The sequence below is a fragment of the Pseudomonas sp. B21-023 genome (assembly GCF_024749165.1).
Taxonomy (GTDB): domain Bacteria; phylum Pseudomonadota; class Gammaproteobacteria; order Pseudomonadales; family Pseudomonadaceae; genus Aquipseudomonas.
Window position 1 is genome coordinate 55780 of record NZ_CP087190.1, and the last position, 223912, is coordinate 279691.

The 223912-nt window shown below is 64.5% G+C and carries 210 protein-coding genes, 1 tRNA gene and 1 other RNA gene (2 of these 212 running past the window's edge); 119 read left to right on the forward strand and 93 right to left on the reverse strand.

The features are described from left to right. Nucleotides 1–682, forward strand: the end of a protein-coding gene (locus LOY42_RS00270) for a SulP family inorganic anion transporter (protein ID WP_372241256.1). Its footprint begins 854 nt before the window's first position; 682 of the gene's 1536 nt are visible here — the last part of the coding sequence; the start codon falls outside the window, past its left edge; its stop codon occupies nucleotides 680–682. 131 nt (nucleotides 683–813) lie between these two features. On the opposite strand, the gene LOY42_RS00275 is transcribed toward LOY42_RS00270, so the two are convergent. After that, nucleotides 814–1455 carry a hypothetical protein gene (locus tag LOY42_RS00275; RefSeq protein ID WP_139674630.1) on the reverse strand — a complete coding sequence of 214 codons (642 nt, stop codon included), beginning with the start codon at nucleotides 1453–1455 and terminating at the stop codon, nucleotides 814–816. 381 nt (nucleotides 1456–1836) lie between these two features. Between LOY42_RS00275 and coxB the strand changes: the two genes are divergently transcribed. From coxB to LOY42_RS00295, 4 genes are read left to right on the forward strand one after another with little or no spacing between them, the layout of a single operon-like run. Then, nucleotides 1837–2964 carry a cytochrome c oxidase subunit II gene (gene coxB, locus LOY42_RS00280; RefSeq protein WP_258599660.1) on the forward strand — a complete coding sequence of 376 codons (1128 nt, stop codon included), beginning with the start codon at nucleotides 1837–1839 and terminating at the stop codon, nucleotides 2962–2964. A gap of 43 nt (nucleotides 2965–3007) precedes the next feature. After that, nucleotides 3008–4597, forward strand: coding sequence for a cytochrome c oxidase subunit I (gene ctaD / locus LOY42_RS00285; RefSeq protein WP_023628965.1), 1590 nt, complete (start codon nucleotides 3008–3010; stop codon nucleotides 4595–4597). A gap of 10 nt (nucleotides 4598–4607) precedes the next feature. After that, nucleotides 4608–5165, forward strand: coding sequence for a cytochrome c oxidase assembly protein (locus tag LOY42_RS00290; protein ID WP_038707108.1), 558 nt, complete (start codon nucleotides 4608–4610; stop codon nucleotides 5163–5165). Between the two features lie 16 nt (nucleotides 5166–5181). Next, entirely contained in the window at nucleotides 5182–6069 is an 888-nt protein-coding gene (locus LOY42_RS00295; protein WP_258599661.1) for a cytochrome c oxidase subunit 3, read from the forward strand. Nucleotides 6070–6123: 54 nt separating this feature from the next. On the opposite strand, the gene LOY42_RS00300 is transcribed toward LOY42_RS00295, so the two are convergent. Beyond that, a complete protein-coding gene (locus LOY42_RS00300; protein WP_196145152.1) occupies nucleotides 6124–6327 on the reverse strand; it encodes a twin transmembrane helix small protein in 204 nt (67 codons plus the stop codon). A 62-nt stretch (nucleotides 6328–6389) separates the two neighbouring features. On the opposite strand from LOY42_RS00300, the gene LOY42_RS00305 reads away from it, so the two are divergent. The 6 genes from LOY42_RS00305 (at nucleotide 6390) to LOY42_RS00330 (ending at nucleotide 11335) form a co-directional block, all read left to right on the forward strand. After that, nucleotides 6390–7133: an SURF1 family protein gene (locus LOY42_RS00305; protein ID WP_102683002.1), complete on the forward strand. Its 744-nt coding sequence runs from the start codon at nucleotides 6390–6392 to the stop codon at nucleotides 7131–7133. After that, nucleotides 7099–7677 (forward strand): hypothetical protein, encoded by a 579-nt coding sequence (locus tag LOY42_RS00310; RefSeq protein ID WP_102683003.1) that lies wholly within the window; start codon nucleotides 7099–7101, stop codon nucleotides 7675–7677. Before LOY42_RS00305 ends, LOY42_RS00310 begins: the two co-directional genes overlap by 35 nt. Nucleotides 7678–7686: 9 nt before the next feature. Beyond that, on the forward strand, nucleotides 7687–8760 hold the full coding sequence (locus LOY42_RS00315; protein WP_198754066.1) for a heme A synthase: 1074 nt from the start codon (nucleotides 7687–7689) through the stop codon (nucleotides 8758–8760). Next, nucleotides 8745–9644, forward strand: a complete 900-nt coding sequence (cyoE, locus tag LOY42_RS00320; protein WP_139674622.1) for a heme o synthase — start codon at nucleotides 8745–8747, stop codon at nucleotides 9642–9644. The genes LOY42_RS00315 and cyoE overlap by 16 nt, the downstream gene beginning before the upstream one ends. Further along, entirely contained in the window at nucleotides 9641–10273 is a 633-nt protein-coding gene (locus LOY42_RS00325) for an SCO family protein (protein ID WP_028688687.1), read from the forward strand. Before cyoE ends, LOY42_RS00325 begins: the two co-directional genes overlap by 4 nt. 297 nt (nucleotides 10274–10570) lie before the next feature. Continuing rightward, nucleotides 10571–11335: an RHS repeat-associated core domain-containing protein gene (locus LOY42_RS00330; protein WP_232967908.1), complete on the forward strand. Its 765-nt coding sequence runs from the start codon at nucleotides 10571–10573 to the stop codon at nucleotides 11333–11335. 147 nt (nucleotides 11336–11482) lie between these two features. Here LOY42_RS00330 and LOY42_RS00335 read toward each other — a convergent pair whose 3' ends face one another. The 3 genes from LOY42_RS00335 to LOY42_RS00345 all read right to left on the reverse strand — a co-directional run bounded on the left by LOY42_RS00335 (nucleotide 11483) and on the right by LOY42_RS00345 (nucleotide 13996). Beyond that, entirely contained in the window at nucleotides 11483–12253 is a 771-nt protein-coding gene (locus LOY42_RS00335) for a MetQ/NlpA family ABC transporter substrate-binding protein (protein ID WP_046853610.1), read from the reverse strand. A 64-nt stretch (nucleotides 12254–12317) separates the two neighbouring features. Beyond that, a complete protein-coding gene (locus LOY42_RS00340; protein WP_023632566.1) occupies nucleotides 12318–12989 on the reverse strand; it encodes a methionine ABC transporter permease in 672 nt (223 codons plus the stop codon). Further along, complete coding sequence (locus tag LOY42_RS00345; protein ID WP_110696963.1) at nucleotides 12989–13996, reverse strand: methionine ABC transporter ATP-binding protein; 1008 nt, start codon at nucleotides 13994–13996, stop codon at nucleotides 12989–12991. Before LOY42_RS00345 ends, LOY42_RS00340 begins: the two co-directional genes overlap by 1 nt. 222 nt (nucleotides 13997–14218) lie before the next feature. Here LOY42_RS00345 and katE point away from each other — a divergent pair, with 222 nt between their 5' ends. Then, nucleotides 14219–16363, forward strand: coding sequence for a catalase HPII (gene katE, locus LOY42_RS00350; RefSeq protein ID WP_258599662.1), 2145 nt, complete (start codon nucleotides 14219–14221; stop codon nucleotides 16361–16363). 115 nt (nucleotides 16364–16478) lie between these two features. Here katE and LOY42_RS00355 read toward each other — a convergent pair whose 3' ends face one another. The 4 genes from LOY42_RS00355 to zur all read right to left on the reverse strand — a co-directional run bounded on the left by LOY42_RS00355 (nucleotide 16479) and on the right by zur (nucleotide 19346). Next, the gene (locus LOY42_RS00355) at nucleotides 16479–17186 is read right to left on the reverse strand and encodes a PA5502 family lipoprotein (protein WP_258599663.1); all 708 of its coding nucleotides are present in this window, start codon (nucleotides 17184–17186) and stop codon (nucleotides 16479–16481) included. Between the two features lie 129 nt (nucleotides 17187–17315). Next, on the reverse strand, nucleotides 17316–18098 hold the full coding sequence (znuB, locus tag LOY42_RS00360; RefSeq protein ID WP_102683011.1) for a zinc ABC transporter permease subunit ZnuB: 783 nt from the start codon (nucleotides 18096–18098) through the stop codon (nucleotides 17316–17318). Next, entirely contained in the window at nucleotides 18091–18864 is a 774-nt protein-coding gene (gene znuC / locus LOY42_RS00365; protein WP_102683012.1) for a zinc ABC transporter ATP-binding protein ZnuC, read from the reverse strand. Before znuC ends, znuB begins: the two co-directional genes overlap by 8 nt. Next, entirely contained in the window at nucleotides 18861–19346 is a 486-nt protein-coding gene (gene zur, locus LOY42_RS00370) for a zinc uptake transcriptional repressor Zur (RefSeq protein WP_046853615.1), read from the reverse strand. Before zur ends, znuC begins: the two co-directional genes overlap by 4 nt. A gap of 18 nt (nucleotides 19347–19364) precedes the next feature. On the opposite strand from zur, the gene LOY42_RS00375 reads away from it, so the two are divergent. Next, nucleotides 19365–20321 (forward strand): zinc ABC transporter substrate-binding protein, encoded by a 957-nt coding sequence (locus LOY42_RS00375; RefSeq protein WP_139674607.1) that lies wholly within the window; start codon nucleotides 19365–19367, stop codon nucleotides 20319–20321. 104 nt (nucleotides 20322–20425) lie between these two features. Here the strand turns inward: LOY42_RS00375 and LOY42_RS00380 are convergent, their stop codons facing one another. Further along, complete coding sequence (locus LOY42_RS00380; protein ID WP_102683014.1) at nucleotides 20426–21376, reverse strand: homoserine kinase; 951 nt, start codon at nucleotides 21374–21376, stop codon at nucleotides 20426–20428. Nucleotides 21377–21448: 72 nt separating this feature from the next. Continuing rightward, on the reverse strand, nucleotides 21449–21736 hold the full coding sequence (locus LOY42_RS00385) for a DUF2782 domain-containing protein (protein ID WP_046853618.1): 288 nt from the start codon (nucleotides 21734–21736) through the stop codon (nucleotides 21449–21451). Nucleotides 21737–21810: 74 nt separating this feature from the next. Between LOY42_RS00385 and polA the strand changes: the two genes are divergently transcribed. Beyond that, nucleotides 21811–24558 (forward strand): DNA polymerase I, encoded by a 2748-nt coding sequence (gene polA, locus LOY42_RS00390; RefSeq protein ID WP_139674604.1) that lies wholly within the window; start codon nucleotides 21811–21813, stop codon nucleotides 24556–24558. Between the two features lie 382 nt (nucleotides 24559–24940). Here the strand turns inward: polA and yihA are convergent, their stop codons facing one another. Continuing rightward, complete coding sequence (gene yihA, locus LOY42_RS00395; RefSeq protein WP_023629403.1) at nucleotides 24941–25573, reverse strand: ribosome biogenesis GTP-binding protein YihA/YsxC; 633 nt, start codon at nucleotides 25571–25573, stop codon at nucleotides 24941–24943. Between the two features lie 208 nt (nucleotides 25574–25781). On the opposite strand from yihA, the gene LOY42_RS00400 reads away from it, so the two are divergent. The 8 genes from LOY42_RS00400 to LOY42_RS00435 all read left to right on the forward strand — a co-directional run bounded on the left by LOY42_RS00400 (nucleotide 25782) and on the right by LOY42_RS00435 (nucleotide 33569). Continuing rightward, entirely contained in the window at nucleotides 25782–26084 is a 303-nt protein-coding gene (locus tag LOY42_RS00400; RefSeq protein ID WP_031314666.1) for a cytochrome c5 family protein, read from the forward strand. Nucleotides 26085–26115: 31 nt separating this feature from the next. After that, nucleotides 26116–26733 carry a cytochrome c gene (locus LOY42_RS00405; RefSeq protein ID WP_102683016.1) on the forward strand — a complete coding sequence of 206 codons (618 nt, stop codon included), beginning with the start codon at nucleotides 26116–26118 and terminating at the stop codon, nucleotides 26731–26733. 165 nt (nucleotides 26734–26898) lie between these two features. Then, complete coding sequence (gene dsbA, locus LOY42_RS00410; protein ID WP_102683017.1) at nucleotides 26899–27531, forward strand: thiol:disulfide interchange protein DsbA; 633 nt, start codon at nucleotides 26899–26901, stop codon at nucleotides 27529–27531. Between the two features lie 12 nt (nucleotides 27532–27543). After that, nucleotides 27544–28398, forward strand: a complete 855-nt coding sequence (locus LOY42_RS00415) for an endonuclease/exonuclease/phosphatase family protein (protein ID WP_102683018.1) — start codon at nucleotides 27544–27546, stop codon at nucleotides 28396–28398. A 96-nt stretch (nucleotides 28399–28494) separates the two neighbouring features. Further along, nucleotides 28495–30495, forward strand: coding sequence for a GGDEF domain-containing protein (locus LOY42_RS00420; RefSeq protein WP_139674601.1), 2001 nt, complete (start codon nucleotides 28495–28497; stop codon nucleotides 30493–30495). A 30-nt stretch (nucleotides 30496–30525) separates the two neighbouring features. Then, nucleotides 30526–30996: a hypothetical protein gene (locus tag LOY42_RS00425; protein WP_258599664.1), complete on the forward strand. Its 471-nt coding sequence runs from the start codon at nucleotides 30526–30528 to the stop codon at nucleotides 30994–30996. A 66-nt stretch (nucleotides 30997–31062) separates the two neighbouring features. Continuing rightward, a complete protein-coding gene (locus LOY42_RS00430; protein ID WP_198755725.1) occupies nucleotides 31063–31839 on the forward strand; it encodes an N-acetylmuramoyl-L-alanine amidase in 777 nt (258 codons plus the stop codon). A 101-nt stretch (nucleotides 31840–31940) separates the two neighbouring features. After that, the gene (locus tag LOY42_RS00435) at nucleotides 31941–33569 is read left to right on the forward strand and encodes an EAL domain-containing protein (RefSeq protein WP_371918075.1); all 1629 of its coding nucleotides are present in this window, start codon (nucleotides 31941–31943) and stop codon (nucleotides 33567–33569) included. A gap of 27 nt (nucleotides 33570–33596) precedes the next feature. Here the strand turns inward: LOY42_RS00435 and LOY42_RS00440 are convergent, their stop codons facing one another. Beyond that, nucleotides 33597–35375, reverse strand: a complete 1779-nt coding sequence (locus tag LOY42_RS00440) for a KinB sensor domain-containing domain (protein ID WP_139674596.1) — start codon at nucleotides 35373–35375, stop codon at nucleotides 33597–33599. Next, complete coding sequence (gene algB / locus LOY42_RS00445; RefSeq protein WP_139674593.1) at nucleotides 35372–36718, reverse strand: sigma-54-dependent response regulator transcription factor AlgB; 1347 nt, start codon at nucleotides 36716–36718, stop codon at nucleotides 35372–35374. Before algB ends, LOY42_RS00440 begins: the two co-directional genes overlap by 4 nt. Before the next feature lie 210 nt (nucleotides 36719–36928). Between algB and LOY42_RS00450 the strand changes: the two genes are divergently transcribed. The 6 genes from LOY42_RS00450 (at nucleotide 36929) to LOY42_RS00475 (ending at nucleotide 42412) form a co-directional block, all read left to right on the forward strand. Then, entirely contained in the window at nucleotides 36929–37750 is an 822-nt protein-coding gene (locus tag LOY42_RS00450) for a BON domain-containing protein (protein ID WP_139674591.1), read from the forward strand. A 175-nt stretch (nucleotides 37751–37925) separates the two neighbouring features. Next, nucleotides 37926–38213, forward strand: a complete 288-nt coding sequence (locus tag LOY42_RS00455; RefSeq protein ID WP_102683024.1) for a hypothetical protein — start codon at nucleotides 37926–37928, stop codon at nucleotides 38211–38213. 39 nt (nucleotides 38214–38252) lie between these two features. Further along, on the forward strand, nucleotides 38253–38414 hold the full coding sequence (locus tag LOY42_RS00460; protein ID WP_008092060.1) for a DUF1328 domain-containing protein: 162 nt from the start codon (nucleotides 38253–38255) through the stop codon (nucleotides 38412–38414). 5 nt (nucleotides 38415–38419) lie between these two features. Beyond that, a complete protein-coding gene (locus LOY42_RS00465) occupies nucleotides 38420–38890 on the forward strand; it encodes an inhibitor of vertebrate lysozyme family protein (protein WP_102683025.1) in 471 nt (156 codons plus the stop codon). Between the two features lie 729 nt (nucleotides 38891–39619). After that, entirely contained in the window at nucleotides 39620–40954 is a 1335-nt protein-coding gene (gene gltP, locus LOY42_RS00470; protein ID WP_023629390.1) for a glutamate/aspartate:proton symporter GltP, read from the forward strand. A gap of 228 nt (nucleotides 40955–41182) precedes the next feature. Further along, nucleotides 41183–42412, forward strand: a complete 1230-nt coding sequence (locus tag LOY42_RS00475; RefSeq protein ID WP_258599665.1) for a nucleoside recognition domain-containing protein — start codon at nucleotides 41183–41185, stop codon at nucleotides 42410–42412. Here the strand turns inward: LOY42_RS00475 and LOY42_RS00480 are convergent. From LOY42_RS00480 to LOY42_RS00525, 10 genes are all read right to left on the reverse strand, one after another. After that, entirely contained in the window at nucleotides 42394–43008 is a 615-nt protein-coding gene (locus LOY42_RS00480) for an ABC-type transport auxiliary lipoprotein family protein (protein ID WP_139674588.1), read from the reverse strand. The genes LOY42_RS00475 and LOY42_RS00480 overlap by 19 nt on opposite strands. Continuing rightward, nucleotides 43005–43943, reverse strand: coding sequence for an MlaD family protein (locus tag LOY42_RS00485; protein ID WP_258599666.1), 939 nt, complete (start codon nucleotides 43941–43943; stop codon nucleotides 43005–43007). The genes LOY42_RS00480 and LOY42_RS00485 overlap by 4 nt, the downstream gene beginning before the upstream one ends. 3 nt (nucleotides 43944–43946) lie before the next feature. Next, nucleotides 43947–44732 carry an ABC transporter ATP-binding protein gene (locus LOY42_RS00490; protein ID WP_258599667.1) on the reverse strand — a complete coding sequence of 262 codons (786 nt, stop codon included), beginning with the start codon at nucleotides 44730–44732 and terminating at the stop codon, nucleotides 43947–43949. Then, on the reverse strand, nucleotides 44729–45862 hold the full coding sequence (locus LOY42_RS00495; RefSeq protein WP_258599668.1) for an ABC transporter permease: 1134 nt from the start codon (nucleotides 45860–45862) through the stop codon (nucleotides 44729–44731). Before LOY42_RS00495 ends, LOY42_RS00490 begins: the two co-directional genes overlap by 4 nt. A 117-nt stretch (nucleotides 45863–45979) precedes the next feature. Further along, nucleotides 45980–46990, reverse strand: a complete 1011-nt coding sequence (locus LOY42_RS00500) for a DUF5924 family protein (RefSeq protein ID WP_111531942.1) — start codon at nucleotides 46988–46990, stop codon at nucleotides 45980–45982. 136 nt (nucleotides 46991–47126) lie between these two features. Beyond that, nucleotides 47127–48530 carry a pitrilysin family protein gene (locus LOY42_RS00505; protein WP_258599669.1) on the reverse strand — a complete coding sequence of 468 codons (1404 nt, stop codon included), beginning with the start codon at nucleotides 48528–48530 and terminating at the stop codon, nucleotides 47127–47129. A 31-nt stretch (nucleotides 48531–48561) separates the two neighbouring features. Further along, nucleotides 48562–50220 (reverse strand): Na/Pi cotransporter family protein, encoded by a 1659-nt coding sequence (locus tag LOY42_RS00510; protein ID WP_102683030.1) that lies wholly within the window; start codon nucleotides 50218–50220, stop codon nucleotides 48562–48564. 225 nt (nucleotides 50221–50445) lie between these two features. After that, nucleotides 50446–51665 (reverse strand): IS3 family transposase gene (locus LOY42_RS00515; protein WP_258599081.1). Its coding sequence is split into 2 segments (ribosomal slippage): nucleotides 50446–51317 and nucleotides 51317–51665, totalling 1221 coding nucleotides; the frame shifts between segments, so codons are not numbered across the junction. 107 nt (nucleotides 51666–51772) lie between these two features. Beyond that, entirely contained in the window at nucleotides 51773–52543 is a 771-nt protein-coding gene (locus tag LOY42_RS00520; RefSeq protein ID WP_102683031.1) for a TerC family protein, read from the reverse strand. Nucleotides 52544–52615: 72 nt separating this feature from the next. Further along, on the reverse strand, nucleotides 52616–53923 hold the full coding sequence (locus LOY42_RS00525; protein WP_046853643.1) for a CitMHS family transporter: 1308 nt from the start codon (nucleotides 53921–53923) through the stop codon (nucleotides 52616–52618). A gap of 268 nt (nucleotides 53924–54191) precedes the next feature. Between LOY42_RS00525 and LOY42_RS00530 the strand changes: the two genes are divergently transcribed. Next, nucleotides 54192–54593, forward strand: a complete 402-nt coding sequence (locus LOY42_RS00530) for a GFA family protein (protein ID WP_102683033.1) — start codon at nucleotides 54192–54194, stop codon at nucleotides 54591–54593. A gap of 109 nt (nucleotides 54594–54702) precedes the next feature. Here LOY42_RS00530 and LOY42_RS00535 read toward each other — a convergent pair whose 3' ends face one another. The 6 genes from LOY42_RS00535 to LOY42_RS00560 all read right to left on the reverse strand — a co-directional run bounded on the left by LOY42_RS00535 (nucleotide 54703) and on the right by LOY42_RS00560 (nucleotide 59964). Then, nucleotides 54703–56661: a DUF4105 domain-containing protein gene (locus LOY42_RS00535; protein ID WP_139674576.1), complete on the reverse strand. Its 1959-nt coding sequence runs from the start codon at nucleotides 56659–56661 to the stop codon at nucleotides 54703–54705. Further along, a complete protein-coding gene (locus LOY42_RS00540; protein ID WP_011531558.1) occupies nucleotides 56658–56978 on the reverse strand; it encodes a DUF2388 domain-containing protein in 321 nt (106 codons plus the stop codon). The genes LOY42_RS00535 and LOY42_RS00540 overlap by 4 nt, the downstream gene beginning before the upstream one ends. 35 nt (nucleotides 56979–57013) lie before the next feature. After that, a complete protein-coding gene (locus tag LOY42_RS00545; RefSeq protein WP_139674573.1) occupies nucleotides 57014–57307 on the reverse strand; it encodes a DUF2388 domain-containing protein in 294 nt (97 codons plus the stop codon). An 86-nt stretch (nucleotides 57308–57393) separates the two neighbouring features. Next, nucleotides 57394–57711 carry a DUF2388 domain-containing protein gene (locus LOY42_RS00550; protein ID WP_102683036.1) on the reverse strand — a complete coding sequence of 106 codons (318 nt, stop codon included), beginning with the start codon at nucleotides 57709–57711 and terminating at the stop codon, nucleotides 57394–57396. A gap of 297 nt (nucleotides 57712–58008) precedes the next feature. Then, nucleotides 58009–58221, reverse strand: a complete 213-nt coding sequence (locus LOY42_RS00555; RefSeq protein WP_258599670.1) for a DUF1127 domain-containing protein — start codon at nucleotides 58219–58221, stop codon at nucleotides 58009–58011. Nucleotides 58222–58575: 354 nt separating this feature from the next. After that, a complete protein-coding gene (locus LOY42_RS00560; RefSeq protein ID WP_038707124.1) occupies nucleotides 58576–59964 on the reverse strand; it encodes a NorM family multidrug efflux MATE transporter in 1389 nt (462 codons plus the stop codon). A 155-nt stretch (nucleotides 59965–60119) separates the two neighbouring features. Between LOY42_RS00560 and LOY42_RS00565 the strand changes: the two genes are divergently transcribed. Both LOY42_RS00565 and LOY42_RS00570 read left to right on the forward strand, forming a co-directional pair. After that, on the forward strand, nucleotides 60120–61049 hold the full coding sequence (locus LOY42_RS00565; protein ID WP_102683038.1) for a LysR substrate-binding domain-containing protein: 930 nt from the start codon (nucleotides 60120–60122) through the stop codon (nucleotides 61047–61049). A 182-nt stretch (nucleotides 61050–61231) separates the two neighbouring features. Next, nucleotides 61232–63211 (forward strand): methyl-accepting chemotaxis protein, encoded by a 1980-nt coding sequence (locus LOY42_RS00570; protein ID WP_258599671.1) that lies wholly within the window; start codon nucleotides 61232–61234, stop codon nucleotides 63209–63211. Nucleotides 63212–63250: 39 nt separating this feature from the next. Here the strand turns inward: LOY42_RS00570 and LOY42_RS00575 are convergent, their stop codons facing one another. Beyond that, entirely contained in the window at nucleotides 63251–64636 is a 1386-nt protein-coding gene (locus LOY42_RS00575) for a VOC family protein (RefSeq protein WP_258599672.1), read from the reverse strand. A gap of 240 nt (nucleotides 64637–64876) precedes the next feature. After that, nucleotides 64877–65767, reverse strand: coding sequence for a LysR family transcriptional regulator (locus LOY42_RS00580; protein WP_258599673.1), 891 nt, complete (start codon nucleotides 65765–65767; stop codon nucleotides 64877–64879). A gap of 136 nt (nucleotides 65768–65903) precedes the next feature. On the opposite strand from LOY42_RS00580, the gene LOY42_RS00585 reads away from it, so the two are divergent. Together LOY42_RS00585 and LOY42_RS00590 are read left to right on the forward strand one after the other, a co-directional pair. Next, on the forward strand, nucleotides 65904–67394 hold the full coding sequence (locus LOY42_RS00585) for an aldehyde dehydrogenase family protein (RefSeq protein WP_102683042.1): 1491 nt from the start codon (nucleotides 65904–65906) through the stop codon (nucleotides 67392–67394). Between the two features lie 128 nt (nucleotides 67395–67522). After that, nucleotides 67523–68809, forward strand: a complete 1287-nt coding sequence (locus LOY42_RS00590) for an FAD-binding oxidoreductase (protein ID WP_139674559.1) — start codon at nucleotides 67523–67525, stop codon at nucleotides 68807–68809. Nucleotides 68810–68932: 123 nt separating this feature from the next. Here LOY42_RS00590 and LOY42_RS00595 read toward each other — a convergent pair whose 3' ends face one another. Continuing rightward, nucleotides 68933–70360 carry a mechanosensitive ion channel domain-containing protein gene (locus LOY42_RS00595; protein ID WP_139674557.1) on the reverse strand — a complete coding sequence of 476 codons (1428 nt, stop codon included), beginning with the start codon at nucleotides 70358–70360 and terminating at the stop codon, nucleotides 68933–68935. A 273-nt stretch (nucleotides 70361–70633) separates the two neighbouring features. Between LOY42_RS00595 and ycaC the strand changes: the two genes are divergently transcribed. The 3 genes from ycaC (at nucleotide 70634) to LOY42_RS00610 (ending at nucleotide 73985) form a co-directional block, all read left to right on the forward strand. Then, nucleotides 70634–71263 carry an isochorismate family cysteine hydrolase YcaC gene (ycaC, locus tag LOY42_RS00600; RefSeq protein WP_046853656.1) on the forward strand — a complete coding sequence of 210 codons (630 nt, stop codon included), beginning with the start codon at nucleotides 70634–70636 and terminating at the stop codon, nucleotides 71261–71263. Between the two features lie 118 nt (nucleotides 71264–71381). After that, nucleotides 71382–71948, forward strand: coding sequence for an antibiotic biosynthesis monooxygenase (locus LOY42_RS00605; protein WP_102683046.1), 567 nt, complete (start codon nucleotides 71382–71384; stop codon nucleotides 71946–71948). Nucleotides 71949–72014: 66 nt separating this feature from the next. Beyond that, nucleotides 72015–73985 (forward strand): amidohydrolase, encoded by a 1971-nt coding sequence (locus tag LOY42_RS00610; protein ID WP_258599674.1) that lies wholly within the window; start codon nucleotides 72015–72017, stop codon nucleotides 73983–73985. A gap of 69 nt (nucleotides 73986–74054) precedes the next feature. Here LOY42_RS00610 and LOY42_RS00615 read toward each other — a convergent pair whose 3' ends face one another. The 10 genes from LOY42_RS00615 to LOY42_RS00660 form a co-directional block, all read right to left on the reverse strand. Then, nucleotides 74055–74966 (reverse strand): LysR substrate-binding domain-containing protein, encoded by a 912-nt coding sequence (locus LOY42_RS00615; protein ID WP_102683047.1) that lies wholly within the window; start codon nucleotides 74964–74966, stop codon nucleotides 74055–74057. A gap of 89 nt (nucleotides 74967–75055) precedes the next feature. Next, nucleotides 75056–75340: a DUF6124 family protein gene (locus LOY42_RS00620; protein ID WP_258599675.1), complete on the reverse strand. Its 285-nt coding sequence runs from the start codon at nucleotides 75338–75340 to the stop codon at nucleotides 75056–75058. A 687-nt stretch (nucleotides 75341–76027) separates the two neighbouring features. Further along, nucleotides 76028–77815 (reverse strand): monovalent cation:proton antiporter-2 (CPA2) family protein, encoded by a 1788-nt coding sequence (locus LOY42_RS00625; RefSeq protein WP_258599676.1) that lies wholly within the window; start codon nucleotides 77813–77815, stop codon nucleotides 76028–76030. 246 nt (nucleotides 77816–78061) lie between these two features. Next, on the reverse strand, nucleotides 78062–79075 hold the full coding sequence (locus LOY42_RS00630; protein WP_139674538.1) for an alpha/beta hydrolase: 1014 nt from the start codon (nucleotides 79073–79075) through the stop codon (nucleotides 78062–78064). Between the two features lie 31 nt (nucleotides 79076–79106). Next, the gene (locus LOY42_RS00635) at nucleotides 79107–79358 is read right to left on the reverse strand and encodes a DUF2790 domain-containing protein (protein WP_139674535.1); all 252 of its coding nucleotides are present in this window, start codon (nucleotides 79356–79358) and stop codon (nucleotides 79107–79109) included. A 160-nt stretch (nucleotides 79359–79518) separates the two neighbouring features. Beyond that, the gene (locus LOY42_RS00640) at nucleotides 79519–81006 is read right to left on the reverse strand and encodes a YifB family Mg chelatase-like AAA ATPase (protein WP_258599677.1); all 1488 of its coding nucleotides are present in this window, start codon (nucleotides 81004–81006) and stop codon (nucleotides 79519–79521) included. Nucleotides 81007–81056: 50 nt separating this feature from the next. Then, the gene (locus LOY42_RS00645; protein WP_258599678.1) at nucleotides 81057–81491 is read right to left on the reverse strand and encodes a DUF2493 domain-containing protein; all 435 of its coding nucleotides are present in this window, start codon (nucleotides 81489–81491) and stop codon (nucleotides 81057–81059) included. A gap of 10 nt (nucleotides 81492–81501) precedes the next feature. After that, nucleotides 81502–84213, reverse strand: coding sequence for a magnesium-translocating P-type ATPase (gene mgtA / locus LOY42_RS00650; RefSeq protein WP_258599679.1), 2712 nt, complete (start codon nucleotides 84211–84213; stop codon nucleotides 81502–81504). Between the two features lie 803 nt (nucleotides 84214–85016). Next, complete coding sequence (locus LOY42_RS00655; RefSeq protein ID WP_110697037.1) at nucleotides 85017–85445, reverse strand: molybdopterin-binding protein; 429 nt, start codon at nucleotides 85443–85445, stop codon at nucleotides 85017–85019. Between the two features lie 24 nt (nucleotides 85446–85469). Beyond that, nucleotides 85470–85733: an accessory factor UbiK family protein gene (locus LOY42_RS00660; RefSeq protein ID WP_102683536.1), complete on the reverse strand. Its 264-nt coding sequence runs from the start codon at nucleotides 85731–85733 to the stop codon at nucleotides 85470–85472. 406 nt (nucleotides 85734–86139) lie between these two features. On the opposite strand from LOY42_RS00660, the gene glnK reads away from it, so the two are divergent. From glnK to sutA, 3 genes are all read left to right on the forward strand, one after another. Continuing rightward, nucleotides 86140–86478, forward strand: a complete 339-nt coding sequence (gene glnK / locus LOY42_RS00665) for a P-II family nitrogen regulator (protein WP_002555808.1) — start codon at nucleotides 86140–86142, stop codon at nucleotides 86476–86478. 47 nt (nucleotides 86479–86525) lie between these two features. Next, nucleotides 86526–87860, forward strand: coding sequence for an ammonium transporter (locus tag LOY42_RS00670; RefSeq protein WP_102683535.1), 1335 nt, complete (start codon nucleotides 86526–86528; stop codon nucleotides 87858–87860). Between the two features lie 432 nt (nucleotides 87861–88292). Next, nucleotides 88293–88622 carry a transcriptional regulator SutA gene (gene sutA, locus LOY42_RS00675; RefSeq protein ID WP_023632536.1) on the forward strand — a complete coding sequence of 110 codons (330 nt, stop codon included), beginning with the start codon at nucleotides 88293–88295 and terminating at the stop codon, nucleotides 88620–88622. A 61-nt stretch (nucleotides 88623–88683) separates the two neighbouring features. Here the strand turns inward: sutA and LOY42_RS00680 are convergent, their stop codons facing one another. From LOY42_RS00680 to lptM, 6 genes are read right to left on the reverse strand one after another with little or no spacing between them, the layout of a single operon-like run. Then, nucleotides 88684–89379, reverse strand: a complete 696-nt coding sequence (locus tag LOY42_RS00680; RefSeq protein WP_102683534.1) for an HAD family hydrolase — start codon at nucleotides 89377–89379, stop codon at nucleotides 88684–88686. Then, nucleotides 89376–90275 carry a tyrosine recombinase XerC gene (gene xerC, locus LOY42_RS00685; RefSeq protein ID WP_198754947.1) on the reverse strand — a complete coding sequence of 300 codons (900 nt, stop codon included), beginning with the start codon at nucleotides 90273–90275 and terminating at the stop codon, nucleotides 89376–89378. Before xerC ends, LOY42_RS00680 begins: the two co-directional genes overlap by 4 nt. Continuing rightward, nucleotides 90275–90985: a DUF484 family protein gene (locus LOY42_RS00690; RefSeq protein WP_046853676.1), complete on the reverse strand. Its 711-nt coding sequence runs from the start codon at nucleotides 90983–90985 to the stop codon at nucleotides 90275–90277. Before LOY42_RS00690 ends, xerC begins: the two co-directional genes overlap by 1 nt. A gap of 13 nt (nucleotides 90986–90998) precedes the next feature. Further along, nucleotides 90999–91829, reverse strand: a complete 831-nt coding sequence (gene dapF, locus LOY42_RS00695) for a diaminopimelate epimerase (protein WP_198754948.1) — start codon at nucleotides 91827–91829, stop codon at nucleotides 90999–91001. 4 nt (nucleotides 91830–91833) lie between these two features. Beyond that, on the reverse strand, nucleotides 91834–93081 hold the full coding sequence (gene lysA / locus LOY42_RS00700; RefSeq protein WP_258599680.1) for a diaminopimelate decarboxylase: 1248 nt from the start codon (nucleotides 93079–93081) through the stop codon (nucleotides 91834–91836). Nucleotides 93082–93090: 9 nt separating this feature from the next. Further along, a complete protein-coding gene (gene lptM / locus LOY42_RS00705; RefSeq protein ID WP_102683530.1) occupies nucleotides 93091–93297 on the reverse strand; it encodes an LPS translocon maturation chaperone LptM in 207 nt (68 codons plus the stop codon). Nucleotides 93298–93503: 206 nt separating this feature from the next. On the opposite strand from lptM, the gene cyaY reads away from it, so the two are divergent. The 3 genes from cyaY to rnk all read left to right on the forward strand — a co-directional run bounded on the left by cyaY (nucleotide 93504) and on the right by rnk (nucleotide 94622). Then, nucleotides 93504–93836: an iron donor protein CyaY gene (gene cyaY, locus LOY42_RS00710; protein ID WP_102683529.1), complete on the forward strand. Its 333-nt coding sequence runs from the start codon at nucleotides 93504–93506 to the stop codon at nucleotides 93834–93836. 1 nt (nucleotide 93837) lies between these two features. Then, nucleotides 93838–94056, forward strand: coding sequence for a DUF1289 domain-containing protein (locus tag LOY42_RS00715; RefSeq protein WP_110697045.1), 219 nt, complete (start codon nucleotides 93838–93840; stop codon nucleotides 94054–94056). A gap of 155 nt (nucleotides 94057–94211) precedes the next feature. Beyond that, entirely contained in the window at nucleotides 94212–94622 is a 411-nt protein-coding gene (gene rnk / locus LOY42_RS00720) for a nucleoside diphosphate kinase regulator (RefSeq protein WP_102683527.1), read from the forward strand. Nucleotides 94623–94627: 5 nt separating this feature from the next. Here the strand turns inward: rnk and LOY42_RS00725 are convergent, their stop codons facing one another. The 3 genes from LOY42_RS00725 to LOY42_RS00735 form a co-directional block, all read right to left on the reverse strand. Then, nucleotides 94628–97492: a class I adenylate cyclase gene (locus LOY42_RS00725; protein WP_139674508.1), complete on the reverse strand. Its 2865-nt coding sequence runs from the start codon at nucleotides 97490–97492 to the stop codon at nucleotides 94628–94630. A gap of 165 nt (nucleotides 97493–97657) precedes the next feature. Beyond that, on the reverse strand, nucleotides 97658–97903 hold the full coding sequence (locus LOY42_RS00730; RefSeq protein WP_102683525.1) for a TIGR02647 family protein: 246 nt from the start codon (nucleotides 97901–97903) through the stop codon (nucleotides 97658–97660). A gap of 51 nt (nucleotides 97904–97954) precedes the next feature. Next, complete coding sequence (locus LOY42_RS00735; RefSeq protein ID WP_102683524.1) at nucleotides 97955–98257, reverse strand: hypothetical protein; 303 nt, start codon at nucleotides 98255–98257, stop codon at nucleotides 97955–97957. A 146-nt stretch (nucleotides 98258–98403) separates the two neighbouring features. On the opposite strand from LOY42_RS00735, the gene LOY42_RS00740 reads away from it, so the two are divergent. Further along, nucleotides 98404–99063, forward strand: a complete 660-nt coding sequence (locus LOY42_RS00740) for a glutathione S-transferase (protein ID WP_198754951.1) — start codon at nucleotides 98404–98406, stop codon at nucleotides 99061–99063. A 114-nt stretch (nucleotides 99064–99177) separates the two neighbouring features. Here the strand turns inward: LOY42_RS00740 and argH are convergent, their stop codons facing one another. Next, nucleotides 99178–100572 carry an argininosuccinate lyase gene (gene argH / locus LOY42_RS00745; RefSeq protein ID WP_258599681.1) on the reverse strand — a complete coding sequence of 465 codons (1395 nt, stop codon included), beginning with the start codon at nucleotides 100570–100572 and terminating at the stop codon, nucleotides 99178–99180. A gap of 297 nt (nucleotides 100573–100869) precedes the next feature. Here argH and LOY42_RS00750 point away from each other — a divergent pair, with 297 nt between their 5' ends. The 7 genes from LOY42_RS00750 (at nucleotide 100870) to rsd (ending at nucleotide 107330) form a co-directional block, all read left to right on the forward strand. After that, on the forward strand, nucleotides 100870–101619 hold the full coding sequence (locus LOY42_RS00750; protein ID WP_139674502.1) for a LytTR family DNA-binding domain-containing protein: 750 nt from the start codon (nucleotides 100870–100872) through the stop codon (nucleotides 101617–101619). Nucleotides 101620–101788: 169 nt separating this feature from the next. After that, nucleotides 101789–102730 carry a hydroxymethylbilane synthase gene (hemC, locus tag LOY42_RS00755; protein WP_102683520.1) on the forward strand — a complete coding sequence of 314 codons (942 nt, stop codon included), beginning with the start codon at nucleotides 101789–101791 and terminating at the stop codon, nucleotides 102728–102730. Next, nucleotides 102727–103497 carry a uroporphyrinogen-III synthase gene (locus LOY42_RS00760; protein WP_139674499.1) on the forward strand — a complete coding sequence of 257 codons (771 nt, stop codon included), beginning with the start codon at nucleotides 102727–102729 and terminating at the stop codon, nucleotides 103495–103497. The genes hemC and LOY42_RS00760 overlap by 4 nt, the downstream gene beginning before the upstream one ends. Nucleotides 103498–103543: 46 nt before the next feature. Beyond that, nucleotides 103544–104644, forward strand: a complete 1101-nt coding sequence (locus tag LOY42_RS00765) for a uroporphyrinogen-III C-methyltransferase (RefSeq protein WP_102683518.1) — start codon at nucleotides 103544–103546, stop codon at nucleotides 104642–104644. Next, nucleotides 104641–105879: a heme biosynthesis protein HemY gene (locus LOY42_RS00770; RefSeq protein WP_102683517.1), complete on the forward strand. Its 1239-nt coding sequence runs from the start codon at nucleotides 104641–104643 to the stop codon at nucleotides 105877–105879. The genes LOY42_RS00765 and LOY42_RS00770 overlap by 4 nt, the downstream gene beginning before the upstream one ends. 252 nt (nucleotides 105880–106131) lie before the next feature. Beyond that, a complete protein-coding gene (locus tag LOY42_RS00775; protein WP_258599682.1) occupies nucleotides 106132–106629 on the forward strand; it encodes a disulfide bond formation protein B in 498 nt (165 codons plus the stop codon). 230 nt (nucleotides 106630–106859) lie between these two features. Next, nucleotides 106860–107330 carry a sigma D regulator gene (gene rsd / locus LOY42_RS00780; protein WP_198754952.1) on the forward strand — a complete coding sequence of 157 codons (471 nt, stop codon included), beginning with the start codon at nucleotides 106860–106862 and terminating at the stop codon, nucleotides 107328–107330. Nucleotide 107331: 1 nt separating this feature from the next. Here the strand turns inward: rsd and LOY42_RS00785 are convergent, their stop codons facing one another. Beyond that, the gene (locus tag LOY42_RS00785) at nucleotides 107332–107997 is read right to left on the reverse strand and encodes an FKBP-type peptidyl-prolyl cis-trans isomerase (protein WP_258599683.1); all 666 of its coding nucleotides are present in this window, start codon (nucleotides 107995–107997) and stop codon (nucleotides 107332–107334) included. A gap of 224 nt (nucleotides 107998–108221) precedes the next feature. On the opposite strand from LOY42_RS00785, the gene LOY42_RS00790 reads away from it, so the two are divergent. Then, the gene (locus LOY42_RS00790) at nucleotides 108222–109280 is read left to right on the forward strand and encodes an AlgP family protein (RefSeq protein WP_139674491.1); all 1059 of its coding nucleotides are present in this window, start codon (nucleotides 108222–108224) and stop codon (nucleotides 109278–109280) included. On the opposite strand, the gene LOY42_RS00795 is transcribed toward LOY42_RS00790, so the two are convergent. Next, nucleotides 109256–109735, reverse strand: coding sequence for a TIGR02444 family protein (locus LOY42_RS00795; RefSeq protein WP_139674488.1), 480 nt, complete (start codon nucleotides 109733–109735; stop codon nucleotides 109256–109258). The genes LOY42_RS00790 and LOY42_RS00795 overlap by 25 nt on opposite strands. Nucleotides 109736–109785: 50 nt before the next feature. Between LOY42_RS00795 and LOY42_RS00800 the strand changes: the two genes are divergently transcribed. From LOY42_RS00800 to LOY42_RS00810, 3 genes are all read left to right on the forward strand, one after another. After that, complete coding sequence (locus LOY42_RS00800; RefSeq protein ID WP_102683511.1) at nucleotides 109786–111696, forward strand: ATP-binding cassette domain-containing protein; 1911 nt, start codon at nucleotides 109786–109788, stop codon at nucleotides 111694–111696. Further along, nucleotides 111696–112283, forward strand: coding sequence for a mechanosensitive ion channel family protein (locus LOY42_RS00805; RefSeq protein ID WP_110697093.1), 588 nt, complete (start codon nucleotides 111696–111698; stop codon nucleotides 112281–112283). Before LOY42_RS00800 ends, LOY42_RS00805 begins: the two co-directional genes overlap by 1 nt. 79 nt (nucleotides 112284–112362) lie before the next feature. After that, nucleotides 112363–112995 carry a LysE family transporter gene (locus LOY42_RS00810; RefSeq protein ID WP_110697095.1) on the forward strand — a complete coding sequence of 211 codons (633 nt, stop codon included), beginning with the start codon at nucleotides 112363–112365 and terminating at the stop codon, nucleotides 112993–112995. 28 nt (nucleotides 112996–113023) lie between these two features. Here the strand turns inward: LOY42_RS00810 and LOY42_RS00815 are convergent, their stop codons facing one another. Then, nucleotides 113024–113776 carry a slipin family protein gene (locus LOY42_RS00815; protein ID WP_110697097.1) on the reverse strand — a complete coding sequence of 251 codons (753 nt, stop codon included), beginning with the start codon at nucleotides 113774–113776 and terminating at the stop codon, nucleotides 113024–113026. Between the two features lie 3 nt (nucleotides 113777–113779). Next, on the reverse strand, nucleotides 113780–115102 hold the full coding sequence (locus tag LOY42_RS00820; protein WP_372241263.1) for a nodulation protein NfeD: 1323 nt from the start codon (nucleotides 115100–115102) through the stop codon (nucleotides 113780–113782). Nucleotides 115103–115219: 117 nt separating this feature from the next. Here LOY42_RS00820 and LOY42_RS00825 point away from each other — a divergent pair, with 117 nt between their 5' ends. The 3 genes from LOY42_RS00825 (at nucleotide 115220) to LOY42_RS00835 (ending at nucleotide 116689) form a co-directional block, all read left to right on the forward strand. After that, the gene (locus tag LOY42_RS00825; RefSeq protein WP_023629227.1) at nucleotides 115220–115678 is read left to right on the forward strand and encodes an aminoacyl-tRNA deacylase; all 459 of its coding nucleotides are present in this window, start codon (nucleotides 115220–115222) and stop codon (nucleotides 115676–115678) included. Between the two features lie 59 nt (nucleotides 115679–115737). Then, on the forward strand, nucleotides 115738–115980 hold the full coding sequence (locus LOY42_RS00830) for a DUF2789 domain-containing protein (RefSeq protein WP_023629226.1): 243 nt from the start codon (nucleotides 115738–115740) through the stop codon (nucleotides 115978–115980). Between the two features lie 70 nt (nucleotides 115981–116050). Then, nucleotides 116051–116689: an NADH:ubiquinone oxidoreductase subunit N gene (locus LOY42_RS00835; protein WP_102683508.1), complete on the forward strand. Its 639-nt coding sequence runs from the start codon at nucleotides 116051–116053 to the stop codon at nucleotides 116687–116689. 6 nt (nucleotides 116690–116695) lie between these two features. Here the strand turns inward: LOY42_RS00835 and LOY42_RS00840 are convergent, their stop codons facing one another. Next, nucleotides 116696–117133, reverse strand: a complete 438-nt coding sequence (locus tag LOY42_RS00840; protein WP_110697101.1) for a CBS domain-containing protein — start codon at nucleotides 117131–117133, stop codon at nucleotides 116696–116698. Nucleotides 117134–117456: 323 nt separating this feature from the next. Further along, entirely contained in the window at nucleotides 117457–119187 is a 1731-nt protein-coding gene (locus LOY42_RS00845) for a dipeptidase (protein WP_198754957.1), read from the reverse strand. 219 nt (nucleotides 119188–119406) lie between these two features. Here LOY42_RS00845 and LOY42_RS00850 point away from each other — a divergent pair, with 219 nt between their 5' ends. Then, on the forward strand, nucleotides 119407–121257 hold the full coding sequence (locus LOY42_RS00850) for a DUF3857 and transglutaminase domain-containing protein (RefSeq protein ID WP_258599684.1): 1851 nt from the start codon (nucleotides 119407–119409) through the stop codon (nucleotides 121255–121257). Between the two features lie 93 nt (nucleotides 121258–121350). On the opposite strand, the gene LOY42_RS00855 is transcribed toward LOY42_RS00850, so the two are convergent. Continuing rightward, nucleotides 121351–121427 (reverse strand) — tRNA-Arg (locus LOY42_RS00855). A 212-nt stretch (nucleotides 121428–121639) separates the two neighbouring features. Between LOY42_RS00855 and LOY42_RS00860 the strand changes: the two genes are divergently transcribed. The 8 genes from LOY42_RS00860 to LOY42_RS00895 all read left to right on the forward strand — a co-directional run bounded on the left by LOY42_RS00860 (nucleotide 121640) and on the right by LOY42_RS00895 (nucleotide 128916). Further along, complete coding sequence (locus tag LOY42_RS00860; RefSeq protein ID WP_102683504.1) at nucleotides 121640–122389, forward strand: GntR family transcriptional regulator; 750 nt, start codon at nucleotides 121640–121642, stop codon at nucleotides 122387–122389. Further along, nucleotides 122386–124110, forward strand: a complete 1725-nt coding sequence (locus LOY42_RS00865; protein WP_102683503.1) for a fumarate reductase/succinate dehydrogenase flavoprotein subunit — start codon at nucleotides 122386–122388, stop codon at nucleotides 124108–124110. Before LOY42_RS00860 ends, LOY42_RS00865 begins: the two co-directional genes overlap by 4 nt. 149 nt (nucleotides 124111–124259) lie before the next feature. After that, nucleotides 124260–124505, forward strand: coding sequence for a ferredoxin family protein (locus LOY42_RS00870; RefSeq protein WP_008096634.1), 246 nt, complete (start codon nucleotides 124260–124262; stop codon nucleotides 124503–124505). 124 nt (nucleotides 124506–124629) lie between these two features. Next, nucleotides 124630–126036, forward strand: a complete 1407-nt coding sequence (locus LOY42_RS00875) for an ABC transporter substrate-binding protein (RefSeq protein ID WP_139674471.1) — start codon at nucleotides 124630–124632, stop codon at nucleotides 126034–126036. A 15-nt stretch (nucleotides 126037–126051) separates the two neighbouring features. Continuing rightward, complete coding sequence (locus LOY42_RS00880; RefSeq protein WP_102683501.1) at nucleotides 126052–126828, forward strand: ABC transporter permease; 777 nt, start codon at nucleotides 126052–126054, stop codon at nucleotides 126826–126828. Next, nucleotides 126828–127679 (forward strand): ABC transporter ATP-binding protein, encoded by an 852-nt coding sequence (locus LOY42_RS00885; protein WP_110697111.1) that lies wholly within the window; start codon nucleotides 126828–126830, stop codon nucleotides 127677–127679. Before LOY42_RS00880 ends, LOY42_RS00885 begins: the two co-directional genes overlap by 1 nt. Then, nucleotides 127676–128641, forward strand: a complete 966-nt coding sequence (locus LOY42_RS00890; protein WP_102683499.1) for a HEAT repeat domain-containing protein — start codon at nucleotides 127676–127678, stop codon at nucleotides 128639–128641. The genes LOY42_RS00885 and LOY42_RS00890 overlap by 4 nt, the downstream gene beginning before the upstream one ends. Next, nucleotides 128641–128916, forward strand: coding sequence for a gamma-butyrobetaine hydroxylase-like domain-containing protein (locus LOY42_RS00895; protein WP_139674465.1), 276 nt, complete (start codon nucleotides 128641–128643; stop codon nucleotides 128914–128916). The genes LOY42_RS00890 and LOY42_RS00895 overlap by 1 nt, the downstream gene beginning before the upstream one ends. Before the next feature lie 102 nt (nucleotides 128917–129018). Here LOY42_RS00895 and LOY42_RS00900 read toward each other — a convergent pair whose 3' ends face one another. Both LOY42_RS00900 and LOY42_RS00905 read right to left on the reverse strand, forming a co-directional pair. After that, a complete protein-coding gene (locus LOY42_RS00900) occupies nucleotides 129019–129882 on the reverse strand; it encodes an ABC transporter ATP-binding protein (RefSeq protein ID WP_111531958.1) in 864 nt (287 codons plus the stop codon). Next, a complete protein-coding gene (locus tag LOY42_RS00905; protein ID WP_198754961.1) occupies nucleotides 129879–131462 on the reverse strand; it encodes an ABC transporter permease in 1584 nt (527 codons plus the stop codon). The genes LOY42_RS00900 and LOY42_RS00905 overlap by 4 nt, the downstream gene beginning before the upstream one ends. 299 nt (nucleotides 131463–131761) lie before the next feature. Between LOY42_RS00905 and LOY42_RS00910 the strand changes: the two genes are divergently transcribed. Then, the gene (locus LOY42_RS00910; protein WP_258599685.1) at nucleotides 131762–132811 is read left to right on the forward strand and encodes an ABC transporter substrate-binding protein; all 1050 of its coding nucleotides are present in this window, start codon (nucleotides 131762–131764) and stop codon (nucleotides 132809–132811) included. Nucleotides 132812–132839: 28 nt separating this feature from the next. After that, nucleotides 132840–133745, forward strand: coding sequence for a TauD/TfdA family dioxygenase (locus LOY42_RS00915; RefSeq protein WP_258599686.1), 906 nt, complete (start codon nucleotides 132840–132842; stop codon nucleotides 133743–133745). A gap of 32 nt (nucleotides 133746–133777) precedes the next feature. Here LOY42_RS00915 and LOY42_RS00920 read toward each other — a convergent pair whose 3' ends face one another. Then, entirely contained in the window at nucleotides 133778–134683 is a 906-nt protein-coding gene (locus LOY42_RS00920) for a LysR family transcriptional regulator (RefSeq protein WP_258599687.1), read from the reverse strand. Between the two features lie 192 nt (nucleotides 134684–134875). Between LOY42_RS00920 and LOY42_RS00925 the strand changes: the two genes are divergently transcribed. From LOY42_RS00925 to LOY42_RS00945, 5 genes are all read left to right on the forward strand, one after another. Beyond that, a complete protein-coding gene (locus LOY42_RS00925; protein WP_258599688.1) occupies nucleotides 134876–137209 on the forward strand; it encodes a TonB-dependent receptor in 2334 nt (777 codons plus the stop codon). A 17-nt stretch (nucleotides 137210–137226) separates the two neighbouring features. Further along, a complete protein-coding gene (locus LOY42_RS00930; RefSeq protein WP_139674447.1) occupies nucleotides 137227–138900 on the forward strand; it encodes an aryl-sulfate sulfotransferase in 1674 nt (557 codons plus the stop codon). Between the two features lie 279 nt (nucleotides 138901–139179). Further along, on the forward strand, nucleotides 139180–140622 hold the full coding sequence (gene gabD / locus LOY42_RS00935) for an NADP-dependent succinate-semialdehyde dehydrogenase (RefSeq protein WP_046853707.1): 1443 nt from the start codon (nucleotides 139180–139182) through the stop codon (nucleotides 140620–140622). Nucleotides 140623–140805: 183 nt separating this feature from the next. Continuing rightward, nucleotides 140806–142083, forward strand: a complete 1278-nt coding sequence (gene gabT / locus LOY42_RS00940; protein ID WP_110697131.1) for a 4-aminobutyrate--2-oxoglutarate transaminase — start codon at nucleotides 140806–140808, stop codon at nucleotides 142081–142083. Nucleotides 142084–142218: 135 nt separating this feature from the next. Next, on the forward strand, nucleotides 142219–143544 hold the full coding sequence (locus tag LOY42_RS00945; RefSeq protein ID WP_258599689.1) for a response regulator: 1326 nt from the start codon (nucleotides 142219–142221) through the stop codon (nucleotides 143542–143544). 42 nt (nucleotides 143545–143586) lie between these two features. Here the strand turns inward: LOY42_RS00945 and LOY42_RS00950 are convergent, their stop codons facing one another. Next, the gene (locus tag LOY42_RS00950; RefSeq protein WP_110697135.1) at nucleotides 143587–144576 is read right to left on the reverse strand and encodes a sensor domain-containing diguanylate cyclase; all 990 of its coding nucleotides are present in this window, start codon (nucleotides 144574–144576) and stop codon (nucleotides 143587–143589) included. Nucleotides 144577–144716: 140 nt separating this feature from the next. Then, nucleotides 144717–145901 (reverse strand): delta-9 fatty acid desaturase DesA, encoded by a 1185-nt coding sequence (gene desA, locus LOY42_RS00955; protein WP_139674441.1) that lies wholly within the window; start codon nucleotides 145899–145901, stop codon nucleotides 144717–144719. A gap of 150 nt (nucleotides 145902–146051) precedes the next feature. Here desA and dibA point away from each other — a divergent pair, with 150 nt between their 5' ends. After that, nucleotides 146052–147947 carry a phosphodiesterase DibA gene (gene dibA / locus LOY42_RS00960; RefSeq protein WP_102683488.1) on the forward strand — a complete coding sequence of 632 codons (1896 nt, stop codon included), beginning with the start codon at nucleotides 146052–146054 and terminating at the stop codon, nucleotides 147945–147947. 60 nt (nucleotides 147948–148007) lie between these two features. Here dibA and LOY42_RS00965 read toward each other — a convergent pair whose 3' ends face one another. The 7 genes from LOY42_RS00965 to LOY42_RS00995 form a co-directional block, all read right to left on the reverse strand. After that, nucleotides 148008–148652, reverse strand: coding sequence for a methionine ABC transporter permease (locus LOY42_RS00965; RefSeq protein WP_110697137.1), 645 nt, complete (start codon nucleotides 148650–148652; stop codon nucleotides 148008–148010). Further along, nucleotides 148642–149751 carry a methionine ABC transporter ATP-binding protein gene (locus tag LOY42_RS00970; protein WP_258599690.1) on the reverse strand — a complete coding sequence of 370 codons (1110 nt, stop codon included), beginning with the start codon at nucleotides 149749–149751 and terminating at the stop codon, nucleotides 148642–148644. The genes LOY42_RS00965 and LOY42_RS00970 overlap by 11 nt, the downstream gene beginning before the upstream one ends. Nucleotide 149752: 1 nt before the next feature. Beyond that, the gene (locus LOY42_RS00975) at nucleotides 149753–150553 is read right to left on the reverse strand and encodes a MetQ/NlpA family ABC transporter substrate-binding protein (protein ID WP_258599691.1); all 801 of its coding nucleotides are present in this window, start codon (nucleotides 150551–150553) and stop codon (nucleotides 149753–149755) included. Beyond that, entirely contained in the window at nucleotides 150546–151937 is a 1392-nt protein-coding gene (locus LOY42_RS00980) for an LLM class flavin-dependent oxidoreductase (protein WP_198755816.1), read from the reverse strand. The genes LOY42_RS00975 and LOY42_RS00980 overlap by 8 nt, the downstream gene beginning before the upstream one ends. Further along, nucleotides 151937–153118: an SfnB family sulfur acquisition oxidoreductase gene (locus LOY42_RS00985; RefSeq protein ID WP_139674429.1), complete on the reverse strand. Its 1182-nt coding sequence runs from the start codon at nucleotides 153116–153118 to the stop codon at nucleotides 151937–151939. The genes LOY42_RS00980 and LOY42_RS00985 overlap by 1 nt, the downstream gene beginning before the upstream one ends. A 136-nt stretch (nucleotides 153119–153254) precedes the next feature. After that, nucleotides 153255–154496, reverse strand: a complete 1242-nt coding sequence (locus tag LOY42_RS00990) for an SfnB family sulfur acquisition oxidoreductase (RefSeq protein WP_139674426.1) — start codon at nucleotides 154494–154496, stop codon at nucleotides 153255–153257. Nucleotides 154497–154746: 250 nt separating this feature from the next. Further along, nucleotides 154747–155727 (reverse strand): NADPH:quinone oxidoreductase family protein, encoded by a 981-nt coding sequence (locus LOY42_RS00995; protein ID WP_139674421.1) that lies wholly within the window; start codon nucleotides 155725–155727, stop codon nucleotides 154747–154749. A 157-nt stretch (nucleotides 155728–155884) separates the two neighbouring features. On the opposite strand from LOY42_RS00995, the gene LOY42_RS01000 reads away from it, so the two are divergent. Continuing rightward, complete coding sequence (locus LOY42_RS01000; protein ID WP_046853718.1) at nucleotides 155885–156286, forward strand: flagellar basal body-associated protein FliL; 402 nt, start codon at nucleotides 155885–155887, stop codon at nucleotides 156284–156286. Here LOY42_RS01000 and LOY42_RS01005 read toward each other — a convergent pair whose 3' ends face one another. The 4 genes from LOY42_RS01005 to LOY42_RS01020 form a co-directional block, all read right to left on the reverse strand. Further along, nucleotides 156287–157396 (reverse strand): ABC transporter permease, encoded by a 1110-nt coding sequence (locus LOY42_RS01005; protein ID WP_139674418.1) that lies wholly within the window; start codon nucleotides 157394–157396, stop codon nucleotides 156287–156289. It lies immediately after the preceding gene. Between the two features lies 1 nt (nucleotide 157397). Then, the gene (gene rbbA, locus LOY42_RS01010; protein WP_139674416.1) at nucleotides 157398–160121 is read right to left on the reverse strand and encodes a ribosome-associated ATPase/putative transporter RbbA; all 2724 of its coding nucleotides are present in this window, start codon (nucleotides 160119–160121) and stop codon (nucleotides 157398–157400) included. Further along, nucleotides 160118–161077: an HlyD family secretion protein gene (locus LOY42_RS01015; RefSeq protein ID WP_046853721.1), complete on the reverse strand. Its 960-nt coding sequence runs from the start codon at nucleotides 161075–161077 to the stop codon at nucleotides 160118–160120. Before LOY42_RS01015 ends, rbbA begins: the two co-directional genes overlap by 4 nt. Before the next feature lie 93 nt (nucleotides 161078–161170). Then, nucleotides 161171–161620 carry an EVE domain-containing protein gene (locus tag LOY42_RS01020; RefSeq protein WP_046853722.1) on the reverse strand — a complete coding sequence of 150 codons (450 nt, stop codon included), beginning with the start codon at nucleotides 161618–161620 and terminating at the stop codon, nucleotides 161171–161173. Between the two features lie 176 nt (nucleotides 161621–161796). On the opposite strand from LOY42_RS01020, the gene LOY42_RS01025 reads away from it, so the two are divergent. Next, on the forward strand, nucleotides 161797–161952 hold the full coding sequence (locus LOY42_RS01025; protein ID WP_011536298.1) for a hypothetical protein: 156 nt from the start codon (nucleotides 161797–161799) through the stop codon (nucleotides 161950–161952). An 8-nt stretch (nucleotides 161953–161960) separates the two neighbouring features. Here LOY42_RS01025 and LOY42_RS01030 read toward each other — a convergent pair whose 3' ends face one another. The 4 genes from LOY42_RS01030 to LOY42_RS01045 all read right to left on the reverse strand — a co-directional run bounded on the left by LOY42_RS01030 (nucleotide 161961) and on the right by LOY42_RS01045 (nucleotide 163351). Continuing rightward, nucleotides 161961–162569 carry a 5-formyltetrahydrofolate cyclo-ligase gene (locus LOY42_RS01030; RefSeq protein WP_139674413.1) on the reverse strand — a complete coding sequence of 203 codons (609 nt, stop codon included), beginning with the start codon at nucleotides 162567–162569 and terminating at the stop codon, nucleotides 161961–161963. Nucleotides 162570–162630: 61 nt separating this feature from the next. Continuing rightward, nucleotides 162631–162810: non-coding RNA, 6S RNA (gene ssrS, locus LOY42_RS01035), on the reverse strand. Nucleotides 162811–162827: 17 nt separating this feature from the next. Next, nucleotides 162828–163145, reverse strand: a complete 318-nt coding sequence (locus LOY42_RS01040) for a cell division protein ZapA (RefSeq protein ID WP_023631617.1) — start codon at nucleotides 163143–163145, stop codon at nucleotides 162828–162830. Beyond that, complete coding sequence (locus LOY42_RS01045; protein WP_023631616.1) at nucleotides 163142–163351, reverse strand: TIGR02449 family protein; 210 nt, start codon at nucleotides 163349–163351, stop codon at nucleotides 163142–163144. Before LOY42_RS01045 ends, LOY42_RS01040 begins: the two co-directional genes overlap by 4 nt. Before the next feature lie 146 nt (nucleotides 163352–163497). Between LOY42_RS01045 and LOY42_RS01050 the strand changes: the two genes are divergently transcribed. The 10 genes from LOY42_RS01050 to gcvP all read left to right on the forward strand — a co-directional run bounded on the left by LOY42_RS01050 (nucleotide 163498) and on the right by gcvP (nucleotide 175867). Continuing rightward, nucleotides 163498–164052: a YecA family protein gene (locus LOY42_RS01050; RefSeq protein WP_038707024.1), complete on the forward strand. Its 555-nt coding sequence runs from the start codon at nucleotides 163498–163500 to the stop codon at nucleotides 164050–164052. A gap of 21 nt (nucleotides 164053–164073) precedes the next feature. After that, a complete protein-coding gene (gene pepP / locus LOY42_RS01055; RefSeq protein WP_258599692.1) occupies nucleotides 164074–165408 on the forward strand; it encodes a Xaa-Pro aminopeptidase in 1335 nt (444 codons plus the stop codon). Continuing rightward, nucleotides 165405–166604 (forward strand): 2-octaprenyl-6-methoxyphenyl hydroxylase, encoded by a 1200-nt coding sequence (gene ubiH / locus LOY42_RS01060; RefSeq protein WP_198754998.1) that lies wholly within the window; start codon nucleotides 165405–165407, stop codon nucleotides 166602–166604. The genes pepP and ubiH overlap by 4 nt, the downstream gene beginning before the upstream one ends. Continuing rightward, nucleotides 166601–167083, forward strand: coding sequence for a DUF4442 domain-containing protein (locus LOY42_RS01065; RefSeq protein ID WP_110697164.1), 483 nt, complete (start codon nucleotides 166601–166603; stop codon nucleotides 167081–167083). Before ubiH ends, LOY42_RS01065 begins: the two co-directional genes overlap by 4 nt. A gap of 9 nt (nucleotides 167084–167092) precedes the next feature. Next, nucleotides 167093–168310 carry a 2-octaprenyl-3-methyl-6-methoxy-1,4-benzoquinol hydroxylase gene (locus LOY42_RS01070; protein WP_177486074.1) on the forward strand — a complete coding sequence of 406 codons (1218 nt, stop codon included), beginning with the start codon at nucleotides 167093–167095 and terminating at the stop codon, nucleotides 168308–168310. A gap of 133 nt (nucleotides 168311–168443) precedes the next feature. Continuing rightward, nucleotides 168444–169445, forward strand: a complete 1002-nt coding sequence (locus LOY42_RS01075; protein ID WP_046853729.1) for an extracellular solute-binding protein — start codon at nucleotides 168444–168446, stop codon at nucleotides 169443–169445. Between the two features lie 109 nt (nucleotides 169446–169554). Beyond that, entirely contained in the window at nucleotides 169555–171177 is a 1623-nt protein-coding gene (locus tag LOY42_RS01080) for an iron ABC transporter permease (RefSeq protein ID WP_139674400.1), read from the forward strand. Between the two features lie 124 nt (nucleotides 171178–171301). Continuing rightward, nucleotides 171302–172384 (forward strand): glycine cleavage system aminomethyltransferase GcvT, encoded by a 1083-nt coding sequence (gene gcvT / locus LOY42_RS01085; protein ID WP_139674398.1) that lies wholly within the window; start codon nucleotides 171302–171304, stop codon nucleotides 172382–172384. A gap of 48 nt (nucleotides 172385–172432) precedes the next feature. Further along, nucleotides 172433–172816: a glycine cleavage system protein GcvH gene (gene gcvH / locus LOY42_RS01090; protein ID WP_139674395.1), complete on the forward strand. Its 384-nt coding sequence runs from the start codon at nucleotides 172433–172435 to the stop codon at nucleotides 172814–172816. A gap of 177 nt (nucleotides 172817–172993) precedes the next feature. After that, nucleotides 172994–175867, forward strand: a complete 2874-nt coding sequence (gcvP, locus tag LOY42_RS01095; RefSeq protein ID WP_139674392.1) for an aminomethyl-transferring glycine dehydrogenase — start codon at nucleotides 172994–172996, stop codon at nucleotides 175865–175867. Between the two features lie 99 nt (nucleotides 175868–175966). On the opposite strand, the gene LOY42_RS01100 is transcribed toward gcvP, so the two are convergent. From LOY42_RS01100 to LOY42_RS01120, 5 genes are all read right to left on the reverse strand, one after another. After that, complete coding sequence (locus LOY42_RS01100) at nucleotides 175967–176368, reverse strand: hypothetical protein (RefSeq protein ID WP_258599693.1); 402 nt, start codon at nucleotides 176366–176368, stop codon at nucleotides 175967–175969. A 7-nt stretch (nucleotides 176369–176375) separates the two neighbouring features. After that, nucleotides 176376–177782, reverse strand: coding sequence for a PAAR domain-containing protein (locus tag LOY42_RS01105; protein WP_258599694.1), 1407 nt, complete (start codon nucleotides 177780–177782; stop codon nucleotides 176376–176378). Nucleotides 177783–178113: 331 nt separating this feature from the next. Beyond that, nucleotides 178114–178428, reverse strand: a complete 315-nt coding sequence (locus tag LOY42_RS01110) for a DUF2388 domain-containing protein (RefSeq protein WP_102685073.1) — start codon at nucleotides 178426–178428, stop codon at nucleotides 178114–178116. A gap of 92 nt (nucleotides 178429–178520) precedes the next feature. Next, a complete protein-coding gene (locus LOY42_RS01115; protein ID WP_258599695.1) occupies nucleotides 178521–180179 on the reverse strand; it encodes a GspE/PulE family protein in 1659 nt (552 codons plus the stop codon). 97 nt (nucleotides 180180–180276) lie between these two features. Next, entirely contained in the window at nucleotides 180277–180603 is a 327-nt protein-coding gene (locus LOY42_RS01120) for a hypothetical protein (protein WP_094010951.1), read from the reverse strand. Between the two features lie 125 nt (nucleotides 180604–180728). Here LOY42_RS01120 and LOY42_RS01125 point away from each other — a divergent pair, with 125 nt between their 5' ends. Continuing rightward, complete coding sequence (locus LOY42_RS01125; protein ID WP_023631494.1) at nucleotides 180729–181199, forward strand: Lrp/AsnC family transcriptional regulator; 471 nt, start codon at nucleotides 180729–180731, stop codon at nucleotides 181197–181199. A gap of 56 nt (nucleotides 181200–181255) precedes the next feature. On the opposite strand, the gene LOY42_RS01130 is transcribed toward LOY42_RS01125, so the two are convergent. Then, complete coding sequence (locus LOY42_RS01130) at nucleotides 181256–182635, reverse strand: inorganic triphosphatase (protein WP_258599696.1); 1380 nt, start codon at nucleotides 182633–182635, stop codon at nucleotides 181256–181258. 143 nt (nucleotides 182636–182778) lie between these two features. Between LOY42_RS01130 and argE the strand changes: the two genes are divergently transcribed. Next, complete coding sequence (gene argE / locus LOY42_RS01135) at nucleotides 182779–183924, forward strand: acetylornithine deacetylase (protein ID WP_139674381.1); 1146 nt, start codon at nucleotides 182779–182781, stop codon at nucleotides 183922–183924. A 108-nt stretch (nucleotides 183925–184032) separates the two neighbouring features. Further along, the gene (argA, locus tag LOY42_RS01140; protein ID WP_102685077.1) at nucleotides 184033–185331 is read left to right on the forward strand and encodes an amino-acid N-acetyltransferase; all 1299 of its coding nucleotides are present in this window, start codon (nucleotides 184033–184035) and stop codon (nucleotides 185329–185331) included. Between the two features lie 117 nt (nucleotides 185332–185448). Here the strand turns inward: argA and LOY42_RS01145 are convergent, their stop codons facing one another. Then, on the reverse strand, nucleotides 185449–186825 hold the full coding sequence (locus tag LOY42_RS01145) for a glutamine synthetase family protein (protein ID WP_038707015.1): 1377 nt from the start codon (nucleotides 186823–186825) through the stop codon (nucleotides 185449–185451). Nucleotides 186826–187492: 667 nt separating this feature from the next. On the opposite strand from LOY42_RS01145, the gene LOY42_RS01150 reads away from it, so the two are divergent. From LOY42_RS01150 to LOY42_RS01180, 7 genes are all read left to right on the forward strand, one after another. After that, nucleotides 187493–188851 carry a glutamine synthetase family protein gene (locus tag LOY42_RS01150; protein WP_038707014.1) on the forward strand — a complete coding sequence of 453 codons (1359 nt, stop codon included), beginning with the start codon at nucleotides 187493–187495 and terminating at the stop codon, nucleotides 188849–188851. 48 nt (nucleotides 188852–188899) lie between these two features. Beyond that, nucleotides 188900–190261 carry an aspartate aminotransferase family protein gene (locus tag LOY42_RS01155; protein ID WP_139674378.1) on the forward strand — a complete coding sequence of 454 codons (1362 nt, stop codon included), beginning with the start codon at nucleotides 188900–188902 and terminating at the stop codon, nucleotides 190259–190261. A gap of 169 nt (nucleotides 190262–190430) precedes the next feature. Continuing rightward, on the forward strand, nucleotides 190431–191528 hold the full coding sequence (locus tag LOY42_RS01160) for a polyamine ABC transporter substrate-binding protein (protein WP_139674374.1): 1098 nt from the start codon (nucleotides 190431–190433) through the stop codon (nucleotides 191526–191528). Nucleotides 191529–191689: 161 nt separating this feature from the next. Then, entirely contained in the window at nucleotides 191690–192784 is a 1095-nt protein-coding gene (locus LOY42_RS01165; protein WP_258599697.1) for a polyamine ABC transporter substrate-binding protein, read from the forward strand. A gap of 57 nt (nucleotides 192785–192841) precedes the next feature. Further along, nucleotides 192842–193984, forward strand: a complete 1143-nt coding sequence (gene potA, locus LOY42_RS01170; RefSeq protein ID WP_046853740.1) for a polyamine ABC transporter ATP-binding protein — start codon at nucleotides 192842–192844, stop codon at nucleotides 193982–193984. Continuing rightward, a complete protein-coding gene (locus tag LOY42_RS01175) occupies nucleotides 193981–194901 on the forward strand; it encodes an ABC transporter permease subunit (RefSeq protein ID WP_023630467.1) in 921 nt (306 codons plus the stop codon). Before potA ends, LOY42_RS01175 begins: the two co-directional genes overlap by 4 nt. Next, the gene (locus LOY42_RS01180) at nucleotides 194898–195791 is read left to right on the forward strand and encodes an ABC transporter permease subunit (protein WP_038707013.1); all 894 of its coding nucleotides are present in this window, start codon (nucleotides 194898–194900) and stop codon (nucleotides 195789–195791) included. Before LOY42_RS01175 ends, LOY42_RS01180 begins: the two co-directional genes overlap by 4 nt. 63 nt (nucleotides 195792–195854) lie before the next feature. Here the strand turns inward: LOY42_RS01180 and LOY42_RS01185 are convergent, their stop codons facing one another. After that, nucleotides 195855–197021: an AAA family ATPase gene (locus LOY42_RS01185; RefSeq protein WP_110697190.1), complete on the reverse strand. Its 1167-nt coding sequence runs from the start codon at nucleotides 197019–197021 to the stop codon at nucleotides 195855–195857. A gap of 139 nt (nucleotides 197022–197160) precedes the next feature. Between LOY42_RS01185 and LOY42_RS01190 the strand changes: the two genes are divergently transcribed. The 18 genes from LOY42_RS01190 to LOY42_RS01275 all read left to right on the forward strand — a co-directional run bounded on the left by LOY42_RS01190 (nucleotide 197161) and on the right by LOY42_RS01275 (nucleotide 215259). Beyond that, nucleotides 197161–198249 carry an efflux RND transporter periplasmic adaptor subunit gene (locus tag LOY42_RS01190; RefSeq protein WP_139674372.1) on the forward strand — a complete coding sequence of 363 codons (1089 nt, stop codon included), beginning with the start codon at nucleotides 197161–197163 and terminating at the stop codon, nucleotides 198247–198249. Further along, nucleotides 198246–199313, forward strand: coding sequence for an efflux RND transporter periplasmic adaptor subunit (locus LOY42_RS01195; RefSeq protein WP_258599698.1), 1068 nt, complete (start codon nucleotides 198246–198248; stop codon nucleotides 199311–199313). The genes LOY42_RS01190 and LOY42_RS01195 overlap by 4 nt, the downstream gene beginning before the upstream one ends. Next, nucleotides 199310–202363, forward strand: coding sequence for an efflux RND transporter permease subunit (locus tag LOY42_RS01200; RefSeq protein ID WP_139674369.1), 3054 nt, complete (start codon nucleotides 199310–199312; stop codon nucleotides 202361–202363). The genes LOY42_RS01195 and LOY42_RS01200 overlap by 4 nt, the downstream gene beginning before the upstream one ends. A gap of 233 nt (nucleotides 202364–202596) precedes the next feature. Next, complete coding sequence (gene oscA, locus LOY42_RS01205; RefSeq protein WP_003258557.1) at nucleotides 202597–202779, forward strand: sulfur starvation response protein OscA; 183 nt, start codon at nucleotides 202597–202599, stop codon at nucleotides 202777–202779. A gap of 47 nt (nucleotides 202780–202826) precedes the next feature. Continuing rightward, nucleotides 202827–203834, forward strand: a complete 1008-nt coding sequence (locus tag LOY42_RS01210; protein WP_102684754.1) for a sulfate ABC transporter substrate-binding protein — start codon at nucleotides 202827–202829, stop codon at nucleotides 203832–203834. 199 nt (nucleotides 203835–204033) lie between these two features. Next, nucleotides 204034–204852, forward strand: a complete 819-nt coding sequence (gene cysT, locus LOY42_RS01215; RefSeq protein ID WP_023629656.1) for a sulfate ABC transporter permease subunit CysT — start codon at nucleotides 204034–204036, stop codon at nucleotides 204850–204852. Nucleotides 204853–204865: 13 nt separating this feature from the next. After that, nucleotides 204866–205738, forward strand: a complete 873-nt coding sequence (gene cysW, locus LOY42_RS01220) for a sulfate ABC transporter permease subunit CysW (protein ID WP_258599699.1) — start codon at nucleotides 204866–204868, stop codon at nucleotides 205736–205738. Between the two features lie 3 nt (nucleotides 205739–205741). Further along, entirely contained in the window at nucleotides 205742–206731 is a 990-nt protein-coding gene (locus LOY42_RS01225) for a sulfate/molybdate ABC transporter ATP-binding protein (RefSeq protein ID WP_008093195.1), read from the forward strand. 391 nt (nucleotides 206732–207122) lie between these two features. Next, nucleotides 207123–207917, forward strand: coding sequence for an energy transducer TonB (locus LOY42_RS01230; RefSeq protein WP_258599700.1), 795 nt, complete (start codon nucleotides 207123–207125; stop codon nucleotides 207915–207917). 30 nt (nucleotides 207918–207947) lie between these two features. Next, nucleotides 207948–208670 carry a MotA/TolQ/ExbB proton channel family protein gene (locus tag LOY42_RS01235; RefSeq protein WP_038707008.1) on the forward strand — a complete coding sequence of 241 codons (723 nt, stop codon included), beginning with the start codon at nucleotides 207948–207950 and terminating at the stop codon, nucleotides 208668–208670. Nucleotide 208671: 1 nt separating this feature from the next. Beyond that, nucleotides 208672–209073, forward strand: a complete 402-nt coding sequence (locus LOY42_RS01240; RefSeq protein ID WP_028688526.1) for a biopolymer transporter ExbD — start codon at nucleotides 208672–208674, stop codon at nucleotides 209071–209073. 192 nt (nucleotides 209074–209265) lie between these two features. After that, nucleotides 209266–209847, forward strand: coding sequence for an alpha/beta hydrolase (locus LOY42_RS01245; protein WP_258599701.1), 582 nt, complete (start codon nucleotides 209266–209268; stop codon nucleotides 209845–209847). A gap of 63 nt (nucleotides 209848–209910) precedes the next feature. Then, on the forward strand, nucleotides 209911–210858 hold the full coding sequence (locus LOY42_RS01250) for a sigma 54-interacting transcriptional regulator (protein WP_139674362.1): 948 nt from the start codon (nucleotides 209911–209913) through the stop codon (nucleotides 210856–210858). A 181-nt stretch (nucleotides 210859–211039) separates the two neighbouring features. After that, nucleotides 211040–211825: a MetQ/NlpA family ABC transporter substrate-binding protein gene (locus LOY42_RS01255; protein ID WP_094010961.1), complete on the forward strand. Its 786-nt coding sequence runs from the start codon at nucleotides 211040–211042 to the stop codon at nucleotides 211823–211825. 477 nt (nucleotides 211826–212302) lie between these two features. Then, on the forward strand, nucleotides 212303–212968 hold the full coding sequence (locus LOY42_RS01260; protein WP_102684747.1) for an amino acid ABC transporter permease: 666 nt from the start codon (nucleotides 212303–212305) through the stop codon (nucleotides 212966–212968). After that, the gene (locus LOY42_RS01265; protein WP_258599702.1) at nucleotides 212949–213608 is read left to right on the forward strand and encodes an amino acid ABC transporter permease; all 660 of its coding nucleotides are present in this window, start codon (nucleotides 212949–212951) and stop codon (nucleotides 213606–213608) included. Before LOY42_RS01260 ends, LOY42_RS01265 begins: the two co-directional genes overlap by 20 nt. Further along, nucleotides 213605–214390, forward strand: a complete 786-nt coding sequence (locus LOY42_RS01270) for an amino acid ABC transporter ATP-binding protein (protein ID WP_023631066.1) — start codon at nucleotides 213605–213607, stop codon at nucleotides 214388–214390. Before LOY42_RS01265 ends, LOY42_RS01270 begins: the two co-directional genes overlap by 4 nt. After that, nucleotides 214387–215259, forward strand: a complete 873-nt coding sequence (locus LOY42_RS01275) for a transporter substrate-binding domain-containing protein (RefSeq protein WP_110697209.1) — start codon at nucleotides 214387–214389, stop codon at nucleotides 215257–215259. The genes LOY42_RS01270 and LOY42_RS01275 overlap by 4 nt, the downstream gene beginning before the upstream one ends. 37 nt (nucleotides 215260–215296) lie before the next feature. Here LOY42_RS01275 and LOY42_RS01280 read toward each other — a convergent pair whose 3' ends face one another. Together LOY42_RS01280 and LOY42_RS01285 are read right to left on the reverse strand one after the other, a co-directional pair. Beyond that, the gene (locus tag LOY42_RS01280; protein WP_258599703.1) at nucleotides 215297–216115 is read right to left on the reverse strand and encodes an alpha/beta fold hydrolase; all 819 of its coding nucleotides are present in this window, start codon (nucleotides 216113–216115) and stop codon (nucleotides 215297–215299) included. A gap of 47 nt (nucleotides 216116–216162) precedes the next feature. Continuing rightward, complete coding sequence (locus LOY42_RS01285; RefSeq protein WP_258599704.1) at nucleotides 216163–218526, reverse strand: penicillin acylase family protein; 2364 nt, start codon at nucleotides 218524–218526, stop codon at nucleotides 216163–216165. A gap of 88 nt (nucleotides 218527–218614) precedes the next feature. Between LOY42_RS01285 and LOY42_RS01290 the strand changes: the two genes are divergently transcribed. Further along, entirely contained in the window at nucleotides 218615–219181 is a 567-nt protein-coding gene (locus LOY42_RS01290) for a sugar O-acetyltransferase (RefSeq protein ID WP_139674348.1), read from the forward strand. On the opposite strand, the gene LOY42_RS01295 is transcribed toward LOY42_RS01290, so the two are convergent. Continuing rightward, the gene (locus LOY42_RS01295) at nucleotides 219160–219717 is read right to left on the reverse strand and encodes a DUF6436 domain-containing protein (RefSeq protein WP_139674345.1); all 558 of its coding nucleotides are present in this window, start codon (nucleotides 219715–219717) and stop codon (nucleotides 219160–219162) included. The two genes, LOY42_RS01290 and LOY42_RS01295, sit on opposite strands and share 22 nt — an antisense overlap. 125 nt (nucleotides 219718–219842) lie before the next feature. Between LOY42_RS01295 and LOY42_RS01300 the strand changes: the two genes are divergently transcribed. Continuing rightward, on the forward strand, nucleotides 219843–220769 hold the full coding sequence (locus LOY42_RS01300; protein WP_139674342.1) for an alpha/beta hydrolase: 927 nt from the start codon (nucleotides 219843–219845) through the stop codon (nucleotides 220767–220769). Between the two features lies 1 nt (nucleotide 220770). Here the strand turns inward: LOY42_RS01300 and LOY42_RS01305 are convergent, their stop codons facing one another. Then, nucleotides 220771–221523 (reverse strand): DUF2059 domain-containing protein, encoded by a 753-nt coding sequence (locus LOY42_RS01305; protein ID WP_139674339.1) that lies wholly within the window; start codon nucleotides 221521–221523, stop codon nucleotides 220771–220773. A gap of 121 nt (nucleotides 221524–221644) precedes the next feature. On the opposite strand from LOY42_RS01305, the gene LOY42_RS01310 reads away from it, so the two are divergent. Beyond that, the gene (locus LOY42_RS01310) at nucleotides 221645–222268 is read left to right on the forward strand and encodes a 2OG-Fe(II) oxygenase (protein WP_110697221.1); all 624 of its coding nucleotides are present in this window, start codon (nucleotides 221645–221647) and stop codon (nucleotides 222266–222268) included. Further along, on the forward strand, nucleotides 222255–222752 hold the full coding sequence (locus LOY42_RS01315; RefSeq protein ID WP_139674336.1) for a DUF523 domain-containing protein: 498 nt from the start codon (nucleotides 222255–222257) through the stop codon (nucleotides 222750–222752). The genes LOY42_RS01310 and LOY42_RS01315 overlap by 14 nt, the downstream gene beginning before the upstream one ends. Before the next feature lie 81 nt (nucleotides 222753–222833). Here the strand turns inward: LOY42_RS01315 and LOY42_RS01320 are convergent, their stop codons facing one another. Beyond that, on the reverse strand, nucleotides 222834–223316 hold the full coding sequence (locus LOY42_RS01320; RefSeq protein WP_139674334.1) for a transporter substrate-binding domain-containing protein: 483 nt from the start codon (nucleotides 223314–223316) through the stop codon (nucleotides 222834–222836). 226 nt (nucleotides 223317–223542) lie between these two features. Here LOY42_RS01320 and LOY42_RS01325 point away from each other — a divergent pair, with 226 nt between their 5' ends. Next, on the forward strand, nucleotides 223543–223912 hold the 5' portion of the coding sequence (locus tag LOY42_RS01325) for a DUF4399 domain-containing protein (protein ID WP_139674331.1). It continues 107 nt past the right edge of the window; 370 of the gene's 477 nt are visible here — the first part of the coding sequence; the start codon lies at nucleotides 223543–223545; its stop codon lies beyond the right edge, outside the window.

Here is a 223912-nt window from a genome sequence, read left to right on the forward strand (position 1 = left end):
GGCGCAGGGTATCGGCAACATGCTCTGCGGCGTGTTTGGCGCGTTGCCGATGACCGGGGTGATCGTGCGCAGCTCGGCCAACGTCCAGGCTGGTGCGCAGACCCGCGCCTCGGCGATCCTGCATGGCCTTTGGCTGCTCGCGTTCGTCGTGGTACTGAGCAGTGTGCTGCAACAGATTCCGGTGGCCAGCCTGGCCGGCGTGCTGGTCTATACCGGGGTGAAACTGGTGGATTTCAAGGCGTTTCGAAACCTGGGCCGCTATGGGCGGATGCCGATGTTCACCTATGCGGCCACTGCCTTGGCAATCATCTTCACTGACCTGTTGACCGGCGTGCTGCTGGGCTTTGCCCTGACCCTGCTGAAACTGGCGCTGAAGGCGGCCCGGCTGAAGATCAACCTGGTGGCGCTGGCCAAGCCGGGGCACATGGAACTGCGCCTGAGCGGCGCGGCGACCTTCCTCAAGGTGCCGGCGCTGACCCAGGTGCTTGATACCGTGCCACAGGGCACCACGCTGCATGTGCCGTTGGGCAACCTGAGCTATATCGACCATTCCTGCCTGGAACTGCTGGAGGACTGGGGACGCAGCGGCGCGGCCAAGGGCTCGCGGCTGGTGTTGGAGCAGCGGCGTCTGAAGCGGCGGGTCGAGGGAAGGTTGCGGACCACGGCAGGGGTTGGCGTCTAAGAGGGCCGCCTAGCGGCCCATCGCCGGCAAGCCGGCTCCCACAATGACGGCGCCGGTATCAAACCCTGCGTTGTACTTGTGGGAGCCGGCTTGCCGGCGATGAGGCCAGTCGAAACACTCTAGATTCAAGCTCAGGCCGACTGGCTCAACTCCACGCCCAGCTGGCGCGACAGGCACGGCCAGCGTTTCCAGGCCTCTCCGGTTTCCGGGTTCGACAGCTTGTCGCGATAGCGCTCCACTGACTCCACGGCAAAGCTTTCGTCATCGAGCATCTCGTCCACCGAGTGATGCACCACCTCATCCAGCTGGTTGGCGAAGGACTCGCCGATCAGTTGGTGGGCGATCAGGTTGGCGACCGTGGTATCCACCGGGATCAGCGGCTGCTGGAAGTGGCGGATATACAGGTCGTTGACCTCCTCGACCAGGCGGTGCGCCAGATAGGCCTCGTCCAGCAGGCAATCGAGCCCGACCTGCCCCGCCATCACTGTCGGCGGCTGCAGGAAATAGGCCTCGGCAATCTTCAGCACCGGCTTGATCTGCGACTCGATGCCGGCCTCGAGGGCCACGGTGTGTGCGGCTTCGAGCAGTTCTGGAACCTCGTTGATGTAGGCGCCGACGAAGCGGGCCAAAGTACCCTGGGCGTCCTGCTGGGGTAGGTGTATCGAAGGGTGCAGGTGCGGCAGTTGCTTCTCGAGACGTTTTTTCAGTTGGCCTGTGCGGCTCTCATGTTGATGGGCGTTTTCGATCTGCTCGCGTACAGCAGCGATGTTCATGACAACTCCAGGGACAAGGCGTTACAAACGGAAGACACTAAGTTAGCTTGCTTGCGAGAATCGCTAAGACGCATTTGTTATATCGCTTAGGCGCGTGTAGGAAATTGGCTATATCAATGTGCCATTATTGTGTCCCAGCCCAGTATCCATGCACCTTTCAGCGCAAACGTTTGGTTGCGTGAAGATCATTTCAGTCCCCGCGTTGCGCCCCATTGGTCGGTGGCTATACTCCGCTTGAAACGTGATTCGTTGATGAGGCCCGACTGCCTTAAGCAGGGGGCTCGGTCGTCGAAGCCAGGCAGTCTTGGCCACCGTTCCCCCCTTTGTCGTAGCAGGTCGTCCACGCCTCCGGGACTACAAGAACGATAAGGGGAACCCGCAATGATGCGACATCCACATGTCTGGATGGGCCTGTTGCTGTGGTCATTGTTTGGTCAGGTACAGGCAGCATGGACGGTGAACATGGCGCCCGGGGCGACGGAAGTCGCCCACGCGGTGTTTGACCTGCACATGACCATCTTCTGGATCTGCGTGATCATCGGCATCGTGGTGTTCGGCGCGATGTTCTGGTCGATGGTCATTCACCGCCGCTCAACCGGGCAGAAGGCCGCGCACTTCCACGAGCACACCTGGGTCGAGATCCTCTGGACCGTCGTGCCCTTCCTGATCCTCGTGGTCATGGCCATCCCGGCCACCAAGACCCTGATCGACATCTACGACGCCAGCGACTCGGACATCGACATCCAGGTCACCGGTTACCAGTGGAAATGGCACTACAAGTACCTGGGCCAGGACGTCGAGTTCTTCAGCAACCTGGCTACCCCCGCCGAGCAGATCCACAACCAGTCGCCGAAGGACGAGCACTACCTGCTCGAAGTCGATCAGCCGCTGGTACTGCCGGTGGGCGCCAAGGTGCGCTTCCTGGTGACCGCCGCCGACGTCATCCATTCCTGGTGGGTGCCGGCCTTCGCGGTCAAGCGTGACGCCATCCCCGGCTTCGTCAACGAGGCCTGGACCCGGGTCGAGAAGCCCGGGATCTACCGCGGCCAGTGCACCGAGCTGTGCGGCAAGGACCACGGCTTCATGCCGGTGGTGGTCGAGGTGAAATCCAAGGCCGACTACGACACCTGGCTCGGCGAGCGCAAGGCCGAGGCGGCCAAGCTCAAGGAGCTGACCAGCAAGGAATGGACCCTCGAAGAGCTGGTGGCACGTGGCGACAAGGTCTACCACACCACCTGCGTGGCCTGTCACCAGGCCGAGGGCCAGGGCCTGCCGCCGATGTTCCCTGCCCTCAAGGGCTCGAAGATCGCCACCGGGCCCAAGGAAGCGCACCTGGGCATCGTCTTCCACGGCAAGCCGGGCACCGCCATGGCGGCATTCGGCAAGCAGCTTTCGGAAGTCGATATTGCCGCGGTGGTCACCTACGAGCGCAACGCCTGGGGCAACAACAAGGGCGACATGGTCACGCCGAAGGACGTGCTGGCGCTCAAGCAGGCCGAAGCGCAATGAGCCGGGCTACCCGCGGCAGTCAGTGGATTGCAGGAGACAGGACATGAGTGCAGTGATCGACGACCACGCCCACGGTCATGAACACGCCCACGGCCCGGCCAAGGGCCTGATGCGCTGGGTGCTGACCACCAACCACAAGGACATCGGCACGATGTACCTGTGGTTCGCCTTCACCATGTTCCTGCTCGGCGGCTCGTTCGCCATGGTGATCCGCGCCGAGCTTTTCCAGCCCGGCTTGCAGATCGTGGAGCCGGCGTTCTTCAACCAGATGACCACCATGCACGGGCTGATCATGGTGTTCGGCGCGGTGATGCCGGCCTTCGTCGGCCTGGCCAACTGGATGATCCCGCTGATGATCGGCGCGCCAGACATGGCCCTGCCGCGGATGAACAACTTCAGCTTCTGGCTGCTGCCGGCGGCGTTCCTGCTGCTGGTCTCGACCCTGTTCAGCCCCGGTGGCGGGCCGAACTTCGGCTGGACCTTCTATGCCCCGCTGTCGACCACCTACGCCCCGGCCAGCGTGACCTTCTTCATCTTCGCCATCCACCTGATGGGCATCAGCTCGATCATGGGCGCGATCAACGTGATTGCCACCATCCTCAACCTGCGCGCCCCCGGCATGACCCTGATGAAAATGCCGCTGTTCGTCTGGACCTGGCTGATCACCGCGTTCCTGCTGATCGCGGTGATGCCGGTGCTGGCCGGCGTGGTGACCATGATGCTGATGGATATCCATTTCGGCACCAGCTTCTTCAGCGCGGCCGGCGGCGGTGACCCGGTGTTGTTCCAGCATGTGTTCTGGTTCTTCGGGCACCCCGAGGTGTACATCATGATCCTGCCGGCCTTCGGCGCGGTCAGCTCGATCATCCCGGCGTTCTCGCGCAAGCCGCTGTTCGGCTATACCTCGATGGTCTACGCCACCGGGGCGATCGCCTTCCTGTCGTTCATCGTCTGGGCCCACCACATGTTCGTGGTCGGCATCCCGGTGGTGGGTGAACTGTTCTTCATGTACGCCACCATGCTGATCGCCGTGCCCACCGGGGTGAAGGTGTTCAACTGGGTCAGCACCATGTGGGAAGGCTCGCTGACCTTCGAGACGCCGATGCTGTTCGCCATCGCCTTCGTCATCCTGTTCACCATCGGCGGCTTCTCCGGGCTGATGCTGGCCATCGCGCCTGCGGACTTCCAGTACCACGACACCTACTTCGTGGTTGCCCACTTCCACTACGTGCTGGTGCCCGGGGCGATCTTCGGCATCTTTGCCTCGGCCTATTACTGGCTGCCGAAATGGACCGGGCACATGTATGACGAAACCTTGGGCAAGCTGCACTTCTGGCTGTCGTTCGTCGGCATGAACCTGGCCTTCTTCCCCATGCACTTCGTCGGCTTGGCCGGCATGCCCCGGCGCATCCCCGACTACAACCTGCAGTTCGCCGACTTCAACATGGTCTCGTCGATCGGCGCCTTCATGTTCGGCGCCACGCAGATCTTCTTCCTGTTCATCGTCATCAAGTGCATTCGCGGTGGCGCGCCGGCACCGGCCAAACCCTGGGACGGCGCCGAGGGGCTGGAGTGGTCGATCCCTTCACCTGCGCCTTACCACACCTTCCAGACGCCGCCGGAAGTGAAGTAGGAGCTTGCCCATGGACGGCTTGTCGCTCAAACGCCTGGTCAGCCGCCTGCTGATGCTGACCGTGGTGATGTTCGCCTTCGGCTTTGCCCTGGTGCCGATCTACGACGTGATGTGCAAGGCCTTCGGCATCAACGGCAAGACCGGCGGGCAGTACGCGGGCACCCAGGTGAGCGACCCGACCCGTTCGGTGCGGGTGCAGTTCATGTCGACCAATGCCGGTGACATGAGCTGGGAGTTCCACTCCACCGCCGACCAGATCGAGGTCAACCCGGGGGCGGTGAACCAGATGATCTTCGTGGCCCGCAACCCGACCAACCAGCCCATGAGCGCCCAGGCCATCCCCAGCATCACCCCCGCCGAGGCTGCGGCGTACTTCCACAAGACCGAGTGCTTCTGTTTCACCCAGCAGGTCCTGCAGCCGGGCGAGCGCATCGAGATGCCGGTGCGCTTCATCGTCGACCGCGACCTGCCGGAATCGGTGAAACACCTGACCCTGGCCTACACCCTGTTCGACATCACCGCTCGCCACCCCCCGGTCGCCCACGCCGCGACCGAGGGCGCCCGTTGAGGGAAGGAGATACGTCATGGCAAGCCACGAGCATTACTACGTACCGGCGCAGAGCAAGTGGCCGATCATTGCCACGATCGGCATGTTCATCACCGTGTTCGGGCTCGGCACCTGGTTCAACGACCTCAAGGCCGGCCACCCGGAGTCCCACGGGCCGCTGATTTTCTTCGTTGGCGCGCTGTTCCTGGCCTACATGCTGTTCGGCTGGTTCGGCGCGGTGGTCAAGGAAAGCCACGCCGGGCTCTACAGTGCGCAGATGGACCGCTCGTTCCGCTGGGGCATGAGCTGGTTCATCTTTTCCGAGGTGATGTTCTTCCTGGCCTTCTTCGGCGCGCTGTTCTATGTGCGGGTGCTGGCCGGGCCGTGGCTGGGGGGCGATGGGGCCAAGGGCGTGACGCACATGCTCTGGCCCAACTTCGAGTTCGTCTGGCCGCTACTGCATACGCCGGACCCGAAACTGTTCCCGCCACCGAAGGAAGTCATCGATCCGTGGCACCTGCCGCTGATCAATACCATCCTGCTGGTGAGCTCCAGTGTGACCGTGACCATCGCCCACCACGCCCTGCGCAAGGGGCACCGCGGCACGCTGACGCTGTGGCTGGGGCTGACGATCCTGCTGGGGCTGGCGTTTCTCGCCCTGCAGGCCTACGAGTACCACGAGGCCTACAACAAACTCGGGCTGACCCTGGGCTCGGGCATCTACGGCGCGACGTTCTTCATGCTTACCGGGTTCCACGGCGCGCACGTGACCTTGGGCACGCTGATCCTGTTCGTGATGTTCTGCCGGGTGCTGCGCGGGCACTTCGAACCGGACAAGCACTTCGGTTTCGAGGCGGCGAGCTGGTACTGGCACTTCGTCGATGTGGTGTGGGTGGGGCTGTTCATATTTGTGTATGTCCTGTAGTGCGGCTTCGCGGGTGATCGCGGCTGAAGCCGCTCCTACAGGGATGGTGTGAATTCAGAAAGGTGCGTGCGACACCAGTTGCCCACTGATCAGGCCCCAGGCCACCAGGGCGATGGTCAGGGTGGCGAGGGCGACGCGTACGGTAAGGGCCTTGAGCAGGCGGGTCGAATGGTCATCGTCCTTGACCAGGAACACCAGGCCACTGAACAGGCTGGCGATGGTGGCCAGCAGCATCAGGACAATCGCGGCCTTGAGCATGGCGAAACTCCGGGGGATGAGGTGATGGATACAAGTATAGCGCTCGACCTCAAGAGGCCCTGGTGAAGCCGTTTCGCCCAGGCCTGGTACCGACCCTGGTGGTGCTTGCGCTGCTGCCGGGGTTGATCGCGCTCGGCTGCTGGCAACTGCGGCGCGCCGACGAAAAGCGTGACCTGCTGGCCATCTACACCGAGCGCCAGATCGAGGCGCCAGTCACTGCTGACCGGTTGCGCCAGCTGCCGGACCCGGCGTTCTACCCCGTGCACCTGTATGGCCGGTTCGATGCCGGTCACAGCCTGCTGCTGGACAACCAGATGCGTGACGGCAAGGCCGGTGTCGAGCTGTTGCAGCCCTTCCACGATCAGGCCAGTGGCCTGTGGTTGCTGGTCAATCGCGGCTGGCTGCCGTGGCCCGACCGTCGTGTGCCGGTGCGCTTCGACACGCCCAGCCAGGCGCTGGCGCTGGACGCCACGGTCTACGTGCCGCCGGGCAAGACGTTCCAGCTGCACCCGGACAACCCCGACGGCCAGTGGCCGCAACTGCTGACGGCGATCGATCCGTCCGGGCTCTGGCAGCAACTGGGCCGGGAAGGCTTTGCTCAGGAGCTACGCCTGCGGCCCGGCCCGGCCGCCTACCGCCTGGACTGGCCGGTGGTCGCCATGGGCCCGGAAAAGCACCAGGGTTATGCCGTGCAGTGGTTCGCCCTGGCGAGCGCGTTGGTACTGCTTTACCTGTATTTCGGCTGGCATCACAACGACAAGGAGAACCGCCATGGCCGCCGCCACGAGTCCACTGGACGTGCCTGACCGCCGCAAGCCCCGCGGGCGCCTGCAACTGCTGTTGATCCTGTTCGTCGTGCTCGGGCCGATGATCCTTGCCACCAGCATGTACAAGCTCAAGTTCTGGGTACCGGAGGGGCGCAGCTATCACGGTGTGATGATTGGTAATGGCGAGGGCCGGGCGGATATCGGCATCGATGCCCAGGACGAGCGCTGGCAGTTGCTGGTCAGCTCCCCGGGCGCCTGTGTCGAGGACTGCCGGCAACTGGTGTACCTGGCCCGACAGATCCAGGTCGGCCTGGGCCGCGATGCCAGCCGCGCCAGCCATGCCCTGGCGGCGGCCCAGCCGCTGGCCGCTGACTACCAGGCGTTGCTGGGCCGTGAATACCCGCAGTTGCAACGCTATCCGCTGGACGCCCAGCGCTATATCCAGAAGGTCGGCGACACTGCCCCGCAACTGTGGATCGTCGATCCTCACGGCAACCTGGTGCTGCGCTACGACGCCAAGGTCAAGGGCAAGCATGTGCTGGACGACCTGCGTCACCTGCTCAAGCTGTCCAACATCGGCTAGGAGGCTGCCATGGCCAGACCCGGATTCCGCCTTGCTGTGTTCGCCACGCTGCTGGCGCTGCTGGTCGTGTTGCTCGGCGCCTACACTCGCCTGACTCATGCCGGTCTTGGCTGCCCCGACTGGCCGGGGTGCTACGGCTTCATCAGCGTGCCCAAGACCGATGCCCAACTGGCCCATGCCGAACTGCACTTCCCTGAGCACCCGGTGGAGGAAGCCAAGGGCTGGGCAGAGATGGTTCATCGCTATTTCGCCGGCAGCCTGGCACTGGTGATCGCACTGCTTGCCTTCCAGGCTGTACGCCGGCATGCCCATGACGGCCAGCCCTACCGCCTGCCGGTGTTGCTGCTGGGGGTGGTGCTGGCCCAGGCGGCGTTCGGCATGTGGACCGTGACACTGAAACTGTGGCCCCAGGTGGTGACCGCGCACCTGCTTGGCGGGTTCACCACGGTGAGCCTGCTTTTCCTGCTATCCCTGCGTCTATCCCGGGCTTTTGCGCCTTTGCCGAAACTGCCGCTGAGCTTGCGGCGGATCGCGGCGCTGGCGCTGCTGGTGGTGATCGGCCAGATCGCCCTGGGGGGTTGGGTCAGCGCCAACTACGCGGCGGTGGCCTGTATCGACCTGCCTACCTGCCATGGTCAGTGGTGGCCGGCGGCGGACTTCAGCAACGGCTTCCACCTGACCCAGCACGTCGGCCCCAATTACCTGGGCGGGCAACTGGACAGCGATGCGCGCACGGCGATCCATGTCAGCCACCGGCTCGGCGCGATGATGGTGCTGGCGGTACTGCTGATGCTCAGCTGGAAGTTGCAGCGCAATGGCCTGGGCGGCCTAGCGCGCCTGGTATTGCTGGCGCTGACGCTGCAGCTGGGCCTGGGCATCAGCAACGTATTGTTCCACCTGCCGCTGGGCGTGGCCGTTGCCCACAACGCTGGCGGTGCGCTGCTGCTGCTGACCATGGTGCTGGTGAACTACCGCATCCGCGTGGTCGACAAGGTCCGAGTAGGGCATGGCTGGCGCCTGACGCCGGTGGCCGGGGCGCAACTCACTCATCACATGAGGAACGATTCGTGGCGACGGTTCTGAGCACGGAACGCCAGCGCGCCGGATGGCGCGACTATCTGGAACTGACCAAGCCGAAGGTGGTGGTGCTCATGCTGATCACCTCGCTGGTGGGGATGTTTCTCGCCACCCGCGCGGGGGTGGCCTGGAGCGTCCTGCTGTTCGGCAACCTCGGGATCGCCTTGTGCGCGGGGGCGGCGGCGGCGGTCAATCACGTGGTCGACCGACGAGTCGATGCGTTGATGGCCCGTACCCACAAGCGTCCGTTGGCCCAAGGCCGGGTGGCGCCTCTGGCGGCACTGTTGTTCGCCTTGTTGTTGGCCGTGGCAGGTATGGCCTTGCTGCTGGCTTTCACCAACCCCCTCACCGCCTGGCTCACACTGGCCTCGCTGCTGGGTTACGCGGTGCTCTACACCGGCTTTCTCAAGCGGGCCACGCCGCAGAACATCGTGATCGGCGGCCTGGCTGGGGCCGCGCCGCCATTGTTGGGCTGGGTAGCGGTCAGCGGGCACCTGGGCGCCGAGCCCCTGCTGCTGGTGCTGATCATCTTCGCCTGGACACCGCCGCACTTCTGGGCCCTTGCGATTCATCGCAAGGAGGAGTACGCAAAAGCTGATATTCCCATGCTACCCGTTACCCATGGCGAGCATTACACGGCCCTGCATATCCTGCTCTACACCTTGATATTGCTGGCCGTGAGCCTGTTGCCCTATGCCATACACATGAGCGGCCCGCTGTACCTGGCCTGTGCCTTGCTGCTGGGCCTGCGCTTCCTGCACTGGGCCTGGGTGTTGTACCGTGGCACCCGGCCGCACGCGGCGATCAAGACGTTCAAGTACTCTATCGGCTACCTGTTCGCCCTGTTCATCGCGTTGCTCGTAGACCACTACCTGTTGCTGAACCTATGACCCGAACCCAGAAAACCGTCTTCATCCTCGTTGCCCTGGTCGCGCTGATCATGGGCCTGACCGTCAACAAGGTGCTCAACGACCGTGGTCAGTTGAACCCCACCGAGCTGATCGATGCCGGCATCATCCTGCTGCCGCAGAGCCGTACCGTGCCGGACGTGACCATGACCGACCAGAACGGCCAGCCGCTGGTGCTGGACCAGCTCAAGGGCAAGTGGTCATTGCTGTTCTTCGGCTACACCTACTGCCCGGACATCTGCCCGACCACCCTGGCCCAGTTGCGCCAGGTGAAGAGCGAACTGCCCAAGGAGGCGCTGGAGCGTCTGCAGGTGGTGCTGGTGAGCGTCGACCCGAACCGCGACACGCCGAACCAGCTCAAGCAGTACCTGGGCTATTTCGACAAGGATTTCGTCGGGGTGGCGGGCTCGATCGAGGATACCCAGAAATTGGCCAACGCCTTGAGCATCCCGTTCATCCCGGCCGATACCAGCAAGCCCGGGTATACCGTGGATCACAGCGGCAACCTGGCGGTGGTCGGGCCGGACGGGCGTCAGCGCGGGTTCATCCGAGCGCCGTTCAACAACCAGAAGCTGGTGGCACAGTTGCCGGGGCTTGTGAAGCGCGACTGACGGTTGAAATTAATCGAGGGGCATAACCTGCGTGGGAGCGGGCTTGCCCCGCGATTGGCATTCAATCCTTGGGCCTGCTGCGAAAGAGCCGCAGAGCGTTCCCAGCAGTTCCGAAGTAGCACGCAGGCGATAATCAGACCTGGTAATTCTACCAGTTGAACGGATGCCTCATACCTTACAGGCTAGCGCCCGAACCATTCGTTCGGAGTGCCCGAAATGCCATCTACGGACAAAAGCCGAGTTTGCAACACCAGCTCTTTGGCGCAGGGCAGTACACATCGCCCCCAGGCGCTGACAATGCTGCTGAGCACCAATCAGCAAGCTTCGCCGCTTTGCGAAATTGATACGAATGGTAGGCGTGTCGGCACCTACACGCCCTACGGGCGGGAAACTGTATTGCAATCATGCCTGGGCTTTACGGGCCAGTTGAGGGCCACCGAGCTGCAAGGCTACTTGCTCGGAAATGGGTACCGCTTGTACAGCACGACATTCATGCGCTTCCATTCACCAGACTCGCTGAGCCCTTTCTTGGAGGGTGGCATCAATTGTTATGTGTACTGCAATGGCGATCCTGTGAATTTCAGCGACCCGACTGGCCATATGCTCAGATCCTCTTCGCCCGGCCGTCACTCAGGAGCAAGTAACACCGCAAGACGGTTTTCTGAAAGCGAGATGTCACCTCCCCAGGTACTGGAGGGAATGATGGCCCACTTTGATCGGTTACCACTCTCTGACACCAATACCGCTCTACAGCCACAAAACGCATTACATGGGGCAAGCTCTCCAAACACCGTAAGCGGACCAAGTAGTTCGGCATCAGGTCCCAATCGTGAATCAATCAAAGCGTCTATGAAGGCGGCAGTGGAGCAGAGGCGCACGGCGGCAACGGCGATACCCACTGAAGTGAATCCAGACCTTGCGCAGACAGTTATGGTTGAGCTCAGGAGAACTTCAGAGGCTTTGGGCGGTGTCACTGGTTCTTTCGCAGATCCGGCCCAGGGTTTGACGTACAACAATTACCTGAACGCTTTGGTGGCGTTGAGTCGTGGAACAGACAACTAGGCTGAGTTATCAGGTGACAAAACGCTGTAGATGCATCGTGGGGCAAGCCCACTCCCACAGTTGCAGCGCCAGGGTTGAGCTGGTACCGAATCTGTGGGAGCGGCGGTGTATCGCGATGGGCCGCACAGCGGCCCTGGGAATTTCAGCTTAGAACGCAGGAACCACAGCGCCCTTGTACTTCTCGGTGATGAACTGCTTCACCTCAGGCGAGTGCAGGGCCTGTACCAGCTTCTTCACCGCGTCCGCGTCCTTGTTGTCCTCGCGGGTCACCAGGATGTTCACGTACGGAGAGTCCTTGCCTTCGATGGCCAGGGCGTCTTTTTCCGGGTTGAGCTTGGCTTCCAGCGCGTAGTTGGTGTTGATCAGGGCGGCATCGACCTGGGTCAGCACACGCGGGATGGTCGCGGCTTCCAGTTCCCGGAACTTCAGGTTTTTCGGGTTCTCGGCGATGTCCTTGATGGTCGACAGGATGTTGGTGTTGTCCTTGAGTTTGATCACCCCGGCCTTGTCCAGCAACAGCAGGGCGCGGCCGCCGTTGGTGGCGTCGTTGGGAATGACCACGGCGGCGCCGGAAGGTAGTTCGTCGAGCTTCTTGACCTTGGCCGAGTACACGCCCAGCGGCTCGATGTGCACGCCGGCGACGCTTACCAGGTGAGTACCCTTGGCCTTGTTGAACTCATCCAGGTACGGCTGGTGCTGGAAGAAGTTGGCGTCCAGGCGCTTTTCCGACACCTGCACGTTCGGCTGGATGTAGTCGGTGAACTCCTTGACCTTCAGTTCCACGCCTTCCTTCGCCAGCTGTGGCTTGACGAAGTTGAGGATCTCGGCGTGCGGCACCGGGGTGGCGGCGACCGTCAGGGTCTCGGCGTGGGCCGAGAAGGCCGCGACCGCGGCGACAACAGCAAGCAGCTTCTTCATTGATCACTCCTTGTGAGGGCCGCGACGGCCCCCGAACGGGTCGGCCGGGCCGACCCCATTGGGGTTACTTACGGGAAAAATGCACGACCAGCTTGTCGCCGATCATTTGCAGTACCTGGACCAGGATGACCAGCAGCACCACGGTGACGATCATCACGTCGGTCTGGAAGCGTTGGTAGCCGAAGCGGATCGACAGGTCACCCAGGCCACCGGCCCCGACCACGCCGGCCATGGCGGTGTAGGACACCAAGGTGATGGCGGTCACGGTGATGGCGGCGATGATGCCCGGCATCGCTTCAGGCAGCACGGCCTTGAAGATGATCTGGCGGGTGGTGGCGCCCATCGACTGGGTAGCCTCGATGATGCCGCGGTCCACCTCGCGCAGGGCGGTTTCCACCAGTCGCGCGAAGAACGGTGTGGTTCCCACCACCAGCGGCGGGATGGCACCGGCAACGCCCAGCGATGTGCCGGTGATCAGCACCGTGATCGGGATCATCACGATCAGCAGGATGATGAACGGCACCGAGCGCACGATGTTGACGATGGTCGCCAGCACGGCGTAGACCTTCTTGTGCTCGAACATCTGCCGTGGGCTGAACAGGAACAGCACGACGCCCAGTGGCAGGCCCAGCAGGATGATGAAGGCCAGTGAGATGAACAGCATGACCATGGTGTCGTTGGTCGCCTGCCAGATCTCGACCCAGTCGACGTTGGCGAAATAGCTGAGGATGTCCATCAACGCAGTACCTCCATATGTACGTCAGCTGCAGTGAAGCGGGCGAATGCCGCCTCCATGTCTCCACCGATCAGGGCAAGGGTCAGCTGGCCATAGGGGATGTCCTTGATGCGGTCGATACGCCCGGCAAGGATGCTGTAGTCCACGCCGGTTTCGCGGGCCACGGTGCCCAGCAGCGGCGCGTAGGTGGCGCAGCCCTGGAAGGTCAGGCGCACGATGCGCCCCGGCACATGGGCGAAATCGTCGCGTTGCTCGTTCTCGTCGACCTGCTCGTCTTCCTGGACGAAACGCTTGGTGGTGGCGTGCTGCGGGTGCAGGAACACGTCGGCCACCGGGCCCTGCTCGACGATCTGCCCGGCGTCCATCACCGCCACGCGGTCGCAGACCCGGCGGATCACGTCCATCTCATGGGTGATCAGCACGATGGTCAGCTTCAGCTCGCGGTTGATCTCGGCCAGCAGTTGCAGCACCGAGGCGGTGGTCTGCGGGTCGAGGGCGCTGGTGGCTTCGTCGCACAGCAGGATCTTGGGGTTGGTGGACAGGGCGCGGGCGATGCCGACGCGCTGCTTCTGCCCACCCGACAGTTGCGCCGGGTACTTCTTCGCGTGCTCGGATAGGCCGACACGGGCCAGCAGCTCGGTGACGCGCTTGTCGATCTCGCCACGCGACAGCTCGCCCGCCAGCACCAGCGGCAGGGCGACATTGTCGGCGACGGTCTTGGAGGCCAGCAGGTTGAAGTGCTGGAAGATCATGCCGACCTGCTGGCGGAAGCGCCGCAGCTGGTTCGAGTCGAAGGCGGTGACGTCTTCACCGTCGACCACGATCTTGCCGCCGGACGGCTCCTCGAGACGGTTGATCAGGCGCAGCATGGTGCTCTTGCCGGCACCGGAGTGGCCGATCAGGCCGAACACCTGGCCATCTTCGATGGTCAGGCTGGTCGGGTTCAGGGCCGGGATATCCCTACCGGCGACGCGGTAGGTCTTGTGGACATTTTGAAACTCGATCACTGAGCGAACCTTGTGGGGCGCATGGAATTTGGGTCAGCGGTTAGCCGGGGCGCGCATTTTAGCCTTTTCCCCTGCGTGTTCTTAGCATTTATTTCGTCACGCTCCAATCCAATCGGCATAACGCGACGGTCGGCAATCCGATTGAACGCATCCGACGGCGGCCCAGTCACTAATTGAACAAGCCCGAACGGGCAGCCTGAAGACTGATGAGGAGAGCCGAAGATGCCCAGCAAGACCCCGCAGGCGCCACAGCCCAGCCCTGTCGCCGGCACCGACACCCCGGACAAGGCCAACACCAACGCCAAACTGCAGAGCCTGGAGGCGTTTCGCAGCGACGCCAGCGGCCAGGCGCTGCGCACCAACCAGGGTGTGAAGGTCGCCGACAACCAGAACAGCCTCAAGGCCGGCGCCCGTGGGCCTTCGCTGCTCGAAGACTTCATCATGCGCGAGAAGATCACCCACTTCGACCATGAGCGCATCCCCGAGCGTATCGTCCATGCCCGCGGGACCGGCGCCCATGGCTACTTCCAGAGCTACGGCTGCCATGCCGAGCTGACCAAGGCCGGCTTCCTGCAAGACCCCGAGAAAATCACCCCGGTGTTCGTGCGCTTTTCCACCGTGCAGGGTCCACGTGGCTCGGGCGACACGGTGCGCGACGTGCGCGGCTTTGCGGTGAAGTTCTACACCGATGAAGGCAACTTCGATCTGGTCGGCAACAACATGCCGGTGTTCTTCATCCAGGACGCGATCAAGTTTCCCGACTTCGTCCACGCGGTCAAACCCGAACCGCACAACGAGATGCCCACCGGCGGCTCTGCCCACGACACCTTCTGGGACTTCGTGTCGCTGGTGCCCGAATCCGCGCACATGGTCATGTGGGCGATGTCCGACCGGGCCATTCCGCGCAGCCTGCGCATGATGGAAGGCTTTGGCGTGCACACCTTCCGGTTGATCAATGCCCAAGGCGTGGCCAGCTTCGTCAAGTTCCACTGGAAGCCGCGCCAGGGCGTGCACTCGGTGCTGTGGGACGAAGCCCAGAAGCTTGCCGGCAAGGACACCGACTATCACCGCCGCGACCTGTGGGAAGCGATCGAGACCGGGCATTATCCGGAATGGGAGCTGGGCGTGCAGATCGTGCCGGAGGCCGACGAGCACAAGTTCGACTTCGACTTGCTCGACCCGACCAAGATCATCCCCGAGGAGCTGGTGCCGGTGACGCCGCTGGGCAAGATGGTGCTCGACCGCAACCCGGACAACTTCTTCGCCGAAGTGGAGCAGATCGCCTTCTGCCCCGGGCACATCGTGCCGGGCATCGACTTCAGCAATGACCCGTTGCTGCAGGGCAGGCTGTTTTCCTACACCGACACCCAGATAAGCCGCCTGGGCGGGCCGAACTTCCACGAGATTCCGATAAACCGCCCTGTCGCGCCCAATCACAGCAGCCAGCGCGATGCCATGCACCGCATGACCATCGACAAGGGCCGGGCGTCCTACGAGCCCAACTCGATCGATGGCGGGTGGCCGAAGGAAACGCCGCCCGCCCCGCAGGATGGCGGTTTCGAGAGTTACCAGGAACGTATCGACGCGAACAAGATCCGCCAGCGCAGCGAGTCGTTCGGCGATCATTTCTCCCAGGCGCGCCTGTTCTTCCAAAGCATGAGCCCCACCGAGCAGCAGCACATCATCAAGGCCTACAGCTTCGAGCTGGGCAAGGTCGAGCGTGAGGCGATCCGCGCGCGAGAAGTGAACGAGATCCTGGCTAATATCGATCTCAAGTTGGCGGCAGCGGTGGCGGCCAACCTCGGCCTGCCGGCGCCGAAGGCCGGCACGGTCAAGGTCAAGGGCAGCAAGCCGGCACAGTCAAAGGCCTTGAGCCAGATGAACCACCCCGGGGACATCGGCATCAGTGGACGCAAGATCGCCATCCTGGTGGCTGATGGCGTGGATGACGCGAGTGTCGACAAGGTGGTCAAGGCGCTGGAGGCGCAAAGTGCGCGTCCCATGCTGCTGGGGCCGACTTCGGCACCCGTGAAGACTGCCGCTGGCAAGCAGCTGACGGTGGATGCATCGATGGAGGGCATGCCCTCGGTGATGTTCGACGGGGTGTGGGTGCCGGCGGGCAAGGCTTCGCTGGAGGCGCTGGAAAACAGCGGCGTGGCCAAGCACTTCCTGCTCGAGGCCTACAAGCATCTCAAGCCCATGGGGGTAGCCAGTGAGGGCAAGCTGCTGCTGAACAAGCTGGGACTCGAGGAAGATGCGGGGCTGTTGCTGGGCGATGACCAGAAGGCGCTCGAGGCCTTCTTCAAGGCCGTCGAGGGGCACCGGGTATGGGCGCGGGAGGCGGCTGCCGAAGCTGTTCCTGCATAATCGGGGGCTGCTTTGCAGCCCATCGCCGCGGTTCGTCGCCACGACAAGCCGGCTCCCACAGATTGTAGGCGGTCCCTGTGGGAGCCGGCTTGCCGGCGATGAGGCCCTGACAGGTTTATTGCTGATGAGGGATCAACACCACCTGCGCCGGCAATGAACGCTGGATCTCATGCTTCTGCTTCAGCTCGAAGCCACTGTCGAGCTTGCGCACTCGCTTCTCCAGCAGGGTCTTGAGCCAAGGCGCATCCTCGGTACGCGGCACCTGGAACACCACCTCGCACTGATAACTCACCACGTCCGCCGCGATATCGTCCAACTGGCGACGCATCGCCCGGCTATCGGTGGTTTTCAGCGCCACGACGGTGGTCGGTGCGGTCGGGTCGATCACCCGGGCCTTGGGCTTGGACGCGGCAGCCTTGAGCGCCGCTTCGGCCTTTTCCAGTTCGGCCTTGCGTGCCTGGGCCACGGCATCGCCACCGGTCAGGGCCGGTGCTTGCGGCATCAGCGCCCGAGCGCGGGCCAATGCCGTGGCAGCGGCATTCACATCGCCCTTCTGCAGGACAATCTGGCTACGGCGCAGGTAGGCCTCGGCCAGCTGGCGCTGATGCGGTTCGAGGCGGTCGTCATCCGGCGCCTGGGCCTGCAAGGCGGCCAGTTGATCCTCGGCGGTGGCCAGCTCGTTGCTGGCGATGCTTTGCTCGAGCTGGTGCCAGGCATCGGGCTGGGCAGGCGCCACCGGCTGCTCGGCCGGCTTGCTTGAGCAGGCAGCCAGGAACAGGGAAAACGCGGCAACAAGCAGATAACGTGAGGCGAACGGCTTCATTCCTGCGACTCTCTATTTGCGCAAAAAGCGAGCAAGTCTACACCCAGGTGCGCACGCTCGAAAACAAGTCTTCTCAGACTCGAAACCTGCGAAAAGGTTGCAGGATGCGCCTGCGCGCACCCTGAAAATTCAGCGTTTCGGCAACGCCAGGCTCAGCAAGAATAGCACTGCCGCACAGACCACGATCGAAGGCCCGGCCGGGGTGTCCTTGAACCAGGACAGCGCCAGGCCCCCGCAGACCGCAGAAACGCCAAGCAGGCTGGCGCCCACGGCCATCTGCTCCGGTGAGCGGGCGTGACGCTGTGCCGCAGCGGCCGGGATGATCAGCAGCGAGGTGATCAGCAGCACGCCGACGATCTTCATCGCCACCGCGATCACCACGGCTATCAGCAGCATCAGCGCCAGGCGCAGGCCGGCCACTGGCAGGCCTTCGACCGTCGCCAGTTCCTCGTGCACGGTCACCGCCAGCAGTGGTCGCCAGAACATCGCCAGCAGCACCAGTACCAAGGCGCTGCCGCCGAGGATCCAGGCAAGGTCGGTAGGGCTGATTGCCAGCAGGTCACCGAACAGGTAGGCCATCAGGTCGATGCGCACATCGTGCATGAAGCTCAGCACCACCAGCCCCAGCGACAGCGTGCTGGGGGCGAGGATACCGAGCAGGGTGTCCGAGGCCAGCGGCTGGCGCTGCTGCAGGGTCACCAGCAGGATCGCCAGCAGCAGGCAGCCGACGGTCACCGCCAGTGCCGGGCTGACGTCCAAGGCGAAGCCCAGGGCCACGCCGAGCAGCGCGGCATGGGACAGGGTGTCGCCGAAATAGGCCATGCGCCGCCACACCACGAACGAGCCCAGGGGCCCGGCGACCAACGCCAGGGATATACCGGCAAGCAGGGCGTAGAGAAGAAAATCAGCCATGCTTGCAGTGCTCTCCGTGAACATGGGCGCCGGGGGCGATCACCGAACCGTGCAGGTCGTGGCTGTGATCGTGATGGTGGTGATAGATGGCCAGGCTCGGGGCGTTCTGGCCGAACAGCTCGACGAAGGCCGGGTCGTTGCTGACCTGCTCCGGGTGGCCCGAGCAGCACACGTGGCGGTTGAGGCAGACCACCTGGTCGGTGGCGCTCATGACCAGGTGCAGGTCATGGGAAACCATCAGTACGCCGCAGCCGTGGCGGTCGCGCAGGCGAGTGATCAGGTTGTACAGCTCGGTCTGGCCAACTACGTCGACACCCTGCACCGGTTCGTCGAGTACCAGCAGCTCGGGCTCGCGCAGCAGCGCGCGGGCCAACAGCACACGCTGCATCTCGCCACCGGAGATGGTCTGGATCGGGTTGTCGATCACCTGCTCGGCGCCGACTTCCTGCAACGCCGCCAAGGCTGCCGCACGGTCTACACCGGGCACCAGGCGCAGGAAGCGCAGCACCGACAAGGGCAATGTGGCGTCCACCTGGATCTTTTGCGGCATGTAGCCGATGCGCAGCCTGGGCTTGCGCCACACTTTGCCGCGATGCGGCTTGAGCAGCCCCAGCACGGCGCGCACCAGGGTGGTCTTGCCGGCGCCGTTGGGACCGATCAGGGTAACGATCTGGCCCGGTGCCACCGCCAGGTCGATGCTGTCGAGCACCGCTTCGCCAGCGAAGCTGACACCGACTTGCTCGAGGCGGATCAGGGCATCGCTCATGCCTTGCCCCGGCAGTTGCCGCACAGGCCGACCACTTCGACGGTTTGCGTCTCGACCGCAAAGCCCACGGCATTGGCGCTGCTGACGATGGCGTCGCTGATGCTGTTCTGCTCCAGCTCGATGGCGACATGACATTCGCGGCAGATCAGGAACTGCCCCTGGTGCGCGTGCTCGGGGTGGCTGCAGCCAATAAAGGCATTGAGCGAGGCGATGCGGTGCACCAGGCCATTTTCCAGAAGGAAGTCCAGGGCACGATAGACGGTCGGTGGCGCGGCGCGGCGGCCGTCCTGCTCGCTGAGCACGGCGAGGATATCGTAGGCGCCCAGCGGCTTGTGGCTCTGCCACACCAGCTCCAGCACGCGGCGGCGCAGGGCGGTCAGGCGCAGGCCCTGACGGTTGCACAGCGCGTCGGCCTCGGCCAGCGCACTGTGGACGCAATGGGAGTGATCGTGGGGACGGTGGGCCAGCGGCGTGATGGACATGGGCAGCGACGGTTCAGGATGGAGACGTTATTATGTTACCTGTTTCTGACGACCCGAGTATCCACCGTGTCCCGAATCCTTGCCCTCTTTGTCGCTTTCATCGCTTTTTCGGCGCACGCCGACGTGCGCGTGCTGACCAGCATCAAGCCCCTGCAACAGATCGCCGCCGCCGTTCAGGACGGTGTCGGCAGCCCCGATGTGCTGCTGCCGCCGGGCGCCTCCCCGCACAACTACGCACTGCGCCCCTCCGACGTGCGCAAGGTCGCCGATGCCGACCTGCTGTATTGGATCGGCCCGGACATGGAAGGTTTCCTGCCCCGCGTGCTGAAGAGCCGCGCCAAGCCGACCGTGGCCGTGCAGTCGCTGTCGGGCATGCAGTTGCGTCATTTCGGCGAGGACAGCCACTCCCATGACGAGGAAGACCACGACGATCATGACCACGACCACCGTCCGGGCAGCCTCGATGCACACCTGTGGCTGTCGTCGCTGAATGCCCGGGTGATCGCGACGAAGATGGCTGGGGACCTGGCAGCGGCCGACCCGGCCAATGCCCCGCGCTACCAGGCCAACCTCAAGCAGTTCGTCGAGCGCCTGGATGCCCTGGATGCGCGCATCAAGCTGCGTGTGGCGGGGATCGCCGGCAAGCCTTACTTCGTGTTTCACGAGGCGTTCGACTACTTCGAGGCCGCCTATGGCCTGAAGCACACTGGCGTGTTCAGCGTGGCGTCTGAGGTGCAGCCGGGCGCGCAGCACGTCGCCGCCATGCGCAAGCGCTTGCAGGCGGTGGGCAAGACCTGCGTGTTCAGCGAGCCGCCGCTGAGGCCGCGCCTGGCCGAGACGCTGACGGCCGGATTGCCGGTGCGGTTGGCCGAACTGGATGCGCTGGGTGGCACCGACAAGGTGGATGGCAAGGGCTATGAGCGCTTGCTGGAGAAGCTCGGCGGCGACCTGGTCGGCTGCCTGGAACAGCTCTGAGGCTGTAGGCGGACCAGGTGGGAGTGGGCTTGCCCCGCGATAGCGTTGGCAGGCCCAGCGCTATCGCGGGGCAGGCCCGCTCCCACAAATGCCGCTATTGCCTATCAGAGCGCGAACGGCAGCTTCAGCGCAACCTGCTGGCGTTGCGCCAGGCGCACCTCGAACTCGCTAGGGTCATGGATCATCACGTCCATCCCGGCGAACGCCTGCGCCGCGATCAGGCGCGACAGCCAGAAGCGCACGCACGCCACCCGCAGCATCACCGGCCACAGCTCCGCTTCAGCGGCGGTGAACGGCCGCAGTGCCGCGTAGGCGCCCAGCAATGCCTGGGCGCGTGGCAGGTCGATACCACTCTGCTCGTCCAGGCACCAGTCGTTCACGGTGATGGCGATGTCGTACAGCATCGGCCCGGAGCAAGCATTGTAGAAGTCGATCAGCCCGGTCAGGTGAGTGCCTTCGAACATCACGTTGTCACGGAACAGGTCGGCGTGCAGGTTGGCCTTGGGCAGAGCGAGGATCTGCGCCTTGTGCGCGGTGATTTCCGCCAGCGCCGGTTGCAACAGCCCGGCTTGCTCCCGGTTCAGGCTCGGCAGCAGCTCGGCGCCCGATTCCAGCATCCAGTCCAGGCCACGGTCGGTGCGGCGCTCGATGATGCGCTCGCGGGTGGCCAGGTGAATGTGCGCCAGCAGCTCGCCGACCTGGGCGCAATGCTGGTTGTTCGGCAGCTTGACGTGCTTGCCCGACAGTCGCGGCTGCAGCAGCGCAGGCTTGCCGCACAGTTCGCGCAGGCCATGCCCTTCGCGGTCGCGCAGGGCGTAGGGCACGGGCATGTCGGCATCGTGCAGCACGTCGAGCAGTTCGATGAAGAACGGCATGTCTTCAGCCGGCCCACGCTCGATCAGTGTGAGGACGAACTCCCCTTTTTCCAGGCTGACGAAGAAATTGCTGTTCTCGGTACCGGCGGCGATGCCCTGGAAGTCGAGCAGGCGGCCCAGCTCGTATGGCGCCAGAAAGGTTTCCAGCTCAGGCCGGGACACAGGGGTGAAGACTGACATGTTGAAGAATTGCCCATGCGGGCACTTCCGCCCGGAAGTGCCTGGTTGATAAGAACGATACGCGTTACTAGCTTACCACTCGAAGATCTTCCAGGACGGAATCAGCATGTCCGGCTGGTCGGAACGAATGAAATTGCCTTCGGAGCCATCGGCGCGTACCAGGAAATAAGGCTTGCCGTTCTTCGGCGTGACCTTGATCGCATACAGGAAACCGTTTTGCCGATACTCCTGGATGGTTTTATCGCCTTCCGTGCGAATGGTTACATCGGGATCGGCCGATGGGGCTTCGTCCGCCGCCTGGGTGACGACTGGCATGGTGGCCAGCAGACCGAGCAGTAACAGGCGATTGAGTGTGCGCATGATAACCTAGTCCTTTTGTCGTCATTGATCCGGCTATTCTAGCGCCGGACCCGTCGAAAAGGTTGATTCTCCTCATGAGCCAAGCGCCCCTCGTCCTGGTGGACGGTTCGTCCTACCTCTACCGCGCCTTCCACGCGCTGCCGCCGCTGACCACCTCCAAAGGCATGCCCACCGGCGCGGTCAAGGGCGTGCTGAACATGCTCAAGAGCCTGCGCAAGCAGTACCCGGACAGCCTGTTCGCAGTGGTCTTCGATGCCAAGGGCGGGACCTTCCGCGACGCCATGTTCGCCGAGTACAAGGCCAACCGCCCGAGCATGCCCGATGACCTGCGGGTGCAGGTCGAACCGCTGCACGCCAGCGTTCGTGCACTGGGCTACCCGCTGTTGTGCGTCGAAGGCGTGGAGGCCGACGACGTGATCGGCACCCTGGCGCGCAGCAGCGCCGCCGCCGGCCGCCCGGTGATCATCTCGACCGGTGACAAGGACATGGCCCAGTTGGTGGACGGCCACGTCACCCTCGTCAATACCATGACCGGTAGCGTGCTCGATGTCGCTGGCGTGCACGAGAAGTTCGGCGTAGGGCCCGAACACATCATCGATTTTCTCGCCCTGATGGGCGACAAGGTCGACAACATTCCCGGCGTGCCGGGCGTTGGCGAAAAGACCGCGGTGGGCCTGCTGACCGGTATCGGTGGCGGCCTGAGCGATGTGTACCAGAACCTGGACAAGGTGCCGGGCCTGGCCATTCGAGGCGCCAAGACCCTCGCCGCCAAGCTCGAGGAGCACCGCGACGCGGCCTTCCTCTCCTACGAGTTGGCCACCATCAAGTGCGATGTCGAGCTGGATGTCGAGGTGGACGCCCTGGTCTGTGGCGAACCCGACCGTGAAGCACTGATGGCGCTCTATACCGAGATGGAGTTCAAGAGCTGGGTTGCCGAAGTCCAGCGCAGCGCGCCCCAAGCCGGTAATGGCGCGGCTGTCGTCGAGGCTGTTGCCGAGAAGATTGAGCCGAAGTACGAAACCATCCTCGACCAGGCTCGCTTCGACGTCTGGCTGGAAAAGCTGCGCCAGGCGCCGCTGTTCGCCTTCGATACGGAAACCACCGGCCTGGACGCCCAGCAGGCGCAGATTGTCGGCCTGTCGTTCGCCGTCGAGCCCCATGAAGCCGCCTATGTGCCCCTGACCCACGACTACGAAGGCGCTCCAGCCCAGCTGGACCGCGAGCGCGTGCTGCTGGCGCTCAAGCCACTGCTGGAGGACCCGGCCAAGGGCAAGATCGGCCAGAACGCCAAGTACGACATCAACATCCTGGCCAACGGCACCCCGGCCATCCACATGCGCGGCGTGGCCTACGACACCATGCTCGAGTCCTACGTGCTCGACTCCACCGCCACCCGTCACGACATGGACAGCTTGGCGCAGAAGTACCTGGACCACACCACCATCGCCTTCGAGGATATCGCCGGCAAGGGCGCCAAGCAGCTGACCTTCAACCAGATCCCGCTGGACAAGGCCGGCCCCTACGCCGCCGAGGACGCCGATATCACCCTGCGCCTGCACCATGCGCTGCAGGCACGGCTGGCCCAGACGCCCAGCGTGCTGCCGGTGCTGATGGATATCGAGATGCCGCTGGTGCCGGTGCTGGCGAAGATCGAGCGCCAGGGCGCGCTGGTCGATGCCGGGCTGCTCGGCGTGCAGAGCGGTGAGCTGGGAGCGAAGCTGGTCGAGCTGGAGCGTGAGGCGTATGCGCTGGCCGGCGAGGAATTCAACCTGGGCTCGCCCAAGCAGCTCGGTGCGATTCTCTACGACAAGCTGGGCATGCCGGTGCTGAGCAAGACCGCCAAGGGCCAGCCGTCCACCGCCGAGGCGGTTCTGGATGACCTGGCCGAGCAGGGCTACCCGCTGCCCAAGGTGCTGATGCAGTACCGCAGCCTGAGCAAGCTCAAGAGCACCTACACCGACAAGTTGCCGGGGCAGATCAACCCGCGTACCGGACGCATCCATACCTCGTATCAGCAGGCTGTGGCTGCCACCGGTCGCTTGTCGTCCAGCGACCCGAACCTGCAGAACATCCCGATCCGCACCGCCGAGGGCCGGCGCATTCGCCAGGCTTTCGTCGCCAGCCCCGGCTACAAACTGCTGGCGGCGGACTATTCGCAGATCGAGCTGCGTATCATGGCCCATCTGGCCAAGGACGAAGGGCTGCTGCACGCCTTCCGCAACGACCTTGACGTGCACCGCGCCACCGCCGCGGAAGTGTTCGGTGTCGCCCTCGAGAACGTCACCACCGACCAGCGCCGTAGCGCCAAGGCGATTAACTTTGGCCTGATCTATGGCATGAGCGCATTCGGCCTGGCCAAGCAGATCGGCGTCGATCGCAAGCAGTCCCAGGACTACATCGACCGCTATTTCGCCCGTTACCCAGGCGTGCTGGCCTATATGGAGCGCACCCGCGCCCAGGCCGCTGAAAAGGGCTTCGTCGAAACCCTGTTCGGGCGTCGCCTGTACCTGCCGGACATCAACGCCAAGAACCCGTCCTTGCGCAAAGGTGCCGAGCGCACCGCGATCAACGCGCCGATGCAGGGCACCGCGGCAGACATCATCAAGCGCGCGATGGTGGCGGTGGACAACTGGCTGACCGAGAGCGGGCTGGATGCGCGGGTGATCCTGCAGGTGCACGACGAACTGGTGCTTGAGGTGCGCGAAGACCAGGTCGACCAGGTGAAAGCCGAGATTAGGGTCCACATGAGCGGCGCGGCGCAGTTGGACGTGCCGTTGCTGGTGGAAGCGGGTGTTGGCTCGAATTGGGACGAAGCTCACTAAACGCAGCGTGAAAGCTGTGTAGGATCTGCGGCGTAGTGTCGCGGATCCGGCGCAGGCCTGGGGCCTTAGATCGAGAGTTTCATGAAACTATCGCAAATAGTTTCCAGGGGCTCGGAACTAAACCGGTGAACCGCCACTCAGAGGTACTGAATGGCTGGTGAAGCCTTTCGATGCTCCTATGTTGTGTTAAGTGTTGGCAGATATCTGGACCCCGCCCTAGCGGTCCGGACTTGGACCCCGAACTTCCCCCTCCCCATACGAAGTCCGGGGTTTTTTTTGCCCGGAATTCGGCGTCATGTCTGCCTGGGCTCGTGGGAGCGGGCTTGCCCCGCGACAGGGCCATCGCGGGGCAAGCCCGCTCCCACGAAAGCCTCACTCGAGCTCAGACAGCCGGCTTGTCTTCCAGCTCCATCCAGTCCGCCAGCACGCGATAGGCCTCTTCCAGGCCCAGGCGCTTGGGCGCCGAAAACAGCTGGATGGTCGCGGTGTCGCCCCAGCCCTTGCGAATCTCCGACTGCACCTTGAGCAAGGTGTTCTTGCCCGCGCCGTGGGTCAGCTTGTCGGCCTTGGTCAGCAGGATGTGCATCGGCATGCCGCTGGCCTTGGCCCAGTCGAGCATCATCTTGTCGAAGTCGGTCATCGGATGGCGGGTATCCATCATCAGGATGATCCCGCGCAGGCACTCGCGGCTGCCCAGGTAGGCTTCCAGGTGTTTCTGCCAGTGCTGCTTGAGCGGAATCGGCACTTTTGCATAACCGTAGCCCGGCAGGTCGACCAAACGCCGTTCATCGTCCAGACTGAAGAAATTCAGCAGCTGGGTGCGGCCGGGGGTCTTCGAGGTACGCGCCAGGCTGGCGTGGGTCAGGGTGTTGAGGGCGCTGGATTTACCGGCGTTGGAACGGCCGGCGAAAGCCACCTCGTAACCCTGGTCTTCGGGGCATTGTTCGACCTTGGCGGCGCTGAGGGCGAATTTGGCTTTCTGGCAGAGGCCGAGGATGGGGTTCTTGACTTGCATGGGATTTCCGATGTGGGTGTTGCCCAGCGCTGGAGGCGTAGGACCAGGCCTGGCAAGCGGTGTCGTTTCCGTTTGGCTGGCGGAAGTATATAATGCCCCAGTTTTTGTGTGCTCATTCGCCCAGCGAAGGCAATTGAGCATGGGGTGTCGAACAATAGCTCGCGCAACAGAACGCAGCGCGGCCCCCAACCCTGTCAGGTCGTTTCGCATGGCGAAATGGCTGCTTGCTGTCGGTATGTTCCTGCCGTTTTTCAGCGCACAGGCTACACAGGATCCCGAGGCGTTGTACAACCGCACGTGCGCGGCCTGTCACGCCGGACAACTGCCCCAGGCACCCAGAAGCGGTGACCGGGCGGCCTGGGAGCCAAGGCTGGCGCAAGGCATGGCGCAACTGGTGGTGCATGTTACACAGGGTTTCAAGGCTATGCCGCCGCGTGGATTGTGCATGGACTGCAGTGCCGAGGACTACCGTTTGGTCATCCTTTGGATGAGCGGCAGTCCCGATACATAACATTTCACCCTTAGCCGTGTTGGATTAGCTGATGAACAAACTAGTCGTGAGTCTGCTGTTGACCATGGGGGTCGCAGGTGCGGCAACTGCTGCGGGACCCATCAAAGGCGATGCCGCCGCCGGCCAGGCCAAGACAGCTGTCTGTGGGGCCTGTCACAACCCGGACGGCAACAGCCTGGCACCGAATTTCCCGAAGCTCGCCGGCCAAGGTGAGCCCTACCTGAACAAGCAGTTGCACGACATCAAGGACGGCAAGCGTACCGTGCTTGAGATGACCGGCATGCTGGCCAATTTCAACGAACAGGACCTGGCCGACATCGCCGCTTATTTCGCTAGCCAGAAAGGCAGCGTGGGTGCCGCCGATCCGAAGCTCGTCGAGCGTGGTCGTGCCTTGTTCAACGGCGGCAACCTGGAGAAAGGCATGCCGGCCTGCACTGGTTGCCATTCCCCCAACGGCGCAGGCATCGCCCTGGCGAAGTTCCCGCATCTCAGTGGCCAGCACGCGCAGTACGTCAGCAAGCAGCTGACCGACTTCCGCGAAGGCAACCGCACCAATGACGGCGACGCCATGACCATGCGCACCATCGCCGGCAAGCTCAGCAACAAGGACATCGAAGCGCTGTCCAGCTACATTCAGGGCCTGCACTGAAATACGCGTTAACACTCGGTTAATGCTTCAGCGCTAAAGATGAAAAGGGCAGCCCGCGCTGCCCTTTTTTCTGTCCGTAGCCGTTACACTACAGAACTCGAGCCCTTCCCGACCTGTCCTACCCAGGTCGCGTCGAGGCGACCAAAGACTGCTCAGGAGTAAAGCATGCGTAAACTGATTCTCAGCGCTGCGCTGGTCGCCGCCAGCGTATTCGGTATGGCCGCCGTCCAGGCTGCGGAGCCTGTGGCCGGCAAGGAATATATCGAGCTGAGCAACCCCGTGCCGGTGTCGGTGCCAGGCAAGATCGAGGTCGTCGAGCTGTTCTGGTATGGCTGTCCGCACTGCTACCACTTCGAACCGACCATCAACCCTTGGGTCGACAAGCTGCCAAAGGACGTCAATTTCAAGCGTGTGCCGGCCATGTTCGGTGGCCCCTGGGATGCCCACGGCCAGATGTTCCTCACCCTCGAAGCCATGGGTGTTGAGCACAATGTCCACAACGCGGTGTTCGACGCCATCCAGAACAAGCGCATGCGCCTGACCAAACCTGAGGAGATGGCCGACTTCCTGGCCACCCAGGGCGTGGACAAGGACAAGTTCCTCGCCACCTTCAACTCCTTCGCCATCAAGGGCCAGGTCAATCAGGCCAAAGAGCTGGCCAAGAAGTATGAAATCACCGGCGTACCGAGCCTGGTGGTCAACGGCAAGTACCGCTTCGACCTGGGTACCGCCGGTGGTCCGGAAGGCGTGCTGAACGTCGCCGACCAGCTGATCGCCAAGGAGCGCGCCGCTAAGTAAGCGGCGAATGCCATGGGCCGCTTTCGCTCAACCCGAAGCGTCGGCCTGCACCAGCCGCAGGTCAACGAACATCACCTGCAGGCCAGCGGCCTGCCGGCCGATGGTCGCCTGCGGCTGCTCAGTTTCAATATCCAGGTCGGTATCAGTACCGAGCGCTATCGCCACTACGTGACCCGCAGTTGGCAGCACTTGCTGCCGCACAACGGGCGAGCCGGCAACCTGCAGAAGATCGGCGACCTGCTCAACGACTTCGACCTGGTGGCCTTGCAGGAAGCCGATGGTGGCAGCCTACGCACCGGCTTCGTCAACCAGGTGGAGCACCTGGCCCAGCTGGGGGCCTTCCCCTACTGGTACCAGCAGCTCAATCGCAACCTGGGGCGTTTTGCCCAGCACAGCAACGGTGTGCTCAGCCGCCTCAAACCCCAGCACCTGGAAGACCATCCCCTGCCCGGCCCCTCTGGGCGAGGGGCGATCCTCGTGCGTTTCGGCGAAGGTGCCGACGCCCTGATCGTGGTGATGATGCACCTGGCGCTCGGCTCCAAGACGCGCGCCCGCCAGCTGGCCTATATCCGCGAGCTGATCGGTGGCTATCGCCACCAGATCCTCATGGGTGACATGAACACCCACGCCAACGACCTGCTTGACCATTCGCCCTTGCGGGATCTCGGGCTTGTCGCTCCTCAGGTCGAGGCCACTTTTCCCAGCTGGCGTCCCCAGCGCTGCCTTGACCACATCCTGCTCAGCCCGAGCCTGACACTGGAGCGTGTCGAGGTATTGGCACAGCCAATTTCCGATCACCTTCCCGTCGCCGTCGAGATCCGATTGCCTGATGCCCTGACTGTGGATACGCTGCCGGTCCTGAGTTAGTCCTGCCTGGGCGAATCCTGCACTCAAGTGTTGGGCTTTTCCGCCGAAATCCAGTGATTGCAGGACTAGATGCCACTACCCGTTGCGGATCCAGGCATGACCGAAGAAGCCGAGCGCTGGAAAGAAAAATACCTCAAGAGCATCGAACAGCAGGAAAAGCTCGAGCGGCGCTGGGAAGCCCGCCTCGACCTGCTGCGTCGTGGCCTGGTGCGCAGCACCCTGGCGGCGGAAGGTAGCGACAAGATCGTGGACCAGTGCATGAAGGAAATGCGCGAGGTCATCCGCAGCGACAATATGGACGCCGGCCTCGCCGGGCTGATTCCGCGCCTGGAAAAAGCCGTGCTCGACTCCGAGCAGCGCCGCGAAACTCGCATGAACCAGGTTAGCGAGGCGCTGACCGCGCTGGTTACCCAGTTGCAGACCTTGCCCCTGCCGGGCGATGTGGCACGTCCGTTGAAAAAGCTGGCGAAGAAGCTCGACGGTGGCGTCAGCCAGTCCCGCGAGCTACCGCCCTTGCTGGGCGAGCTCAGTGGTTTGCAGGGGCGCGCCCTGGATGCTGTGCAAAAGCCCGATGATGAAGCTCGCCCCGGGTTCCTTCAGCGCCTGTTTGGTGGCCGTGACGAGCCCCAAGGGGAATTGGCGACCGCACCTGTTGCCATCGAGGCGACGTCGCCCGCACTCCAGCCAGCCGCTGCAGCCCCGGTCATCGTACCTGAGCCACAGCCCAGGGATGCCGACGAGCTGCACGCCCTGGCCCCTGTGCCTCAGGCCTTGCCCGAAGCGGCACAGGCAGTGGATGAAACGGTGCCCGTCGAGCTGCCTGAAGCGGAAATCGAATTACCCGGCCCGGCGCTGGTTGAAACCACGCCGTTGGTCGTTGCCGATCCGCATCCCGAAGCCGAGCCATCGGTGGCCGCGGTTGCCGAACCTGTACCCGAGCCTTTGACTGTCATCGAGTCGGAGCAAGCCGCAACGGATGAACCGGACACAGTGGCGGAGCTGGTCACCGTCGATGATGGCCCCTATGCCCTGCCCGATGCGGTCGAGCCGCCCTACAGCCAGGTTGCCGCCCATATCGAGCAGACGCTGATCGGCCTGCTCGACGACCTGAGCCTGCCCGAGCGCCACAAGGCCCAGGCCCTGGAGATGCGCGAACGGGTTTCGCGGGGGCTGAACTGGTACGAGCTGATCCCGGTACTGGATGACCTGGCCGTGCTCATGCTGGCGATCACCGACAGCGGCCAGCATGAGTTCGAGGCTTACCTGCAGCAGCTCAACGAGCGCCTGGAAACCTTCCAGAGCCACCTGCACGAAGCCAGCGCCGGCCATGCCGACAACAGCTCCGCCGCCCGAGAGCTCGACAGCCAGCTGCGCGAGCAGGTCGATGGCTTGCAGAGTAGTGTGCAGGGGGCTGCTGATGTCGACAGCCTCAAGCATATCCTGGAGAACCGCCTCGAAGGCCTGTTGGTGACCATGGATGCTCACCAGCACGAGCGTGACCGTCGTGAGCATGAGCTGGCTGGTCGCCTGCACGGATTGGCCGAACGTGTGGCGAGCATGGAGCAGGAGGCACTGGGTTACCGCGAGCACCTTGAAGAGCAGCGGCAGAAAGCGATGATCGATCCGCTGACCGGCCTGCCCAATCGTGCGGCCTGGTCGGAGCGAGTCGAACAGGAAGTACTCGACTGGCAAGAAAACGGCGGCCATCTGGCGATGGCCATCCTTGACCTCGATCATTTCAAGCGCATCAACGACGGCTACGGCCACCTGGCGGGCGACAAAGTGCTCAAGATCGTCGCCGACCAGCTGCGCAAACGCCTGCGTGGCGGTGACTTCATCGCCCGCTTCGGTGGTGAGGAATTCGTCCTGCTGTTGCCGCAAACCTCGCCGCCCGCCGCAGCGCAGGTGGTCGAGGCACTGCGTGCGGCGATCGAAGCCTGCCCATTCCACTTCAAGGGCGAACGAGTGGTGATCACTACGTCCATCGGCCTGAGTGCCTTCCGCGCCGGCGAGCGCGGCGACCAAGTGCTCAAGCGCGCGGACGAAGCCTTGTACCGGGCGAAGGACAAGGGGCGTAATCGCGTCGAGCAGGCATAAGTAACTACCGCTTGTGGGGCGTTGCCCTGAATGAAACTGCGTGACGGAAGGCTGGAACTTCAGCCAGAAACCTCCTATTCATTTCCGTCTTGCGAAGTACTGATCATGAAAATCTCTCGTTTGTTGATGGCGTCCTTGATGACGCTGGCGTTTCACAACCTGGCGTTTGCCGAGCAGGTACTGTTTACCGCACACATCAGTCACAAAGGCACGATTTTGAATCAGTCGCCCACATGGATCACTGAGGTCAAACGGGTCGTGCAGAAGGACTACATGACTGAATACACCCTGCTTCTTGACTCAAAAATCACCCAAAGCGATCCGGCGTTCTGCAGCATGTCGCCCATAGATGTCGGGACTTATGAGCGGCTTATACACGGGCAGGGCAAAGTGATCGGCAAGCCTTCAGTGGAGATGGTGAGGGTCGCTACGCAGTTGGTGGACCTCAAGGGACCTTCCGGCGATAACTCGATGGCGTTTCAGTTGATGTGCGTTCGCTGAGGCGCAAGGCTTGGAGCACGTTATACTGTAGCGCTGTTGTCGGCTCATCATGGCGTGCTCCCTGCAATGAAAACACTCATCACTGCCTTGCTCCTGCTGGTCCTGGCAGGCTGTTCCAGTGGCCTGCGTATCGACCGCAGCCACCCCTCGGCCAATCAGGACAGCCGCATCCAGTTCGTCGTCGTGCACTACACCAACGCGTCGCTGGAGCGCTCCCTCGCCCTGCTGACCCACGGCGAGGTCAGCAGCCATTACCTTATCGGCGACGGCCCGGCCACTGTCTACCAACTGGTAGACGAGAACCGCCGCGCCTGGCACGCAGGGGATAGCCAGTGGCAGGGGCGCACCTGGCTCAATTCCAGCTCCATCGGCATCGAGATCGTCAACGAGGGCTACACGGACACGCCGACCGGGCGTGTCTGGCACCCTTACAGCGAAGCCCAGGTGCAAGCGCTGATCGCCCTGCTCAAGGATATCGTCAAGCGCAACAATATCGACCCGCGCCATATCATCGGCCATAGCGACATCGCCCCGCTGCGCAAGCTCGATCCGGGTCCGCTGTTCCCCTGGAAGCGTCTGGCCGAGGCCGGCCTGGGTGTCTGGCCGGATAGCGCTGCGGTGGCGCGGCAACAGGCCTTTTTCGAGGTCAACCCGCCAAGCATCAGCTGGTACCAGCAGCAACTGTCGCGCTTTGGCTATGCCATCGACCAGACCGGTGAACTGGACGTGGCCACCCGGCATGTGATCGCGGCCTTCCAAATGCGTTTCCGCCCGCGGCTGTTCGATGGCACGCCGGATGCACAGACCGCCGCGATGTTGCAGGTGCTTAACCGCAAGCGCTGACCCGAACTTTTCGGACGCTTGGCGCGCAAGCGGGCCAATTCACATGCCCAGCGGCTGCGCCAAGCTTTGATTCCGTTGCTATACCTTTGGTATTCAACTGGATGCCACGCATGCTTGCCCTCTTCGCTACGGTGCGTCAATTTTTCCACCGCCCCTGGCTTTTAGCCGCGCTCGCGGCGTTGGCCAGTGCCGGGCTGTTGCTGGCGATCAGCGTCAACGTTGCCTTGCAACAGATGAAACAAAGTGAAAGCGCGCAGATGAATGCCCAGGGCGAGCGTTTCCTCGAGCGCCTGGAGCAGGTGTTCGGCCAATTGCGCGAGGCTGTGGACCAGCTTCAGGCGCAGCCCCTGCGCGGCTGTGATGCGCTGATGCTGACGCAACTGCAACAGGTGGCGCTGAAGTCGCGGTTCATCTATGAAGCGTCCTATGTGGAGGGTACGCGGGCCTGCTCCAACCGCGGCGACGAGCGGATCATCGAGCCCTTGCGCAGCCCGGATATCCAAGGGCCGACCTACAGCTACTGGCTCAATACCACCACTGAACCCAACGAGAATCTCGCGGCCCTGATGCTGGGCCGTGGCCGCTTCGTCGTCTCCACCTCCCGTGGCCACCTCACCGACGTCGTCGACCTGCCGCCCGGTGGCAGCCTGCTGGTAGTGCTGGATCGGGGTACCCGGGCCATCCCCGTGCTGGGCCCGACGCAACCCTGGCCGCCGACCACCGAATGGCCACCTGCGCAGGGCAAGTCCTTGATCGAGCTGCCCGACCGCCTGGTCTATCGCATGTCCACCAAATCACCGGACTACCAGTTGGTGCTGATCGCACCGCGGGCGAGCCTGCCACTGAAGCTCAATGGCCTGCTCTGGTTGCTGTTCCCCGGCAGCCTGGTGTTGGCCGGCTGTATCGGCTGGCTGGTGCTGCAACTGATCCTGCAACGCCGCTCGATGAGCTCGGAGCTGCAGCATGCGCTGCGCCGCGGCGAGCTGCAGGTGCTGTACCAGCCGATCTTCGAACTGGACAGCCGCCGCTGTGTCGGTGCCGAGGCCCTGGTGCGCTGGCGCCGCCCGGACGGCAGCCTGACCAGCCCCGAGCTGTTCATCCCCCTGGCAGAGAACACCGGCCAGATTCGACAGATCACCGACTTCGTCCTGCAACGGGTGCTCGAACAGCTGGGGCAGCTGCTGCGGGCCAACCGCCAGCTCTATATCTCGGTCAACCTGGCGGCCTGCGACGTCATGGCGCCGCGTATAGGCCGGGTGGCGGCGCGGTTGCTGGCGCACCATCGTGTAGCCCCCAGCCAGATCGCCTTCGAGGTGACCGAGCGTGGCCTGATCGATGTGGTGGTGGCGCGGGACAACCTGCAGGCCCTGCGCGCTGTCGGGCACCAGGTGCTGATCGATGACTTCGGTACTGGCTATTGCAGCCTCGCCTACCTGCAGACTCTGCCGGTGGACTGCCTGAAGATCGACAAGTCGTTCATTGATGCCTTGGGCCATGACGCCGCCAGCAGCGGCGTGGCGCCGCATATCATCCGCATGGCCCACGACCTGCACCTGCGGGTGATCGCCGAAGGCATCGAGTGCGAGGACCAGGCGGTGCTGCTCAACAGCGAGGGGGTCAACTACGGGCAAGGGTGGCTGTTCGCCCATCCCCTGAATGCCCGCCAGTTTGCCGAGTTGATTACCCGCGGACGGCGCGTGGCTGGGCGGAGGATCGATGATGAGCCTTGAGGTTGGCGCACCCTGAAGGGGGCCACGTCAAACCGGCAGTGCCATGTAGAACTGCGTCCCCTGCCCCGGCCGTGAGAACACGCCCATCCGCCCGCCATGCAGCTGGACGATCTCCTTGCACAGCGCCAGGCCCAACCCTGCCCCGCCCTTCTTGCGCCCGACCTGCACGAACGGCTCGAAGATCCGCCCCTGCTGACCATAGGCGATACCCTCGCCGTTATCCTCGACGCTGATGATCACCCGCTCGGCATGCCGCCGTGCATGCAGGCGGATACGCCCGCCGCTGCCGGTGTGGCGAATGGCGTTGTGCAGCAGGTTGTCGAGCACCCGGTCGAGCTGCGCGACATCGGCCTGAATGCGTGGCAGCGGTGGCTCCAGCTCGCGGATAATCTCGATCTGCTTGCCCGAGGCTTGTTCGACGAAACGCGCCTGGGCGCGCTCGAACAGTTCCTCCAATGAGCAGGGGGCCAGTTCGAGCTTTTGCAAGCCGCTCTGATAGCGGGAAAAGTTGAGCAGGTCGTTGATCAATTGGGTGAGGCGCTGCATTTCCTCGGCAATGGTTTCGAGTAGATCGTTCTCCCGCGCTTCGGGCGGGAAGCTGACACGTTCGCGCAACAGCCCGAACGCCATGTGCATGCCCGTGACGGGAGTGCGCAGCTCGTGGGAAGCACGCAGTACGAACTCGCTGCGTACCCGTTCGAAGGCGCGTTGTTCGGTGACATCGTGCAACACCATCACCGCGCCGAGAATAGGTCCTTCGGGGTGGCTGACCGGCGTCAGGCTATAGGTCAGCAGCCTGGTCTCTTCATCCACCTCCAGGCTCAGGTCTTCCGGCAGTCGGTCCAGGCTGCCACCGCGCAGCACCTGGCGCAGCTGTTGTTCCAGTTCGGGGCGTTGCAGGGCTTCGGCCAGGCTTACGCCCAGGCGGCTCGGGTCCCAGCCCAGCTGGCGCTGGGCCACCGGGTTGAGGTGCTCCAGGCGCCCTTGGCGATCGATGATCAGCAGGCCGTCGTCGATGCTGTCCAGTACCGCTTGCAGGCGCTGCTGGCCAGTCTGCAGCTCATCGACATTGGTGGCCTGGTGCTTGCGCAGGGCGTCGGCCATCAGGCCGAAGCGGCGGGTCAGCAGGTTGAGCTCGGTGGCCTGCGTCACGGGCAGGGTGACGTCGAAGTTGCCCTGGCCGACCTGGTCGGCGGCCTTGGCCAGCGCCTCGATCGGTTGGCCGAAGCGGCGGGCGATGTTGTGCGCGGTGATGAAGCCGAGCACCAGCACGGTGAGGCCCATCAACCCGAGCAGGCCACTGATGAGCAAGGCGTGATCGCGCGATGACTTCTCGGTTCGGGTGATGTGTTCAAGGGCTTGGCGATGTGAGTCCAGCAGATCGGCGCGCACCTGGTTGAAGGTGACGCCAAGGGGCTGGTCCACCCCCATGCTGCGGGCGGGCGCGGGGCTCTGTCGATAGGCCTGGACGAACGCCTGGTAGTTGCTGGCGGCCTTGCTGAAGCCGGTGCGTTCGCCGCCCTGCTCCAGCCCCTGCTTGAGCAGGGCCTGGAACTGCTCCTGCAAGGTGACGAGGGTGCTTGGGGCGGTGTCCTCGTCGAGGATGAGATTCAGTTGTTCGCCAAGGTTCTGCCGCAGCTTCAGGCCCAGCTCGAGGGTCTCGGTGGTGTCCTGCACCACGCGCTGCTGCAGCGCTGCCATCTGCAGCACACTGAACAACCCCAGCAGCAAGCCCAGCAGGGCCACGGTGACCAGCGCCGAGATGCTCAGGAACAGCCGCGTGCGCAGCTTCATCGGCCATTTCATAAGTTGTACTGCTTGCGCTTGCGGTACAGGGTGGAGGCGTCGATGCCCAGGGTCTTGGCGGCCTGGTCGAGGGTGTCGCTGGTGGCCAGTACCGCGCCGATATGGGCGCGTTCCAGCTCGTCCAGGCTCAGCGCCGCACCGACCCGCGGCGCATTGCCGACGGGTTGCTCAGCCATGCCCAGGTGGCTGATCTCCACACGTTCCTGTGGGCAGATGATGCTGGCGCGCTCGACCACGTTGCGCAGTTCGCGGATGTTGCCCGGCCAGCGGTAGTTGAGCAGGGCGGCGCGCGCTTCGTCGCTGAAGCCACGGGCCGGGCGCGAGTACTCCTTGACGAAGCGCGCCAGGAAACGGTCGGCCAGGGTCAGGATGTCTTCACTGCGCTCGCGAAGGGGGGGCAGGTGCAAGGTGATCACGTTCAACCGGTACAACAAGTCTTCGCGGAAACGGTTCTCGCGCACCATCTCGTCGAGGTTGAGGTTGGTGGCCGCGAGGATCCGTACATCTGCCCGTCGCGTGACCGGGTCACCGACCCGCTCGTACTCCTTGTCCTGGATGAAACGCAGCAATTTTGGTTGCAAGGTGAGGGGAAAATCACCGATCTCGTCAAGGAACAGGGTGCCGCCATCTGCCTGGCTGACCCGCCCCAGGGTACTTTCGCTGGCACCGGTGAAGGCGCCACGGGTGTGTCCGAACAGCTCGCTTTCCATCAGCTCGGCGTTCAACGACGGGCAGTTGATGGTCACGCAGGCCTTGCGTGCGCGCTTGCTCCAGCCATGTATGGCGCGGGCCAGTTCGCCCTTGCCGGTACCGGACTCACCGAGGATGAGAATGTTGGCATCGGTGGTCGCCACCTGGCGGGCGGTTTCCAGCACCGCCATCATCGCGGGGCTGTGGGAGTCCAGGCCGTCCTTGGGCTTGCGTACTTCACCCTCGAGGGCCTCCAGGCGCGCTGACAGTTGGCGCACTTCCAGCTGCTTGGCCGTGGCCAGGCGCAATTGGTCGGGGCTGCAAGGCTTGACCAGGTAATCGGCGGCCCCGGCCTGGATCGCGTCCACCGCGGTATCGATGGCCGAGTGGGCGGTGACGATGACCACCCGCATCCACGGCGCCTGGATGCGCATTTGCGCCAATACGTCCAGGCCGTTGTCCTCGCCCAGGCGCAGGTCGAGGAAACACAGGTCGAACACCTGGCGCTGCAGCAGGGTCTCAGCCTGGGCGGCGCTGTTGGCGGTCGCCACGCTATAGCCCTCGTCCTCGAGGCAATAACGGAAGGTACGCAGGATGGCGGACTCGTCGTCCACCAGCAGAATGCGGCCTTGGTTGTCCTGGGCTGATTCCATTTCCTGCGCTCCTTTGGGATTGATCTCAATTAGTGTCGGAAAAATCGGGCAAGTTGCATGGTCGATTCTGATTGATTCTGTTCCATGCATGCTAGCCGCATGCCTTCATGATGGCTAAGTGGCTGATAAATCTAAAGTTGATTGTGGGTAAACAGCTGGCATGTCGGTTGCGAGAGTCCAGGGTTGAGTGATGTGAAAGGAGGTTTTGTGATGTCTATCTACCCTCGAATGGCCGTGCTGGCGGCTTGTGCGTTGTCGATCGTCGCCCAGGCCCAGGCTGATCCGGTGCAGGACGCGCGCCTCGAAGGCGCCCTGCAGACGGCGATGTCCCTTAACGCCATGCTCAACGCCTTCCCTATAAAGGTAGAAGTCGATGGCCGGCGGGCCCGGCTTTCGGGCGAAGTGGAAAACCCGGTGGAACGGATGCTGGCCGAACAGGTGGCCCTGGCCACGCGCGGGATCGAGCAGGTGGACAACCAGTTGCGGATCGACCCGGGGCTGGTGGACAAGCCCTTGGAACTGCGTGCCTACGCCCAGCGCCTGGAGGACGCCACCCTCGGTGCGGTGGTGCGCGCACGGCTGCTGTGGAGCCGGATTACCGAAAAGGCCCCTATCGAGGTGGAAAGCCGTGAAGGCGTGGTGACCCTGCGCGGCAAGGTGGACAGCCCCGAGGCCAAGGACCTTGCCGGGGTTCTGGCGCGTACCACCGATGGGGTGCACCTGGTCAACAATCTGGTCAGCCTGGACAGCACGGCCCTGGCCAAGGCCAGGGAAAAACCTGTCGATGCTCCAACCGGTCCGCAGCCCAGCGACAGCTGGATCGTCGACAAGATCCAGGCCAGCTACCGCTTCAGCCGTAACCTGGACGGGCTGAACATCAAGGTAGCCAGTGAAGAGGGGTTGGTCAGGTTATCGGGCGAGGTGGTCAGCAGCGAGCAGAAGGCCATTGCCGTGGACGTCGCGAGGCAGATCGTCGGGGTGCGCGGGGTAGACGCCGATCTATTGAAGATCGCCACCAAGGTAGAGGGCTGATCGTGCAAATCGCACGAGCCCTTGCAGGGGCATCGTGCAGGATACGTCCTTCCCAGTTATGTGCATATTCAATAACTATTTGATTTAAAAGGATTTTTTTAGAGTTTTACGGCTGGCATGCAGGCTGCACTGATCTTCCCAAGAACGGATAACAAGTACTGCAGGAGGAGCCGGCATGAATCGCCCCAACGTCAACCGCACGCAGAGCGCTGTAGTACCCCTGCAGCAGCTGCTGTTCCTCGGCATGGCCCTGCTGCTGACCTTGGCGGTCGGCCTGTTCCATCACAGCTGGCAGACCGCCCGGCTGGCCGAGCAAGTGGCGGCGCAAACTGCGCTGTTGACGCAGCTGCGGGCGACGCCCCACGCCAGCACCTTGGTCAAGGCCACCCAGCCACTGCCCAGCGCCGATACTGCCCCTGCCGTTCTCGACCGCGTCGAGCCTCAGGAACGTTGGGTGTTCTGATACTTCTGACCGATTTCGTACAAGAAAAGGAGAAACATCATGCTGAGTTGGGCTATCACCTTCCTGATCATCGCCATTATTGCCGCAGTCCTGGGCTTTGGTGGTATCGCCGGTGCTGCGACTGGTATCGCGAAGATACTGTTCATCGTCTTCCTGGTGCTGTTCGTAGCCTCCTTCTTCTTCGGCCGCGGTAGAGGTTGACGACCATGAGCAGGATGCTCCCGAAAGCCTTGGCCGTCGCACTGCTGCTAGGCAGTGGTGCGTCGGCGCTGGCCGCTAATGACGGCCAGGTCCGGGTCAACCAGTTGCTTGGCTCGGATCCCGAATACCAGAAGACCTGGCAGAACACGATAAAGAAAGAAGAGCGCTTGCCCGAATGGGTGATCAACCTCAGCGGCAGCTCGGCGCAGCAGATGTCGGCGGTGACCGAGGACGGCGACCAGTATCTGGTTGGTCCGCTCTGCGAATCCGAGGGCAATTGCACCTACAAGCGCCTGGTCGTTGCCTTCAGCTGGGACAAGGACGAAGCCTACGGCATGCTTGTGGAAGTGCCAGAGGGCTTGCCAGCGGACAAGTCGCCGACCCGCCATGCGGACTACCGCTGGTTGGGCAAGCCGGACGAAGGCATGAAAGCTTTGCTGCAGGAGCAGCTCAAGCGTGACCCGAACTGGTACTGACCAGCGGTCGCGCACTGTAACGCTATAGAAGCTGAACCTTTTTATCTTTCAGGCTTCTATGATGCGCCGCCCCGAGGAGGGACGGCGCATGACCAGGGGGCCGGGCCGTTCTGACTGTTGCAGGGTCGGAGTGGCCTAGGGGTACAGGGAGTGCCTCCATCATGGGCCGGGTCAGGAGAGGGTGGCATCGGAAGTTGCAGGTCGATCGGGTCGGCATAGCAGGACGTGACCGATCTGGCTTCCGAAGCGCCTGTAGGAATTTATCTATCCATACGAGCGACTTTTTAGTTCAGACACATTTTGTCGCTACCGTATATCGAAATTTTTTTAGTTGTCCGACAGGTCAGCCTGTGTGGCATTTCAGCCATTCGGATTGTCGAACACGCCATCAAACCCCCATCTTCCATACCTGCAAATCTGCCGAAAAATGGCGCATTGGCCTTGTTCGGAAATCCGAACGTTGAAAATCAAGGCTTTGGCGATGCTCGATTTCGGCTTCTGGTCTCATGCCGATTCGGTATGGGGTAGTCGTTTCCGGCATTAGACTGCCCCTGCCCACGTCGCAATAGTTGCCGCCTTTTTCCTTGGCCCGAGCGCCAGAAATACTCGCTCGCGGTGTCCTTACAGAGGGGCCCGGAACGGAACATGCAGCCGCCCAGAAGCTTTCGAGCGCTCTGGAACGCGACTTTCCGTCAGGTGCCCGTGACCACTACAACAAAGGGTAATGACATGAAGAAGGCAAAACTGAGCCTCGCCTGGCAGATCGTCATCGGTCTGTTGCTGGGCGTTGCAGTCGGCGCGCTACTGAATCATTTCAGTGCAGAAAAGGCATGGTGGATCAGCAACGTCCTCCAGCCGGCCGGCGATATCTTCATTCGCCTGATCAAGATGATCGTCGTCCCGATCGTGATTTCGTCGCTGATCGTGGGCATCGCCGGGGTAGGCGACGCGAAGAAACTGGGCAGTATCGGCCTGAAGACCATCATCTACTTCGAGGTGGTGACCACCATCGCCATCGTCGTCGGCCTGGTCCTGGCCAACGTGTTCCACCCAGGCGCCGGCATCGACATGAGCACCCTGGGCACCGTCGACATCTCCAAGTACCAGGCCACCGCGGCCGAGGTGCAGCATGAGCACGCGTTTATCGAGACCCTGCTCAACCTGATCCCGTCGAATATCTTCGCGGCGTTGATGCGTGGCGAGATGCTGCCGATCATCTTCTTCTCGGTGATGTTCGGCATGGGCTTGTCGAGCCTGAACGCCGACCTGCGCGAGCCGCTGGTGCGTACCTTCCAGGGCGTGTCGGAGACCATGTTCAAGGTCACCCACATGATCATGAACTACGCGCCGATCGGTGTGTTCGCCCTGATCGCCGTGACTGTCGCCAACTTCGGCTTCAGCTCGCTGCTGCCGCTGGCCAAGCTGGTGCTGCTGGTGTACTTCGCCATCGCCTTCTTCGCCTTCATGGTGCTGGGCCTGGTAGCTCGCCTGTTCGGCTTCTCGGTGATCAAGATCATGCGCATCATGAAAGATGAGCTGATCCTCGCCTACTCCACCTCCAGCTCCGAGACCGTGCTGCCGCGCGTGATCGAGAAGATGGAGAAGTACGGTGCGCCGAAGTCGATCTGCTCGTTCGTGGTCCCGACCGGCTACTCGTTCAACCTCGACGGTTCGACCCTGTACCAGAGCATTGCGGCGATCTTCATCGCCCAGCTGTACGGCATCGACCTGTCCTGGAGCCAGCAGCTGCTGCTGGTGCTGACCCTGATGGTCACCTCCAAGGGTATCGCCGGCGTGCCAGGCGTATCGTTCGTGGTGCTGCTGGCCACCCTGGGCAGCGTGGGCATCCCGCTGGAAGGCCTGGCCTTCATCGCCGGTGTCGACCGCATCATGGACATGGCCCGTACCGCGCTGAACGTGGTCGGCAACGCCCTGGCCGCAGTGGTCATCGCCAAGTGGCAGGGTATGTACGACGCCGAGAAAGGCGAGGCGTACTACAAGTCGCTGGTGCTGGAAAAAGGCAAGAAAGAGGCCGTGGTGGCGGGCAAGACCGTCAACCAGTAAGCCGCTGAGCTGAACGAAGAGCCCCGACTTGTCGGGGCTTTTTGCTGTCTGAAAGTTGACCGCGGCCGTGTTACCCACACTGGCCCCATCGCCGGCAAGCCGGCTCTCATACGGGTATCGCAAATCCCTGTGGGAGCCGGCTTGCCGGCGATGGGGTGCGAAGCGCCCCCAACAGCGCGTACGTTGATTGCGCTATCATTCGGGCATTTTTCACGGGGGAACACACGGATGCTCAACGGCCTCTGGCTCGGCTTTTTCCTGATTGCGGCCATCAGTGCCCTGGGCCAATGGCTGGTGGGCGGCAATGCCGGCATCTTCGCCGCGATGGTCGAGAGCATCTTCGCCATGGCCAAGCTCTCGGTAGAGGTGATGGTCCTGCTGTTCGGCACCCTGACCCTGTGGCTGGGTTTTCTCAAGATCGCCGAGAAGGCCGGTATCGTCGAATGGCTGGCCAAGGTCCTCGGGCCGTTGTTCGCCCGGCTGATGCCGGAGGTGCCGCCGGGTCACCCCGCCTTGGGCCTGATCACCATGAACTTCGCCGCCAACGGCCTGGGCTTGGACAACGCCGCCACGCCCATCGGCCTGAAGGCCATGCGTTCGCTGCAGGAGCTCAACCCCAGCAGCACCACGGCGAGCAACGCGCAGATCCTGTTCCTGGTACTCAATGCCTCGTCACTGACCCTGCTGCCGGTGACCATCTTCATGTACCGCGCCCAGCAAGGCGCGCCTGACCCGACCATGGTGTTCCTGCCGATCCTGCTGGCCACCAGTTGCTCGACCCTGGTCGGCCTGCTGTCGGTGGCGGTGATGCAGCGCCTGCGCCTGTGGGACCCGGTGGTGCTTGCCTACCTGATCCCCGGCGCGCTATTGCTGGGTGGCTTCATGGCCTTCCTTGGCACGTTGTCAGCGGCCGCGCTGGCCAGCCTGTCCTCGATCCTGGGCAACCTGACGCTGTTCGGCGTGATCATCCTGTTCCTGGTGATCGGCGCGTTGCGCCGGGTGCAGGTGTACGAGGCTTTTGTCGAGGGTGCCAAGGAGGGTTTCGACGTGGCCAAGGGGCTGTTGCCCTACCTGGTGGCGATGCTGGTGGCCGTGGGCGTGCTGCGCGCTTCGGGCGCCCTGGAGCTGGCCCTGGACGGCATTCGCCACGCGGTGACCTGGATGGGCCTGGATACGCGCTTCGTCGAGGGCCTGCCCACGGCGCTGGTCAAGCCGTTCTCCGGCAGTGCGGCGCGGGCGATGCTGATCGAGACCATGCAGACTCAGGGCGTGGACAGCTTCGCGGCGCTGGTGGCGGCGACCGTTCAGGGCAGCACCGAAACCACCTTCTACGTGCTGGCGGTGTACTTTGGCGCGGTGGGTATCCAGCGCGTGCGCCACGCGGTGGGTTGCGCGCTGCTGGCCGAGTTGTCCGGGGTGATCGCGGCGATCTTCGTCTGCTACTGGTTCTTCGCCTGAGCCTGGCTGACAGTCCAGTCGATCACCTGGCGCGCCAGCTGGTCGCTGGCCGTACCGAAGCCGGCGACCACTGCCGGCACTTGCTGGCTACCTAGCGGCTGGCGTACCTCGAAGCGTTTACTTGCGAGAATGCGCTGGCTGCGGCCCTGCACCAGCCGTGCATCGTAGCGGATCACCACCTCCACTGCCCCGCCCGGGCGGTACTCGCTCTGGAACGCTTGCAGTTCGCCACCCAGCTCGTAGTCCGCCTGCAGGTTACTATCGTCGGCGCTCAGTCGCTGCACTCGGCCATCGCGCTGGAAGCCGTCGAGCAGGCGATTGCGCACCAGCATCGGCGTCGGATCGCTCCAGCGGGCGCCCTTGTAGCTGCTGATCACATCCCCCTGGGGAATGACCGCGATACGCGGTCCGGCCAGGGCTTCGCTGGCCAGTGGCTTGTTCAGGCGCAGCGACCAGTCCAGCGGCGCGGCACTGCGGGCGGTCTGGCTCACCGGCAGGCGATAGATATCCACAGGCTCTGACTGCGGCAGGATCGAGCAGGCCGTAGCCAGGCTCAGGGTGGAAACGAGTGCGGCCCGGCGCAGCGACAGCTTCATGGCTGGAACTCCTTGTTGTTGTCGCGGCCCAGCAGGTAGCCGCTGGGGTCGGCTTCCAGGCGACGGGAGATGCCCTTGAGCGAGTTGAGGGTCTCGCGCAGTTCGCGGATTGCCGGGGCGATCTGGTTCAGGCCCTGGGCGCTGTCGTCCAGGGACTGGCGGTTGTCCTGCAGCAGGCTGTTGATGGTCGCCGTGCTTTCGGCCAGCGACTGCATGGCCTGCTCGGCGCTGCCGATGGCCTGCTTGCCCTGGGTGCCGAGCAGGCCATTGGCGTTGCGCATCAGGGCCTGGGTCTCGGCCAGGGTGGCATTGGCCTGCTTGCCGACCTGAGCCAGCTGTTCGATGGCCTCGGAAATCCCGCCCTTCTGGTTGGCGAAGGCGCCGGTGGTCTGCTCGAGGTTGGCCAAGGTATTGCTGAGGCGCTCGATATTGCTCGAAGAGAACATCTGGTTGGCGTTGTGCAGCAGCAGGTTGATGTTGGTCACCAGGTCGCTGCTGTCGTTGAGCAGGCGCGAGATTGGCGATGGCGAGGCGACGATTACCGGCAGCTTGCCGTCCTTGCCCTTGAGTTCCGGGCTTTGCGGCGTGCCGCCGCTGAGCTGGATGAACGAGTTGCCGGTCACCCCCGCCAGGGTCAGCTTGGCCTGGGTGTCCTCCTTGACCGGCGTGTCGCCGCTGAGGCGCACGCGAGCCAGGACCCGGCGCGGGTCCTTCGGGTCCAGGCGCAGGCTGCTGACATCACCGACCTTGATGCCGTTGTACTGCACCGGGCTGCCGCGGGACAGGCCCGAGACCGCCTCGTTGAACACCACTTCGTAGTCCTTGAAAGCGTCGTCGACACTGGACTTGGTCAGCCACAGGCCGAACAGCATGGCGCCCGCCACCACCAGCACGGTGACCAGGCCGATCAGGACATGATGAGCTCGGGTTTCCATCGTTCAGCGCTCCTGGCGGGCGCGCAGGGCGGCGTTTTCGGCCGCCCGGCCACGCGGGCCGTGAAAATATTCGTGAATCCAGGGATCAACGGTCTGCTCGACCTCGGCCAGGGGCCCGGCTACCAGCACCTTCTTCTGCGACAGCACCGCCACCCGGTCGGTAATGGTGTAGAGCGTGTCCAGGTCGTGGGTGATGAGGAACACCGACAAGCCCAGGGCGTCGCGCAGGGTGAGGATCAACTGGTCGAAGGCGGCGGCGCCGATCGGGTCGAGGCCGGCGGTGGGCTCGTCGAGGAACAGGATGTCCGGGTCCAGGGCCAGGGCGCGGGCCAGGGCGGCGCGCTTGATCATGCCGCCGGACAGCGAGGCCGGGTACTTGTCGGCGGCGCTGATCGGTAGCCCGGCCAACGCCAGCTTGACCCCGGCCAGGTGCTCGGCGTCGGCCCGCGACAGCCCGGCATGCTCGATCAGCGGCAGGGCGACGTTCTCGATAACGGTCAGGGAGGAGAACAGCGCGCCCTTCTGGAACAGCACGCCGAAGCGGCGTTCGACCAGCGAACGCTGGTTTTCGTCGAGCGTGGCCAGGTTCTGGCCGAACACCTTGACCGTGCCTTCATTGGGCCGGCGCAGGCCGACGATGCTGCGCAGCAGCACCGACTTGCCGCTGCCCGAACCGCCGACCACGGCGAGGATCTCACCGCGGTACAGGTCCAGGTCGAGGTTCTCGTGCACGCTCTGGCTGCCGAAGCGGTTGCACAGGCCCCGGGCTTCGATCACCGCTTCAGTCACCAGCCCATCTCCATGAAGAACAGCGCGGCCACCGCGTCCAGCACGATGACCACGAAGATCGATTGCACCACGGCGGAGGTGGTGTGGGCGCCCACCGACTCGGCGCTGCCGCTGACCTTGAAGCCCTCCAGGCAGCCGATGGCGGCGATCAGGAAGGCAAAGAATGGCGCCTTTGCCATGCCCACGAGGAAATGCTGCACGCCGATGTCGCTCTGCAGCAGCGAGAGGAACATGGCAGGCGAGATGTCCAGGGTCAGGGCGCAGACCACCGCGCCACCGATCATGCCGCAGAGCATCGCGACGAAGGTCAGCAATGGCAATGCGATCAACAGTGCAAGCACCCGGGGCACAACCAGCAGCTCGATGGGGTTCAGGCCCAGGGTGCGGATGGCGTCGATCTCCTCGTTGGCCTTCATCGAGCCGATCTGCGCGGTGAACGCGCTGGCGGTGCGCCCGGCCATGAGGATGGCGGTCAGCAGCACGGCGAACTCGCGCAGGAAGGAGAACGCCACCAGGTCGACGGTGAAGATCGTCGCGCCGAAGTCGGCCAGCACCGTGGCGCCCAGGAAGGCCACAACGGCGCCGACCAGAAAGGTCAGCAAGGCGACGATGGGCGCGGCGTCCAGGCCGGTCTGCTCGAGGTGCGCGACCACCGGGGTGACTCGCCAGCGATGCGGCTGGAACAGGCGCAGGAACAAGGTCTGCAGGATCAGGCCGATGAAACCCAGCACCTGGGTGGTGTCCTGCCACAGCTGGTGGACGGCGCGGCCGATGCGCGCCAGCAGGAGCAGCAGCACTGGCTGCTCCGGTTCCTTGACCGGGATGCAGTAGTCTTGCACCGAGCAATAGACGTTCTTCAGCAAGGCCCGGCTGGCGTCGGGGAGTTCGTCGCTGCAGCGCGACAGGCGTTCGGAGCCCAGCAGTTCGGCCAGCAGCGAGGCACCGGCGGTGTCCAGGCGGCCCAGCTGGCTGAGGTCGACCTGGGTGTCATCGCCGTACTGGCTGCCCAGGCGCTCGCATTCGTGCTTGAGCTCGGCGTAGTGGGCCAGGGTCCAGTCGCCGACGATGCGCAGGCGGGTGGGCTGCTGCTCGGTGTCCAGGGTAGCGCTCGGGGCGGTCATAGGCTCCATGCATCTGACTGGTGAATCGGCGACTCAGATCATAGCCCATCACGGGGCAGGCCCGCTCCCACCAGAATCATGGCGTGGGAGCGGCGGCGCGCCGATGCGACTTGCCCGGCGATCTTGTCAGGATTCGACCACCCTGAACCGCAACACCCCGATCACCTGCCCGTCCTCGGTCAGCACCCTCACCTGCCACTTGCCCACGGGATTCGGTGGGAAGTTCTGCTTGTGGGTCCAGGCGCGGTAGCCCTCCTTGCGCCCGCCGTGGATGTCCAGGGCGATGCGGTCGACCTCTTTGCCGTCAAGCTGCCACACATGGTAGATGCGCTCGTTCAGGCCGCGCGGCGCGTTGATGGCGGTGTAGGCATACAGCCCGCCACTGCGGATGCGGCTAGCTGCTACTTCCTCCAGCGACGCGCCTGGCTGGCGGTTGAGCACCTCGGTGCTGATCGCCACGTCGGTCATCCACAGCGTGGCCGGCGGCACCCAGGAGCGCAGCAGCCAGCCGCCGCCGCCCACCGCCAGGGTCACCAGCACCAGCGCTACGCCACGGCGCCAGTTGTTGATCGGGAAGCTGCTGGCCAGGCTTGGGAACGACAGCGCCATGGCGGCGATCAGCGCAAGCTTGAAGCTCTGCGCGGTGGTCAGGTGAAGGATGATCGGCAGCGCCGTGAGCATGGCCGCGAACAGCGTCAGGGTATGCAGCGCCAGGAACAGCCAGCGCCGCGGCGCCAGCCACTTGTGGTACAGCGGGTCGATGATCGAGATCAGCCCCGCGGCACCGAGCAGGCCGGTGAACACCAGCTGGCCGCTGTTCCAGGTGGTGGTGATGAAGAAGAACGGCAGGACGAAGAACAGGCTTTCCTGGTGAATCATCTGCGTCGCGAAGCGCAGCAGCGGTTGTGGGATCTCGCGCTTGAAGGTGCGGGCGAACAGTTCGGTGAGGGTGTTCTCCAGCATCAGCCAGACCCAGCTGACCAGCATCGCGATGGCGATCCATCTGGCCAGGCCGGCCTGGCGGTCGACCAGGATGAAGCTGCCGATCCCCGAGACGAAGCCGTAGAGCGCAATGATGCCGGGGTAGCGCTTGAGCAGCTCGATGATGCGCAGGATAAAGCTGGGGAGTGGGGGCATGGGGCAAGCAACAGGGAGCGGTGGATGGCTGTGCCAGCTTCATCGCGGGGCAAGCCTGCTCCCACGCATGAGTCGGCGTGGGAGCGGGCTTGCCCCGCGATGAGCGCTAGCGAACGGCTTACAGGATACCGCCGAATCAAGGCGCCCGTGTAGCACCGCTGGGCTTGGTGTGTGGCCGACGGCGACGGATCAACCCGACCGCCAGTATCAGCCCCAACAACAACGCCACCAGCCCATACAACTCGTCATAGCCCAGCAACGGCTTCTCGATACGCAGGTAACCAGGCTCCTTGAGCAGCTCGCGCAGCGCCGCATCGGCCTGTTTCAGGCTGACCTGGCGAAGTTCTCGCACCGGGTCGGTGAAGCGCCCGTCCTCGTAGGCGTTGAGCGCCCCCCAGTAGTAGTCGGCGAGCGCCGCGTTGCCCTGGGTGGTCCAGCTCTCCCGGGCAATCGCTGCCTCCTTGATGCGGGCGAAGGTGTCCGGGTCCAGGCCATGCTTGCGCAGGTGGTCGAACAACTGCTCGAGTACCTTGAGTGCCTTGTCGAGGTCCTGGCGCTCGAGGTCGGCATTCAGGCTGAGCAGCCCGCTGTCGCCAAAGCTCTCGCGTTGCACCGATGGCCCGTATGAAAGCCCGTGGCGCAGGCGCAACTGGTCGTACAGCGCCCAGTCCAGGTAGCGCGACAGCAGCTCGAGGGTCTGGTCGTGCCCCTCCTCCAGGGTCGGCTCGATGAACAGCCAGTGCAGCTTGACGTTGTCGCCCAGCCAGCCGCGGGTCAGGTCGCGACGCGGCTCGGCCTGCTGGCTGATACTTTCGAGGTTGCGGCGTTCTTCGGGCTCGGTCGCCGGCAGCTCGCCGAAGGTGCGTTCCAGATAGGCCGGCAGCAGGCGGTCGAGGCCGCCGACGACGATCAGCGACATGTTGTTGGCCACATACCAGTGCTCGCGCAACTGCTGGACCTGCTCCAGTGTCATGTCGTCGAGGTTGGAGCGTTCCGGGCATTTCAGGCCCAGCTCGGTGGCCAGCTGGTCACTGGCCGGATGGCCGATGTCCTGGCGATCGAGCCAGCGTTGCAGGCGGCCATAATGGCCACCGTCCTCGCGCTCGATGATCTTTTTCGCGGTGGCCAGCGCCTTGGCGTCGATGTGGGTATCGCGGACCACCGCCAGCAGCAGGTCGAGCACCTTGCGCTGGTTGCGCGCCGGGGCCTCGATGACGAAGGTGGTATTGGCGCTGCTGGTAAAGGCGTTCCACTCCCCGCCCAGGGCCTGGATGCGCTCCTCCAGGCCGCCCTCGCCCGTCTCGTCGATACCGCTGAACAGCAGGTGTTCGAGCAGGTGCGGCAGCTCGCGCTGGTCACAGTCGAAGTCGTCCAGGCCCACGCCCACCACCAGGCGGATCGACACATGATCGCGCTCGTAGCCGGACTTGAGGATCACCTGCAGGCCGTTGGGCAGCAGGTAGCCCTCGACCCGCGAGCGGTCGAGGGCGAGCGTGGGCAGGCTGCAGATCAGCAGGCAAACGAACAACAGGCAACGCATAGGCGAGCTTCGGTCTCCGGGGTGTCGTGGCTCAAGGCTGGCGGGCTTCGTCCGGCACGCTGTCGAGCATCAGCCCGCCGGTATCGGTGCCGCCCAGTACCACATAGGCACTGCTGCAGAACAAAGAGTTCAAACGCTTCATGTCGGCAATGAGCTCCAAGTGTAGCGAACTGGTCTCGATACTCTGCACCACTTTACGTTGCAGGCGGCTGACATGGGCGTGGGCCAGGCGCCGCTCCTGGGCGCGGAAGCGACGTTTCTCGCGCAGCAACTGGTGCGCGCTCTGCGGGTCGGCGCTGAGGAACACCGACAGGCCCAGGCGCAGGTTCGCCAGCAATTGCTCCTGCAGGCCGGTCAACTCCTCCAGGCCGACCTGGGAAAACTCCCGGCGCTGCGAGGTCTTCTGCTGCTGCACCTTGCGCAGCATGCGCTCGATCAGGTCGCTGGCCAGCTTGAGGTTGATCGCCACCTCGATGATCTCTGCCCAGCGCCGGTTTTCCTGTTCGGCGAGGTCTTCACGGGGCATCTGCGCCAGGTACAGCTTGATGGCGTTGTACAGTGCCTCGGCATCCTCCCCGAGGGCCCGAACCTGTTGCGGCAAGGCCGTCTGGGTACCGCGCAGGGCGCCGAGCATGGCCTCGAGCAGGCTGTCGACGATATCGCCCAGGCGCAGGGTCTCGCGCACGGCGTTGACCAGCGCCAGGCTGGGGGTGTTCAACGCGGTCGGGTCCAGGTGGCGTGGCTGGTGGTGGCCATTGCCGTTGTCGCGTTCGGGCAGCAGGTAGCCGCACAGGCGGCCCATGGGTTTGACCGTCGGCAGCATCAGCAGGCAGCGCAAGGTGTTGTAGAGCAGGTGGAAGCCGATCACCAGCTCCTGCGGGCTGAAACTCAGGCTGTCCATCCAGGCCACCAGCGGGTGCAGCACCGGGATGATCAGCAGCAGGCCGATCACCTTGTACAACAGGCTGCCCAGCGCCACCCGGCGCCCGGCGCTGTTCTGCAGGCTGGTGGTAAGGAAGGCGAGCAGGCCGCTGCCGATGTTGGCGCCGATCACCAGGCCGATGGCCACCGGCAGGCTGATTACCTCGGCGCCCGCCAGGGTGGCGGTGAGCAGCACGGCGGCCAGGCTGGAGTAGGAGATCATGGCGAACAGCGCGCCGATCAGGGCATCGAGGAGGATATCGCCGGTGAGCGAGGCGAACAGCACCTTCACCCCTTGGGCGTGGGTGATCGGCGCGGCGGCGTGGACGATCAGCTGCAACGCCAGGATGATCAGGCCCAGGCCGATGCCGACGCGGCCCAGCTGGCCGGCGCGGGTCTGCTTGCGCGAGAGGAAGAAGATCACCCCGAGGAAGATCAGCAGCGGCGACAGCCAGGACAGGTCGAAGGTCAGCACCCGCGCCATCAGTGCGGTCCCGACGTCGGCGCCGAGCATGATCGCCAGGGCCGGGGTCATGGCCATCAGGCCCTGGCCGACGAACGAGGTGACCAGCATGGCGGTGGCGTTGCTGCTCTGCACCATGGCGGTGACCAGGATCCCGGCGATGAAGGCCAGCGGACGCTTGTTCATGTTCTGGCCGAGCACGCGGCGCAGGTTCGAGCCATAGACCCGCAGGATGCCGGTACGCACGATATGGGTGCCCCACACCAGCAACGCCACGGCGGAGAGCAGGTTGAGCAGGGTCAGCATGGTCGGGCCCCCTTTTCTTCTATGCCCCTGGGCGGGGCCAATGGGTGCAGCGGTGAGCCTGGCACGGGGGTGGGCTGTTTTTTCCAGTGCTCACTGAAGCTTTAGTTGTTTTGCCTGGCTGGCGCCAGCTTGGCATGGGTGAAACGTATTTGAAACATGCTCTGGCCTCATCGTCGTGTCTAGTCCTGAAATAGGTTTACACCTGTTCAGGTAGGCCGACAGACCTCAAAACGCCCGATGCACCGCATCGGGCGTTTTGTTTTTCAGGGCCATATGAGGCCGTTCTGTGTTGTAGATCTGCACTGCCTCATCAACCATCTTCCTCGCCTGCTCAAGATCTTCAGGGATCCTCAACAACAGCTCCGTCTTGAGGATTCCGTTGATGCGCTCCGCCAGCGCGTTCTGATAACAGTCATACCCATCAGTCATGGAGCACTGAACGTCGTGCCGTTGGTGCAGTGACTGGTACAGCGTCGAGCAGTATTGGATGCCTCGATCCGAATGATGGACTAATGGCTGGCGACGACGTCGCTTTCGTAAGGCCTGCTTGAAGGCTTGCGCCACTGACTCGGCATGCAGGCTTTCATGGACGTGGTGGCCAACAATTTTCCTGGAGTACGCATCCGTTACCAGGCTCAGATACAGCGGGCCGTTACGTGCGGGCAGATAAGTAATGTCGGCAACCCAGACGTGCTCTGGCCTTGTCGGTACGACTTGGCTTGGGCCGGGCTTAAGTAAGTTGGGATGACGGTAGAAGCGATGAAAGCTCTGCGTTGTCTTGTGATACGCCCGCTTAGGCAGCACTAGCAAGCGGCGCTCACCCAAGACCTGGAAAAGCCTGTCTCGGCCGAGCTGGACTCGTCTGTCAGGTTGGCAATGCAGCAGATAGTGCAGCTTGCGTGTACCCAGACGAGGCTGGCGCATCCGGATTTGCTGTACGAACTCAACCACTCGATCCGTCTGGCGCTCTTTGTCATCAGCGGCTTGGTTGCGCTTGTAGTATGCCTGTCGACTGATGCCTAGAAACTGACAAGCCCTGGCAATGCTCAGTCCTGCGACTTGACCTTGCGTGAGGACTTGCCGGATCGCTTTTTTACGACCGATACACCGTAGTCATTTTTCAGAACATCAACGACCGTCTCAAAGAACTGAGCCTTCTGACTCATCAGCTCAAGCTGCTGCTCAAGCTCTTTGATTCGCTGCTCTGGAGTGAGCGTTTTGGGGTCAGACATCGCGCAGCTCCTCTCGTCGCGGATCGAGGCCCCCTGGCTCCAATCCTGCCGACCGTGCTTACGCAACCATACCAGAACCGTAGATTTTCCTTGGATGCCGTACCGCTCCCGGGCCTGGGTGCAGGTCAGCTCGCCTTTTTCGATCTGATCGACCACTGCCAATTTAAAAGACAGCGAGTAATCACGCTGTGTGCGCTTTACACCTTGATCCATCTGACTCTCCGGAAATTCGGGATGGGAGGTGTAAACCTTATTCAGGACGGGACATCGGCAACAAAAAAAGGCCCCGAAGGGCCCTTTTGCTACCGCGCTTCCTGGGTTTATTGACCCGGGATGTCCTTGCGCAGTTTCACTGGATCGTGTTCCTTGCCCTTCTTGCGTGCCATCGCCGTGCGCATGCGGATGTTGATCGCCTCCACCGCCAGCGAGAAAGCCATGGCGAAGTAGACATAGCCCTTGGGCACATGCACATCGAAGGACTCGGCGATCAACACCGTACCGACGACGATCAGGAACGAAAGTGCGAGCATCTTCAGCGATGGATGCTTGTCGATGAAATCGCTGATGGTGCCGGCGCAGAGCATCATCACCAGCACGGCGACGATGATCGCGGCGATCATCACCGGCACGTGGGAGACCATGCCCACCGCGGTGATCACCGAGTCCAGCGAGAACACGATGTCGATGATGGCGATCTGGATGATGGTGTAGAAGAACTTGCCGCCCGAGCCTTTCGGCTCGTCCGCGCTCTCGTCCTCGCCTTCCAGGCCGTGGTAGATCTCCTGGGAGCTTTTCCACAAGAGGAACAGGCCGCCGAAGAACAGGATCAGGTCGCGCCCGGAGATACCCTCGCCCAGCACATGGAAGAGGTCGTCGGTCAGGCGCATGACCCAGGTGATCGACAGCAGCAGCATGATCCGCGTGACCATGGCCAGGGCCAGGCCGAAGATCCGCGTGCGCGGTTGCATGTGCTTGGGCATGCGGCTGACCAGGATCGAGATCATGATGATGTTGTCGATCCCGAGCACGATCTCAAGCGCGGTGAGGGTGAAAAAGGCAACCCAGATTTCCGGGCTGGTCAGCCATTCCATGTGTATTCCTTCGAGCGGTAAAGGCAAAGCGCCCTGATGGCGGGCGCTTTGCGGTTGGATGAGGCGCTTGTCTTACAGACTGCTGAACAGCGGGAAAGTCCCCAGTGCCAGTGCGCCGAACATTATGCACAGGCACACCAGCACTGCCCACTTGAGGGTGAAGCGTTGGTGGTCGCCGAACTCGATGCCGGCCAGGGCCACCAGCAGGTAGGTGGAGGGTACCAGTGGGCTGAGCAGGTGTACCGGCTGCCCGACGATCGACGCGCGGGCCATTTCAACCGGGGTGACGCCGTAGTGGCTGGCGAACTCCGACAGCACCGGCAGCACGCCGTAGTAGAAGGCGTCGTTGGACATGAAGAAGGTGAACGGCATGCTGACCAGTGCGGTGATCACCGCCATGTAGGGGCCGAACGCTTCCGGGATCACCGCCAGCAGGCTCTTGGACATGGCATCGACCATGCCGGTCCCCGACAGGATGCCGGTGAAGATGCCAGCGGCGAAGATCAACCCGCTCACGGCCAGCACGCTGGAGGCGTGGGCGGCGATGCGGTCCTTCTGCTGCTGCAGGCACGGGTAGTTGACGATCATGGCGATGCTGAAGGCGATCATGAACAGCACCGGCAGGGGCAGCACGCCGGCGATCAGCGCGACCATCAGCGCGGCGGTCAGGGCGCCGTTGAACCACAGCAGCTTGGGCCGGCGGGCTTCCGGGAACTGCGACACGCTGATTTCGCTGTGGTCGATGTCGTCGGTCGGCAGGTGCAGTTCACCGAGGCGGGCACGTTCGCGCAGGCCGTACCAGTAGGCGATGGCGAGGATCGCCAGTACACCGAAGGCCATGGCCGGGATCATCGGCACGAAGATGTCAGAAGGGTCCACGTGCAGGGCGCTGGCGGCGCGCGCGGTAGGGCCGCCCCATGGGGTCATGTTCATCACCCCGCCAGCGAGGATGATCAGGCCGGCCATGATCCGCGGGCTCATCCCCAGGCGGCTGTACATCGGCAGCATGGCGGCGCAGCAGATCATGTAGGTGGTGGCGCCGTCACCGTCCAGGGACACCACCAGGGCCAGCACCGCGGTGCCGACCGAAACTTTCAGCGGGTCGCCCTTGACCAGCTTGAGGATCTTGCGCACGGCTGGGTCGAACAGGCCGGAGTCGATCATCAAGGCGAAGTAGAGAATGGCGAACATCAGCATCACGCCAGTGGGCGCGAGCTTGCTGATGCCCTGCAGCATCATCGGGCCGATGTCGCTGTAGAAGCCGCCGAACAGGGCGAACAGGATCGGTACCAGGATCAGCGCGATCAAGGCCGACAGGCGCTTGGTCATGATCAGGTACATGAAGGTGATGACCATGGCGAAGCCGAGGAAGGTCAGCATGGCGGTACTCCAGGCGTGGCGCGGCGAAAGGAAGGACGATTCGGGCGGATCAGCGCGTCAGGCGCTGCGCGAGGAGCAGGCGGAGGGGGACTGCGAAAAGGCGGGCACAGGAAAACATCAGAATCACCATTGTTGTTGTTGATTGGGCCGGGCGCGGAAGTTTCCGGGTGCCCTGGCTGACCGGTCTGCTGCCGGTGGTGGCGCTATCCTATGTGGGCAAGCTTTCAGTCAGCTTTCGCCCGGTGCAAGGCGACGGGAGGTCATTTCGATGGTGGATGTCGTGGAAGGCGGGTGCCATTGCGGTGCCCTGCGTTATCGCTTGTCGGGCGCCCTGGGCGATGTCGCCCATTGCCATTGCTCGATCTGCCGGCGGGTCAGCGGGGGCACTCTGGTGACCTGGGTCACCCTGCCCTTCGAGGCTTTCCAGTGGTTGGCGGGCTCACCGCAGCGCTACATGGCGCCGGAAACCTGTAGCCGTTATTTCTGTGGCAGTTGTGGGGCGCACGTGGCGCTGGTGACGGCCCATAGCCCAGATTCGATCGATGTGACCGTGGCGACGCTGGATCACCCGGAGCGGGTTCCGGCCAATCGGCATATCTGGGTGGGGAGCCGGTTGCCATGGTTGCAGGTGGATCAGGGGTTGCCGGAGGAAGACGAGGAAAACCTGTAGGGCATTGTGCTGCCTCTTCTGGCCCTATCGCCGGCAAGCCGGCTCCCACAGGGTTATGCGATCCCTGTGGGAGCCGGCTTGCCGGCGATAGAGGCTGACCTGCCATGTACTAGGGCAGCTGCAACCCCCCGGCCGCCTTGTGCAACGCCCTCAGGTGCTCGCCCACCTGCTTGATATTGGCCTCCACCGCCTTGATTTCCCTGCCCCGTTCGGGCCCCAGCAGCGCCCTCACCTGCTGGTCGAGGTCGGTGCTCAGGCGCAGCAGCTGTGCCTGGCGCTCGCTGCTCACCTGTTCCAGTTGCTTGCGCTCTTCCGGCTGCGGCAGGCCGTAGCCCCCTGCCCCGAGCAGCTCCGCCGGGCGGCTGAGGAAGCCGCTGTTGGCCAGCATCGCCTGCAAGGTCTCGTTGGCCTTGTCGAAACTGCCGTCCTTGAGTGCCCGCCCGTTCAGGTAGCGTTGCTTGACCTCATCCTGGGCCAGCAGCAGCTGGCGCCGCAGCCCGGCCTGTTCGAGCAGCAGCAAGGCCGCGCTGGTGCGCAGGTCGGCGCGGTCGAACCACTGGCGGCGCTGCTCGGCGTCCAGCGCCAACCAGTCTTCCACCGTCGTCTGTTTGATTGGCAGCTGCTTGCGCAACACCTCGAACATCGCCTGGTAGCGGTCGCGGTAAGAGTCGAAGCGATAGCCCAGGCGCAGGGCTTCGCGTGGATCGTCGAGCACGCTGGTATTGGCCAGCCCCCTGCCCTTCATGACCTCGAGCAGGCCGTTGGGCATGATGCTGTCCAGGTCATTCAGGCGTGGATTGCCGGTGCCGCTGCGCAGCAGCTTGAGCGACTCCACCGCGCAGTTGTTGGACAGGAAGTAGTAGTTGCCGTCGTAGCTCCAGTGCATCTCGGCGGCCTGGCGCACAAGGTTCTCGATCTCGGCGCGACTGAGCTTGAGCGGCACCGAGGCCAGGCTGCGCAGCTCGGTCTTGGTGTACTCGTCGATCACCTGCCCCAACGGCAGCACGAACAGCCGCGACGGGTAGGCGCCGACCAGGCCGTCCCAGCTGGACAGCTGCACATCATTGACGAAGGCGCGGTACGACAGCACCAGGCTCTGGTCGAGGTCCAGGCGACAGGCCGGCCCGCGTGGGCGGCCCGGGGCGCAGATCACCAGGCGCAGCATGCTGTGGCCCCAGCGGCTGACCCAGTTCTGGTTGGCTTCTGCCAGCAGGTAGTCGACCTCGTAGACCCGCTCCGGGTCGATCTCGCCCAAGGGTTGGCGGGCAAAGTCGTTGCCGGCGTTGAGGAACGGCAGGCCCTTGGCGCAGACATCTTGTTGCGGCGCCCAGGCAAAGTGGTCGCGCAGGTACTGGTTCAGTGCCGGCCGGCGGCAGCCGTAGCTGGGATCGAGGAGGAAGTACTCCATGTTGACCGCGACGAATTCCTTCGGGCTGCTCAGCTCGTAGGGGTCCGGGCTGCGCACCAGCTGGCCGTTGTGCTGCTCGCGCTCGCCGCGCCGGCCGACGTACTGCGGCCAGCCGGCCAGGTCCAGCAGGCGCGGGTCGTCGCTCAAGGTGAAGCGGCGTTCGGCCTGGCCGCGACAGTCCTGCGGCAGGCCGACTTTGCCAAGCGCGCCCTGCTGGCGCTTGCAGCGGCTGATCAGCTGGCGCTCAGCCTCCGGCCACAGGCGGGCGCGGTCATAGATGTGGGTAAGCTCATGGAGCACGGTGGCCAGCAGTTCTTCGCGGACGGTGCCATGGGGGCGGTTGGTCTTCTCGCGGGCGGCGCTGCCATCCACGAGGCCCGGTAGCAGGCGTCGGTTTAGATCCAGGCTGGCGACCGGCGAGGCCTGGCCATAGGCATCCTCGGGCATGCGTGTGGTCCAGCTGACCAGGATCTGCCGGTCGAGTTGCTGCTTGAAGCGCGGTGGCAGCTTGGCCATGGCTTCGTCGAGCAGCACCTGGCTGGCCTGCCGTTGCGAAGGGTCGAGGCCGTCGGTCTGCAGCACCAGCTGCAGATCGGCCAGGGCGGGCGTGCCAAGCAGCGTCAGGGCGCAGCCCAGCAGCCAGGCACGCATGCGCTTCACAGGGCGAGGATGGCTTCGGCCAGCACCTGGTCGCTGGCGTCGCGGGCTTCGGGCACACGGGCGCGCAAGGTGTCGAAGGCGGCTTCGAGCTGCGCGCCGCGGATGTCGCCATTGCTGGCGACGAAGCTGGCGGCGTCGTCGTGGGCTTCACGCACCACTTTCGAGTCGCGAATCGAGGTGGTGGTGTCGGAGGTGAAGTCGATCGACCGGCCAAAGGCGCGGACGATGATGTTGCTGGTGGCCACCAGGGTGTGTGCCTGGGCCAGGTCGGCGAGCAGCAGCATGCCGAGGGTGGCGGCGATCAGCGGTTTACGCATGGAGCATCTCCGGAAATACAAGGGAGCGGGTGTAGTTATTGGACGAGAATCGCCTCGGCCAGTTCACGGTCGCCGACAGAGTGCCGGGCGCTGCCGTGGCGCAGGGCGTCGAACGCCGCCTCCAGGCGGGCGCCACGGATCAGGCCGTCGCTGGCGACGAACGCGGCTGCATCGTCACGGGCCGCGACGATCCGTTTGCGGTCGAAGGGGGCGGCAGTCACTTGGCTGGTGACGTAACCCGTGATGACCAGGCTCTGGGTGGTGGCATCCATCGCCTGGGCGCTGTTCATGCAGGCCAGGGCGACAAAGGAAAGCAGTAGGTAACGCATGGGCTTTGAAGTGGCGATTGTCTCGGGCTGCGAAGGCTACCCCGGATGCACGGCTCGGGGCCAGTGAATCCGGGGCAAGGGCAAGATCAGATGGCGAGGATGGCGCGCGCCAGCTGCGCATCGCTGGCTTGCAGGGCCGGCAACTGCTGGCGGATGTGCACGAATGCGCTTTCCAGCTTGGCGCCGCGGATGGCGCCATCGCTGCCGACGAAGCTGGCGGCATCGTCACGGGCGGCCTTGACGATCTTGTCGTCGCGGAACGAGGAGGAGATATCGGACGTGGCATCGGTCGAGGCGGCTACGGCGCCGACGACGGCATCGGTGGTGACGACGAAACTGGTGGCGTGGGCGGCACCGGTGAGGGACAGCAGCAAGGCGGCGCCAATCAGGTGATAACGGGACATGTTGGTGGACTCCTGCACAGGGTCAAGGGTGGTTCTGGTTATCGGACGCTCGCTTGGCTCGTCACGGTACTTTATATGCCAGGCGCGTAAGACAAGCGTAACACGCGGCGGTTCTGACGCCTGGACGCGGAAAACGGATCAAATCGTAACTGTATCTGTAGATTTTCAGTTTTATTAAACTGTTATGCTTGCGTGCGCGAGTGCTCTATTGCACGGCTTAAAACAAAAAACCCGCCGCAGTTGCCTGCGACGGGTTCTTGAGAATTCACGGTGCCGGCCTGGGCCGGCGGCCGGCGCTTAGCGCCAGAAAGGCTTGCTCAGCTCTTCGTAGCGCTGCGACTCGCTGATACCGGCGTCGGCCAGCAGGCGGGAGTCCAGGCGCGCCAGCTGGCGGCGGCTGGCCATGCGGCGCTGCCACAGTACCAGGGTGGACAGGAGGCGCAGCGGCAGGGCGGCGTTGGAAGCTTGGGCGTTTTCGAAAACCAGGTCGGAACTGAGGGTACGTTCCATGATGTGTCATCCTTCCGCTTGTGGCGGCATTAGGGAGTGATTTAACTGGTGCCCATCTTCCTCCTCTCTCGTCCAGAACAGTAGGTACAGTTCAGGTGTATTGTGATGGGCCAGTTAACTGTTGAAAGCGACTGTTGCACCGGTTATTGAGGGAACTGTACTGGTGCGCACTTTTTTGGTGCGGTTTTGTGGTGTTGGCAGGGAAATGGTCGGCAGGAAGTGAGGTATATAGCAGTACAGTAGTACAGTTTTTAGATGGATGCTGACTTCAAAGTGTTCAGCGATACAGTTGCGGCGCTTGTGAAATCGAGCGCCGCCCGCGCGGCGATGGCGCGCGCAGCGGCTCCGGGGGGCTCAGACCGACAATGCTGCCCGCCGTGCACGCTCAGCCTTGCCCAGCAGCCGCTTCATCCGCCATTCGAAGCCGAACGTCAGCGCCACCGCTGCGCAGGCCAGACCCAGGGCCAGCCCCCACCAGATACCCTGTGCACCGCCACCGAAGGTGAAGGCGAACAGCCAGGCACTTGGCGCACCCACAAGCCAGTAGCACACCAGGCCGATCAGGAAGGTGGTCTTGGCGTCCTTCAGGCCGCGGATCGAGCCCATGGCAATGGTCTGCACGCCATCGAACAGTTCGAACCACGCCGCCACCATCACCAATTGCACGGCCAGCATGAAGATCGCGGCGAAGGCCGGGTCGTTGCGGTCGATGAACAGCCCGACCAGGGCATCCGGCAGCAACCAGAACAGTGCCGCGAAGGCGAACATCAGCGATGCGCCAAAACCAATGCCCACGCGCCCGGCGCTACGGGCCGCCAGCAAGTTGCCGGCGCCGTAATAAAGGCCGACGCGCATGGTCACCGCATACGAAAGGCCCGTCGGCACCATGAACGCGGTGGAGACGATCTGCAGGGCGATCTGGTGCGCCGCCAGCTCCGTGCTGCCGAGCACGCCCATGCACAGGGCGGCAAAGGCGAACAGACCAACTTCGACCATATAGGTGCCGCCGATCGGCAGGCCCAGCCGCCACAGCTCGCGCAGTGCCGGCAGGGAAGGGCGCAGCAGGCCCTTGCGCAGCGGGTAGGCGGCATAGGCCTTGTGCCAGCGGATATACAGTGCGAGCGCGATGGCCATGCCCAGGGTCACCACCGCCGTGACCAGGCCAATACCCATCAGCCCCAGCTTGGGCAGGCCGAACATGCCTTCGATCAGGGCGTGGTTGAACAGGTAGTTGAACACCGTGCCCACCAGGCTGATGACCATCACCGGCGTGGAGTGGCCCAGGGCACTGGTAAAACCGCGCAGGGCCATGAAAGTCATGTAGCCGGGGAGGGCGAGCGGCAGCAGGGTCAGCAACTGCATCGCCGAGTCGACGTTCTCCGGCTTCTGGCCGAACAACAGCAGCACCGGCTTGAGGTTCCACATCACCAGTGCCGAGACCAGCGCCAGGCCCCAGGCCAGCCACAGGCCGCTCTGCGCCAGGCGGGTGACGCCCTCGATGTCGTTGGCGCCCTTGCGGATGGCCACCAGCGTGCCGACCGCGGCGATCACGCCCAGGCAGAAGATCGACACGAACGAGTAGCTCGCCGCGCCCAGGCCACCGCCGGCCAGGGCCTGCGGGCTGATGCGGGCCATCATCAGGGTGTCGGTGAGCACCATCAGCATGTGCGCCAACTGCGAGGCGATCAGCGGCCCGGCCAGGCGCAGCAAAGCCTTGAGTTCGGTGGTGGGCGCGACGTGCATGGGGGCGGTCCTTCTTGATGATTCTGGAAGCGAGCCGTCGATTCTGAGGCTTCGGTCAGCTTTGCACAAAAGGATAAATGCGATCGGTGTCATGAGTCTGACTCATGCCTGTATGATCATTTGCTCCTATCCAGCTCCCGTATGACAGGTGCGCCATGATTCGCCAACTGCCTCCGCTTTATGCGTTGCGCGCATTTGAAGCCGCTGCTCGGCTGAGCTCGTTCACCCGCGCCGGGGAAGAGCTGGCGATTACCCAGAGCGCGGTCAGCCGGCATATCCGCACCCTGGAGGAGCATTTCGCCTGTCGCCTGTTCGTGCGCAATGGCCGCAGCTTGCAGCTGACCGAAGCCGCGCGCATGCTGCTGCCTGGTGTGCGTGATGGTTTTGCTTCCCTGGAGCGGGCTTGCGAAACCTTGCGCGGCGAAGATGACATCCTGCGCATGAAGGCCCCTTCAACCCTGACCATGCGCTGGCTGCTGGCGCGCCTGAGTCGCTTCCGCCATCTGCAGCCCGGCAACGAGGTGCAACTCACCAGTGCCTGGATGGATGTCGACCATGTCGACTTCAACCAGGAGCCGTTCGACTGTGCAGTGCTGCTCAGCGATGGCAGCTTCCCGGCGGACTGGGAAGTGCGCCGGTTGTTCTCCGAGTTGCTGATTCCGGTAGGTGCGCCGGACCTGCTCGATGATGCGCCTTGGGACGAGCGCCGCCTGGCCGGTATCGAGCTGCTGCATCCCACGCCGGACAAGCGCGACTGGCGGGCTTGGCTGGCGCGCATGGGCCTGACCGACAAGATCTCGCTCAAGGGCGGGCAGGTGTTCGACACCTTGGAGCTGGGCATGATCGCCGCCGCGCGGGGCTACGGAATCTCCATGGGCGACCTGCTGATGGTGGCCGAGGATGTGGCGCAGCGGCGGTTGAGCCTGCCCTGGCCGACTGCGGTAGCCAGCGGCATGGACTACTACCTGGTGTGGCCACGGACCCGGCCGGGCGGGGAGCGGTTGCGCCGGCTCAGTGTGTTTTTGCAGGAGGAGGCGGCGGCGATGGATTTGCCGGCTGTGCAAATCCTGTCGGCACAGGGCTGACAACCCCTCTGAGGCCACGGCAAGAAAACGTTTGCGAATATCCCGGTCCTGCACTCAAGTATTTCCTACAGACGCCGATCAACTTGCACCAGCGTCCCGGAAGAGGACGCGATTCCCCGTCGATATGCAGCGGGCGGTCAGCGTGATCAGGACGATCCCGGCCTCTTGCCAGGAGCCTTGCCATGTCTCAACCGCGTGCCCGAATCGCCTCGCAGCTCGGGATTGCCCTCGCCATCGTGCTGGCGCTGGTGATCACCGGTAGCACCCTGTTCGCCCTGCGTTCGCTGGACGACGCCAACCTCACCACGCGCCAGGCGCACCTGGCCAGCGAGGCGCGGCTGCTGGCCGATCAGCTCGATACCTTCCACGGTTCGCTAAAGGACAATACCCAGCGCCTGAGCGGTCTGTTCGAGCGGCGGTTCGCCAGCGGACTGGCGCTGCACGCGGGGGAAACGGTCAACGTCGCAGGTGTCGCGACGCCTGCGCTGTACCTGGGTGACCACCTGTTGAACAACGATTTCCACCAGGTCGACGAGTTCCAGCAGATGACGGCCGGTGTTGCGACCCTGTTCGTGCGCAGCGGTGACGACTTCGTGCGCATTAGCACCAGCCTGACCAAGCAGGACGGCAGCCGCGCCATCGGCACCCAGCTCGACCGCCAGCACCCGGCTTATCCGAAACTGATAGCCGGGCAGACCTACGTCGGCCGTGCCGTGCTGTTCGAGCGCAACTACATGACCCGCTATGTGCCGGTGCGCGATAGCGGTGGCCGGGTGATCGCAGTGCTGTTCGTCGGCTTCGACTACACCGACGCGCAGAACGCCCAGTTCGCCAACCTCAAGCGCTTCCGCATCGGCCAGACCGGTTCGCTGGCGTTGCTGGACGAGCAGGGCAAGTGGCTGGTGCCGCCGGCCGAGGTGCGCGACGGCGAGGCGGCGGCCCAGGCGGTCAAGGCGATCAAACCGGGGGCAGGGCAGTTCTGGGCCGGTGCCGGCGAGCCTTTGCTCAGCGTCACCGAGCCGTTCGCCGAGGGGCCGTGGACCGTGGTGGCAAGCATGCCCGAGGGCGAGATCCGCGAAGTGACCTGGAGCGTCGGCCTGCGCCTGGCCATCGGCAGCGTACTGGCGATGCTGCTGGCCGTGGCCGCGACCCTCTGGCTGCTGCGCCGCAAACTGCGCCCGCTGGGCGACCTGGTGCGCCAGGCCGAAGCCCTCGGCGCTGGCGACCTGAATGCCCGCCTGAGCGTCACCAGCCATGACGAGATCGGCCAGCTCGCCCGCAGCTTCAACAAGATGGGCGATGCCCTGGCGACCATGGTCGAGCATATCCGTGCCGCCTCCGACCAGGTCAGTGGCCGTGCCCGCTCGTTGTCGGGCCTGTCGTCCGGCGCCTGCGAGGGCATGGACCAGCAGTCCGGCGAGATCACCAGCATGGCCGGTGCGGTGGAGGAGTTCAGTGCCACCTCGATGAACATTGCCGACAACATGGCCGGGACCGAGCGCATGGCCCGCGATAACGCGCAGCAGACCCGTATCGGTCGCAGCGCCATGGACGAAGCCTCGGTTTCCCTGCGGCAGATCGCCGAGGCACTGGGCGGTACTGCCAGTGTGATGGACACCTTGGGCGCTCGCTCGCAGGAGATCGGCGGCATTGTCGGCGTGATCACCTCGATTGCCGAGCAGACCAACCTGCTGGCGCTCAATGCCGCCATCGAAGCGGCCCGGGCTGGCGAGCAGGGCCGTGGTTTCGCCGTGGTCGCCGACGAGGTCCGCGGCCTGGCCGCGCGCACCCGCCAGGCCACCGACGAGATCTCGGGCATGATCGCCAGCATCCAGCAGCAGACCGGCCATGCCATCAGCACGCTGGAGCAGGGCAACCAGCTGATGCAGGAAGGCCTGGCGCGCAACGACAAGGTGGCCGAAGCCCTGGCGCGCATCGATGAGCAGAGCCGGGTGGCGGGCGAGCAGTTCGCCGTGATCAGCACCGCGACCCAGGAGCAGAGCAGCACCGCGACGGTGCTCAGCCGCAACCTGCAGAGCATCGCCCAGGCCAACAGCGAACAGCGCGATGTGGCCAATGAACTGGCCATGACGGCCCGCGAGCTGGAAGGACTGGCGGGGCAGTTGCGCCAGGAAGTGGATCGGTTCCGGACTCATCGGTAGTGCATTGGGGCCGCAAAGCGGCCCCGGCTTTGCGAAGCCCTACATCGCGCTCAGACCCAACGCCTGCGCACACGCCTGCAACGAGCGCCGCTCGCTCTGCGCATACAGCGCCAGCTCATCCTGCACCTTCAGCCCCAGCGCCTGCTCGAAGGCTTCGCGGTTGGCGTTGCTGCCATAGTCGGCCTGCCCCTCGTCTCCCAGATTGGACTGGAAAATCCCCGCCGCACTCACCGGCAGGAAGTCCTCGTACACCAGCGCCTCGTAATGCACATGCCCGGCGTCGATCAGCCCTTCCAGGGTGGTAGGTCGGCCAGGCTGCCCACGCGCCGCCAGTCCCTTGTCGGTGGCGAAATAGCGGAAGTAGGCCAGCCCTTGTTCGCGCATCTGCCCCAGGTCGTCCGGAAATTCGGCGAAATGCTCGGCGAGCAGGCTCATGTAGTGTTCTGCGTTGGCCTCGGCGGGCACGCCTCCCAGGGCCGCGCGGGTCGCGTCCAGCAGGCGGTCGTACAGCTGGCGCCCTTTGGGCGTCAGCGCTGCGCCGCGTTGTTCGATCTCGCCGAAGCGCGCCGTGTGACTGCCCTGGGCATCGCTGAAAGCGACCTTTTCCTGCAGGGCCTTGAAGCTGGTCTGGCGTAGCAGGATCGGCTGGCGGCGGGTGGGTGGCCCTTCGACCACGGCCTTGGGTGGAATGCCCTTGGCCGGCATGCCGAGCTGGATGGCGTCGATGTCCAGGGTGCGCGGTGTCAGGTGGTTGATGTGGGGGCCTTTGAACGCCACCACGTCAGCGATCAGGCGGTGCTGGTCGTGCAGTTGCTGGTACTGGTCGGCGGTAACGGTGGCGTCCTGGTGCCAGCGGAAGGTGTGCAGCGCTTCCTGGACGAAGGCCTCGGCATCGCTCGCGTTCAGGCCACCATCGCGTTCGCATTGGGCGATCAGTTCCAGTACACGGGCAGTGAAGATCTGCCGCTTGTCGAGAATGCCCTGGGCCAGTGTGCGCAGTTGCGGGCTGTCGATCAGTTCCAGGCGCAGCAGCGAAGTGAACACGCGGAACGGGCTGACATGCAGCGACTGCTCGTGCACGGCACGAAACGCAGTGGAATGCACCGGTACGCCGGCCGAGCTCAGGTCGTAATAGCCGACCGGCGCCATGCCCATGACCGCGAACAGGCGGGCGATGGTGGCGAGCTCCTCGGCGGTGCCCACGCGGATGGCGCCATGGCGCTCCTGGTCGAGACGTTCGATCTCGCCGGTCCAGCGCAGGGCCTCGGCCACCTTGGGCTGCGCGGCCATGACCTGCCGATTGGTTTCGCTCACCAGTTCAAGCAGCGTGCCATACAGGGGGACTTCCTGCTTGTACATGAGCGACATGGCGGCAGAGAACTGCGCACGGATGCTGTCGGGGCTGACGAAATCGTGGGCGGGCATCGCAAGCTTCCTGGGTGAGTGGAGGACACTTACATGAAAGCTGGGAATGGAGATGCCATACAAGCGAAAAAAAGTGCGGGTTTCATTCCATTTTTGATCGATCTTGACGGCCCTATCGCGGGGAAACCCGGTCCTGGGGGAGCAACTGTGTTGTGTTGTTTGTGAGGGTCTCATCGCTGGCAAGCCAGCTCCCACAGGGACGGCGCTTGGCTGGAGGGCCGCAACGCGGCCCCGGCGATCTCAAGCCTGCAGTTGTTCGCGCACCCACTCCACCAACGCCCGCACCTTCGGCACCTCCGCCGCATGTTCGGCATACGCCAGGTAATGCGCGCCATTGCTTTTCATCGCATGCTCCCAGGCCAGCACCAGGCTGCCCTCAGCCAGCTCTTTGGCCACCAGGTAACTGGGCACCAACGCCACCCCGCATCCGGCCTGCGCCGCGCTCAAGGCCATGTAGAAGGTGTCGAAGCGCGGCCCATGGTAGCTGTTGTCGGTATGCAGCCCCTGCTCCAGGAACCATTCGTGCCACGCCTGCGGTCGCGAGGTGCTCTGCAGCAGCACCAGCTCCGCCACCGCGCCGGCGTCAGGCAGCGTGCGCCCTTGCAACAACTCCGGCGCGCACACCGGCACCACCTCTTCGCCGAACAGCTCGATACAGGTCGCCCCGGGCCAGGTGCCCTGGCCATAGAAGAACACCACGTCGGCCGAGCCCTGCAGCAAGGCGAACGGTTCCATCTCGTTGCGGATGTCCAGGTGCAGGTTCGGGTGGCGCTTGCCGAAGCCCTTGAGGTGCGGGATCAGCCAGCGCACGCCGAAACTCGGTTGAGTGGCTACCTTCAATACTTCGGTCTGCGAGCCGTAGCTCAGGACATAGCGGCTGGACATGTCCACCTGGGTAAGGATCTTGTTCACCTCGGCCAGGTACAGGCTGCCGGCCGGCGTCAGTTGCAGGCGTCGGCGGATGCGCAGGAACAGGTGATGGCGCAGCATTTCCTCGAGCTGCGCCACTTGCTTGCTTACCGCGCTCTGCGTCAGGTGCAGTTCCTCGGCGGCGCGGGTGAAGCTCAGGTGACGGGCTGCGGCCTCGAAGCACTGCAGGGCGGTCATGGACGGTACCAGGCGTTTGGACATAAGCGGTCTCGGCGGCTGAAATCATTACCTGGTGGAATGATATGCGGAATAAAGGTCGTTTGTTGCACCCGAGTAATCGGATTAATACTGACCCACGACATTTTCAACCCCTTCACCCGATGTAAGGAGAAGCATGATGGTTGCTGGATTGCTCGAGCGCCTGGGCGTTGCCGCCGCGGCCCACACCCAGGGCGATTACCCTGTCCATACCCCGATCGACGGCAGCCAGATCGCCTCGGTGAAGTTGCTCGGCAAGGCCGACACTGTTGCCCGCATCGACCAGGCGCAACAGGCCTTCGAAGCCTGGCGCAGCGTGCCGGCCCCCCGTCGTGGCGAGCTGGTGCGCCTGTTCGGCGAGGTGCTGCGCGAGCACAAGGCTGACCTCGGCGAGCTGGTCTCGATCGAAGCTGGCAAGATCACCCAGGAAGGCCTGGGCGAAGTGCAGGAAATGATCGATATCTGCGACTTCGCCGTCGGCCTGTCGCGCCAGCTGTACGGCCTGACCATCGCCTCCGAGCGCCCGGGCCACCATATGCGTGAAACCTGGCACCCGCTGGGTGTGGTCGGGGTGATCAGCGCCTTCAACTTCCCGGTCGCGGTGTGGGCGTGGAACACCGCGCTGGCGCTGGTGGCGGGTAACGCCGTGGTGTGGAAGCCGTCCGAGAAGACCCCACTCACTGCGTTGGCGTGCCAGGCGCTGTTCGACAAAGCCCTGAAAGCCTTCGGCGACGCCCCGGCAGGTGTGGCGCAACTGGTGATTGGTGGTCGCGACGCCGGCGAAGCCCTGGTCGACGATTCACGCGTGGCGTTGGTCAGTGCCACCGGCAGCACCCGCATGGGCCGCGAAGTGGGCCCGCGTGTAGCGGCGCGTTTCGGCCGCAGCATCCTCGAGCTGGGTGGCAACAACGCCATGATCCTGGCCCCGAGCGCCGACCTCGACCTGGCCGTGCGCGGCATCCTGTTCTCTGCCGTCGGCACCGCCGGCCAGCGCTGCACCACCCTGCGCCGGCTGATCGTGCACCGCTCGATCAAGGACGACGTGGTCGCCCGTGTCAAAGCCGCCTACGGCAAGGTGCGCATCGGTGACCCTCGCAAGGACAACCTGGTCGGCCCGCTGATCGACAAGCAGTCGTTCGATGCCATGCAGGGTGCACTGGCCAAGGCCCGCGACGAAGGCGGGCAGGTATTCGGTGGCGAACGCCAGCTCGCCGAGCAGTACCCGAACGCCTACTACGTGTCGCCGGCCATTGCCGAGATGCCGGCCCAGAGCGAGGTGGTGCGCCACGAGACCTTCGCGCCGATTCTCTACGTGCTGGCCTACGACGACTTCGAAGAGGCCCTGCGCCTGAACAACGAAGTGCCGCAAGGCCTGTCGTCATGCATCTTCACCACCGACCTGCGCGAGGCTGAACGTTTCCAGAGCGCCTCGGGCAGCGACTGCGGCATCGCCAACGTCAACATCGGCACCAGCGGCGCGGAGATCGGCGGGGCTTTCGGTGGCGAGAAGGAAACCGGCGGTGGCCGTGAGTCTGGTTCGGATGCCTGGAAAGGCTACATGCGTCGCCAGACCAATACCGTGAACTACTCTCGCGAACTGCCACTGGCGCAAGGGATCGTGTTCGACTGATGATCGTCGCGGGGGCTTTGCCCCCGTTTCGCCGGCAAGCCGGCTCCCACAGCGACCGCGTCGATCTCTGTGGGAGCCGGCTTGCCGGCGATGGGCCGCAACAAGAATAAAATCTGCTGGAGCCGGTCATGTCCGAACTGCGTCAAGAATGCTTGTGGGAACACATCACCCAGCCGACCGTTGCCGCCCAGGCCCTGGCCGGCGAGCACAAGGCCGATGTCTGCGTGATCGGTGGCGGCATCACCGGCCTGTCTGCAGCGATTCACCTGCTGGAGCAGGGCAAGTCGGTGATCCTGCTGGAGGCCTGGAAGATCGGCCATGGCGGCTCCGGGCGCAACGTCGGCCTGGTCAACGCCGGCACCTGGATCCGCCCCGACGATGTCGAGGCCACCCTCGGGCACAAGCAGGGCGGACGCCTGAACAAGGTGCTCGGCGAGGCGCCGGGCGAAGTGTTCGGCATGATCGAACGATTAGGTATCGACTGCCAGGCCCGCCATCAGGGCACCCTGCACATGGCACACAATGCCACCGGCATCGCCGACCTTGAGGCCCGCCACCAGCAATGGGCCCGGCGCGGCGCCGACGTCGAGCTACTGACCGGCGCGCAATGCCAGGAGTACTGCGGTACCGACAAGATTTCCGCCGCGCTGCTCGACCGCCGCGCGGGTACCATCAACCCCATGGGATATACCCAGGGCCTCGCCGCTGCCGTGAGCCGGCTGGGCGGCAAGCTGTTCCAGCAGTCCGCGGTTGAAGGCCTGGAGCGCGACGGCGATGCCTGGCGGGTGAAAACGGCGCGCGGCGCGGTGCGCGCCGACAAGGTGGTGATCTCTACCGGCGCCTACACCGAAGGCGACTGGAGCAATTTGCAGAAGCACTTTTTCCGCGGCTACTACTACCAGGTCGCTTCCAAGCCGTTGCACGGCGCCGCCGCCGACCAGGTCCTGCCCCATGGGCAGGGTTCGTGGGACACCCGCACCGTGCTCAGCAGCATCCGCCGCGACGAGCAGGGCCGGTTGCTGCTCGGCAGCCTTGGCCGAGTCGACAACAAGCCAGACTGGTTCGTGCGCAGCTGGGCCGACCGCATCCAGAGCCACTACTACCCGGCGTTGGGCAAGGTCGAATGGGAGATGCACTGGACCGGCTGCATCGATTTCACCCCGGACCACCTCATGCGCCTGTTCGAACCCGCGCCGGGGCTGGTGGCGGTGACCGGCTACAACGGCCGCGGCAACACCACCGGCACGGTGATCGGCCGGGCATTCGCCGAGTTCTTGCTCAAGGACGACCCGGACAGCCTGCCGATTCCCTTCTCGCCGATGAAGCCGGTGAGCGCGCCATCGTTGCGCACGGCGTTCTACGAGTCGGGGTTCTCGCTGTATCACGCCGGGCAGTGCCTGCGGGTGGTGCTGTAGTTCCTGTGCCGGCCTCATCGCTGGCAAGTCGCGGCGGCGAACCGCAGCTCCCACAGGCTTTTGCGCGTACCCTGTGGGAGCCGGCTTGCCGGCGATAGGGCCCGTGCGAGCGACGTAGCTCGGTCATTTGTGCAACCAGCTGAGGAAGCCACCCTTCTTCACCACCGCCGGCTTCTGCAACAACAGTGACTCGCGCTTCTGCCGCCGGAACCGCTGCAGTTTGGTCAGTGCCGACTTCACATCGCCGCTCTCGGCCAGGCAACCGCGCACCTGTTCCTTGTCGATGCGATACAGCATGCAGCCACTGAGGGCGCGAAACTCGACAGGCGAGGCCTCGTCATCCACCAGGCCCTCGAGCCCCAGCACCTCGCCAGGCCCCATGCGGCCACCTTCGATAAGCTGCTCGCCGTCGCGCACCGACGCCAGCACCACGCCGCGGCTGATCAGCAGCACATGTTCCGAGCGCTCGCCGATGTCGAGGATCACCTGGTCAGCGAGGTATTCCACCGTGGTCATGCGCTGGCTCAGGGCGTCGCGCTCTTCGTTGCTCAGCGAGCGGAACACCCGCACCTCGTCCAGCAGCTCGCGCTGGCGGCTGCGCACCGGGGCGCCCTGCTCGGAGTTCCAGGTCACGCCGCTGGCTTCAAGGTGGCGGTGGGCCAGGTCGAACAACTGGTTGCGCACTTCGGTCTTGCGCGACATCTCGGCGATGAAACCGCTGGCTTCGTACTCCACTGACTCAAGTGTCGAAGCCTTCACCGTGACCTTGGGCGCCGGCTTGTCCAGCAGGATGCTGGTGCCTTGCAGGCTCTTCTCCAGTGCATCGAACACCCGTTGCGGGCGCACCTTGGCCGGCACCACGACGCTGATCGACACCCCGTGCACTTCGGCCGGGCGGCTGAAGTTGAGGATCTTGGCCTTGGCCGCCACCGAGTTGGGGATCACTGCCAGGCTGCTGTTGCCAGTGATCAGGCGGGTGGCCCGCCAGTCGATATCAACCACCTTGCCCTCGGTACCGTCGATCGAGATCGAGTCGCCGATCTGGTAGGGCCGCGTGGTGTTCAGCACGATGCCCGAGAACACGTCGGCCAGCGTGCTCTGCAACGCAAGGCCGATGACGATGGCCATGACCCCTGAGGTGGCCAGCAGCCCCTTGACCGGCAGTTGCATCACATAGGCCGCCGCAGCCACCACCGCGGCGAGGAAGATCAACGCCCCGAGCACATCCTGCAGCAGGCGCCCGCCGTGGCTGCCGCGGGCCACCAGCAACTGGCCGAACACCACGGTCACCGTGCGCGCGCCGAACAGCCACCAGCCGATCGCCAGCACCGTGGCCATCAGGTTGCGTGACACGTCGTCGGCCCAGGGTGGCGGTTGCAGCGGGCTCATGCCGGCCGTCAGCAACACCGCACTGAACAACAGGAAGATCACCAGCCGTGTGGCGATGCGCCAGACCCTGTGCTGCAGCGGGATCAACTGCCAGAGCAACACGTCGAGGAAGATCAGCAAGGTGCCGAGCAACAGCGGGTACGACTGGATGAACGCCAGCATGGTGGTCTCGGTGCGGGGGAGGGCTGTCCGTAGTAATAGAGCAGCTTGAGGTGCCAGGCAATGGGGGCAACGCCGTCCCTGTGGGAGCCGCGGTTCGCCGCTGCGACTTGCCGGCGATGAGGCCGGTGCAGCCAATGCCGCTTCATCGTTCATAAAACAGAACGCTAAAGCCAAATTTCGCTATCTACCGCTACAAAGGTCCTGGTTTTAATCTTCTCCCATCAACGCGAAACACCCAACCCACTGAAGATCGAAACCCAAGGAGCACCGGCAATGAACAACTTCAAATACAACCGCCTGAACAAAGACGACGCCGCCGTACTGCTGGTCGACCACCAGGCCGGCCTGCTGTCCCTGGTTCGCGACATCGAGCCGGACCGCTTCAAGAACAACGTGCTGGCCCTGGCCGACCTGGCCAAGTACTTCAACCTGCCGACCATCCTCACCACCAGCTTCGAGCAAGGCCCCAACGGCCCGCTGGTGCCGGAGCTCAAAGAGCTGTTCCCGGATGCCCCGTACATTGCCCGCCCCGGCCAGATCAACGCCTGGGACAACGAAGATTTCGTCAAGGCAGTGAAGGCCACTGGCAAGAAGCAGCTGATCATTGCTGGCGTGGTGACCGAAGTGTGCGTGGCCTTCCCGGCCCTGGCGGCCCTTGAAGAAGAGTTCGATGTGTTCGTGGTCACCGACGCCTCCGGCACCTTCAACGAAATGACCCGCGACGCCGCCCACGACCGCATGAGCCAGGCCGGTGCCCAGCTGATGACCTGGTTCGGCGTGGCCTGTGAGCTGCACCGCGACTGGCGCAACGACGTCGAAGGGCTGGCGGCGCTGTTCTCCAACCACATCCCTGATTACCGCAACCTGATCACCAGCTACAACGCCCTGACCGCCGGCAAGTAAGCCGCCGACAGCCTGGCACCCTCGAGGTGCCAGGCAAGGCAGCACACTCATCCAATCCAGCGCTCGTCTGCCGTTACACAGTGGTTACAGGCCAGCTCACCTCCAGGGAATGTCAGCGATGAACACCGCAGCCGAAGGCAACCGCAGCGTCGTCACGCTTGTGATCCAGCACAAGGTCCGTGCCCAGGCGCTGGCGCACTACGAAACCTGGCTCAAGCGTGCCGTGACCACCGCTCGCCAACAGCCCGGTCATCTGGACGTCAATGTCATCCGCCCGGACGACGGCGGCCGCCACTTCACCACCGTGGTGCGCTTCGCCGACGCCGGCCTGCTGCAGGCCTGGGTCAACTCTGCCGAGCGCCAGGCGTTGATCAGTGAAGTGCTGCCATTGTTGGAAGACGGCGATCAGACCCAGGTGCACGATGACCCGGAGTTCTGGTTCACCCCGCCCAGCGTCGGCGCCGCGCAACCGCCGCGCTGGAAGCAGGCTTTGCTGACCTACCTGGTGATCTGCCCGATGACCCTGGTCATTCCGCAATTACTGGCGCCGCTGTTTGCCCGCTATCCGCTGTTGGGTGGCCAGATCACCGGCAACTTGATCACCAACCTGTTCGTCATCCTGCCCGTGGTGTTCTACATCATGCCCTGGGTGACGCGCCGCTGTGCCGGCTGGCTGCGCCGCTGAGCGCCAGCCGTGATCCATTGCTAGCCTTCAACCGCCTGCCGATCACCCATCCGGACGGAAAGCACCATGAGCCAGGACCCTACCGACCAGAGTCGCCGCAAGTTCCTCGCCACCAGCACTGTACTCGGTGCCGCCGGTGCGCTGTGGAGCGCATTGCCGTTCACCGATTCCGCCCATGCCGCCCTTTCAGGAGATCCCATGTCCGCCGACCTCATCTTGTTCAATGGCAAGCTGCACACCGTTGACCGCGAGAAGCCCACCGCCAGTGCCGTTGCCATCAAGGACGGCAAGTTCCTCGCCGTGGGCAGCGACGCCGAAGCCATGGCCCACAAGGGCACCGCCACGCAGATCATCGATCTCAAGCAGCGCACGGTGATTCCGGGCCTGAACGACTCGCACCTGCACCTGATCCGCGGCGGCCTGAACTACAACCTCGAACTGCGCTGGGAAGGTGTGCCATCGCTGGCCGACGCCCTGCGCATGCTCAAGGACCAGGCCGAACGCACGCCGAGCCCGCAGTGGGTGCGCGTGGTCGGCGGCTGGAACGAATTCCAGTTCGCCGAAAAGCGCATGCCCACCTTGCAAGAGATCAACCAGGCCGCGCCGGACACCCCGGTGTTCCTGCTGCACCTGTACGATCGCGCCTTGCTCAACCGCGCCGCGCTCAAGGCCGTGGGCTACACCAAGGACACGCCGAATCCGCCGGGTGGCGAGATCCAGCGTGACAAGTTCGGCAACCCCACCGGCATGCTCATCGCCCGGCCCAATGCCACGATCCTCTACGCCACCCTGGCCAAGGGGCCGAAGCTGCCATTGGAGTACCAGGTCAACTCCACACGTCAGTTCATGCGCGAGCTCAACCGCCTGGGCCTGACCAGCGCCATCGATGCCGGCGGCGGCTACCAGAACTACCCGGACGACTACCAGGTGATCCAGGAGCTGGCCGACAACGACCAGCTGACCGTGCGCATTGCCTACAACCTGTTCACCCAGAAACCCAAGGAAGAGCTCACCGACTTCAAGAACTGGACGCAGAAGGTCAAGCCGGGCGACGGCAGCGACTTCTTCCGCCACAACGGTGCCGGCGAGATGCTGGTGTTCTCCGCCGCCGACTTCGAGGACTTCCTCGAACCGCGCCCGGACCTGCCGCAAACCATGGAGCAGGAGCTGGAACCGGTGGTGCGCCATCTGGTCGAGCAGCGCTGGCCGTTCCGCCTGCACGCCACCTACGACGAGTCGATCTCGCGCATGCTCGACGTGTTCGAGAAGGTCAACCGCGACATTCCGTTCAATGGCCTGCCATGGTTTTTCGACCATGCCGAGACCATCACCCCGCAGAATATCGAGCGGGTGCGGGCGCTGGGCGGGGGCATTGCGATCCAGGACCGCATGGCCTTCCAGGGTGAATACTTCGTCGATCGCTACGGCGCCAAGGCCGCCGAGCACACCCCGCCGATCAAGCGCATGCTCGACATGGGCGTGCCGGTGGGGGCTGGGACTGACGCGACGCGGGTGTCCAGCTACAACCCGTGGACGTCGCTGTACTGGATGGTCAGCGGCAAGACCGTTGGTGGCTTGGAGCTGTACCCGGAGGGCTTGAGCCGCGAGACCGCGCTGCAGCTATTCACCCATGGCAGCGCCTGGTTCTCCAGCGAGCAGGGCAAGAAGGGGCAGATCAAGGTCGGCCAGCTGGCGGACCTGGCGGCATTGTCGCTGGACTTCTTCAGCGTCGATGAAGAGGCGATCAAGGGCATCGAGTCGGTGCTGACCGTTGTCGACGGCAAGGTGGTGTACGGCGCCGCCGAGTTCGACAAGCTGGGCCCGGCGCAGGTGCCGGTGTTGCCCGAGTGGTCGCCGGTGGCCAAGGTGCCGGGGCACTGGCGCGCCGGGGCACTAATGGCGGCGGCGCTGCACCAGTGTGTCGGGCCGTGCGGGGTGCATGCCCACAGCCATGAGAAGGCGCGGCATTCCAGTGTGCCGGTGAGCGATTACCAGGGGTTCTGGGGGGCGCTGGGCTGTTCCTGCTTCGCGTTCTGAGGGTGGCCCGCTCCTGCGCAGGACGTGGGAGCGGCGGTGTGGCGTCCCGATGTGCCACGCGATGGGACGCTACGCCATGTCGCTGAAGGCGAATTCCTCCGCCAGATGATCAATCAACGACCGCACCGACGGCAGCAGTCCGCGCCGCGACGGGAAGATCGCATGTACGATGCCGCATCGCGGATGCCAGTCCGGCAGCATCTCCACCAGGCGTCCCGCCGCCAGGTCCTCGCGCACCGCCACCCTGGGCAGGTGCGCGATCCCCACGCCCGCCACCACGAAGTGTCGCAAGGCAAACAGATCATCGGTGACCATCCGCGGCGTGTGCGGGATCACCAGGCTGCGGCTCATGTCCTCGCCCTGGAACAGCTCCCACTGGTACTCACGCTGGGCGCTGCCCCAATGGACGCTGGGCAGCTCACTGAGCTGCTGCGGGTCGAAGCCTTCGGCAAGCTGTTCGAGAAACGACGGATGCCCGACCAGGCACTGGGTGCTGTTGCTCAGCACCTTCATCACCATGTCGGTGTTCTCCAGCGGCGGGAAGCGCACCCGCAGCGCCACGTCGAAGCCCTCGTGCAGCAGGTCGACGCGGCGGTTGGTGCTCTCGATGAACAGCTCCACCTGCGGGTACTTGAGCATGTAGCGGGTGAGCATCGGACCGACCCAGGAGTTGAGCAGGGTGGTCGGACAGCTGATGCGCACCAGCCCACGCGGCTCGCTGCGGTTGCGCTCGATGATCTCGGCGGCGCCCTCGGCCTCGACGCGCATGGCCAGGCAACGGTTGTAGTAGGCCTGGCCGATCTCGGTCAGCGAGCAATGTCGGCTGGTACGGTGCAGCAGGCGCACGCCGAGGCGCTCCTCGAGGTCGGCGATGCGCCGGCTGAGCTTGGACTTGGGCATGTCCAGCGCCCGCCCGGCCGGGGCAAAGCCACCGTGCTCGACCACCTGGGTGAAGTAGTAGAGGGAGTTGAGGTCTTCCAAGGGGCGATCTCCGCAGCGCGCCGGGGTAGTGGGGCGCAGTCTACCGGGCGGTGATGGCCTTCATCCAACTCCCTTGAAGGCAATGTCGCTCAGGGCGACTCGATACCCTCCAGCATCGCCTCGGTCAGGCCCTCGGCCATCTCGATCCCATGCAGGCTGGCCCACAGCAGGCTCCTGCCGGTTTCATCCATATGGTCCAGCACCTTGTAGCCAACGTTGTAGGCGCTGCGCAGGTACTCGGCGACATGCACCAAGGCGTCGTGGGCGTTGATATTGGGGTTGACCGCAAACAGCGGTGGGTGGCCGGCGTCGCATTTGCCGAAGGCGTGGTGACGGGTGTCGGGAAGGGGTGGGTCGGGGATGATCTTTTTCATTGCAGATTCCTTCTTCAGGTTTGACTGCAACCGTCCGTTTCCACGCAGAGGGCGGCAGTTGTACACGGGGTGGAAATCCGGAAAGAAGGTCACCCGGTAGGCCAGAGGCCTCCCGCATACAACTGCCATTACGGCACCTTCTCAGGACTACCGGGTTTCCACGCCCGATCGCTGAACCGACAGCGACCCAGTCAGCCTAGAGGGCATGATTTCCCCGGACAATCAGAAGGGTATCGACAGACCTTGTAGGGTATTTCCTTAGGCGTAGGTTGCCCAGCGAGAAAATTCTTCAGGAGCTGTGGGAGTTATCTGGTGATATTGAGTGCGCGCGGTTTTCACCGGTGATCTTGAGTAATGGCCACCAGGTGTAAGCCTGTAGGTCTATGGCGCCTATCAGATCGAGCGCCGCCCGCGCGGCGCATCGCTGGCAAGCCAGCTCCCACATCTGTTTCGGGCCAGTGAGTCCTGTGAAGGTACCGCTGCCCGCCTTGGCGCATGTCTTGAGACAGGTGGGGCACCAGTGGTGCTCATGCTGAAACCGCGTCGTGCCCACCAGGCGTACAGCCGTGGCGGCGCAGGCATGACTGGCCCGAAACAGATGTGGGAGCCGGCTTGCCGGCGATGCGCCGCGCGGGCGGCGCTCGATCTCATGGGCGAAACAACCCTCGAGACATGCACATGAGGCCCTCAATCCTCATCCGACGCAAACAACCGCTCCAGCTCCACCCGCGCTTCCTTGGCCGTCTGCATCACTTTGGCCCGGTCGTCGCGGACCTGCCCCTGGGCCTCCAGCACCTGTTCGTCATGCTCGGTGAAGCGGGCGATGCGGTCTGTCGCCTGCGCTTCGGTGAGCCCCAGCCCGACCAGCGCGCGGCGGCTCATCTCCAGGCTGGAATAGAACGTCTCGCGGATCGGGTCGGCGCCCACGTCCATCAGCTTGTGCACATGCTGACGGTTACGTGCCCGGGCGATCACCTTCAGGTGCGGGTACAGGCGCTTGGCCCGCTCCGCGGTGTGAATGGCCACCTCGGGGTCGTCGATGGTGATGATGAAGTACTCGGCCTCGCCAACCTTGGCCGCGTGCAGCACTTCGGGGCGCAGTGGGTCGCCATAGAACACCGGCACCTGTTCGAACATGCGGGTCATCTCGATGGCGTCCACCGAGGTCTCCAGGGCTATGAACGGGATCTTCTGCGCCCGCAAGATGCGCGCGACGATCTGGCCCATGCGGCCCATGCCGGCGATCACCACGCGCGGGGTGCCAGCGTCGATGGCCTTGTACTGCTCGGGCACCTCGCGGGCGGGCTGCGGGCGCTTCAAGGCGCGGGCGCAGCCGAGCATCAGCAGCGGCGTTAGGGCCATCGACAGGGTGATGGTCATCAGCAGCAGGTCGTAGGTCTGGGTGTCGAACAGGCCCTGGTCCTTGCCCAGCTTGAACACCACGAAGGCGAACTCGCCACCGGCAGCCAGCACCATTCCCAGGCGCAGGGCGCTGGCGCTGTTCAGGCCACCGGCCAGGCGGCCGACGCCGATCAGCAACGCAAGCTTCACGCCGATCAACAACAGGGTCAGGCCCAGCAGCAACAGCGGCATTTCCAGCAGCAGGCGCAGGTTGGCGCCCATGCCGACGCTGATGAAGAACAGGCCCAGCAGCAGGCCTTTGAACGGTTCGATCTGCGATTCCAGCTCATGGCGGTATTCGGAGTCAGCCAGCAGCAGGCCGGCGAGGAAGGCGCCCAGGGCCATGGACACGCCGGCCTCTTCCATCAACCAGGCGGTGCCGATCACCACCAGCAGCGCGGTGGCGGTGGACACTTCCGGCAAACCAGTGCGGGCGACGATACGGAACAACGGGCGCAGCAGGTAGCGGCCGCCGACGATGACGATGGCGATGCTGGCGAACACCTTCAGGCCATGTTCGAGGCTGTCGCCGTGGCTGGTGTCGGGGCCACTGGCGGCCAGCAGCGGCACCAGGGCGATCAACGGGATGGCGGCGATGTCCTGGAACAGCAGGATGGCGAAGGCCAGCCGACCGTGGGGTGCATTGAGCTGCTTGCTTTCGGCCAGGCTCTGAAGGCCCAGAGCGGTGGATGACAGGGCCAAACCAAGGCCGAGCACGATGGCTGCGGGGAGCGTCTGGCTGAAGCCGAACAGGGCGATTGCGCCGAGTACCGCGCCGGTCAGGAACACTTGCGCGGTGCCGACGCCGAACACCGATTTGCGCATCAGCCACAAGCGTCGTGGTGAAAGCTCCAGGCCGATGATGAACAGCAGCAAAACCACGCCCAGCTCGGAGATGTGCGCAACGCTCTCGGTATCGCGGATCAGCCCCAGGGCCTGCGGACCAATGGCCACGCCAGCCAGCAGGTAGCCGAGCACGGCGCCCAGTTGCAGGCGCTTGGCCAGCGGCACGGCGACCACGGCGGCGAGGAGGAAGATGACGGCGGTTTGTAAAAGGCTGCCTTCGTGTGGCATTGCTCGGACTCCTTGAACTGCGTGCGGCAGCGCTTGATGCAACAGCTTATGCCATCAATGAAAGAGGCGGGCATTTTCGGGCGGGGAGGGAAATAGGACAATCCTTGGGTTACAGGAAGCAGCGTTCTGAAAGTAGGACCTTTGCTGAATCCATCGCGGGGCAAGTCGGGCCGCCGCATCGCCGCTCCCACGAAGGTCTTATACCTTGCGTGGGAGCGGGCTTGCCCCGCGATGGTGATCGGCCACTTATTGCAGATGGTTTTTCAAGGCCTGTGCCGCCTGGTCCATGGCACTGCGCACACTGGGCACGGTGCTCAGCACGTTGAGCAGGCCATAGTCATGGATCATGCCGTTATAGCGCACGGCGGTCACCGGTACCCCGGCAGCGTCCAGCTTGCGGGCGTAAGCCTCGCCTTCGTCACGCAGCACGTCCATTTCGGCGGTCTGCACCAGCGCTGGCGGCAGGCCTTTCAACTGCTCCAGGCTGGCGCGCAGTGGCGAGGCGTGGATGTCGTCGCGTTGGCGCGGGTCGGTGGTGTAGCTGTTCCAGAACCACTGCATCATGTTTCGGGTCAGGAAGTGGCCTTCGGCGAACTGGTTGTAGGACGCATTGTTGAAGTTGGCGTCGGTCACCGGCCACAGCAGGGCCTGGAAACGCAGCTTCGGTGTGCCGGCCTCCTTGGCCTTGAGTGCCACCACCGCAGCCATGTTGCCGCCGACGCTGTTGCCGGCTACCGCCAGGCGGCTACCGTCAACACCGATCTCCTTGCCGTGCTCGGCGACCCAGCGGGTGGCGGCGTAGGCCTGGTTGATCGCGGTGGGGTACTTCGCTTCCGGTGACGGCGTGTAGTCGACGTAGACCGCCGCAGCACCGGATCCCACCACCAGGTCACGGATCAGGCGTTCGTGGGTGGGGTAGTCGCCCAGCACCCAGCCGCCGCCGTGGAAGAACATGAACACTGGCAGTTCGCCCTTGGACCCTTCGGGCCGCACCACGCGGATTTCCAGCGGCTGGCCGTCGGCCTGGATGGTCCGGCGTTCGACGCGGATCCCCGACACATCGACCTTCACCCCGGCCTGGGCACCGCTCAGCACCGCACGGGCATCCTTGGGCGCGAGCGTCTCCAGCGGCTTGCCGCCACCGGCGGCCAGGGCGTCGAGGAAGCCCTGGGTGGTGTGCTCGACGCCAGGGCTGCCGGCGAAGGCGTTGTTCACGGCAAGGGCCAGCAGGCCGGCGGTCAGGGTGTGGGACAGTTTCATGTTCTAGCTCCTTTGGCGGGCGAGCCGCGGCTCAGTTCTGGTTGGCGAGGACGGTGGGTTGCACGTAGCTCACGGCGCGCAGCTGGCCGCTACTGTCGCGGTAGGTCAGGGTGGCGGTGTTGGTCTGGCCTTGGGCGCTGGCGGGTGCATCGACGCTGACGACCTTGGCGATGTCCAGGTCCATGCCGTAGCGGTACGGGGTGGCTTCGCTGGCGAAGCTGCTGACGCTGGTGCCGAGGGCCAGGGTGGTGACGGTGACGGCGAAGGCTTTGCGAAGGGTCATGATCGTTCTCCGGGTTCTGCTGAGTGGGGTTGGCGACTGCTTTCTGCTTGAGATGAATGATGCGCGCAAATATTTAGTGCGCAAAATATATTTCCGCTATGAGACCGATTGAGTGGATCTGTCGAAGGGGCTCAGCCACGCGGAAACCCGCCGTAAAAGATCAGGCGCTGGGCCGGTACTGCAGCGCCTCCGCCAGGTGCGACCTGGCTATGGATTGCGCCCCCTCCAGGTCCGCCAGGGTGCGGGCCACCTTCAACAGCCGGTGCGCTGCCCGCAACGACAACGTCAACCGTTCGCAGGCCTGCTCCAGCCAGGCCTGGTCGACCGGCTCCAGCGGGCAGTGCCGGCGCAGCCCCTTGAGGTCGAGGAAGGCATTGGCGCAGCCCTGCCGGCGCTGCTGCAGCTCCCGTGCCTCGGCCACCTGCTGGCCAACACTGGCGCTGGTCTCGCCGCTGGGCTGGTGGGTCAGCACGGTGCTTTCCCGGGCCACCGTCAGGTGCAGGTCGATGCGGTCGAGCAGGGGGCCGGACAGCTTGTTGCGGTAGCGCTGGATCTGCTCGCTGCTGCAGCGACAGCGGCCGGTGGGGTCACCCAGGTAGCCGCAGGGGCAAGGGTTCATGGCCGCCACCAGCTGAAAGCGCGCCGGGAAGCGCACCCGGTCCTTGGCCCGGGCCACCACGATCTCGCCCGACTCCAGCGGCTCGCGCAGTACCTCCAGCACGCGTCGTTCGAACTCGGGCAGCTCGTCGAGAAACAACACGCCGTGGTGCGCCAGGGTGATCTCGCCGGGTTGCGGTCGGCTGCCACCGCCTACCAGTGCCGGGCCAGAGGCTGAATGGTGGGGGTGGCGAAACGGCCGCTGTGGCCAGCAATCGAGCGGGGCATGGCCGCTGACCGAGCGAATCGCCGCCACCTCCAGCGCCTCGCGCTCGTCCAGCGGTGGCAGCAGCCCGGGCAGGCGGCTGGCGAGCAGGGTCTTGCCGGTGCCCGGCGGGCCGGAGAACAGCAGGTTGTGCGCGCCGGCTGCGGCGACCAGCAGCGCCCGCTTGGCAGCGATCTGGCCTTGTACTTCGCTGAGGTCCGGGTAGGGGCGTTGCTCCAGCAATAGGCCATTCGCGGCATAGGGTGACAATGCCGGTTGCGCATTCAGGTGGGCCACCAGTTCCCGCAGATGCCCCACCGCGTACACCACCAGGCCGCTGGCCAGGCTCGCCTCTTCGGCGTTTTCCCTGGGGACCACCAGCGCTCGACCCGCGTCTCGCGCCGCCAGTGCCGCAGGCAGTACGCCCTGTACCGGGCGCAAAGTACCTGACAGCGCCAGTTCGCCCAGGCATTCGATGCTGTCGAGGGCGGCAACCGGTACCTGGCCATTGGCGGCCAGGATGCCCAGGGCGATGGCCAGGTCGTAGCGGCCACCGTCCTTGGGTAGATCGGCCGGGGCGAGGCTCTGGGTGATGCGCCGGGCCGGGTAGTCCAGGCCGGAGTTGACGATGGCACTGCGGACCCGGTCCTTGCTTTCCTTGACCGTGGTCTCCGGCAGACCGACCAAGGTGAGCGTGGGCAGACCGTTGGCCAAGTGGGTTTCGACGCTGACAGCCGGTGCCTGTACCCCGACCTGGGCGCGGCTGTGGACGAGGGCTAGGGACATGGGCACTCCGTGTTTGCAGGTGATGGCCGCGTCCTGCGGCCTGGCAAAGCTTAGTGGCGCTCCTGTGCAGGTGGACGAGAAGAGTGCGTCGAATTTTGTCCGGCCTGGCATCCAGGACTGTGGGCGCCTGCCGTCCGGGGCTGCCTGCCACAGATCACGGGAATCCCCGAACCCCGCGCCCGCGCCAGCAGTTCCTCGGTATCGTCGCCGCCCGGCAGCGCCAGCACCAGGTCGGGCCGGCTGTCGCGCAGCATGAAGACGTTGCGCAGGTGCTCGGCCAGCTTGCCGTGCAACTGCCAGTTGGGCGGGTAGCGCACGATGTCGGCGCCCTGTTCGCGGGCCCAGCCTTCGATTTCGCCGCCCAGGTGCTGGCTGCCGCCGTGGATCAGCACCCGGATCGCTTGCTGGCGCTGGAGGGCGTCCAGCGCCTGGCGGCAGCGTTGGCTGTCGGCGTAATTGCGCCCCGCGCAGATCAGTACGCGCATGCCCACCCCCTCAGAACCACTGGCCGAAGCGGCGGATGTACAGGGTCTTCATGCCCTGGGCCACCAGGCAGTAGCCGAGCAGGGTAGCGGCCAGCCATGGGAAGTATTCCCACGGCAGCGGCACCAGCCCGACCATCGCCCCCAGTGGCGAGAACGGGATGTAGATGCCCAGGCACATCACCAGGCCGGTGGCCAGGATCACCGGCAGCGCCGCGGTGCTCTGGAAGAACGGCACCTTGCGGGTGCGCAGCATGTGCACCACCAGCGTTTGCGACAGCAACCCCTCAATGAACCAGCCGGACTGGAACAACGCCTGCATTTCCACGCTGTTTGCGGCGAACACGTACCACATCAGCGCAAACGTGGTGATGTCGAAGATCGACGAAGTGGGGCCGATCCACAGCATGAAACGGCCGATGTTGCGGGCATCCCACTTGCGTGGTTCGCGCAGGAACTCCTTGTCCATGCGATCCCACGGCAGCGACAGCTGGGAGAAGTCGTACATCAGGTTTTGCAGCAGCAGGTGGATCGCCAGCATCGGCATGAACGGGATGAACGCGCTGGCCACCAGTACCGAGAACACGTTGCCGAAATTGGAGCTGGCGGTCATGCACAGGTACTTCATGATGTTGCCGAAGGTTTCGCGGCCCTTGAGCACGCCTTCCTCCAGCACCATCAGGCTCTTTTCCAGGAGGATGATATCGGCCGATTCCTTGGCGATATCGGTGCCGCTGTCCACCGAGATGCCCACGTCGGCATCGCGCAACGCCGGGGCGTCGTTGATGCCGTCACCGAGGAAACCCACGGTGTGGCCGTTGGCCTGCAGCGCCTTGAGCACCCGCGACTTCTGCAGTGGGGTGAGCTTGGCGAAAACCGTGCGCTCTTCGACCAGGGCCTTGAGCTGGATGTCGTCCTGGCGTTCGATGTCCTGGCCGAGCAGCGGCTGGCCGGGCTCCAGGCCGACTTCGCGGCAGACCTTGCAGGTGACCACCGGGTTGTCGCCGGTCAGCACCTTCACTTTCACGCCCATCTCGCGCAGGGCGGCGATGGCTGGGCCTGCGGTCTCCTTGGGCGGGTCGAGGAAGGTCAGGAAGCCACGGATCACCAGCTCGCGTTCGTCATTGGTGTGGTACTGAGGCTTGCCGTCGGAGGCCGGGATGTCACGGGTGCCGACCAGCAGCACGCGGAAACCCTCCTGGTTGTAGCTGCTGGCGGTGGCCAGCAGTTGCTGGCGTCGCCCGGCATCCAGAGTGACACGCTGGCCGCCTTCTTCCACATGGGTGGCGATGGCCAGCATTTCCTCGACGGCGCCCTTGCTCACCAGCAGGTGATCGCCCAGGGCATCCTTGACGATCACCGACAGGCGACGGCGGATGAAGTCGAAGGGCAACTCGTCGACCTTGGCGTAGGCATAGGGTGGCTGGAAGCGCTGGTCTTCGCCAGCAAAGCGCAGCACGGCCTGGTCCATCAGGTTCTTCACGCCGCTCTGGTGATGGCTGTTTAGCCAAGCCAGCTCCAGCAGGTGCGGGGCCACCTGGCCACTGGGGTCGACATGGTGTTCGAGGATGATGCGATCCTGGGTCAAGGTACCGGTCTTGTCGGTGCACAGCACATCCATCGAGCCGAAGTTCTGGATGGCGTTCAGCCGCTTGACCACCACCTTGCGCCGGGCCATGGCCACGGCGCCCTTGGCCAGGTTGGCGCTGACGATCATCGGCAGCATCTCCGGGGTCAGGCCCACGGCCACGGCCAGCGCGAACAGGAAGGCATCGCTCCAGTCGCCCTTGACCACGCCGTTGAGCATGAACACCACCGGCACCATCACCAGCATGAAACGGATCAACAGCCGGCTGACGCTGTTCACGCCACGGTCGAAGGCGGTCTGGCTACGCGAGCCGACGATGGCCTTGGCCAGCGAGCCGAAATATGTGCGCTTGCCGGTGGCCACCACCACGGCGCGGGCGCGGCCGCTGACCACGTTGGTCCCCATGAAGCCGATGTTGGGCAGATCCAGCAGGCCGCTTTCATCGTTGGCACTGTCGGCGGCGGACTTCTGCGCGACGTGGCCGAGGGTGTCGTACTTCTCCACCGGCAGCGCTTCGCCGGTCAGCACCGCTTGGCTGATGAACAGGTCGCGGGACTCGATCAGGCGGATATCGGCGGGGATCATGTCGCCGGCGGCCAGTTGCACGATATCGCCGGCCACCAGTTCGTTCATGGGCACTTCGCGCAGGCGCGCTGGCTGGTCGTGGCGCTCGCGGCGCAGCACGGTGGCGGTGGTACGGACCATGGCCTTGAGGGCGTCGGCGGCCTTGCCCGAACGGTACTCCTGCCAGAAGCGCAGCAGGCTGCTGAGGCTGACCATGGTCATGATGATGATGACCTTGGTCAGGTCCGCTTCTTCCATGTCGCCTGCGCGTACCGGCAGCAAGTAGTCGGTAACGAAGCTGATGCCGGCGAGGGTGAGCAGCACGTAGATAAAGGGGTTGTGCAAGGCCTTGAGCAATTGCACCAGGGCCGGTTGCGGCTTGTCATGGGCGACTTGGTTGGCGCCGTCGCGCTGCAGGCGCTTGGCGGCTTCGTGCTCGGTCAGGCCCAGTTCGCTGGCGTCGAGGTTGGCCAGGGTCACGGCCAGGCCGTTGCGTGCCTCGCGGGCGGCGCGCATGGACAGGCGGGTGTCTTCGCCGGCTTTGCTGCGGGTGTTGCGGTCTTTTACGGTCATTTGGCTGTGCTCCTGCCGCAGGAGGCGGCACGACACACAGTCGACTCACGGTGGGGAAGGTGAGTGAACGTGTCCCGTGTCGCAATGATTCAAACAATGAAAAACGTGGTTTTTCCGACATTTACGTGTTCGCTGGCGAATGCCGGAAATAAGATCGGCAGCGAACTTTCTACTGGCTGATTCCATGGTCGGTTAATCCCATCTGTTAAATGGCGGGCAATAGAGTTCCAAAGAACTTTAATTACTTAAAGTTCGGAAGTTTCTGACGATTTAAATGGCGTCAGTTCAGCGAACAGACAGCATCGCGCGCGTCACTGCAGGCAGCAACGGGCACGCTATCGACTGGGCGGTTTCAGGGGCGAGGACAAGCCCCAGTCGCGGACAGGACGGTACGGGGCCTTGTGCGCAAAGGCGCGCAGGCGAGGGGTAGCGATATCAAGGTTCATGAGCTTGCCTCCGACCGGGCGGGCACCCGGGGCGGCAAGCTACGGCGGAGCATCAGGCTCTGGCGCGGCTTGCCCGACCTAGGGGCGGGCCCGGAGTTCCGGTTCAAGTGCCTGGCGGCCAGGAGCTGCCAGACAGCGACTAGATACTGTGTCCATTGGATTCTTCGTGAGTTGAAATAAAGGCCCGTTTTTCGGGGCGGGTGAACTTTATGCAAAGCATAGCGAGGAAGTCAACCAGGAAGACGTAACTTAAACAAGTTTCATCTGCTGGGAGGGAAATTAATGCAGTGTGCGGCGCGATTACCATCGCGTGGTAATCCCGCTTCTACCTGGGCAAGGTAGAAAGCGGGCATTCATTCAAGGCTTGGCACCCAGGATGATGTGCGAGGCCTTGATCAGCGCGGTGGCCTTCACACCCGGCTTCAGGCCAAGTTCCTGCACCGCTTCGCGGGTGACGATGGCATACACCTCGGTGCCGCCGGAAAGCTTCAGCACCACCTCGGCATTCACCGCGCCGTCACCGACTCGCAACACTTCGCCTTCGAGGCTGTTGCGCGCCGACAGCCTGTAGCCGGCGGCATCGGTCATCAGCACCACCCACGGCGCCTTGACCAGGGCTACGGCCTGTTTACCGACGTTGATACTGAGGTTGTGCAGGCTGGCCATGGTGACCACCGCGACCAGTTTCTCGCCGCCACCGAGAGTCAGCTCGACCTCGGCATTCACCGCGCCAGGCTGGACGGCGCTGACGGTACCTTCAAAGACATTACGGGCACTGACTTTCATGGCAAGTACTCCCTGTATCGATCGTTATTCTTTGGCGGACGGCGCCATCCTGGCTTCCAGCTCGGCGAATTGCTGCTCGAGGGCTTCGAGGCGGGCGCGTGTACGGGCGAGCACCACCATCTGGCTGTCGAATTCCTCGCGGCTGACCAGGTCGAGTTTGCTGAAGGCCCCCTGCATCAGCACCTTGAACTGGCTCTCCAGTTCGGCACGGGGCGCGGCGGTGTCGCCGCTGAACAGGCGCGAGGCCTGGTCGCTCAGGGCATCGAGGAAGGCTTTGGGCGCGAGCATGTCTGGTATCCGCTGATCACTGAAAGTGCCGCAGTGTAGCACGCCGCTTTTGCCCGCTTGCCCTGCACGCTTTTCGCGCAGGGCGGCCAAAGGTCGCGCACCGATTTTGTGCGCTTTTTCGCTGCTGGCAACTGGCCAATCCCTACCGATTCACGCAACTCCCTGTTTTCCCGATCGTTGTTCGAACTGGCAAGGTTTCTGCAAAGACCCGAGTGAGCCATGCACTGATGCAGTCCCTTGTGACCAGGCAGTGCGCAGGCGGAGCCGCAAGGTCCTTCGTCACAGGTGGATCGTGTGTCGGCGGGGAGAATGGAGCCGACGACGCGTTACAAAGCCAGGCGCTGCGCTTAGACTTGAGACGGGTTTGTTTTCCTGGGGCAAGTCCATCAAATCGGGAGAGAGTTTCATGAAGCTAGTCACTGCCATCATCAAGCCGTTCAAGCTGGACGACGTGCGCGAGTCGCTGTCGGAAATCGGCGTGCAGGGCATCACCGTGACCGAGGTCAAAGGTTTCGGCCGGCAGAAGGGTCACACCGAGCTGTATCGCGGCGCTGAATACGTGGTCGATTTCCTGCCCAAGGTGAAGATCGATGTTGCCATCGACGACAAGGACCTCGATCGGGTGATCGAAGCCATCACCAAGGCAGCCAACACCGGCAAGATCGGCGACGGCAAGATCTTCGTGGTCAATCTGGAGCAGGCGATCCGCATCCGTACCGGCGAAACCGATACCGACGCGATCTAAGCGCCAAGCAAAGCCTCACCAAACCCAACGCCCCAGGAGAAAACAACATGACTCTGCGCAAGATCGCAGGGCTAGGAGCCCTATTGTCCCTCGTAATGCCAGGGCTGGCCCTGGCCGAGGAAACTGCCGCCCCTGTGCTGAACTCCGGCGACACTGCCTGGATGCTCACTTCGACGGCACTGGTCCTGTTCATGACCATCCCGGGCCTGGCCCTGTTCTACGGCGGCATGGTGCGCTCGAAGAACGTGCTGTCGGTGATGATGCAGTGCTTTGCCATCACCGGCCTGATCAGCATCCTCTGGGTCATCTACGGCTACAGCCTGGCTTTCGATACCGCCGGTATGGAAAAGGGCGTGCTCAATTTCAACTCCTTCATCGGTGGCTTCTCCAAGGCCTTCCTCAGCGGCGTCACGCCGTCGGGCCTGACCTCGGCTACCGCGTTGTTCCCCGAGGCGGTATTCATCACCTTCCAGATGACTTTCGCCATCATCACCCCGGCGCTGATCGTCGGTGCCTTCGCAGAACGCATGAAGTTCTCGGCCATGCTGATTTTCATGGGTGTGTGGTTCACCCTGGTCTACGCGCCGATCGCGCACATGGTCTGGAGTGGTGACGGCGCGCTGATGTGGGACTGGGGCGTGCTGGACTTCGCGGGCGGCACCGTGGTGCACATCAATGCCGGTATCGCCGGCCTGGTCTGCTGCCTGGTGCTGGGCAAGCGCAAGGGCTACCCGACTACGCCGATGGCTCCGCACAACTTGGGCTACACGTTGATGGGTGCGGCCATGCTGTGGATCGGTTGGTTCGGCTTCAACGCAGGTTCCGCTGCGGCGGCCAACGGTACCGCCGGCATGGCCATGCTGGTGACCCAGATCGCTACCGCCGCCGCCGCCTTGGGCTGGATGTTCGCCGAGTGGGTCTTCCACGGTAAACCGAGCGCACTGGGCATTGCTTCGGGCGTGGTCGCCGGTCTGGTCGCCATCACCCCTGCCGCGGGTACCGTCGGCCCGATGGGCGCCCTGGTGATCGGCCTGGTGTCCGGCGTGGTCTGCTACTTCTGCGCCACCAGCCTCAAGCGCAAGCTGGGTTATGACGACTCCCTCGACGCCTTCGGCGTGCACGGTATCGGCGGCATCATCGGCGCCCTGCTCACCGGTGTGTTCGCGGCACCTGCCCTGGGCGGCTTCGGCGCGGTCACCGATATCGCCGCGCAGTTCTGGATCCAGGCCAAGGGCGTGATCTTCACCGTGGTCTACACCGCCATCGTCACCTACGTGATTCTCAAGGTCCTGGACCTGGTGATGGGCCTGCGGGTCAGCGAAGAAGAAGAGTCGGTCGGCCTCGACCTGGCTCAGCACAACGAGCGCGGCTACAACCTGTAACCGCCACGCTGGAAAACTTGCCCGGCTCGCCGGGCATTTTTTTTGCCTGTAGTTTGCCGATTCGCGCCGGGCAAACGGTTTCTCTGTCGTGATCGCGACGCAGGTAGAAAACTTACAAGTCATTGGGCGTTTCTGGAGCTTTGCTTTTTCTGCGAGCGCGCTAGAATGCGCGCCGAAGGGAGCTGGACGAGTAGTCCACACACTTCGCCACCCTTTGCTAGGCTTGCCAATAGCCTGTGGCCAGCAAGGGTTCAAAGGATTTTGTCAGGCCTTGCCAGGAGCAGGGCCTGCAGGGTGCCGGGCCTCCCATGAGGGGGCGGACACCCAGGGCAGTGGCCAACCCACGGCCAGTTGAATTTTCACTGGTGGCTGCCGGTCTACGGCTGCACCGGTCTATAACTAACCTGCTTTTTGCAAGTCATGAGGTAGAACATGAGCGACGACGATCTGGAAAATGATGACCTCGAAGTAGGCGACGAAGACGAGGCTGATGACGGCCTGGAAGCTGCGGCCGACGATGGCGCGGAAGATGCCGGCGATGACGACAGCAGCCCGGCACCTGCTGCCAAGGGCAAGTCCAAGGCGGCTGTCTCGGTAGACGAGATGCCGAGCATGGAAGCCAAGCAGAAAGAGCGCGACGCGCTGGCCAAGGCGATGGAAGAGTTCCTTTCGCGCGGTGGCAAGGTGCAGGAAGTGGAGGCCAACGTGGTCGCCGATCCGCCCAAGAAGCCGGACAACAAGTACGGCAGCCGCCCTATCTGAGTGGCTGAACGCAAAGAAGCCCGCCGTCGCTGCGGGCTTTTTTGTGGGCGTCGACTGTCAGTCAGCGCCAGCGTGCTAGCACGTCTGGCAACTGCGACAAACGCTGGATCTCCGCATCCGGCGCCTGTTCGCCGCTCCAGGGCTTGTGCTGGGGGTTGAACCACACCGCCCGCAGCCCGGCGCGCTGGGCGCCGGCTATGTCGTCGCCCGGGTGGTCGCCGACGTGCACCGCCGCTCCTGCGTCCACCTCGCCGCGCTTCAGCGCTTCGAGGAAAGGTGCAGGGTCCGGCTTGCCAATCCCCAGGTCTTCCGCGCACAGGGCGAAGCGGAAGTAGTCCGCCAGGCCGAGCCTGCGCACGTCGGCATTGCCGTTGGTCACCACGCCGAGAACGTAGTGGTGGCGCAGGATCTCCAGCACCGGCTGCACCTCTGGGAACACCTCGACTTGGTGCCGCGCATGCAGGAACACCTCGAAACCTTCGTTGGCCAGTTCCTGGGCGTGTTTTTCGCTGTAGCCGACCTCTTCCAGGGCATGGAACAGCACCCGCCGGCGCAGGGCGCTGATGCGGTGCTTGAGGCCCGGTTCAGCCTGTACCAGGCGCTCGCGGATGGCGAACAGGTGCTCGACCGGCACGCCGCCGAGGATCGGCGCGTTGGCTTCGAGCCAGTCGCGCAGGACGACTTCGGCGCTGGCGATGACCGGCGCGGTATCCCAGAGGGTGTCGTCCAGGTCGAAGGTGATCAGCTTGATGCTCATGCGTCTGTGTCCTTGCTGCGTTTGGCCCGGGGGTGGGCGCTGTCGTACACCGCAGCCAGGTGCTGGAAGTCCAGGTGGGTATAGATCTGCGTGGTGCTGATGTCGGCGTGGCCGAGCATCTCCTGCACCGCGCGCAGGTCCTGGGACGATTCCAGCAAATGGCTGGCGAAGGAATGGCGAAGCATGTGCGGGTGCAGGTGCTGGCCGAGCTCGCGCTCGCCGGCGGCCTTGACCCGCAGCTGGATGGCTCGGGGACCGAGGCGCTTGCCCTGGCGGCTGAGGAACACGGCGCTGTCCCGCGGGCCGGCGATGCCGCGCAGTTTCAACCAGGCCTGCAGCGCCTCCCGGGCCTTGCGGCCAACCGGCAGCACGCGGCTCTTGCCGCCCTTGCCTTGCACCTGCACCAGCCCGGCAGCCAGGTCCAGGTGCTCGAGGTCGAGCCCGGTCAGCTCCGACAGGCGCAGGCCGGACGAATAGAACAGTTCGAGGATGGCCTGGTCGCGGCGGGCGATGAACGCGTCGTCGACGCCGCCGTCGAGCAACTGCAGGGCGCGGTCGGTGTCCAGTACCTTGGGCAGGCGCCGCTCACCCTTGGGTGGCGCCAGGCCGTTGGCCGGATCGTGCTGGCACAGCCCTTCGCGGTTGAGGTAGCGGTACAGCCCGCGCACCGCCGAGAGCAGGCGCGCCAGGCTGCGCGAGGACTGGCCGTGATGGTGCTGGCGGGCGACCAGCTGGCGCAGTTGCTGGACCTGCAGGGCAGCCCAGCCGGCGATGCCCTGGGCGTTGCAGAATTCGATGACCTTCTCGAGGTCACGACGGTAGGCCAGCAGGGTGTGCTCGGACACCTGGCGCTCGTTGCGCAGGTGTGCGCAATAAGCCTCCAGCTGGCGTTCCATCAGCGCACCGAGCGCAGAGTCTGGGTAAAGCGCGGCACCACGCGGCCGAGCACTTCGGCGATGTAGCTGAGGAACAGGGTGCCGACACTGCTCTTGTAGTGCTGCGGATCGCGGCTGCCGATCGCCAGTACGCCGTGCAGGCCCTGGTACTCGAGGGTGGCCACGGCGCTGGAGCCGACTTCCTTGTGCTGATCGTTGCCGAACAGGAACGCCAGCTCATGTTCGCGCAGGCTGCCGCTGATGGTCTTGCCGCCGCCGATCAGGCCGCCGATGGCCTGTTGCGCCTCGGCCCCGGAAACCCAGCGCCCCACGGGCGCCGCGTTTTCGCCGAACAGGATCAGGCTGACGAAGGGTACCTGGAACTCCTGGCGCAGGCTGTCCTCGACCGCCATCACCACCTCTTCCAGGGTGCTGGCGTCGAGCAGGTCGAGGATCAGCCGGCGGGTCTTGTCGAACAGCCGGTCGTTGTCGCGGGCCACGTCCATCAGTTGCGACAGGCGATGGCGCATCTCGATGTTGCGGTCGCGCAGCAGCTTGAGCTGGCGTTCCACCAGCGACACGCTGTCGCCGCGCTGGTGAGGAATGCGCTGTTCGACCAGCAGCTCGTCGTGCTCGGCGAAGAAGGTCGGGTGGGCGCGCAGGTAGGCGACCACCGCTTCGGCATCGAGCTCACTGGCCTGCGGGGATGCAACGTTAGGCTGATCGGTCATGGCGGATACTCGCTTAGAGACGAACTTGTCCTTCGAACACACGAACGGCGGGGCCGGTCATCAGCACCGGCTTGCCGGGGCCGGCCCACTCGATACTCAGGCGCCCGCCCGGCAGCTCGATGGTCACCGGTGAGTCCATCCAGCCTTGGCTGATCGCCGCCACGGCGGCGGCGCAGGCGCCTGTGCCGCATGCCTGGGTCTCGCCCGCGCCACGCTCCCATACGCGCAGGTTGGCGCGGTGGCGGTCGACTACCTGGATGAAGCCGGCATTGACCCGCTGCGGAAAGCGCGGGTGATGCTCGATCTTCGGCCCCAGCTCATGGACCGGAGCGCTGTGCACATCGTCCACGCGCAACACCGAATGCGGGTTGCCCATGGACACTGCGGCGATCTGGTGCACCTGGCCGTCGACTTCGAGTGCATAGCTGCTCGCCTGCTCATCGGCGATGAACGGGACCTCGGCCGGCGTGAAGCGCGGCGGGCCCATGTCGACGCAGATCTGCCCGTCGTTGCGCACATCGAGGACGATGATGCCGCCCTTGGTCTCGACGCGAATGCGCTTCTTCGCGGTCAGGCGCTTGTCCAGGACGAAACGGGCGAAGCAGCGCGCGCCGTTGCCGCACTGTTCGACTTCGGAGCCATCGGCATTGAAGATCCGGTAGCGGAAGTCGACATCCGGATTGTTCGGCGCCTCGACAATCAGCAGCTGGTCGAAGCCGATGCCGGTGTTGCGGTCACCCCATTGCTTGGCGTGCTTGGGTTGGATGTGTGCGTGCTGGCTGACCAGGTCGAGGACCATGAAGTCGTTGCCCAGCCCGTGCATCTTGGTAAAACGCAGCAGCATGGGTTCACTCCGGCAGCAGGCTTTCGCCGGCGAACAGTTCGGTGACGGTCTCGCGGCGACGCACTTCGAAGGCCTGGTCTCCATCGACCAGCACTTCGGCGCAGCGGCCACGGGTGTTGTAGTTGGAGCTCATGACGAAACCATAGGCGCCCGCGGAGCGCACGGCCAGCAGGTCGCCCTCGGCCAGGTCCAGCACGCGGTCCTTGCCCAGGAAGTCGCCGGTCTCGCAGATCGGGCCGACCAAGTCGTAGGCCCGACCTTCGCCTTCGCGAGGCTTGACTGCGCTGATGTCCATCCAGGCCTGGTACAAGGCCGGGCGGATCAGGTCGTTCATCGCCGCGTCGATGATGGCGAAGTCCTTGTGCTCGGTGTGCTTGAGGTATTCCACGCGGGTCAGCAGCACGCCGCCGTTGGCGACGATATAGCGGCCCGGCTCGAACACCAGGGCCAGGTCGCGGCTGCCGATGCGCTCGCGAATGGCCTTGATGTAATCGGCAAGCTCCGGCGGCTGTTCGTCGCGATAGCGCACGCCGACACCGCCACCGAGGTCGAGATGGCGCAGGTGGATGCCGCACTCGGCCAGGCGATCGACCAGCACCAGCAGGCGGTCGAGGGCATCGAGGAACGGTTCGACGGTGGTCAGCTGTGAGCCGATGTGGCAGTCAACACCGACCACGTCGAGGTTCGGCAACTGCGCGGCGCGCACGTAGATGGCCTCGGCGTCGGCAATGGCGATGCCGAACTTGTTTTCCTTGAGGCCAGTGGAGATGTAAGGGTGGGTGCCGGCGTCGACGTCCGGGTTCACGCGCAGCGACACCGGCGCGACCTTGCCCATCTCGGCGGCCACCACTTGCAGGCGCTCGAGCTCGTCGGTGGACTCGACGTTGAAACAGTGCACGCCCACTTCCAGGGCGCGGCGCATGTCCTCGCGGGTCTTGCCGACACCGGAGAACACCACGCGATCGGCGCGGCCACCGGCGGCCAGCACGCGCTCCAGCTCACCGCCGGAAACGATGTCGAAGCCCGCGCCCAGGCGCGCCAGCAGGTTCAGCACGCCCAGGTTGGAATTGGCCTTGACCGCGAAGCAGACCAGGTGCTCCACCCCGTGCAGGGCATCGGTGTAGTTGCGGTACTGCGCCTCGATATGGGCACGCGAGTACACGTAGGTGGGCGTACCGAAGCGTTCGGCGATCGCCGACAGGGCCACCCCTTCCGCGAACAGCTCACCGCCGCGGTAGTTGAATGCATCCATGGGATTTCCTTACTGCGCGGGCGACTCTTCTGGCTGCTCTTGCTGCTGCTCCAGCACAGGTTGCGGCTGGACTGGCTTGGCATGCTGGTGCGACTTGCGCGGGCCTTTGCCGTCCTTGCCGTCTTCTGGCAGGTACAGGGGGCCTTTCTGACCGCAGGCCGAAACGAGGCAGGCGACCGCGACCAGCGCCGCGAGGGAGGAAATCAGGCGTTTCATGGGTGAAATCCTTGGAAATATGCAGTATTGCGGCCGAGTATACCGAGCGACCACCTGATTGCCTATGCAAGGGGCACCCCCTTGGCGGCGGTGCGGCGACCAAAGGCGATGCGGCTTTTTCTTACAGCTATTAGCTTGTAGCTTGAGGCTTTCGCCCTTATCGTGCCCGGCTTGCGTGTGTACAGCCATTTTTCGAGGTCCTTGCAATGAGTTTGAGCGAAGCGCGTTTCCACGACCTGGTCGACGCGACCCAACAGGCCCTGGAAGATCTGTTCGATGAAAGCGGCATGGACCTGGACATGGAGAACTCCGCTGGCGTCCTGACCATCAAGTTCGATAACGGCAGCCAGCTGATCTTCAGCCGCCAGGAGCCGCTGCGCCAATTGTGGCTGGCGGACAAGTCCGGTGGTTTCCACTTCGATTACGACGAAGAGAGCGGCAAGTGGGTGTGCGAGAAGAGCGAAGAGCTGCTCGGCGAGATGCTCGAGCGCATCGTCTGGGAGCGGGCCGGCGAGAAGCTGGACTTCGACGAGATCTGAAATGAGCGAACAGCCCAGGCCGCCCAAGCCGCTCTACAGCAATGTGAGCCCGGCGGTGCCGTCACCTTGTATCAGCATATGTCGGCTGGATGAGTACAAGGTCTGTACCGGCTGCCACCGCCACGTCGAGCATATCCGTGAGTGGCGCTCGGCCGATGACGAACGGCGCCGGCAGATCTGCCGCGAGGCGCTGGCCCTGAAAACAGGGCGCCAGGCATAGCCACAACGACGGTGTGGGCTTGAGTATTTGCCCCGCTGTGGTAGTGTCAGGGTCTGCGTCGGTGACGCCAAGCATTTCACAAACCCCGCCCTTGGGCGGGGTTTTGCTTTATCTGCCTTTAGTAAATTGCCTGTTCAAAGGAGTCTGACTGGATCATGAGCACCAAGCCTTCCCTCATCCTCACCCGACTGGACGTGCAGCGTCTCGAGCGCCTGCTCGACGCCCTCGATGAAAGCACCCCGGGTGTGCTCGCCCTGCAGGACGAGCTGGACCGCGCCGAAAACGTGGTGGGTCACGAGGAAGTCCCGGCCGGCGTGGTGACCATGAACTCCCGCGTGCACTGCCGCGAGATCGCCAGTGGCAAGGATTACCACCTGACCCTGGTGTATCCGAAGGACGCTGGCCCTGAAGGCAACGTCTCGATCCTTGCGCCGATCGGCTGCGCACTGCTGGGCCTGTCGGTGGGCGACCAGATCGACTGGCCGGCGCCGGGCGGCAAGACGCTCAAGCTCGAGCTGCTGGCAGTCGAGTACCAGCCGGAAGCGGCAGGCGATTTCGATCTCTGAGGTGATCAGGGCTCCAGCCGCGCCTGCAGTTGCTCCAGCCCATCGTTGAGTGCCTGCTCCAGCTCGCGTTTGTAGCGCAGGTAGAGGCTGGTGGACCCTTGCTCGTCCTCCAGCAGCTCGGACAGGTCGAGGTCGGTGATGTAGCAGCGGTAACTGCCGCTGCCGCGGCGCTGGCGCAGGATCTGCCGGGCGACCACGGCATACAGCTGGTCGCCATGCTCCAGTTCGGAAAACTCCTGCTGGTCGCAGTAAAGGGTGACATGCACCTCTTCGCCCGTGCCGGCCTGGAGGATCGCCTGAACTTCGAAATACGCCTGGTTCTGGTTGTCCGAAGGTGCCGGTCTTGGCTCCAGGCTGCGTGCCTTGCCGATGCCTGAGGGCAGCAACTGGTAATAGAGGATGCGCAGCGATGCCAGCGGCAGGCTGTCCAGTGGCAACTGGGCGTCGCGGCGCATCAGCATCGATTGCAGGAAGCGTTGCAGCGGCAGCAGCAGGTGCGGCTCGTCCTGCAGTGGCAGCCGTTGTTGCCAGAGCGCGTTGTGCTCATCGAGCACGTACAGGTCGGCCCAGCCCTCGAACAGGCGGTAGAACACCTGGATGCAGCCGGGCTGGCCCTGGGCCAGAACCAGCGGCAGGTCGTGGTCCTGCAGGGCGTGGGTGTCCAGGTGCAACGGGCTGTATCTGCCGCGCTCCTCGCCGAGGGCCGCCAGCACCGCGTCGTGGTCGGCGAGGCTGGCCAGGGTCACCTGCCCGGGCTGCAGGTCGAGGATGTGGGTGTGCTGGGCCACCTGCAGCAGGTAACGGTGATTCAGGCCCTGGTCGAGCAGCAATTGCACGGTGTCGAAGATCTCCTCGACCCGCTGGCTGATGGCCTGGGCGCGGTTGTGGCAATAGCAGCGTACCCGCACCCGCGGGCGGTGGCTGCGCTGGCCCAGGCTGTTGAGGAAGTCGCGCAGGCAGCGCGCCAGCGCATGCTCGCCGTCGTAGCGTTGCACCAGCACCTCGTTCCAGCTGTTGAGGGTGATCTGGTCGAGGGTCAGCACCAGGTTCTCGCGTACCCCGGCGTAGCTCAGCGAGTCGGTGCGCTCAGTGGTCATCAGAATGTTCAGGTCGCGCTGATGGCGCAGCGGGTCGACGCCGACATTCACCAACAGCAGGATCTCGTTGGCCACGCTCGGCTGCAGCAGGCGCACCTCGCTGACTGTCTCCAGGGGCAGGGGGATGCTCTGCTGCAGGCTGCCGATCAGGTTGAACAGCTCGAACTCGCTCAGGTCGCTGACACCTGGGTGCAGGGCCAGGCGCGTGCTGCTGTCGATCACGCCATTGCGGTGGGCCCAGGTGAGCAGCTCGAGCAGTTCGCGGCAGCGCTTGATCGGGCTGAAGTGCTCCCACTCGTGTACGGCCAGGTTGCCGTTGTACAACCCCCAGTGGTGTGTGCCCGGTTCCTTGCGGTTGGGTGATTGCACCAGAGTCAGGGTGTCCTCGGCCAAGTCCGGGGCGATGCCCGGGTTGATCACCTCGATCTTGCCGGCCCGGCGCTCGAAGGCGGCGTAGAGGCGGCGGCCAAGCACATTGAGGTCACGCTGGTCGGCGCGGCTGTTGGCGTTCTGCTGGCGGGCAAACTGGGTCAGGAAGCGGTAACTGTGGTTCAGCTCTGCCACCAGTTCGCGGCGCTCGACCGCCACCTGGCGCACTTTCCACTGGCTGCGACTGTCGAGCAGTGCCAGTTGGCGCTCGTCCCAGCCCCATTCTTCGGTCAGGCGCCCCAGGAGCTGGCGTTGCCAGCCCCCGCTACGTGTACGGCCCTGGTCGCCGAGCTTCTTGTTTACCTTCAGGTACAGGCTGCGCCGCACCAGCTCCAGGCGTGCCGGCTCGCCGCGCAGGAGCAGGTAGCGTTCGATGCGGCGGTAGACCATCACGTAGGGGTCGAGCTCATCCAGATCCAGCTGGTTGGCGAACACGGCCCGCTTGTAGTCCAGGCTCAGGCAGCGCACCTGCGGGTGCTCGCTGGCGTAGGCCTCGGTGAGCAGCAGCTTGAGCAGCGACTTGTAGGGTGAGTCGATACCCTTGAACAGCTGCCACAGCCCGGCGCCGACGAACTCGCCCGACGGAATGTGCGCCAGGTGGCCCAGGTCGAGATCGTCCTGGGCGCGGATGAAGCGCTTGGACAGCAGGGTCTGGGTGTAGTCGCGGTAGTTGTGTTCCTGGTAGACCGGCACCAGCCACCACAGCGGCGTGCGCCCGGCCAGCCAGATGGCGGTGCGGTAGAACTCGTCGAGCAGCAGGTAATGCTGGGTGGTGCCGCAGTCGTCGGAGCTGAGCTGGCCATCGCGCTCGCCCTGGACGAAGCCCCGGGGTTCGATCAGGAAAAAATGAGCTTCGGCGCCTTGGCTGGCCGCCCAGGTTTCGAGCAGCTGGCACTTGCGTCGCAAGTCGGCCACGGCCTGCTCGTCCAGGTCCGGTGCATGGCACACCCACAGGTCCATGTCGCTCTGCTCGGCCTGGGCCAGCGTGCCGAGGCTGCCCATCAGAAACAGGCCGTGGATCGGCTGCGGTGGATTGCCGTGGCGTGGCTTGTAGGTGAACGAGCGGGTCAGGCGCTGGGCTTCGGCGAGCAGCTCGCCGTCGGGCTCGAAACCGGAGACGCCGGCGGGGGTGGTGCCGGAAACATAGCCTGGCAGCAGCGGATGATTGACGTGGAAGAACAGTGGCAGCAGCGTGATGACCTGCTGTTGGCGTGTGGATAACCCTTCCATCGCCCGTGCCAGGCGGCCCTGGTTGATCTTCAGGAAGCGCGCGCGCAGCTTGGCCAGCTCCTTGCGGTCGATGCCTTGATCCAGGTCGGGGCGGATTTCGTGGGGGTGGTTCATTGCGCGCTCAGGCAGGCCGGGGGAAGCTCTGGCGAGTTTAGCCTGAGTGGCGCGGTCGGATAAGGGGTTGCTGGCTTTTTGGCGTCAGATTGCAGACATCTTGCTTGGCTTCTGCGACGGGGCAGGCCCGCCCCCATGTTTTTGCGGAGGCGGGCTTGGCGAATTTCAGGCAGGCTGAGGCGTTTTCAGAACCCTGAGGAGCAACTGCACACTCTCGGCGGCGTCAGTGCCCAGGCTGGTGAGATAGCCGCCGTCGGGCTGGTCGGTAAGGCCTTTGTCGTGCAGACGCTTGGCTGCGGCGACCAAGGCCGGGGAGGCGTCACTGCACACCTTGATGCCTTCCTGGTGACTGTCCAGGTTGAACTGGGAAAGGACTTCCAGTTCGGCGATCAGTTCGGGGTTGAAGGGCATGGGCTACTCCTGACTTCGAGACAAGGATGGAAGTCAGGAGTGTAGTCAGGTTTATTCGATGGCGCCTTGATCCGCCTCAGGTGGCAGCTCCGGCAGGGCGCGCAGGGCGGTTTCGTACCACTCGGTATCGAACGGGCGATCTTCGTCGAGCATGGCGTCGATCTCGATGGCCAGCACGTGGGCCATGAGGTTGAGGATGTCTTCACGCTCGTAGCCGACCAGTGTCAGCTTGTTGAAAGTGGCCTTGGCGGCCGGCGGCTCGCCGCTTTCGATCTGGTTCTCGATCGCCTGGGTCAGGGTGGCCTCGGCGAAGTCTTCTTCATCATTGCTGTCGATGTCTTGGGGTTCGCTCATGGCGGTGCTCCTGTGGTAAGGCGCACAGTGTGCCACGCCTGCGCTGGCAATGCCCGGCCATCAGCGCCGGGCATGGCACTGGCCAAGGGTGGGCAAGGGAGCTATAACAGCCGGGCCAACCCCATACGGCCTTGGAGGCTGTCTCAATGCTCAAGCTTCATGGATTCGCGGTCAGCAACTACTACAACATGGTCAAGCTGGCCTTGCTGGAGAAAGGCGTGCCCTTCGAAGAGGTGCCGTTCTTCGGCGGCCAGTTGCCTCAAGCCCTGGCCATCAGCCCCCGTGGCAAGGTGCCGGTGCTGCAGACCGAGCACGGTTTCATCAGCGAGACCGGGGTCATCCTCGACTACATCGAGCAGACCCAGCCGGGCAAGGCGCTGCTGCCGGCCGATGCCTTCGGGCAGGCCAAGGTGCGCGAGCTGCTGCGGGAAATCGAGCTGTATATCGAGCTGCCAGCGCGTACCTGCTACGCCGAGGCGTTCTTCGGCGCGGCGGTGGAGCCGCTGATCAAGGAGCGGGCGCGGGTGGATCTGCTGGCGGGCTTTGCCACCCTCAGGCGCAATGGCAGGTTCGCGCCGTATGTGGCCGGTGAGCAGCTGACCATCGCCGACCTGATGTTCTGTTTCTCGGTCGACCTGGCCTGCGCGGTGGGCAAGAAGGTGCTGAACATCGACTTCCTGGAGGACTTCACGGAAGCGAAGAAGCTGTTGCAATTGCTGGGTGAGAACCCGCACATGGCGAGGATCGTGGCGGACAAGGACGCGGCGATGCCGGCATTCCTCGAAATGATCAAGAACAAGCGCTAACGCTGTAAACACTCGCGGGGCAAGTCGGGCCGCCGCATCGCCGCTCCCACGAGCCTTGTCCAGGCCTTGTGGGAGCGGCGATGCGGCGGCCCGACTTGCCCCGCGAGTGCGTTGTCAGCGCGAAGTCAGCAGTGCCTGGCCGCGAGCCACTGCCGCGCGCACCTGGGCCGGCGCGGTGCCACCGATGTGGTTGCGGGCGTTGACCGAACCTTCCAGGGTCAGCACGGCAAACACGTCCTGCTCGATCTGGTCGCTGAACTGGCGCAGCTCTTCCAGGCTCATCTCGGCCAGGTCCTTGCCGGTGTCGACGCCATGTTTCACCGCGTGGCCGACGATCTCGTGGCAGTCACGGAACGGCAGGCCGCGGCGCACCAGGTAGTCGGCGAGGTCCGTGGCGGTGGAGAAGCCGCGCAGGGCCGCTTCGCGCATGATCGCGTGCTTGGGCTTGATCGCCGGGATCATGTCGGCGAAGGCGCGCAGCGAGTCGCGCAGGGTGTCGGCGGCGTCGAACAGCGGCTCTTTATCTTCCTGGTTGTCCTTGTTGTAGGCCAGCGGCTGGCCTTTCATCAGGGTCAGCAGGCCGGTCAGGGCGCCGAACACGCGGCCGCTCTTGCCACGTACCAGCTCGGGTACGTCCGGGTTCTTCTTCTGCGGCATGATCGAGCTGCCGGTGCAGAAGCGGTCGGGCAGGTCGATGAACTGGAACTGCGCGCTGGTCCACAGCACCAGCTCTTCGGAGAAGCGCGACAGGTGCATCATCGCGATGCTCGCGGCGGCGCAGAATTCGATGGCGAAGTCGCGGTCCGAGACGCCGTCCAGCGAGTTGCCGGCCACGGCTTCGAAGCCCAGCAACTTGCAGGTCAGCTCGCGGTCGATCGGGTAGGTGGTGCCGGCCAGCGCGGCGCTGCCCAGGGGCATGCGGTTGGCGCGCTTGCGGCAGTCGACCAGGCGCTCGTAGTCGCGGCTGAGCATTTCGAACCAGGCCAGCAGGTGGTGGCCGAAGGTCACCGGCTGGGCGGTCTGCAGGTGGGTGAAGCCGGGCATGATGGTCTCGGCTTCACGCTCGGCCTGTTCCAGCAGGCCCTTTTGCAGGCGGGTGATCTCGGCCAGGATCAGGTCGATCTCGTCACGCAGCCACAGGCGGATGTCGGTGGCCACCTGGTCGTTGCGGCTGCGGCCAGTGTGCAGCTTCTTGCCGGTGATGCCGATGCGGTCGGTCAGGCGCGCCTCGATGTTCATGTGCACGTCTTCCAGGTCGACGCGCCAGTCGAAGGTGCCGGCCTCGATCTCGCCCTGGATGGTCTTCAGGCCATCGATGATGGTGTCGCGCTCGGCGTCGCTGAGTACGCCGACCTGCGCCAGCATGGTGGCGTGGGCGATCGAACCCATGATGTCGTGGCGGTACAGGCGCTTGTCGAAATCGACCGAGGCGGTGAAACGGGCGACGAAGGCGTCGACGGGCTCACTGAAGCGGCCGCCCCAGGACTGATTGGTCTTGTCGGTGCTCATGGATTCACTCGTTGAAGGCGTGAACGGAAAAGTGGCGCCGATCATAGCAGGGTTGCGCCCGCCGCCGCAGGGCGCTGGTCGCGAGAATCGTCCGGTAACAAGGGGGTGCGGCATATTCAACGATTGAACGGCAGTGTTCCACGGAGCGTCTACAGTTGGACAAAGGGCTGGCGGTGAATCTGCCAGGCCAGTGAATCTTTGGCCTTCGCACCGGTCTGTAGCGTGACCGCGTTTCGGTCGCCCCACACTTGTCTACGCTATACCCGTGCGAGACTCACTCAGGAATCCAGCGCAATTATGAATGTCCTGATCGTTGATGATGAACCCCAGGCCCGCGAGCGCCTGAGCCGGCTGCTTGGCGAGCTGGAGGGTTACACCGTGATGGAGCCCAGCGCCACCAACGGCGAGGAGGCCCTGACCCTGATCGAAAGCCTCAAGCCCGACGTGGTGGTGCTGGACATCGGCATGCCGGGCCTCGATGGCCTGCAGGTCGCCGCCCGGCTCTGCGAGCGCGAGTCGCCGCCGGCGGTGGTGTTCTGCACCGGCGACGACGAATACGGCAGCGAAGCCTTCAGGGACAGCACTTTGAGCCATGTCGAGAAGCCCCTCCAGCCCCAGGCGCTGCGTGACGCCTTGCGTCGGGCTGAAAAACCCAACCGCGCCCAGCTGGCGGCGTTGACCCGCCCCGCAGGCGATACCGGCGGCGGCCCACGCAGCCATATCAGTGCCCGCACGCGCAAGGGCATCGAGTTGATCCCTATTCCCCAGGTCATCTATTTCATCGCCGACCACAAGTACGTCACCTTGCGCCACGAGGCAGGCGAAGTGCTGCTCGACGAACCCCTCAAGGCCCTGGAAGACGAGTTCGGCGAGCGGTTTGTGCGTATTCACCGCAACGCGCTGGTTGCCCGTGAGCGCATCGAGCGGTTGCAGCGCACGCCGCTGGGGCATTTCCAGCTCTACCTGAAGGGGCTAGAGGGCGATGCCCTGACCGTCAGCCGTCGGCATGTGGCCGGGGTGCGCAAGATGATGCAGTCCTTGCACTGAATACCCTTCGACAGCGTGAGAGCGGCCTTGCCCCGCGATAAGGTGCATTGCCCACCATCGCAATCGCGGGTCAAGCCCGTTCCCACGTGGCGCTTTGCTGATCTGAATCTGCGGGCACACCCGGAGGAGCTGTTATCATCGACGGCATTTCTCTGGTTCGGGGCGTTTCATGTCCACTCGCGAAATCCGCATTGCCACCCGTAAAAGTGCCTTGGCCCTGTGGCAGGCCGAATATGTAAAAGCCCGCCTGGAGCAGGCGCACCCAGGTCTTGTCGTAACCCTGGTGCCCATGGTCAGCCGTGGCGACAAGCTGCTCGACGCGCCGCTGGCGAAGATCGGCGGCAAGGGCCTGTTCGTCAAGGAGCTGGAAACCGCCCTGCTCGACAACGAAGCCGATATCGCCGTGCATTCGATGAAAGACGTGCCCATGGACTTCCCCGAAGGCCTGGGCCTGTACTGCATCTGCGAGCGCGAAGACCCGCGCGATGCCTTTGTTTCCAATACCTTTGCAAGCCTCGAGGCACTGCCGGCCGGCAGTGTTGTCGGCACTTCGAGCCTGCGCCGCCAGGCGCAACTGCTGGCGCGTCGGCCCGATCTTCAGATCCGCTTCCTGCGCGGCAACGTCAATACGCGCCTGGCCAAGCTCGATGCCGGCGAATACGACGCCATCATCCTCGCCGCCGCAGGCCTGATCCGCCTCGGCTTCGAGGACCGCATTACCGCCTCCATCAGTGTCGATGACAGCCTGCCGGCTGGTGGCCAGGGCGCGGTGGGGATCGAGTGCCGTAGCGCTGATACCGAGATTCATGCCTTGCTGGCGCCGCTGCACCATGCCGACACCGCTGACCGGGTGGTGGCCGAGCGTGCCCTGAACAAGCGCCTCAATGGTGGCTGCCAGGTGCCGATCGCCTGCTACGCGGTGCTTGAAGGCGAACAGCTGTGGCTGCGTGGCCTGGTTGGCCAGCCCTCCGGTGGCACCTTGCTGGTGGCCGAAGCCCGCGCTGCGCGCGTGGATGCCGAGGCCTTGGGCATACAGGTCGCCGAAGACCTGCTGGGGCAGGGCGCCGAGGCGATCCTCAAGGAAGTCTACGGCGAGGCCGGCCACCCGTGAGCCCCTGGCGCCTGCTGCTGACCCGCCCTGAAGAGGACTGTGCGGCACTGGCGCAGACGCTGGCCGACGCGGGTATCGCCAGCGCCAGCCTGCCTTTGCTGGTGATCGAGGCGCTCGCACCGGACCCGGCGCAGATGCAGCGCCTGCGGACGATCGCCGGGGCTCACGCCATCATCGTGGTCAGCAAGCCGGCGGCCCGCCTGCTGCTGGAGCAGCTCGCCCAGGCGGGAGTGAAACCGCCTTCCGCAGGTTGGTTCACGGTAGGTGAGGCGACGGCGCGAATTCTTCAGGAGCATGGGCTGCAAGTGGCCTTTCCAGCGGCCGGTGACGACAGCGAGGCCTTGCTCGGGCTGCCCGCCTTGCGCGAGGCTATTGCTGAGTCACCGAGGCCGCGCGTCCTGATCGTGCGCGGCGTCGGAGGTCGTGAACTGCTGGCCGAGCGTCTTGCCGAGCAAGGTGCTAGTGTCGATTATCTGGAATTGTATCGCCGCTGCCTGCCCGACTACCCTGCCGGAACCCTCGCCCGACGCATCGATGGGGAACGCCTGAATGGCCTGGTGGTCAGCAGTGGGCAGGGGCTGGAACACTTGCATCGACTCGCGGGTGCGCACTGGCCGCGGTTTTCCCGATTGCCGCTGTTCGTGCCCAGCCCACGGGTCGCTGAACAGGCCCGCGCACTCGGGGCGCTGGATATTGTGGATTGCCGTGGCGCCAGCGCCGCGGCCTTGCTGGCAGCCGTGCAGCGAACCGCTGCGCCTGCCTCTTAAGGCGCTAAGCTAGAGAGCGATGCGCCACCATGCAAAGGATGGATACGTGAGCGAAACTGTCTTGTCCAACACCGAACAGCCCGTGGCGTCCGAGGCGCCGGAATCCGCCACCGCCAAGCCCGCCCGACGCTCCGGCAACGGCCTGGCGCTGCTGGCCCTGCTACTGGGCGCCGCAGGCGTCGCGGTCGGCGGCTGGGGCGTCTGGCAGGTTCGCCAGCTGCAAGGCAGCGAACAAGGCCAGGGCGAACACCTGCAAGCCCTCAACCAGCGCGCCGACGCGCTGCAGCAGCGCGAGCAGCAGCTCAGCGCGCAGCTGGCCAGCCTTCCGGCAGCCAGCGAACTGGAAGATCGCCGTCGCCTTGTAGCGCAACTGCAGGGCGACCAGCAGCGCCTGAGCCAGCGCCTGGAGACCGTACTGGGCGAAAGCCGCAAGGAGTGGCGCCTGGCCGAGGCCGAGCACTTGCTGCGCCTGGCGACCCTGCGCCTGTCGGCGTTGCAGGACATCACCAGCGCCAAGGCGTTGGTCGAGGGCGCCGATGAAATTCTTCGTGAGCAGAGCGACCCGGGCGCCTTCGCTGCCCGCGAGCAGTTGGCACGTAGCCTGGCGACGCTTTCCAGCACCCAGCAGCCGGACCGTACCGGCCTGTTCCTCAAGCTCGCCGCGCAGCGTGAGATGGTCCAGCAGCTCAGCGCCCAGTCGCCCGAGTTCGACAGCCAGGCCGACGCCATGGGGGCCCTGACCGCCGATGGCGACGGCGCCAGCCGCTGGTCACAGTGGTGGGCGGAAATGTCCAAGTACTTCCAGATCGAGTTCAATGCCGACGACAACGTTCGCCCGCTGCTGTCCGGCCAGTCGCTCAACCAGCTGCGCCTGGCCCTGAGCCTGACCATCGAACAGGCACAATGGGCGGCGCTCAATGGCGAAGCCAAGGTCTACACCCAGGCCCTGGACGATGCGCGCAGTGTGTTGCTGGCCAACTTCAACCCGGACAATCCGCAGAGCAAGGCGATGCTCGACAACCTCAACCAGCTGGCCGACCAGCCGGTGTCGGTGGTCACGCCTGACCTGAGCGAGAGCCTGGCTGCGGTGCAGGCCTATATCCAGCGTCGCCACCTGCCGGCCACCACGGAAGGGGCCAAGCCATGAAGCGCGTCTACCTGCTGGCAGTGTTGGCGATCGTCATTGCCGCGGCGCTGGGTATCGCGATCGCCAAGCACAGCGGCTACGTGCTGATCGCCTACGGCGGCTTCCGCTATCAGTCGGGGCTGTGGGCGGCACTGGGCGCGCTGGTCGGGATCGTCCTGCTGTTGCTGCTGGCGCGTTACCTGGTCGGGCTGGTGCTGACGTCCTCCGGGGTGGTCAACCCCTGGTCGCGGCGCAACCGCAGCCGCCGCAAGCGCATCGCTATCGAGCAGGGGCAGCTGGACCTGGCCGAGGGGCGCTGGGCAAGTGCCCAACGCCACCTGCAGCGTGCCGCCGAATCCGATCGCCAGCCACTGCTCTACTACCTCGGCGCCGCCCGTGCCGCCAACGAACTGGGCCGGGTCGAGGAGCGTGACCAGTTGCTCGAGCGCGCCCTGGAGCGCCAACCCCAGGCAGAGCTTGCCGTCGCCCTGACCCATGCCCAACTGCAGATGGACCGCGGCGAAAGCGACGGGGCGCTGGAGGCCCTGCAGGCCATGCAGGAGCGCCATCCGCACAATGCGCAGGTGCTGCGCCTGCTGCACCGCCTGCACCTGGAGCGTGGTGACTGGCCGGCGCTGATCCGCCTGCTGCCTGACCTGCGCAAGCACAAGGTGCTGCCAGCGGCCGAACTGGCCGACCTGGAGCAGCGTGCCTGGGGCCAGAACCTGGGCCTGGCGGCGACCCGTGACGAGGACCCGCAGACGGCGCGCCAGGCGCTCGAGCGCGCCTGGCAGCAGTTGACCAACGCCCAGCGCCAGGAGCCGCAACTGGTGTCGGCCTATGCCGAGCAGCTGCGCCAAATCGGCGCTCAGGGTGAAGCCGAGCAGGTGTTGCGCGGCGCGCTCAAGCGTGGCTACGAAAGCCATCTGGCCCGCTTGTATGGGCTGGTGCGCGGCGATGATCCTGGGCGCCAGTTGCAGACGGCCGAAGGCTGGCTGAAGGAGCATCCGCAGGACCCTAGTCTGTTGCTTACCCTAGGGCGCCTGAGCCTGCAGAATCGCCTGTGGGGCAAGGCCCGTGACTACCTGGAGAGCAGCCTGCGCATGGAGCGCAATCCAGAGGCTTGCGCGGAGCTGGCGCGGCTTCTGGCCGGCCTTGGCGAGACCGAGCGCAGCAACCAGCTGTTCCAGGAAGGCTTGGGGCTGCTGGATGAACGTCTGCTGGCGTTGCCGTTGCCGGAGGGGGTTCGGGCCTGAAGGGGCCTGGGCTCGCCCCACGCAGAGCTCATGGCCCTCGTGGGGCCGTGCCTGGCACCGGTTTTGTTGCCTTGGCATGCGTAAATGGTGGGCGCTGAACTTTCCTTCGTCCGTGTCGGAATGTTCCCACTTTCTACGAAAATGATTCCCTATCCATTCAGCGACTTGTCTGCGCTGTAGCGACTTGATACAAAGCGCCCCTTTCCTCTACCGTTTCAAACCACATCTCCTCTTTTCGGATCACCTTCGCCCATGTCGCTGGCCTGCCTGCGCAGCTTTTTCTTTCCCGCCTTCCTGGTCGCCGTCGCTGTGCTGGTGGCGTCGTTTCGCCTCGAGAACGTGATCGGCCTCGACCCTTGCGCGCTGTGCTTCAGCCAGCGCCTGATGCTGGGGCTCTATGCGCTGGCTTGCCTGGGTGCGGTCGTCCACGCCGGTCAGCAGCGATTGCATGCCCGGTTGGCCTTGGGGTTCTCGGTTGCCGGCGCCTTGCTCGCCGGTCGACATGTCTGGTTGCAGGCCGAGCCGTTGCCGCTCAGCGGTTGTCATCTGCCGCTGGCGCACCTGATGGAGCGTCCCTGGGGCGAGATCCTGCGAACCTTCCTGCTGGGCAGCCCGGAATGCGTGTCGATCAACTGGAGCTTTCTCGACCTGACCCTGCCTGAATGGAGCCTGCTGGCGTTCCTGTTGCTGGCCGCGCAACCACTGTCGTGGCTGGTGGTGTATCGATTGCGCCACGGCGCGGTGGCTTGATCCAGGGCAACGAGCCGGGGATTGCGCGACCAGTGGTGGCCGGCAGAGGGATTAAACGCTTGTATGAACTTAGTCTGCTGCGTACCTTGATGGGCAGGTCGCGCGGGAATAATCTCCCAGCACGCATACCGAAAATACAACTGCTCGATGCCGTTTGCTGATGTCACCTTTGTGCCACGGTGTTGTGTCGCGAGGTGCAGCGGCATCTACCCAGAAGGGAAGAGATCGCCATGCTCGATAGTTGCCAGAACGCCCAGGAACGCTGGGGCGGTGTTCACAAGCTGATCGACCGTTGGCTGGAGGAGCGCCAGGAACTGGTGCAAGCCTTCCGCGCCCTGCGCGATGCCAAGCCGGCGTTTGCCGACAAAGAGAAGAACCGCGATTTCTGCGCCGTGCTGGTCGACTACGTCTCGGCCTGGCATTTCGAAGTCAGCGAGCAACTGGTCAGTGAGGCCAAGGCATTTGGCGATACCGGCGCGCTGGAGCTGGCGCAACAGATCAACCCACGCATCGATGACAGCACCCAGATCGCCCTGGCTTTCAATGACCATTGCGAGAAGGGCGAGTGCAGGGATACCGAGCGTTTCGCCGAGAAACTGGCCAAGCTCGGCAGCCTGTTGCACGAGCGCTTCGAGCTGGAAGACTGCCTGATCGAAGTGTTGCACACCGCCCACAAGCAAGAGGACGCGGTGCAGGCCTGATTCAATCGGCCACGGCCATCAACTCGATCTCGAACACCAGCGGGGTGTAGGGCGCGATCAGGTCACCCGCACCGTCGGCGCCATAGGCTTGTGCCGACGGAATCACCAGGCGCCATTTGGCCCCCGCTTTCATCCGTGGCAGTACCACCTGCCATCCCGCGATCACCGAATCCAGCTTGAACCACTGCGGCTGCAGGTTCTGGTCGAATACCGTGCCATCGGGCAGCTTGCCCACGTACCGTACCTGCACACGACCGGTGGCCTTGGGTTGTGCGCCGGTGCCGCTGGCCAGTTCGCTGTAGAGAATCCCTTCGGGCAATTCGTGCACCCCAGCCTTGGTCCGCTCGCCAGCCATGAAGCGCTTTTCGGCCTCCACCAGCTTGTCCACCTGGGCCTGCTCGGCAGCGGCGTTGGCTTGTGTTTCGTGCTGTTCGAGGATGGCCTGCATGCGTGACTTGGCTATCCGTGGCGGCTCGCCCTGGTAGGCCTGGCGCAGCCCTTCGACCAGTGCGTCGAGCTGCAGGCCGGGCACTTCCTGACGCAGCCGTTCACCGAGGCTGCTGCCCAGGCTATAGGCCAGGTCGCTGTCGTTGACGGGGGCGGTCTCGGCATTGGCCAGGGAGAGCGGCGTCACCAGGCACAGGCCGAGAATCAGATAACGAGGCATGGAGGTCTCCTGCGGCAATGAGCGCGAAGTATGCCAGCGTTGTTGGCCAGAGATGTGTAAATATCGGCACTGCACTAATGGGCAACTACACTTGTTTCCAGCTGCAAGACAACAACTTTGCCCAGGCATGCAACGCGGCGCTACCGAGACTGTCAACATGCCCTAGCGGCGGTAGCAGCAGAAGCATAGTATGAGCCGCACTCTCGTCAGCCAGGAGGTAAACCATGTCGGCCAAAAAGAAGCCAGTAAGTACGCCGTTGCACCTGCTCCAGCAACTTTCGGGCAGCCTGCTCGAACATTTGGAAGATGCCTGCTCCCAAGCGCTGGCGGATGCCGAGAAACTCTTGGCCAAGTTGGAAAAACAACGTGGCAAGGCCCAGGAAAAACTCCACAACGCCCGCCTGAAGTTGCAGGACGCCGCCAAGGCCGGTAAAGCCAAGGCACAAGGCAAGGCACAAAAAGCTGCTGGCGAACTTGAAGACTTGCTCGATTCGCTCAAGGATCGCCAGGCGCAGACCCGTACTTATATCCAGCAACTCAAGCGTGATGCCCAGGAGAGCCTGAAGCTGGCCCAGGGTGTCGGCAAGGTGCGAGAGGCGGCCGCCAAGGCCCTGGGCGCACGTACGGCAACACCGAAAGCTGCCGCCAAGCCCGCTGCAACCAAAGCCCCGGTCAAGGCTGCTGCCAAGCCGGCAACCCGTCCAACGGCCAAGCCTGCTGCTGCCAAGGCAGCGACCAAGACTGCCGCCGCCAAGCCAGCCGCCAAGCCTGTTGCCGCCAAGGCTCCGGCGAAGACTGCCGCCGCTAAACCGGCTGCCAAGCCAGCGGCCAGGCCCGCTGCCGCCAAGGTTCCGGCGAAGACTGCCGCGGCCAAACCGGCTGCCAAGCCAGCGGCCAAGCCTGCTGCCGCCAAGGCTCCGGCGAAGACTGCCGCCGCCAAACCGGCTGCCAAGCCAGCGGCCAAGCCTGCTGCTGCCAAGGCTCCGGCGAAGACTGCTGCCGCCAAGCCAGCGACCAAGCCTGCTGCCGCCAAGGCCCCGGCGAAGCCTGCCACCGCCAAGCCAGTGGCCAAGCCTGCTGCTGTCAAAGCCGCCCCGAAGCCGGCAGCCAAACCTGCAGCCAGACCGGCCGCCGCCAAAGCCCCGGCCAAACCTGCCGCCAGCAAACCCGCCGAAAGCAAGCCTGCCACTCCGGCCGCCAGCGCCACTCCGGCGCCAGTGACCGGCGGCACCGCGCCTGCGGCCACCGGCACTCCGACTCAGTCGCCGACTTCGGCGTCCTGAAGCCCACGGGCCGCGGCGCGCAGCTGATGCAGCGCGTCGTGGTCCCGGGCCTGGTCCGGCGCCAGCCGGGCCAGCCAGTCCGGCGCCGCGCCCGCTTGTGCCGGCCACTCACGCGCCAACGCCTCCAGGCGTTCCAGCAAGGTGCGTTCAGCCTGCAGTTCCAGGGCTTTCACCTGCTCACGCATCACGCCCAGTTGCGGGTCGGCCAGCGCGTGTTCGCGCCATTGCCGGCGCAGGGCGCGTAGCGGCGCCACAACATCGCGCTGCCAGGGCCGAGCCAGCGCCTGCAGGGTGGCAATCCGTTGTTCGTCGGGGGCTATGCCGCGGGCCTGTAGCCAGGTGCCGCAAAGCAGCAGGCAGACATCGCCGCCCAGTTCCTGGAGGGCCAGGCAAGCTGCCTCGACACCCGGCCGGGCATACAGGGCCAGGGCATGATTCCACAGGTCGGTGTGCATGGTTTCACTCGCGCCAGTGATCGGGGAAGCTGGTAGACTCCGCGACCATCATGATCAGACTATCGAACCTCACTTTACAGCGTGGTCCCCAGCGCCTGCTAGAAGGCGCCGAGATGACCCTGCACACCGGCCACAAGGCCGGCCTGATCGGTGCCAATGGTGCCGGCAAATCCAGCCTGTTCGCATTGCTGCGCGGCGAGCTGTCGCCCGATGCTGGTGACTGCCAGCTGCCCGGCGACTGGCGCATCGCCCATATGCGCCAGGAGGTCGATACCCTCGACCGTATCGCCGTGGACTATGTCCTCGATGGTGACGTGCGCCTGCGCAAGGTCCAGGCAGATCTGGCCGCCGCCGAACTGGCCCACGATGGCACTGCCCTGGCGCGCCTGCACAGTGAACTGGACAGCGCCGACGGCTACACCGCCGACGCCCGCGCCCGCAAGTTGCTGGCCGGCCTTGGCTTCAGCAACGAGCAGATGGACCGCCGCGTCGGCGACTTCTCAGGTGGCTGGCGGATGCGCCTGAACCTGGCCCAGGCCCTGATGTGCCCGTCCGACCTGCTGCTGCTCGACGAGCCGACCAACCACCTGGATCTCGACGCCATCCTCTGGCTGGAGGATTGGCTCAAGGGCTACCCGGGCACGCTGCTGCTGATCTCCCACGACCGCGACTTCCTCGATGCCGTGGTCGACCATGTGCTGCACGTCGAACAGCGCAAGCTCAATCTCTACAAGGGCGGCTACAGCGCCTTCGAGCGCACCCGCGCCGAACGCCTGGCGCAGCAGCAGCAGGCCTACGAGAAGCAGCAGGCGCAGCGCGCGCACATGGAAAAGTACATCGCCCGCTTCAAGGCCCAGGCCACCAAGGCCCGCCAGGCGCAGAGCCGGATCAAGGCCCTGGAGCGCATGGAGGAGCTGTCGGCGGCTCACGTCGACTCGCCCTTCGACTTCGTTTTCCGTGAGTCCGAGAAGATCTCCAGCCCCTTGCTCGACCTGTCCGAAGGCCGTCTGGGCTATGGCGACAAGGCCATCCTCGAGAAGGTCAAGCTGCAGCTGGCGCCGGGTGCGCGCATCGGTCTGCTCGGCCCCAACGGCGCGGGCAAGTCGACCCTGATCAAGAACCTCGCCGGTGAGCTGCAGCCATTGTCCGGGCGCCTGGTGCGTGGCGAAAACCTCGCCGTCGGCTACTTCGCCCAGCACCAGCTCGACTCGCTGGACGACAAGGCCAGCCCGCTGCTGCACCTGCAGCGCATTGCCCCGGGTGAGCGCGAGCAGACCCTGCGTGACTTCCTTGGTGGTTTCGACTTCCATGGCAACCGTGTCGACGAACCGGTGGTGAACTTCTCCGGTGGCGAAAAGGCCCGCCTGGCCCTGGCGTTGATCGCCTGGGAGCGGCCGAACCTGTTGCTGCTCGACGAGCCGACCAACCACCTGGACCTCGAGATGCGTCTGGCGCTGACCATGGCGCTGCAGGAATTCGCGGGTGCCGTGGTGGTGGTCTCCCACGACCGTCACCTGCTCAAGAGCACCACCAACGACTTCCTGCTGGTGGCCGACGGCAAGGTCGATACCTTCGACGGCGACCTCGACGACTACAGCCGCTGGCTGGTCGAGTTCCGCCAGCGCAACGCGCCGGTGAGCAGCACGCCGGCCAACCCGGACAAGACCGACAAGAAAGCCCAGCGCCAGGCGGCCGCGGCGCTGCGCCAGCAGTTGGCGCCGCACAAGAAGGCGGCCGACAAGCTGGAGACCGAGCTCAACCAGGTGCACAAGGACCTGGCCGAGGTCGAGACCGCCCTGGGCGACGGTGGCGTGTACGAGGCCGCGCGCAAGGACGAACTGCGCGACCTGCTGGCGCGCCAGACCAAGCTCAAGCAACGCGAAGGCGAGCTTGAGGAGGCCTGGATGGAGGCCCTGGAAACCCTTGAAAGCATGCAGGCCGAACTCGAGGCGCTGTCCTGATGGAGGAGCTGCGCTCGCTGTTACCGGGGCAGTGGATGGACTCGATGTGGCTGGGGTTGCAGATTCTGCTGATCCTGATCGCCGCGTTCGTCCTGCAGCGCATGGTCGCTCGCGGGTTGAGAAGCCTGGGCGAACGCTACCCGTTGCCGCACGAGCTGATGGTGCCGGTGCGCGGCGCCTTGCGCTGGCTGATCATGGGCAGCGCGCTGTTGTTCGTGCTCGAGCGCCTGGGTGTATCGGCCACGGTGCTGTGGACCGCGCTGTCGGGCTTCGTCGCGGTGGCGGCGGTGGCGTTCTTCGCTATCTGGAGCGTGCTGTCCAACCTGCTGTGCGCGGTGCTGATCTTCACCGTCGGGCCGTTTCGTATCGGCGATGTGGTCGAGCTGGTCGATACCCTCGACAAACCGGGGGTGAAGGGCCGGGTGATCGCCATCAACCTGCTGTACACCACGCTGATGGAAACGCCGGAAGCGGGTGGCGCACTGGTGCAGGTGCCCAACAGCCAGTTCTTCCAGAAAGCCGTGCGCCGTTGGCGTGGCGCCGAGGCCACCACTGCGGTCAAGCCGGAATCGATCGAAACCGACTGAAGCCGCAGAATTTACTGGTTATTTTTTCGCCAGCACCGTAGCTTAACGCTTTGTAACAAATGTTCGAGCGAGGTGTGCGATGTCGATGGAAACGTGGTTGGCCTTCTTTGCCGCGTGCTGGGTGATCAGCCTGTCGCCGGGTGCCGGGGCGATCGCCTCGATGTCCAGCGGGCTGCAGTACGGTTTCTGGCGTGGTTACTGGAACGCCCTGGGCCTGCAACTGGGCCTGATCGTGCAGATCGCCGTCATCGCCGCCGGTGTCGGCGCCATCCTCGCCGCTTCCGCCACGGCCTTCCAGGTCATCAAGTGGTTCGGCGTCGCCTACCTGGTCTACCTTGCCTACAAACAATGGCAAGCCCTGCCGATGGACATGAGCGACGAGTCCGGCGTGCGGCCGATCGGCAAGCCGCTGAGCCTGGTGTTCCGTGGCTTCCTGGTCAACGTCAGCAACCCCAAGGCGCTGGTGTTCATGCTCGCGGTGCTGCCGCAGTTCATCAACCCGCACGAGGCGTTGCTGCCGCAGTACGTGGCGATCACCGTGACCATGATCAGCGTCGACATGCTGGTGATGGCGGGTTACACCGGCCTGGCTTCGCGGGTGCTGCGCCTGTTGCGTACGCCGAAGCAGCAGAAACGCCTGAACCGTACCTTTGCCGGATTGTTCATTGGCGCGGCGACCTTCCTCGCCACCCTGCGCCGCGCGCCGATCTGAACTGTACTGGGGCCTCCCAGAGGCCCCATCAGCGCTGCCGGTCCACCAGCCCCTTGAGCAAGTCCAACGGCAGTGGAAACACGATGGTCGAGCTCTTGTCTCCGGCAATCGAACCCAGCGTCTGCATGTAGCGCAGTTGCATCGCCCCCGGCTCCTTGCCCAGCATCTGCGCCGCCTGCATGAGTTTCTCCGACGCCTGCAGCTCGCCTTCGGCATGGATCACCTTGGCCCGTCGTTCACGCTCGGCCTCGGCCTGGCGGGCAATGGCGCGGATCATCGACTCGTTGAGGTCGACGTGCTTGATCTCGACGTTGGCCACCTTGATGCCCCAGGCGTCGGTCTGCGCGTCCAGCACTTCGCGGATATCCGAGTTCAACTGTTCGCGCTCGGCCAGCAGTTCGTCCAGCTCGTGCTTGCCGAGCACCGCCCGCAGGGTGGTCTGGGCCAGCTGGCTGGTGGCGGCGAGGAAGTCCTCGACCTGGATGATCGCCTTCTGTGGGTCGAGCACGCGAAAGTACAGCACGGCGTTGACCTTGACCGAGACGTTGTCGCGGGTGATCACGTCCTGGGGCGGCACATCGAGCACCACGGTACGCAGGTCGACGCGCACCATCTGCTGGATTCCCGGAATCAGGATGATCAGGCCCGGGCCCTTGACCTGCCAGAAACGCCCGAGCTGGAACACCACGCCGCGCTCATACTCGCGCAGGATGCGCAGCGCCGACAGCAGCAGTATGGCCAGCAGCACCAGTACGGCGCTGAAACCGAATTGCATGAACATCGTCTACTCTCCTTGCGCCGTGGGCGCAGTGGCGCTGACCTCCAGGGTCACGCCATGACGGGCCGTCACTCGCACGTGCTGGCCAGGTTGCAGTGGTGTCGCACACTGCACCTGCCACTGTTCGCCCTGGGCCTGTGCCGAACCGCAGAACGGGTTGTCGGTGCGCACCTGCGTCACCGTGACCAGGCTGCCCACCAGCCCGGCATCGCCGCTGACCAGGGCGCGCCGGCGCGCTTTCACTGCCATGCCCAGCACGCCGCCGAGCAACAGCGCTGAGAGCACTGCCAGGCTGATGATCAGCGCCAGCGGAATGCCGAAGCCGGGGGCGTCGGTGTCCATCAGGATCACCGCCCCGACGACGAAGGCGACGATGCCGCCGAAGCCGACCACGCCGAAGCTGGGCAGGAACGCCTCGGCGACCATGAACGCCACCCCGAGCAGGATCAACGCCACCCCGGCATGGCTCACCGGCAGCAGTTGCAGGGCATACAGCGCCAGCAGCAGGCAGATGCCGCCGACCACGCCGCCGACCCCGGAGCCCGGGTTCATGAATTCGAACAGCAGGCCGTACACGCCGATCATGATCAGGATCAGCGCCACGCTGGGGTTGGTGATCACCGCCAGCAGGCGGGTGCGCCAGTCCGGCAGGTGTTCGGTCACGCTGGCCTCATGGGTGCGCAGTTGCACGGTCTGGCCAGCGACGAGCAGTGACTTGCCATCGAGCTGGCGCAGCAGGTCGGGGAGGTCAGCGGCGACCAGGTCGATTACCTGCAAGCGCTGGGCTTCGCTGGCGGACAGGCTGACAGCCTCGCGCACGGCCTTCTCCGCCCAGTCGGCGTTGCGCCCGCGCAGCTGGGCCAGGCCACGGATGTAGGCGGCGGCGTCATTGACCTGTTTGCGTGCCAGTGTGCCTTCTTCGCTGTTCGTGGCGGGTTGTTCAGCTTTGCCGGGAGCGCCGACCTGGACTGGCGTCGCGGCGCCGAGGTTGGTCCCTGGGGCCATGGCCGCGATATGGCTGGCGTAGAGGATGTAAGTGCCGGCGCTGGCTGCCCTGGCCCCACCCGGGGCGACGTAGGTGGCCACCGGCACGGGGCTTGCCAGGATCGCCTTGATGATCTGGCGCATGGCGCTGTCCAGCCCACCGGGGGTATCGAGGCGGATCACCACCAGTTGCGCGCGTTGTGCCTGCGCCTGGTCCAGCCCACGCAGCAGGTAGTCGGCGCTGGCCGGGCCGATGGCATCATCGACGCTCAACAGCCATACATTTGCGCCAGGCGCGCTCTGGCCACCCGGCGCGAAGCCGAGGATCAACAGCAACAGCAGCATGCGCCAGCGCTGGGCGATCACCTGTCGTCACCTCATGCAGACCTGTCCTTGAAGTTTAGCCGTGCCTGCCGGGTCACGGCCTAAACTTGAGGGTGGGGGCAAAACCGGAGGTGCATCATGCGTATGGCCAAGACCCTTCAGCAGCGCCTGGACCAGGCCAACTGCGACTACGACATCATTCCCCATCCCCACTCGGCCACCAGCCTTGAGTCGGCGCGCACGGCCGGCGTACCCGCCGAGCGGGTCGCCAAGTCAGTGATGCTTGATGACCGCCATGGCAACTTCATCATGGCCGTGCTGCCGGCCAACCGGCATCTGGACATGACCGAGGTGCGCATGACCGGCGCCTGGCAGCTGACCCGCGAAAGCAACCTGCCGAGCCTGTTCGGCGATTGCGAGCGCGGCGCCATCCCGGCCCTGGGCGACGCCTACAACATTCCCATGCTGCTCGACCGGAGTCTTACCCGCCAGGGCGATGTCTACCTCGAGGCAGGTGACCACGATCATCTGATCCACATGAGCATGGAGCAATACTTGAAGCTGGTGCCGCACGCCGAAGTGCGCGAACTGAGCTGATGCTCGCAACCAACGCCGGGTTGGCGTCGTGGACGACCCGCCCGGCCCGAGGAGGAATCATGGAAGCACCGAACCATCCATTTGCCGACCTGTTCAAGCAACTGGGGCTGGCGGACGATGCCACCAGCATCGACCAGTTCATTACCACTCATTCGCCGTTGAAGAATGAGATCAAGCTGGTGGACGCACCGTTCTGGACCGAGGCGCAAAGAACCTTTTTGAAGGAAAGCATCATAGAGGACGCCGATTGGGCGGTACCCTTCGACCAACTCAACGAAGCGCTGCGTCGCCCCCGCAAATAAAGCGCCGAGCGGCACCTGATGGGTGATCGGGCCGTTGCTATGCTCAGGTAAAACAAGAGGGGATGGCGCGATGAAAGATCCCTACGCACCAGGATTCTGGTGCACCGTGACGATCCTGGGCACCCTGACCGCCGGCTACTTCTACGGTATACGGCACACCCACCAGATGAACCAGGCCGTGCAGTTTCTCTATGCCGCCGCCGCCGTTACCGCGGCGGTGGCGCTCTGCGGCCTGGCCTGGATCGCCTGGCAGCATTTGCACCTGAACAAGCGTGAGGTGGCCCAGGGGCGAACGTTGCTGACCATCTGGAACACCAAGGTCGCCCTGCGCCGGGTCGAGACGGTGTTCGACCGCTACTTCTGGGGCAGCTACTGGCACTCCGGGCGCACCTTCGAGGAGGTGATGGGCGAGCTCAAGGGCACACCGCTGGAGCAGAGCCTCGACGCCCTCAAGCGCCAGTGCCGGGAACTCGACCGCGAGGTGCACGACCACCACCATCACTGGCTGGCCAATGCCCGCGACTTGTCCAGCGTGGCCACGGCGATGGCCCGCGAGCGCTATCAGCTGGACCTGTGCGATGCCCCGGTGCGCGAGGGCGGCAATACCGCCGTGCTCAATCGCGATCTGGAAGTGCTGGTGTACACCTGGTCGGCGCGCCTGCGCAGCTTCGACCATCAACTGGACGAGCTGGAGCGCGCTTACCACTGAGCGGGATCATTCGCCGCGGATGTATTGCTCAAGCTGCAGGATCAGGTTGGCCTGCTCGGCAATGGTTTCCTTCACCAGGTCGCCGATCGACAGCAACCCCAGCAGTTTGCCGTTGTCTACTACCGGCAGGTGGCGCAGGTGGCGGTTGGTCATCAGGTTCATGCAGTACTCGAGGTTCTGCTTGGGCTCCACGGTGACCACCGGCGAACTCATGATTTCCCGTACCGGCGTGGCAGCCGACGAGCGTCCCTTGAGTACCAGTTTGCGGGCATAGTCGCGCTCGCTGACGATGCCTACGACCTGATCGTTTTCCATCACCGGCAATGCACCGACGTTCTTCTCCGCCAGCAGCTTCAAGGCATCCAGCACCGAGTCATCAGGGCCTATGGTGTAGACGGTTTGATGCTGGGACTTGGCTTTGAGGATTTGTTCGACGTTCTTCATACGGGCCTCGGTGGGTGAAAAAGCGCTGTGTCGGAGTAAATAAAGCATCCGGCACGGCGCTCTGCACGGCAATGCAGGAAACGGCATCGAGGTAATTGAAAAACGTCATCGGTCAATCGGGGCTGCTGCGCCGCCCAATCGCCGGCAAGCCGGCTCCCACATCGATCGCGCCATCTTCAAGGTCAGCGCTGTACCTGTGGGAGCCGGCTTGCCGGCGATGAGGCCAGTGCAAGCAACACAAGACTGTTGCTTGCAGCGGCAGTTCTCCAGGGGCTGAGGGCGCTAGCCAGTGAAAGGGCCGCAAAGCGGCCCTTTGAGAAGGCTCAGAGCTTCGGCATCTGCCCGATCCGCGCCACCATCTCGCTGACGATCTGCAGGTCGAGCATGAACTGCTCCACGGTCTTGAACTCGTTGTCGTTGTGCCCGGTGTACTTCACATCCGGCATGGCCAGGCCGAACTGCACGCCGTTGGGCAGGTCGTGCACCGAGGTGGCGCCAGCGGAGGTGCCGTACTCGTGCTTCATGCCAAGGTTCTCGCTGGCCACGGCCAGCAGGGCCTTGACCCACTCGCCTTCGGGGTTGCGGTACATCGGCTCGTCCATGGTGTAGTCGAAGGCCACCTTGGTCTGGCTCTTGGCAACCCAGCTGTCGAGCTTGCCGGAGATCTCACCCTTGAGGGTGTCGAGCGACTTGCCTTTGGGAATGCGCAGGTTCACCGCCAGCTTCAGCGCCTTGTCATCCAGGCCGACGAAGGTCAGCGAGGTGGTCAGCGGGCCCATGAAGTTGTCCTTGAAGCCCACGCCAAGCTTGTTGCCCAGGTAGTCCAGGCCCCAGTTGTCGGCGGCGTAGCGGGCGGCGTCGGTGATGTGGTTGTGCTTGAGCGGCACCTCCTTGCCCAGGCCATTGAGGAAGTCGAGCATGCGCGCCACCGGGTTGACCCCGGACTCGGGCTCGGAGGAGTGCGCCGACACGCCGGTCACGGTCAGCAGCACCTGCTTGCCGTCGACCTTGGCGTCGATGCTGAAGTCACCACCATGGCGCTTGACGTAGGCCGCGCCGGCTTTTTCCAGGGCCTTGGCCAGCTCGGCCGGCTTGTCGCCGGTCAATGTCGCCACCGAGCTGCCGGGGATCTGGTTGGTGGCCAGGCCGCCGGTGAGGTTGATCACCTCGGCGCCTTTGCCATCACCGGCACGCTTGGCGAAGGTGGCCATGACGGTGCCATAGCCCTTCTCGGCGATCACGACCGGGTAGCCGCCGTCCAGCGCGAGGTTGTAGTCGGGGGTGGCGTTGCGTTCGAAGTAGTAGGGAATGGCGTCACCGGTGGTTTCCTCGGTGGTGTCCACCAGCAGCTTGAACTGGCGCGCCAGTGGCAGCTTTTCGTCCTTGGCTACTTTCAGCGCGTAGAGCGCCACGACGATGCCGTTCTTGTCGTCCTCGGTGCCGCGGCCATACATGCGGTCGCCCACCAGGGTGACCTTGAACGGGTCGAGCTTGGTGCCGTCCTTGAGCTTCCAGTTTTCCGGTGTGACAGGCACCACGTCGGCATGGGCGTGGATGCCGATGACTTCCTTGCCCTCGCCGAGGGTTATCTCGTAGACGCGGTTGTCGATATTGCGGAACTGCAGGCCGAAGCCCTCGGCCAGGGCCTTGATCTTGTCGGCGATCTTGAGGAAATCCGGGTTTTCGTGCTGCGGCACACCCTCTTTGCGAACGGTCGGGATCTCCACCAGCTCGCGCAGGGTCTCCTTGGCGGCCTTGCCGTACTTGATGCGGGTGTACAGGCCCAGCAGGCGGTTGATCTCGTCCTGCTGCTCGGCAGCCAGGGGCTTGCCGGCCAGGTACAGCTTGAGGGTGTCGTCCAGCTTGTCGGCCTTGGCCAGGTCGCTGCCGGCCAGCTTGCCGAGGAACTGCTTGAAGTCGGCCGGGTCGCTGCCGTCGTAGGCCTTGATGATGGCGGCGGACTGCTGCTGGGAGAGGTTGGCCTGGGCCGGGATCGAGAACATGGCCACGCTGGCCAGCAGGAGCGATGCGGCGGATAGCTTGGTAAATGGCATGGGTGTGCGCATTCCTTTGCAAGGGGTGGAGGGTGACCGTTTACGCAAACGGAAGATGCCCACGCTATCACCAATGACTACTGGCGCGGGAGAGGTGGCAATGTGCATTTCTGCACAAACGTGCAAGCTTTCATCTACGGCGCGGCCTGCAGCTTTATTACAAAAATGCGTATCATTAGCGTTTTATGTAATAACCCGTTTTACGAGAGAAGGATCCTCATGTTCACGTCTTACCTTGCACCCCTGGCCGGGGTGCTGGCCTTCACCCTTGCCTGCATCACGCCCGCCCAGGCCCGGGACGATGGCACCGACCACTCTGTCACCCTGGAAAAGGTCGTGCAGACCTTCACCGTGCAGGCCGACGGCAGCTTCCAGGTGGCGGTCGAGTCGATCTCGCGCATCAACGAAGAGCGGGCCATCCAGGCCAAGGCCCAGCAGCCGTTGAGCTACAACCGCTCGTACGAAACCCTGGAGGTCGACGAAGCCTTCACCCAGAAGCCCGATGGGCGCAAGGTGATGGTCGATGCCTCGCAGATCAAGGAGCAGCAGGAGCAGGCGTCCACCTACGCGCCGATGTTCCAGGACTCCCGGGTCAAGGTGGTGATCTTCCCGGAAGTGGCCGTCGGCGATCGCCTGGTGCTGCGTTACAAGCGCCATCGCAACACTGCGCTGTTCCCCGGCCACTTCGAGGACCTCACCGGCCCGGATTTCCACCCCGTGGAGCAGTTCTCGCTGATCTACGACCTGCCGGCGGATCTGCCGCTGTACGCTGATGCCCGTGGCTTCAAGGCGTCCTCGCCCAAGGCCGGCAAGGGCCGCAAGGTCTACCGCTGGGACTTCGTGCCCGCCGACAGGGCCAGGATCGAGGCGAGTGCCGTGTCCTACCTGGACTATGGCCAGTACCTCGCGGTGTCGACCTTCAAGGATTACGCTGGGCTTGCCGCCAGCTACCAGGCGCGCGCCGGCGTGGAAGTGACGCCGGCCATCGCCGCACTGGCCGAGCAGTTGACGGCGAACCTGCCCGATGCCCGGGCCAAGGCGCTCAAACTCAGCGACTGGGTACGTGAGAACATCCGCTACGTAGCGGTCTATGTCGGTGCCGGCGGGGTGGTTCCGCATTCGGCGCAGAGCGTGCTGGACAACCGCTATGGCGACTGCAAGGACCATGTCGCCCTGCTCGAGGCGTTGCTCAAGGCCGCGGCCATCGAAAGCTCGCCTGCCCTGATCAACCTCGGCAATGCCTATCACCTGCCCAAGGTGCCGACCCTGGGCGTGCTCAACCATGTGTTGACCTACGTACCGAGCCTGGATCTGTACCTGGACTCGACCGACCCGTCGGTGGCCGCCGGCTACCTGCCGCTGATGGACCTGGACAAGACGACGCTGCTGACCGCCTCGGGCGAATTCGGCAAGACCCCGGCCTCCCAGTTCGGTAAGCAGGTCGGTGAGATGCTGTTCAAGGTCAAGGGCACGGGCGCCGCGGACTTCACCGGCGCTTCGACGATCGAGGGTTGGGCCAGCGAGGTCAACCGCTATGGCGCCAAGTCGATGAAACCGGCAGATCTCGACCGTATGGTCGAGCAGGTGCTCAATGCCTACGGGCAGCGAGGTAGCGGCAAGATCCTGATCCAGCCATCGGTGGCGCCGGAGCACTTCCACAGCCAGGTCCAGGGCCATACCGAGAACCTGGTGAACCTGCCAGGGCCAGTGGGGCTTCCAGCACTGAGCAGCCTGGTCGGTGGCATCTCGCAGATGGTCTATGGTTTTGCCGCTGAAAACGAACGCACCCAGGGCTTCGTCTGCATTTCCAACGAAACGGTGGAGAAGTCGCGCTTCGAGTTCCCTGCCGAAGTAACCGTCCTGGCGACGCCCAAGGCCGTTGCCGTGAAGGAAGGAAGCTTCGACTACAGTGCCCGTTACACGCGCGATGGCAATGCCGTGGTGGTCGAGCGGCGCATGCAGTTCAAGCATCCGAAGGCGGTGTGCACGCCTGAAGAGTTCAAGGCGATGAAGCCAGTCATTGAAACCATGGTCAGGGACCTGCAAGGCCAGATCATCGTGCAGGGCTGAGGGCCGGAAACGCAAAAGCCCCGCCAGAGCGATCTGAGCGGGGCTTTTGTTTGCCGCCATCGGTGAAAACACACGGGTGGCAGCGCGAAGTCATGGCGCACTCGGCGGGATTCGAACCCACGACCCCTGCCTTCGGAGGGCAGTACTCTATCCAGCTGAGCTACGAGTGCAACGGGGCGCATGATACCCATCTGCGTTGGTGGCGTCCATCGCCTTGATATAGGAGTGTTTTTCCCTGGCTGTGCGATCGCGCGCCCGTTGCAGCGGGCTTGCCCTGCGATGCGCTCTAACCATATTCGATATCGGTATTTTCCAGGCCGGGCTTATACCCGCTATCTTCTGGTCACAACTTGTTATAACAAGTCAGCCAGCAGAGAAGACCATGGCCGAATTGCTCCCGCTTTCTCCCGTACCGCTCTACACCCAGCTCAAGGAACTGCTGCGCGAGCGCATCCTCGACGGCAGCTACCCACCGCACAGCCGCATGCCCTCGGAAAACGAGCTGGGCAAGGCTTTCGACGTCAGCCGCATCACCGTGCGTCAGGCCCTGGGCGACCTGCAGAAGGAAGGGCTGATCTTCAAGATCCATGGCAAGGGCACCTTTGTCGCCAAGCCCAAGGCGTTCCAGAACGTCAGCACCCTGCAGGGCCTGGCCGAGTCGATGACGCAGATGGGCTACGAAGTGCTCAACCGCCTGCGCAGTTTCCGCCATGTGCCGGCCAGTGCATTGGTCGCGCAGCGGCTGCAGGTCGAGGAGGGCAGCCTGGTTACCGAAATCCGCCGCGTGCGCCTGATCAACCGTGAGCCGGTGTCGCTGGAAATCACCTGGCTGCCCCAGGCGGTCGGCGAGAAGCTGGAGAAGGCCGACCTGGTCACCCGCGACATCTTCCTGTTGCTGGAAAACGACTGCGGCATCGCCCTTGGCCATGCCGACCTGGCAATCGATGCGGTGCTCGCCGACAGCGACCTGACCCAGGCCCTGGAGGTGGAAGAGGGCGCGCCGATCATGCGTATCGAGCGCCTCACCCACACCGCCGACGGCGCTCCGCTGGACTTCGAACACCTTTATTACCGTGGCGACGCGTTCCAGTACCGCCTGCGCATCGACCGCCAGAAGGGAGGCAAGGCATGAGCATCCAGACCCAGGATTACGACATCGTCGTCATCGGTGGCGGCACCGCCGGGCCCATGGCCGCAATCAAGGCCAAGGAGCAGGACAAGACCCTGCGCGTGCTGTTGCTGGACAAGGCCAACGTCAAGCGCAGCGGCGCCATCAGCATGGGCATGGACGGCCTGAACAACGCCATCATCCCCGGGCATGCCACGCCCGAGCAGTACACCAAGGAAATCACCGTCGCCAACGACGGCATCGTCAACCAGGCCGCGGTGCATGCCTACGCCACCAAGAGTTTCGAGACCATCGAGCAGCTCGACCGCTGGGGCGTGAAGTTCGAGAAGGACGAAACTGGCGACTACGCGGTGAAGAAGGTCCACCACATGGGCGCTTATGTGCTGCCCATGCCCGAGGGCCACGACATCAAGAAGGTGCTGTACCGCCAGCTCAAGCGCGCCCGGGTGGAGATCAGCAACCGCATGGTCTGCACCCGCGTGCTGCTCGATGGCGAAGGCGCCGCCGCCGGTGTACTGGGCTTTGACTGCCGCTCGGGCGAGTTCCGGGTGATCCGCGCCAAGGCGGTTGTCCTTGCCTGCGGCGCCGCCGGGCGCCTGGGCCTGCCCTCGTCGGGCTACCTGATGGGTACCTACGAAAACCCCACCAATGCCGGCGACGGCTACGCCATGGCCTACCATGCCGGGGCGGAGCTGGCCAACCTGGAATGCTTCCAGATCAACCCGCTGATCAAGGACTACAACGGCCCGGCTTGCGCCTACGTCACCGGCCCCCTGGGCGGCTACACCGCCAACAGCAAGGGCGAGCGCTTCATCGAGTGCGACTACTGGAGCGGGCAGATGATGTGGGAGTTCCACCAGGAACTCGAAGGCGGCAACGGCCCGGTGTTCCTCAAGCTCGACCACCTGGCCGAGGAAACCATCCAGAACATCGAGGAAATCCTGCACAGCAACGAGCGCCCCAGCCGTGGCCAGTTCCACGCCGGGCGTGGCACCGACTACCGCCAGCACATGGTCGAGATGCATATCTCCGAGATCGGCTTCTGCTCCGGGCATTCGGCTTCGGGGGTGTGGGTCAACGAAAAGGCCGAGACCAGCGTCAAGGGCCTGTACGCCGCCGGCGACATGGCCGCGGTACCGCACAACTACATGCTCGGCGCGTTCACCTATGGCTGGTTCGCCGGGGTGAATGCCGCGCAGTATGTGGCCGGGCGTGAGTACGCCGAGGTCGACACGCAGCAGGTCGAACGCGAACAGGCGCGGGTGTTCGCGCCCTTGCAGCGTGAGCACGGCCTGCCGCCGGCCCAGGTCGAGTACAAGCTACGCCGCATGGTCAACGACTACCTGCAGCCGCCCAAGGTGACCAAGAAGATGGAAATCGGCCTGGCGCGCTTCGCCGAAATCGAACGCGATCTTGAGCAGATGAAGGCCAACAACCCCCATGAGCTGATGCGTGCCATGGAAGTTGCGGTCATCCGCGACTGCGCCGAGATGGCCGCGCGCGCTTCGTTGTTCCGCAAGGAGAGCCGCTGGGGGCTGTACCACCACCGGGTTGATTTCCCCGAGCGCAATGATGGCGAGTGGTTCGTGCATTGCCATCTGAAGAAGGGCGAGGACGGTGGGATGACCAGCTTCAAGAAAGCGGTGGAGCCGTACCTGATCCCGCTGGATGCCGAGGAACAGACCGCGTACGACCGGCTGCGGGTGAAGGCTGACGCGGCGTGAATGGGGCCGCTGTGCGGCCCTTTCGCCGGCAAGCCGGCTCCCACAGGGTGGGCATAGCGCTTTTGTGGGAGCTGGCTTGCCAGCGATAGGGCCAGCAGCCCCGGCGATGAACCATAAAGAGGGCCAAAGGCCCCAAGGACCCCGTGAACATGGCCTACCAACCCCAGGAAATCTTCTTTCGCAGCAGCGCCCCGGTGACTATCGATGAAGACAAATGCATCGCCGAAAAAGGCTGCACGGTCTGCGTCGAGGTGTGTCCCATGGACCTGTTGGCCATCAACCCGGCCACGCAGAAGGCCTACATGGCCTTCGACGAATGCTGGTACTGCATGCCCTGCGAGAAGGACTGCCCCACCGGCGCGGTGAAGGTCGATATCCCGTACCTGCTGCGCTGAACCCGAACCCCCGCCATCCGGCCGAACCACCGGACGCCCACCTGCAATGCCCCTCGTTTCCCACCACCCCAGCCCGGTGGCGGAGACGACTCCAATACTCAAAACGATTCGAGGGGAAACACCCATGCGCCTTGTAGCAACCGTGGCCGGCCTTGCGCTGGCAATCACCGGCCTGAACGCCAGCGCCGAAACCATCCGTATCGCCATCGGCACCCAGGACACCACCATCAACTGCGCCACCGGCGGCCTGTTGATCCGCGAGCTGGGCTTGCTCGACAAATACCTGCCCCATGACGGCAAGTACAGGGACGCCCAGTATCAGGTCGAGTGGAAGAACTTCACCAGCGGCGCGCCGCTGACCAACGAGATGGTCGCCGGCAAGCTCGACTTTGGCGCCATGGCCGACTTCCCCGGCTCGTTCAACGGCGTCGCCCACCTCGACGCCGGCAAGCGCAGCCTGTTCATCAGCGTGCTGTCCGGCAGTGTGCACGGCAGCGGTAACGGCATCGTGGTGCCGGCCGCCTCCAGCGTGCAGTCGCTGGCCGAGCTCAAGGGCAAGACCATCTCAGTGCCGTTCGCCTCCACCGCCCACGGCATGCTGCTGCGCGCGATCGCCGCCCAAGGCTGGGACCCGCAGAAGGACGTCAAGATCATTGCCCAGGCTCCGGAGATCGCCGGTTCCGCCCTGCGCAGCAACCGCATCGAGGCCCACGCCGACTTCGTGCCTTTTGCCGAGCTGTTCCCCAACCGCGGCTTCGCCCGCAAGATCTACGATGGCGCCCAGGCCAACGCGCCGACCTTCCATGGCGCGCTGGTGGACGCCGACTACGCGAAAAAGTACCCGGAAGTGGTCACCGCCTACCTGCGAGCGAGCCTGGAAGCCGACCGCCTGCTCGCCGCCGAGCCCGAGAAGTACAGCGAGCTGATCGAGAAAGTCACCGGCATCGAAGCCGAGGTGAACTACCTGTTCCACGGCCCGCTCGGCCTGCAGACCCGCGACCTCACCTGGAAGCCCGAGTACCGCCAGGCCGTGGCCACCTCGATCGACACCCTCAAGCTGCTGAAGAAGACCGACCGGGGCCTGGACACCGCGCAGTTCATCGATGACCAGTACATCCGCAGCGCCTACAAGCAGGCCGGGCAGGACTACGACAAGGCCCTGAAAAATTACGACCCGCTGCCACTCAAGGCCAATGATGCCGCGACCGGCAAGCCCATCACCGACTTCAGCCGCCTGGCGCAAATCTGGGTACGCGGCGAGGACAAGGTGCGCCACTACGCCTCCCCGGAAGCCGCGCTCAGCGCCCTGGCCCAGCTGGAACAGGAGGGCAAGGATATCCGCGCGATCTACGCCCAGGCCGCCGACAGCGGCATCAAGCTGCTGGCCAACCAGGCCTGGTTCGTGCGCAACGGCCAGGGCCAGCTGGCGGTTTTCCTGCTCAAGGACCAGGCCGAGCAGTACGCCAAGGCCCATGGCGGCGAAGCGCTGGACTTCGTGCAGGCCAACCAGAAGCTGCTGGCCCAGCGCTGATCGGGAGCCGCCGCCATGACCCGTGACCTTGCGCGCTGGCCCCTGCGCCTGGCGTCGCTGCTGGCCTGCCTGCTGTTCTGGCAGCTGGCCGCGAGCCACAAGCTGGACCTGCTGCTGTTCACCTTCACCTACGTGCCCACGCCCGGCGCGGTGCTCGACGCCGCCTGGCAACTGCTGGCCTCCAATGCCCTGCTGGCGCACCTGGGCAGCAGCCTGGCGCGGGTGTTCGCCGGCTACGGCGTGGCGGCGCTGCTGGGGGTGAGCCTGGGCCTGTTGATCGGTCGCTCGAAGTGGCTGGAGGACACGCTGATGCCGCCGCTGGAAGTGTTGCGGCCGATCCCGGCGGTGGCCTGGATCCCGCTGGCGATCCTGATGTTCCCCTCCTCGGAGCTGTCGATGGTGTTCATCACCTTCACCGGTGCGCTGTTCCCGATCCTGCTCAATACCGTGCACGGCGTCGAGGCGATCGACCCGCGCCTGGTGGCCTCGGCGCGCAGCCTGGGCGCCGGGCGCTGGGCGATCCTGCGCGAAGTGGTGCTGCCGGGCGCGCTGCCGAGCATCGTCACGGGGCTGGCCATCGGCATGGGCACCTCGTGGTTCTGCCTGGTGACTGCCGAGATGATCGCCGGGCAGTTCGGTATCGGTTACTACACCTGGGAGTCCTACACCTTGCAGAACTACCCCGACATCATCGTCGGCATGCTGCTGATCGGCGTGCTGGGCATGGGCAGCAGCGCGCTGGTCAAGCACCTTGGCGCGCTGGCCACGCCCTGGATACGGAGGCGTGCGTGATGAGCAGTTATCAACAGGTGCCCGGGCGTATCGAAGCGCAGGGTTTGTCGATTCGCCTGGGCCATGGGCGTGACACCTTCGAAGCGGTGCAGGCGCTGGACTTTGCCATCGCCCCGGGCGAGTTCGTGTGCATCCTCGGACCGTCCGGCTGCGGCAAGTCCACGTTGCTCGGCGCACTGGCCGGGCACCTGACGCCGGCCGGCGGCCAGTTGTTGGTGGACGGGCAAGCGGTCGACGGCCCTTCGCCGCAACGCGGCATGGTGTTCCAGCATCACACGCTGCTGCCTTGGCTCCGCGTGCTAGACAACGTGGCCTTCGGCTTGAAGATGCAGGGGCTGGGCAAGGCCGAGCGTCGACATCAGGCCGCCGAGATGCTGCAACTGGTCGGCCTGGGTGATTTCGCCCAACGCTGGCCCAGTCAGTTGTCCGGCGGCATGCAGCAACGCGCCGAGATCGCTCGAGTACTGATCAACCGCCCGCGCCTGCTGCTGATGGACGAACCGTTCGGCGCCCTCGATGCGCAGACCCGTGCGCGCATGCAGGAACTGCTGCTGGATATCTGGGCGCGCATCCGCACCACGGTGGTGTTCGTTACCCATGACATCGATGAGGCGCTGTTCCTGGCCGACCGCCTCCTGGTGATGAGCCCCCGGCCTGGGCGTTTTATCGAAGATCTGCGGCTGGACTTCGCCCGCCCGCGGCGAGCGAGCCTGCTGACCAGCCCTGCATTCACCCACCTCAAACGCCATTGCCTGGCGTTGCTGCGCCATGAAGAAGGACGCGAACTGCCGCGCCTGACACCCTTGGGCCTGCCCGACACCGACCATCCTCCGCTGCGGATTGCGCTATGACTGAACGAATCACGGACAACCCCGACATCATCGAACTGCTGCCACGCCTGAACGCCCTTGATGCCGGCGTGCGACGCATCGCCCTGATCGAACTGGCCGACCTGGAAGACCCGGACGGCCTGCCTTGGCTCACCGATGCGCTGTTGGTCGACGCCAATGCTGATGTGCGCGCCGAAGCCGCGCGCTTGCTCGAAGCCTGGGAGGCGCCGGAAGTGGTGCAGGGCCTGTGCGCCGCATTGGCCGACCCCGCCGAGCCGGTGCGCCTGGCGGCCGCCCAGAGCCTCAGTGAGCTCAAGACCCAGGAGGCGGGGCAACTGATCCTGCCCTGGGCCAGCCATGCCGATGCCTTCGTGCGGGCCAGCGCCTTGCGCGCCCTGCGCGAGCTGCGCCTGGAGGACGCCGCTGTGCCTGCGTTGCAGGCGTTGGCGGATGTGGATGCCGGTGTGCGCCGCGAAGCGGTGGGCATCCTCGGCTGGCTCAAGCATGCGCCGGCCTTGCCCGCGCTGGCGCAACTGGCGGCCAACGAGCCGGATACCGACGTGCGCCGCGCCGCCATTGGTGCGTTGGGCCTGGCCCGGGATGCCGGTGTGCTGCCAGCGCTTATCGGCGCCCTGGCCGACGAGGCCTGGCAGGTGCGTGAAGAGGCGGCGACCACCCTGGGCAAGGTCGGCCAGGCTGCAGCGGGCCAGGCCTTGATCGCGGCGCTGGGCGACAGCTATTGGCAGGTCCGCTTGCGCGCGGCGCGGGCCTTGGGCCGGCTGCGCCATGCTGCCGCGTTGGATGGGCTGGCGCAATTGCTGGGCCATGGCATCGCCAACCTGCGCAAGGAAGCCGCACTGGCGCTGGGCGAGCTGGGTGAAGCCCGGGCATTGCCGGCGTTGCAGGCGGCCGAGGCCGACAGCGACCCGGAAGTGCGCAAGGCCGTGCGCATTGCCTTGGCGCAATTGCAAGGGGCGGTGTGATGGGCGCGCCCAGCGCCTTGCGCAACCACCGCGAACGCGGTGAGCTGCTGGTGCAGTGGGGTGAGGCTGAGCAGTTGATCAGCCACGCCCGGCTGCGCGGTGCCTGCCCATGTTCACAGTGCCGGGCAACACGGTTGAAGGGTGCGATTTCGCTGGTGGGCGAGGATGTGCGGGTGGCGCGGATCGAGGTCCAGGGGTATGGGGTGCAGCTGGTGTTCAGCGATGGGCATGAGCGGGGGATTTATCCCTGGGACTACCTGCGCAGTCTCGGTTGACCGCACCGGCCTCATCGCCGGCAAGCCGGCTCCCACAAAAGCAAGGCAATACCCTGTGGGAGCCGGCTTGCCGGCGATGAGGCCGGTACAGGCAACCCACCCCTAGAGCGCAATCAACTCCGGCCGCAACCCCTCAACCCTATGCACCACCGGCCGCAGATAGCCGCCATCCCCGGTAATCTGGTGCAGCACCTTCTCGCGCAAGCCATGCAGTGCCACCCCGGTGCGTTGGCGCGGATGCGACAGCCCAACTTCCACCACCGCCTTGATCCGCCCCGGCCGCGGTTCCAGCACCACCACCCGGTCGGCCAGGTAGGTTGCCTCTTCGGCATCGTGGGTCACCAGCAGAACGGTCACCCCAGAACGCTCACGTATTGCCAGTAACTCGTCCTGCAACTGCTGGCGGGTCAGTGCATCCAGGGCGCCGAACGGTTCGTCGAGCAGCAGGATGCGCGGGCTGGCCACCAGCCCCCGGGCGATCGCCACGCGTTGGGCCATGCCACCGGAGAGCTGGTGCGGGTAGGCCGATTCGAAACCGACCAGCCCCACCAGGTGCACGAATTCATGCACCCGACGGGCGCGCTCGCCCTGGGTCAGCTTGTCGTTGACCAGGCCCAGGCCGATGTTCTGCGCCACCGTCAGCCAGGGAAACAGGCGGTGCTCCTGGAACACGATGCCGCGTTCACCGCCGATGCCGTTGACCGGCTGGCCATCGACGCGGATCTGGCCGCTGTAGTCGTTGTCCAGGCCCACCAGCAGGCGCAGCAGGGTGGACTTGCCGCAGCCCGACGAGCCGACGATGGCGATGAATTCGCCCTGTTCGATCGACAGGTCGAAGTCGCGAATGGCTTCGAACGACTGACCGTCGACGCTGAAGGTCTTGCCGACTTTCTCGAAGCTGACCAGCGGCGGTGTGGCATCAGCTTGGTTGGCCGCATGCAGGGCCGGGGTGATGAAAGCGTTCATGCGGATCTCCAGCGCGTGGCGCGTGATTCAAGGCGTTGGCCGAGGTGGCCGAGCAGGGCGCCGACCAGGCCGATCAGGACCATGGCAGCCATCACCTGGTCCATGCGGAACAATTGCTGGGCGCCGATCATCAGACTGGCGATGCCGCCGTCCGAGGGCATGAAGTACTCGGCGCCGATAGTGCCGAGCCAGGCATAGATCAGCGACAGGCGCAGCCCGGCGAAGATCGCCGGGGCGGCGCCAGGCAACACCAGCAGACGCAGCCGGTGCGACAGGTCCAGGCGCAGGGCCTGCGCCGCCTCGCCCAGCTGTGGCGGGAGGCTGGCGATGCCGCGTTGGGTGGCGATCAGCATCGGGAAGAACGCCGCCAGTGCGACGAACACCAGCTTGGCGCCTTCACCCAGGCCGAACCAGGCGGTCAGCAGCGGCACCCAGGCGAACAGCGCCACCTGGCGCAACGCCGACAGGCTCGGGCCGAGCAAGCGCTCGGCGTTGGCTGAGAGGCCCAGCAGCAGGCCCAGGGCGAACCCCGCGCCACCGCCGATCAACAGACCGACCAGGGTGCGTTGCAGGCTCAGGCGCAGGGCCTCGGGTAACGAACCGTCGAGCAGGCCTGCGTACAGGCTGCGCAGCACATCCAGCGGTGAAGAGAGGATGTTGGCATCGACCCAGCCAAGGCTGTTGGCGGCCTGCCACAGCAGCAACAGCCCTGCAGGCAGCAGCAGGCTTTGCCAGCCGCGTGGCACCTGGCCGCGCAACTGCTCGCCAGTGGCCGGTTGCGGCCAGTGCAACAGGCTGCGTTCCAGGCGCGAGAAGCCGCGATCCATCAGTGCGCCGACCAGGCCGATCAGCAGGATGCAGAGGAACACCAGGTCGAGCATGAACAACTGCCGCCCCCAGACCATCAGGTAGCCGATGCCTTCGCTGGAGGCCAGCAGTTCCACAGCCAGCAGCGAGGTCCAGCCAGTGGCCAAGGCCAGTCGCACACCGGCGAGAAACGCCGGCAGCGCGGCGGGCAGCAACAGGCGCAGGAACAGCAGGTGAGAGGGCAGGCGCAGGACGGCGGCGGCCTCGCGCAGCTTGGGCTGGGCGTCGCGCACGCCGACCAGGGTGTGCAGCGTGACCGGCACCACCACCGCCTTGACCAGCACTACCAGTTTGAGCAGCTCGCCGATGCCGAAGAACAGCATGAACAGTGGGATCCAGGCCAGTGTGGGGATTTGCGCCAGGGCGACGAAGGTGGGCAGCACCAGAGTCTGCGCCCGTCGCGACCCGCCCAGCCAAGTGCCCAGCAGCAGGCCGCTGGCGACTCCTGCCAGCAGCCCCCAGATCAGGCGCTGCAGACTTATCCACAGGTGGCCCCAGAGTTCGCCGGAGCCGAACTCCAGCGCACTCTGCCAGACCAGCGCGGGGGCGGGCAGGATCTGTTCGCTCATCCAGTGCTCCCGGCTGGCGACGACCCACAAGCCCGCCACCGCCAACGGCACGATCCACGGCAGATAGGAGCGGCCTTGCGTCGCGAAAGGGCCGCGCAGCGGCCCCCACAGGCGCCGCAGACTTGCGCTCAAGACTTCGCTCATCGGGGCATCTCCCAAACCGTTCCTTGTTTATTCATTTATAGAATTAAAAATTCACATAAATAGTATTCAAGAGATAAGAGCATGCGGTCGGTGCATGCGAAAGCCCCGTCCCGTTGCGTTTTCCTCATATTTTCCATGCGTTTCCTGCAAGCCCGTCGCAGGCCCGCATGGCGCCTGGGTTATGTCTTCTGGTTACTAAAAAATGAAGTTTTGATCTTTGTAGGTTCTAACCGGACCTGCCTAGCTTCTGGCCCATAGCGCCGGCCATCGCCGGTGGCAGCCTGCCAAGGAGCCTTGCCATGAAAACCAACTTCCGCCACCTGCTCAGCCCATTGCTCGCCGCCTTGTTGAGTGCCGTGCCCGTGGCAGCGCATGCCGCCCAGCCGGATGTGATCCGTATCGCCGTGCCCGACCTCAGCGCTGGCAGCAAGCCCAGCGCCGGCGGCGTGGTGGATGTGCTGCGCGATCAGCAACTGCTGGAGAAGGAGTTTGCCAAGGACGGTATCCGCATCGACTGGCGCTTCTTCAAGGGCGCAGGCCCCGTGGTCAACGAAGCCCTGGCCAACGGCCAGGCGGACTTCGCCTACCTGGGTGATCTGGCCGCGATCATCGGCAAGGCCAGCGGCCTCGACACCCGCGTGTTGTCGGCTGGGGTGCGCGGTGTGAAGAGCTACCTCGGCGTAGTCCCGGGCTCGCGCATCCACAGCCTGCAGGATCTCAAGGGCAAGCGCGTGGCAGTGTTCCGCGGCACCGCCAACCAGCTGTCGTTCGCCAGTGCCCTGGCCAGCCAGGGGCTGTCCGAGCGTGAGCTGAAAGTCATCAACCTCGACTTCAACGCCGCCAATGCCGCCCTGGCCGCCAAGCAGATCGACGCCACCTGGGGCCTGTCCAACCTGCTGTCGCTGCGCGAGCGGGGCTTGGTCGAGTTGCCGGTCAACTCACGCAACCTGCAAGGGGCCGGCAGTACTCAAGCGGTGCTGCTCGGAACCGGCGCGTTCATTCGCCAGTACCCCGACCTGGTGCAGCGCCTGGTCAACGCCCAGGAACAGGCGGCGAAGTGGCTGCGCGACGAGCGCAATCGCGAAGCCTACGTGGACCTGGTGGCCAATACCGCCAACTGGCCAAAGTCGATCCTGCGCGACGACCTGGCCGAGGAAAACCTTGCCGAATACTTCGACCCACGCCTGGACGCTGGCTTCGTCGGCCTGTTGCAACAGGGCGTCGACCTGGCCACCAAGGAGCGCCTGATCCGCCGTGGCTTCCAGGTAACCGACTGGATCGAACCACGCTTCATCGACCACGCCCTGCAACAGGACCAGGCCACCCAGGCCACCCAGGCCGCCCGCTGACCCGACAACAACCCTGAGGAGCACGACTATGAGCAACGCCGCACTGGCCACCGCGCCGCAAACCCTCGAACTCGACATCCACCCCGTTGCCGGGCGCATCGGCGCCGAGATCCGCAACATCAAGCTGTCCGCCGACCTCGACCCGGCAACCGTCGATGCCATCCAGGCGGCGCTGGTGCAGTACAAGGTGATTTTCTTCCGAGGCCAGGAGCATCTGGATGACGTAGGGCAGGAAGCCTTCGCCCAACGGCTCGGCGACCCCATCGCCCACCCCACGGTGCCCGTGGTCGATGGCACCAGCTACCTGCTCCAGCTCGATGGCGCCGAGGGGCAGCGGGCCAACTCCTGGCACACCGACGTGACCTTCATCGATGCCTATCCCAAGGCCTCGATCCTGCGCAGCGTGGTGGCGCCGGCCTCCGGTGGCGACACGGTGTGGGCCAACACCGCCGCGGCCTACCAGGAACTGCCCGAACCGCTGCGCGCCCTGGCCGACCAGCTGTGGGCGGTGCACAGCAACGAGTACGACTACGCCAGTGCGAAACCTGATGTCGATCCGGCCAAGCTGGAGCGCTATCGCAAGGTGTTCACTTCGACGGTGTACGAGACCGAGCACCCGGTGGTGCGCGTGCATCCGGTGAGTGGCGAGCGTGTGTTGCAACTGGGGCATTTCGTCAAACGTATCAAGGGTTATTCGCTGGCCGACTCGCAGCATCTGTTCGCGGTGCTGCAGGGGCATGTGACACGCCTGGAAAACACCGTGCGCTGGCGCTGGCAGGCCGGGGACGTGGCGATCTGGGACAACCGCGCGACCCAGCACTATGCGGTGGATGACTACGGTACGCAGCCGCGCATCGTGCGTCGGGTGACCCTGGCCGGCGAGGTGCCGGTGGGCGTGGATGGGCAACTGAGCCGGACCACGCGCAAGGGCTGAGACCGTTGGGGCCGCAAAGCGGCCCCTGTTCGCTACAACTCGACGTCACAGGCCACCAACTGCCTCACCAATCCCTGCGCCAGCGCCGACAAGCCATACCCCACCCGGCTCACCACCCCATAGCGGGTGTAGAACGCCTCTTCCTGTTCCGGTGCCAGGTCCGCCAGCTTGAGCGCCACCAACCCTTCGTAAGGTCGCAGGTTCGCGCTGCAGGCGATGCCGATGGTGTCCGAGTGCTGCACTACATTGAGCAGCGCATAGCCATGATCGCATTCCACGCTGGGCAGGAAGTCCTGCCGCCCACTGAGGTCGCTGAGGATCTTGCGGATGTTCGGCGGGCGGAAGGTGGTCGCCAGCGGATAGTCGAACAGGTCCTGCGCGCGCACTTCGCCACGCTCGGTCAGTGGATGCCCGGCGCGGCAGCAGAAGTGCCAGCGTTGGGGCGTGAGCTTGTGCACCTGGTAATCCGGGTCGGCTTCGAACTGGCGGGTGTCGGCGACGAAGAACTCGATCTCCTCGGCGATCAGCCGGCGGTTCAAGGCCTGCCAATTGTCCACCTGTAAGCAGGTGCGCGCCGCCGGGTACTCGGCGACGAAGCGCGCAACCGCCCGCGGCACCAGCCCGCCGGCGGGCGCCGGCCCCGAGCCAAAGCGCACCACGCCGGTGGTGGCGCCATTGAACTGGTTGATCTCGTTGACCAGGTTGTGCGCCCCATGCACCAGGCGCCGCGAATGCTCCAGCACCAGCAGGCCCTGGCGGGTCGGCGCCAGTTCCTTGCTGGCGCGGTCGACCAGGCGGCAGCCGACGTTGTGCTCCAGCGTCTGGATGCTGCGGCTGAAAGCCGATTGCGAAAGGTTCACCGCAGCCGCTGCAGCGACGAAGCTGCGGTGCTCGACAAGGGCGATGAAGTGGCGGAGCTGGCGCAGGTCGATATGCATTTTCTACATGGAAACTTTCGGTGGAATGCAATTGCTGGGAAGGGTTGGGAACCTTATAAAGGGAGTCTCTTATTCCACAAAATATGAATTACAAATATTTATATTTCTTAGAAGAATATAAACCAGCCTGACCGCGATTCGGTTCCGCCAACGGAAATGCTCGCCTGGGCCCTTGCCTCAAGGAGCATCTGCATGTCCCGACTTTCCCGTTGGCCCGCGCGCGCCTCGTTGTTCGCCCTGCAACCCCTGGCGGCTGGAGTGCTGCTGGCCGCTTCCGGCAGCAGCTTTGCCGATGAGCCCAACGCCGCCCCAGCCGTGACGCAGGAAGCCCAGCTCGGCACCGTCACCGTCAATGCCCGGCGACGCGAAGAGACCGCGCAGAGCGTGCCCACGCCGATCAGTGTGCTGGGCAGCGAAACCCTCGAGACCCAGCGCATCTACCGCGTGCAGGATTTGCAGCAACTGGTGCCGAGCACCAACGTCGCCTATGTGCACGCCCGCCAATCGAGCATCTCCATCCGCGGCCTGGGCAACAACCCGGCCAGCGATGGCCTGGAAGGCAGCGTCGGGATCTACCTCGACAACGTCTACCTCGGCCGCCCGGGCATGGCGGTGTTCGACCTGCTCGATGTCGAGCAGCTGGAAGTGCTGCGTGGCCCGCAGGGGACGCTGTTCGGCAAGAACACCACAGCCGGTGTGCTCAACATCACCACGCGCAAGCCGACTTTCCACCAGGAGGGCAGCGTGCAGTCGTCGCTGGGCGAGGATGGCTACTGGCAGACCCAGGGCAGTTTCTCCGGTCCTTTGACCGACACCCTCGCCGGGCGCATCAGTGCTTACCACACCGAGGACGACGGCTATGTGAAGAACGTCTACAACGGACATGACCTCAATGGCGGCAAACGCCAGGGCTTTCGCACCCAGTTGCTGTTCAAGCCCAGCGAAACCTTCAACCTGCGCTGGATCGGCGAATACAACGAAGAAAACTCCGACAACGGTATCCTCAGCCTCTACAGCACCGGCCCGACCATCAATGGCGTGAACCGCTACGAGAGCCTGGCCGCCCAGGCCGGCGCAACCCTGGTGTCGGGCAAGGACCGCAAGGTCAACTTCGACGCCGACCAGATGGTCAAGGTGTTCCAGGGTGGAACCTCGGTGGAAGCCAACTGGACCTTGCCCAACGACTTCACCCTTACCTCGATCACCGCCTACCGCTGGTGGGACTTCACGCCGCGCAACGACGACGGCCTCAACGTGCCGGTGTTCCACAGCGCCGGGGTCTCGGTGCGCGACAAGCAGTACTCCCAGGAAATCCGCCTGGCTTCGCCCACCGGCGGCTTCTTCGACTATGTGCTCGGCGCCTATTACTTCAAGCAGGATCTGGACAACAAATCGTTCACCTACAACGGACCGCAAGCCGACATCTGGAACCTGACCCCGGCTGGCGCCCTGGCCAACGTCACCACAATCGGCAACGGCCATATCGATACCGACAGCTACGCGTTGTTCGCCCAGGGCACCTGGCACCTGACCGAGCGCCTGGATTTCACCGCTGGCGTGCGGGGTACCTACGAAGAGAAAAGCGCCTGGGTGACCCGCGACGCGCCGTCCGGCGGCGCGGCCGTGACCGGTGCGGCGGCCGCGGCGCGCCAGGGCAGGGTGGGCGCCTACGATTCAGGTGACCTCAACCAGTACAGCTTCGCCCCTTCCGGGCTGCTCAGCCTGAGCTACCGCTTCAGCGACGCGGTGCTGGGCTATGCCAGCCTGTCCCACGGCGAGAAGTCCGGCGGCGTCAACCTCACCGTCGGCGCCGCGCCACGGCTGGGCACCGACTCGCTACTGGTGGGCACCGAACGCGCCAACAACGCGGAGCTGGGGATCAAGAGCACGCTGCTGGACAACCGCCTGCAACTCAACACCAACCTGTTCTGGACCGAAGTGCATGGCTACCAGGCCAACGTCTATGACGAGGCCAACCGCGTGCAGTACCTGGCCAACGCCGGCAGCGTGCGCTCGCGGGGCCTGGAGTTCGAGGCCACGGCCCTGCCGGTCCGCGGGCTGACCGTGAATTTCAATGGCTCGTGGAACGACGTGCGCTACACCGAGTACGACGACGCACCGTGCTCGCCGGAGGTGAGCCTGGCCAATGCCGCGGCCACTTGCGATCTGTCCGGCCACCAGGTGGTCGGCGCCTCCAAGTACATCGCCAACCTCAACGGCCAGTACAAGTGGCAGCTGACCGAGCGTATCGAGCCCTACCTCACCGCCAGCTACGCCTTCCGCTCCAGGGCCGTCGGCACCATCGACGATTCCGACTATGGCCAGATCCCCAGCTACGCCATCGTCAACCTGTCCACCGGCGTGCGCCTGGACCAAGGCGACGGCGTGCTCGACCTGTCGCTGTGGGTGAAGAACGCCGGCGACAAGACCTACTTCACCAGCCTGTGGAACTCCGCCAACGGCGGCTATGCCGGGGTGCTTGGCACGCCGCGCACCGTGGGCGCCACCGCCCGTTACGACTTCTGAGCACAAGGAGCTTTGCCATGAACGCCAAGACCCAACCCCACGACCTGCCCGAAGGCGCCTGCCTCACCGCCAAGGTGCCCGACCGCGACGAAGCCCTGCTCGGCGACGTGGTGGTCAACCCGTATCGCCTGGCGCCGCTGACCGCGATCATCCGCGACGGCGGCCGCAGCCTTGGCGCCGCTCACGTTCGCGTGCTGGGGCGTGGCGAGCGCGGTGTCGATATCAGCTACGAGGTGTCCGAACGCTCGTTGTGGACCTACGGTGGCATCCCGGTGTTTGGCCTGTATCCGGACCACGTCAACCAGGTGGAGGTGAGCTACAAGCTCGAGGGTGAGCGCATTCGCGAGCGTTACGAGATCTACGCCCCGGCGGTGCGCCTGCCGGTGGTGGCAAAGCAGACTGCGGCGCTGCCCGAGGTCGAACCGGTCAAGGTCGCGCCCGGCTTCGAACAGCGCCTGTACCTGTTCAATCACCTGCTGGCAGACATCCCCGGTGGCCGGGCCTTCAAATGGAACGGTCTGGGCGGTGCCGCCGAGTGGGACTCGGTGGGCAACAACTGGATCGCCGACAGCAACGGCGATGTGCGCTGGTACCTCGATATCGAGCAGATCCACGATTCCAACCACCGCGACGGCCTGGGCGGCACCATGGGCTTCCACCAGACCCGCGACGGCAAGCTGATCTGGGGCCAGGGCCAGACCTATTCCAAGTACGACCTCCTTGGCCGGCGTATCTGGCAGCGCAACCTGCCGGACAAGTTCGCCGACTTCTCCCACGAGATCCGCGAGACGCCCAACGGCACCTACCTGTTGCGGGTCGGCACCAGCGACTACCGCCGCCCGGATGGCAAGCGCGTGCGCTCGATCCGCGACCATATCATCGAGGTCAACGAGGCCGGCGACGTGCTCGACTTCTGGGACTTGAACCAGATCCTCGACCCGTACCGCGGCGAGCTGCTGGAAACCCTGGGCAAGGCCGCGATCCAGCTGCCGGACGGTGTGCAGAAACAGGACGAGCGCCTGGCCAACGAGCTGGCCGAAGGCGACCTGCCGTTCGGCGACACTCCCGGCGTCGGTACCGGACGCAACTGGGCCCACGTCAACGCCATCGACTACGACGCCGATGACGACAGCATCATCGTTTCAGCACGGCACCAGGGCGTGGTGAAGATCGGTCGCGACAAGCAGGTGAAGTGGATTCTTGCTGCGCCCCAGGGCTGGCCGGCGCGCCTGCAGGACAAGGTGCTCAAACCCGTGGGCGAGGGCTTCGAATGGTCCTGGACCCAACACACCGCCTGGCTGACCGGGCGCGGCACGCTGACCGTGTTCGACAACGGCTGGGGCCGGGACTTCGGCCCGACCAAGCTGGCAGGCAACTACAGCCGGGCGGTGGAGTACAAGATCGACGAGGCCAAGGGCACGGTCGAGCAGGTGTGGCAGTACGGCAAGGAGCGGGGTGACGAGTGGTACAGCCCGATCACCTCGGTGGTGGCGTATCGGGCCGATACCGATACCCAGTTCATCTATTCGGCTTCGGTTAACTTCCTGACGCCCGAGAAGCTGACGACCAGCGTGCTCAATGAAGTGCGTCGCGGCACCCAGGAGGTGGCGGTGGAGCTGAAAGTGCACAGTCGCCAGCCGGGCAGCGTGGGCTACCGGGCGCTAGTGATCGACCTCGACAAGGCGTTCTGATGGACTAACCTTCCAGGGCCCTATCGCGGGGCAAGTCGCATCGGTGCGCCGATGCGACTTGCCCCGCGATGCATTTCCACTGATCTGAATTCCGACCACTCGTTCTTTTTTTCGAACAGCCTATTGTCCAACCCCCTAGCGCCCGCTTAGCATTCCGTTTGAGATTTCAAACGCTCGGCACCCAGGCGTCGAACACCCTGGTGCACGAATTCCTGACGGCCGCCCCCGCATCGAGGGCGCCTTTTCAACAATCAAAATTCGCAGTAAAGGGAAGCCGACATGCAGCTCAAAGACGCTCAGTTGTTCCGCCAGCAGGCCTTCATCAATGGTGAATGGCTGGATGCGGACAGCGGTCAGACCATCAAGGTGACCAACCCGGCCACCGGCGAAGTGATCGGCAGCGTGCCGAAGATGGGCGCCGCCGAAACCCGCCGCGCCATCGAGGCCGCCGACAAGGCGCTGCCGGCCTGGCGCGCACTGACCGCCAAAGAGCGTGCCGGCAAGCTGCGCCGCTGGTTCGAGCTGATGATCGAGCACCAGGACGACCTGGCCCGCCTGATGACCACCGAGCAGGGCAAGCCACTGGCCGAAGCCAAGGGCGAAATCGCCTATGCCGCCTCGTTCATCGAATGGTTCGCCGAAGAAGCCAAGCGTGTCTACGGCGACGTCATCCCAGGCCACCAGCCGGACAAGCGCCTGATCGTCATCAAGCAGCCGATCGGCGTCACCGCCGCCATCACCCCGTGGAACTTCCCGGCCGCGATGATCACCCGCAAAGCCGGCCCGGCCCTGGCCGCCGGTTGCACCATGGTGCTCAAGCCCGCTTCGCAGACCCCGTACTCTGCCCTGGCCCTGGTCGAACTGGCCACCCGTGCCGGCATCCCGGCTGGCGTGCTGAGCGTGATCACCGGCAGCGCCGGCGAAGTCGGCTCCGAGCTGACCGGCAACTCCCTGGTGCGCAAGCTGTCCTTCACCGGCTCGACCGAAATTGGTCGCCAGTTGATGGAAGAGTGCGCCAAGGACATCAAGAAAGTTTCCCTGGAGCTGGGCGGCAACGCGCCGTTCATCGTGTTCGACGACGCCGACCTGGACAAGGCGGTCGAGGGCGCGATCATCTCCAAGTACCGCAACAACGGTCAGACCTGCGTCTGCGCCAACCGTATCTACGTGCAGGACGGCGTCTACGATGCGTTCGCCGAGAAGCTGAAAGCCGCCGTGGCCAAGCTGAAGATCGGCAACGGCCTGGAAGAAGGCACCACCACTGGCCCGCTGATCGACGGCAAGGCTGTCGCCAAGGTCCAGGAGCACATCGAGGACGCCGTCGCCAAGGGCGCCAAGGTGCTGTCCGGTGGCAAGCTCATCGAAGGCAACTTCTTCGAGCCGACCATCCTGGTCGACGTGCCGAAAACCGCCGCTGTCGCCAAGGAAGAGACCTTCGGCCCGCTGGCGCCGCTGTTCCGCTTCAAGGACGAGGCCGAAGTCATCGCCATGTCCAACGACACCGAGTTCGGCCTGGCCTCGTACTTCTACGCCCGTGACATGAGTCGCGTGTTCCGCGTCGCCGAGGCCCTGGAGTACGGCATGGTCGGCATCAACACCGGCCTGATCTCCAACGAAGTCGCGCCGTTTGGCGGCATCAAGGCGTCGGGCCTGGGCCGCGAAGGTTCCAAGTACGGCATCGAGGACTACCTCGAGATCAAATACCTGTGCATCAGCGTCTGATCGCCAGGTAAACGCTTTTACCTCTGCCAGCGGGGCGCGAGAGCGACGTCTCGCTGGCCTTTTTGACATAGCGGTACCCGGTAGCCAGGGCATGTGTGACAGTCGATCAACGAATACTGTGCACGCCTGCGTCCAGCCACCCCCGAATAAAAGCGCCGCAGAACCGGCGCAATTGAGGGCACTATGAGCAAGACCAACGAATCCCTGATGCAACGTCGTGTCGCCGCCGTCCCACGTGGCGTTGGCCAGATCCACCCGATCTTCGTCGATACCGCGAAGAACTCGACGGTGATCGACGTTGAAGGCCGCGAACTGATCGACTTCGCCGGCGGCATCGCTGTACTGAACACCGGCCACCTGCACCCGAAAGTGGTCGCGGCCGTGCAAGAGCAGCTGACCAAGGTCAGCCACACCTGCTTCCAGGTGCTGGCCTACGAGCCGTACGTCGAGCTGTGCGAAAAGATCAACAAGCTGGTGCCTGGCAACTTCGACAAGAAGACCCTGCTGGTCACCACCGGCTCCGAAGCCGTTGAAAACGCCGTGAAGATCGCCCGTGCCGCCACCGGCCGTGCTGGCGTGATCGCCTTCACCGGCGGCTATCATGGCCGCACCATGATGACCCTGGGCCTGACCGGCAAGGTCGTGCCGTACTCCGCCGGCATGGGCCTGATGCCAGGCGGCATCTTCCGCGCCCTGTTCCCGAGCGAGCTTCACGGTGTCAGCGTTGACGACGCCATCGCTTCGGTCGAGCGCATCTTCAAGAACGACGCCGAGCCGCGTGATATCGCCGCGATCATCCTCGAGCCGGTACAAGGCGAAGGCGGCTTCCTGCCTGCGCCGAAAGAGCTGATGCAGCGCCTGCGTGCCCTGTGCGACCAGCACGGCATCCTGCTGATCGCCGACGAAGTGCAGACCGGCGCCGGCCGTACCGGTACCTTCTTCGCCATGGAGCAGATGGGCGTCGCGCCTGACCTGACCACCTTCGCCAAGTCGATCGCCGGCGGCTTCCCGCTGGCCGGTGTGTGCGGCAAGGCCGAGTACATGGACGCCATCGCCCCGGGCGGCCTGGGCGGTACCTACGCCGGTTCGCCGATCGCTTGCGCCGCAGCCCTGGCGGTGATCGAAGTGTTCGAGGAAGAGAAACTGCTGGATCGCAGCAAGGCCGTTGGCGAACGCCTGACCACTGGCCTGCGTGAAATCCAGAAGAAGCACCCGATCATCGGCGATGTCCGTGGTCTGGGCTCGATGATTGCCGTGGAAGTCTTCGAGAAAGGCACCCACACCCCGAACGCCGCCGCCGTTGCCCAGGTTGTCGCCAAGGCTCGTGACAAGGGCTTGATCCTGCTGTCCTGCGGCACCTACGGCAACGTCCTGCGTATCCTGGTACCGCTGACCGCCGAAGATGCCCTGCTGGATAAAGGCCTGGCGATCATCGAAGAGTGTTTCGCCGAACTGGCCTGAAATATGTGACACGTTTCAGAAAAAAACCCGCCTCGGCGGGTTTTTTTATGCCGTTCGCCGGCTTCAGGCGCTAAGGTTGTAGGAGGATTCCGTGGAAGCTGCGATGGATCGCGCGTCATTTCTGGAGACTCGCTCATGAGCGCTGCCGACCCCGTTGCCCCTTGTGTCTTGATCGCCGAGGGTGACCCTTGGGTACGCGACATGCTCAGCGAAATGCTGCTCAGTGTGCGCTGTGACGCCCGCCTGCAGGTCTGTGCCGATGGCTCCCAGGCCCTGAGCGCGCTGGCGGCCAAGCCTGACCTGATCATCGCCGCCCGTGAGCTTTCCGGCCTCGATGGCCTGGACCTGCTGCGCAAGGTGCGCGCCAGGGGCGACAAGCCCGGCCTGCCGTTCATCCTGATGAGCAACCGCACCGACAGCGCCAGTGTGCGCGAGGCGCTGCCGTTGCACCCCACCGCCTACCTGAGCAAGCCGCTCGACCTGGAAAACCTGCGCAAGCGTCTGGAAAACCTGCTGCTGGAGGTGGGCGAGCAGATCGCCTGCCCGGTGCCACCGCTGCAGCCCGGTGTGCAACTGCCGGCCTACCTCGAGCAACGCCGCGCCACTGCCGATGGCGGCCCACTGTTCGCCGATGTGCAGGTGGCGGTCAAGCGCGCCCTCAACCCAAATGGCTTGAACCTCAAGGTGCTCGAGGAAGAGGTACGCAACGACCCGCAGATTACCGGCGTGCTCATCGCTGCCGCCAACAGCGCCGCGCTGCATCGCGAAGCGCCGGTGCAGACCTTGCTGCAGGCGCTGAACAAGCTTGGCAGCACCCAGAGCATGAACCTGATCCTCGGGCTCACGCTCAAGCGCAGCGCGCGGTTGAGCGACCCCTTGTTGGCGCGGCATGCCGCGCACTACTGGAATCTGTCGCTGCATGCCGCCGACTACGCACGCACCTTGGCGCGCACCCTCGAAGTGGACGAAGGGCGCTGTTACTGCGCGGGTTTGTTGCATTGCCTGGGCGACCTGGCGGTGCTGCGCACCTTGCAGGAGTGGCGACTGGCCGGTGGCGAGTTGGACGATGACCAGGTGGAGCTATCGCTCAACGACTTCGGCGCCCCGTTCGGCTCGGCACTGCGCACCCGCTGGCGCTTGCCGCTCGACCTGCGTGAGCTGATCGCCGCGGTGTATCAGCTCGGTGGCGGCGTCTACTCCCGGGAGATCCTGGCGATGAACCTGGCAGGGCAACTGTCGCGACTCAGGCCCAGTGAGGGGCTGGAGAAGATCGCTAGCAGCAAGACGGCGCGCTTGCTCAAGCTGGGGTTGCCGGAGTTGTCGCGGCTGCGCAAGGTGGACCCGGAGGCGCTGGCACGGGAGGCGGCCGAGGGGCAGGAGGAGCAGGCTGCGCAGAGCGAGGCAGCGGTCGTTTCCAGCGCCTGCGCAGCTGAGGACGATGGAGAAGAGAAGCAGCCTTAGTAGGCTGGAAAACCAGCGTTCAGTGGGTCTTCCAGGCTCCCCTCAGCCGCGAACGATCTGGTTCTTGCCCTGACGCTTGGCCCTGTACATCGCCGCATCGGCCCGAGCGAACAGGCTGTCCAGCGTTTCGTCTTCATCAATCAGCCCGGTCAGCCCCTGGCTCACCGTGACGCCATAGGTCTGCTCACCATGGCTGAAACTCAACCGCTGGATTTCCCGCTGCAGCCGCTCGGCGATCTGTTCGGCTACCTGAGCGGTGCAGCCTGGGAACACGGCGGCAAACTCTTCGCCGCCAATGCGCCCGAACTGATCGCCACGCCGTAGCACGGCCTTGCCACTGTCGGCGATGCGCTGCAGCACCTGGTCGCCTTCCTGGTGACCATAGCTGTCGTTGATGTGCTTGAAGTCGTCGATGTCCAACAGCAGGAAGGCCATCGGCGTGCCGTCCTCGCGGGCGCTGTCGAAGGCCTGCTGGGCGCACTCGAAGAAATGCCTGCGGTTGCTGCTCTGGGTGAGCACGTCGGTGGTGGCCAGACGCTGCAACTCACCTTCGAGCTGTTTTTTCTCGGTGATGTCCTCGGCGATGCCGACGATGATCACCCGCTGGTCGCCTTCACGCTGCTGGTTGATATAGCACTTGTCGCTGAGCCAGCGCACCTCGCCGGCGGCGTTGAGGATGCGGTACTCGCGGTCCTCGACGGTGCCCTTGACCAGCACCTGGGCCAGGCTGCGCTCGGCGTACTCCAGGTCGTCCGGGTAGATGGCGTCGCGCCATTCGTTGTAGTCGGCCAACACCAGGCTGGCCGGGCGGCCGAAGATGCGTTCGTAGGCGGGGCTGACGTAGAGCACCTGGCGGGTTTCCCAGTCGAAGGCCCAGAGCACTGCGTTGACGCTGTCGAGCAGCGAGCTGTACAGCTGCTCGCGTTCGCTCAGGCGGGCCACTTCGCCTTGAGCGTGCAACAGGGCGAGCAGGGTTTGAGCAGCTTCGGGGCGCGGGGTGCCGGTAGAGGTGGGTGGGAGATCTTTGGCCATGAGCACGGAACGGTTCTCGACGATGGGCGTGCGGCCACGGTCCGGCCCGCCACGCGGGCGATATGCCGGATTTGAGTCGATTGCAGGGGGGGAAGTTCCGGTCGGCACGCCCCATTGCGGGGCATGCCGATCAACGGTGCTCAGGCGCCGTTGGGGCGCAGCGAGTAGGTCTTGAGCTGGGCGGCGAAGTCACGCAGCGACTGAATACCACTGGCCTCGGCCTCGTGTACCCAGTCCTTCATGGCGGCGAGCATGTCGTGGCCGTTGGCGCTGGTGCGCGCCCAGATCTGCTGTAGCGCCAGGCGCTTTTCGTAGATGGTCTTGAGAGCCTGGCTGTGGGCCAGCAGCGACTCGATGCGCGCGTGGTGGCGATCCTGCAGCAGGCTGGTTTCCCGCGAGAGCAGACGCTTGGCGCGGCGGAAGCGGTGGCGTACCGAGGTGTCGACCTTGTCCAGCTCCTGCTTGACCAGCGGGCCGATCACCAGCTTGCGGTACTGGGCCATGATCTGGAAGCGGTTGTTGAGGATGGCCATGGCAGTGTCCATGTCCAGCGACGCCTTGCCTTCCACCCGATGGGCGATGGGCGCCACCCGTTGCACCTTGGCCAGGCGCAGCAGGCTCAGCAGGCGGATCCACATCCAGCCCATGTCGAACTCCCAGCGGCGTACCGAAAGCTTCGCCGAGTTGGGGTAGGTGTGATGGTTGTTGTGCAGCTCCTCGCCGCCAATGATGATGCCCCACGGCACCAGGTTGGTGGCGGCGTCGCGGCATTCGAAGTTGCGATAGCCCACGGCATGGCCCAGACCGTTGACCACACCGGCGGCCCAGAACGGGATCCACATCATCTGGATCGCCCAGATGGTGATGCCGATGGTGCCGAACAGCAGCAGGTCGAGTACCGCCATCAGGGCGATGCCGCCGAGCTTGTAGCGGGTGTAGAGGTTGCGCTCGATCCAGTCGTCCGGGCAGTTCTTGCCGTAGATGCGCAGCGTTTCCTCGTTTTTCGCCTCTTCCCGGTACAGCTCGGCGCCCTTGCGCAGCACGGTGCCCAGGCCCTTGTGCACCGGGCTGTGCGGGTCGTCGGGGGTTTCGCACTTGGCGTGGTGCTTGCGGTGGATGGCGGTCCACTCGCGGGTGTTCTGCGCCGTGGTGAGCCACAGCCAGAAACGGAAGAAATGCTTGAGGCCCGCGTTCAGCTCCAGGGCGCGGTGGGCCGAGTAGCGGTGCAGGTAGATGGTGACGCTGACGATGGTCACATGGGTCATCAGCAGGGTGACGGCGACCAGTTGCCAGGCCGACAAGTCGAGCAGACCGTAATACCACATAACGGGAAATACCCTCGGAAAACAGGCGGAACAACGCAGGCATTATCCTTTGGCGGGGAAATAAAACCAGTCGCGCTTTTGGATAGGAAGTCACAGGGTGTTTCAGCCCCTATAATGCCCCTTCTTTTTTCATGGGCTCATTCACCCGACATGTCTGTTTCCGTTCGCGACGCCTTGCGCATGGCCGGGCTCTACGTGTTGCTTTCGATTCTCTGGCTGGTGCTGTCCGAGCTGGTCTTGCACGGCATGACCGAGGATCCGTTGGCCCTTGCCGTGGGGCGGCAGATCAATGTCGTGCTCTGGGTCTTGCTCAGTGCCGCGCTGATCTTCGTTTCACGTGCGCGCCTGCTCAACTTCATTGGTATCGGCGCGCGCCTGCGCAGCGATGACCGCGAGCGCCTGCGCATGGCTGCGGCGGTGTTCGACAGCACCCTGGAAGGGGTGCTGGTGACCGATCGCAACGGCCTGATCGTGCACGTCAACCGGGCATTCATGCGCATTACCGGCTACCAGCAGGAAGAAGTCATCGGCCAACGTCCGAGCAAGTTCAAGTCAGGGCGGCATGGAGCGCCGTTCTACCAGCAGATCTATGCCGCGCTGGCGGAGCAGGGCGAATGGAGCGGGGAAATCTGGAATCGCCGTAAAAGCGGGGAAATCTACCCGCAATGGCAGACGATCTGCGCCATTCGTGACGACAGTGGTGAGCTTAGCCATTACGTCGCAGTGTTCAGCGACATCAGCGTGATCAAGCACACCGAACAGGAGCTGGCCTATCTCGTTCACCACGACCCGCTGACCGGTCTGCCCAACCGCCTGCTGTTCAATGATCGCGCCATGCAGGCGATGGCCGCGGCGCAGGCCAACAAGCGCGGCTGCGCCTTGCTGCTGCTCGACCTCGATCACTTCCAGAGCATCAACGACGGCCTCGGCCACACCATTGGCGACCAACTGCTCAAGCTGGTCGGCGAACGTCTGCGCGAGGTGCTGGGCAACGGTGTGACCCTGGCGCGCCTGGGGGGAGACGAGTTCGGCGTGCTGGCCGAGAGCTGTCAGCAGGTCGGCCAGGCAGGCAAGTTGGCGCAATCGATCATCGAGCGCTTGAAAGAACCGTTCTGTTTCGAGGGCAACCGCCTGTTCATCAGTGCCAGCATCGGCATCAGCCTGTTCCCCAACGATGCACTGAGCGCCGAGCAGCTGCTGCGCAACGCCGATTCGGCGCTGTTCAAGGCCAAGAGCAATGGCCGCGCCTGCTACGCGCTGTACACCGAGGAGCTTACCGCCCATGCCCAGCAGCGGGTCGAGACCGCCGGCGAGTTGCGCCGGGCGCTCGAACAGCAGGAACTGCGGGTGTTCTTCCAGCCGGTGCACGACCTGTTCACCGCCCGGATGATCGGCGTCGAGGCGCTGGTGCGCTGGCAGCATCCCGTGCGTGGCCTGGTTCCCCCCGGGGAGTTCATCCCCATCGCCGAGCGTACCGGGCTGATTGCCGAAATCGACGCCTGGGTGCTGCACCAAGCGTGTCGGCAGATGGTGCAGTGGCAGGCCGAAGGGCGGCAGCTGGCATTCGTGGCGGTGAACATCTCCAGTCGCCTGTTCAGCCAGCGTGACCTGTACCGCCAGGTGGCCGATGCGCTGCACGATACCGGGCTGGATCCGTCGCTGCTCGAGCTCGAAGTGACAGAGAGCGCGGTGATGGAAGACCCCGAGGTCGCCCTGGAACAGCTGCATCGCCTGCGCGAGCTGGGCGTGACCTTGGCCATCGACGATTTCGGTACAGGTTATTCGTCATTGCTGCGGCTCAAACGCATGCCCGTGCAAAAGCTGAAGATCGACCAGGGCTTCGTGGCAGGCCTGCCCCATGATGAAGACGACATTGCCATCGTGCGGGTGATCATCGCCCTGGCGCGAAGCATGGGCATGCAGGTGCATGCCGAAGGGGTCGAGCAGGCCGAGCAGGCGCGGTTCCTGCTGGAGCAGCAGTGCCAGCTGGGGCAGGGGTACTGGTTCGGGCGGCCGGTGCCGGCGGCGGAGCTGCACTGGGGCTGACACCGTATCGCGTGGTAAGCCCGCTCCCACTGGTTGGAGCGGGCTTGCCCCGCGATGGGCTCAACGCTTGTTCAAACCTTTGGCCAAACGGTCCCCACCCAGCTGGATCACCGCCACCAGCGCCACCAGCATCACGATCACGGTCAGCATGATCTGGCTGTCGAAGCGCTGGTAGCCGTAGCGGTAGGCAATATCGCCCAAACCCCCGGCACCGATCGCCCCGGCCATGGCCGAGGAGTTGATCAGCGTCACCAGGGTGATGGTGAACCCGCCGACGATCCCCGGCAGCGCCTCGGGCAGCAGCACGTGCCAGACGATGTGCCAGCGCCGGCAGCCCATGGCCTGTGCCGCTTCGATAAGGCCGTGATCCACCTCGCGCAGGCTGACCTCGGCGATGCGCGCGAAGAACGGCGTGGCGGCAATTGTCAGCGGCACCACGGCGGCCCACACGCCATAGGTGGTGCCGACCACCAGGCGGGTAAAGGGGATCAGCGCGACCATCAGGATCAGGAACGGGATCGAGCGGAACAGGTTGACGATGGCACCCAGCACCCGGTTCAGCGCGGCGGCCTCGAAGATCCCGTCCTTGTCGCTGGTGACCAGCAGCACTGCCATCGGCACCCCGACGACCAGCGCGACCAGCGAGGACACGCCGACCATCAGCAGGGTGTCGAGCAAGCCTTGCAGCAGGCGATCAATCCACATGGCCGAGTACCTCCACATCCGTGGCCCAGCGGCGGGCGCGTTCGAGCAACTGGCGGGTGTCCAGCGGCGAGCCGCGCACTGCCAGGATCAGTTGCCCCAAGGCATGCTCGCCGATGGTCTCGACGCCGCCCTGGAGCAGCCGCACGCGTCCGCCCAGATCGCTGAACAGGGCGCTCAGATCCGGCTCGCCCACCAGGTCGAGCTTGAGCACCACGGCCGCGTCGCGGCTGCCCGGCTGGCTGCGTAGATTGGCCTGCAAGGCGGCCGGCAGCTTGGTCTGCAGCGGTGCGAGCAGGGTGCGGGTGACGTCGTGGCGCGGTGTGCCGAACACTTGCCAGACCTCACCCTGTTCGACGATCTCGCCCCGCTCGAGCACTACCACGCGCTGGCAGATATCGCGGATCACCGCCATCTCGTGGGTGATCAGCACCACGGTCAGGCCCAGGCGTTGGTTGATGTCGCGCAGCAGCTCGAGGATCGAGGCGGTGGTTTCCGGGTCCAGCGCGGAGGTGGCTTCGTCGCACAGCAGGATCTCGGGGTCATGCACCAGCGCCCGGGCGATGCCGACGCGCTGCTTTTGCCCGCCCGACAGCTGCGCCGGATAGACATGGTGCTTTTCCGCAAGGCCCACCAGCTCCAGCAGCTCGCGTACCTTGCGCTGGCGCTCGGCCTTGGCCACGCCGGCCACCTTCAGCGGCAGCTCGACGTTCTGCCACACGGTCTTGGCCGACATCAGGTTGAAATGCTGGAAGATCATGCCGATGCGCCGGCGCAGGGCCACCAGGCGGTCCTCGTCGAACGGCGCGATATCCACCTGGTCGATCAGCACCCGGCCCTGGCTGGGCTGTTCCAGGCGGTTGATCGTGCGCAGCAGCGAAGACTTGCCGGCACCGCTGCGGCCGATGATGCCGAAGATCTCGCTGCGGCGGATGTTCAGGTCGATGCCTTGCAGCGCTGGTTGGCCCTGGCCCGGATAGGTCTTGCCCAGGCCGATGAAGCGGATGTGCGCCTGGTTCACTTCCGGGCGCAGGGCCGTTTCCTCGGCCTTGCACGGTTCGGCAGGGGGGATGGGCGCCCTGAGGGCGCTGGCCTGGGCCATGTCAGCCTTCCCAGCCGGCCTGGTAGAGCTTGCCATGGGCCTTGTCCAGGGCGGCGCGCACGGCTGGCGAGTGTTGGTAGATATCGACGAACTTGGCCAGGCGCGGGTCGTTTTTCTCCTGTGGGCGGATAACGAACTGGATCACGTACTCCTTGTTCTCCAGGCCGTCGAACAGCAGCGCCGACGCAGCGTCAAAGGTGTTGGCCAGGCGGATATAGGCCGGGTAGCCCTGCACCAGGTCGGCGTCGTCATAGGCGCGCACCAGTTGCACCGCTTCCACCTGGAGAATTTTGATCTTCTTCGGGTTGGCGATGATGTCGTCCTCGGTGGCCTTGTAACCCACGCCCTGCTTGAGGGTGATCAGCCCGGCCTTGGCCAGCAGTTGCAGGCCACGGCCACTGTTGATCGGGTCGTTGGCGATGGCCACGCTGGCGCCTTCGGGCAGCTCGGCAAAGCTTTTGTACTTTTTCGAGTACAGCCCGACGTTGTTGATGATCCCCGGTGCATAGGGGACCAGGTCGAAGCCGGCGGCGGCCTTGGCGTTTTCCAGGAAGGGGATGTGCTGGAAGTAGTTCACGTCGATGTCGCCGCTGTTGAGGCTGACATTCGGCGCGATCCAGTCGCTGAACTCGATCAGCTTCACCTCCAGGCCATGTTTGTGGGCTTCTGCCACCGCCGCTTCCAACGGGATGGCGAAGGCGGCGGTGGTGCCGATCTTCAGTGGCTCCGCGGCGAAGGCGGCGGCGGACAGGCCGAGGCCCAGGGCGATGGCCGCGACGGGCCGGAACAGTTTTTCAAGCATGGTGCAGGGCTCCAGTCGGGGCAGGGGTGGGGGTGTTGCGGTAGGAGGATCCGGGATGGTCGGCGGGCAAGTGCGGATGGTCACTGGCGAACAGCTTCTCGCGCAGGGTGCCTTCGGCGTAGTCGGTCTTGTAGCGGCCACGGCGTTGCAGTTCGGGTACTACCAGGTCGATGAAGGCCTCGAAGCTTTCCGGGGTGACGGTGCGGGTCAGGTTGAAGCCGTCCAGGCCGGTGTCGTCGAGCCAGCCGATCAGTTGCTCGGCCACCTGCCCGGGGTCGCCGACCAGGGTCACGTAGCGGCCGCCCAAGGCGTGCTGCTCCAGCAGGCGGCGGCGAGTCCAGGCGCTGTCCTGCAATTGGCGGGTGGCGGACTGGATGGCATTGCCCTTGGCGAATCCGATGGGTTCGTCCAGTTCGTAGCGTGAGAAGTCGATACCGGTGGAACTGGCGAAATGCGCAACACCTGCCTCGGCGCTGGCGTAATGCAGGTACTCGGCGTGCAGGGCGTGGGCTTGGTCTTCAGTTGCGGCAACGATCACGGTGATGCCCATGAATACCTTGACCGCCTGCGGGTCGCGACCAGCGGCTTGCGCCGCTGCGCGCACCTTGTCGACCTGGGCGCGGGTGGCGGCCTTTTCCTGGCCGCTGATGAACACGCACTCGGCATGGTTGCCGGCAAAGGCCAAACCGCGCGCCGAACTGCCGGCCTGGAACAGTACCGGTGTGCGCTGCGGCGAAGGCTCGCACAGGTGATAGCCGTCGACCTTGTAGAACTCGCCCTGGTGCTCGACCTTGCGCACCCTGTCCGGCCGCGCATACACGCGCTGCGCGCGGTCGGCGACCACGGCATCGTCGGTCCAGCTGCCTTCGAGTAGCTTGTACAGCACCTGCAGGTACTCGTCGGCCTGGTCGTAGCGGCGGTCGTGCTCGGGTTGCTGTTCCAGCCCCATGGCCCGGGCGGCACTGTCGAGGTAGCCGGTGACGATGTTCCAGCCGACCCGGCCGTTGCTCAGGTGGTCAAGGGTGGAGAGGCGCCGGGCGAACAGGTAAGGCGCTTCATAGGTCAGGTTGGCGGTGAGGCCGAAGCCCAGATGCCTGGTAACGGCGGCCATGGCCGAGACGAGCAGCAGCGGGTCGTTGACCGGCAACTGGATCGACTCCTTGAGCGTCACGTCCAGCGACTGGCCATAGACGTCGTAGGTGCCGACGATATCGGCGATGAACAGCCCGTCGAACAGCCCCCGCTCCAGCAGGCGGGCCAGGTCGGTCCAGTAGTCGAGGGTCTTGTACTGGGTCGAAGTGTCCCGTGGGTGGGTCCACAAACCGTGGTTGATGTGCCCGATGCAGTTCATGTTGAAGGCATTGAGCAGGATCTGCTTGGCCATCAGATAGTCCCTCGGCGCGGCGGCTTTTCGTCGTTGAGGTAGTAGTTGCCGATGGCGTGGTACTTCCAGCGCACCGGGTCGTGCAGGGTGTGCACCCGGGCGTTGCGCCAGTGGCGGTCGAGGTTGTGCTCGGCCAGGGTGGCCTGGCTGCCGGCCAGCTCGAACAGGGTGGTGCCGGCGGCCAGGGAGATCTCGGTGCTGATCGCCCGGGCCTCGGCGACGGCAATCGAGGCGGCGGCCAGGGTCTCGGCGTTGCTGTCGGCCTGGGCGATGTCGAGGATTTCACCCGCGCGTTCGAGCAGGGCCTCGGTGGCGTGCAGGCGGATTGCCAGTTGGCCGAAGCTCTTCAGGGTCAGTGGATCGTCGCTGGCCTTGTCGAGGCCAGAGTCGATCCACGGGCGGCTGCGGGTACGCACGAAGTGCAGGGCGTCCTCGTAGGCGGCGCGGGCGATACCGGTGTCGATCGCGGCATGGAGGATCTGCGCCAGGGGGCCGACCGTGGTCGGGCGCTCGAAGGCGCTTTGGAACGGCACCACGTCTTCGGCGCGGACCGGCACATGGTTGAACACCACCGAGCCGCTGCCGGTGGTGCGCTGGCCGAAGCCGCTCCAGTCGTCGATCACTTCGATGCCCGGGCTGTCGGCGGGCACGAAGGCCAGGTGCGATACGCCCTGTTCGTCGATCACCAGGGTCGGGATGCGCTGGGCGTAGATTGCGCCGGTGCAGTAGAACTTACGGCCATCTATGCGGTAATGGTCGCCGTCGCGGCTCAGGCGGGTGGTGCGTTCGTGGGCGTTCTTCGTGCCGAGTTCGGCCAGGGCGTTGCCGAAGCGGCGGCCGGCGAGCACTTCGGCGTAGAGCCGTTGCTGTTGTTCGGCGCTGCCGTTCACCCGCAGCACCTCCAGGGCGTAGAAGTGGTTCTGCGGGATCTGCCCGAGCGAGGCGTCGGCCTGGGCGATGCGTGCGATGACCTTGGCCAGGGTGGCACTGGACACGCCGGCGCCGCCAAAGGCCCTGGGCACGCTGATGCCCCACAGGCCGGACTGCACGAAACGTTCGAGTTCGGCATGGGGCAGGCGGCGTTCGCGGTCGCGCAGGGCGCTGTCTTCGCGCAGGTAGTGGGCGAGTTCGTCGGCGACGGCCAGGGCCTGGGCGTCGGTGGTGATGATGGATGCAGTCATTGTGCTCTCCGGGCACTTGGGGCCGCTGTGCGGCCCTTTCGCCGGCAAGCCGGCTCCCACAGTGAGGCTTCACAGGAATCCTTGTGGGAGCCGGCTTGCCGGCGAAAGGGCTGCACCACAGCCCCTGGGCCGTGAATCAGATCCAGGAATGGCGGGCAGGCAGGGTGCCGTTGAGGTGGTAGGCGCCGACGGCGTGGTATTTCCAGCGCACCGGGTCGTGCAGGGTGTGCACGCGGGCGTTGCGCCAGTGCCGGTCGAGGTTGAACTCGGCCAGGCTGGCGCGGCTGCCCGCCAGCTCGAACAGCTTCTCGCTGGCCTGCAGCGAAATCTCTGTAGTGAGCACCTTGGCTTCGGCCACGGCGATCGAGGCACGGGCCGCGGCGGCGGCATCGATCTCGCCGGCGTTGACCTCGTCGAGCACCCTGGCGGCCTTGCGCAGCAGGGCCTCGGCGGCGTGCAGTTCGAGCTTCAGGCGGCCGATGTCGGCAATCACATAGGGGTCGTCGCTGTTGCGTTCGACCTTGGCCTCGATCCAGGGCCGGGACTTCTCCCGCACGAACTGGATCGTGTCCTCGATGGCCGCTTCGGCGATGCCGGCGTCGATGGCCGCCTGGATCAGCTGCGAGGCGGCGCCCTGGATGCTGGGCTCTTCACGCAGGCGCCAGTTGTCCACCACCAGGTCGGCTTCCACCGGCACCTGGTCGAGCAGCACGGTGCCGCTGGCGGTGGTGCGCTGACCGAAGCCGGACCAGTCGTCGACGATGCGCAGCCCCGGGCTGCCGCGACGGACGAAGGCCAGGCGTTGCCGGCCGTCATCGTCCAGGGCTTTTACCGCTACCCAGTGGGCGTACAGGGCGCCGGTGGAGTAGAACTTCTCGCCACTGATGCGATAGCCGTCGCCCTCGCGGGTAATGCGTGCCTTGAGTGTCAGAGTGTCCTTGGTCCCGCGCTCGGGGCCGGCATTGCCGATGCGCCAGCCGTCGAGCACGGCGCGGAAGATCGCTTCCTGCTGCGCCTGGGTGGCGGTAAGGCGCACCAGTTGCAGGATGCCGAACTGGTTCTGCGGAATCTGCCCCAGCGCCGGGTCGGCGGCACTGATCAGGCGGAACACTTCGGCGATGGTTTCGAACGAGACCTCGGGGCCGCCGAACGCCTTGGGCACGCTGATGCTGCCCAGGCCGCTGCGGGTGAACTGTTCGATCTCGGCCCATGGCAGCTTGCGCTGCTGGTCACGTTTGGCGGCCTGCTGGCGGGCCACCTCGGCCAGTTCGCGGGCGGCCTGCAGGGCCTCTTCGTCGTTGCGCAGCACCTTGGCCGGTAGCAGCAGCGGTGAGCTGTCGTGATCGCTGTGGAATCGGGTAGTTGGTTGGCTGGACATCAGTACCGCTCCTTGGCTGCACTCAATGCCCTGGCGTTATGCACTGGGGTGATTGTGATCCTGACCATTCCTAACCTCACAAAGTTGAAAGCGTCGCCTCAGCTGATGGCGACAGACGTTTGCTGGTCCGGTGGTCCGGTTGATATACCCTATTCGTTTATAAAAAGTTTATGAACTACCGTTTAGGAATATGAATAGAAGAACTGCGGGGTCGGCCCTGTCACTGTGAGCCAGCGACAGGGCAGAAAGGTCAGCGCTGAACCGTTACCACCAGCTTGCCCGCTGCCTGGCGTTGCGCCAGACGTTCGATCGCGGCGCCGCCCTCGGCCAGCGCGTAGGTCTGCGACACCAGCGGTTTCAGCTTGCCCTCGGCATGCCAGGCGAACAGCTGGCGGAAGTTGGCGGCGTTGTCCTCCGGCTGGCGCTGGGCAAAGGCGCCCCAGAACACCCCGACCACCGCCGCGCCCTTGAGCAGCGCGAGGTTCACCGGCAACTGCGGGATCGTCCCGCTGGCGAACCCCACCACCAGCAATCGGCCGTTCCACGCCAGCCCACGCACAGCCTGGTCGAACAACTCGCCACCGACCGGGTCGTAGATCACATCCACGCCCTGACCGCCGGTCAGGCGCTTGATCTCGTCCTTGAGGCTGGCCTGGCTGTAGTCGACCAGCTCGTCGGCGCCGGCCGCCTTGGCGATCGCCAGCTTCTCGGCACTGCTGGCCGCCGCAATCACCCGTGCCCCGAGGGCCTTGCCGATTTCCACTGCCGCCAGCCCCACGCCACCCGAGGCGCCGAGCACCAGCAGGGTTTCACCGGCCTTGAGCTGACCGCGCTGGGTGAGGGCGTGCATCGAGGTGCCGTAGGTCATGCCGAACGCGGCGGCAGTGGTGAAGTCCATGTCCGCCGGCATCGGCAGCACGTTGTAGAACGGTACCGCCACTTGCTCGGCGAAAGCGCCCCAGCCGGTCAGGGCCATGACCCGATCGCCAACCTTGAACGCGCCGGCCTTCTCGCCGACCGCGGCCACCACGCCGGCGGCTTCCGCCCCCGGTGAGAACGGCAACGGTGGCTTGAACTGGTACTTGCCCTCGATGATCAGGGTGTCGGGGAAGTTGACCCCTGCGGCGTGCACGTCGAGGAGGATCTCGTTCTTCTTCGGCACGGGGCTGGCGACCTCTTCCAGGACCAGGTCCCGCGCCGGGCCCAGGGCTTTGCACAACAAGGCTTTCATCAGGGCTATTCCTTTGCGTGTGGTGGCCGATAAGTGTAGGAGGGCCGCCCCGAGGGTCAACGAGCATGGTCGGCCCTGATGAGCCGGCATAAGCCCGGGCTTGGGTTTGGCCGGCGCGCTGGGTAAGCTGGCGGCAACTGTAATGAGGAGCGAATTCGTGAAAGCGTGGATCTTGATGGTGCTGGCCCTGATGCTGCCGGCGGCGGCCATGGCCGAGGAAAAGGAAGGCGAGCCCAAGGTCGCCTATATCAGCCTCAGCCCGCCCTTCGTTGGCAACTACGCCCTCGACGGCGGCCCCAAGCTGCGCGTGTACAAGGCCGACGTCGCCCTGCGTGTGACCGGGGATGCCGCCGCCACGGCGGTCAAGCACCACGAACCGCTGATCCGCAACCAGCTGGTGGCGCTGTTCACCCAGCAGGGCGTGGACAACATGAGCAACGTCGAGGCCAAGGAAAAGTTGCGCCAGGAAGCCTTGAAACAGGTGCAGCAGGTGATGGAGTCCGAAGAGGGCAAGCCGATCGTCGAGGACCTGCTGTTCAACAACCTGATCGTGCAGTGATCAGGCGGCGAGGCTGCGGCGAAAGCGCGCCAGGGCCACGCCGAAGAATATCAGGCCGATCGCGGCCAGCGCCGCGACGTCCGGCCAGACCACGCTCAGTCCGGCGTCGCGGAACAGGATCGCCGCGCCGAGGCTGACGAAGTGGGTCGAGGGCGAGCCCTGCATGACCCACTGCAGCCACTGCGGCATGCTGTCCAGCGGCGTGCTGCCCCCCGACAGCAGCAGCATCGGGATGATCACCGGGATCGCCAGCAGGCCGAACTGTGGTGTCGAGCGCGCCAGGGTGGCGAGGAAGATGCCCAGTGCCGTGCTGGCGAACAGGTACAGCGCAGTCACCCCCAGGAACAGCCCCATGGAGCCCGCCAGCGGCACGCCCAGGGCGCCCTTGACCACCACTTCCAGCGAAATCCAGGTACAGGCCACCACCACCAGGGCGTTGCTGGCGATCTTCGCCAGCATGATTTCCAGCGCCGTCAGCGGCAACACCAGCAAGTGGTCGAGGGTGCCGTGCTCACGCTCGCGCAGCAACGCGGTGCCGGTGAGGATGATGGCCAGGATGGTGATGTTGTTGACGATCTGGATCACCGCCAGGAACCAGCCGCCTTCGAGGTTGGGGTTGAACAGGGCTTTCGGGTTGAGCACGGCTGGGCTGCTGGTGCTGCGGCCTGCGTACTCCAGCAGTTCGCGTTCGAAGATCCGCCCGATGTAGCCGGCCCCCATGAAGGCCTGGCTCATGGCCGTGGCATCGACGTTGACCTGCAGCTCCGGCGAACGCCCGGCCAGCAGGTCGGCCTGGAAGTTCACCGGCACGTTGATCACGAAGGTGTATTGCCCGCTGTCCATGGCCTGGTCAAGGCGATCCGCCGGCAGTGCCACGGCGGGCTGGAACTCGGGCGGTTGCAGCGACTCGGCGAGCTTGCGCGAGATGGCGCCGTGGTCTTCGTCGACCACTGCGACACTGGCGTTGTGCACGCCGATCACCGAGCCTGCGGCGGGCATGTAGATCGCCACGCTGAAGGCGTACAGCAGGAACAGCAGCAACACGCTGTCATGGCGCAGGCTGGTGAGTTCCTTCAGGCCCAGGCGCAAGGTATGGGAGAGCTGGCTCATCTCAGGCCTCCTGCTTTTTCAGCATGATCAGGCTCAGCCCGGTGAAGGCGGCGAAGAAGCCCAGCAGCGTCAGGCACTGCGGCCACAGTTCGCGCAGGCCCAAGGCCTTGGTGAAGGTGCCGACGGCGATGTCGAGAAAGTAGCCGGCCGGGAACAGCTGGCCCATCAGCGCCGCCGCGCCGTCCAGCGACGAGCGCGGCACGATCAGCCCGGAGAACTGGATGGTCGGCAGGCTGGTGATGATCATGGTGCCGAGGATCGCCGCGATCTGTGTGCGGGTGAACGCGGAGATCAGCAGGCCCAGGCTGGTGGTCGCCAGCAGGTAGGCCAGGCCACCGCAGGCCAGTGCCAGCGGGCTGCCCTTGAGCGGCACGCCGAACAGCCAGCGGTTCATCGCCACCAGCAGCGCCAGGTTGACCAGGCTTACCGCGAGGTAGGGCGCCTGCTTGCCGAGCAGGAACTCCAGGCGGGTCAGGGGCGTGGCGTAGAAGTTGGTGATCGAGCCCAGTTCCTTTTCCCGTACGATACCCAGCGCGGTCAGCATGGCCGGAATGAAGGCCAGGATCAGCGCCATGACGCCGGGGCCGATGGCGTTCACGCTGACCACGTCCTGGTTGTAGCGAAAGCGTGTTTCCAGGCGTACCGGCTGCTGGCGCGAGACAGGGTTCGGGCCGAGGGCCGCGAGCTGTTCGAGGTTGGCCTGGTGCACGGCTTCGACATAGTTGCGGCTGGTTTCGGCGCGAAACGGCATGCCACCGTCAAGCCAGGCCGCAACCACCGGCTGGCGCCCGGCATGCAGATCGCGGCCAAAGCCTGGCGGGATCTCCAGGGCCAGCTTGATCTCCGAGCGCTGCAAGCGCTGGTGCAGCTGGCGGGCATCGCGGATCGGCGGCCGCTCGGCGAAGTAGCGTGAGCCACGGAAGGCCTCCAGGTAGGCGCGGCTCTGCGGGCTCTGGTCCTGGTCGTACACGGCGAAGGCGAGGTTTTCCACATCCAGCGAGATGCCATAGCCGAAGATCACCATCATGAACAATGCCCCTGCCAGGGCGAAGGCCAGGCGCACCTTGTCGCGCAGCAGCTCTTTGCCTTCGCGACTGGCGACGGCCAGCAGGCGGCGCAGACTGAATGCCTGGCGCAGGGCGGTCGCTGGGGCAGCGGCCTGTTCCAGCGTGGTGTCGGCTTGTGTCTGGGTGGGCGCGTCCTGGGCCTGTTCGAGGCAACGCACGAAAGCGTCTTCCAAGGTGTCGCCGCCGAACTGGATTTGCAGGGCCTGCGGGGTGTCGCAGGCCAGCACCCGGCCGGCGTGCATCAGCGAGATGCGGTCGCAGCGCAGGGCCTCGTTCATGAAGTGGGTGGACAGGAAGATGGTCACGCCCTGTTCGCGGGACAACTCCACCAGCAGCCGCCAGAAATCGTCGCGGGCCGCCGGATCCACGCCCGAGGTCGGTTCATCGAGGATCAGCACTTCCGGGCGGTGCAGCACTGCCACGGCCAGCGACAGGCGCTGACGCAGGCCCAGTGGCAGGGCGCCGGAAGGCTGGTCGGCGATGTTGCCAAGGTCGAAGCGCTCGATGAGTTCGGCGATGCGCGGCGCGCTGTCGGCCTTGGCCAGGTCGAACAGACGAGCGTGCAACTCGAGGTTCTGCCGGGCGCTCAGCTCGCCGTACAGGGAATAACTCTGGGACATGAAACCGACCCGCTTGCGCGTGGCCAGGTCACCGGCATCCACCGGGCGCCCGAGCAGGCTGGCGCTGCCTTCGCTGGCCGGCATCAGGCCGGTGAGCACCTTCATGGTGGTGGTCTTGCCGCAGCCGTTGGAACCGAGGAAGCCGAAAATCTCGCCGCGACCGATGGCGAAGCTGACCTTGTTGACCGCGGTGAAGTCGCCGAAGCGCAAGGTCAGGTCGTGGGCCTCGATGGCGACCGGCCCATCATCCACCTGGCGTGGCGGAATCCGCAGCGGCTCAGGCTGCTCGCGGCCGGCTCCCTGGAAGTGGGTAAAGGCATCATCGAGCTTGCCACTGGGCGTGGCCGCGGCCAGCTCACGGCTCAGGCCCGCAGCCAGCAGGCGACCGGCATCAAGCATCAGGCAGTGCTCGAACTGCTCGGCTTCCTCCATGTAGGCGGTGGCCACCAGCAGGGTCAGCTGCGGACGCTGGGCGCGCACCTGTTCGACCAGTTCCCAGAAGCGCCGCCGCGACAGCGGGTCGACGCCGGTGGTCGGCTCGTCGAGGATCAGCAGGTCCGGCTCGTGGATCAGTGCGCAGCACAATCCCAGCTTCTGCTTCATGCCGCCCGACAGCTTGCCAGCCGGGCGCTCGGCGAAACGTTCGAGGTCGGTGGCGCGCAGCAGGCTGGCCATGCGTTGCTCACATTCGGCGCGGCCGAGGCCGAACAGGGTGGCAAAGAAGCGGATGTTCTCGCGGATCGACAGCTCCGGGTACAGGTTGTTGCCCAAGCCCTGGGGCATGAATGCGACCTTGGGGTACAGCGCGGTGCGGTGGCGGCGTTGGCGGATCGAACCGCCGAGCACCTGCAACTCACCCTGTTGCAGGCGCTTGACCCCGGCAATCAGCCCGAGCAGGGTCGACTTGCCGGCGCCATCCGGGCCGATCAGGCCGCAGCGGGTGCCGGCCGGCAGGCTGAATGCGAGGGGGTGCAGGGCCTGCAGATCGCCATAGCGGTGGCTGACACCGTCGGCCTGCAGCGCTGTCGCCGCGTTCATTGCAGGTTGGCCGGCCAGCCCACGTCGGCGGTGCGCACGTACCCGGCGCCGGGCATGCCCGGCTTGGCCTGGGGCACGGCGCTCGGCTCGGTCAGACGCAGCTTGACCCGGAACACCAGCTTTTGCCGCTCGTCACGGGTCTCGACCTGTTTCGGCGTGAACTGCGCCTTGGCCGCGACAAAGGCGATCTTCGCCGGCAGGGCCTGCTCGGGCAGGGCGTCGAGCACGATCCGCGCCTGGTCGCCCACGGTCAGCCGGCCGGTGGTGGCGGCGGGCAGGTAGAGGTTCATGTACTGGTCGCTGGGATCGATCAGCATCAGCACCCGGCCACCGGCACCGAGCACCTCGCCGGGCTCGGCCAGGCGCAGCTGGATGATGCCGTCGATGGGGGCGCGCAGGCTGCTGTCGTCGATCTCGCTGGTGAGCTGGGCCACCTGTGCCTCGGCGGCGCCGATGGCGGCCTTGATTGCCGCCAGCTGGGCGCGGGCGGCGACCACGGCTGAGGTGGCGGTGTCGTAGCGTGCCTGTTGCTGGTCGAGCAGTTGCTGGCTGGCGAACTTGCGCTGGTAGATTTCGCGAACGCGCTTGAGCTCCTGGCTGGCCAGCAGCAGTTCGCTCTGGCGCAGTTGCACGCTGGCCTGGGCAGCGGCGTAGTTCTCGCGGGCGCGCAGTACCTCGGCCTCGGCCTGGCTGCGCTGGGCCTCCATGGTGCGGGTGTCGATGCGGGCGAGCAGTTGGCCGCGGGTGACCTTGTCGCCTTCATCGACCAGCACCTCGGCCAGGCGCCCGGGGACCTTGCTGGCGATCTGCACTTCGGTGGATTCGAGGCGCCCGTTGCCCATGCTCAGGCCTTCGGGCAGGCGGTCGTGAAGGGACTTCCAGTAACCCAGCCCGCCTGCCGCCAGCAACAGCAATACAAGGGCGGAGGCGAAGATTCTGGGGGCTTTTCGATTCATCGGTCTGCATCCTGCGGCTTGCACGCCTTATCCTGGCGCGACGCGCATCCTGGCGCGTTGATATTGATCAAACCCCTGACAATAGACGCACAATCAGCTCAGCGCGAGGATCGCGGCCCATTGTTCGGCGGTCACCGGCATCACCGACAGGCGGCTGCCCTTTTGCACCAGTGGCAGTTCCTCCAGTGCCGCCTGCTGCTTGAGCAGGCCCAGGCCGAGTACCTGTCGGAAGGTCTGCACATGCTCGACATCCACCGCGCTCCACGGGTTCTTCTCGGCGCTGGCCTTGGCGTCGTGGTAGTGGCTTTGCGGGTCGAGGGCAGTCGGGTCCGGGTAGGCCGCGGCGCTGATCCGGGCAATGCCGGCGATCCCTGGTTGCGGGCAGCTGGAGTGATAGAAGAAGAACTCGTCGCCTACGCTCATGGCCCGCAGGAAATTGCGTGCCTGGTAGTTGCGTACTCCGTCCCAGCGGGCGCTGCCCAGGCGTGCCAAGGCTTCGATGGAGAGCTCGTCGGGCTCGGATTTCATCAGCCAGTAGGCCATGGATGCTGCTCCTGAAAGAGTTTGAAATAACTCGTTGCATGAAACCGACAGTCGGTTGGCGTCAACGTTTGCCTAGCGACTCATGTTGTCGGAAAATGCGCCGATTTTAAGCTATACGCTCCGGCAGCCATCAAGAAAGCCGCCGAGCCTGGACAGTTGTTCTTGGGGGGCAATCAATGAAACAACGTAAACCGGACCTGCTCTGGATCCTGGCCTTCATCTTCGGCCTGGGCGTGGTTACCACCGGTTACGCGCAAGGTTTGTGGGAGCGCAAGCTCGATGCCGCCTATCAGCAGGCGCCCGTCGATCCGGCGCAGCAACAGCACCGCTGATCGCGGGTTCATTTCGCCGCCAGGTACCAACCACGGTCTGACACCGTGCCTTGCAACGGTACATCCCAGCTTGCCTGGTTGAGCCGCTCCACCTTCTGGCATTCATGCGCCAGCCCCAGCAGCAATGGTTTTTTCCAGGCCTTGCGCCGGCCCTGGTAGGCCAGGCTGCGGTCATAGAAGCCCCCGCCCATGCCCAGGCGCCCCCCCCTCTCATCGAAGCCGACCAGCGGCAGCAGGATCAGGTCCAGCGCCCAGATCGGCCGTTGGCGTTTGCGCTCCACCATCGGTTCCGCGATGCCGAACCGGTTGGGGCGCAGCTTCTCGCCTGGCTCGAAACGCTGGAACACCATACGCGTGGCGGGCCAGGCGTGCAGCACCGGCAGGTAGACACACTTGCCGCGTCTGTGCGCTTCGCGCAGCAGCAGGCGCGGGTCGATTTCGCCGTCATTGGGCAGGTACAGGGCGATGTGCCGGGCGCGGCGGAACAGTGGATGCTGCGCCAGCTGGCGATAGAGGCCCTCGGCGGCCTGGCGTTGCTGGGCGGGTGTGAGGGCGCGGCGGGCGTTGCGCAGGAGACGGCGAAGCTGGGGGCGGGTGAGCGGCGCGGTGTCGGTCATGGCACGGGCGATCCCTGAAGAAACGAAAAGCCCGCCGTTGGAGGCGGGCAGTTCTGAAAGCAGGCTCCCCGACAAGACCGCTATCGGTGTAGCCCTTGAACCCGAAAGTTCAAGGTGGAGATTGCAGGGGGCGTTAAGGCTTTCCGTCGGGCGGACATGCACACCGGCCCCAGCGTGCAACCCCCGTGGTTGTGCGTATCGGCTCAGGGACATAACCGACTGGCGCATCCCCCAGGGAGTGGCGCCAGTATACCAATCTCAGTCGCTTTTGCTAACCGGATCGTCGGAGAGCGCCTGGTCGACCCGCTCCAGCAGGTCACGCACCTGTTCGCGGGTGGTGCCGCCGCTGGCCACTTCGGGGCGTTCCTGACGGTGCAGCAGCTCATGGGTGATGTTCAGCGCGGCCATCACGGCGATACGGTCGGCGCCGATCACCTTGCCGCTGCTGCGGATCTCGCGCATCTTGCCATCCAGGTAACGGGCGGCGCCGACCAGGTTGTTGCGCTCCTCGGGCGGGCAGATGATCGAGTATTCCTTGTCGAGGATCTGGACGGTGACGCTATTGCTTGAACTCATGAGTCTTGCTCCAGGGCCTTGAGGCGCAGGATCATCGATTCGATCTTGCGTTTGGCGATCTCGTTCTTTTCGATCAGGTGGGCGCGCTCCTCGCGCCAGGATCGTTCCTGAGCTACTAAGAGTGCGTTTTGCCGCTTTAGTTGCTCGACCCGTTCGATCAGCAACTCGAACCGGCTCATCAGCGCTTGCAGGTCGTTCTCTTGCATGGATTGCACTCGATTCCTTGACTCGCCTGGCGATCATGCCTGCCCCAAGGGCGCGACGGCCAGTGCCGATGGTCTTGGCGCGCCTGCCGGTGCTAGGATACAAGGTCTCCATTCTAGTCATTGCGCCGTCTGGCGCCTAGCTGCCCATGCCCAATACCCAATCGCCCTACATTGCCTTCGCCATGTTGCTTTCGAGCAATGGCCACCCAGTCACCCCCGCCGAGCTGCATGGCCTGCTGATCGGCCGCAGCTGCGCCGGCGCCGGCTTCGATGCCGATGCCTGGCTGGCCGACGCCGCCCAGCTGCTCGAGACCGAGCCCGGTGACACTGTCCGCAACGCCCTGGTCGGCCTGCAAGAGATGGTCAAGGCCGAGCTGACCGGCGACGACGTCGCCATCGTCCTGCTGTTGCCTTCCGATGATGCCGCACTCAGCGACCGCGCCACCGCGCTGGGCCAGTGGTGCCAGGGCTTCATCACCGGTTTCGGCCTGAACGCCGGTGGCAAGGACTTGTCCACCGATGCCAAGGAAGTGCTCCAGGACCTGGTGGCCATCTCGCAGGTCCAGGAAGCGCTGGAAGAATCCGAGGACGGCGAAAGCGACTACATGGAAGTCATGGAGTACCTGCGCGTCGCCCCGCTGCTGCTGTACACCGAGCTGGCCAAGCCCGAAGCGCCCGCGCCAAAGCCATCGCTGCACTGATCTGATCGGGGTCGTTTGCCCATGAGCCACATACCCAAGGCGGAGTACGCCCGTCGGCGCAAGGCGCTGATGGCGCAGATGGTCCCCAACAGCATCGCCATCCTGCCTGCCGCCGCAGTCGCCATTCGTAACCGCGACGTCGAGCATGTCTATCGCCAGGACAGCGATTTCCAGTACCTGAGCGGCTTCCCCGAACCCGAGGCGGTGATCGCGCTGATCCCGGGCCGCGAGCATGGCGAGTACGTGCTGTTCTGCCGCGAGCGCAATCCAGAGCGCGAGCAGTGGGACGGCCTGCGTGCCGGCCAGGAAGGCGCGGTGCATGATTTCGGCGCCGACGATGCCTTCCCCATCAGCGATATCGACGAAATTCTCCCCGGCTTGATCGAAGGCCGCGAGCGGGTCTACAGCAACATGGGTGGCAACCCCGAGTTCGATCGCCGGCTGATGGAGTGGATCAATGTGATCCGCTCCAAGGCGCGCCTGGGCGCCCAGCCGCCGAACGAGTTCGTTGCCCTGGATCATCTGCTGCACGACATGCGCCTGTATAAATCGGCGGCGGAAGTGAAGGTCATGCGCGAGGCCGCGGCGATCTCCGCCCGTGCCCATGTGCGCGCCATGCAGGCCTGCCGGGCAGGGCTGCATGAGTACAGCCTGGAAGCCGAACTGGACTACGAGTTCCGCAAGGGTGGGGCGAAGATGCCGGCCTACGGCTCGATCGTCGCCGCCGGGCGCAATGGCTGCATCCTGCACTATCAGCAGAATGATGCGCCGCTCAAGGACGGTGACCTGGTGCTGATCGACGCCGGTTGCGAGATCGACTGCTACGCCAGCGACATTACCCGCACCTTCCCGGTCAGCGGGCGCTTCTCGCCCGAGCAGAAAGCCATCTACGAGCTGGTGCTCGCGGCCCAGGCCGCGGCGTTCGCCGAGATCGCCCCGGGCAAGCACTGGAACCATGCCCACGAGGCGACCGTGCGGGTGATCACCGAAGGGCTGGTGGCGCTGGGCCTGCTCAAGGGCGAGGTGCAGGCGCTGATCGACAGCGAGGCCTACCGGGCCTTCTACATGCACCGCGCCGGGCACTGGCTGGGCATGGATGTGCACGACGTGGGCGAATACAAGGTCGGTGGCCAGTGGCGCGTGCTCGAGCCGGGCATGGCGTTGACCGTCGAACCGGGCATCTATATCGCGGCCGACAACCAGGCCGTGGCGAAGAAATGGCGCGGCATCGGCGTAAGGATCGAGGACGACGTGGTGGTAACCAGACAAGGCTGTGAAATCCTCACTTCAGGCGTGCCGCGCACGGTCGCCGAGATCGAGGCGCTGATGCACGAAGCCCGCAAGGACGCCGCATGAACCGGGTCAACCTGGCGATCATCGGTGGCGGCCTGGTGGGCGCCAGTTTGGCCCTGACGCTGCAGGCCGCGGCCAAGGCGCGTGGCTGGACGATCCTGCTGATCGAGCCGTTCGCCCCGGGCGACAGCTTCCAGCCCAGCTACGACGCGCGTTCTTCGGCGCTGTCCTACGGCACCCGGCAGATCTACGAGCGGCTGGGGTTGTGGCAGGCCATCAGCCGCCGCGCCGAGCCGATCCGGCAGATCCAGGTGTCCGACCGTGGCCGCTTCGGCGCCACGCGCCTGGATGCGCTGGAGGAAGGCGTGCCGGCGCTTGGCTATGTGGTGGAGAACGCCTGGCTCGGCCAGTGCCTGTGGCAGGCCATCGACAACGAGGTGGTTAGCTGGCGCTGCCCGGCGCAAGTGCAGGCGATGCAGGCCATCGCCGGTGGCTATCGGCTGCAGCTGGACGACGACACCACGCTGGAATGCGACCTGGCGGTGCTGGCCGATGGTGGCCGTTCGGGCCTGCGCGAGCAGTTGGGCATCCATGTGCGCCACACGCCGTATGACCAGAGCGCGCTGATCGCCAACATCACCCCAGGCGAGGCCCATGCCGGGCAGGCGTTCGAGCGCTTCACCGAGCAAGGGCCGATGGCCCTGCTGCCGCTGGCGGACAACCGCTGCGCGCTGGTATGGACCCGTCAGGGGATGGACGCCAAACGCCTGGCCGAGCTCGACGAGCGCAGCTTCCTGCGCGAGCTGCAGGAAGCCTTCGGCTACCGCCTCGGCGCCCTGCGCCAGGTCGGTGCCCGCCATCTCTACCCGCTGGCGCTGGTGGAGGCCGAGGAGCAGGTGCGCCCGCACCTGGTGGTGCTGGGCAATGCCGCCCATAGCCTGCACCCTATCGCAGGCCAAGGCTTCAACCTGTCGCTGCGTGATGTGCAGTCGCTGGCGGATGCGCTACTGGCCGGCCCGGCGCTGCCGGGCGATCTGGCCACGTTGCAGGCCTATCACCAGCGCCAGCGCCTCGACCAGGCCCTGACCATCGGCTTCTCTGACCAGGTCACCCGTGTGTTCGGCAGCAGCCAGCCGCTGCTGGCGGCCGGGCGCAACATCGGCCTGCTCGGGCTGGACCTGCTGCCACCGGCGAAAAGCTGGTTCGCCCGCCAGGCCATGGGCCTCGGCACTCGCCCCGATCCGCGGGGCCGCCCATGAGCGCTGCGCGCCGGCTCGCACGGCGAGCGCGGATGCTGCGCTGGTTGCTGAACGTCTACCCGCCGTACCTGGGTGCCGGCATCCACATCCAGGAAATCAGCCCGGACATGCGCAGCGTCAAGGTGCGCATGAAGCTGACGCGGTGGAATCGCAACTACGTCGGCACCCAGTTCGGTGGCAGCCTGTACGCGATGGTCGACCCGTTCTACATGCTGCTGCTGATCGAGCAACTGGGGCGCGAGTACATCGTTTGGGACAAGGCCGCCTCCATCGATTTCATCTCGCCGGGCAAGGGCCCGGTGTATGCCCAGTTCCACGTCGACGACGCGCTGCTCGACGAGATCCGCCAGCAGACCGCCAGCGGCAAGAAATACTTGCCGCGGCTGCAGGTGGAGATCCGCGATGGCGCCGGCGAACTGGTGGCGCGGGTCGACAAAACTTTATACGTGCGGCTCAAGCCGCAAGCGAGGCAGGCGTAAGGCATGGAAATGCGCGCAGATCTGTTGATTGTCGGTGCCGGCATGGTCGGCAGCGCCCTGGCCCTGGCCTTGCGCCACAGTGGCCTGGAGGTGCTCCTGCTCGACGGCGGTCCTTTGTCGGTCAAGCCGTTTGACGGCGAGGCGCCTTTCGAACCCAGGGTCAGTGCCCTGTCGGCCGCCAGCCAGCGCATTCTCGAGCGCCTGGGAGCCTGGGAGGGCATCGCCCGGCGCCGGGTTTCGCCCTACTCGGACATGCACGTCTGGGATGGCAGCGGCACCGGCGAGATTCATTTTTCCGCGGCCAGCGTGCACGCCGAGGTGCTGGGGCATATCGTCGAGAACCGCGTGGTCCAGGACGGCCTGCTGGAGCGTCTGCACGACAGCGATGTCGGGCTGCTGGCCAATGCCCGCCTGGAGCAGTTACGCCGCTCCGGCGACGAATGGCTGGTGACCTTGGCCGATGGTCGCAAGCTGCGCGCGCCGCTGGTGGTCGCCGCTGATGGCGCCAACTCGGCGGTGCGTCGCCTGGCGGGCTGCCAGACCCGCGAATGGGATTACCTGCATCACGCCATCGTCACCAGCGTGCGTTGCAGTGAGGCGCACCGCGCCACGGCCTGGCAACGCTTTACGGATGAAGGCCCGCTGGCGTTCCTGCCGCTGTCGCGTGATGGCCGCCAGGACTGGTGCTCGATTGTCTGGTCGACCACGCCGGAGCAGGCCGAGCAGGCCATGGCGCTGGACGACGCGGCGTTTCGCAAGGCGCTTGAGCGTGCCTTTGAAGGCCGTCTGGGGGACGTGCTCGAGGCTGATCCACGGGTCTGCGTGCCGCTGCGCCAGCGCCATGCCAAGCGCTACGTCGATGAAGGGCTGGCGCTGATCGGCGACGCCGCCCACACCATCCATCCGCTGGCGGGGCAGGGGGTCAACCTGGGCTTCCTCGATGCCGCTGTGCTGGCCGAAGAGCTGGTACGTGCCAGCGAGCGCGGCGAGCGCCTGGCCGATGTGAAGGTGCTGAGCCGCTTCGAACGGCGGCGCATGCCGCACAACCTGGCACTGATGGCAGCGATGGAGGGCTTCGAGCGATTGTTCCAGGCCAACCCTTTGCCGCTGCGCTGGTTGCGCAACAGTGGGCTGAAGCTGGTGGAGCAGATGCCGGAGGCCAAGGCGCTGTTCGTGCGCCAGGCATTGGGGTTGTCCGGGGACTTGCCGGCGTTGGCCAAGGCCTGAAGCCATCATCGCGGGAGCGTGGGAGCGGGCTTGCCCCGCGATTGTTTGCAACATTCGGTAACGGCTCTACGGATGAGTCTAAAAATGGGAACCACTACCATTTGCACCTCTCAACCCAGCGAGGAGTACCCCGATGTTGCCCCGCAAGCCCCTACTGGCCGCCCTGGCCCTCACTCTGTTCGGCGGCACCGCCCAGGCGGCGGAAGAAGTGGTGGTGTACTCCTCGCGCATCGACGAGCTGATCAAGCCGGTGTTCGACGCCTACACCGCCAAGACCGGCGTCAAGATCAAGTTCATCACCGACAAGGAAGCCCCCTTGATGCAGCGCATCAAGGCCGAGGGCGAGAACGGCGTGGCCGACCTGCTGCTCACCGTCGATGCCGGCAACCTCTGGCAAGCCGAGCAGATGGGCATCCTGCAACCGATCAAGTCGGCCACCATCGACCAGAACATTCCGCCGCAGTACCGCGCCTCGTCCCACGACTGGACTGGCTTGAGCCTGCGCGCACGGACCATCGCCTACTCTACCGACCGGGTCAAACCCGCCGAGCTGACCACCTACGAGGCCTTGGCCGACAAGCACTGGGAAGGCCGCCTGTGCCTGCGCACGGCGAAGAAGGTCTACAACCAGTCGCTGACCGCCACCCTGATCGAGAACCACGGCGAGGCCGAGACCGAGAAACTGATCAAGGGCTGGGTCAACAACCTGTCCACCGACGTGTTCTCCGACGACACCGCAGTGCTTCAGGCCATTGCCGCCGGCCAGTGCGACGTGGGTATCGTCAACACCTATTACTACGGCCGTCTGCACAAGGAAAAGCCCGATTTGCCGGTGAAGCTGTTCTGGCCCAACCAGGGTGACCGCGGTGTGCACGTCAACCTGTCGGGCATCGGCCTGACCAAGCATGCCCCGCACCCGGAAGCGGCAAAGAAACTGGTGGAGTGGATGACCGGCGAGGAGGCGCAGAAGCTGTTTGCCGACATCAACCAGGAATTCCCGGCCAACCCGAAGGTGAAACCCTCGGCGGAAGTGGCGGCCTGGGGTAGCTTCAAGGCCGACAGCATTCCGGTGGAAGTCGCTGGCAAGCGCCAGGCCGAAGCCATTCGCTTGATGGATCGGGCTGGCTGGAACTGAGTCCACCGCCTTATCCTTGAGAACTGATCGCGGGGCAAGCCCGCTCTCGCAAAGTTGTGGGAGCGCGCTTGCCCCGCGATGCTATCGCACAGCCCTCGAGATCTTCCATTTGGCCCACACCCCCCAACGTCGCTGGTACCTCCCGGTCTTGCTGGTCGCCGCCCTGGTCCTGCTGCCGCTCAGCGTCTTGCTGTTGTCATGGCAGTCGGTCGACATGCAGATTTGGTCGCACCTGCTCGACACCCAGATGAGTCGCCTGCTGGGCAACACCCTGACCCTGGTGGTCGGCGTAGGTCTTGGCGTGACCGTGCTGGGGGTGAGTTTGGCCTGGCTCACCAGCCTCTGCGAATTCCCCGGTCGGCGATGGCTGGACTGGGCTTTGATGTTACCGTTCGCCATCCCGGCCTATGTGCTGGCGTTCGTCTTCGTCGGCCTGCTCGATTTTGCAGGCCCCGTGCAGACTGCGCTGCGCGAGGTGTTCGGGCCCATGCGCCTGCCCAGGGTGCGCTCCACCGGTGGCGTGATCACGGTATTGGTGCTGGTGTTCTACCCCTACGTCTACCTGCTGGCGCGCACAGCGTTCCTGGCCCAGGGCAAGGGCTTGATGGAGGCGGCGCGGGTGTTGGGGCTGTCACCGCTGCAGGCGTTCTGGCGGGTGGCCTTGCCCATGGCGCGGCCGGCCATCGGCGCCGGCATCGCCCTGGCATTGATGGAGACCCTGGCCGATTTCGGCGCGGTGGCAGTATTCAATTTCGACACCTTTACCACAGCCATCTACAAGACCTGGTACGGCTTCTTCAGCCTCTCCAGCGCGGCGCAACTGGCCAGCCTGCTGTTGCTGGCCGTGATCCTGGTGCTGTATGGCGAGCGCAGGGCCCGAGGGGCCAGCCGCAGTGGCAACGAACGCCCGAGGGCACAGGCGCTTTATCACTTGCGGGGTATCAAGGCGTTGGCTGCCAGTGTCTGGTGCCTGCTGGTGTTCGCCTGTGCCTTCGTCATCCCGATGCTGCAGTTGCTGGCGTGGCTCTGGCAGCGGGGTCGGCACGACCTCGACGAGCGTTATCTCGGCCTGGTCATGCACACCCTGTACCTCGGTGCCATGGCGGCGTTGATCACGGTCAGCGTGGCCATGCTGCTGGCGTTCGCCAGGCGGCAGGCCCCGACCGCTGGTATCCGCGCCGGGGTCGGCTTGGCCAACCTGGGGTACGCCTTGCCTGGCTCGGTGCTGGCCGTGTCGATCATGTTGGCGTTCAGCTACCTGGACAACGAGCTGGTAGTGCCGCTGTCCCAGTGGTTGGGTGGGGCTGGCAAACCGATGTTGCTGGGAAGCTTGTCGGCATTGTTGCTGGCTTATCTGGTCCGGTTCATCGCTGTGGCCTATGGTCCGCTGGAGAGCAGCCTGGAGCGGATCCGCCCATCGCTTCCGGAAGCGTCGCGCAGCCTCGGGGTCGGTGGCCCAGGATTGTTTTTCAAGGTGTATCTGCCGTTGCTGGTGCCCGGCGCTCTCAGTGCCGCCCTGCTGGTATTCGTCGATGTACTCAAGGAGATGCCGGCGACTTTGTTGATGCGCCCGTTTGGCTGGGACACCTTGGCCGTGCGCGTGTTCGAGATGACCAGCGAGGGCGAATGGGCGCGTGCTTCGCTGCCAGCGTTGACCCTGGTACTGGTCGGCCTGCTGCCGGTGATCGGCCTGATCCGCCGTTCGGCCCATCGTCCGGGGCATCCGCGCTGAGGGTGTCACGCAGCTCCCTTGCGGCTACAATGCGCGGCATTCGCAGCGACGGGTCCTACAAGAACAGGTGATGCTTGAACATCGCCGACCGCCGCCGCCTCGCCACGCCCGGAAGGAGAAACCCATGGGACAGCGTACGCCTCTGTATGACCTGCACCTGGCGCTCGGCGCCAAGACGGTCGATTTCGGCGGATGGGACATGCCCCTGCACTACGGCTCGCAAGTCGAGGAGCACCACCAGGTGCGCAGTGATTGCGGGGTGTTCGATGTTTCCCACATGACGGTCATCGATATCGATGGCTGCGCCGCCACGCCCTGGCTGCAGCACCTGCTGGCCAACGACGTGACGCGCCTGGAAAGCCCCGGCAAGGCCCTCTACAGCCCGCTGCTCAATGCCGAGGGCGGGGTCATTGACGATCTCATCGCCTACCGCACCGAAGACGGTTATCGCCTGGTGGCCAATGCCGCCACCCGCGACAAGGTGCTGGCCTGGCTGCAGACCCGCAGCGAAGGCTTCAAGGTGAATTTCAAGGCGCGGCCTGAACTGGCCATTCTCGCCATCCAGGGGCCTCACGCCCGAGAAAAGGTCGCTGCCCTGCTCAGCGCCTCGCGGGCCGCGCTGATCCGCGAGCTGCGCCCCTTCGAAGGCCTCGCCGACGGTGACTGGTTCATTGCCCGCACCGGCTATACCGGGGAAGACGGGCTGGAAATCATTCTTCCGGGCGAACAGGCCCCGGCGTTCTACAACGACCTGGTCGGCGCCGGTATCGCCCCGAGTGGCCTGGGCGCACGCGATACGCTGCGCCTGGAAGCCGGCATGAACCTGTATGGCCAGGACATCGACGAGGCCCATACTCCGCTGACCTCCAACCTGGGCTGGAGTGTCGCCTGGGAGCCGGCCGGGCGCGAATTCGTCGGCCGCAGCGGCCTGCTCGCGGAAATCGAACAGGGCGTGAAGGAGAAACTGGTCGGCCTGGTGCTCGAGGAGCGTGGCGTATTGCGCGCGCATCAGGTGGTCCGTGTGTCCGGGATTGGCGAAGGGGAGATCACCAGTGGTAGTTTCTCGCCTACGCTGAGCAAATCCATTGCCTTGGCCCGTGTGCCCATGGCCACCGGTGACCGGGCCGAGGTGGAAATCCGCGGCAAGTGGTACCCGGTGCGAGTGGTAAAGCCGACCTTCGTGCGCCATGGCAAGATCCTGATCTGAACATTAACGGCGGGCCGTCCGCTGACCCATTACGAGGAATACAAGACAATGAGCCAAATCCCCGCCGACCTGCGTTTTGCCGAAAGCCACGAGTGGGCTCGCCTGGAAGCCGATGGCACGGTGACCGTGGGTATCAGTGACCATGCCCAGCAAGCACTGGGTGACGTGGTGTTCGTCGAACTGGCCGAAGTCGGCAAGGTGTTCGAAGCCGGCGACGCTGCTGGTGTGGTCGAGTCGGTCAAGGCCGCCTCGGATATCTATGCGCCGGTGGGTGGTGAAGTCATCGCGGTCAACGAAGAGCTGGCTGACAACCCGGAGCTGCTCAACGAAGAACCTTACGAGTCGTGGATCTTCAAGCTGAAGCCGAGCAACCCGGCTGAATTGGACAAGCTGCTGGATGCTGCTGGTTACAAGGCTGCCATCGGCGAGTAAATGATCGCGGGGCAAGCCCGCTCCCACGACGTGCGCCATGGCGATGTGTTCCAGGCGTGGGAGCGGGCTTGCCCCCGATGAGGGCTGCACGGCAAACGCAATAATCCCCGCATATTCGGCAATCCTTCCTAGACTTGTAAGTCTCCATGAGAGCTGGTCCAGGAAGAGATCGTCGCCATGTCCCAGTCACCATCGCTGAGCCAACTGCAAGAGCCAAACCCTTTCCTGCGTCGCCACCTGGGGCCCGATGCCCAGGAGCAGCAGGCCATGCTCGACGCCCTCGGCGTCGCCAGCCGCAGTGAACTGATCGAGCAGACGGTGCCGCCGGGCATCCGCTTCAATCGCCCACTCGACCTGCCGCCGGCCCTCGATGAGCAGGCCGCACTGGCCAAACTCGCAGGCTACGCTGCGCAGAACCAGCTATGGACCAGCCTGATCGGCATGGGCTACCACGCCACCATCACGCCCACCGTCATCCTGCGCAACGTGCTGGAGAACCCTGGCTGGTACACCGCCTACACACCCTACCAACCAGAGATCGCCCAAGGCCGGCTGGAGGCGCTGCTGAATTTCCAGCAAATGGTCATCGACCTTGCCGGCCTGCCCCTGGCCAATGCCTCGCTGCTTGACGAGGCCACCGCCGCCGCCGAAGCCATGGCCCTGGCCAAGCGCGTGGCGCGCAGCAAGAGCAACGCCTTCTTCGCCGACGAACACTGCCATCCGCAGACCCTGTCGGTGCTCAAGACCCGTGCCGAAGGCTTTGGCTTCGAGCTGATCGTCGACACCGTGGACAACCTGGGCAAGCACAAGGTGTTCGGGGCGTTGCTGCAGTATCCGGACACCCACGGCGAGGTCCGCGACCTGCGCCCGCTGATCGACCAGTTGCACGGTCAGCAGGCCCTGGCCTGCGTCGCCGCCGACATCCTCAGCCTGGTGGTGCTGACACCGCCCGGCGAACTGGGGGCCGACGTGGTGCTCGGCTCGACCCAGCGCTTTGGCGTGCCCATGGGGTATGGCGGGCCGCACGCGGCCTATTTCGCCTGCCGCGACGACTACAAGCGGGCGATGCCCGGGCGCATCATCGGCGTATCACGTGATGCCCGTGGCAACACTGCGCTGCGCATGGCCCTGCAGACACGCGAGCAACATATACGTCGCGAGAAAGCCAACTCCAACATCTGCACGGCCCAGGTGCTACTGGCCAACATCGCCGGCTTCTATGCTGTCTATCACGGGCCTGAGGGCTTGCAGCGCATCGCCCAGCGCGTGCACCGGCTGACCTTCGTCCTGGCCGCCGGGCTCGAGGCCAAGGGCATCAAGCGCCTCAACCAGCATTTCTTCGACACCCTGACGCTGGACGTCGGCGGCACCCAGGCGGCGATTATCGAAAGCGCCGAGGACGCCCGCATCAACCTGCGCATCCTTGGCCGTGGCCATCTGGGGGTGAGCCTGGACGAAACCTGCGACGAGGCCACGGTGCTCAAGCTGTTCGACATTTTCCTCGGCGTCGACCACGGCCTGGACATTGCCGCCCTCGACCAGCAGGCCCTGCCCGAAGGTATCCCTGGCGCGCTGGTGAGGCGCACGCCGATCCTGCAGCACCCGGTGTTCAACCTGCACCACAGCGAGACCGAGATGCTGCGCTACCTCAAGCAACTGGAGAACAAGGACCTGGCACTCAACCAGTCGATGATCCCGCTGGGCTCGTGCACCATGAAGCTCAACGCCACCAGCGAGATGATCCCCATCACCTGGCCTGAGTTCGCCCAACCGCATCCGTTCGCCCCGGCAGCGCAGGTGCAAGGCTACAAGGCGATGATCGACGAGCTCGAAGCCTGGCTGTGCGCCATCACCGGCTTCGATGCCATCTGCATGCAGCCCAACTCGGGCGCCCAGGGCGAGTACGCCGGGCTGATGGCGATCACTCGTTACCACCGCAGCCGCCACCAAGCCGGGCGCACGATCTGCCTGATCCCGTCCTCGGCCCATGGCACCAACCCGGCGTCGGCGCAGATGGCCGGCATGGAGGTGGTGATCGTCGAGTGCGACGGGGATGGCAACGTCGACCTCGACGACCTCAAGGCCAAGGCGCGCCAGGCCGGCGAGCGGCTGTCGTGCCTGATGGTGACCTACCCGTCCACCCATGGGGTGTATGAAGAGGGCATCCGCGAGATCTGCGAGGTGGTGCACCAGCTTGGCGGGCAGGTTTACATGGACGGCGCCAATCTCAATGCCCAGGTAGGGCTGACGCGGCCGGCGGACATCGGTGCCGATGTCTCGCACATGAACCTGCACAAGACCTTCTGCATCCCCCATGGCGGCGGTGGCCCGGGCATGGGGCCCATTGGCATCCGTGCACATCTCAAGCCGTTCGTGGCCAGCCACCCGGTGGTGCCGGTGCCGGGGCTGGACCCGAACAACAGCGCGGTGAGCGCGGCGCCTTGGGGCAGCGCCAGCATCCTGCCGATCAGCTGGATGTACATCGCCATGATGGGTCCGCAGCTGGCCGATGCCAGCGAGGTGGCGATCCTGTCCGCCAATTACCTGGCCAGCCAGCTGCGCGATGCCTTCCCGGTGCTGTACCGAGGGCGCAACCAGCGCGTGGCCCATGAATGCATCTTCGACCTGCGCCCGCTCAAGGCGCTGACCGGCATTACCGAGGAGGACGTGGCCAAGCGCCTGATGGACTATGGCTTCCATGCCCCGACCATGTCGTTCCCGGTACCGGGCACGTTGATGGTCGAGCCCACCGAGAGTGAGTCGAAGGCCGAGCTGGACCGTTTCGTCGAAGCGATGCTGGCGATCCGCGCCGAGATCGCGCAGGTGCAGGACGGCAACTGGCCTGCGGAGGACAACCCGCTCAAGCATGCCCCGCATACCCTGGCCGATGTACTGGCGCCGTGGAGCCGGCCCTACAGCATCGAGCAGGGCATCGCCCCCAGCGCTCACGCCCGCCAGCACAAGTACTGGCCGGCGGTGAACCGGGTCGACAACGTGTATGGGGACAGGAATCTGTTCTGCGCGTGCGTGCCGGTGGAGGCGTATCGCTAGAAGGAACTGTGCCTTTCAAATCGGCAGCGAGCCCCCCGGGAGGGCGATCTGCTCACCTGGGCAGCTTGCTGATGGCCGTCGCTAGGTGATTTGTCGTATTTATGAATAGGCATGATAAGTTATGGCGCATAGCAGTGCGCCGATATCCACAAGGAATGCGCCGATGATAAGCTGATATTTCAGGAGTTTTGGGAAGTTTTCTATTTCTTCTTCTTTTATTTTCCCGCGGCGGATATGCAGTTGTTTTATCGGCCAATGCATTAAGGTTGCGATCTGGCCTGTTATCATTAATTTCCCCCAAAGTCCAAACGCACACCATATAACGCTTTGAAGTCTTAGCCAATCACTGCTTTTCAAGGCTGAGAGCATGATGTTCAGATTTTTGGTCCATGCCAGGCGAGCAATGATGAAAAGCCCCGTTAGCATGATCACCCACGGGGTAAGGGCAATGAAAAGTTTCCAGGATTTCGAGGATGACGCCAATTCAACAAGTAGGCTCATGTTGTAGTCACTCCGAGTACAGGGATTCAAAAAGGACCTCGCCGGAGCGTTCTCCCGCCGCCATTCCGGCCATACTCCCTGCTAAAGTTGTTGCGCCAGTTACGGCTATGACGCAAACGGTCGCACTGACCGGGCCAAGGCTAAGGCACGCAGCCCCTAGCACATGTCTTGCGAAAAGACCGCTAGCCGTACCGCCGGCAAGGCCCCCTGCAAAATTACCAGACTCAGCGAAACGAATTTTTTTACAGGCTGCCGTTTCGCCGGCTCGGCATGCCTCTTGAATTTTCAAAAGCGATGAAGAGCCACCAAGGATAATCCCTACGCTCCCTCCATACTTCAGGTAGTTGGACATTTTTGCCAATTTGTCCAGATGGGTCGAGTAACCCGGAATTTGTCCCGGTCCGCCGGCCTTGCTCCAATGATGGACCAGGCTTCTGCTTGATATGCCAAGGTCTCTGCGCAAGGAGTCATGACTGCCAAGGTCCATGTGCTTGTTGAGAAAGGTGATTTTCAACTGTACATCCAGTTTCTGGAAGAGCTCCTTGCGCGCACTGAAGAACTCTGGGCTTTTCAGGTGGCCGTGCTTCGTGAATTGTTGCTGATGCAAGTGCTCTATGCCGCGCAGTGTGCCCTGCAATTCCTCAAGTGATCTGGCCATCATCGTCTGGACAACGCCCATCGATAAGCTCGCATCTGCGAGCAGGCCTGCAATTTCGCTCTGGTGACGCATCATGAAATCCGCCTCCTGGGCGTTCATTTCCGTCAGTGCCTCCCGTGCCCTCTGCGCTGCGGCCATCAACTCAGCCTCTTCGCGCGTACAGGCATGTGTAATGTCCGGGGCGCCGATGACGAAAATCTCACCGGCCTTGAAGCCATGAGCGAAGGTGGGATTCAGCCGTTGCAAGCGGGCGACTGGCAGCGAGCCGCGCACCTCGAACAGTTGCATGAGTAACTGAGGGAATGAGGTGCTGCGTTGCACTATGTGAAACCCAGGTTCAAGTCCACCGGGGGCGGCCGAAGCCATGGACGATGTGGCGCGAGCCAAGGCCTGGCGCTGGAGTGGAGCGTTGCTTCGCAAGCTATCGGCGGTGGGCAGGTGTGCCGGACTCGCCAGTGCCGCGACTTGCTGGCTCATCGGAGCCATGACGTAATTGCTACCGGCTGGGCACCCGCATTGCACGGGTGTGCCATCTACAGCGGTAGGGATACCGTCCTGACGCCAGCGTGACTCGCCAGCGATGATCGTGCCTTCCTTGCCGCACTGCGGACATGGCGTGGTACGGTCGCCTTCGAGCAGCCAGCGGCGGCCATGGGTAGCACCGCGTGCCTGGGCAGCGATACAGGTGGCACCCGTACTGGTGAGATCGCCGTCCAGGCCTTGGCCTTTTCCGAGGATGTTCATGCGCTGGCTCATGCTGCTGCTTCCTTGTGAGTGGAAGCCCGGACGCTAGCAGCCTGGAAACTGTCTTTTTGTTGCTCAGGAGAGTTAGAGAAAGGTCCTACGGCATTTGACGATTTGTATGGCGCTACCGTTTGGAAATGGGGCGGCTGGAAGAGGCATTGGGGTTGTGTATGGGGACCTGAACCTGTTCTGTTCGGGTGTGCCCGCAGATGCGTATAGCTGAGCTGCTGATCTTTGTGGGAGCGGGCTTATCGGGGCGCCGAACCGCCGCGAAGGCGTCGGTGAATTAACCACCGCATTCGCAGCGGTTCGGCGCCTCGATAAATCCGCTCCCAGGCCTCGATTATTCGGCCACGGCGTTCTTGGCCAGGATCGCGTTGGCCAGCTCCATGTCACTGGCCTGCACGCCCGGGTTGTCCGCACGCACCTGGCGGATTGCGGCTTCCAGGAACGGCCCGCGAATGGCGCCATCACTGGCAACGAAGCTGCCGGCGTCGTCCTGGGCGGCGACGATCAGCTTGTGGTCCTTGAAGGTCAGGTAGGTCGAGGCGGTAGTCGCGCCGGAGGAGATGATATTGCGCCAGAACGTGTCGGCCATGGCGGAGCCAAGGGGCAGCGAGAACAGGACGGTGGCTGCGATGGCTGTTTTGAAACGCATGATGAATCACCTCGGTGTATGAGGGCGGTTGAGATGCCGATTTGAGCGTTTCTCACTGCCCCAAGTTCCCGGCCACAAAGGGGATTTCTTGGTTATCCACAGACCCGCAGGACCTCTTCGGTACAGGTCCTGCCCTGGGCGACCCGGTCGCCACCGTGCCGTCTAAGGTCACGCAGCCCGTCTATCTCGGCCTGTTGCCGCAGGGCGGCGAGGTCGCTGGTGGGGGTGATCCGTTCGCGCAATGCGGTGCTGACCTGGAGCAGTTCGAACAGCCCGGTACGCCCATGGAAACCCGTACCCCTGCATTGCGGGCAGGCCTGGCGATCCTGCGGGCGCAGGTCCACACAAGCGCGACATAGCGTGCGCACCAGGCGCTGGGCCATGACCCCGATCAGAGTCGCCCGGATCAGGTAGTCGGCGACGCCAAGCTCCAACAAGCGGGTGATCGCGCCGCAGGCGTCCTGGGTATGCAGGGTCGACAACACCAGATGCCCGGTGAGGGCCGCCTGCACGGCCACCTGAGCGGTTTCTCGGTCGCGGATTTCGCCGATCATGATGATGTCCGGGTCCTGGCGCAGCAGGGCACGGACACCGCTGGCGAAGTCCAGCTCCAGGCTGGGCTGGACCTGTAACTGGTTGATCATCGGTTCAAGACGCTCGATTGGGTCTTCGATGCTGCACAGGTTGACCTGGGGGGTAGCCAGGTGCCGGAGGCTGGCATAGAGGGTGCTGGTCTTGCCCGAGCCGGTCGGCCCCGTCACCAGCAGGATGCCCTGGCGCTGTTGCAGCAGGGCCAGCCACTGCTCCAGCAACACGCCCTCCAGGCCCAGGGTTTCTAGGCTGTCGTGCAGTTGCTGAGGGTCGGACAGGCGCAGTACCAGCTTCTCGCCGAACGGGGTGGGCAGGGTGGACAGGCGCAGTTCCACCTCGGCGCCGCTGGGCAGGCGGGTTTTCAGGCGGCCGTCCTGTGGCCGGCGTTTTTCGGCGACGTTCATGCGGCCCAGGTGCTTCAGCCGGCTGACCATGGCCAGTGTGACGCTGGCCGGGAAGGCATACACCGCGTGCAGCAGGCCATCGATGCGCAGGCGCAGATGGCCTTGTTCACGGCGGGGCTCCAGGTGGATATCGCTGGCGCGCTGCTCGATGGCGTACTGCAGCATCCAGTCGACGATGTGCACGATATGGGCATCGTCCGCGCTGGCCTGGGCTTGCCTGGCACCCAGTTCGAGCAGTTGCTCCAGCTCGCCGAGACGGGGCAACTGGCCAAGGCCCGCGCCGCGCACGGAGTGGGCCAGGCCCAGGAAGGTCGGGCGCAGCTGGCGGAGCTGTCGCGGACTGGCCAGCACCCGACGCACTGCCTTGCCCAGGCTACGGCTCAGGTCTGCCTCCCATTCGTGTTGATAAGGCTGCGCGCTGGCCACCGTGACACTGTATTCATCCACGGCCACGGCGAGGATGCCATGGCGCTGGGCGAAGGCTGCGGACATCAGCCCGGCCACGCGCACCAGGTCGACCTGCAAGGGGTCGATTACCAGAAAAGGCTGGCCTACCCGGTCTGCCAGCCAGCGGCACAGGGCGTCCAGCCCCAGCGGGTGGCCGATGGCGGCGATCAGTTCCAAGGGATGTTCAGCAGGGTGGGTCTTGCCGCGCTCGAGTGCCGCGAGAGCGGCTTCGGGGGCGATCCGCTGCTCAGCCAGCAAGGCATCCAGCAGGCGATTGAGGTCAAGATCATGGTGGTCGTTGGCGAGCATGGAAGCGTCCTTGCCGAGCTTCAGAGGCCTGGGCAAGGCTAGCCTTGCGGGACGCAAGGCGTCGGTGCAAAGGGTTTCCGGACATTGCCTGGCGGTTTCAACGGCGGGCTACCTCCGCAAGCTGTGGCAGGTTCGCCAGGCACACTTCGCTGACGCAGACCAGGTTGCGCAGTTTCTGCGCGATCACTTCGGCCCGGTGCCAGCTCAGGCCGCCGACGCCGATCGCCACGTCCAGCAGATCGTCGCACTGGCTCACGTTGACGCTGTGCGGGGTGAGGAATTGCAAGGCGAACAGGTTGAGCACGCGGCACAGGCTGTCCGGTTCGGCGTCGGCCTGCAGGCGGTAGTGCACCGTGCAGTGGACAGTGTTGGCGGCCCAGGCGTCGAGGCGGGGCAAGTTGAGGGGCCGTTCGAGTGCGTTCATGCTGGGTCTCCGCGAAAGTGGAGAAATTCTTGCACGTCACACGGGGCATTTTTTCGCTATGATTCGCCAATATCGCGCTAACGCGAATTTTTTAATTCGCAAAAATGCAAATTGGAGAATTAATAATGCTTGGCGAATTGGACGCTTATGACCGGCGCATCCTTGAACTGCTGCAAGACGACGCCTCGCTGTCCAGCGCGCAGATCGCCGAGCGTGTGGGCCTGTCGCAGTCACCTTGCTGGCGGCGCATTCAGCGCCTGAGAGAGGAGGGCGTGATTCGCGGCCAGGTGACGCTGCTGGACCGCAAGAAGGTAGGGCTGAACACGCAGATCTTCGCCGAAGTGAAGCTCAACGCCCATGGCCGTTCTAACTTCGCCGAGTTCACCGAGGCGATCCGCGGTTTTCCCGAAGTGCTGGAATGTTATGTGCTGATGGGGGCGGTGGACTTCCTGCTGCGTATCGTCACCTCGGATATCGAGGCTTACGAGCGGTTCTTCTTCGAAAAGCTGTCGAACGTGCCGGGTATTCAGGAAGTTAACTCGATCGTGGCGTTGTCGGAGATCAAGTCGACCACGAGCCTGCCGCTGAGGCCCTGAAGCGCCAATCGCGGGGCAAGCCCGCTCCCACGAGTGCAGGAGCGGGCGGTGCGGACTCAGGCCTTGAGCAGGTGCTTCCAGGCGCGGTTCTGCTCGATGGCGCGAGCCTGTTCGATGCGGGCCTCCAGCAGTTCGCCCTTGTCTTCCTCCAGCAGCGGCAGTTCGGCCAGCTCGTGAAGCTTGTTCAGCTCGCCGTACAGACGGTCCAGCTGTGGCAGGTCGAGTACCTGGCGGGCGTGGTGCAGCCAAGTTTGCACGGTCTCGATGCGCGGCAGCTGCTCGGCCAGGTCCTCCGGACGCTGTACATACAGCGGCAGCTTCAGGGCGCGGGCTTCCTCGCCCAGCAAGTGCTGCAGCCAGCTGGCCAGCTGCGCCTTGCCCTGGCGCTCGCCACGGCCCTTGCGCTCGACGGTCCAGGTGCGGGCGGTCAGCCAGCGTGCGGTCTCCAGGGAGAACTGGCCCCAGCGCGGGTCTTCCAGCTCTTCAGCGAACTGCTCGGGCGCGGCGCGGCGGATGTCTTCGTCATCGTTGCCGGCCAGTACCAGCGGGCGCCAGTCTTCCAGCAGCGCATCGAGGTTGGCGCGCAAGGCTCGGGTGGTCGGGCGCGGTGCCGCCTGGCCGAGGCTGGCGGTGATGGCGCGCAGTTCGGCCAGGCAGCGGACCCAGTCCTGCAGCAGGCGCCAGTGGCCATTGTGGCGATACTGCTCGGCCAGGCGCTGGCTGCTGCCCAGTAGTTGCCAGGCCAGGGCGGCGTAGGCGTCGTCCAGCGGCATCTCGGCGTGCAGCTCGGTCGCGGGCAGGCCCAGCTCGTAGCTGTCCGGATCGAGCAGGCGGTAGCCCCGCTCGGCCTTGCTGATGTCGCATGGCATCAGGGCGAGGCTGGCGGACAGCTCGGCGGCCAGTTCCAACAGCGCCTCCGGGGCACCTTCACGCAGCTCCAGTTCCAGCTCGCAGATCTCTTCCTTGCGCTTGCCGGCGATCACGAAGCCCTGGTCGATGGCCGCTTCGATCACCACCTTGGCCTTGCCGCGGCCCCAGGCGATTTCAGCGTACTCGCGGGTGAAATCGGTGGTGAACAGCGGCTTGATGGTCTTCTTGTCCAGCCCGGCCAGTTGCTCGGGCCAGCAGGTGCCATCGAGCTTCTTCAGATCGAGCTTGACCTTGTCCATGTGCCACTCGAACTCGTTGCGCTCGGACAGGCCGGCCACGCTCTGGCCGCGGCACTTGAGGGTCTGGATGATGACCTCGCCATCGCGGCGCAGGCGCAGGGCGACACGGGCGGCGGACAGGTCGCGCTCCGGAGTGTCGAAGTACTGGTTGAGCAGTTCGCGGGTCTGCCAGCCGGACTTGTTGCGCTTTTTCAGCAGCGGGTGCTCGCGCAGGGCGGCAAGGGTCTCGCGACTGGCGCGGAGTTTGAGTTCGGTTTCTTTGTGCATCGCGGGCTCGGAAGGAGGGGCATCGTGGTGTGCAGTCTACAGGAGTCGGGTGGTGCCTGCCGGTCCGCGAAGGGGCGTATGGGGTTGTCCTGCCAGGCGACCGCGTTGTTATGATGCCTCTCACGCTTCCGAGGAGTCCGCGCATGCCGTTGCCATCGCTGAAAGACCAGTTTGCCGCCCTGATTGCCGCACCTTCGGTCAGTTGCACCCAGGCTGCGCTGGACCAGTCCAACCGAGCCGTCATCGACCTGCTGGCCGGCTGGTTGGGTGACCTGGGTTTCACGTGCGAGATCCAACAGGTCAGCCCTGGCAAGTTCAACTTGCTGGCAAGCCGCGGCACCGGCCCGGGCGGCCTGGTGCTGGCCGGGCACAGCGACACGGTGCCCTTCGACCCGCAACTGTGGAGCAGCGACCCGCTCAAGCTCACTGAGGTCGATGGCCGCTGGGTAGGCCTGGGCAGCTGCGACATGAAGGGCTTCTTCGCCCTGGTCATCGAGGCGGTGATCCCGCTGCTCGAGCACGATTTCAAACAGCCGCTGCTGATCCTCGCCACCTGCGACGAAGAAAGCTCCATGTCCGGCGCCCGGGCCTTGGCCGAGGCCGGCCAGCCCCTCGGGCGGGCGGCGGTGATCGGCGAGCCCACCGGGCTCAAGCCGATCCGCATGCACAAGGGCATCCTCATGGACCGCATCGACATTCTGGGGCGCAGTGGCCATTCGTCGGATCCGACCCTGGGTCGCAGCGCCCTGGAAGCCATGCATGCGGTGATGGGCGAGCTGATGACGCTGCGCCGCAGCTGGCAGGAGCAGTACCGCAACCCACAGTTCACGGTGCCTGCGCCGACCCTGAACTTTGGCTGTATCCATGGCGGCGACAATCCCAACCGCATCTGTGGCCAGTGCGCCCTGGAGTTCGACCTGCGGCCATTGCCGGGCATGGATGTTGAGCAGCTGCGCGCAGCGATCCGCGGCAAGCTGGCACCGTTGGCCGAACGCCATGAAGTGCGCATCGATTACGCGCCACTGTTCCCCGAGGTGCCACCTTTCGAACAGGCCGCCGACAGCGAGCTGGTGCGCCTGGCCGAGCGTCTGACCGGCCATCGCGCCGAAGCGGTGGCCTTTGGCACCGAAGCGCCTTATCTTCAGCAGCTCGGTTGCCAGACCATCGTGCTGGGCCCCGGTGACATCGCTTGTGCCCACCAGCCAGGGGAATACCTTGAAATGTCACGCATCGAGCCTACCGTGCGTCTATTGCGTGATCTGATCCGGCACTATTGCCTGAACCATTGATCCTTCCTGAGCAGAGGAGACCGCGCGTGACCGCAAGCCTGTTCCGACGATGACTTTCGAACGTTGTGCGCCTTTTCGTTCTCCGTTCACTTATCCACAGGCCTTGTCATGCCCGATTACGTCAACTGGTTGCGCCATGCTTCTCCCTACATCAACGCCCACCGCGACTGCACCTTCGTGGTCATGCTCCCCGGTGATGGCGTCGAGCACCCGAACTTCGGCAACATTGTCCACGACCTTGTGCTGCTGCACAGCCTGGGCGTGCGCCTGGTGCTGGTACACGGTTCACGTCCGCAGATCGAAAGCCGCCTGGCCAGCCGTGGCCTGACCCCGCACTACCACCATGGCATGCGCATCACCGACGCGGCGACACTGGACTGCGTGATCGACGCCGTCGGTGCCCTGCGCCTGGCCATCGAAGCACGCCTGTCGATGGACATGGCGGCCTCGCCGATGCAGGGCTCGCGCCTGCGCGTGGCCTCCGGCAACCTGGTCACCGCACGGCCGATCGGCGTGCTTGAAGGGGTCGACTATCACCATACCGGTGAAGTGCGCCGGGTCGATCGCAAGGGCATCAATCGCCTGCTCGATGAGCGTTCCATCGTGTTGCTGTCGCCGCTGGGCTACTCGCCGACCGGCGAGATCTTCAATCTGGCCTGCGAAGATGTGGCCACCCGCGCCGCCATCGAGCTGGGGGCCGACAAGCTGCTGCTGTTCGGGGCCGAGCCGGGCCTGCTGGATGAGCGTGGGCAATTGGTACGCGAGCTGCGCCCACAACAGATCGCGCCGCACCTGCAGCGACTGGGCAGCGACTACCAGGCCGAGCTGCTGGATGCCGCTGCCGAAGCCTGCAAGGGCGGTGTGGCGCGCAGTCACATCGTCAGTTACGCCGAGGACGGTGCGCTGCTGACCGAGCTGTTCACCCGCGGGGGCGGTGGCACGCTGGTGTCCCAGGAGCAGTTCGAAGTGGTGCGCGAGGCGACCATCGAGGATGTCGGCGGCCTGCTGGAACTGATCAGCCCGTTGGAAGAACAGGGCATCCTGGTGCGCCGTTCGCGGGAGGTGCTGGAGCGGGAGATCGAGCAGTTCAGCGTGGTCGAGCGCGAGGGCATGATCATCGCCTGCGCGGCGCTCTATCCGATCGCCGATTCCGAGGCGGGGGAGCTGGCGTGCCTTGCAGTGAACCCGGAGTACCGGCATGGCGGGCGTGGCGATGAGCTGCTCGAGCGTATCGAGGAGCGGGCGCGCACGCTGGGGCTCAACACCTTGTTCGTGCTGACGACCCGGACCGCACACTGGTTCCGTGAGCGCGGCTTCTCGCCCAGTGGCGTGGAACGGCTGCCGGCGGCGCGGGCATCGCTGTACAACTACCAGCGTAATTCGAAGATATTCGAGAAGCCGCTCTGATGCCATCGCGGGTCAAGCCCGCTCCCACGGTGTACCCGGGCTGGCACACGTGGGAGCGGGCTTGACCCGCGATGCGATGGCAAAGAAAAACGCCGCCCCTGAGGGCGGCGTTTTCGTTTACACGGTGTGCAGATACCAGTTGTACTCGAGGTCGGAGATCGAGTGCTCGAACTCCTCCAGCTCGCTTTCCTTGCACGCGACGAAGATGTCGATGTACTTCGGATCGATGTACTTGTTGAGGATCTCGCTGTCGTCCAGCTCGCGCAGTGCATCGCGCAGGTTGTTCGGCAGGCTCTGTTCCAGCTGCTCGTACGAGTTGCCTTCGATCGGCTCGCCCGGTTCGACCTTGTTGGTCAGGCCGTGGTGCACGCCGGCCAGTACCGCAGCCATCATCAGGTACGGGTTGGCGTCGGCGCCGGCCACGCGATGTTCGATGCGCACGGCATCCGGCGAGCCGGTCGGCACGCGCAGCGCCACGGTACGGTTGTCCAGGCCCCAGCTCGGTGCGTTCGGCACGTAGAACTGCGCGCCGAAACGGCGGTACGAGTTGACGTTCGGGCAGAGGAACGCCATCGAGGCGGGCAGGGTCTCGAGCACACCGCCGACAGCGTGACGTAGCGCGGCGTTCTGCTCGGGATCCTCGCTGGTGAAGATGTTGTTGCCATCTTTGTCCAGCACGGAGATGTGTACATGCAGGCCGTTGCCTGCCTGGCCCGGGTAGGGCTTGGCCATGAAGGTGGTGTCCATTTCATGGTCGTAGGCGATGTTCTTGATCAGGCGCTTGAGCAGCACCGCATAGTCACAGGCCTTGAGCGGGTCGGCGACATGGTGCAGGTTGACTTCGAACTGCGCCGGGGCGCTTTCCTTGACGATGGCGTCGGCCGGGATGCCTTGTTCCTTCGCGCCTTCGAGGATGTCCTGCAGGCAATCGGCGTATTCGTCGAGGTCGTCGATCAGGTACACCTGGGTCGACTGCGGGCGCTTGCCCGAAATCGGCGAGCGTGGCGGCTGCGGGCGGCCGTTCACGTTCTCCTGGTCGATCAGGTAGAACTCCAGCTCGAACGCGGCGCAGATGGTCAGGCCCAGGTCGGTGAACTTGCTCACCACCTGGCGTAGCACTTCACGCGGGTCGGCAAAGAACGGCTCGCCTTCGATCTCGTGCATGGTCATCAGCAGCTGCGCGGTCGGGCGCTTCTGCCAAGGCTCGTTGCAGAGAGTGTCGGGGATTGGGTAGCAGATCCGGTCGGCATCGCCGATGTCCAGGCCCAGGCCTGTGCTTTCGACGGTCGAACCGTTGATATCCAGGGCGAAGAGGGAGGCCGGCAGGTTGATGCCTTTCTCGTAAACCTTGTGGAGGCTGGTGCGCTCTATGCGCTTGCCGCGCACCACACCATTCATATCTGCAATCAGAAGGTCAACGTAGAGAACCTCAGGATGTTCCTTAAGGAACGCGTTCGCTTCGTTAAGCTGAACGGCACGCGGGGGTACCGACATGATGCAACACCTTTGTTGTTAAAAATATCAATCAAGGGGGGCTTGCAACCCCAGTCAATCGGAAAGACCAGGTTAAGTCAAGCCAGCACCCTGATGCCCTTAAATGGCACATCTACGGCAGATTTGCTGCATCTCGGGGCGTGCCATTATCCGCTATTTTCGTCTTGAAGGGTTATCCCGAGCGGGGCGTGTTTTATTTTTTACGGGGGAGTTGTGTAAAAAAATGAACGAGGCTAAGCTCGGCATCAACCCAGAACACAATAATACGAGGGTCACATGGTCCGCCTGTCGAGACCTGTCAGCGCCGCATGCACGGTGCGTTCAGGTACATCTCCCGGTTGCCGTCCGGTCACTGCACGCCTGCTTCGAAGGGGCGCCGCGCTGGCCGCAATAATTGACGGTTCGCTTGAAAAAGCCATGCCTCGTAACGCTTTAGCGCAACACCTCCTTTCCTTCTGCCCTTCGCTTTCTGTCCGGACGCGCGCCCATGGCGTGTATCCATTGTCGTCCTGCGCGAGGGTTTTTGCTTTAGCCATGCACAGCATCCAGAATCAAGGCGCGGGCCTGTCCAGGCCCCTCGGCGCGCTGCGCGCCGACTTTGTCCGACGCCTGGCGTCAGTGGCCGCCGGTTGCCGCCAACCGCGCCACATTACCTCCTGAGGTATTTATGAGTAACAACCTCGACCAGCTCACCGATTGGTTGAAAGAGCACAAGATCACCGAAGTGGAGTGCCTGATCAGTGACCTGACCGGCATCACCCGCGGCAAGATCTCGCCGACCAACAAATTCATCGCCGAAAAGGGCATGCGCCTGCCCGAGAGCGTGCTGCTGCAGACCGTGACCGGCGATTACGTCGACGATGACATCTATTACGAACTGCTCGACCCGGCCGACATCGACATGATCTGCCGCCCCGACGAGAACGCGGTGTTTCTCGTGCCATGGGCCATCGAGCCGACCGCCCAGGTGATCCACGACACCTACGACAAGAAGGGCAACCCGGTCGAACTGTCGCCGCGCAATGTGCTGAAGAAGGTCCTGAAACTCTACGCCGACAAGGGCTGGCAGCCGATTGTCGCGCCCGAGATGGAGTTCTACCTGACCAAGCGTAGCGAAGATCCCGACTTTCCGCTGCAGCCGCCGGTGGGTCGTTCCGGTCGCCCGGAAACGGGGCGGCAGTCGTTCTCCATCGAGGCGGCCAACGAGTTCGACCCGCTGTTCGAGGACGTCTACGACTGGTGTGAGCTGCAGCAGCTGGACCTCGACACGCTGATCCATGAGGACGGCACGGCGCAGATGGAAATCAACTTCCGTCACGGCGACGCGCTGCACCTGGCCGACCAGATCCTGGTGTTCAAGCGCACCATGCGCGAGGCGGCGCTCAAGCACAACGTGGCCGCCACCTTCATGGCCAAGCCGATGACCGGCGAGCCGGGCAGCGCCATGCACCTGCACCAGAGCGTGGTCGATGCCGTCACCGGCAAGAACATCTTCTCCAACGCCGACGGCAGCATGAGCGAGCTGTTCCTCAATCACATCGGCGGCCTGCAGAAGTTCATCCCCGAGGCCCTGCCGCTGTTCGCCCCCAACGTCAACTCGTTCCGCCGCTTCCTGCCGGACACCTCCGCGCCGGTAAACGTCGAGTGGGGCGAAGAGAACCGCACCGTCGGCTTGCGCGTACCAGATGCCGGGCCGCAGAACCGCCGGGTCGAGAACCGCCTGCCGGGCGCCGACGCCAACCCGTACCTGGCCATCGCCGCCAGCCTGCTGTGTGGCTATATCGGCATGGTCGAAGGCATCGAGGCCAGCGCGCCAGTCCAGGGTCGTGGCTACGAGCGCCGAAACCTGCGCCTGCCGCTGACCATCGAGGACGCCCTCGAGCGCATGGAAATCAGCCGCGCGCTGGAGCAGTACCTGGGCAAGAAATTCATCACCGGCTACGTCGCCACCAAGCGTGCCGAGCACGAGAACTTCAAGCGCGTCATCAGCTCCTGGGAGCGAGAGTTCCTGCTGTTTGCTGTGTGATCAACCCTGAGGCCGCCAGGGCGCGGCCACCGGACCATGGAGAAGCACATGAGCGTCAACAACCCGCAAACCCGTGAATGGCAAACCCTGAGCGGCGAGCACCACCTTGCACCTTTCAGCGACTACAAACAGCTGAAGGAAAAGGGGCCGCGCATCATCACCAAGGCGCAGGGTGTGCATTTGTGGGACAGCGAGGGGCACAAGATCCTCGACGGCATGGCCGGCCTGTGGTGCGTGGCGGTCGGCTATGGCCGCGAAGAGCTGGTGCAGGCGGCAGAAAAACAGATGCGCGAACTGCCGTACTACAACCTGTTCTTCCAGACCGCCCACCCGCCGGCGCTGGAGCTGGCCAAGGCGATCACCGACGTGGCGCCCAAGGGCATGACCCATGTGTTCTTCACCGGCTCCGGTTCCGAGGGCAACGACACCGTGCTGCGCATGGTTCGCCACTACTGGGCGCTGAAGGGCAAGCCGCACAAGCAGACCATCATCGGCCGCATCAACGGCTACCACGGCTCCACCTTTGCGGGTGCGTGCCTGGGTGGCATGAGTGGCATGCACGAGCAGGGCGGCCTGCCGATCCCGGGCATCGTGCATATCCCGCAACCGTACTGGTTCGGTGAGGGGGGCGACATGACCCCGGACGAATTCGGCGTGTGGGCGGCCGAGCAGCTGGAGAAGAAGATTCTCGAAGTCGGCGAGGACAACGTCGCCGCCTTCATCGCCGAGCCGATCCAGGGTGCGGGCGGGGTGATCATTCCGCCGGAGACCTACTGGCCGAAGATCAAGGAGATCCTCGCCAAGTACGACATCCTGTTCGTCGCCGACGAAGTGATCTGCGGTTTCGGCCGTACCGGCGAGTGGTTCGGCTCCGACTACTACGACCTTGCACCCGACCTGATGACCATCGCCAAGGGCCTGACCTCCGGTTACATCCCCATGGGGGGTGTGATCGTGCGTGACAAAGTGGCCAAGGTGATCAGCGAAGGTGGTGACTTCAACCACGGCTTCACCTACTCCGGCCACCCTGTGGCGGCAGCGGTGGGCCTGGAAAACCTGCGCATCCTGCGCGACGAGAAGATTGTCGAGCGTGCCCGCAACGAAACGGCACCGTATTTGCAAAAACGACTGCGTGAGCTGCAGGACCACCCACTGGTGGGCGAGGTGCGCGGCCTGGGCCTGCTCGGCGCGATCGAGTTGGTCAAGGACAAGGCCACCCGTGGCCGTTACGAGGGCAAGGGCGTGGGCATGGTCTGCCGCAACTTCTGCTTCGACAACGGCCTGATCATGCGCGCCGTCGGCGACACCATGATCATCGCGCCGCCGCTGGTGATCAGCCGCGCAGAGGTGGACGAGCTGGTGGAAAAGGCGCGCAAGTGCCTGGATTTGACGTACGAAGCGATTAAATGACGGTCTGCTAGGCTGGCGAGGTGACATTAAGTCCGTTACAGGCGCTGCTTTTGTTGAAACAGCGCCTTGTAACTTGCCAGACTAACGGCTGTTTCAGTCGCCCAGCGCGTGACCCGTGGGACCTGGCTGCTGAACAGATGGCTTGATAATAAATTCTGGAGCATTACGCATGAAGAAATTGGGCAAGACGCTGCTGGCCGCCGCCCTGATGGGTGCCATGGCCACCGCTGTTCAGGCTGACGACAAGGTGCTGCACGTCTACAACTGGTCGGACTATATCGCCCCGGACACCGTGGCCAACTTCGAGAAAGAGACCGGCATCAAGGTCGTCTACGACGTCTTCGACAGCAACGAGACCCTTGAAGCCAAGCTGCTGGCGGGCAAGTCGGGTTACGACATCGTCGTGCCGTCCAACAACTTCCTGGCCAAGCAGATCAAGGCCGGCGTCTACCAGGAGCTGGACCGCTCCAAGCTGCCGAGCTGGAAAAACCTCGACCCGGCCCTGCTCAAGGCGGTCGGCGATGCCAGCGACCCGGGCAACAAGTTCGCCTTCCCCTACATGTGGGGCTCCATCGGCATCGGCTACAACCCGGAGAAGGTCAAGGCCGCGCTGGGCATCGACAAGATCGACTCGTGGGACGTGGTGTTCAAGCCAGAGAACATCGCCAAGCTCAAGAGCTGCGGCGTGAGTTTCCTCGATGCGCCGACAGAGATGATCCCGGCCGCGCTGCACTACCTGGGCAAACCGAGCGACAGCACCAAGAAGGAAGACCTGAAGGCGGCCGAGGACCTGTTCCTGAAAATCCGCCCTTCGATCACCTACTTCCACTCTTCCAAGTACATCTCGGACCTGGCCAACGGCAACATCTGCGTGGCCGTGGGTTACTCGGGTGACCTGGAGCAGTCCAAGGCCCGTGCCCACGAGGCCGGCGACAAGGTCAAGCTGAGCTATGTCATTCCGAAGGAAGGTGCCGGCACCTTCTACGACATGGTCGCGATTCCGAAAGATGCCGAGAACGTCGACGCCGCCTACAAGTTCATGGAATACCTGCTACAGCCTAAAGTCATGGCCGGTATTACCAACGCCGTGCGTTTCCCGAACGGTAACAAGGCTGCCACCGAGTTCGTGGACAAGGACATTACCAGCGATCCGGCGATCTACCCTTCCGAGGAAGTGAAAGCGCAGCTCTACGCGATCAAGGCGCCAGATAAGACCGCCCAGCGCGAGATCACCCGCAGCTGGACCAAGATCAAGTCGGGCAAGTAAGCCCGATGCGGCAACCTCTGGGCCGGGCTTTTCCGGCCCAGAGGCCAGTAAAGGCAAATAAGTTTGCGGCATCCACGCCGTGAAGGTAAGTTGCGCGCCGGTTTTGCGTGTGCGGCCGAGGTTTACTGCCCGCAAAGGCACTGATTGTGAGGACCACCCACTTGTCTATTTCTGTTTTTCGCCAGGCCTTGATGGCCGGAGCGGGTCTGACGCTGGCTTGCAGCGTCCAAGCGGCGCCCACGGTGCACATCTACAACTGGTCCGACTATGTCGGCCCCACCACGCTCGCCGATTTCCAGAAGGAAACCGGGATCGAGCCCAAATACGACGTCTTCGACAGCAACGAGACGCTGGAAGGCAAGCTGCTGGCCGGTCGCACCGGTTATGACGTGGTCGTGCCGTCCAACCATTTCCTCGGCAAGCAGATCAAGGCGGGCGCGTTCCAGAAGCTTGACCGCGACCTGCTGCCCAACTATGCGAACCTCGACCCGGCGCTGATGAAGCGCCTGGAGAAGAACGATCCGGGCAACCAGTACGCCGTCCCCTACCTGTGGGGCACCAATGGCATCGGCTACAACGTCGAGAAGGTCAAGGCGGCGCTGGGCACCGACAAGATCGATTCCTGGGCGGTGCTGTTCGAGCCTGAGAACATGAAGAAACTCAGCAAGTGCGGCGTGGCCTTCCTCGACTCCGCCGACGAGATGCTGCCGGCGGTGCTCAACTACATGGGCCGCGACCCCAACAGCAGCAACCCCAAGGACTACGCCGATGCAGAGAAGAAACTGCTGGCCGTGCGTCCCTACGTGACTTACTTCCATTCTTCGAAATACATCACCGATCTCGCCAACGGCGACATCTGCGTGGCCGCCGGTTTCTCCGGCGACGTGTTCCAGGCCAAGGCCCGCGCTGAAGAGGCGAAGAAGGGCGTGAAGCTGGCCTACGCCATCCCCAAGGAAGGCGGCAACCTCTGGTTCGATGTGCTGGCGATTCCCAAGGACGCCAGCAACGTCAAGGAGGCCCAAGCCTTCATCAACTATTTGCTGAAACCTGAGGTTATCGCCCAGGTCAGTGATTACGTCGGTTACGCCAACCCGAACCCCAAGGCTGGCGACCTGATGGACCAGGCCGTGAGGACTGACGCCGCGGTTTACCCACCGCAGGAAGTGCTGGACAAGATGTTCGTCAACGCCGAGTTGCCACCCAAGGTGCAACGTTTGATGACCCGCAGCTGGACCAAGGTCAAGTCGGGCAAGTAACAATCCAGGCCCGCCAGCGCAGCGGCGGGCACACAAATCTTGTTGGGAGTTTCACTCATGGCAGTTGCCTCCGGTGCCTATAAGAAAGCCCTCGAGGGTGGCCAGCAACCCAAGCAGGTGCTGGTCAAGATCGACCGGGTCACGAAAAAGTTCGACGAAACGGTAGCCGTGGACGATGTGTCCCTGGAAATCCGCAAAGGCGAGATCTTCGCCCTGCTGGGCGGCTCCGGTTCCGGCAAGTCCACCTTGCTGCGCATGCTGGCCGGTTTCGAGCGTCCGACCGAAGGGCGGATCTTCCTCGATGGCGTCGACATCACCGACATGCCGCCCTACGAGCGGCCGATCAACATGATGTTCCAGTCCTACGCGCTGTTCCCGCACATGACCGTGGCGCAGAACATCGCCTTCGGCCTGCAGCAGGACAAGATGCCCAAGGCCGAGATCGACGCCCGCGTGGCCGAGATGCTCAAGCTGGTGCACATGACCCAGTACGCCAAGCGCAAGCCGCACCAGCTCTCCGGTGGCCAGCGCCAGCGCGTCGCTTTGGCACGCTCGCTGGCCAAGCGCCCCAAGTTGCTGCTGCTCGATGAGCCGATGGGCGCGCTGGACAAGAAACTGCGCTCGCAGATGCAACTGGAGCTGGTGGAGATCATCGAGCGCGTGGGCGTGACCTGCGTGATGGTGACCCACGACCAGGAAGAGGCCATGACCATGGCCCAGCGCATCGCCATCATGCACCTGGGCTGGATCGCCCAGATCGGCAGCCCGATCGATATCTATGAAACCCCGACCAGCCGCCTGGTCTGCGAGTTCATCGGCAACGTCAACCTGTTTGAAGGCGAAGTGGTCGACGATGCCGAAGGCCATGCGGTCATCGCCAGCCCGGAGCTGGAGCGCAAGATCTACGTCGGCCACGGTGTAACCACTTCGGTCGAGGACAAGCACATCACCTACGCCCTGCGGCCGGAAAAGCTGCTGGTCACCACCGAGCAGCCTACCTGCGAGCACAACTGGTCGCGCGGCAAGGTCCACGACATCGCCTACCTCGGCGGCCACTCGGTCTTCTACGTCGAGCTGCCCAGCGGCAAGATCGTCCAGTCGTTCGTCGCCAACGCCGAGCGCCAGGGCACCCGCCCGACCTGGGACGACGAAGTCTACGTGTGGTGGGAAGACGACAGCGGCGTGGTACTGCGGTCATGAAAATCCGCAAGCTCAAGCGAGCATTCCAGCGCCTTGTCCCGGAGGGGCGGCACCTGGTGATCGGCGTGCCGTTCATCTGGCTGTTCCTGTTCTTCATGCTGCCGTTCTTCATTGTCCTGAAGATCAGCTTTGCCGAAGCCGATGTGGCCATCCCGCCGTACACCGAGATCTACACCTACCTGGAAGGCAAGGTCCAGCTGGTGCTGAACCTGGCCAACTATGGCCTGCTGACCGAGGACGAGCTGTACATCGCGGCCTACCTCGGCTCGCTCAAGGTGGCCTTCTTCAGTACCTTGCTCTGCCTGCTGATCGGCTACCCGATGGCCTATGCCATCTCCAAGGCCAGGAAAGAGTCGCAGACCGTCCTGCTGCTGCTGATCATGATGCCGACCTGGACTGCGATCCTGATCCGCGTCTACGCCTGGATGGGCATTCTCAGCAACAACGGCCTGCTCAACAGCTTCCTGCTGTGGCTGGGGCTGATCGACCAACCGCTGCAGATCCTCAACACCAACCTGGCGGTGTATATCGGCGTGGTCTATTCGTACCTGCCGTTCATGATCCTGCCGCTGTACGCCAACCTGGTGAAGCACGACGAAAGCCTGCTGGAAGCTGCATCCGACCTTGGCTCGAGCACCTTCAACAGCTTCTGGAAGATCACCGTGCCGCTGTCGAAGAACGGCATCATCGCCGGCTGCATGCTGGTGTTCATTCCGGTGGTCGGCGAGTTCGTGATTCCTGAACTGCTCGGCGGCCCGGAAACCCTGATGATCGGTAAAGTGCTGTGGCAAGAGTTCTTCAATAACCGTGACTGGCCGGTGGCATCCGCGCTGGCGGTAGTGATGCTGGCGATCCTGATCGTACCGATCCTGCTGTTCAACCGCAGCCAGGCCAAAGAGATGGAGGGCCGCGCATGAAACGCTTCAGTTTCTCCAAGCTGATGCTGGTGCTCGGCTTGCTGTTCATCTACCTGCCGATGCTGATCCTGGTGATCTACTCGTTCAACGCCTCCAAGCTGGTAACGGTATGGGGCGGCTGGTCGGTGAAGTGGTACGTCGGCCTGCTCGACAACACCCAGCTGATGGGTTCGGTGATGCGCTCGCTGGAGATCGCCTGCTACACGGCGGTCGCCGCGGTGGCGCTGGGCACCCTGGCGGCCTTCGTGCTGACCCGGGTCACCCGCTTCAAGGGCCGCACCCTGTTCGGTGGCCTGGTCACCGCGCCACTGGTGATGCCCGAGGTGATCACCGGTCTGTCGCTGTTGCTGCTGTTCGTGGCCATGGCGCAGATGATCGGCTGGCCGCAGGAGCGCGGCATCGTCACCATCTGGATCGCCCACACCACGTTCTGCGCAGCCTACGTGGCGGTGGTGGTGTCGGCGCGCCTGCGCGAGTTGGACCTGTCCATCGAGGAGGCGGCCATGGACCTGGGCGCCAAGCCGTGGAAGGTGTTCTTCCTGATCACCATCCCGATGATCGCACCGTCGCTGGCGGCGGGCGGCATGATGTCGTTCGCCCTGTCGCTGGATGACCTGGTGCTGGCCAGCTTCGTCTCCGGCCCTGGCTCGACCACCCTGCCGATGGAAGTGTTCTCGGCCGTGCGCCTGGGCGTGAAGCCGGAGATCAACGCCGTGGCCAGCCTGATCCTGCTGTCGGTGTCGCTGGTGACTTTCATGGTCTGGTACTTCAGCCGCCAGGCCGAGGAGCGTCGTCGTCGGGCGATCCAGCAGGCCATCGAAGAGGGCGCCGCGGCGAACGTCTCGCAGCCGCAGGTACGTCGTCCGGCCCAGGCCGCCGCGCAGGCCTGAGCCAACGCATCGCGGGGCAAGTCGCATCGGCGGTGTGCCGATGCGCCTTGCCCCGCGGTCTTTTCAGCCCTGGTCCGGCCAGTTCCAGGCCGGTTCATCCAGCATGCCTTGCCCGACGATACCGGTCTGCCCCAAGGTCTTCTCCAGGTGGATCGAGTTACAGTCGGCATCCTCTTCCAGGGCCGCCACCAGCCTCGGCGCGTGCGACACCACCCATACCTGACATTCGCGCGCCGTGCGGCGGATCAGGCGCGCCAGCGCCGGCAACAAGTCCGGGTGCAGGCTGGTCTCCGGCTCGTTGAGCACCATCATGCTCGGTGGGCGCGGTGTGAGCAGGGCAGCCACCAGCAACAGGTAGCGCAAGGTCCCGTCGGACAGCTCGGCAGCGCTCAGCGGCCGCAACAGCCCGGCCTGGTGGAAACGCAGGGCGAACAGACCGCCGGGCTGGGCGTCGACCGCAAGCCGGGCGCCGGGAAACGCGTCGCTCACTGCATCCTGCAGGGCCTGCAGGTCGCCGATCTCGTCGATGGTCTGCAGGGCGGCGGCGAGGTCGCGGCCATCGTGATGCAGCACCGGCGTGCGCGTCCCCAGCCGCGATTGTCGGGCGGGCGCCTCGGCATCGGTACGGAAATGGTCGTAGAAGCGCCAGCTGCGGATCTGCTCGCGCAGATGCGGCACCTCGGGGGAGCCCTGGAGACTGCCGACCTGGTCGAACAGGCTGTCGAATTCGGTCATGTGCTGGTGCAGCACCTGCCATTGGCGCCCGTCGCGGGCCTTGACCATCCCCGCATGGCGCTGCACCAGTTGGCTGGCGGGTCGGCACAGGGGGCCGGCCCAGATCGTCTCCTGCTTGATCTGCGGGTCCAGAGCGAACTTCGACCGGCTGGGTTCGGGCAGACCGAGGCTGATCGCGTATCCGAAGTCTTCGCCGGCAAAGCCCATTTTCAGGCGCCGGGCTTGCTGGCGTGGCCCGCCTTCCACTGGCACCTCGCCGTTGAGCATGCGCCGGGTGAGCTTCTCGGGGCCTGCCCAGAAGGTCGATTCCAGCCCGCCCTCGGCAGCCAGCGCGTTGACCACGCCGCCGCGCGCGGTCTCGGCCAGCAGGCGCAAGGCCTTGTACAGGTTGGACTTGCCACTGCCATTGGCACCGGTAATCACGTTCAGCCGGCCCAGCGGCAGCACCAGCTGGTTGATCGAGCGGTAGTTGGCAATGGCCAGGGTGGTGAGCATAGGCGGCATCCTTGAGCGGTCGGAACGCAGTATCGCCGATACCGCCTCGCTTTGTTGAACCCTGGCCGATGCCGTTTGTCGATCCCTGATCTACGCTTTCAAACGCATCCCTTTCACCTGAGAGAAGCAAGGAGCCTGCATGACGCTAGAGCGTGTGCCGCTGGTCGTTTGCCTAGGGTTGCTGTCCCTGCTTTCAGGATGTGGCAAGGAGGAGGTCGGCCAGGTGCTGCCCCGGGTCGCGGTGCAGCAGGTGCAGCCCACCGACTTTGCCGCCCGGGTCACCCTGACCGGTGACGTGCAGGCGCGGGTGCAGACCGACTTGTCGTTCCGCGTGGGCGGCAAGATCATTGCGCGCAGCGTCGATGTCGGTGACCACGTGAAGGCCAATCAGGTATTGGCGCGCCTGGACCCCAAGGACCTGCAGAACAACGTCGATTCGGCCAAGGCCGAGGTGTTCGCCGAACAGGCCCGGGTTACCCAGACCAGCGCCGCGTTCGTGCGCCAGCAGAAACTCCTGCCCAAGGGCTACACCAGCCAGAGCGAATACGACTCCGCTGAAGCCGCGTTGCGCAGCAGCCAGAGCGCGCTCAAGGCCGCCCAGGCGCAACTGGCCAACGCCAACGAGCAACTGAGCTACACGGCATTGGTGTCCGAGGCCGACGGCGTGATTACTGCGCGCCAGGCCGAAGTCGGCCAAGTGGTGCAGGCGACCATGCCGATCTTCAGCCTGGCGGTCGATGGCGACCGTGACGCGGTGTTCAATGTCTATGAATCGCTGCTGGTGGCACCCAGCGGTGACAAGGGCGTGACGGTCAGCCTGATCGACAACCCCGCCATCACCGCCCAAGGCCACGTGCGCGAGATCACCCCGACGGTCTCTGCGCAAAGCGGCACGGTGCAGGTCAAGGTTGCCCTGCGCGACGTGCCCAAGGGCATGGCTCTGGGTGCGCCGGTGACGGCGTCGGCCAGTGCCCATGGCAAACCGAGCGTCGAGCTGCCCTGGTCAGCCCTGACCAAGGCGCTGAACGAGCCCGCCGTGTGGGTGGTTGGCGAGGGTGACAAGGCGCAACTGCGCAAGGTCCAGGTGGCGCGCTACCTGACCGGAAAAGTGGTGATCAGCGCGGGTCTGGAGGCCGGTGAGATAGTGGTGGTCAGTGGTGGCCAGCTGTTGAACCCAGGTATTCAGGTCGAGAAGATCGATGCCAGAAACGGGGGAGTCGCGCCATGAGGCCGTTGCTGCCGATAGTGTCTGCCTGCCTGTTGCTGGTTGCCTGTGGTGGCGAGGAAGTCCAGCCCGAACCCGTGCGACCGGTGTTGTCGACCGTGGTCGAACCCCAGGTGCAAGCGCAGCTTGGGCGCTTTGCCGGCAATATCCAGGCGCGCTTCGAGAGCACCTTGGGCTTCCGCGTGTCTGGCCGTATCGCCCGGCGCTGGCTGGATGTCGGGGCCCAGGTCAAGCCCGGCGATACCTTGGCTACCCTCGATCCGACCGACCAGCAGAACCAGCTGCGTGCCGCCGAAGGCGACCTTGCGCGGGTGCAGGCGCAGTGGATCAATGCCCAGGCCGATGCCCGTCGCCAGCAACAACTGTATGACCGCGGCGTCGGCGCCCAAGCCCAGCTGGACATCGCCCAGACCAACCTGAAGACTACCGGCGCGTCGCTGGCGCAGGCGCGTTCGGCAGTCAGCCAGGCCCGCGACCAGCTCGACTACAGCACCCTGCGTAGCGACCATGCCGCGGTGATCACGGCCTGGCAGGCCGAGGCCGGGCAGACTGTCAGCGCCGGCCAGGCCGTAGTCACCCTGGCGCGCCCGGACGTGAAGGAAGCGGTGATCGACCTGCCGATAGCCTTGGCCGAACAACTGAGCCGCGACCTCACCTTCACCGTCGCCTCGCAGCTCGACACCAGCATCAACACTACTGCCACCTTGCGCGAGCTGGAGCCCCAGGCAGATACCACCACCCGTACCCGCCGCGCCCGCCTGACCCTGGCCAGCACCCCGGAGGCTTTCCACCTGGGGACAGCGATCAGCGTCACCCTGACCTCGGCGCTGACGCCGCGCAGCCAGTTGCCGCGTTCCGCGTTGCTCGAGCGCGATGGCAAGACCCAGGTCTGGGTGGTCGACCCGCAGGGCAAGACCGTGGCCACCCGTGACGTCACCCTGGCGGAACGTGGCCCTGACAGCATCATCCTGTCCTCCGGTGTGCAACCCGGCGAGCGCGTCGTCACCGCCGGCGTGAACAGCCTCAAGCCTGGCCAGAAGGTCATCTTCGACGAGGACGCACGATGAAAGGAAGCTTCAACCTCTCCGAATGGGCGCTCAAGCACCAGTCCTTCGTCTGGTACCTGATGTTCGTCGGCCTGCTGATGGGGATTTTTTCCTACTTCAACCTGGGTCGAGAGGAGGATCCGTCCTTCACCATCAAGACCATGGTGATCCAGACCCGCTGGCCCGGCGCGACCCAGGACGAGACGCTGTACCAGATCACCGACCGGATCGAAAAGAAACTCGAGGAGCTCGATTCGCTCGACTACGTGAAAAGTTATACCCGCCCCGGTGAATCGACGGTCTACGTGTACCTGCGCGACACCACCAAGGCCAAGGACATTCCGGACATCTGGTACCAGGTGCGCAAGAAGATCCAGGACATCCGCGGCCAGTTCCCCCAGGGCGTACAGGGCCCGGGCTTCAACGACGAGTTCGGCGACGTGTTCGGCTCGATCTACGCTTTCACCTCCGATGGCCTGAACCTGCGTCAGCTGCGCGACTATGTGGAGCAGGCCCGCGCGGAGGTGCGCGAGGTGCACAACATCGGCAAGATCGAGCTGATCGGCACCCAGGATGAAGTGCTCTACCTGAACTTCTCCACCCGCAAGCTGGCAGCCCTGGGCATCGACCAGCGGCAGGTCATGGAGGCGCTGAAATCGCAGAACGCGGTGACCCCGGCGGGGGTGATCGAAGCCGGCCCCGAGCGGATTTCGGTGCGCACCACCGGGCAGTTCGCCTCGGAGAAGGACCTGGAGACGGTCAACCTGCGCATCAACGACCGCTTCTTCCGCCTGGCCGATATCGCCGACATCGAGCGTGGCTATGTCGACCCACCGTCGCCGATCTTCCGCTACAACGGCCAGCCGGCCATCGGCCTGGCCATCGGCATGAAGGCCGGCGGCAACATCGAGGTGTTTGGCGCTGCGCTGAAGAAGAAGATGGACAGCATCGTCAGCGAACTGCCGGTCGGGGTCGGCGTGCACACCGTGTCCGACCAGGCGGTAGTGGTCAAGCAGGCGGTTGGCGGCTTCACCAGTGCGTTGTTCGAAGCCGTGGTGATCGTGCTGGTGGTGAGCTTCGTCAGCCTGGGCGTGCGTGCCGGGCTGGTGGTGGCCTGCTCGATCCCGCTGGTGCTGGCCATGGTGTTCGTGTTCATGGAGTACAGCGATATCACCATGCAGCGGATCTCGCTGGGTGCGCTGATCATTGCCCTGGGCCTGCTGGTTGATGACGCGATGATCACCGTGGAGGTGATGGTCACGCGCCTGGAAATGGGCGAGACGAAAGAGCAGGCGGCGACCTTCGCCTACACCTCGACGGCCTTCCCCATGCTTACCGGAACCCTGGTGACCGTGGCCGGTTTCGTGCCGATCGGCCTCAATGCCAGCTCGGCCGGTGAATATACCTATACCTTGTTCGCGGTGATCGCCGTGGCGCTGCTGGTGTCGTGGGTGGTGGCAGTGTTCTTCGCCCCGGTGCTGGGGGTGCATATCCTCAGCAGCGAAAAGCTCAAGCCCCACGAGGCCGAACCCGGGCGAGTGGGCCGGGCATTCGAACATGGCCTGCTGTGGTGCATGCGCCACCGCTGGGTGACGGTGATCGGCACCATCGTGCTGTTCGCACTGTCGGTGGTGGGCATGCGCTTCGTGCAGAACCAGTTCTTCCCATCCTCGGACCGCCCGGAGATCCTGGTCGATCTCGACCTGCCGCAGAACGCCTCGATCGAGGAAACGCGCAAGGTGGTGGATCGCCTGGAGGCGAAGATCAAGGACGACCCCGACCTGGTGCGCTGGAGCACTTACATCGGCCAGGGCGCGATCCGCTTCTACCTGCCCCTCGACCAGCAACTGCAGAATCCCTATTACGCCCAGCTGGTGATCGTCAGCAAGGGCTTCGAAGAGCGCCAAGGCATGATCGAGCGCCTGCAGAAACTGCTGCGCGAGGACTTCGTCGGCATCGGCAGCAACGTGCAGTCGCTGGAGATGGGCCCGCCGGTGGGCCGGCCGATCCAGTACCGGGTCAGCGGCAAGGACATCGACCAGGTGCGCCGCTATGCCATCGAACTGGCCACGGTGCTCGATGGCAACGAACATATCGGCGACATGATGTACGACTGGAACGAGCCCGGTAAGGTGCTGCGCATCGAGATCGCCCAGGACAAGGCACGCCAGCTGGGGCTGTCGTCCGAAGACGTGGCCAATGTGATGAACAGCATCGTCAGTGGTGTGCCGGTCACCCAGGTCAACGACAACATCTATCTGGTCGACGTCATTGCCCGCGCCGAGGACAGCGAGCGGGGCTCGCCCGACACCCTGCAGAACCTGCAGATCGTAAGTCCCAGCGGTGTGTCGATTCCCCTGCTGGCGTTCGCCACCGTGCGCTACGAGCTGGAGCAGCCATTGGTGTGGCGGCGCGACCGCAAGCCGACCATCACCATCAAGGCCTCGGTGGTCGGCGATATCCAGCCGACCAACCTGGTGGCGCAGCTCAAGCCGAAGATCGACGAGTTCGCCGGCAAGCTGCCGCCCGGCTACGGCGTGGCCACCGGCGGTACGGTGGAGGAGAGCAGCAAGGCCCAGGGGCCGATCGCCGACGTTATCCCGCTGATGCTGTTCCTCATGGCGACCTTCCTGATGATCCAGCTGCACAGCGTGCAGAAGCTGTTCCTGGTGGTCAGCGTCGCGCCGCTGGGTCTGATCGGCGTGGTCCTGGCCCTGGTACCCACGGGCACGCCCATGGGCTTCGTGGCGATCCTCGGCATCCTCGCCCTGGCCGGGATCATCATCCGCAACTCGGTGATCCTGGTGACCCAGATCGACGAATTCGAGGAGCAGGGCTACACCCCCTGGGACGCGGTGGTGGAGGCGACCAACCACCGCCGCCGGCCGATCCTGCTGACGGCGGCGGCGGCGAGCCTGGGCATGATCCCGATTGCCCGGGAAGTGTTCTGGGGGCCGATGGCCTACGCCATGATCGGCGGCATCATCAGCGCAACGCTGCTGACGCTGTTGTTCCTGCCGGCGCTGTACGTGGCCTGGTACAAGATCCGCGAGCCGGAAAAGACTTCCTGAGAACCACGCGCACCCTGTGGGAGCTGGCTTGCCAGCGATAGCGTCGGTGAGGCTGACGACGCTATCGCTGGCAAGCCAGCTCCCACAGGGTTCAGTGTTCGCGCTAATGGTTATATAAACATTCTTAAACAGTATTTTTAAGAATATCCGCGCCTCACTAGTATTGCCCTCAAGCCAGGCGCAAATCCCCTTCAAAACCTCTGCCCGGCTCCCTTACTCACAGGAGAACGAGCATGAGTGCATCTCTGCGCAGCATCGACGGTCAGGACGAAGCCACCATTCTGCGTGAAATCCAGAGTGCCCTGCGCGACCTGCGCTTTGGCGCGGTGGAGATCACCGTGCACAACGCCCAGGTGGTGCAGATCGAACGCAAGGAGAAGTTCCGCCTGCAGCAGCCCGGTAACAAGACCGGCTGACACCGCACCCCTTCAAAACTAGAAAAATGCCAATCGGGAGCTTCACCATGTCCATCCGCCGTTATGCGCTTGCCGCCCTGGCCAGTGCCGTTTTTGCCGGTTCCGCGATCGCCAAGGACTACGAATTGCTGAACGTGTCCTATGACCCGACCCGCGAGTTGTACCAGCAGTACAACGCCGAGTTCATCAAGCATTGGCAAGCCGCCAACCCCGGCGACAAGGTGAAGATCCAGCAGTCCCACGGCGGTTCGGGCAAGCAGGGCCGCGCGGTCATCGACGGCCTGCGCGCCGACGTGGTGACCCTGGCCCTGGCCGGCGATATCGACGAGATCGCCAAGCTTGGCAAGACCCTGCCGGAGGACTGGCAGAAGCGCCTGCCGGACGCCAGCACGCCGTACACCTCGACCATCGTGTTCCTGGTACGCAAGGGCAACCCGAAAGGCATCAAGGACTGGGGCGACCTGATCAAGAAAGACGTCTCGGTGATCACGCCCAATCCAAAGACCTCCGGCGGCGCCCGCTGGAACTTCCTCGCCGCCTGGGCCTATGGCCTGAAGACCGGCGGCAGCGAAGACAAGGCCAAGGCCTACGTGCAGGAGCTGTTCAAGCACGTGCCGGTGCTCGATACCGGCGCCCGCGGCTCGACCATCACCTTTGTTAACAACGGGCAGGGCGATGTGCTGCTGGCGTGGGAAAACGAAGCCTTCCTGGCGCTAAAGGAAGACGGTGGCGCCGACAAGTTCGAGATTGTCGTGCCTTCGCTGTCAATCCTGGCCGAGCCACCGGTGGCGGTGGTCGACAAGAACGCCGAGAAGAAGGGCAACGAGAAGATCGCCGAAGAGTATCTCAAGCATCTGTACAGCCCGGCTGGCCAGAAGATCGCTGCACAAAACTTCTACCGTCCGCGTGACGCGAAGGTTGCCGCCGAATTCGGCAAGCAGTTCCCGAAACTGGACCTGGTGACCATCGACAAGGACTTCGGTGGCTGGAAGACTGCGCAGCCGAAGTTCTTCAACGATGGCGGTGTGTTCGACCAGATTTATCAGGCACAGTGATCGGCAATGAACAAGCGGGGCCGCTTCGCGCCCCTTTCGCCGGCAAGCCGGCTCCCACAGGAAGCGGGAATGCACCGCCACTGTGGGAGCTGGCTTGCCAGCGAAAGGGCTGCGCAGCAGCCCCACAAACAAAACCCTCCAGTAGCCTGCACCGGCCCGGGATGACTCCCGGGCTTCGTGCGTTCAACCAGGGACCTTTATGTCACGTCGCATTTCCCCCGTCATACCCGGCTTCGGGCTGACACTGGGCTACACCTTGGTGTACCTCAGCCTGATCGTGCTGATACCGCTGGCGGCCATGTTCATCCATGCCTCGCAGCTCACCTGGGAGCAGTTCTGGAACATCGTCAGCGCGCCGCGGGTCATCGCCGCGCTGAAGCTGAGTTTCGGTACCGCCCTGTTCGCAGCCATCATCAATGGCGTGATCGGCACCCTGCTGGCCTGGGTGCTGGTGCGCTACACCTTCCCCGGGCGCAAGGTCATCGATGCGATGATCGACCTGCCGTTCGCCCTGCCCACCGCCGTGGCCGGCATCGCCTTGACCGCCTTGTACGCCCCTGCGGGCTGGGTCGGCCAGTTCGCCACGGATCTTGGTTTCAAGATCGCCTACACCCCACTGGGCATTACCCTGGCGCTGACGTTCGTCACCCTGCCGTTCGTGGTACGCACGGTGCAGCCAGTGCTGGCTGACATCCCGCGTGAGGTGGAAGAGGCCGCTGCCTGCCTGGGCGCGAAACCTTTGCAGGTGTTCCGCCATGTACTGGCCCCGGCGTTGCTGCCTGCCTGGCTGACCGGCTTCGCCCTGGCCTTCGCCCGTGGCGTTGGCGAGTATGGCTCGGTGATCTTCATCGCCGGCAACATGCCGATGAAGACCGAGATCCTGCCGTTGCTGATCATGGTCAAGCTCGACCAGTACGACTACACCGGCGCCACTGCCATCGGCGTATTGATGCTGGTGGTTTCCTTCATCCTGCTGCTGCTGATCAACTTGCTGCAGCGGCGCATCGAAACCCCTTGAAGGAGGCCCGCTTATGTCTTCATCAACCCTTGGCGCAACCGCCGCCGCCAACGCCGCCCGGCGTGGCAGTGCCACTTCGCGCCGCGTGCTGATCTCCCTGGCCTGGATCGTCTTTGCGCTGTTCCTGGCCTTGCCGCTGGTGATCGTTGTGTCTCAGGCCCTGAAAAACGGCTTCGGCACCTTCTTCGAGGCGATCTTCGAGGCCGATGCGTTGTCTGCGCTCAAACTGACCCTGCTGGCGGTGGCCATTTCGGTGCCGCTGAACCTGCTGTTCGGGGTCAGCGCCGCCTGGTGCGTGAGCAAGTACAGCTTCCGTGGCAAAAGTATCCTGGTGACCCTGATCGACCTGCCGTTCTCGGTGTCACCGGTGATCGCCGGCCTGGTCTACGTGCTGATGTTCGGCGCCCAGGGCCTGTTCGGTCCGTGGCTGCAGGACCACGACATCCAGATCGTCTTCGCCCTGCCGGGCATCGTCCTGGCGACCATCTTCGTCACCGTGCCGTTTGTCGCCCGTGAACTGATCCCGCTGATGCAGGAGCAGGGTACCCAGGAAGAGGAGGCCGCGCGCCTGCTCGGCGCCAACGGCTGGCAGATGTTCTGGCACGTCACGCTACCGAACATCAAGTGGGGCCTGATCTACGGCGTGGTGCTGTGCACCGCCCGGGCCATGGGCGAGTTCGGCGCGGTGTCGGTGGTGTCCGGGCATATCCGTGGCGTCACCAACACCTTGCCGCTGCACGTGGAGATCCTCTACAACGAGTACAACCATGTCGCGGCCTTCAGCGTGGCCAGCCTGCTGCTGATCCTGGCGCTCTTCATCCTGCTGCTCAAGCAGTGGAGCGAGAACCGTATTAACCGCCTGCGCCACAGCGCCGCGGAGGAATGATTCATGTCGATCGAAGTTCGTAACGTCAGCAAGCGCTTCAACAGCTTCCAGGCCCTGGACAACATCAACCTGGACATCCACAGCGGCGAGCTGGTTGCCCTGCTTGGCCCGTCGGGCTGCGGCAAGACCACTCTGCTGCGCATTATCGCCGGCCTGGAAACCCCGGATGACGGCAGCATCGTGTTCCATGGTGAAGACGTGTCCGGGCACGACGTGCGTGATCGCAACGTCGGCTTCGTGTTCCAGCACTACGCGCTGTTCCGCCATATGAGCGTGTTTGACAACGTCGCCTTCGGGCTGCGCATGAAACCCAAGGGCGAGCGCCCGAGCGAGAGCAAGATCGCCGAGAAGGTCCACGAGCTGCTGAACATGGTGCAGCTCGACTGGTTGTCAGATCGCTACCCCGAGCAGTTGTCCGGTGGCCAGCGCCAGCGTATCGCCCTGGCTCGTGCCCTGGCGGTGGAGCCCAAGGTGCTGTTGCTCGACGAGCCGTTCGGGGCGCTGGATGCCAAGGTGCGCAAGGAGCTGCGCCGCTGGCTGGCGCGGCTGCACGAGGACATCAACCTGACCTCGGTATTCGTTACCCACGACCAGGAAGAGGCCATGGAAGTCGCCGACCGCATCGTGGTGATGAACAAGGGCGTGATCGAGCAGATCGGTTCGCCCGGCGAGGTGTACGAAAAGCCGGCCAACGACTTTGTCTACCACTTCCTTGGTGACTCCAACCGCCTGGCGCTCAGCGAAGGCCACCATGTGCTGTTCCGCCCGCACGAGGTGTCGCTGTCGCGCCATGAGACCGAAGGCCACCATGCCGCCGAGGTCCGCGATATCCGCCCGTTGGGCGCGACCACCCGGGTCACCTTGAAGGTGGAAGGGCAAAGCGAGCTGATCGAGGCCGAGGTGGTCAAGGATCACGACAGCCTGACCGGGTTGGCGCGCGGGGAGACGTTGTTCTTCCGGCCAAAGGTGTGGCAGAAGGTGGCGGATATCTGAGCTGCAGGCATGAAAGGAAAAGCCCGGGCATGGTCCCGGGTTTTTTTATGTGCTGGCGGATAGTCGGGGCTGCGCTGCAGCCCATCGCCGGCAAGCCGGCTCCCACAGTACAGGGTCTGCTGCAATGACCTGTGGGAGCTGGCTTGCCAGCGATCGAGGGCAAAGCCCTCGCAGCGGATTGATGCCTTGAGCGAATATTTTGCATGCTGATAAGGCATCGTTCGCAAGCTGTTCTGCGGCAGGCCGCGAAAGACGCGGGTTGTGGACAGACCATCGAAATAATTATTCCATTTAGGTCTAATTTTACGTTTAAACATTTCTTTATGAGCTAAGCCCCTAGGCCCGATGATTCAGCCACACACCTGAATCAACACCCCAGGAGTTTCTAGCAATGGGTAATGTCCAGACGGCCGTCAGGGCCTTTGAGCAGCCATGGCACCCGGCATCGGGCGACCTGGTCGAGCTCGGACGCACGCTACGCCTGCCGCTTGGTCAGTTACGCCTGCAACGCACGCCGCTGAGCGGCCTCAAACGACGCGACAAGCTGGCGTTGGTGCTGCTGGTGCTGGCCCTGCACGGTGCCGTCGCCTACTGGATCAACCAGGCACCGACCCCGGCGTTGCCCATCGTGCCGCCGCAGATTCCGCCCATGACCATCGAGTTCGCCGCGCCCGCGCCGCCGGTCGTCGAGCCGCCGCCGCCAGCCCCGGCAGCGCCTGTGGTCGAACCGCCACCGCCGGTGCTCGACGAGTTGGCTGCCAAGCCAAAGCCCAAGCCGAAAGTCGTGCCCAAGCCTGTGGCCAAGCCACAGCCAAAACCGCAGCCGAAACCGGTCGAAGCGCCGCCACCCACGCCGACGCCCGTGGCCGCGCCGGCTCCGTCTGCGCCACCCGCCCCGGCCCCGGTGACGCCAGCCTCGGCCAACGCCGCGTACCTCAAGAACCCGGCGCCGGAATATCCGCAGATGGCCCAGCGCCGTGGCTGGGAGGGCACCGTGCTGCTGCGCGTCGAGGTGCTGCCCAGTGGCAAGCCAGGGCAGATCCAGATCCAGAAAAGCAGTGGTCGCGACGCCCTGGACGCCGCCGCGCTGGCGGCGGTGAAACGCTGGAGCTTCGTCCCGGCCAAGCAGGGCGAGGTGGCCCAGGTGGGTTGGGTCAGCGTACCGATCGATTTCAAGCTTCGTTAACTTGCGAGCGCACACAGGAAGGACTTCATCATGAGCTTGTTGGCATCCCCCCTCGAATCCGTTGAAGGCGCGGTCATCTGGCTGCTGGTCGGCTTCTCCGTCGCCACCTGGGCGCTGGCCCTGGTCAAGGTCGTGCAGTTCGTGCGCCTGAAGAACCAGGACAAGCGCTTCCACCAGCAGTTCTGGGCCGCGTCCAGCCTCGACTCCGCCGCCGAGCCGGCCCACGATCTGCCAGGCCCGGCTGCCCGTGTCGCCCAGGCGGGCTTTGCGGCGATCGCGGTTGGCGAGCCTGGTCACGCTAACGATTTGAGCCAGGCCATCAACCACCAGGACCGCCTGGAGCGAGCCCTGCGCCAGCAGATCGTCCGTGAGCGTCGTTCGCTGGAAACCGGCCTGGCGGTGGTGGCCAGTATCGGCAGCACTTCGCCCTTCATCGGCCTGTTCGGCACGGTGTGGGGCATCATGGAGGCGCTCAAGGGCATCAGCGCGGCGGGTTCGGCGAGCCTGGAGACCGTGGCCGGGCCCATCGGCGCGGCGTTGGTGGCCACCGGCGTGGGTATCGCCGTCGCGGTGCCGGCGGTGCTGGTCTACAACTACTTCCTCCGTCGCCTCAAGCTGACCGCCGCCGACCTCGACGACTTCGCCCACGACTTCTACAGCCTGGCGCAGAAGAGTGCGTTCCGCGTACTGGTGCACCCGGCGGTACAGCGCCAGCACACCGGCTTCACCCAACCTGTGAAGGAGGCGTCCTGACATGGCCTTCTCGACCCAGGACAGCGATGAAGTGTTGAGTGAAATCAACGTCACGCCGTTGGTGGACGTCATGCTGGTGCTGTTGGTGGTGTTCATCGTCACCGCGCCGTTGCTGACCAACGCCATCCCTATCAACCTGCCCAAGACCGAGGCCGTGGCCCCGGTGGAGCAGAAGGACCCGCTGGTAGTGAGCATCGACGGCAGCGGCAAGCTGTTCATCAACAAGGACGAGATCCAGCCCGACCTGCTGGAGACCAACCTCAAGGCTGCCAAGGACAAGGACGCCGAGCTGCGTGTGCAGCTGCAGGCCGACGATGGTGTGAACTACGGCGAGGTCGCCCGCGCAATGGCGGCGATCGAGCGTGCCGGGATCAGCAAGCTGGCGGTGATCACCGCGCGCTGACCGGCGATACCTTCTTCAGGCAAGTGCTTAGGGGCCATTTTCCTTGGCAGGGGATGGCCCTTTTTTTATTCGCGAAGCCAGCCTCTTCCATATGGATATTTTGGTTATTAATAAATAGCTTCTTATTCCTTTACGAATATAACCGCCTCCCTATACTTGCACCCAAGCACGCAAACTTCCGGAGGCGTCCCCATGCGCAATGAGTCGATTCGTTACCTGATTGTGCCGGGCTGGCAAGGATCGCCAGACAACCATTGGCAAAGTCACTGGCAGCGCAGCCTGCCCAATAGTGCCCGGGTCGAGCAGAGCGACTGGCTCACGCCACAACGGCGCGATTGGGTACAGGCGCTGGAGCAAGCGATTGCCGCCGAGCGCTCGCCGGTGATTCTCATCGCCCACAGCCTCGGCTGCATCACGGTCGCGCATTGGGCCGCCCAGGCCAGCCCTGATCTGCAGCAAAGGGTGCGCGGCGCGCTGCTGGTGGCACCGGCGGATGTCGAGCGGCCGAATTGCGCGCCGGCCCTGCGCAATTTCGCGCCGATTCCCCTGCAGGCCCTGCCGTTTCCCAGCCAAGTGGTCAGCTCCGACAACGACCCGGCGGTGAGCGTGCCGCGCGCGTTGTACCTGGCGCAGGCCTGGGGCGCCGAAGCCGGGCTGTTGGCCAACGCCGGGCATATCAACGTCAAGTCCGGGCACCTGCGGTGGGAGCAAGGCTTTGCCTATCTCTACCGGCTGCAGGCCCGTGTCGACCAGCGCGCCCTGCGCAGCGCCTGATCCACAGGTTTCATCGACTGAGCTGAATCCCTCGACCGCTTGCGGCCGGGGCGGGAGTATTCCATGACATTTCACACACCATTCGGTCAGCCGCTGCTGACCTTCCCCGAACTGGACAAGAGCCCACTGAGCATCCGCGCCAAGGCGCTGGTGTTCGTCGATCCGCGCTCCCAGGCGCTGCGCCAGGCCCTGGAGCGGCTGGCTCCACAACCGTTGCCGGTGCTGATCCGCGGCGAGACCGGCACCGGCAAGGAGCTGCTGGCCCGGCAGATTCATCGCGCCAGTGATCGAGGCGGGCTGTTCGTATCGGTCAACTGCGCGGCCATCAGCCCGACCTATGCCGATGCCGAGCTGTTCGGCTACAGCGCCGGTAGCCAGGGCGGTACTGCCAGCAGTCGCGCCGGATGGTTCGGTTCGGCCAATGGCGGCACGTTGTATCTGGACGAGATCGCCGACCTGCCCCTGGCGATCCAGGGCAAGCTGTTGGCCGCCCTGGAGAATCGCGAGGTGATCCGGGTCGGCGCCACGCAACCGCAGGCGGTCGATGTGCGGCTGGTGGCCGCGTCCAGCATCGACCTGGCGCTGGCAGTGCGCGCGGGGCGTTTCAACGAGCGGCTCTACCATTACCTGCACGAAGGTGAGCTGGAGTTGCCGGCGCTGCGTGATCGGGTCGGCGATATCCTGCCGTTGGCCGAGTACTTCGTGGGGATCTACAGCGTGCGCCTGGATCGGCCGGTTCCCCTCATCAGCGAGGCCGCCCAGCAGGCGCTCGAAGCGCATGCTTGGCCGGGCAATACCCGCGAGCTGGAGAACGTCATTCACTTCGCCCTGCTGGTCAGCGATGGCGAGGAAATCCTCCCCGCGCATCTCGACCTGCCCGATACCGCTCCCCTCGCCAGCCTGGCCCGCCAGCTCATGCAGCTAGGCGGCAGTCGAGAGGCGGATACCTTGGCCGAACTGCGCGATCTGCTCGGCGCGGCGCTGGCACGACTGGGGAAAAGCTCGCCGTAGAGCAGTGTGCCGCCGTTCATAAGCAAAGGGCGTGATGGCCATTTGTTTTTGGCATAAGCAGCTAATCAAAAGATATTGTTCCGGAATAAAAAATCTCGGTATTGTCCACTGCACGCCCACCCGAACGGATGGGCACCCGACTCGCCATCTGCGATGGCCCAGCTTTAGAACAAGGATCACCATGAAAAAGACCCTGCTGACCACCGCCCTGGCCGCCGCACTGTCGTTCGCGGGCCTCGCCAACGCCGCCGAGAAACTGGTGGTGGCCGCCACGCCCGTGCCGCATGCCGAAATCCTCGAACTGATCAAGCCGACCCTGGCCAAGGAAGGCGTGGACCTGGAGATCAAGGTCTTCACCGACTACGTCCAGCCCAATGTGCAGGTCGACCAGAAGCGCCTGGACGCCAACTACTTCCAGACCCTGCCGTACCTGAAGAACTTCAACGAAGGCAAGGGCACCCACCTGGAGACCGTGATCGGCGTGCACGTCGAACCGTTCGGTGGCTACTCGAAGAAGGTCAAGAGCCTGGCCGAGCTGAAGGACGGCGCGACCGTGGCCATCCCCAACGAGGGGAGCAACAGTGGCCGTGCCCTGCTGCTGCTGCAGAAGGCCGGGCTGATTACCCTGAAGGATCCGAAGAACGCCCTGGCCACGCCGAAGGATATCGCCGAGAACCCGAAGAAGCTCAAGTTCAAGGAGCTTGAATCGGCCATGCTCCCGCGTGTGCTGGATCAGGTCGACCTGGACATGATCAACACCAACTATGCGCTTGAAGCCGGCCTGAACCCGGCCAAGGACGCCCTGGTGATCGAAGGTAGCGATTCGCCGTACGTGAACTTCCTGGTTGCCCGCCCGGACAACAAGGACAGCGCGGCCATCCAGAAGCTGGCCAAGGCGCTGACCAGCCCGGAAGTGAAGGCATTCATCGAGAAGAAGTACAGCGGCGCGGTACTGCCAGCGTTCTGATACGCGACCTGGAACGAAAAACGCCGACGCATTTTGCGTCGGCGTTTTTGTTTGTACTGAGCTGACGGGCAGGCCGGTCTGGAGTAGTGCAGCGCAAGCCTCAGCGTTGAGTCGCCAGGGCCCGGCGCAGCGCCAGGAGCCACAGCAGTTGTTCGTTCGAAGCAGGCAAGCAGGGGCTGTTCATCGTTGTCTTCCTTGTTGAATGTGATGGGCCGTGCAAGTCACAGTTTGAAATCCCTTGGAGGGGAAAATCCTCGGAAAGATCCGCGTCTAGGGAAGGAAATTTCCGAACGTCACGGGGTGGTGATATAGATATGCAATAAAGATATTTATAAAAATATTTTTATGCCTTTAGAGTCTAGGAATCGTGCTTACCGGCACAGCGCCACTATTCGTGAAATGACGCCGAGCTACCCTCGTGCCGACCCTGGACCTTCCCATGCCGTACCTTCGTGACCCCGTGCCGAGGCCCCTTCCATGAGCTTCGACACTGCTTTCATGCTTAGCACACTGCCGGCCTTCTTCAAGGCCGTTGGCGTGACCCTGCAAGTCGGGGCGATCGCAATCGTCACCTCGTTGCTGGTGGCGCTGCTCAATGCGACGATCCTGGTGTTGCGCACGCCGTACCTGTGGCGCCTGGTCAAGGGCTATGTGGAGCTGGCGCGCAACACACCGTTGCTGATCCAGCTGTTCTTCGTCTACTTCGCCTTGCCGAGCCTGGGGGTGAAGGTATCCGGCTTCGCCGCCGCGATCATCACCCTGACGTTCATGGGCGGCGCCTACCTCACCGAGGTACTGCGCGCCGGGGTCGAGGCGGTGCCGCGGGCGCAACTGGAGTCCGGGCGCTCCATCGGGCTTTCCGAGGGCCAGCTGCTGCGCCATGTGATCCTGCCCCAGGCCGGCATCCTCAGCCTGCCGGCACTGTTCGCCAATTTCGTCTTCCTGCTCAAGGAAACCACCGTGGTTTCGGCGGTGGCGGTGCCGGAGATTCTCTACACCACCAAGAACTACATCGCCCTGTACTACAAGACCTACGAAATGCTCGCCGTGCTGACCCTGCTCTGCGTGCTGATCTTCCTGCCGCTGTCGCTGCTGCTGCGCTACCTGGAACGGAGGCTGCAACATGGCCAGTTCGGGCATTGAGCTGCTGCTGGTTTCGCTGCCGCAACTGGCCACGGGCGCCGGGCAGACCCTGGCGATCTCGGCCCTGGGCATCCTGTTCGCCACCTTGGGCGGCGTGCTCTACGGCGTGCTGGCGACCCTCGGCAGCCGTTGGCTGAACATCCTGCTGCAGGTGTACCTGGAACTGTTCCGGGCGATTCCGGTGCTGGTCTGGCTGTACCTGGTGTTCTTCGGCTTGCCGATCTTCTTCGGCGTGAGCATCCCCAGCTTCTGGTGCGCGGTGCTGGTGCTGGGCCTGTGGGGCGCCAGCGAGGTCGGCGAGGTGGTGCGCGGCGCCTTGCAGTCGCTGCCACGCGGGCAGCGCGAGGCGGGGTTGTCTATCGGCCTGGGCGGCTGGCAGCTGTATGCCTATGTGCTGCTGCCTCAGGCGCTCAAGCGCATGACCCCGCCGACCATCAATATCTACACGCGGATCATCAAGACCAGCTCGCTGGCGGTGCTGATCGGCGTGGTCGAAGTGATCAAGGCGGGGCAGCAGATCATCGAACGTACCTACGAGTCGGTGCTGATCTACGGCGCGCTGTTCCTGTTCTTCTTTCTTGTCTGCTATCCGCTGTCAGCCGCCTCCCGCGTGCTGGAGCGGCGCTGGGCCCACGCATGAATCCATTGATCGAATTCCAAGGCTTCAACAAGTTCTTCGGCCAGCACCAGGTGCTTGCAGACATCGACCTCAAGGTCGAGGCCGGCGAGGTGGTGGTGATCCTCGGCCCCAGCGGCTGCGGCAAGAGCACCCTGCTGCGCTGCCTCAACGGCCTGGAAGAGGCCCAGGGCGGCAGCCTGCGCCTCGACGGCCAGGAGCTGCTCGGCCCCGACACCGACTGGCGCCAGGTGCGCCAGCGGGTCGGCATGGTGTTCCAGAGCTACCACCTGTTCGGCCACATGAGCGTGATCGACAACTTGCTGCTGGGGCCGCTGAAGGTGCAGAAGCGCGAACGCCACGAGGCCCAGGCCCAGGCCGAGGCTCTGCTGGCCCGGGTAGGGCTGCTGGACAAGCGTGACGCGTTCCCGCGCCAGCTCTCCGGTGGCCAGCAACAACGCATCGCCATTGTCCGTTCGTTGTGCATGAACCCACAGGTGATGCTCTTCGATGAGGTCACCGCGGCCCTCGACCCGGAGATGGTCAAGGAGGTGCTGCAGGTGATCCAAGGTCTGGCCCGCGAAGGCATGACCCTGCTCATCGTCACCCACGAAATGGCCTTCGCCCGCGCGGTGGCCGACCGCATCGTGTTCATGGAGGCCGGCAGGATCCTTGAACAGAACCACCCTGAGCGCTTCTTCACTCAACCGCAGACCGCACGCGCGCAGCAGTTCCTGGAGAAATTCTCGTTCGTCGAAAGCCTGCCCAAGACACTGTCTAAGCCACTGCACAAGGAACTGTCATGAAGACTGCCCCGTTCGCCAAACTGCTCGCGCCATTGCTGGGCCTGGCCCTGCTGGCCGGCTGCAACAAATCCGAAGACCCGGCCAAGCCTGCCGCCGCCTCGCCGGCCAGTAGCTACCTGGAAACCATCAAGGCCCGTGACAAGCTGATCGTCGGCGTGTTCACCGACAAGCCACCGTTCGGCTTCGTCGATGAAAGCGGCCGCTACGTGGGCTTCGACACCGACATCGGCCGTCGCTTCGCCAAGGACCTGCTGGGCGACGAGAACAAGGTCGAGTTCGTCGCGGTCGAGCCTGCCAGCCGCATCCCGTTCCTGCAGAGCGACAAGGTCGACCTTATCCTCGCCAACATGACCGTCACTCCGGAACGCAAGGAGGCCGTGGACTTCACCAACCCCAACCTGCGCGTGGCGGTGCAGGCCATCGTCGCCGACGGCAGTCCGGTGCAAAAGCTCGACGACCTGGCCGACAAGACCATCATCGTCACCACCGGCACCACCGCCGACATCTGGCTGACCAAGACCCACCCGGACTGGAAACTGCTCAAGTTCGAGAAGAACACCGAGTCGCTGGCCGCGCTGGCCAACGGTCGGGGTGATGCCTATGCCCAGGACAACCTGATCCTGTTTAGCTGGGCCAAGCAGAACCCGGGCTACCGCGTGCTGCCACAGCTGTTGGGTGACGAAGCACCGATCGCCCCGGCGGTGAAGAAGGGCAATACCGAGTTGCGCGATTGGGTGAACGCCGAACTGGCCAAGCTCGGCGAGGAGAAGTTCCTGCTCAAGCTGTACGACCAGTACGTGCGCAAGGAGCTGAGCGACGACACCAAGCCTGAGAGCGTGATCGTCGAGGGCGGCAACTGGCAGGGCTGATCGCCTGAACGGGGCTGCAAAGCAGCCCCTTTCGGTCTCAGCAATTGCGCGGTAACCAGTTCAACAGGAAATCATTCACCACCTGCGGATTCTCCAGGCTGGAGATATGCCCGGCGAATGGAATCTGTGCCGCCAGGCATCCAATCAGCTGCGCCATCTCGGCGGACTCCGCCGGTGGCCTTGGGATGTCCTGGTCGCCACAGAGCACGATGGTCCGCTCTCCCGGCAGCTCACCGAGTCGCGCCAGCAGGTCTGGCCGCCCGAAAATTACCCGGCCCATGGGGTCGAGGCTTTCGCGGATGGTCTTGGAAGTGCTCGCCTTCAGCCCGGCGCGGAACTGCTCGCGCACGTCAGGCACGGTTTCCCCTCCGGCATGAAAGAAGATCGGCACCACGACGTCCAGCAACGGATCGATAAAGGCTCCCGCCTTGCTTGCCGCATCCAGCAAACCGAAATACTTCAGCCGCGTTGCCTCGGGCTCCGCGCCCAGGTAGGTGTCCATCAGCACCAGGCGGTCGACTCGTTCAGGGTGGTCGACGGCCAACTGCGCGCCCCACATGCCGCCAACCGACAACCCGACCAGGTGGCACTTCTGGATATCCAGGGCATCGAGCAACGCCAGGTGCTGGCGAGCCAGGGCGGCCATGTCGACGGTACTGGCGGGCGGGGCTGCGGAATCGCCGTGGCCCCACAGCTCAGGCACGATGACCCGGAAGTACCGTGACAGGGCGTCGATCTGCGGTTGCCACATGGCGGACGACCACAGGTAGCTGTGTCCCAGCAGCACTGGGAAGCCCTGGCCCTGGTCGACATAGCTCATGCGTGCTCCGTCGATCTCGATGAAGTGTTTCTGCATTGCTTGACCTCATGGATTGCGAGAGGGCCGCTGTGCGGCCCCGGTTTCTATCTGGGCTCCAGCCGCAGCGTGCTTTGCGCCGGAATCACCCCCATCCGCGCCTTGTGATAGCGCCCCTCGATGTAGTCCTCGGCCTGGTCGCCATAGTGCCGGTCGAATGGCACGCCACTCTGCCCGACCGGGTTGATGGTCAGCGCGGCGCCGGCGTCGGCGAAGTCGATCAGGCGGCGGGTGGATGGCCCGTAGGTGACCGGCCAGGGCGCCGGGCCGATCTTCGCCGACAGGTTGTTCGGTACTTCATGGGTCCCGGGCGCGGCGTAGGGCCCGACATTGAACAACAGGTTCAGCGGCTTCTTCACGCCCAGCGGATGGTTGTGCGTGAGGGTATGGGCCTTGCCCCACTGCCAGCTGGCCGGATCCTTGCCGAAGGTCGCGCGCAGGTGCTTGAGGCTGCGCTGCCAGGCCAGGCGCACGATGGCGTTGCGATCGGTGTGTTCATTGCTACCACGCAGATTCCACCACGGCGATTGAGGGTCGCCAGCCAGGCGAGGCAGCGCGGCGTCGATGGCACGGGTGCTGATCAGCACCGGGAACCAGGTGTCGCCCAGTTCGTCGTGCAGGGCGGCGAACGCCAGCTCGTAGAGGAACTGGTTGAACAGCGTGGCGCTGGTGGAGTCCAGCGGGTAGTCGCCGCGCCAGGCCGCCAGTTGCTCGACCAGTTCCTTCTCTTCGTCGCCCTGGGCGACGTTGCGCAAGGTGCCGAGCAGCGGTGCCAGGGTACGCGGGCCATAGTCGGTGCTGGTGTCCAGTTGCAAGGCCTGGCTGTTCTGGGTGTCCCACTTGATGTCCGGGTCGCGTAACAGGCGATCGAGCTGGCGCCCCCGGTCGGCCAGGTTGTAATAGCCGGGCACGGGCATCGCGCCGGGTGGCTGGTAATTGGCCGAGACGATATAGCCGCTGGCCGGGTTCTCCTGCTGTGGATTGGCACTGAACGGGTAGAACCCCGGCTTGGCGGCCTGGCCGCTGCCGCCGTCGAGGATGAACGCCGGATTGACGCCCTCCGGGCGGATCGGCAGGCGCGCCGCTGCCCACCAGCCGATGTCGCCACGGGCATTGGCCCACACCAGGTTCAACCCCGGCGCCTGGATCTTGCTTGCCGCCTCGCGCATCTTGTCCAGGGTGTCGGCGCGGTTGATCTGGTAGAAACCCTCGAGTATCGGGTTCTCGGTTTCCAGGAAGGCCCACCACATGGCGATGGGCGTCGGGCCGGCGGTGTCGCCGAGCACGCTGTTGACGATCGGACCGTGGGGCGATCGGCGCAAGGTGATGCTGGCCGGCTGCGCATCCTTGACCGCGATTTTCTGCTCGGTCTTTTCAAGTGTCTGCCAGCGGCCATCGACCATCACTTGCTCGGGGTCCTGCGGGTTGGTCTGTTCCGCGATCAGGTCGACGTCGTCGTTCTGGAACATGGTCAGGCTCCAACCGAAGTCGCGGTTGTGGCCGAGCAGGGCGAACGGGTTGAGCGCCTGGAAGTAGCCATACAGGTTGAAGTCTGGTGCCGACAGCTCGGCTTCGTACCAGATCGCCGGCACCGCGAAGCTGATGTGCGGGTCACCCGCCAGCAGTGGCCGGCCGCTGCGGGTATGGCTGCCGGCCACGGCCCAGGCGTTGCTGCCCTCGAACTGCGGAATGCCGGCATCGCCCAGGGCCTCGTGACTGAGCCGCGCCAACTGCTCCAGGCTGTGCCAGTCGGCGGCGGCCAACGGCGTGGCCACGGCGCCGTCGGGCTGCCAGTCGAGGTCGAAGATCTTCAGGTACTCGGGGCCGAGCTGATCGCGAATGTAGGTCAGCGCCGGGTCGGTGCGGAACGCGGCGGCGAAGCTGTAGGCGAGGTAGCCGGCAATGCTCAGGGTGTCCTCGGCGGTGAAGGGGCGCGGCGTGATGCCGAGCAGGTCGAACTCCATCGGCTTGGGGTGGCTGGCCTGCCACTGGTTGATGCCGTCCAGGTAGGCCTGCAGCGCTTGCCAGGCCGGTGACTGGCGGTCCTGGCGTTGCACCATCAAGGCCGCCTGATCGCGAATGCGCAGGCTGCGGAACAGGGTATCGGTGGGCAGCAACTTCTCGCCCAGCACCTCGGCCAGCTCGCCGCGAGCCAGACGGCGCATGATCTCCATCTGGAACAGACGGTCCTGGGCTTGTACGTAGCCCAGGGCGCGGTACAGGTCCTGCTCGTTCTGCGCCTGCAGGTGCGGCACGCCACGGGCATCGAAGCGCACGCTGACCGGCGCCTGCAAGCCGTTGATGGCCGCTTCGCCATCACGCTGGGGCTGCTTGCCCTGCACGTACCAGTAACCGCCGCCCGCGGCGGCCACGGCGATCACCACCGCCAGCAAGGTCAGGCTGCGCTTCATCGAGACTCCTTGTGCACTCGAGCGAAAGAATGTGGTCCGATCATCGGCGGATTCGCGAACTGAGCATAGCCCTCTGAAAGGAGTTTCCATGTCCCTCAGCGAAAAACAGAAAATGCTGGCAGGCCAGCTCTACCATGCCGGCTGCCCCGAGCTGCAAGCCGAGCAGGCGGCCAACCGGCACTGGATGCACCGCTACAACGGCAGCGTCGAGCAACCCAACGAGGCGCGCCATGATTTGTTGAAGGCGCATTTCGCCAACGTGGGTGAAGGCGTGGTGATCCGTCCGCCGTTCCACTGCGACTACGGCTACAACATCAGCGTGGGCGCCAACACCTTCATGAACTTCAACTGCGTGATCCTCGACGTGCTGCCGGTGCGCATCGGCGCCGACTGCCAGATCGCCCCGGCGGTGCAGATCTATACCGCCGACCACCCGCTGGACCCGGCGCTGCGCCGCAGCGGCCTGGAAAGCGGGCGGCCGGTGATCATTGGCGACAATGTCTGGATCGGCGGCGGGGCGATCATCCTGCCGGGGGTGACCATCGGTGATAACGCCGTGGTCGGCGCCGGCAGCGTGGTGACCCGGGATGTGCCGGCCGGGGCGGTGGTGGTGGGTAATCCGGCGCGGGTGCGTCAATCGATCCAGGGGCAATAGCAGCCGACCGCCAGGGTATTCGAGGCCTGCACCCGACGCCCTTGTGCCAGCGCCTTGAGGATCGGCTCGATGAAACTGTTGCTCGAGTTGCACACCGCGCCTTCGCTGTAGGGGCCGAAGTAGGCGAGGTTGCCGTCGTGGTCCCAGATCGCCACGGCGGGGCTGGCGGGCAGGTGCTCGCTGCCGGGCAGGCTGGCCAGGGGCTTCAGTGTTCCCAGGTTGGCCGGCAGTTGGCCATGGCTGCCAGGCTTTTGCACGACATGGAAACTGACCCCGAGCGGCGCGAAGTGCTCGACCAGCTCGCCCAGGTGCTGCTGGTTGCCGACATTGCACGGGCAGGCCGGGTCCCAGAAGTGCACCACGCGGATCGGGCCCGGGCCGGCCAGCTCGGCTGGGAGGCGCAGTTGGCTGCCGTCGAAGAAGGTGGCCTGGTTGTCGAACGGACGCAGGTAGCGGGACTGGAAGCTGTCGTAGGCCCACCAGGCGGTGGCAGCGCAGAGCAGCAGGGCAAGGAATATCAGAAGTTGCTTCGCCATAGGGGCCTTGCGCGATGCTCGTGGGAGCGGGCTCGTATTGTTCGTCGGAGGAGGGCCAAGCTTGCCATGACGCGGCCCAGAGCTGAATATCGCAGATCAATACTTGCTTCACTCTGGATGTACCGATGCCCGCCAGTTTCCACCCCGACCTGCTGCGCGCCAGCCTGTCGCCCCTTGCCGATCGCCACCTGCTGTCCACCCAGGGCCAGGCCTACCAGGGCTTCTACGGCCTGGGCCTGTCCGCACACAGTTGGCTGGGCGGCTTCCAGGTGGCAGGCTTCGACTTGGTCGGCCAGGTCTGGCTGCCCGAACGGCCACAGGCGACGTTGTTCCTGTTGCATGGCTACTACGATCACATGGGGCTATACCGTCATGTGATCGAATGGGCCCTGGGGCGCGGCTACGCCGTGATCGGCTGCGATCTGCCAGGTCATGGTCTGTCCAGTGGCGAACGGGCCAGCATCGATGATTTCAGCATCTACCAGCAGGTGCTCGAGGCGTTGTTCGAACAGGCCCGCCTGCTTGACCTGCCACGGCCCTGGCATCTCTGTGGCCAAAGCACCGGTGGGGCGATCGTGGTCGACCATCTGTTGCACCAGGGCGAAAGCAGCCCTGTCGACGGCGAGGCAATCCTGTTGGCCCCCCTGGTGCGCCCGCGCGCTTGGCGCTGGTCGAAGCTGAGCTATTGCGTGCTGCGCCACTTCGTCAATGGCATCGAGCGGCGCTTCAGCGAAAACACCAACGACCCGGCCTTCCTGCCTTTTCTCGAAGCTGACCCGCTACAGCCACGGCGCCTGCCGACCGCCTGGGTCGGTGCGCTGATGAAGTGGGTCCGGCGCATCGAAGCCGCTCCCCGGAGTACGCGGCGGCCGCTGATCGTGCAGGGCGAGGCGGACGGTACGGTAGATTGGCCGTACAACCTCAAGGTGCTCAAGGCCAAGTTCGCAGAGCCGCAGATCCTCATGCTGCCTGAGGCACGGCACCACCTGGCCAACGAGCTGCCTGGCATCCGCCAGCGCTACTTCGAGTTCATCGGCCAGCGCCTGGACTGACTTACTTCAGGTTGGCGGCGTTCTGGCCCACGGCCAGGGCGGCGCGAATCGCGGCCACCGCGGCCTTGTAGTAGGCCTGGCCGTCCGTCGATTCGGCGAAGGTGGCGAACTGCTCGAGCTCAGCGTCGGACAGGTCGCGATAGACGTACAACAACGTGTTGTTCAGGTCCTCGCCCACTTGGCTCATCAAGCGCTGGCGTTGGCCATCGAGCAGGTTCTGAGCCTGGCCGCCGCCGAACAGGCCGGGCAGCATCGAGCTCAGGCTGTCGGCCGCCACGCCGGCGATCGCCAGGCTGACCTCGGCGCCGGCCTCGCGGGCGGGCAAGGCCTGGGCCAGGTGGCCGACGATCAGCACGCGGTTGTCGCTGGCCTGGATCTTCGGCAGGCCCTTGGCGTGCTTGGCCAGTTGGTCCTTGCGTGTGGCAAGCAATTCGGCGGCCACGACCTTGCGCCCCAGCGGCGACTGGAAGAATGCCAGCGCCGGCGAGGGGTTGGGCAGGTTGGCGCGCAGTTGCGCCTGGGCCCGTTGGTCCATGGCCTGGGCCTGGAACCGTTGGTTGCTGTTGTTGACCAGGGCCTGGTAAACCGCAGGCGGCAAGCTGTTGCGGTAGCGCTGTTGGGCGGCGCTCACGGCATCGTTGAAATGGGCGCGCTGGTCGGGCCAGCCAGCGACCTTGTACAGCTGATCGAGGGTGTCTGCCCAGACAGGCATGGTGCAGATCATCAGCAGAAGCAGGGAAAACAGACGGCGCATTCAGGACTCCTGTCGGCAGGCCGCTATTGTCCTTGGCGTGGCGGGGCTTTGTCGAGTCGCCAGCGGCGCTTCCTGACCAAGTGGCGCTGTGCGAGCGCTGGCCGAATGGCTATGATGCGCCATGCACATTCCTTCCGAACATCCGCTGCTGTCGACCATTGTCGATGACCTGGCCACCCGTGGCTGGTCGCAGCAATCTCTTTTCCTGCCCGACGAACTGTCGCGCGCGCTGGCGGCCGAATGCCGTCGTCGCTACGCCGAGGGTGAGCTGAACCCCGCCGGCATAGGGCGTGGCGCCGCGCAGGAGATCCGCGAGGCGATCCGCGGCGACCAGATCCAGTGGATCGACCCCGGTGAATCGGAGGTCTGCGATCGCTACCTGGGGGCAATGGACAGCCTGCGCCAGGCCATCAACCGGGGGTTGTTCCTGGGGCTCGAGGACTTTGAGTGCCACTTTGCCCTGTATCCGCCGGGCGCCTTCTACAAGCGCCATCTCGACCGCTTCCGCGACGATGACCGGCGCATGGTGTCGGCCGTGCTGTACCTCAACGAGGGTTGGCAGCCGCAGGACGGTGGACAATTGCGCATGTTCCTGAAGGGCGATGTCGAACACGACGTGGCGCCGTTGGCCGGTAGCCTGGTGGTGTTCCTGTCGGGTGAAGTCCCGCACGAGGTACTCCCGGCAGGGCGTGAACGCCTGTCGTTGACCGGTTGGTTCCGGCGCCGTGGCAATGAGCCGTTCTGAGCTGGCGAAGGTGCTGGTCAGCGCCTGCCTGCTGGGCCAGCCGGTACGCTATGACGGGCGTGCCAGCGGCCATCCCGACGTATTGCAGCGTTGGCAGGCAGAAGGCAGGGTGGTGCCACTGTGCCCGGAGGTTGCCGGTGGCTTGCCTACGCCACGACCGCCTGCGGAGATACCCGGTGGGCAGGGCGGGGCGGTTCTGGATGGGCAGGTACAGGTGCTGACGGTGACCGGCGACGATGTCAGCGGCGCCTTTCTCGCCGGGGCCCGCGTGGCGCTGGAACTGGTGCGTCGGCATGGCATCCGTGTGGCGGTACTCAAGTCGGGCAGCCCCTCGTGTGGCAATCTGCAGACCTACGACGGCAGTTTCAACGGTGTGAAGGTGGCGGGTGAGGGCGTGACCACGGCCTTGTTGCGGCGCGAAGGGGTACTCGTGTTCAGCGAGCTGGAGCTGGAAGACGCGCAGCGAGCGTTGAGCCAGATCTGATCGCGGGGCAAGCCCGTTCCCACGCAATGCTGAGCATGACGGCAGCGTTGCGCGACAGCGGGCTTGCCCCGCGATGCGGTGTTACTGTCCGGCGCTTGCCTGCTTGGTGCCCTTGAGCCATTTGCTTTCCAGGTCAGCCAGGCGGCCATCGTCCTCGATCCGTTGCAGGGCATTGCTCACAGCCGTCTCGAAGGCTGGATTGCCCTTCAAGTACGGAATCACCAGTTTCTGGCTGGCGAGGGTCCGAATGGTGTCGAGTTGGTCGCTCGGTTCGATGCCTTGCTTATTGAAGGCCATGTCGAACTTGCCGCTCTCCACCCCAGGCAGCACCTCTTCGGCTGGGGTCTCGACGAACTCGGCCCGCACATCCAGCTCCTTGGCCAGGGCCTGGCCCAACTCGATCTCGAAGCCGGTCAGGTGTTCGTTTTCCTTGAACGCATAAGGTGGTGAATCGCTCAGCACGGCAATGCGCAGTTCGCCACGGTCGTTGATTTCGTCGATCAGTTCGGCCTGGGCCAGTGGGCTGAACAATACCGCCAGCAGAATGCCAATGGTCAAACGCATGAGTGCCCCTTCTTGTTCGGCAGGTGAATGTCATTCGCCGAGGGTTTCTTTTCTGCCGCGGTCGAACGCAGCCTATGACCGTGTAGCCGCGTTAATGTTTACGCCGGCCTGAAATATTTCTGCCACTGTTTTTGAACCTCTGCCTGGCTGGTTGGACTATGGTGAAGTACCGCTGTGCTTCGTTTAAGTGATAGCGGTCAATTGAAGTGAATCACAGGAGAAGTGAATGAAAAGCCTATTTTCGCGTGCTGCCGTCGCCGGTCTGCTGATGGGGGCGTCGGTGTTCGCCAGTGCCGCGGATGCGCTGAAGAGCCAGCAGCCACCGGAGGGCGCCAAGGTCTTCATCGTTTCCCCCGCCGACGGGGCCACGGTCGACAAGACCTTCACCGTCAAGTTCGGTATCGAGGGCATGGGCCTCAAGCCTGCGGGTGACCAGACCCCGCACACCGGGCATCACCATCTGCTGGTAGATGTGGACAAGGCTCCTCTGGCCGACCAGCCGCTGCCCACCAGCCTGATGCCTGAGAACAACGCACCGCTGCCGGCAGGTCCTCAGGTGCTGCACTTCGGCAAGGCGCAGACCGAGGCGACCATCA

Bases quoted from the DNA above. Each gene is read 5' to 3' on its own strand.
- LOY42_RS00275 (WP_139674630.1), bottom strand. From the start codon at position 1,455: ATGAACATCGCTGCTGTACGCGAGCAGATCGAAAACGCCCATCAACAT.
- coxB (WP_258599660.1), top strand. From the start codon at position 1,837: ATGATGCGACATCCACATGTCTGGATGGGCCTGTTGCTGTGGTCATTG.
- ctaD (WP_023628965.1), top strand. From the start codon at position 3,008: ATGAGTGCAGTGATCGACGACCACGCCCACGGTCATGAACACGCCCAC.
- LOY42_RS00290 (WP_038707108.1), top strand. From the start codon at position 4,608: ATGGACGGCTTGTCGCTCAAACGCCTGGTCAGCCGCCTGCTGATGCTG.
- LOY42_RS00295 (WP_258599661.1), top strand. From the start codon at position 5,182: ATGGCAAGCCACGAGCATTACTACGTACCGGCGCAGAGCAAGTGGCCG.
- LOY42_RS00300 (WP_196145152.1), bottom strand. From the start codon at position 6,327: ATGCTCAAGGCCGCGATTGTCCTGATGCTGCTGGCCACCATCGCCAGC.
- LOY42_RS00310 (WP_102683003.1), top strand. From the start codon at position 7,099: ATGGCCGCCGCCACGAGTCCACTGGACGTGCCTGACCGCCGCAAGCCC.
- LOY42_RS00315 (WP_198754066.1), top strand. From the start codon at position 7,687: ATGGCCAGACCCGGATTCCGCCTTGCTGTGTTCGCCACGCTGCTGGCG.
- LOY42_RS00325 (WP_028688687.1), top strand. From the start codon at position 9,641: ATGACCCGAACCCAGAAAACCGTCTTCATCCTCGTTGCCCTGGTCGCG.
- LOY42_RS00330 (WP_232967908.1), top strand. From the start codon at position 10,571: ATGCTGCTGAGCACCAATCAGCAAGCTTCGCCGCTTTGCGAAATTGAT.
- LOY42_RS00335 (WP_046853610.1), bottom strand. From the start codon at position 12,253: ATGAAGAAGCTGCTTGCTGTTGTCGCCGCGGTCGCGGCCTTCTCGGCC.
- LOY42_RS00340 (WP_023632566.1), bottom strand. From the start codon at position 12,989: ATGGACATCCTCAGCTATTTCGCCAACGTCGACTGGGTCGAGATCTGG.
- katE (WP_258599662.1), top strand. From the start codon at position 14,219: ATGCCCAGCAAGACCCCGCAGGCGCCACAGCCCAGCCCTGTCGCCGGC.
- LOY42_RS00355 (WP_258599663.1), bottom strand. From the start codon at position 17,186: ATGAAGCCGTTCGCCTCACGTTATCTGCTTGTTGCCGCGTTTTCCCTG.
- znuB (WP_102683011.1), bottom strand. From the start codon at position 18,098: ATGGCTGATTTTCTTCTCTACGCCCTGCTTGCCGGTATATCCCTGGCG.
- znuC (WP_102683012.1), bottom strand. From the start codon at position 18,864: ATGAGCGATGCCCTGATCCGCCTCGAGCAAGTCGGTGTCAGCTTCGCT.
- zur (WP_046853615.1), bottom strand. From the start codon at position 19,346: ATGTCCATCACGCCGCTGGCCCACCGTCCCCACGATCACTCCCATTGC.
- LOY42_RS00375 (WP_139674607.1), top strand. From the start codon at position 19,365: ATGGAGACGTTATTATGTTACCTGTTTCTGACGACCCGAGTATCCACC.
- LOY42_RS00380 (WP_102683014.1), bottom strand. From the start codon at position 21,376: ATGTCAGTCTTCACCCCTGTGTCCCGGCCTGAGCTGGAAACCTTTCTG.
- LOY42_RS00385 (WP_046853618.1), bottom strand. From the start codon at position 21,736: ATGCGCACACTCAATCGCCTGTTACTGCTCGGTCTGCTGGCCACCATG.
- polA (WP_139674604.1), top strand. From the start codon at position 21,811: ATGAGCCAAGCGCCCCTCGTCCTGGTGGACGGTTCGTCCTACCTCTAC.
- yihA (WP_023629403.1), bottom strand. From the start codon at position 25,573: ATGCAAGTCAAGAACCCCATCCTCGGCCTCTGCCAGAAAGCCAAATTC.
- LOY42_RS00400 (WP_031314666.1), top strand. From the start codon at position 25,782: ATGGCGAAATGGCTGCTTGCTGTCGGTATGTTCCTGCCGTTTTTCAGC.
- LOY42_RS00405 (WP_102683016.1), top strand. From the start codon at position 26,116: ATGAACAAACTAGTCGTGAGTCTGCTGTTGACCATGGGGGTCGCAGGT.
- dsbA (WP_102683017.1), top strand. From the start codon at position 26,899: ATGCGTAAACTGATTCTCAGCGCTGCGCTGGTCGCCGCCAGCGTATTC.
- LOY42_RS00415 (WP_102683018.1), top strand. From the start codon at position 27,544: ATGGGCCGCTTTCGCTCAACCCGAAGCGTCGGCCTGCACCAGCCGCAG.
- LOY42_RS00420 (WP_139674601.1), top strand. From the start codon at position 28,495: ATGACCGAAGAAGCCGAGCGCTGGAAAGAAAAATACCTCAAGAGCATC.
- LOY42_RS00425 (WP_258599664.1), top strand. From the start codon at position 30,526: ATGAAACTGCGTGACGGAAGGCTGGAACTTCAGCCAGAAACCTCCTAT.
- LOY42_RS00430 (WP_198755725.1), top strand. From the start codon at position 31,063: ATGAAAACACTCATCACTGCCTTGCTCCTGCTGGTCCTGGCAGGCTGT.
- LOY42_RS00435 (WP_371918075.1), top strand. From the start codon at position 31,941: ATGCCACGCATGCTTGCCCTCTTCGCTACGGTGCGTCAATTTTTCCAC.
- LOY42_RS00440 (WP_139674596.1), bottom strand. From the start codon at position 35,375: ATGAAATGGCCGATGAAGCTGCGCACGCGGCTGTTCCTGAGCATCTCG.
- algB (WP_139674593.1), bottom strand. From the start codon at position 36,718: ATGGAATCAGCCCAGGACAACCAAGGCCGCATTCTGCTGGTGGACGAC.
- LOY42_RS00450 (WP_139674591.1), top strand. From the start codon at position 36,929: ATGTCTATCTACCCTCGAATGGCCGTGCTGGCGGCTTGTGCGTTGTCG.
- LOY42_RS00455 (WP_102683024.1), top strand. From the start codon at position 37,926: ATGAATCGCCCCAACGTCAACCGCACGCAGAGCGCTGTAGTACCCCTG.
- LOY42_RS00460 (WP_008092060.1), top strand. From the start codon at position 38,253: ATGCTGAGTTGGGCTATCACCTTCCTGATCATCGCCATTATTGCCGCA.
- LOY42_RS00465 (WP_102683025.1), top strand. From the start codon at position 38,420: ATGAGCAGGATGCTCCCGAAAGCCTTGGCCGTCGCACTGCTGCTAGGC.
- gltP (WP_023629390.1), top strand. From the start codon at position 39,620: ATGAAGAAGGCAAAACTGAGCCTCGCCTGGCAGATCGTCATCGGTCTG.
- LOY42_RS00475 (WP_258599665.1), top strand. From the start codon at position 41,183: ATGCTCAACGGCCTCTGGCTCGGCTTTTTCCTGATTGCGGCCATCAGT.
- LOY42_RS00480 (WP_139674588.1), bottom strand. From the start codon at position 43,008: ATGAAGCTGTCGCTGCGCCGGGCCGCACTCGTTTCCACCCTGAGCCTG.
- LOY42_RS00485 (WP_258599666.1), bottom strand. From the start codon at position 43,943: ATGGAAACCCGAGCTCATCATGTCCTGATCGGCCTGGTCACCGTGCTG.
- LOY42_RS00495 (WP_258599668.1), bottom strand. From the start codon at position 45,862: ATGGAGCCTATGACCGCCCCGAGCGCTACCCTGGACACCGAGCAGCAG.
- LOY42_RS00500 (WP_111531942.1), bottom strand. From the start codon at position 46,990: ATGCCCCCACTCCCCAGCTTTATCCTGCGCATCATCGAGCTGCTCAAG.
- LOY42_RS00505 (WP_258599669.1), bottom strand. From the start codon at position 48,530: ATGCGTTGCCTGTTGTTCGTTTGCCTGCTGATCTGCAGCCTGCCCACG.
- LOY42_RS00510 (WP_102683030.1), bottom strand. From the start codon at position 50,220: ATGCTGACCCTGCTCAACCTGCTCTCCGCCGTGGCGTTGCTGGTGTGG.
- LOY42_RS00520 (WP_102683031.1), bottom strand. From the start codon at position 52,543: ATGGAATGGCTGACCAGCCCGGAAATCTGGGTTGCCTTTTTCACCCTC.
- LOY42_RS00525 (WP_046853643.1), bottom strand. From the start codon at position 53,923: ATGCTGACCTTCCTCGGCTTCGCCATGGTCATCACCTTCATGTACCTG.
- LOY42_RS00530 (WP_102683033.1), top strand. From the start codon at position 54,192: ATGGTGGATGTCGTGGAAGGCGGGTGCCATTGCGGTGCCCTGCGTTAT.
- LOY42_RS00540 (WP_011531558.1), bottom strand. From the start codon at position 56,978: ATGCGTAAACCGCTGATCGCCGCCACCCTCGGCATGCTGCTGCTCGCC.
- LOY42_RS00545 (WP_139674573.1), bottom strand. From the start codon at position 57,307: ATGCGTTACCTACTGCTTTCCTTTGTCGCCCTGGCCTGCATGAACAGC.
- LOY42_RS00550 (WP_102683036.1), bottom strand. From the start codon at position 57,711: ATGTCCCGTTATCACCTGATTGGCGCCGCCTTGCTGCTGTCCCTCACC.
- LOY42_RS00555 (WP_258599670.1), bottom strand. From the start codon at position 58,221: ATGGAACGTACCCTCAGTTCCGACCTGGTTTTCGAAAACGCCCAAGCT.
- LOY42_RS00560 (WP_038707124.1), bottom strand. From the start codon at position 59,964: ATGCACGTCGCGCCCACCACCGAACTCAAGGCTTTGCTGCGCCTGGCC.
- LOY42_RS00565 (WP_102683038.1), top strand. From the start codon at position 60,120: ATGATTCGCCAACTGCCTCCGCTTTATGCGTTGCGCGCATTTGAAGCC.
- LOY42_RS00570 (WP_258599671.1), top strand. From the start codon at position 61,232: ATGTCTCAACCGCGTGCCCGAATCGCCTCGCAGCTCGGGATTGCCCTC.
- LOY42_RS00575 (WP_258599672.1), bottom strand. From the start codon at position 64,636: ATGCCCGCCCACGATTTCGTCAGCCCCGACAGCATCCGTGCGCAGTTC.
- LOY42_RS00580 (WP_258599673.1), bottom strand. From the start codon at position 65,767: ATGTCCAAACGCCTGGTACCGTCCATGACCGCCCTGCAGTGCTTCGAG.
- LOY42_RS00585 (WP_102683042.1), top strand. From the start codon at position 65,904: ATGGTTGCTGGATTGCTCGAGCGCCTGGGCGTTGCCGCCGCGGCCCAC.
- LOY42_RS00590 (WP_139674559.1), top strand. From the start codon at position 67,523: ATGTCCGAACTGCGTCAAGAATGCTTGTGGGAACACATCACCCAGCCG.
- LOY42_RS00595 (WP_139674557.1), bottom strand. From the start codon at position 70,360: ATGCTGGCGTTCATCCAGTCGTACCCGCTGTTGCTCGGCACCTTGCTG.
- ycaC (WP_046853656.1), top strand. From the start codon at position 70,634: ATGAACAACTTCAAATACAACCGCCTGAACAAAGACGACGCCGCCGTA.
- LOY42_RS00605 (WP_102683046.1), top strand. From the start codon at position 71,382: ATGAACACCGCAGCCGAAGGCAACCGCAGCGTCGTCACGCTTGTGATC.
- LOY42_RS00610 (WP_258599674.1), top strand. From the start codon at position 72,015: ATGAGCCAGGACCCTACCGACCAGAGTCGCCGCAAGTTCCTCGCCACC.
- LOY42_RS00620 (WP_258599675.1), bottom strand. From the start codon at position 75,340: ATGAAAAAGATCATCCCCGACCCACCCCTTCCCGACACCCGTCACCAC.
- LOY42_RS00625 (WP_258599676.1), bottom strand. From the start codon at position 77,815: ATGCCACACGAAGGCAGCCTTTTACAAACCGCCGTCATCTTCCTCCTC.
- LOY42_RS00630 (WP_139674538.1), bottom strand. From the start codon at position 79,075: ATGAAACTGTCCCACACCCTGACCGCCGGCCTGCTGGCCCTTGCCGTG.
- LOY42_RS00635 (WP_139674535.1), bottom strand. From the start codon at position 79,358: ATGACCCTTCGCAAAGCCTTCGCCGTCACCGTCACCACCCTGGCCCTC.
- LOY42_RS00640 (WP_258599677.1), bottom strand. From the start codon at position 81,006: ATGTCCCTAGCCCTCGTCCACAGCCGCGCCCAGGTCGGGGTACAGGCA.
- LOY42_RS00645 (WP_258599678.1), bottom strand. From the start codon at position 81,491: ATGCGCGTACTGATCTGCGCGGGGCGCAATTACGCCGACAGCCAACGC.
- mgtA (WP_258599679.1), bottom strand. From the start codon at position 84,213: ATGACCGTAAAAGACCGCAACACCCGCAGCAAAGCCGGCGAAGACACC.
- LOY42_RS00655 (WP_110697037.1), bottom strand. From the start codon at position 85,445: ATGAAAGTCAGTGCCCGTAATGTCTTTGAAGGTACCGTCAGCGCCGTC.
- LOY42_RS00660 (WP_102683536.1), bottom strand. From the start codon at position 85,733: ATGCTCGCGCCCAAAGCCTTCCTCGATGCCCTGAGCGACCAGGCCTCG.
- glnK (WP_002555808.1), top strand. From the start codon at position 86,140: ATGAAGCTAGTCACTGCCATCATCAAGCCGTTCAAGCTGGACGACGTG.
- LOY42_RS00670 (WP_102683535.1), top strand. From the start codon at position 86,526: ATGACTCTGCGCAAGATCGCAGGGCTAGGAGCCCTATTGTCCCTCGTA.
- sutA (WP_023632536.1), top strand. From the start codon at position 88,293: ATGAGCGACGACGATCTGGAAAATGATGACCTCGAAGTAGGCGACGAA.
- LOY42_RS00680 (WP_102683534.1), bottom strand. From the start codon at position 89,379: ATGAGCATCAAGCTGATCACCTTCGACCTGGACGACACCCTCTGGGAT.
- xerC (WP_198754947.1), bottom strand. From the start codon at position 90,275: ATGGAACGCCAGCTGGAGGCTTATTGCGCACACCTGCGCAACGAGCGC.
- LOY42_RS00690 (WP_046853676.1), bottom strand. From the start codon at position 90,985: ATGACCGATCAGCCTAACGTTGCATCCCCGCAGGCCAGTGAGCTCGAT.
- dapF (WP_198754948.1), bottom strand. From the start codon at position 91,829: ATGCTGCTGCGTTTTACCAAGATGCACGGGCTGGGCAACGACTTCATG.
- lysA (WP_258599680.1), bottom strand. From the start codon at position 93,081: ATGGATGCATTCAACTACCGCGGCGGTGAGCTGTTCGCGGAAGGGGTG.
- lptM (WP_102683530.1), bottom strand. From the start codon at position 93,297: ATGAAACGCCTGATTTCCTCCCTCGCGGCGCTGGTCGCGGTCGCCTGC.
- cyaY (WP_102683529.1), top strand. From the start codon at position 93,504: ATGAGTTTGAGCGAAGCGCGTTTCCACGACCTGGTCGACGCGACCCAA.
- LOY42_RS00715 (WP_110697045.1), top strand. From the start codon at position 93,838: ATGAGCGAACAGCCCAGGCCGCCCAAGCCGCTCTACAGCAATGTGAGC.
- rnk (WP_102683527.1), top strand. From the start codon at position 94,212: ATGAGCACCAAGCCTTCCCTCATCCTCACCCGACTGGACGTGCAGCGT.
- LOY42_RS00725 (WP_139674508.1), bottom strand. From the start codon at position 97,492: ATGAACCACCCCCACGAAATCCGCCCCGACCTGGATCAAGGCATCGAC.
- LOY42_RS00730 (WP_102683525.1), bottom strand. From the start codon at position 97,903: ATGCCCTTCAACCCCGAACTGATCGCCGAACTGGAAGTCCTTTCCCAG.
- LOY42_RS00735 (WP_102683524.1), bottom strand. From the start codon at position 98,257: ATGAGCGAACCCCAAGACATCGACAGCAATGATGAAGAAGACTTCGCC.
- LOY42_RS00740 (WP_198754951.1), top strand. From the start codon at position 98,404: ATGCTCAAGCTTCATGGATTCGCGGTCAGCAACTACTACAACATGGTC.
- argH (WP_258599681.1), bottom strand. From the start codon at position 100,572: ATGAGCACCGACAAGACCAATCAGTCCTGGGGCGGCCGCTTCAGTGAG.
- LOY42_RS00750 (WP_139674502.1), top strand. From the start codon at position 100,870: ATGAATGTCCTGATCGTTGATGATGAACCCCAGGCCCGCGAGCGCCTG.
- hemC (WP_102683520.1), top strand. From the start codon at position 101,789: ATGTCCACTCGCGAAATCCGCATTGCCACCCGTAAAAGTGCCTTGGCC.
- LOY42_RS00770 (WP_102683517.1), top strand. From the start codon at position 104,641: ATGAAGCGCGTCTACCTGCTGGCAGTGTTGGCGATCGTCATTGCCGCG.
- LOY42_RS00775 (WP_258599682.1), top strand. From the start codon at position 106,132: ATGTCGCTGGCCTGCCTGCGCAGCTTTTTCTTTCCCGCCTTCCTGGTC.
- rsd (WP_198754952.1), top strand. From the start codon at position 106,860: ATGCTCGATAGTTGCCAGAACGCCCAGGAACGCTGGGGCGGTGTTCAC.
- LOY42_RS00785 (WP_258599683.1), bottom strand. From the start codon at position 107,997: ATGCCTCGTTATCTGATTCTCGGCCTGTGCCTGGTGACGCCGCTCTCC.
- LOY42_RS00790 (WP_139674491.1), top strand. From the start codon at position 108,222: ATGTCGGCCAAAAAGAAGCCAGTAAGTACGCCGTTGCACCTGCTCCAG.
- LOY42_RS00795 (WP_139674488.1), bottom strand. From the start codon at position 109,735: ATGCACACCGACCTGTGGAATCATGCCCTGGCCCTGTATGCCCGGCCG.
- LOY42_RS00800 (WP_102683511.1), top strand. From the start codon at position 109,786: ATGATCAGACTATCGAACCTCACTTTACAGCGTGGTCCCCAGCGCCTG.
- LOY42_RS00805 (WP_110697093.1), top strand. From the start codon at position 111,696: ATGGAGGAGCTGCGCTCGCTGTTACCGGGGCAGTGGATGGACTCGATG.
- LOY42_RS00810 (WP_110697095.1), top strand. From the start codon at position 112,363: ATGTCGATGGAAACGTGGTTGGCCTTCTTTGCCGCGTGCTGGGTGATC.
- LOY42_RS00815 (WP_110697097.1), bottom strand. From the start codon at position 113,776: ATGTTCATGCAATTCGGTTTCAGCGCCGTACTGGTGCTGCTGGCCATA.
- LOY42_RS00820 (WP_372241263.1), bottom strand. From the start codon at position 115,102: ATGCTGCTGTTGCTGTTGATCCTCGGCTTCGCGCCGGGTGGCCAGAGC.
- LOY42_RS00825 (WP_023629227.1), top strand. From the start codon at position 115,220: ATGCGTATGGCCAAGACCCTTCAGCAGCGCCTGGACCAGGCCAACTGC.
- LOY42_RS00830 (WP_023629226.1), top strand. From the start codon at position 115,738: ATGGAAGCACCGAACCATCCATTTGCCGACCTGTTCAAGCAACTGGGG.
- LOY42_RS00835 (WP_102683508.1), top strand. From the start codon at position 116,051: ATGAAAGATCCCTACGCACCAGGATTCTGGTGCACCGTGACGATCCTG.
- LOY42_RS00840 (WP_110697101.1), bottom strand. From the start codon at position 117,133: ATGAAGAACGTCGAACAAATCCTCAAAGCCAAGTCCCAGCATCAAACC.
- LOY42_RS00845 (WP_198754957.1), bottom strand. From the start codon at position 119,187: ATGCCATTTACCAAGCTATCCGCCGCATCGCTCCTGCTGGCCAGCGTG.
- LOY42_RS00850 (WP_258599684.1), top strand. From the start codon at position 119,407: ATGTTCACGTCTTACCTTGCACCCCTGGCCGGGGTGCTGGCCTTCACC.
- LOY42_RS00860 (WP_102683504.1), top strand. From the start codon at position 121,640: ATGGCCGAATTGCTCCCGCTTTCTCCCGTACCGCTCTACACCCAGCTC.
- LOY42_RS00865 (WP_102683503.1), top strand. From the start codon at position 122,386: ATGAGCATCCAGACCCAGGATTACGACATCGTCGTCATCGGTGGCGGC.
- LOY42_RS00870 (WP_008096634.1), top strand. From the start codon at position 124,260: ATGGCCTACCAACCCCAGGAAATCTTCTTTCGCAGCAGCGCCCCGGTG.
- LOY42_RS00875 (WP_139674471.1), top strand. From the start codon at position 124,630: ATGCGCCTTGTAGCAACCGTGGCCGGCCTTGCGCTGGCAATCACCGGC.
- LOY42_RS00880 (WP_102683501.1), top strand. From the start codon at position 126,052: ATGACCCGTGACCTTGCGCGCTGGCCCCTGCGCCTGGCGTCGCTGCTG.
- LOY42_RS00885 (WP_110697111.1), top strand. From the start codon at position 126,828: ATGAGCAGTTATCAACAGGTGCCCGGGCGTATCGAAGCGCAGGGTTTG.
- LOY42_RS00890 (WP_102683499.1), top strand. From the start codon at position 127,676: ATGACTGAACGAATCACGGACAACCCCGACATCATCGAACTGCTGCCA.
- LOY42_RS00895 (WP_139674465.1), top strand. From the start codon at position 128,641: ATGGGCGCGCCCAGCGCCTTGCGCAACCACCGCGAACGCGGTGAGCTG.
- LOY42_RS00900 (WP_111531958.1), bottom strand. From the start codon at position 129,882: ATGAACGCTTTCATCACCCCGGCCCTGCATGCGGCCAACCAAGCTGAT.
- LOY42_RS00905 (WP_198754961.1), bottom strand. From the start codon at position 131,462: ATGAGCGAAGTCTTGAGCGCAAGTCTGCGGCGCCTGTGGGGGCCGCTG.
- LOY42_RS00910 (WP_258599685.1), top strand. From the start codon at position 131,762: ATGAAAACCAACTTCCGCCACCTGCTCAGCCCATTGCTCGCCGCCTTG.
- LOY42_RS00915 (WP_258599686.1), top strand. From the start codon at position 132,840: ATGAGCAACGCCGCACTGGCCACCGCGCCGCAAACCCTCGAACTCGAC.
- LOY42_RS00920 (WP_258599687.1), bottom strand. From the start codon at position 134,683: ATGCATATCGACCTGCGCCAGCTCCGCCACTTCATCGCCCTTGTCGAG.
- LOY42_RS00925 (WP_258599688.1), top strand. From the start codon at position 134,876: ATGTCCCGACTTTCCCGTTGGCCCGCGCGCGCCTCGTTGTTCGCCCTG.
- LOY42_RS00930 (WP_139674447.1), top strand. From the start codon at position 137,227: ATGAACGCCAAGACCCAACCCCACGACCTGCCCGAAGGCGCCTGCCTC.
- gabD (WP_046853707.1), top strand. From the start codon at position 139,180: ATGCAGCTCAAAGACGCTCAGTTGTTCCGCCAGCAGGCCTTCATCAAT.
- gabT (WP_110697131.1), top strand. From the start codon at position 140,806: ATGAGCAAGACCAACGAATCCCTGATGCAACGTCGTGTCGCCGCCGTC.
- LOY42_RS00945 (WP_258599689.1), top strand. From the start codon at position 142,219: ATGAGCGCTGCCGACCCCGTTGCCCCTTGTGTCTTGATCGCCGAGGGT.
- LOY42_RS00950 (WP_110697135.1), bottom strand. From the start codon at position 144,576: ATGGCCAAAGATCTCCCACCCACCTCTACCGGCACCCCGCGCCCCGAA.
- desA (WP_139674441.1), bottom strand. From the start codon at position 145,901: ATGTGGTATTACGGTCTGCTCGACTTGTCGGCCTGGCAACTGGTCGCC.
- dibA (WP_102683488.1), top strand. From the start codon at position 146,052: ATGTCTGTTTCCGTTCGCGACGCCTTGCGCATGGCCGGGCTCTACGTG.
- LOY42_RS00965 (WP_110697137.1), bottom strand. From the start codon at position 148,652: ATGTGGATTGATCGCCTGCTGCAAGGCTTGCTCGACACCCTGCTGATG.
- LOY42_RS00970 (WP_258599690.1), bottom strand. From the start codon at position 149,751: ATGGCCCAGGCCAGCGCCCTCAGGGCGCCCATCCCCCCTGCCGAACCG.
- LOY42_RS00975 (WP_258599691.1), bottom strand. From the start codon at position 150,553: ATGCTTGAAAAACTGTTCCGGCCCGTCGCGGCCATCGCCCTGGGCCTC.
- LOY42_RS00980 (WP_198755816.1), bottom strand. From the start codon at position 151,937: ATGGCCAAGCAGATCCTGCTCAATGCCTTCAACATGAACTGCATCGGG.
- LOY42_RS00985 (WP_139674429.1), bottom strand. From the start codon at position 153,118: ATGACTGCATCCATCATCACCACCGACGCCCAGGCCCTGGCCGTCGCC.
- LOY42_RS00990 (WP_139674426.1), bottom strand. From the start codon at position 154,496: ATGTCCAGCCAACCAACTACCCGATTCCACAGCGATCACGACAGCTCA.
- LOY42_RS00995 (WP_139674421.1), bottom strand. From the start codon at position 155,727: ATGAAAGCCTTGTTGTGCAAAGCCCTGGGCCCGGCGCGGGACCTGGTC.
- LOY42_RS01005 (WP_139674418.1), bottom strand. From the start codon at position 157,396: ATGAGCCAGCTCTCCCATACCTTGCGCCTGGGCCTGAAGGAACTCACC.
- rbbA (WP_139674416.1), bottom strand. From the start codon at position 160,121: ATGAACGCGGCGACAGCGCTGCAGGCCGACGGTGTCAGCCACCGCTAT.
- LOY42_RS01015 (WP_046853721.1), bottom strand. From the start codon at position 161,077: ATGAATCGAAAAGCCCCCAGAATCTTCGCCTCCGCCCTTGTATTGCTG.
- LOY42_RS01020 (WP_046853722.1), bottom strand. From the start codon at position 161,620: ATGGCCTACTGGCTGATGAAATCCGAGCCCGACGAGCTCTCCATCGAA.
- LOY42_RS01025 (WP_011536298.1), top strand. From the start codon at position 161,797: ATGAAACAACGTAAACCGGACCTGCTCTGGATCCTGGCCTTCATCTTC.
- LOY42_RS01030 (WP_139674413.1), bottom strand. From the start codon at position 162,569: ATGACCGACACCGCGCCGCTCACCCGCCCCCAGCTTCGCCGTCTCCTG.
- LOY42_RS01040 (WP_023631617.1), bottom strand. From the start codon at position 163,145: ATGAGTTCAAGCAATAGCGTCACCGTCCAGATCCTCGACAAGGAATAC.
- LOY42_RS01045 (WP_023631616.1), bottom strand. From the start codon at position 163,351: ATGCAAGAGAACGACCTGCAAGCGCTGATGAGCCGGTTCGAGTTGCTG.
- LOY42_RS01050 (WP_038707024.1), top strand. From the start codon at position 163,498: ATGCCCAATACCCAATCGCCCTACATTGCCTTCGCCATGTTGCTTTCG.
- pepP (WP_258599692.1), top strand. From the start codon at position 164,074: ATGAGCCACATACCCAAGGCGGAGTACGCCCGTCGGCGCAAGGCGCTG.
- ubiH (WP_198754998.1), top strand. From the start codon at position 165,405: ATGAACCGGGTCAACCTGGCGATCATCGGTGGCGGCCTGGTGGGCGCC.
- LOY42_RS01065 (WP_110697164.1), top strand. From the start codon at position 166,601: ATGAGCGCTGCGCGCCGGCTCGCACGGCGAGCGCGGATGCTGCGCTGG.
- LOY42_RS01070 (WP_177486074.1), top strand. From the start codon at position 167,093: ATGCGCGCAGATCTGTTGATTGTCGGTGCCGGCATGGTCGGCAGCGCC.
- LOY42_RS01075 (WP_046853729.1), top strand. From the start codon at position 168,444: ATGTTGCCCCGCAAGCCCCTACTGGCCGCCCTGGCCCTCACTCTGTTC.
- gcvT (WP_139674398.1), top strand. From the start codon at position 171,302: ATGGGACAGCGTACGCCTCTGTATGACCTGCACCTGGCGCTCGGCGCC.
- gcvH (WP_139674395.1), top strand. From the start codon at position 172,433: ATGAGCCAAATCCCCGCCGACCTGCGTTTTGCCGAAAGCCACGAGTGG.
- gcvP (WP_139674392.1), top strand. From the start codon at position 172,994: ATGTCCCAGTCACCATCGCTGAGCCAACTGCAAGAGCCAAACCCTTTC.
- LOY42_RS01100 (WP_258599693.1), bottom strand. From the start codon at position 176,368: ATGAGCCTACTTGTTGAATTGGCGTCATCCTCGAAATCCTGGAAACTT.
- LOY42_RS01105 (WP_258599694.1), bottom strand. From the start codon at position 177,782: ATGAGCCAGCGCATGAACATCCTCGGAAAAGGCCAAGGCCTGGACGGC.
- LOY42_RS01110 (WP_102685073.1), bottom strand. From the start codon at position 178,428: ATGCGTTTCAAAACAGCCATCGCAGCCACCGTCCTGTTCTCGCTGCCC.
- LOY42_RS01115 (WP_258599695.1), bottom strand. From the start codon at position 180,179: ATGCTCGCCAACGACCACCATGATCTTGACCTCAATCGCCTGCTGGAT.
- LOY42_RS01120 (WP_094010951.1), bottom strand. From the start codon at position 180,603: ATGAACGCACTCGAACGGCCCCTCAACTTGCCCCGCCTCGACGCCTGG.
- LOY42_RS01125 (WP_023631494.1), top strand. From the start codon at position 180,729: ATGCTTGGCGAATTGGACGCTTATGACCGGCGCATCCTTGAACTGCTG.
- LOY42_RS01130 (WP_258599696.1), bottom strand. From the start codon at position 182,635: ATGCACAAAGAAACCGAACTCAAACTCCGCGCCAGTCGCGAGACCCTT.
- argE (WP_139674381.1), top strand. From the start codon at position 182,779: ATGCCGTTGCCATCGCTGAAAGACCAGTTTGCCGCCCTGATTGCCGCA.
- argA (WP_102685077.1), top strand. From the start codon at position 184,033: ATGCCCGATTACGTCAACTGGTTGCGCCATGCTTCTCCCTACATCAAC.
- LOY42_RS01145 (WP_038707015.1), bottom strand. From the start codon at position 186,825: ATGTCGGTACCCCCGCGTGCCGTTCAGCTTAACGAAGCGAACGCGTTC.
- LOY42_RS01150 (WP_038707014.1), top strand. From the start codon at position 187,493: ATGAGTAACAACCTCGACCAGCTCACCGATTGGTTGAAAGAGCACAAG.
- LOY42_RS01155 (WP_139674378.1), top strand. From the start codon at position 188,900: ATGAGCGTCAACAACCCGCAAACCCGTGAATGGCAAACCCTGAGCGGC.
- LOY42_RS01160 (WP_139674374.1), top strand. From the start codon at position 190,431: ATGAAGAAATTGGGCAAGACGCTGCTGGCCGCCGCCCTGATGGGTGCC.
- potA (WP_046853740.1), top strand. From the start codon at position 192,842: ATGGCAGTTGCCTCCGGTGCCTATAAGAAAGCCCTCGAGGGTGGCCAG.
- LOY42_RS01175 (WP_023630467.1), top strand. From the start codon at position 193,981: ATGAAAATCCGCAAGCTCAAGCGAGCATTCCAGCGCCTTGTCCCGGAG.
- LOY42_RS01180 (WP_038707013.1), top strand. From the start codon at position 194,898: ATGAAACGCTTCAGTTTCTCCAAGCTGATGCTGGTGCTCGGCTTGCTG.
- LOY42_RS01185 (WP_110697190.1), bottom strand. From the start codon at position 197,021: ATGCTCACCACCCTGGCCATTGCCAACTACCGCTCGATCAACCAGCTG.
- LOY42_RS01190 (WP_139674372.1), top strand. From the start codon at position 197,161: ATGACGCTAGAGCGTGTGCCGCTGGTCGTTTGCCTAGGGTTGCTGTCC.
- LOY42_RS01195 (WP_258599698.1), top strand. From the start codon at position 198,246: ATGAGGCCGTTGCTGCCGATAGTGTCTGCCTGCCTGTTGCTGGTTGCC.
- LOY42_RS01200 (WP_139674369.1), top strand. From the start codon at position 199,310: ATGAAAGGAAGCTTCAACCTCTCCGAATGGGCGCTCAAGCACCAGTCC.
- oscA (WP_003258557.1), top strand. From the start codon at position 202,597: ATGAGTGCATCTCTGCGCAGCATCGACGGTCAGGACGAAGCCACCATT.
- LOY42_RS01210 (WP_102684754.1), top strand. From the start codon at position 202,827: ATGTCCATCCGCCGTTATGCGCTTGCCGCCCTGGCCAGTGCCGTTTTT.
- cysT (WP_023629656.1), top strand. From the start codon at position 204,034: ATGTCACGTCGCATTTCCCCCGTCATACCCGGCTTCGGGCTGACACTG.
- cysW (WP_258599699.1), top strand. From the start codon at position 204,866: ATGTCTTCATCAACCCTTGGCGCAACCGCCGCCGCCAACGCCGCCCGG.
- LOY42_RS01225 (WP_008093195.1), top strand. From the start codon at position 205,742: ATGTCGATCGAAGTTCGTAACGTCAGCAAGCGCTTCAACAGCTTCCAG.
- LOY42_RS01230 (WP_258599700.1), top strand. From the start codon at position 207,123: ATGGGTAATGTCCAGACGGCCGTCAGGGCCTTTGAGCAGCCATGGCAC.
- LOY42_RS01235 (WP_038707008.1), top strand. From the start codon at position 207,948: ATGAGCTTGTTGGCATCCCCCCTCGAATCCGTTGAAGGCGCGGTCATC.
- LOY42_RS01240 (WP_028688526.1), top strand. From the start codon at position 208,672: ATGGCCTTCTCGACCCAGGACAGCGATGAAGTGTTGAGTGAAATCAAC.
- LOY42_RS01245 (WP_258599701.1), top strand. From the start codon at position 209,266: ATGCGCAATGAGTCGATTCGTTACCTGATTGTGCCGGGCTGGCAAGGA.
- LOY42_RS01250 (WP_139674362.1), top strand. From the start codon at position 209,911: ATGACATTTCACACACCATTCGGTCAGCCGCTGCTGACCTTCCCCGAA.
- LOY42_RS01255 (WP_094010961.1), top strand. From the start codon at position 211,040: ATGAAAAAGACCCTGCTGACCACCGCCCTGGCCGCCGCACTGTCGTTC.
- LOY42_RS01260 (WP_102684747.1), top strand. From the start codon at position 212,303: ATGAGCTTCGACACTGCTTTCATGCTTAGCACACTGCCGGCCTTCTTC.
- LOY42_RS01265 (WP_258599702.1), top strand. From the start codon at position 212,949: ATGGCCAGTTCGGGCATTGAGCTGCTGCTGGTTTCGCTGCCGCAACTG.
- LOY42_RS01270 (WP_023631066.1), top strand. From the start codon at position 213,605: ATGAATCCATTGATCGAATTCCAAGGCTTCAACAAGTTCTTCGGCCAG.
- LOY42_RS01275 (WP_110697209.1), top strand. From the start codon at position 214,387: ATGAAGACTGCCCCGTTCGCCAAACTGCTCGCGCCATTGCTGGGCCTG.
- LOY42_RS01280 (WP_258599703.1), bottom strand. From the start codon at position 216,115: ATGCAGAAACACTTCATCGAGATCGACGGAGCACGCATGAGCTATGTC.
- LOY42_RS01285 (WP_258599704.1), bottom strand. From the start codon at position 218,526: ATGAAGCGCAGCCTGACCTTGCTGGCGGTGGTGATCGCCGTGGCCGCC.
- LOY42_RS01290 (WP_139674348.1), top strand. From the start codon at position 218,615: ATGTCCCTCAGCGAAAAACAGAAAATGCTGGCAGGCCAGCTCTACCAT.
- LOY42_RS01295 (WP_139674345.1), bottom strand. From the start codon at position 219,717: ATGGCGAAGCAACTTCTGATATTCCTTGCCCTGCTGCTCTGCGCTGCC.
- LOY42_RS01300 (WP_139674342.1), top strand. From the start codon at position 219,843: ATGCCCGCCAGTTTCCACCCCGACCTGCTGCGCGCCAGCCTGTCGCCC.
- LOY42_RS01305 (WP_139674339.1), bottom strand. From the start codon at position 221,523: ATGCGCCGTCTGTTTTCCCTGCTTCTGCTGATGATCTGCACCATGCCT.
- LOY42_RS01310 (WP_110697221.1), top strand. From the start codon at position 221,645: ATGCACATTCCTTCCGAACATCCGCTGCTGTCGACCATTGTCGATGAC.
- LOY42_RS01315 (WP_139674336.1), top strand. From the start codon at position 222,255: ATGAGCCGTTCTGAGCTGGCGAAGGTGCTGGTCAGCGCCTGCCTGCTG.
- LOY42_RS01320 (WP_139674334.1), bottom strand. From the start codon at position 223,316: ATGCGTTTGACCATTGGCATTCTGCTGGCGGTATTGTTCAGCCCACTG.